This is a genomic window from Methylophaga thalassica MP (assembly GCF_000214595.1).
GTDB classification, from domain to species: Bacteria; Pseudomonadota; Gammaproteobacteria; order Nitrosococcales; family Methylophagaceae; genus Methylophaga; species Methylophaga thalassica.
In genome coordinates this window covers 115344-346029 of sequence record NZ_AFIG01000001.1, presented here as the reverse complement: position 1 = coordinate 346029, position 230686 = coordinate 115344, and the positions used below count along the sequence as shown (strand labels likewise).

Below are 230686 nucleotides of genomic sequence, written 5' to 3'. Positions count from 1 at the left end.
ATTAAAGCGGTGTCAGAGGATGAGGTTGTTTTAAGCGCTATTGATATAAACGCTGAAAAAGTAAAAAAGTCCTTACAAACTGATAAATATGCTGGGGGACAGGTCGCGAAACAAGGTCGTGTCGGTATCTTGGGTAACCGTGATGTGATGGACACGCCGTTTAATATGACCAACTTTACCAGTGATTTTATCGACAATACTCAGGCCGAAACCATAGCCGATGTGGTATCAACTGATCCTTCCGTCAGAACAGCACATGTGAGTGGTGGCATGCTGGATTCTTTCCGTATTCGTGGTTTTGCTATGAATGAAGGTAACTCAGGTGATATCGCCTTTGATGGTGTCTATGGGGTGGCGTCTAATTACCGGGTGTTGGCAGATTATGTGGACAGAATTGAAGTCATAAAAGGCCCGGCATCCATGATCTATGGAATGTCACCAGACAGTAGTGTGGGTGGCAGTATCAATATCGTGCCCAAGCGTGCTCTGGATGAAGACTTAACTCGGCTTACTGCATCTTATGCTTCTGACAGCCAGCTGAAAGGCCATCTTGATCTGAGTCGACGCTTTGGTGATGACGATCAATTTGGGGTTAGATTTAACGGTACGGTCAGTGATGGTCATACCGAGCATGAAAATCAATCACGCGAAGTTGAGTCATGGGCATTAGCTTTGGATTATCAAGGCGAAAAACTGAGAATGACTGCCGATCTTATTCATCAAAAAGAAGATCTGGATGCCCCATTACGCCATTTATGGTTAGCCAGTGGTGTTGGTGTGCCGTCAGCGCCGGATGGTGAACATAATATTACTCAGGATTGGGAATGGTCGAAGGTAGATGACAAGTCATTACTGCTCAAAGCGGAATACGATATCCATGACCAATTAACTTTTTTTGCGGATATCGGCGGTGGTAAAACCCGTGTATCCCGATTATTTGGTTATCCCAGCATTACCAATGCAAATGGTGATGTCACCGTAACACCAAGTAATGCCGATTTTAATGTGGATAGATATACCGTCAGCGCTGGCTTGAGAGGCTGGTTTGATACGGGTGCGATAAATCATAATATGACTGTGCAATTAACGGAGTATCGCGATCAGCTCGAAAAAGCGACTATCAATGCCAGTTCATCCTATTTAAATAATCTTTATTCACCGACCGATCAGGCAGAGATTGTGGTCGCTAATCCGCATAATGCACCTAGAGTCAGTGAGAGTCGATTAACAGGGATAGCTTTAGCGGATACCTTGTCTGCGTTGGATGACAGAGTGCAACTGACCCTTGGTGTCAGAAGACAACAGGTGGAATCAGACAGTTTCAATGCCAGTACTGGTGCCGTCACCACACACTACAATGAAAGTGCATTAACACCGATGGTGGGTGTAGTCATTAAACCCTGGGAAAATGTATCGTTTTACGCCAATCGCAGTGAGGGCTTGAGTAAAGGCGATATTGCGCCCGATAGTTCAGCCAATGCGGGGGAAGTGTTTGAACCCTATAAAACCAAGCAATATGAAGTGGGTGCTAAGATTGATTTTGGTGAGTTCACATCAACAGTGAGTTTGTTCCAGATCGAAAAGCCCAGCTATCAGACGGTGAACAATATCTCATCTGTGTCAGGTGAACAACGCAACCGCGGCATCGAAATGAATGTGTTTGGACAATTAACCCCAGATGTTCGGCTATTAGGTGGTTTGATGTTACTGGATGCAGAATTAAATAAAACCAATAACCCGGCAACCCAAGGTAATACCCCTGTTGGTGTCGCTGAACGTCAGGCCAATATTAGTGCTGAATGGGATATGCCCATGCTGCCAGCTTTAACCTGGACGGCAAATTTGATTTACACCGGTGAACAATATGTTAATCAGGCCAATACTCAGAAAATCCCCAGCTGGACCCGACTCGACCTAGGTGCTCGTTATGATCTGTTGGTGGCAGGTAAAGACGTGACCGTTCGTGCCGGTATCCATAATGTCTTTGATCGTGACTACTGGTCAGGTGTGGATACCTGGAGCGGCATGGCTTACGGCGCACCACGCACATTTACCATTTCAACCAGCATCGACTTTTGAATTATCCGCCTCTCTTGTTATCAGACAACAGAGGCGTTTTTTTCAGCATAATTTAGCTTTGGCTGTTCTGGTCACTTGGCTTCACTCTGGTGTTGAAAAGGTATAATCACGCCGTTTAATGGATGCCTTTATTATGTTTATTTTTGATAGTCATCATCCTATTGCCGTTGTCGTTGAGAAATATGGAAATTAGAGAAATAGCTTCACAGCAAACACATGCTTTAAGAAGTCAGGTTTTGCGCCCAGGTAAACCGCTTTCTGAATGTGTCTTTGAGGGCGATGATGCTGTCACCACAAGACATTTTGCTGCCGTGGATCAAGCCGGGAATATCGTTGGAATAGTATCGGTTTATCTCAACGATAATCCTTTATTGAAGCAGAGCAATAGCTATCAAATCAGAGCGATGGCAACTGCACCGGAATACCGAGGAGGTGGTGTTGGAAGCGCCTTACTGACGGCTGCGGAGCGATATGCGAAATCCCAGGGAGCAACCCTCATCTGGGCCAATGCCAGAAGTTCGGCAATCGGTTTTTATCGCCGATCAGCTTATACGCTGGCTTCCGAGGAGTTTATGATTTCCGGCATCGGTCCACATTATCTGGTCAGCAAACCATTGAGATAAATTCAAATAGAACAAGTGGTGTTAGTTACATTCTCGTCGTTGCTTCATTAATCTCTGTTTTCTTAACGGAGAAGCGTTCAGCCCAGTTTAAAACAGTGATTAACAAGCTGGGTAAAAAGGTCAGCGTGACGATCATTGAACATAAAATGCCAACCAGCACGACGATACCGACGCCGCGATAAAGCTCCGTCCCTGCACCTGGAATAAAGACCAAAGGTGCCAGACCAAACACGGTAGTGGCGGTTGACATCAAGATTGGACGCAAGCGAGTGGCAACCGCCTGATTGACCGCATCACGCACGGATACTGCTTTATCTTCCAAATTCCTTCGTGCCTGTTCAACAATCAGAATAGGGTTGTTGACGACAGTACCCAGCAAAATGACAAAACCAAGCATGGTAATCATATCGAATGGTTGAATAATCGCTGGAAGACCAAACAGGTTGAGTAAAGGCCCGGCGGCATTGACTGCCGCTAAGCCGACAATACCTCCAGCAATACCTAAGGGCACGGTCGCAAGAATGAGTAGTGGATACCACCAGTGACTAAAGATAGCGACCAGCAGCAAATAAATAAGAATTAACGCAATGACAAGGTTGCCTGATAAGGATTCACGGGTAGCATCTAACTGATCAGCCGCACCCGAAATACTGATAGAAACCCCTTTAGCTACTTCCCCCTCAGCCTGCATATTTGGCAGCATTTGAGTACGAACCTGGTTCACCGCTGTTTCCAGTGCAATTTCTCGTGGCGGAATAATCAGTAAGGTGACGGTACGACGACCATTCACACGTCGTAATTGATCACTGTCTACCGTATCAACAATATTGGCCAGCGCATTTAAGGGTAAAACCGTGCCTTGTGGCGTCATGATAGGCACATTAGCCAGTGACGACAGGGTTTGGTTTTGTCCGGCGGTGCTAAAGATGAACATATCAATTTTGTCATCATTCATAAAAAACTCATCGACATAAGCGCCATCACTCAGCGCTGCTACCGTGTAACCAAAATCATCTGCAGACATATCAATCTCGGCTAGTCGATCCCAGTTCGGACGAATTTCAACTAAGGGTTGATCGAGAGACAGTGCTGAAGGTTCAGACTCGATCTGCGGATTGCCAAATAGCTTTTCAGCACGTCTCATTGCGTATTCAGCCGTGCTGTAGAGGCTTTCCTGATCGGCGCCGGAAATATCGAGATTAACAGCGCGTGTGCCTCCCTGATTGCTGGAAATAATCGAACCCCGGTTCGAGAAACCACGCATTCCTGGATATTCTTTAAACATCGACGTGAGTGCATCCATCATCGCCTGTAAATCTTGTGGACGAACAGGTTCACTCAGAATCCATATCGAACCTGGATTAATCCGCTGAAAATAATATTTCAGTGCAGGTAAGCGGTGTTCACCGTTATCAAACTTTTGTGGATCGGCATGCAAGGCTTCACTTAAATGCTGGCGGATATCATCTGCCAATAAACGCATCTCAGGTATGTTATAGCCGGGCGGAGCAATCATCATACTGAAGGCTTTGGGTTCTTCACCTTCCGGTAAATACTCAGCTGGTGGTAGCAGATACCAGCCAGCGCCCATGGTGCTGGTAAAAATAATCACAATGGAAAGTAAGCGTTTTAAAGGTGAGGTATTGAGCCAGCTGACCATTTTTAAAATCGGGCCAGGGTGCTTTAAATCATCACCATGATCACGATCATCACCAAACCCAACCCGGGCACAGGCAGCCGGTACCACGGCAACAGCAAATAGCATAGAGGCTAAAATAGCTGTAGATATCGCAATCGCAATATCTGAATAAAGTTGACCCGCTTCTTCATCAACAAATAACACCGGAGCAAACACTAATACCGTGGTCATACTGGAAGCCAGTACTGCAGTCCAGACTTCTTTTACGCCAGTAATGGCCGCTTGGATCCGATCTAATCCACGTCGACGTGCCTGTTCAATACTTTCCAGGACCACAATGGTGTTATCCACGGTCATACCAATGGCAAAAGCAATCCCTGCCAGAGAGATCACATTGATCGTGCGATCAAAGGCGAGTAAACCGATAAAGGCTGCAATCGTGCATACCGGCATGCCGAGTAGGCCGATAACGGTGGCTCTGCCTGAACGTAAGAATAAATACAGAATAAGTGTCGCAAGAATGGCACCCAGAGCCAGGTTCTGCGTGACTTTTTCTACAGAGGCTTGAACATAACGAACGTCATCACCTATTAGGGAAATAGTTAAACCGTTAGGATGAAGTTGATCCTGGCGGATTTCATCAATTTCTTTCAGCATGGCCTGTTTGATATCAATGACATTTGAGCCTGTTTCTCGCTTAACGGCCATGGTCAGTGCCGCTTCATCATTGACTATCGATAAACCTCGCACTTCATAGTGATCCAGCCTGACTTCTGCCACGTCTTTGAGTTTGATATCCGTATTATTGCGATGAGCCAGAGTCAATTCTCGAAGGCTTTCAACATCTTTGAAACGTCCTACGGTCCGGATAAAGTAACGGCGCTTACCATCGTCAAGATCGCCGGCGGAGGTATCTCTGTTACGTTCACGAATGGCGTCTCTGACATCAGTTAAGGACAGACCTCGTTGTGCGAGTTTGGCGGGATCTATATGGATTTGTATTTGTCTTTCAGCACCACCACGAAGTTGAACTTCAGATACTCCAGGAACCCTTTCCATACGAGGTCTGACATCATCATCGATGAAATCAGTGACCATATCCATATCAAGGCTCAGTGGATTTCCGGGCAGCGGGGTAACAGCAAAATACATAAAGGCATTTTCTGAGAAAGAACTGCTATATAGCCGCGGTTGATCGACATTTTCTGGGTAATTGGAGACCTGGCTGAGTGCGTTAGAAACTTCTATAAGAGTTTCATTCACATCAACCCCAAACGGAAATTCCAGCTCGATTGTAGCCTGGCCAGTATCTGCCAGTGATTCCATTCTAGCCAGATTCGGCACACTGCGCAGATAGCGTTCTTGTTCGATGAGGATTTCTTTTTCAATATCCTGTGGTGTTGCTCCTGGCCAGCCGGTAACCACGCTGATGGTTTGCACATCGAGATCAGGAATCATCTGGACTGGAATACGTTTTGCTGCGGCAATGCCCAGTACCATAATGATAAGAACGATAACCGTAAGTAGCTTTCCGTTTCTGATGGGGGCTTCAAGCATAGCTAGACCTGACTATTGTTCTGAGTCAACGATGGTAACGTTTTGCCCATCACGCAGAACTTCGTTACCGCGTGTGACAACCCTGTCGTCTAGTGTGATACCAGATAAAATGGTCACGCCCTGACTGCTTTGATTGCCGATGCTGACTTTATGGCGTTTGGCAATGCCATCTTTTACTACAAAGACACTGTAACCACCGTCAGGGTGTAAAAGTAATGCATCTCTGGGGATAATGATTCGCTGTTGGTTCTGTTGATTGTCATTCAAGCCAATAATGGCTTTTGCTGAGGTACCCGGTAGTAAGCTGATGTCGCCTGTATCGATAAGAATTCGTACTAAAAAGGCTCTCGCTTGTGGGTCGCTGACCGGAACAATGGCATTTATGGTCCCTTTAAAACGCTTATCAGGAAAAACATCAGGAATGACTTCCACCGCATTTTGCCGGTTAATTTCTGAAAAACGTTCCTGTGGTACTTTGACATCAAGCCGGACTTTATTGGTTGCCACCAGTTCTAGTACCGTTGTACCCCGGTTTACCCATTCACCCACTTCAGTAAGTTTAGCGCTGATAACGCCTGAAAAAGGGGCTGGTAAGCGATGTCGAGTCAATTCTTCCAGTGCTGATGCTTCAGCCGCTTTTGCGGCCATAAGTGCTGCTTCGGTCAGTTTTAGATTGGATAATCGGCTGGCATTTTCACTGGCGGAGATATAGTTTTTTTCACGTAAACCTTTGGCTTCATCAACAAGCCGCTGCGCCTCATTCCGAGCCGCTTGTGCTTCAGCGGTGGCGGCTTTGGCCTGATTCAAAACTTGTTTGGACAAGGCAGGATCCAACTCGAGTAATAGTTCGCCTTTTTTTACTTTACTTCCTGCATCAACCAGAACACTCGACACCAAGCCATCAACACGTGGTGAAAGCATGGCTTGTTTTTCTGCGGTGAGTGTACCACTTAGAGTTAAGTTATCACTTACCTTTGATTTTTCTGGCGATATGACTGATACAGGAGTTTCAGCATAGACTGTCGTGATGGTTAAAAATCCGTACAGGGCGAATAAAAATAGATAGATTGATTTTAAATAATAACTATTCTTCATATTATTCCGATATACCAAGTCGTCGCTAACTTAGGTGATAAGTCAGAGCTTAGTTCCCCGATATGTAAATATTTGTTAAGAATGGTGATACGAAGATTACATTGATTAGTGGTTTTTTACTAATACGCTAATTCAGACAAATTGAGATGGTTGATAAAGTCTTATTATGAATCCACTACTTTCTGACATAGTTGGAGTTATGCAGACGCATAGTGTTGGCTAACTCTGCGTCTGAATATATCAGTCTTATCGTGGTTTTTTATTTGTTCTATTGGCAGGTTTGGCCCGTGGCGGACGACGCGCAGGTCGTTTTGCTGGCGTTGCATTGTCAGCATTTGCTCTAGCTGGACGGCGTTTTGCCGGACTACGGTTAGAGGGAGCTTTTTTAGTAATGCTGTAACTATCAGGCACATCATGTGTCGGTTCAAAACCATCCACATACTCTCGTTCAAGTTTATTACCGATGAGTTTTTCGATATCTTTGAGTTGATCAATTTCATCAGCACTGACTAATGATATCGCTTCTCCAGTAGCTCCAGCACGGCCAGTTCGGCCGATTCGGTGAACATAATCAGCAGCCACATTGGGCAGATCAACGTTGATGACATGAGGCAGTTGATCAATATCTAACCCCCTTGCGGCAATATCTGTAGCAACTAATACCTGAATCGTATTGGACTTAAAATCAGCCAGCGCTCGTGTTCTTGCTCCCTGACTTTTATTACCGTGAATGGCCGCAGCTTTCAGGCCGTGATCTTCCAGATATTTCGTTAATTTATTGGCGCCATGTTTTGTTTTCGAAAACACTAACACCTGATACCAGTTGTTATCCTGAATGAGTTGGTTCAGTAGCGCCGGTTTTTGTTTTTTATCAACAGGAATGATCCACTGTTTCACTTTCTTAGCGGTGGTATTCGCCGGCGCAACAGAAATCTCAACTGGGTTTTTTACCAGACGTTTTGCCAGCTCGCGGATCTCATTAGAGAATGTCGCTGAAAATAGCAAGGTCTGGCGCTTTTGCGGCAACATATTAATGATCTTGCGGATATCATGAATAAAGCCCATATCCAGCATACGATCTGCCTCATCCAGCACCAAGACTTCCAACTCATCAAAGCGAATCGCATTTTGTTGGTAAAGATCCAGAAGACGTCCAGGTGTGGCCACTAATACATCAACGCCACGGCGCATTTGCATCATTTGAGGGTTGATTTTAACGCCACCAAACACCACAGCTGAACGTAAGGGTAAATATTTACCGTAAGTTTTAATGCTTTCTTCGACTTGGGCGGCGAGTTCACGCGTCGGTGTTAACACAAGGGCACGCGCCTGATTAGCGCGGGCTGGTTTGCCTTCAGACAGTTTATGCAGAAGTGGTAAGGTAAACCCTGCAGTTTTACCGGTGCCCGTTTGGGCAGCAGCCATCACATCATTACCCTGCATGATCGCAGGAATGGCTTTGGCTTGAATTGGAGAAGGGGTCGTATAACCTGATTCTGTGACGGCACGTTGCAGTGGCAGAATGAGGCCTAACTCGGAAAATGTCATAATTTACTCAATATAAAGCGTTATAGTGAAAACAGCGTCTTCGCATTATTCAGCGTGTGTCGTTGGATAAGGTTAACAGTCACGGTTTTGTTACATCGACAAAAAGTGATGTAAAAGCGGAGGTAATGCCAGAACGTCTGTTAACACATGGAACTGATTGTTTACCATGAATTCAGGTAACGACGAGTTCTATAGATGCAATTATGACAGAGTTTTAATGAGAATATTGTTTTCTCTACACTAAATCGTTAGTTGAGAATGTTATCATTCACCTATGAATTTTTATCCAGGAGGAATCATGAAGAAAAAATCGATTTTAATTGCTATTGTGATTGCGTTACTAGCAATCTTTGTTGTGGCGGCTGTCTCCACAGTGTTTGTTAACGATAGTAAAGAACGTTACGCCAATGTCTCATCTAATAAGTCTGATGATGCTGTTGCACCAGCCTCAGTTAAAGATGAATCAACACAGCCACTGGCACAAAATGAAGTCGGTGGGGTGAATGAGACAGTTACCGAGCATATGGAAGATGCGAATGAAGCTGTGCCTGAAACGGTGGTAGATGAAGGCGCGATAGCAGAACCGGATACGACTGAAGAAGCGACAGCGCCGGTTGAACAAGACCAAGCAGAAGCGGCTCCTGCAGAACAAGAACAAGCCTCTGCCGAAGCAAAAACACATATCGTGACTGCGGTCGGTCTGAAGTACGAACCTTTGGTGATTCAAATTCAACCTGGCGATAAAGTCGCCTGGGAAAATATGCCTACACATGACACCCAATCTCTGGAAGGTCTGATTCCAGAAGGTGCTGAAGCATGGCATTCACAAATGGGTGAAAACTATCAGCGCACCTTCACGGTTGAAGGGATTTATGTTTACAAATGCACGCCTCACTTTGGTGCTGGCATGGGGGGGGCCATTATTGTGGGTAACCCTGTCAATCTGGATCAAATCAAAGCGGCTGATGCAAAAGGTGCAGCAGCACGTCTGGTGAAAAAAGCCATTGCTGCCGCTGAAAAAATGTAAGAAACAGCTGATGATGTCAATCAACCCTCTGCTCGTACCGGGCAGGGGGTTATTTTTTGGAAGAAATGATGACTGAGCAAACATTTATTAAGGGTAAAGATCGTGATCTGGAAACCAGTATTGCGACCATGCAAGCAAAGCTAAAGGCATTTGGTTTTGATGTGGAAGAAGCCTCGTGGCTGAATCCGGTCAGTCATGTTTATTCTGTACACATACGGGATAAAACCTGTCCGTTGATGTTTACCAATGGTAAAGGCAGCTCTGCTAAAGCCTGTTTAGCCAGTGCCTTGGGTGAGTATTTTGAGCGCCTCAGCTGTAATTACTTTTTTGCTGATTTTTATTTAGGTGAGCAGCATAGCCAGGCACCCTTTGTGCATTATCCGAATGAGCGCTGGTTTGTTTCCAATGATGGTGAGATGCCTGAAGGCTTATTAGATGAAGGCTTATGGGATCACTTTGATCCAGAAAGAGCGCTGACGGCAGAGAAATTATTTGATACTAACTCCGGTGCTGGTGAAAGAGGCATATGCGCGGTGCCGTATGTGCGTCAGCGTGATTACGAAACCCTGTATTTCCCGGTCAATATCATCGGTAATATCTATGTCAGCAATGGTATGTCAGCAGGCAATACCCAGAATGAGGCTCGTGTTCAGGGTTTGTCTGAAGTGTTTGAGCGTTATGTCAAAAACCATATCATCGCGGAAGGGATTTGTTTACCGGAAGTGCCTCAGTACGTCATCGACCGATTTCCTAAAATTAAAGCCGCATTAGAAGAGCTTGAGGGACATGGTTATCACCTAAAAGTGGCTGATGCCTCACTGGGTGGTCAGTTCCCGGTGATGAACGTGACCTTGATTAATCCGAAAGATGGTTCTGTGTTTGCTTCTTTTGGTGCTCATCCCAGCTTTGAAGTGGCTTTAGAAAGAACGGTCACTGAGTTACTTCAGGGTAGAGGTCTGGACCAACTGGATGTGTTCCATCCACCGACATTTGACATGGAAGAGGTGGCATCACCACAAAACCTGGAAATGCACTTTATAGATTCCAGTGGTTATGTCTCCTATGACTTTTTTCGTGATGCGCCAGATTACGAATTCTATGACTGGGATCACGATGCGCCTACCCGCGATGAGTTTACTTATCTGACCGATATCATTCATGAGATGGGGTTTGATATCTATATTGCCGACTATGAGCATCTGGATGTCTACGCTTGCCGTATTCTGGTGCCAGGGATGTCGGATATCTATCCAGTGGATGAATTGCTCTGGGAAAATAATAATGAAGGCGCCTTATTTCGCGAAGACTTATTATCACTGAAATTTCGTACCAAAGAGCAGTGGAGAGAGTTATTAGTGGCTTTGGAAGATGGTGGTTATAACGACCATACACCGGTTGCTCAGTTTATCGGTTTAGCGCCTGACCCTGGCACTTTGTGGTCAACCATTCGCTTAGGTGAAATCAAATTGATGTTGTGTTTGGCTTTGGAAGATGAGCAGGCATTGGAGTGGGTGGACTGGTGTTTGTCGCTGGGGCAAGGCGACGAGGCGCAATTACGCTTCTATCGCTGCTTAAAAGCGTTACTGGACATCAAATGGGATGATGAGCGTGAATATAAAGACTATCAGCAGTATTTGGCCTTAATGTACGGTGAGCAAAATGTGCAAGATGGCATCGCTATCGTTGATGCAAAAACAGTTTTCCATCAATTACATACACCTGGTCTGAGCCTGCATGGCTTTGAACGTCATAATGCACTGTTGGCTGGCTATGAAAAACTTCAAAAAGCCAAAAAAGCGTACTGGGATAAAAAGGATTAAGAGCGATTTAAAGGTGAGAGAAAAAATTTTTACATGAAACACTAACACCTTTGTAAAAATTGCTGTATATTCTCTCGCTTCTTCGGCCAACAGACGTTTTTTCGTCTGCCAAGAAGGATAGTGGAGCGGTAGTTCAGTTGGTTAGAATACCGGCCTGTCACGCCGGGGGTCGCGGGTTCGAGTCCCGTCCGCTCCGCCATTATTCCTTACCTATTTTCCCCAAGTTTATTTCACATTTTTTGTTTCTAAATGAGCGAAAAGTTCATGCCTGACTTCTGCATTGCTAATCCGCCAGATACAGCTATCAACAAAATAATGATGAATATTTATCAAGCTTGAAACCAGTACTGCAAATGTAAATTGTTGGTTTTCGATAGAGATAAATTCCGGAAAGTAAAAAAAGACGATACCGGCACTGAGCAGCAATACGTAATATTTTATAGCCCAGGCTTTTAATGCAAATTGTTTGATATCACCTAAATTTGCTTGTCGACGGTTTAACTCAACACGCATTGGAAACGGTAGATACTGTAATGCGTGAGATGCTTGTACCAACAAGTATGCTTCTGGCATAAAAAATAATACGAAATACCATAAATAAATCGATAACCACGAGACGAGTATACGTTTATCTGGAATTCGCTTTGTTCGAAGGTAAACGCCATACCACACCATCGATGAGGCAAAAAAGGCAAGACAAGCAGCGATATTGACCAAGCTCAGCAACATATCAATATTGGCATGTAAAACACCACCAAACCATTCTGCAGGTAGATCCTGAGCTCCCCAGATTACATGCCATGTAAGCAAGGTTCTTAGCCCTAAACGAAGTGTAAGCCGTTCACTTTTTTTCAGCGTCAACTGACTCAATTTGCTGTAAGTCGCTATCATCCCCCAAGCCTGTCCGGTGTAATGCCAAGCAAGATAGAAGGCAGCAACGAGCCAGCAAAAATAGGTGACATCCTGATTCACAGAAAATAGCGATACAGTTCCTTCGGTTGGCTCACTGGTGACTAACCCAACTATTAAGATTAATAAAAGTACTGATGGGATATAAATAGTGGCTGACTTGTAGCGTTTTATATTACTTTTTGGAGTATAAATAAGTCGATAAGCACCCATGAAATGGGGCCAGTTAATGAGTAGCTGTAGCACAATGGCAGTGCCTAAGATGCTGGTAATGTTAGCTGTAGATTGTGGGACGCCAGTAAAAAAGATATAGACCAACAATAAAAACATCACAACAATGGATACACCGCCTGTCATCCAAAAATCGAGGCTTTCAGACAGAATATAACCGGACCGATTACCGCGAAGTGCTTTTTTTGGTTTCATGTAGTTTTTTCATTGCTCGTAAGGTTATTGCTTGAATAGTAAGACCGGGTGACTCACCACCGCCTGAACTTGGAAACACGCTACCATCAACAATATATAAGTTGTTCCAGCGATGACTTTGACACCATTGATTGACGACAGACTGCTCTGGGTCATTACCCATCCGGCATGTGCCAAACACATGAGAGCTACTAAAAATATCGTAGCAACTAAATTCTTCAAAAATATCCGTGGTTCCAGTTTGTTTTAGGATATCTCTGCATATCTCTGCCATAAACCGTATGCGCTTGGTGGTCATCTTATCAATATAACTGTGAATCCTTGCTGCTGGTTGTTTATGTCTGGTTTTGATACTTGGATCGAGATCGATAAAACTTTTGGGGTGTGTGTGACTTTCAGCTATACCACTCAGCGATAATACCTGACCGAACTGTTTTCTCATCTGTTGTTTGTGTTCTAGTCCCCAGCCTGCAACTACTCGTTGAGCATAGTTAATTGGACCAATAAGATCTGATTCAGCTACAGAAGGCGAAAAACGACAGCCCCCAATAATGCCCGGAATACTGTCAGGCTGATTATAGTCCCAGCAAATACTATCGACAGCCAGGCCACGATGACTGCCAAGTGGAGCATCTAAAATGGCATTTGATGTCCATAAAATGGTTTCCATGAAGTTTTTTCCGACTTGGCCGGATTCATTGGCAAGACCTTTTACGTCCTTGGTTCCAGATGCTAGTAATAATCTGGGGGTTTCTATAGCACCAGCAGCAAGAATAAGATGTGGTGTTGAAATGAAGTGTTCAACGCCATCATTGTCGATATAGTAAATACCTTTTACTTTATCGTTTTTATCAGCCTCAATTTGTGTGACGTAGCAGCCGGTTTTTATATCACAGCGTCCGCTTGCCTTTGCCATTCGTATATATGTCACATCAATACTGCCTTTGTCAGCGCGTGGGCAGCCTTTGAGGCAGCAGTTGCAATAATTGCACTCTGGTCGGTCTTGTTTATTGGCGCTAAGTATAGCGACACTGTTTTCTATCAGATTCAGATTTTTTTCTGAAAAGGCTTTTTTTAAAAGCTGACTGCTATAGCTCTGTTTATGAGGGCTTTGTGGATAAGGTTGGGAACGAGGACGTGAGTTATCGATGGTCGAACCTGCCACACCAACCAGTTGCTCAGCTTGATTATAGAAGGGCTCTAGTTCCTTGTATGAAACTGGCCAGTCAGCCGAGAGTCCGAATTCTGAAAACATGTTCATTGAGCGAGGGTTCAGACGGTGTGCTTCACCACTAAAATGAAGTGAGCTACCACCAACCCCTTGGACATGCTGATAGCCAAATGGGATACGACGATCCGTTTTGTTTAATTTCCCTTGAATATGATTCCATGAACGCAGATCATCATTCTTTTCAGAAAGTAATTGCATATCCGCATAGCTATAATTTCCCTGGCTAAGTTTTTTTTGTGGGAAGGGTGACTCCCACTGACTAGTGGCAGCTAAATAATCATTTTCAGGGTGGAAATATGGTCCAGCTTCAATTACAAGCACTTTCCAGCCATGATGACTTAAATACCAGGCAGCAGTACCTCCGCCAGCCCCAGAGCCAACGATGACGGCATCATAATAAGGTGTGGCGTTATTCATTAAGTAACGGTCTGAAGTAGCTTAAATAGCCGGTCGGTTGTGGTGGTGAAATGTCTAATCCTGACCAGCTGGCTGGATTAGCATAGTAAAAACGAAACAGATCCTGCCTAATGTGAGTAAAAAATTGTGCAGGGATACTCAGCTCATCACTGTTTGCTGCTTTTTTTATAATAAGGTTTTGTTGTTGAACATTAAGACGAAGAAACGGCTGTTGATTGATGAGGTCAGCTTGGTTATCTAACCACTGACAACCAAGCTGAATCAGCTCAGGATAGTTTTTTATTTCTTTAGCGTGAAGTAACAAGGTTTGATGAAGTTTTAGTTGTGAAGCGGAAGGTGTTGTATCAGCCGGAATTAATGCGTCGATGAAGGCTACAAGGGTGCGTGTTTGCTGAAAAGATAACAAGTTAGCCAAAGCTGCTGGTAAATAGAAGTAGGGTAAAAATAACCCCAAACCAACCCCACTTTTTATTATATCTCGGCGTTTCATATCTGTATTTAGTACACGCTATAAACGAAAAAGGCACCATTAAGGTGCCTTTATCATTACTGTTTTCTGATTAGAAAGTCCAGTCAGCATAGAGCTGACCATTATAGGCACGATAACCGGAAGAGGCTTCTGCACCTAGCTCAACACCCAGTGACAGGCTATCTGTTTTTGCCCAGTTAACCCGGCCACTAATACTGCCAGTATTACGATCGACATTTTGACCAACACTCTCAAACTGACCACCACCACCCAAGAATGATGATGTAGTTGTGATGCCATCTTCTTTAAATTCATGACGCCAGCTTACTTGTAGTGTCGGCGTTAAGATACTGCCGTCGGATAATTCAAACTCTTTGCTCACTTTTGTACCCACAAGTGAACGGAAGCGATTAGACTCATTACTGTTTATGTGCATAGAAAGGTAGTCAGCCCCTTTCTCAGTATAACCCCGCTGTCTTGTATGGTAACCCTCAACGCCGACAAATGGGGTAACAGTGATTGTTTCCAGATAGAGTGGCATGCCTGTAACCAGTCTTGCTGCAAACATATCACCATCAAAGTCACCTTTGGCTACACCGATAACATGGGTATTTCTTTTGGTTTCATAATTTTGGTAGGCATATGTCAGCATCCCTTCTACATAAAAACGTTCAAAAGATTGATTGAAGTAGGCTGTTAATTGATAGGTGTCAATATCGGCGCCATCACCATCACGATAATCATTCATATTGACATCGGTTCGGGCGTAAGCAAAGGCTGCACCTAATGTGAGATCTGAGCTGTTGGTAAAGTCCATGCCACCCATCACACCATGATAACGCGAGTCTGCGCCGGCAAACCCATCTTCACTATCCTGTTTAGACTTGCCACCAAGTGCTTTGACCCAAGCATGACGCTCTAATATGCCATCAAGAACTCCACCGGAGGATAAACCTGATGAATGATTCAGGTTTTGGACATCTGTACCACCCAGCCTGAGCGAATCAAGGCGTACCTGAACGGTGTCGAAACTTCCGGAAACCGTATTATTAACAGATTGACCTAATGCCTGACTTTGTTCCGGTGAGATGCTTTTTAAAACTTCCTGTTGCTTTTCTGGTGTTTGACTAGCGAGCAGTGTGATGAAATCATCGAGTTTACCTCCAACGTTGCCACTAATTTGATCTAAGTGTTGCCCAACCCCGGTTTTCTGATTTGATCCGGCGTTGGACTGAAAAGTAGATGAGGAAACAACTTGAGATTGATCGATAGGGCCTGAATTAGAGCCATTATATCTCGCACCATTTACGGAAATACGGTAGCCATCAAAGGTGAACTGACCTGAGGTCGCTTCTATAGTAAAAGTAGTTGTACCAGAAGGGGTAATATTGGCGGCTGCTAGCGTGGGGTCAGTTGCTCTAAACGATGATGCTGATTGTGTAACATTCGAAAAGTCAGTTGCTAAAGTGTCATAGCTAAAAGTTTGACTCCATGAGCCGATGGTTACTTTTAAACTGTCTCCAGCTGACCATGAAACATTATTATCCACTCCAGTACCCAGAAAATGAATATCAACAAGCCCACTTGCTCCAGCGCTTTCGTATGATAATTGGGTTATTTCAATACCTTGACCTGACTTCAGGTTGATAGGCGTATTACTTGAGCCTTGGGTAAACAAGTGACCAGCATTAGCGGAGAATGAAACTATAAGAAGAGAAAAGAACGTAAAACGTAAAAAGAATTTGACCATGGTGCTGCTCCGTTACCAAATCTCGTCCAATAGATTTTGTTGAGATTGGAAAATATTATAGGTATGTTTTTGTAAAAAACACATGATCTAATGTGAGATAGTTTATATTTTCGTTAAGATTTCTCAGCATTGCTCATTAGATTTTTATGTCTATATTTATCGGTTCAAAAGGATAAAATTTGAAACAAATATTTTTGTTTTTTTTAAAAGTGATTCTTGTCATTTCTAATATTTTCGTTGCTGTTCATGCTGATAGTTTTTCCGAAGGCATGGATGCAGCGCAAAAAGGCGATTATCAGGCTGCCCAGCAGAACTGGTTAGCTGCTGCCAAGCAGGGAAATATTGAAGCCCAATATAATCTTGGGGCGTTACTGCTATCAGGAAAGCTGGGCCAGCCAGATTACGATTCTGCAATGAGCTGGTTAGATATCGCCGCGCAAAAAGGCCATGATGAAGCGGCTTATGCGTTGGGAATGCTTTACTACACTGGGAATGAGCCAGACGTAAAGAGAGATCAAAAGAAAGCCTTTGAACTTTTTAAAAAATCTGCAGAAAGAGGCAGTGCCGTGGCTCAGTTTAATGTCGGTGCCATGTTAATGAATGGACAGGGTGTTGAAAAAGATCTCAAAGCTGCCGCTGACTGGTTTGAAAAAGCCGGTGAACAAGGACATAGTCAGGCCCAATTCAATCTTGGGCTTCTCTATTTGAGTGGTTCTGGTGTTAAGCAGGACACAAAACGCGCTTATTCTTGGTTTAAACGCTCAGCAGAATCTGGTTATCCGAATGCACAATATCGTGTAGCAAAAATGTTATTTGATGGGGATGGTGCTGCTTTAGATCATGTACAGGCAAAAAGCTGGTTTCTAAAAGCCCAAGAGAATAATAGTGTTGAGGCAGCATTTATGTTGGGGTTTATGAGTTATCTAGGGCTAGGAGGCAGTCAGGATAATTTAATGGCAAGACACTGGTTTGATGTTGCCGCGAAGGGATGGGACCGAAATGCACAGTTTTATTTGGGGTTGATGAACCAACGTGGTGATGGTGAGCAGAAGAATCTTCTCGAAGCCTATAAGTGGTTTGATTTAGCCGCTTCTAGCGGACATGAAGATGCCCATTACTATCGTTCAGCTGTGGCGGCTGCGTTAAGTGCAGAGCAGAGACAGCAAGCCAGTCAGTTAGCCCAGCAGTGGTTTGATGAAAATCACGATACGCCACACAAACACTACAATAAGGTTCCTCACCAGCACTAAATTTGTATCAAAGTAGTGCCATGTCTGAGAGTTGGATAACAGAGATTCTGTCGATATTATTTGCACTTTCCTTATCTGAAGCGGTGTTGTAGCCCCAACTCGCCAGATAGAGCTTGATATCATCCAGACCGTCTTCAGTGATGACATTTATCAGTGCTGGAAGTCTATCCTCAATGAAAACAATCTCCATATCCGGTTTTTCGGCGTGCAGATCGCTGAGGATCTGTTGTTTGCTCATATTTCTGTCCAGGCCATAAACCTGTGCTATTGGCAGTGAAATCTGATTCGCTTTGAGAATATGATCAACGAAGCGTTCCTGTTTTGTAGTGATAATCACTAGATTATCCGTTGGAATGGTCCGAAGTTTTTCAGCAATACCTTCAAATAATGGGTTCATAGCAATCCAGCTATCAAAGTCGTCCCTAATCCACTCATCGCGTGTTGAGCCAAAAACTTCTTTCAGTTCATCGACAAACATATCATCGCGGATCATCAACGCTTCAATCTGATGATGAAATGCAGACATGAGTGTGTCAGCAGACATGCCTTCATACAGCAGTCGCATGATAAGCACGGCCTCATAACCTGTTTCCATGACTGGACGCACTTGCCGGAATTTTTCCAGTAAATCATCAGGCATCTCAGTTGGCATATCTGCCCATACTTTCAGGGCAACCTTCCAACCTGCTATGCCAGTCTCTATAGCGCTATCACAGATAACACCATCAAAATCCAGCGCGTAGAGTTTATTTGTCATTGCTTGGGAAAATACAGTAACGAGTGAAGTCAGCGGCTTCGTTGGCAGTCCAGTCGCCTTTGGCTTTATCTTTCATCATTTGGCACCAGTCTTCGCTGCCTACTTCTGGGCTACAGGCGGTTATCATGAAAAATGCAGCAATTAACGTGGCGCAGCATAAAGCCATTTTTATTGATTTCATCTTGTTTCCTTTAACTCTTAATCTCGTTCATGAACTAAGCGACCATGAAATAAAGTATGGCTGACCTGGTGGTTAAATAACCAGCCTTCAAAGGGGCTATTTTTACCGGCACTGACAAAGTTTAACGGTTGGCATTCATATTCAGAATCAGGATCAATTAAGCAGATATCGGCAGTAGCCCCCACTTTAAGCTGTCCAGAGTCGATACCCAGAATGTCTGCCGGGTTACAGGTTAGAGCAGCTAAAGCAGTGTGCAAATTAACCTCGTCATCTTCTACTAACTTCATTGTTAATGGTAATAAGGTTTCAAGACCAGAAATACCAGGTTTTGTTTCTGCGAAGGGCCCTAATTTATCGTCTTTATCAAGTGGTTGATGATGAGAAGATATCGCTGAAATAACACCATCACGGACACCTTGTTGCAGTTGCTCTCGGTCGCGGATACTGCGAAATGGCGGCAATACATGGCTCAACGCATCGTAATTACCCAGGTCATGCTCGGATAAATGTAGATGATGGGCACTGACATCGGCGGTTACCGGTAACCCTCTATTTTGTGCATCACGAATTAATTTAACCGCTTTAGCTGTGGATAAATTATGAAAGTGAGCACGCACTCCGGTTTGTTCGATTAAGATCAAATCACGACTGACAGCAATGGTTTCAGCACTTTCTGCAATGCCTCCTAAACCAAGTCGTGAGCTAACTGCTCCCTCATGTACACAACCCTGGCTTTGTAACCATGGATCGGCAGGCGTGATAAAAACCGTCATATCGAGTGTGGCAGCATAAGCCATTGCTCTTTGTAAGATGACACTATTTTTAATCGGAGACAGTCCATTACTGATTCCGACACAACCAGCGGCTTTTAGTCTGGCCATCTCGGCTAATAATTCACTGTTCAAATTTTGCGTCATTGCGCCCATGGTCAATACCATGCTGCGACCGGATTTTTTAGCACGATCCTCAATGAGTTCAACTACGGTGGGATTATCAATCACCGGTGCCGTGTCTGGCGGTACACAGACCGTGGTGATGCCACCAGCGGCGGCTGCCTTGGTTTCTGTGAGGATAGTGGCTGTGTGTTCCTGTCCCGGCTCACGTAGTCTGACACTGAGATCAATTAGGCCGGGGGAAACGATTAAACCGGTTGCATCAATGGTTTTATCAGCCTCAAAACCATCTAATTGCTCGCCGATAGCGATAATCTTGCCATTACTGATATAGACATCCTGGCGGCCATCAAACTGGCTTGCAGGATCGATAACACGGCCATTTTTTATACGAATTTTCATGCTGGCAGCTCGTTTTGTTCTGATTGTGCACCCATAGCCATGGACATGACAGCCATTCTGACAGCAATACCATGAGTGACTTGTTCTAAAATGACCGATTGTGGGCCGTCAGCCACGGAAGAGGCAATTTCGACGCCCCGATTGATCGGGCCAGGGTGCATCACAATGGCATCTGGTTTAGCGAGTTTGAGTTTGTCATCTGTTAGCCCAAAGCAGTGGAAATACTCTCTGGCGCTGGGGATTAAAGCCCCTTGCATACGTTCAAGTTGCAGACGCAGCATAATAATGACGTCAACATCTTCTAAGCCTGCTTCCATATCGTGATACACATGCACGCCGAGCGTCTGGCAGTCCGCAGGCAGTAAGGTTTTGGGGCCAATAACACGAATTTCGCCAACGCCGAGTGTTGATAACGCTTGAATCTGTGAACGCGCCACCCGTGAGTGTAAAATATCACCGACGATCGCCACCCGCAGATCAGGGAAACTTTTTTTATGGCGACGAATGGTAAACATATCCAGCATGGCTTGTGTCGGATGGGCATGGCAGCCATCACCCGCATTAATGACGCTGACATGAGGTGATACATGTTGAGCAATAAATTCAGCGGCACCGCTTTGATTGTGTCTGACAACAAACATGTCTGTGTGCATCGACTCAAGGTTGTGCAAGGTATCCAGCAGGCTTTCACCTTTTGAAGTAGCTGAGGTGCTGATATTAAAATTCATGACATCGGCAGACAGACGCTTTGCTGCCAGCTCAAAGGTAGAGCGGGTACGAGTGCTGTTCTCAAAAAACAGGTTAACAATGGTTTTTCCCCGCAGGATAGGGACTTTTTTTACCTGTCGATTGGTGATGCCTGAAAATTGCTCTGCCCGATCCATAATTTCAGTCAGTAGTGGCTTTTTTAGACCTTCAATCGTGAGGAAATGGCGTAGCTGACCGCTTTCCGTCAATTGGTTGTTATTCATTCAGCCTTGCCTTTGTTTCGATATTCCAACTGTAATCCTGAACTATTAGTGAGTTTGATATGTTGGCCTTTAGCGACTTCAACGGTTTTTCCGATGATATCTGCCTGGATAGGCAGTTCACGCCCATTACGGTCCACCAAAACCACCAGTGTGACGCTAGCGGGGCGGCCATAGTCAAAAATCTCATTGAGGGCAGCACGAGTGGTGCGTCCACTATGCAGCACATCATCAACCAGAATCAGATGACGGCCATCTACGCTAAAAGGCAAATCCGATGGTGTCACCTGAGGGTGCATGCCAATGCGGGTGAAATCATCCCGATAATAGGCAATGTTAAGGGTGCCGAGTGGTGCGTCGAAAAAATCCTTGCCCAGAATATCCTGTAAAGCTTTGGCAACCCATACACCACCAGTATGAATACCGACGAGTAAGGGTTGTTTTTCCGCGAATTTCTCGCGAATATCTGCTGCCATATCATTGAGCAGGTTCTGAACTTGAGTTTGGGTCAGTGCGATGGTCATTGTTGGTTCAGCCATGATTGAAGTATGAGTTGTGCAGATAACTGATCGACGTCACTGCGTTGACGAGAGTCCATTTTACTGCGGATTCCCATTTGGTCTAGTGCTTCATATGTTGTCAGTCTTTCATCTTGCCATTCCACAGGAATATTAAAACGACCATTCAGTCGATTTCCAAACCGTTTGGCGGCGGCCGTCATTTCTTGTTCGGTCCCATCCATATTCAGAGGAAGGCCGACGATAAGCAGATCGGGTTGCCACTCTTTCAGTAGTTTTTCTATTTGCGACCAGTCCGGAATACCATCACGTGCTTTGATTGCGGTCAGTGGGTTGGCGGTGGCCGTTAATTCCTGACCGACGGCAATGCCGATATTTTTCATGCCGAAATCGAAACCAAGTAAGGTCCTGGCTGCACTCATGAGTGGCCTGCAAAGTTAGACATCAGGTTAATATCAACACCGATAGATTTAGCGGCTGCTTGCCAGCGCTGTTCGGCTGGTGTGGTAAATAATAACTCATGACTGGCTGGAACAGTTAGCCAGCTATTTTCCATGAGTTCCTCTTCTAGCTGACCTGCGGACCAACCGGCATAACCCAGGGTTACCAGGGCATTAGATGGGCCTTCATCAGTACCAATAGCTTCAAGAATATCGGTGGATGTGGTTAAGATAACATCGTCAGATAATTGCAGACTCGATTTCCAGGGGGACTGAGCCTGATCATGTATCACCATGCCCTGGCCTTTTTGTACCGGTCCCCCAAATAAAACCGGTGTGTTTTTTATGCTTTCGGAGGGGTTCTCAATATGAAGGTGAGATAAGAGTTCTTCTAACATGACACGGGTCGGTCGGTTAATAATCAGGCCCATAGCACCATTTTTATCATGTTCGCAGAGATAAATGACCGAACGATAAAAAAATGAATCGGCCAGAGCAGGCATCGCAATCAGAAAATGGTTTTGTAATGAAGACTCCATAGCACTCCTAAAAGAAGGTAAAGCCAACCTGGAATAAACGTTCGACCTCTTTTATGTAACGTTTATTCACTAAAAATAAAATAACGTGGTCTTCAGATTCAATAATGGTCTCATCTTTAGCAATAATCACTTCTTCACCCCGCACAATCGCCCCAATCGTTGTACCTGGTGGTAAGTCGATTTCATCAATGCGTCGACCGACAACGACAGAAGAACTGCTATCACCATGAGCAATCGCTTCCAATGCTTCAGCAGCACCACGGCGTAGGGAGTGTACGGCGACAATATCGCCACGACGAATATGGGCAAGCAGACTACCAATAGTCGCCTGCTGTGGTGATAAGGCAATATCAATACTGCCACTTTCTACCAAATCCACATAGGCTGCCCGATTAATCAGCGATAAAACCTTACTGGCACCAAGTCGTTTTGCCAGCATCGCAGAGAGAATATTGGCCTCGTCATCATTGGTTAAGGCACAAAACAGATCGACTTTATCGATTTCTTCTTCGAGTAACAGCTCTTCATTGGCGACATCGCCTAACAGCACAATACTGTTACTCAACTCTTCTGACAAGAACTCAGCGCGATCGGGGTTGGCTTCGATTAGTTTGATTTGATAATCATTTTCTAAGGCTTTTGCCAGGCGGGCACCGATATTACCGCCGCCAGCCAGCATAATACGTTTATAGGGTTTTTCCAGACGACGCAGTTCGCCCATGACAGCACGAATGTCTTTGGTGGCGGCGATGAAAAAAACTTCATCATCGGCCTGAATCGTAGTGTCACCGGTGGGCGTGATAGGGTGACCATCACGGAAAATAGCGGCAACCCGGGTTTCTGTTTTCGGAATATGTTTGCGTAAATCACGCAGCGGATGCCCGACCAACAGACCGCCATGAAAGGCTTTTACCGCGACAAGCTGCACTTTACCTTCAGCAAAATCCAATACCTGCAAAGCATTAGGGTGGCTGATAAGTCGCTGGATATATTCCGTGACGATTTGCTCAGGACTGATCAGCATATCAATAGCAATTGCCTGAGGGTTTTCTTTATCAAATAATTGTGGCGTGGACAGATAGCCTGTTGAGCGAATACGCGCAATTTTAGTGGGCGTGTTGTAGAGCGTATGACAAATCTGGCAGGCCACCATATTGGTTTCATCACTGTTGGTCACCGCCAGAATCAAGTCAGCATCTTCAGCGCCGGCCCGGGCCAACACATCGGGATGAGAGGCTTGTCCCTGAATCGTTCGAATATCGTAATGATCCTGCAGTTTGAGTAAGTTAGTGCTGTCTGTATCGACAAGGGTGACATCATCGTCTTCGCGAGCCAATGTTGCCGCCACAGAAGCGCCGACTTGACCGGCTCCGAGGATCAGAATTTTCATAGTCGATTCCTAAATCTGTTTGGTGTCTATACCAAGAGAGCGAAGCTTTCGATAAAGATGTGTTCTTTCCATGCCAGCCAGTTTAGCCGCTTTACCTACATTGCCGTCTGTTTCTTGTAATTTACGTAAAAGGTAAATGCGCTCGAATTGTTCTCTGGCTTCACGCAGAGGTAATTCAAAGTTAATAGTTTCATCACCATTTTCGATAGCTTCAGCTTCTGAGGCGAGTGCAAGATCGACATCTGCGACATCAATATCTTCACCATTCCCCAGTACTAATAAGCGTTGGATGACATTTTTCAATTCAAGAATATTGCCAGACCATTCATGGTTCCTGAGGCGGTTTTGTGCGGCAACAGTGAAACGACGGTATGGTAGACCTGAGCGGGTGGTTTGTACGTCAACAAAGTGATGAACAAGCTCTGGAATATCTTCAATATGATCACGAAGTGGTGGTACTACCAGAGTGATGCTATTGAGTTGATACAACAGGCTCTCCAGAAAGTCACCGTTATCGACGGCTTTTTGTAAGGAGTATTGTGTAGCGCAAATCAGCTGACACTGCTGTAATTTATGAGTCTCCAACAGGTGTAATAACAGTGCCTGAGCTTCATCACTCAGCAAGGCCAAGTCATGGATATACAAACAGTTATTTTTAGCTAATGAGGTAATCTTCAGGCTATCTAATGGAAAGCTTTCTGGGCTTAATTCAATAAATTTACCGCCTGAGAATTGACCCAGGCTATGTAAATAATGCGAAAAACAATGTTTACCCACCCCAGGCTCACCTACCAGCAGAATAGGCATTTCATGTTTCGCAACGCGTTCAACTTGTTCACGCAATAATTTTATCTGCTGACTTTTACCCACAGGAATCTGTGCCAGTTCTTTTTGTATGCTGGCTTGTTTTGCTCTATTTTCGAGGGCTTGCTCAACACCGCGCAGAAGTTTGGCCGTCGACAGCGGTTTCTCAATGAAATCACTGGCGCCCAGCCGCGTTGCTTCTACGGCGGTTTCTATCGTGCCATGGCCGGACATCATCACGATAGTGACATTTTTATTTTGTTGTTTGAATTCTTTTAACAAGCTAATACCATCGATATCCGGCATCCAGATATCGAGCAGAATCAGATCAGGCTGTTGTTCGTTAAAAATTTGTTGTGCTTCCTGCCCATCAGCAGCAATTTTGACTTCATAGTTTTCGTCTTCCAGAATGTCTTTGATTAGCTCGCGAATATCCGGCTCATCATCAACAACAAGAATCAGGGGTTTGTCATTACTCACGACGGAGACTCCTCCAATGGCAATCTTATAATTATACTCGTTCCTTCTGGATCCAGATTTTCCGCCCAGACATCACCACCATGTTCTTCGATCATTTTTTTAACGATAGCTAAGCCAAGCCCGGTGCCTTTATGTTTCGTCGTGGCGTAGGGTTCGAATAATTTATCAATAATAGAAAAGGGGATGCCAGGACCGTAATCCCGAACAGAAATTTCAAGCCAACGACGTTGTTGGTGAGTAAGTGGATGGTAACTGATAACGATATCGACAGGAAGCTGAGCGTCCTCACAGGCTTCGATAGCGTTTTTCAATAAATTATGCATGACTTGCCGAAAACGATTGACATCAATTTTAACCGCCACACTTTCCGGGCTGTTTAACAGCGTGAACTGATGATTCGGATTACTCTGATACATGGTGAGCACTTCACGAATCAGTTGACCGATATCATAGGACTGTAATTGTAATGCTGGTGTGCGCGCATACTCCGAGAATTCATTCACCATTTCTTTCATCGCTTCAACTTGTTGAATGATGGTATTGGTGAGTTTATCGACGACTTCGACCTGCTCCTCGGGCACAATCGCTGCGTATTTTCGTTGCAGACGTTCCGCTGACAGCTGAATCGGTGTTAAAGGATTTTTTATTTCGTGAGCCAGACGCCGTGCCACTTCACCCCAGGCGGCATTACGCTGTGCTTGTAGCAGTGTAGTGATGTCTTCAAAAACGATAACCCAGCCACTATTATTGGGTAATTCGGTACCATGACAAATTAAGGTTTGGTTGCCGTTTTGTTTTTGTAGTTCTACTTGCTGTTCCCAGGCAATACCTTTGACAGCGCAACGTTCAATCATTTCGCAGAACGTTTTCATATTTTTGTTAATTTCAGCCAGCTTGGATAAAGGGCTTTCCAGACGTTGCTGGAGTTTAACACCGAGAATTTTGCTGCTGGCATTATTGGCTGTATGCAGATAAAGGCGTTTATCCACGGTGACCACGCCACTGGATAAGCTGCCAAGGACAGTGGTTAGGTAACTTGTTTGTTGTTCTAATAAACGGTGACTACGCTGTGACGCATTGCGGGCATGGGTTAGCCTTTGTGTCATTTGGTTAAACGAGCGAACCAGGAAGCCAATTTCATCGTGGCCTGAGGCCGTCAGTTGCATATTGTAGTTACCGGAAGCCACCGCTTGTGTACCTTGCGCTAGTTCTTGTAGCGGCTCGACGATACGTCGGGATATCCAGATAGCAAACCAGATAGACACCAGAATGGTTAAAAACACAATCAGGCTTAAGGTCAGTGTGAACACGGTAATTAAAGGTTTTCTGAGATAACTTAACTCTTTGTAATCAGAGTAAGCATCTTGCACGGTTTTACCGAGCTCACTTAAATGATCATTGATCGGAAACAACACATTGAGAATTCGTTCTTCGGCTAAGACAGACTTTTGTGGAATTCTGACAGCGGCCCGCAGTTGGAGCTTGTCATTTTCTGAGGGGTCCATGCCGATATAATCTTCACCCTGAAGCAGCTGATGCATGATGGTATCGTTAGGTCTGTTCGGTACCATAATAGTTGGACTTTCAATACTCGACGCAATCGGTTGTCCATCTCTTGCCCAGATACTAAGCTCCAGTGCGCCACTCAATTGCGTTAAATCCCGTAAGCTGTGTGATAGCTCGCTATCGGGTAGTTCACTAAGAACACCAGCCATCATCCTTGTTTGGCGTAGCAGGGTTCGCATGCGGATACCAAAAGCGGTACGGCTTAACTCCAGTGAATCATTCAGTGCTTGTTCTACTTTGACATCAAACCAGCTGTTAATACCACGATGCAGGAAGTGAATCGAAAAGCCGTAAACAATCGATGTGGCAACTAAAATCAATAAAACAAACAGGCTGACCAGTCGGACGGTAAGCCGCGATCCCGCCTCATGTTTTTTAAAGTCGCGATATAAACGAAAGAGGCTGCGAGCAAGAATGCCCACCAGTAATAATAGACAGGCAACACCAATACCAAAGATAACCAGAAAGAGGTCATTCAGCCGTGAACTATCTTGAGTAGCCGCGCTTAGCAAATAGGCGAGAACAAGCAGTAAAAATGCGAGAGAGAAGTATGGTGCTGTACCTGAGCTAAGTCGCTTGATAAGACTTATAGCCATACTGCTTGAACCCATGGACTGGTGAGTTGCCATTTGTCAGAGATTAAGGCTCCAGGACGCATTGGAGTTGGTAAGGCATTGAGATCCAATCCACTGCGAATTTCCAGAATCAGATTTTCCGTATCTTCGGTATATTCTGGTGGCAGCGAGAGCGCATTAATATCGCCCAAGGCTTTTAGAGCACCACTCAAACTAGGGAAGTTTTGTTGTTCATGAGTATCGAGTGACTCCACAATATATTGCTCTGATAATGCGTGGTAACGAAGCTCATAGCTCAGAGTGCTCTCCCATAAGGTGGTTTCCCATTGCCAGAAGCTGCCCAATATTGGCATAGCATCAATTAGCCGAAACTCTTGCAAAAAGGTAATGGGTACGCCATTTTGCAGGGCTTCAATCACTCGTGGTGTTAATGGGTAATTAATTTGAGCCGTCAGCACATAGGCATTACCAATGGGATGAACAACCGGGTTATTGACGCTAAAAACAGTGGCATTGGCTGATGTTTGAATAAACAACCATAAGAAAAGAGACAGGAATAGACGCTTACTTACGGCGAAGGCAGGCATAATAAAAACCGTCCATAACATCATCACCAGGCAGTCTCTGGTAGCCGAAAGGCCTAGCTGTCGCTGGTGTCGAAGAGAGTTTGACTTCTTCAGCATCTGGATGTCGTTGTAGAAACGCTTCAATTTGCTGCTCATTTTCTTTTTTAAAGGCAGAGCAGGTAGTGTAAACCATTAAACCATCGGCTTTCAGCAGTGGCCACAATTTATCTAATAAAGCCTGTTGTTTACTGGCCAAAGTATCGATATCTTCTGGATGACGTAGTAGTTTTATGTCCGGATGGCGGCGAATGACACCACTACCCGTGCAGGGTGCATCGATAAGGATGCGGTCAAACGCTTGTCCGTTCCACCAATGGTTGGTGTCTGCGGCATCGGCAGCAACTAATGTGGCGTGTAAACCAAGCCGATCCGTATTTTGTTGAATTTGCAGTAAGCGATCAGATGATATATCGATAGCTGTGACGTCATTTTCAGGAGAGGTTTCAAGAATATGGCATGTCTTACCGCCGGGCGCAGCACAGGCATCTAACACGCGCTGTCCGGGGGTTATGTTCAGAATCGTTGTGGCTAGTTGGGCTGAGCCGTCTTGCACAGAAACCCAACCTTCTTCAAATCCCGGTAGTTTATATACATCGCAAGGTTGGTCCAGCAAGATACCCTGGTCGGTGGCTTCAATAATTGAGGCAGCAATCTGTTCAGACTCTAACTGCTGAAGATATGCTTCACGTGAAACTTTTTGCTGATTAACCCGGAGCATCATCGGGGGCTGTTTATTATTAGCGTTGGTAATATCTTGCCAGCTTTCAGGCCAGTCTTGCTGGTATTGTGAGAGTAACCAGCTTGGATGCCCGTAATTAGCTGGGTCATTTGCCAACAGCTTCTGTTCGATCTGTTCTTGTTGTCTTAGATAGTTTCTCAGGCAGGCATTTAATAAACCACCCGCCCAGACTTTTTTCAGTTTTTTACTGGCATCCACTGTTTCAGAAATGGCGGCATGATCCGGTGTATTTAAAAAACGTAACTGTAAAATACCGAGTATTAATAGTTGCTCAATATCTTTGTCTTTAGCTTTAAAGGGTTTTTTTATCAGCTGGTGGACGATAAATTGCAGAGTCGGGTAATGACGCAAACTGCTATAGCAAAGCTGTTGACAAAAACCACGATCTTTTTCATCAACATGAGGCAAATACTGAGCTAAGGCCGTATTGAGAGAACGTTGCTGAACGACTACTTCATTCAAAATGAGTGCAGCATTCGTTCGGGCACCTTTAGTGGGGTTAGGCTTAGCCAAAATGATCGCCAACTTTCATGGTGTTTGCATTAAGGAAATCCTGCACAGACATCGCACGTTTACCGGGTAACTGTAGCTCAGTGATGCGAATAACACCGTCGCCGGTGGCAACATCAATCCCGACTTTATCGACCTTAATAATTTGACCTGCTGGTTGCCGTGTTTCTTCTTTCACTAATTGTGCTCGCCATATACGAAAAATGGCATCGTGCCAGATCGTCTGCGCTACAGGCCAGGGGTTAAAGGCATTGATTTTACGAAGAATATCTTGAGCTGAAAGTTGCCAGTCAATATCGGCTTCTTTTTTATCTAATTTGCTGGCATAGCTTGTCAGATCGTCATTTTGTGGTTTGGCATTGCGTTGGCGTTGCTCAATATCCTTGAGAGTTTCAACTAAGGTTGTGGCGCCCAATATTGCGAGACGATCATGAAGTACCTGGGCAGTATCTTCTTCGGTAATTGGACAACGCGCTTCAGAAAGAACGGGGCCGGTATCAAGGCCGGCTTCCATTTGCATGATGCAGACACCGGATTCTTTGTCGCCGGCCAAGATAGCTCGTTGGATAGGCGCTGCGCCACGCCAGCGGGGAAGTAGAGAGGCATGCACATTGATGCAGCCAAGCTTGGGCGTATCCAGAACGACTTGAGGTAACAATAAACCATAAGCAACAACGATCATCAGATCCGCCTGGTAGCCGGCTAGAGTCTGTATCGCATCATCGGTTTTGAAGTTAAGAGGCTGTTCTACCGGAATATTATGTTCGAGAGCGAGTTGTTTAACAGGACTGGCTGTTAATTTACGTCCACGACCTGCGGGGCGATCCGGCTGAGTATAAACAGCGCAAATTTCATGCTCGGTATTGATTAAAGCTTTCAGTGTTTCTGCGGCGAAAGCCGGAGTACCGGCGAAAATAATGCGCATCCAAGATCCTTATAGTTTTTGTTTTTGGTGTTTTTCTAAGCGTTTTTTTATGCGTTCGCGTTTTAGGTTACTCAGATAATCAACAAATAATTTACCATCGAGGTGATCAATTTCGTGTTGAACACAGGTCGCCAGAAGTCCTTCGGCAGAAAATTCAAAAGGTTCACCATCTCGGTTCACTGCTTTTATTGTTACTGTGTCAGCACGCACAACGGTTTCATAGGCCTCTGGCACGGATAAGCAGCCTTCTTCATATTCTCGTTCACCTTGCTTATCAAGTATTTCTGGGTTGATAAGGATGAGTGGTTCTGATTTGTCTTCAGAAATATCGATAACTATCAGGCGTTTTTGTACATTCACCTGATTGGCGGCAAGACCTATTCCTGGCGCATCATACATCGTTTCTAGCATGTCGTCGGCAAGTTGACGGATGTCATCAGTCACTTCCTCTATGGGCTCAGCTTTTTTGCGCAGCCGTGGATCGGGGAAATGGAGAATATTTAAAATGGCCATGAGTAATACCTGTCAGGATGATTTACTGCTTTTACAAACCTTATATTGTAGTCTGCCAGCGCCTTATTGAAAATATAATGAATTTTGCTTGATCCCGATTAGTCATTGGTGACGGTGAATCAAAACCTCAGCAAACCAGCTATGGCGTCATAAACCGAGCCTGTTAACATTTTTTTGAGTTTTTTCCCGGTATCCTTGTGCTGAATGCGACAGTTAGACTCAATGACTAGTTTCAGCGCTGAGTCTCAAATTACTTGCCGGAGTTTACTTGTTGTCTAAAAATGATTAAGTTTGACGCTGGTAGCAATACTTGATTAGTCATACCGCATATAACACACTATTTAAAGTTGCCCATTACAGGATTGGGGCAAGATTAAGGTCCATGAGGATGGTTCGATGATAAAGCGCATAGCGATTAGTTTGATTTTTGTTTTGCTGAGTAACCCTCTGCTGGCCAAAGAAGTGGAGCTTAATCCAGACCATCCACAACGATATACGGTTAAAAAAGGCGATACCTTATGGGATATTTCAGGCATGTTCTTAAAATATCCGTGGCACTGGCCTGATATTTGGTATGTGAATCCGCAAATTGAAAATCCTCACCTAATCTATCCTGGTGATGAATTATCCCTTAGTTATCGTGATGGCAAACCAGTCATTGAGGTTAACCGTGGCAAACGCAGTGTGAAGCTGTCGCCTGAGGTTCGAGAAACGATTTTAGATAAACCCATCCTGACTATTCCGCTATCGGCAATTGGCCCATTTTTATCCAAACCTCGCGTAGTGGGCGATGAAGTACTCAATGATGCACCTTATGTTGTTGCCAGTGCCGATGAACGTCTTATCTCAGGCGCGGGCGATTATGTTTACGTAAGGGGTATCACAGACTCGGATAGTAATACATATAGTCTTTTCAAGGGTGGCAAAGCATATAAAGATCCTGACACTGGCGAAGTATTAGGATACGAAGCAATCTATCTGGGTGATGCTGAAACAATGACTCAGGGGGATCCGGCCAAAGTCAGCTTGACCTACACAAACAGAGAAATTCAAATTGGTGATCGCTTATTAAAAGTCGAAGATGACGACTTTGATCTTAATTTCATTCCTCGTGCCCCTGATAAGCCGTTAAATGGACGCATCATTTCTGTTTTTGATGGTGTTTCTCAAATAGGGCAATATCAGATTGTTGTTCTAAGTTTAGGCAAGCGCGATGGCTTGCAAACAGGAAATGTTTTATCAGTCTATCAAGCTGGGGAAACGTTAAAAGATTCAGTGTCAGTTGATCGCAAGGACACGGTGACATTACCTGATGAACATGCTGGTGAAGCTATGGTATTCAAACTATACGACAAAGTCAGTTATGCCATTGTTATGAAAGCCACCCGTGCTATGCATGTGTATGACAAAGTGAAAAGCGCCCAATAAAAGGACTTATTCAGCGGAATGATAGCTAACAAGCACAGTGAATTAGCTTGTTGGATTGCTCTACAGCGAGTGCCAGGGATTGGCCCGGTAACATATCAAAAACTCTTGCAACAGTATGGCAATCCGCAATACATATTAAATAACCCAGGCCAAATAACTGGCTTCAATGATGAACTGGTAGAGAAGTTACGCCATCCCGACTGGCAACAAGTTGAGCAAGATTTGCTCTGGTTGGAACAACAACATAACCGTTACATTCTGACCATTGAAGATGAACGCTATCCAAGTTTACTCAAAGAAATTACCGATCCACCTTGTTTACTCTATGTTCAAGGTGATGTTTCATTGTTAAACGACTGGCAGCTTGCGATTGTGGGCAGCCGAAACCCATCGCCGTCAGGCAGAAATACGGCGTATGACTTTGCTCACTACCTGGCTGAGGGCGGTTTAGTGGTGACGAGTGGGCTTGCAATGGGGATCGACGCTGCCGCACATAAGGGCGCCCTGAGCAAGGGGAAAACAATAGCGGTTGTTGCTACAGGTCTTGATCGTGTTTATCCTGCCCAGCATCGTCAACTAGCCTACGATATTGTAGAAAACGGTGCGATGGTGTCAGAGTTTCCGTTAGGTACTTCACCACGACCAGAGCTATTCCCGAGAAGAAACCGAATCATCAGTGGATTATCGCTAGGAACCCTGGTGGTTGAGGCCGCATTAAAAAGTGGTTCTCTAATCACAGCCAGAATGGCAATGGAGCAGTCACGCGAGGTTTTTGCTATTCCCGGTTCGATTCATAACCCTTTATCCAGAGGCTGTCATCAGTTGATCCGGGATGGGGCAAAGCTGGTAGAGACGGCGCAGGATATTATTGAAGAGTTGGGTGCGCTGGCAGGAATCAAGACTCAACATGAAGACACTAAAGACAAAACAGAATCCACACATGAAAAAGACGGTGACTACCAAGTGTTGCTTAATCATCTTGGATTTGACCCAGTTGCCATAGACGGCCTGATAGAAAATACTGGATTGACGGCTGATGCTGTTTCATCCATGCTGTTATTACTTGAGCTAGAGGGCGTGGTTGAGTCATTGCCCGGCAGCCGTTATGTTCGGACGGGTTCCTGAACCAGGCTTATTCAAAGAGAGTCAGATGAAAGAAAATGTCATTGATGTGTTGTTATATCTATTTGAAACCTACATCGATACGGAAGAACGAAATAAACCTGATAATGAAGTGTTAGAGCTTGAATTAGAGCAGGTTGGTTTTCAGGAATTAGAAATTCATAAAGCGCTGGAATGGTTAGATAATATGACCGTGGCCGCTGATCAACCTCTCAAACGGCACGCCACAATGCGCGTGTTCAGTGACAATGAGCTGGAACGGTTGGATGTGGAGTGCCGAGGTTATTTATTGTTTCTGGAACAAGTGGGCGTTTTAGACGTCGAAACTCGGGAGATCGTGCTCGAACGAGTGATGGCGCTGGATACAGAAGAGATTGACCTTGATCAGCTTAAGTGGGTTGTGCTGATGGTGTTGTTTTATCAGCCTGGAAGGGAAGTCGCTTTTGCCTGGATGGAAGACTTGGTCTTTGAAGACATGGAAGCCATCGTTCACTAGACTAAAAATAGAATAAGAAACTTCAACATTGCCCGTCTCAACGGGCTTTGTTTATATGTGCGTAGGTTTTTGGTATCGGGGAAAATGGGAAAAAAACTAGTCATCGTTGAGTCGCCAGCCAAGGCGAAAACAATCAAAAAATATCTCGGTAAAGATGTCGAAGTCTTAGCTTCTTATGGTCATGTGCGTGATTTATTACCAAAAGAAGGGGCGGTTGATACTGCCAAAGATTTTGAGATGAAATACCAAGTTATCGACCGTAACAGCAAGCATGTCGATGCGATTGTAAAAGCGATGAAAAAAGCTGATGCCCTATATCTCGCGACTGACCCTGATAGAGAAGGGGAAGCCATTTCCTGGCATCTGTATGAGTTATTGAAAAAGCGTGGCGCTTTGAAAGACAAAGAGACTCACCGTGTCGTTTTCCACGAAATTACCAAACAAGCGGTAAATGACGCCGTTGCCCACCCTCGTGAATTATCCATGTCGCTCGTTAATGCACAGCAGGCCAGACGTGCATTGGATTATCTAGTTGGTTTTACCTTGTCGCCGCTGCTTTGGAAAAAGGTTCGACGCGGACTTTCGGCGGGAAGGGTGCAAAGTCCAGCGTTGAGAATGATCGTAGAGCGTGAGCTGGAAATAGAAGCTTTCGTAGCGAAAGAGTATTGGAGCATCGAAGCTGATGCGAGTGCTGATAAAAACGATTTCCAGGCCAAGCTGACCTATTTCGAAGGTGAAAAACTCAGTCAGTTTAGTGTGACGGATGAAAAGCAATCGGCAAAGGTTGTAAAGGCATTAGATAAAGCCGCACAAGGTAAGTTGCTGGTTTCCAATGTTGAGAAAAAACAACGCAAACGTAACCCTGCAGCACCGTTTACCACATCCACATTACAGCAAGAAGCATCACGCAAACTAGGTTTTGGTGCCCAGCGTACCATGAGCATTGCTCAACAGTTATACGAGGGTGTAGATACCGGAGAGGGCGCGGTTGGTTTAATCACCTATATGCGTACTGACTCTGTCACCTTGGCTCAAGAAGCTTTAGATGAAATACGTGGATTCATTGCAGAAAAATACGGCCAGAAAATGGTTCCTGCAAAACCACAAGAATACAAAACGAAATCAAAAAACGCGCAAGAGGCGCATGAAGCGATACGTCCGACTTCTGTGCTTAGAACGCCAGAAGATATGAAAGCCTATCTTTCTGCCGATCAGTTAAAGCTTTATACACTTGTCTGGCAACGTACTATGGCAAGTCAAATGATTCATGCCACCCTGAATACGGTTGCTGTCGATTTGGCATGTGGTAAAGGTAATACTTTCCGTGCAAATGGTTCGACGGTAGTCAATCCAGGCTTTATGAGTGTGTATCTGGAAGATAAAGATGATTCTGCCGCCAGCGACAAAGACGAAAAACTGCTGCCTCCGATGGAGGTCGGCCAAGTTGTTGAATTAAAAGCGATTAGGCCTGAGCGGCACTTTACTGAACCACCACCCAGATATAGTGAAGCCAGCCTGGTCAGAAGTCTGGAAGAGCACGATATTGGCCGACCATCAACATACGCGAGCATTATTTCTACACTTGTTCAGCGTGAATACGTTGAAATTATCAATAAACGTTTTCATCCGACTGACGTGGGTCGTGTGGTGGGTAAGTTTCTTGTCGATCACTTTACTAAGTATGTCGACTATAACTTTACCGCTGAGTTGGAAGATGAACTTGATGCGGTGGCCAGAGGCGAAGAAGAATGGGTGCCATTACTGAGAAAGTTCTGGGGACCGTTTAAAGAACAAGTCGAAACCAAGGATAAAGAAGTTCAACGCAGTGATGTGACACAAGAACTGCTAGATGAAGACTGTCCTAAATGCGGTAAAAAACTCTCCAGCCGTCTTGGCCGGAGTGGGCGTTTTATTGGCTGTACTGGTTACCCAGAGTGTGATTACACCCGTAATATTGATGGTGAAGAAACCACTAATAATGAACCTGAGGTGGTTGAGGGCAGGAAATGTCCAAAATGTGACTCTGATTTATGGATACGAACTGGACGTTATGGGAAATTCATTGGTTGCTCCAGCTATCCTAAGTGTAAACATATCGAATCTTTGGAACAGCCGGCCAATACTGGTGTTGAATGCCCACAATGCCATAAAGGCGAGATTCTGACGCGTAAATCACGTCGAGGAAAAGTCTTTTACTCTTGTTCAGAGTATCCTGATTGCGACTACGCTTTATGGAATGAGCCACTGAAAGAGCCTTGCCCGAAATGTAGCTGGCCGATTCTGACACTAAAAACGACTAAAAGTCGTGGTACAGAGAAAGTCTGTCCACAGAAAGACTGTGATTATTCAGAGAAAGTTGAAAGCTAAATCACTCATCCGGTGATAACTTATTTAAGTTGTTGCTGGATGCTAATCACTAGTTGTTTGGCTTTTTCGGCTTCTTCTAAGGCTCTCTGTTGGCGGGCCTCGTCATTTTCCAGCAGACCATTTTTCAGATCCAGTCCGATGTAAATCAGGTTCTCATAGATAGCAAACAAAGGGGCACTTGGCTGTTTTTCTAAAAACGCTTTATTGTGTTCAAAATCGCGACTGTATCTTATCTTCATTGACATATATTCAGGTGTCCATTTATGGTTACGGTACTGAATAAAGTCATAAGTATTGTTGGACTGTTTTGCTTGCTGATAGTGTTTAAGTAGTTGTTCTTGAATGCTTATGTAGCTGTTGGCCATTTCATTGGCGTATTCATTAATATTTTTACTACTTAATTCTGTCGCTTTGTTTTGTTTGGGTGAGTGTGGAGCTGTTGTATTTGTACTATCACAGCCCAGCAAAAAAAGCGTGAGCAGCATGGAAATGCCCGCTTTAAGAAGCAGGTGCATAAAGGTATTATCTGCACGCATAGTCTTCACCTCGACTTAAGATTGATTATCAGAGCTTGGTTTCTTATCACTATGGCCCAAAGACCTGTCAGGAGCGATGGTATCACGCACCAGCTGCTTTAACTCAGTAATCTCAGGAAAACGACCTTGTTCTTTTCGCGACCATAGTAGTTCATCATTCGCTCGCACTTCGAAAAGGCCACCTGTTGCCGGAATCAACGTCAGTGAAGTGATTTCATCATCAAATGTTGTCAACAGTTCTTGTGCCATCCAGCTGGCTCTCAGTAACCAGCGGCACTGTGTACAGTAACTGATGGAAATATGATTATGTTTAGTCGTCAAATCAATCTGCTTTTAAATTTTCAAAACAAGTGTCGGCTTGCTGCATCGCTTGATCAACGGTTTCAGCCAGAACATTGAAGTGTCCCATTTTGCGACCAGGTCGTGCTTCTTGTTTACCATATAAATGCAGTTTGATATTTGTTTCTGATAGTAAGGTTTCCCAGTGAGGCTGACTGTTACCCCATACATCACCTAATAAGTTCACCATAACGACCGGGGTGATCAGATCACAATCTCCAGCAGGTAAGCCGCATAACATACGAACTTGCTGTTCAAATTGTGATGTGTGGCAGGCATCAAGTGTGTAATGCCCTGAATTATGAGGGCGGGGCGCTATTTCATTAGCAATGATTTCGCCTGATTGACTGACAAAAAACTCTACAGCCATCGTGCCTACGTAACCTAGCCCTTTAGCAATATCATTAGCCATTTGAATAGCCTTTTGCGCTTGTTCCGCATGGACTGAAGTTGGGACCGATGTTGTATGCAAAATACCATTCACATGGATATTTTCTGCAACAGGAAAATTAATAATGGTGCCGGTTTGACTTCTGGCCAGAACAACGGAGATTTCTTTATCCAAATCAATTCGTTGTTCTAAAACACACTCTTTTTCACCTAATGCTTCAAATCCGGCGTAAACATCTTCAATCGTTTTGCAAGGGATTTGGCCTTTGCCATCGTAACCAAAGGTCGCTACTTTAAGGATAGCTGGAAAACCAATGACTTTTTCAGCTTCTGCGATATCTTGTTGCTGACGGATAGCGAAAAAAGGCGCTGTTTGAATGCCGAGAGAGGCGATGAAGTTTTTCTCAACATTACGGTTTTGTGTTGAAGCCAAGGCTTTGGATGATGGATGAACAATAGTTTTTTGCTCAAGAAAAGCTAATGTCTGCGCAGGAATGTTCTCAAATTCAGTAGTGATGGCAGCACACAGCTTTGCCATATCATCTAATGCTTTTTCATCATCGTAAGCAGCACAGATATGCTGATCAGCAATAACACCAGCTGGACTTTGTGGATCAGGATCGAGAACCACAACTTTATACCCCATGATTTGAGCAGCAGAGGTAAACATGCGGCCAAGTTGACCTCCACCCAGCATACCTAATGTTGAACCGGGTAAAATCTGTGTATTCATCATTGACCTCTATATTAATGTTAGCGAGTCGAAAATAAGCGTTGTATTTAATTATCGGTAATTAGCGCTTGAGATTGATTAAAAAATAATCAACAGGCTTTGTTTATCCATGTACTATTGAGGGGGTAGGGTCATCTCAACAACGGTTTGGTGTTGTTTTTTGCGAAACGCATCCAGTTTCGCTGCCAGATGAGCATCATTCACGGCGAGTTGGGCGATAGCAAACAATGCCGCGTTAGCTGCGCCAGCTTCACCAATCGCAAATGTGGCGACGGGAACGCCTTTAGGCATCTGTACGATCGATAACAGTGAGTCTTGACCTTTAAGATACTTGGATGGGACTGGAACACCTAAAACAGGAACGATAGTACTAGCTGCAAGCATACCAGGTAAGTGCGCTGCGCCACCTGCACCTGCTATAATGCAAGCAAGTCCCCGCTGTTGGGCCGTTTCTGCGTATTCCGTCAATAAGTCTGGCGTGCGATGAGCCGAAACAACTTTGGCTTCATAGCTGATGCCAAATGCTTCTAGTTGCTCAACTGCTTTTTGCATAACGGGCCAGTCACTGTTGCTGCCCATGACGACACCGATTAAGGGTTTGTCCATGATCGTTCCGTTGTTCTCGTCAAAAACAGTGCATTTTAGCTATTTTATTGAAAATAGGAAAATTTAACGCTCATATTTTGCCAAGGAAGGTATCGTAATAATTGAATGGCAAGGTATCCATCGTTATAATAGATGATCCTTTCTGCCGTATTTGGTCAACGCTCCTCGAAGATGATTTCCGAATACCGCCGGGCTATCCGACGGGTGAGCAGTGACGGCGCTAACTAATATGAAGGTACGTGACGTGAGTCAGCCAACAGAAATGAATCAAGGTCTCTATAGACCGCAATTTGAACGTGATAACTGTGGTTTTGGCCTAATCGCCCAGATGGACGATAAAGCTAGTCATTGGTTAATCGAAACAGCAATTGAAGCCTTAGGCAATCTTACCCATCGCGGCGCTATTGGTGCTGACGGAAAAACGGGGGATGGCTGTGGTTTACTGCTGAAGAAGCCAGATAGCTTTTTCAAAGCCATTGCAGAAGAGCTCGGCTATAACTTATCTGCTTTATATGCAGTGGGTATGGTTTTTCTTTCGCAAGATGAAGCGAAAGCGGAATTTGCGCAAAAAGCTGTTGCTCAGAACTTAGCTAAGCAGGGATTAGAGGTTCTTGGCTGGCGAGATGTGCCAGTAGATCCTGAATCAGCCTGTGGCCAACAAGCATTGACGTCACTGCCGGTGATGCGTCAGGTTTTTGTAAATGCTGGCGAAGGCATGTCTGAAGCTGATTTTGAGCGTCAACTCTACATTGCTCGTCGTCTTGCTGAAAAAGCCGTGACCGATGACAGCGACTTCTATATCCCGACTTTGTCTTCGCATGTTGTCTCGTACAAAGGTCTGGTGATGCCGTCGTACCTGCCGGTATTTTATAAAGATTTGAATGACAAACGCATGGAAACATCCGTGGCTGTTTTCCATCAACGTTTTTCAACCAATACCTGGCCGCAATGGCGACTTGCTCAACCTTTCCGTTACCTTGCTCACAATGGTGAAATCAACACGGTTCAGGGTAACCGTAACTGGGCTCTGGCACGTGGTGCCAAGTTTGCCACTTCTCTGATTGAAAATATGGATGACATTCGTCCATTAGTTGGCACTTCAGGCTCAGATTCATCCAGTATGGATAATATGCTGGAAGCTTTATTAGCGGGCGGTGTGAGTCTATTTCGTGCGATGCGTTTGATCATTCCACCTGCATGGCAAAATGATCCAACCATGGATGCTGATTTAAAAGCATTTTATGACTACAACTCTATGCACATGGAGCCATGGGATGGTCCTGCTGGTGTAGTAACTACTGACGGTCGTTATGCCGCCTGTACCTTGGATAGAAATGGCCTGCGTCCAGCGCGTTACATCATCACTAAAGATCGTCATATCACACTGGCTTCAGAAGTCGGTGTTTACAAATATGAACCAGAAGATGTTATTGCTAAAGGCCGTTTGAAACCTGGGCAAATGCTCGCTGTTGACACACAAACAGGTGAGTTATTGATGCCGGAAGACATCGATAACATGCTGAAAACTGCTCAGCCATATCGTCAATGGTTAGAAAATAACCTGCAAAGATTGTCTGATGCGGCTGATGATGAAACTGGTCCAACACTTGAAGGTGATGAATATCAGGTTTATGAAAAGTTATTCAATATCACGTTTGAAGAGCGAGATCAGGTCATCCGTGTTTTAGGTGAAGTCGGCCAGGAAGCGATTGGTTCAATGGGCGACGATACTCCGTTCCCTGTTTTATCCAAACAAGTCCGTTCGGTTTATGACTACTTCCGCCAACAGTTCGCGCAAGTTACCAATCCACCGATCGATCCACTTCGCGAAAATATTGTGATGTCACTGGAAACGTGTTTCGGTGAAGAACGCAATATGTTTGAAGAAGGTGAAGATCATGCACAGCGTGTTGTGGTTGATTCACCTGTATTGTCTGAGAGCCAGTTCCGCCAGTTATTGGCAATGGGTAAAGACAATGCTGAATACGAGTCAATCATCCTATCCTTGAACTATGATCCTGCTGTCGGTCTTGAAGCCGCTATAGATGCGCTTTGTGATAAAGCGATTAAAGCTGTTGCTGACGGTACAGTGGTGATTGTGCTGAGTGATCGTGATATTGCCAAGGATAAATTGCCAATTCATGCTTTATTAGCAACGGGTGCAGTGCATCAGCGTCTGATTCAAGCTGGTTTACGTTGTGACGCTAATGTCATTGTAGAAACGGCTACAGCACGAGACCCGCATCATTTCGGTACTCTATTAGGCTATGGTGCGACGGCGATTTATCCATACCTTGCCTACGCTTGCCTCAACGACATGATTCACACCAATGAAATTAGAGACTTGGATCGTGCAGAATTGTGTCGCCGTTACCGTAAAGGTATCAATAAAGGCTTATTTAAAATTACGTCAAAAATGGGTATTTCTACGATTGCCAGTTATCGTGGCGCCCAGTTATTTGAAGTGGTTGGTTTAAACGACAGTATCGTTGATAAATGCTTTACAGCCACCACTAGTCGCGTCAGTGGTTCGACTTTCGCTGACCTTCAATCAGATGATGAAAAACTGGCAAAACTGGCTTGGAATCAACGTAAAAAACGTGGTCAAGGCGGTTTGCTCAAGTTTATTCATGGTGGTGAGTATCACGCCTACAATCCAGACGTTATTGCGACCTTACAGAAAGCGGTTCAAGGTGGTAATTACGATGATTATAAAGCCTATGCCGAACTGGTTAATGATCGGTCACCAATGGTGTTACGCGACTTAATGAAGGTCAAACTGGCTGATAAGCCACTTGAATTGAACCAGGTTGAAGATATCAGCAATATTCTGAAACGATTTGATAGTGCGGGTATGTCATTGGGTGCATTATCTCCAGAAGCGCATGAAGCCCTTGCTGTGGCAATGAACAGACTGGGTGGCCGTTCAAATTCTGGTGAAGGTGGTGAAGATCCGGATCGTTTTGGTAATGAACGCGTTTCAAAAATCAAACAGATTGCTTCAGGTCGCTTTGGTGTAACGCCTCACTACCTGGTTAATGCAGAAGTGCTGCAGATCAAAGTAGCGCAAGGTGCTAAACCTGGTGAAGGTGGACAGTTGCCGGGTGGTAAAGTTAATCAAATGATTGCCACATTACGTCACTCAGTGCCGGGGGTGACATTGATTTCACCGCCACCGCATCATGATATTTATTCAATTGAAGATCTTGCGCAATTGATTTTTGACTTAAAACAGGTCAATCCAGATGCACTGGTCTCTGTGAAGCTTGTATCACAGGCGGGTGTGGGAACAGTCGCTGCTGGTGTGGCCAAGGCATATGCTGACCTGATTACTATTTCTGGTTATGACGGTGGTACTGGCGCAAGCCCACTGACCTCAGTGAAATACGCTGGTGGACCTTGGGAATTAGGTCTGAGTGAAGCACATCAGACATTGCGTGCTAATGACCTTCGTGACAAAGTCCGTTTGCAAACAGACGGTGGTCTGAAAACTGGTCTGGATGTGATTAAAGCGGCGATTTTAGGTGCTGAAAGCTTTGGCTTTGGTACAGGACCAATGGTGGCGCTGGGTTGTAAATACTTACGAATCTGTCACTTGAATAACTGTGCAACGGGTGTTGCAACACAAAATGAGAAGTTGCGTACACAGCACTTTATTGGCTTACCACAAATGGTAATGAACTACTTCCAGTTTGTTGCTCGTGAAACACAAGAGTGGTTAGCTAAATTAGGTGTAGTAAGTTTACAGGACTTAATTGGTCGTACTGACTTACTGGAGTTATTACCGGGTGAGACAAGCAAACAACATAGCCTGAATCTGGCTCCGTTGTTGTCATCTGCAGGTGTACCGGCTGATAAACCGCAGTTCTGTCTAGAGCCTAAAAATGAACCTTATGATAAAGGTGAACTGGCTGAACAAATGGTGGCGGATATTAAAGAAACCATTGTTAATAAAACAGGCGGTGAGTTTAGCTACCAGGTACGTAATGTTAATCGTTCTATCGGTGCGCGCTTATCGGGTGAAATTGCCAAGCTTTATGGCAACTATGGTATGGCTGATAAACCTATCCGTCTGAAATTGACTGGTTCTGCAGGTCAAAGCTTCGGTGTATTCAACGCCGGTGGTCTTGAAATGTATCTGGAAGGTGACGCCAATGACTACGTTGGTAAAGGTATGGCTGACGGTAAGATTGTCATTTATCCTTCGCCTGAAAGTGAGTTTGAAACACAGGAAGCCAGCATCATTGGTAACACCTGTCTGTATGGTGCGACAGGTGGAGCGCTGTATGCTGCGGGTCGTGCTGGTGAGCGTTTTGCTGTTCGTAACTCAGGCGCCACGGCCATAGTAGAAGGGGTTGGTGACCACGGTTGTGAGTACATGACTGGCGGTGTTGTCGCTGTATTAGGCGAAACAGGACTGAACTTTGGTGCTGGTATGACAGGTGGTCTCGCATTTGTATTAGATAGTGATAATACGTTTGCTGAGCGTTATAACAAAGAACTAGTCGAGCTAGTTAGAATCGACAGCCCTGAAATGTCAGAGTTATCACTCTATCTCAAAGGTATGATTGAAGATCATGTCCGTGAAACGGGTAGTGTGTGGGGACATCAATTGCTGGATGCGTTTGAACAACGCATTAAAGAATTCTGGTTAGTCAAACCTAAAGCAGCAGCAATCGATGGCTTGTTAAAACTTGCTACTAAAGCGGCATAAGTCCAGAGACTAAGATAATAATTATGGCAAAAAATACATTTCAGTTTTTAGATGTGGGGCGTTTTGACCCAAAGAAGCTTGATGCTGACGTTCGGATCAAACAATTTGGCGAAATTTATGGCAGTTTTGACTCCGATTCTTCAGCAGAACAAGCAGACCGCTGTTTAGAGTGTGGTAATCCTTACTGTGAATGGAAATGTCCTGTTCACAACTATATTCCTAACTGGTTGAAATTGGTTAGTGAAGGCAATTTAGAAGAAGCTGCTGAGCTATCTCATGCGACTAACACCTTGCCGGAGATCTGCGGCAGGGTATGTCCGCAAGACCGTCTGTGCGAAGGTGCATGTACATTAAATGATGGTTTTGGTGCGGTGACTATCGGTTCTGTAGAAAAATACATCACCGATACTGCGCTTGAGCAAGGCTGGCGTCCAGATATGTCTAATGTGACAGATACTGGTAAGCGTGTTGCCGTCATCGGTGCTGGCCCAGCTGGTTTGGGGGCTGCTGACGTACTGGTACGTAATGGTGTCAAACCCGTTGTGTTTGACCGTTACCCAGAAATCGGTGGTTTGCTGACCTTTGGTATTCCAGAGTTTAAGTTGGAAAAGCAAGTTGTGAAGCGTCGCCGTGAAGTACTCGAAGGCATGGGCGTTGAATTCCGCTTAAACACAGAAGTCGGTAAAGATGTTGATTTTCAATCCTTAATTGATGAATACGATGCCGTATTCCTGGGAATGGGAACATATACCTACATGAAAGGCGGTTTTCCAGGGGAAGACTTGCCCGGCGTTTACGAAGCACTGCCTTTCTTAGTCGCGAACAATAAGCACCTGTTAGGTCTTCCTTCCGATGACTATGTATCAATGGAAGGCAAACGTGTGGTTGTATTAGGTGGTGGTGATACAGCGATGGACTGTAACCGTACCTCTATCCGTCAAGATGCTGCCAGTGTGACTTGTGCCTACCGTCGTGACGAAGAAAATATGCCGGGTTCACGCCGAGAAGTAAACAATGCACGTGAAGAAGGCGTTCAGTTTTTATGGAATCGTCAGCCGGTAGAAATTGTTGGTAATGGTAAAGTAGAAGGCGTAAAAGTTGTTACAACTGCTTTAGGCGAAGCTGATGAACGTGGTCGTCGTCGTCCTGAACCCGTGCCTGGTAGTGAAGAAATTATTCCTGCTGATGCCGTTGTTATTGCGTTTGGCTTCCGTCCAAGCCCGGCACCATGGTTTGAGAAATTTAATATTTCGATTGATGACGGCGGCCGTGTTGTGGCACCGGCTGAAGCAGCCATTAAGTACCAAACAACTAACCCAAAGATTTTTGCCGGTGGTGATATGGTACGTGGATCTGATCTGGTTGTTACTGCGGTGTGGGAAGGTCGACAGGCAGCAGAAGGTATTCTGGATTTCTTAGACGTATAATCACTGATCTACATCATTAAACAATAAAGCTTTTTCATACAGGGATAGGGCTTCCTGTATGATGAAGCCTTTTTTATATCTATCATTCTTAAAAACAGGTCCAGCTATTCAGGAGTCAATTGTGAGCAGTCTAAAAAACGATCGTTATCTCAGGGCATTACTAAAGCAACCGGTAGACAAAACCCCGGTCTGGGTCATGCGTCAGGCGGGTCGTTATTTGCCTGAATACTGTGAAGTCAGACAAAAAGCGGGCAATTTTATGACGCTTTGTTCTACCCCTGAATTGGCTTGTGAAGTTACCTTACAACCACTTAGACGCTATGACCTTGATGCCGCTATCATCTTTTCAGATATCTTAACTGTACCTGACGCGATGGGTCTAGGACTGCATTTTGTCACGGGTGAAGGGCCAAAGTTTTCTAAAACAATTCAAAATGCACAGGATATAGCTAATCTTGCAGTACCTGATATGGAAGATTCTCTTGGCTATGTGATGGATGCGATACGTCTGACCAGAAAAGAACTCGATGGCAAAGTACCACTTATCGGTTTTAGTGGCAGCCCTTGGACTCTGGCGTGTTATATGGTGGAAGGTGGAAGCAGTAAAGACTTTGCAAAAGTAAAAGGCATGATGTTTGATGCACCAGATCAAATGCATGCTTTACTAAATGTATTGGCTGAGTCGGTTATTGACTATTTAAACGCTCAAATTAAAGCGGGTGCTCAAGCTATTATGTTATTTGATACCTGGGGCGGCACATTAAGTCCTGAGAATTACAAAGCATTCTCATTAGCTTATATGGACAAAATCGTTAATGGTTTGATTAAAGAATCTGAAGGGCGAGAAGTTCCTGTGACCCTGTTTACCAAAGGTGGTGGCCAATGGCTGGAATGGATGGCTGAGACCGGTGTGAATGGATTAGGACTGGATTGGACGACAGATATTCGTTCAGCAAGACAGCGTGTCGGTGATAAGGTGACGTTACAAGGCAATATGGACCCATGCGTTTTATATGCATCACCCGATCGTGTTGAACAAGAAGTGAGTACGATTCTTGAAGCTTATGGTAACGGAACAGGCCATGTATTTAACCTTGGTCATGGTATTCACCCATCGGTGAACCCAGAGAATATGGCAAGACTCGTTGATTCTGTACATCGATTAAGTGAAAAGTACCATCAGTAGCTATTATTGATATCACAAAAATAAAAAAGGGCAAGTAATGAATACTTGCCCTTTTTATTTATTGAGTTTGCCTAAGTGGCTTATTTGCCAGTGTTAGTAAACTCTGGGTACGCTTCCATACCACATTCAACGTAGTCAACGCCTTCGTACTCTTCTTCTTCAGAGACACGCAGACCCATCACAGCTTTTAGGATACCCCAGACGATCAAGCTGGTAACAAATACCCAGACAAAGATAGTTGCTGCACCAATCAACTGACCAGAGAATGAAGCATCACTGTTTGTTAAAGGCACTGCTAACAGACCCCACAGACCAACGGTACCGTGAACAGAGATCGCACCAACAGGATCGTCGATTTTCAGTTTGTCTAAGAAGACGATTGAGAAGACAACGATGATACCGCCGATAGCACCGATGATAGTCGCCATTAATGGTGATGGAGTATCAGGACCTGCAGTGATAGCAACAAGACCTGCTAATGCACCATTAAGAATCATAGTTAAGTCGGCTTTACCGAACATGATTTTAGCCACAATAAGGGCAGCGATAACACCACCAGCTGCAGCAGCATTGGTATTCAGGAATACCATGGCAACAGAGTTGGCACTGGCAATATCACCTAGTTTTAAAACTGAACCACCGTTAAAGCCGAACCAACCCATCCATAAAATGAATGTACCTAATGTTGCCATTGGTAAGTTAGCACCTGGAATTGGGTTAATTTCGCCGTTAGGGCCGTATTTGCCTTTACGAGCACCAAGTAACAATACACCTGCAAGAGCTGCAGCAGCACCAGCCATATGCACGATACCTGAACCGGCAAAGTCTAAGAAACCAAGGTCACCAAGGTTGTACATACCTAAGACATCGTTACCACCCCATGTCCAAGAACCTTCCATTGGGTAGATAAACGCAGTCATGACGATCGCAAAGCCAGCAAATGCCCACAGCTTCATACGTTCAGCAACCGCACCAGAGACGATAGACATCGCAGTTGCAACGAAAACAACTTGGAAGAAAAAGTCTGAAGCAGCTGAGTAAACAGAACCACCATCAAAACCATTTTCAGCAGAAGATGCCAAGGCATCTGCAACTAATGTGTCACCGCCATCAATCCCAGCAAGGAAGATACCGCCGCCGTACATGATGTCATAACCAATAACCAGATAAGCTGTGCAGGCAATAGCAAACAACATCACGTTTTTGGTTAAGATTTCAGTCGTATTTTTTGCGCGAACCAGACCGGCTTCTAACATTGAGAAACCAGCGGCCATCCACATGACAAGAGCACCCATTACTAAGAAGTAAAAGGTATCCATGGCATATTGGAGTTCGAAAATTTGATTTTCCATATTATTTTCTCCCCAAGCTTACAGTGCATCAGGACCGGTTTCGCCTGTGCGAATACGGACCACTTGCTCTAATGGATAAACAAAGATTTTACCGTCACCAATTTTGCCAGTGTTGGCGCCTTTGATAATGGCTTCAATCACTTGTTCGACGATATCGTCATCGACGGCGATTTCCAATTTCAACTTAGGTAAGAAATCAACGACATACTCAGCACCACGATAAAGTTCGGTGTGGCCTTTTTGACGTCCAAAACCTTTTACCTCTGAAACGGTTAATCCTTGTACACCGATTTCTGAGAGAGACTCTCTGACATCATCAAGCTTGAAGGGCTTAATAATTGCTACAACTTGTTTCATAAGCGTATTTCCTTCTGTAGAAAATCTACCCCCTCAACATCGAGGGGGTAGCTGTGAGAAGTTTAGAATGATGCGCTAACGCTAGCTACGAAGCGATCGTCAGATGTTCCATCACCTAATTCAAAGTCTTCACCATCGCTGTTTGTACCAACATAAGCTACAGACCAGTCAAGACCAATAAATGATTTTGATAATCCGATTGTGTAGTCCATGTAGCTGTCAGATAAAGTGCTGTCATAATCATTACGATCAGAGTCAGTGTAACCAATTGCAGCATTTAAGCCGAAGCCGTATGGAAGTTCATAATCAAACGCAAGGTTGTAGTAGATTTCATCAGCATCTTTACCATCACCACCTTGAATATTGTTTGTGTAACCAATCATTGCAGTGAAGTAGCTGTATGAAAGAGAACCTAAGTATTCTGTGTAATCAAGTTCGTCATTACTATTTTGACCAGGATAAGTGTAACGAAGAACTGATACATCGTAGCCAATACCAGTGTCACCAAACTCATTAGCGAAACCAGCATAAAGGTCAATTTCAATATTGCTATCAGCACTGTCACTGATATTTGATGCCCAAGTACCAGCATACAGACCTGATGAGTGTGCGTAATCAAAACTACCTTGGATAGCTGGATCTTCGTCTGTTAATGAAATACCACGGAAAATGTAGTCTGTTGTTAATGTAACGCTAGCACTGGTTGAGTGCTGACCGTCTTCACTTTCCCAAGCCATTGCTGATGATGCAGCAAATAATGATGTCGCTGCTAGTGTAAGAGCCGAAATTGTACGTAATTTCATTATGGTGTTACTCCTCGGTTTTAAAATGTTTATTAGTCTTTTTTGAATCCATGCGTTGGTCTTTTGCAACACTTTGTATTCAGACTACAACAACAAGAGCAGAATGTGTGCCAACTTTACAAATTTTATATAAAACAGAGATATAGATGGTCAACGGATAGCATTAACCAGATGATTGTGATCAATTTGGTGCGATAAATTTGACGCTTTGTCCAAAATGGTGCAGATAAGATTTTATCTTTCGCGTTAAATGCACTGAATTGGTATGATTGCTGTACTTTATATAGAGTGACACAGATGACGTATCCCCAAATTGATCCTATCGCCTTAAGCATTGGCCCTCTGCACATTCATTGGTATGGGTTGATGTATCTATTTGGTTTTTTGTTTGTGTGGTTGCTAGGTCTTTACCGTGTAAATAAAACAGACTGGACCCGACAACAATTAGAAGACTTACTTTTTTATGGTGCGGTCGGTGTCATTATTGGTGGTCGTTTAGGCTATGCCATTTTTTATGACTTGCAGACTAACCTGGAAAACCCACTGAATCTATTCAAAATCTGGCAGGGCGGTATGTCGTTCCATGGTGGTTTACTGGGTGTGCTGACAGCTTTTTGGTGGTTTGGTAGAAAAACCGGGAAATCTTTTTTTGAGATCAGTGATTTTATTGCACCGATGGTACCGATCGGTTTGATGTTCGGTCGCATTGGTAACTTTATTAATGGTGAATTATGGGGAAAAGTCAGTGATGTACCCTGGGCCATGATTTTTCCAGGTGCAGGGCCATTACCAAGACATCCTTCACAGCTTTATGAAGCGGCATTAGAAGGTGTCTTGTTGTTTATCATTTTATGGTGGTTCTCTTCTAAACCGAGACCGAAAGCGGCGGTTTCTGGTTTGTTCTTGCTGGGATATGGATTTTTCCGCTTTATCATCGAGTTTGTTCGTATTCCTGATGCTCAGTATGGCTATTTAGCGTTTGACTGGTTAACGATGGGCCAAATTCTCTGTTTACCGATGATTGTGTTTGGCATCTTATTAATGGTGGCATCTTATAGAATGGGTGCTAAAGCAAAATAGTCAGCCAGGTAGCAGTAGCAATCAAGATGGTCATTAACACAGCAAAAGAACCATAGTCTTTAGCTCGGCCAGATAATTTGTGTTTATCTGTACTGACACGATCAACAACAGTTTCAATGGCCGAGTTCAATACTTCAACGATCATCACTAAAACAACACTGGAAATCATCAGTAACCGTTCGACCGCTGTGACATCAAGATAAAAGCTGATAGCGGTTAAAAAAACAAACGCAAAAAACTCCTGACGAAAGGCCTCTTCGTGTTTCAAGGCTGAGATGAGACCTTGCCATGAGTAGACCAGAGCGAAGAGTAAGCGCTTAATGCCACGGTTTTTTTCCATAATGTCCTCAGTGGTTTGTAAGATAAACGTTTGAATTATAGGCAAACATTATTAACAGCATGTTAAAATTACCCTCTTTATTTTTTAGATTGTTGGTGTGATATGAGTTTCCAGGATCATTACGAGGTCATCGTTGTTGGCGGTGGTCATGCCGGGACTGAAGCGGCTTTAGCGTCTGCACGTCAAGGTGTGAAGACACTACTATTGACGCAAAACATCGAGACACTGGGGCAAATGAGTTGTAATCCAGCAATCGGTGGCATTGGTAAAGGTCATCTGGTCAAAGAAATTGATGCCATGGGCGGGATTATGGCAAAAGCCGCTGACAGAGCGGGTATTCAATTTCGTACATTGAACTCCAGCAAGGGGCCAGCAGTAAGAGCGACACGTGCTCAGGCCGATCGTATTCGTTATAAAGCGGCAGTGCGGGCTTACCTGGAAAATCAACCCAACCTATATATATTCCAGCAACCAGTCGATGATCTTGTTGTGGAAAATGATCGAGTTGTTGGTGTCGTGACACAAGCGGGTTTACGTTTCTCAGCTAAAGCCGTTGTGTTAACGGTGGGTACCTTCCTTGGCGGTTTAATTCATATTGGCTTACAACATCATCAAGGTGGTCGCGCTGGCGATCCTGCTTCTATTGCTTTATCCCAACGCCTGCGTGCTTTACCTTTTAGAGTTGATCGCTTAAAAACCGGTACACCACCACGTATTGATATCAACAGTATTAATTTCTCAGAACTGACCGAGCAACCCGGTGATACACCGACCCCTGTTTTTTCTTTCTTAGGTAAAACTGAGCATCATCCTCGCCAAATCTCGTGCTTTATTACTCACACCAATGAGCGAACTCATGATGTGATCAGAAATAATCTGGACCGCTCCCCGATGTATAGCGGTGAAATTGAAGGTATTGGTCCACGTTACTGTCCTTCAATTGAAGATAAAGTCGTTCGTTTTGCTGATCGTCAGTCCCATCAGATTTTCCTGGAGCCAGAAGGTCTGGAATGTGGTGAAGTCTATCCCAACGGCATATCAACAAGCCTGCCGTTTGATGTGCAATATGAAATTGTCCGTTCTATGAAAGGTTTGGAAAATGCGCACATTACCAGACCAGGTTATGCGATTGAGTATGACTTTTTTGATCCACGTGATCTGCATCCCTGGTTAGAAACCAAACACATGGCTGGATTATTTTTTGCTGGTCAGATTAATGGTACAACGGGTTATGAAGAAGCTGGGGCACAAGGTCTGATTGCTGGTCTCAATGCGGGTTTACAAGCGCGTGGTGAAGAACAGTGGTATCCGCGTCGTGATGAAGCCTATATGGGCGTACTTATTGATGATTTAATTACCTCTGGTACCCGCGAGCCATATCGCATGTTCACCAGCCGCGCTGAATATCGTTTAATGCTTCGCGAAGACAATGCGGATATTCGCCTGACACCAATTGCCCGTCAACTTGGGTTGGTAGATGACGAGCGCTGGGCGGTATTCAATGAGAAGCAGGATGCTGTCGCCAAAGAAAATGCCCGTCTGGACAGTTACAAGTTTGTACCGGAAAAAGTGGATCAAGAAAGAGCTGAACAAGTCTTAGGTGAGAAACTGAATAAAGTTGCTTCAGCAAAAGAATTACTGCGACGCCCGAAAGTTGATTATGCAGGACTGCTTGATTTGATGGGTGAAGAGCAAGATATTGCTGATGATGTGGCTGAGCAGGTGGTGATTCAGGCTAAATATTCGGGTTACATTGATCGTCAGCAAAATGAGATCGAACGTTTGCAACGCCATGAGAACACAGAATTGCCACTGGATATGGACTATAAAAACGTTCGTGGTTTGTCTAATGAAGTTCGTGAGAAACTAGAACAGGCAAGGCCAGGAAATTTAGGTCAGGCTGCACGAATTTCAGGTGTGACGCCCGCCGCCGTCTCACTATTATTAGTGCATTTAAAGCGTAGCGGAATGAGCGAAGCGAGTTAATGCTTGAGCAAAGTCTATTAAACCAGTTAAAGCGTGGATGTGAGTTACTTGGGCTAACGTTAGCCGACGAACAATGCCAGAAACTTGTCGCTTACGTGATGTTGTTACATAAATGGAACAAGGTATACAACCTGACATCCATTCGCGAGCCTGAGCAAATGATGGCCCGTCATATTATCGATAGTCTCTCAGTATTGCCCTATATCACATCAATATCATTATTAGATGTAGGTACCGGTGGAGGCTTACCTGGTGTGCCCGTTGCTATCTGCCAACCGCAAACGCGGGTCACCTTACTTGATAGTAACTCAAAAAAAACGCGTTTTTTACAACAAGTCAAAGCAGAACTTGCCTTAGATAATGTCACGGTTGTGCATGGGCGTGTAGAACAGGTATCTTTACCTAAATTTGCTATTATCACGGCTCGGGCATTTGCCAGTATTGATGACATCATTCAGCTTGCCGGTTGTCATTGTGAGGAGGGTGGCAAATTAGTGCTGATGAAAGGCACTTACCCAGAAGAAGAATTAGCATTTGAATCTACAGACTTTCATTTGCACGATGTCATATCTTTAAACGTGCCTGAGTGTGATGGTGAAAGACATTTAGTAAGACTTATCAAGGACTAAGACTAAGTATGGGCGATATCTTTGCGGTGACCAACCAGAAAGGGGGAGTGGGTAAAACGACCACAACAGTTAATCTGGCAGCGTCACTGGCCGATTATGGTAAAAAAGTCTTGCTCATTGATCTTGACCCGCAGGGAAATGCGACAACAGGATGCGGGCTGGATAAAAATCAGATAGAAAACAGCAGTTATGAAGTGATTATGGCTGAGGCGCGGGCAGTTGATGCCATTATTCGACCCGATGAGATTGGCTTTGATGTCATGCCAACCAACGCTGATTTAACGGCGGCTGAGGTCGAGTTACTGGAGATTAAGCTGCGAGAGCATCGTTTACGTCTTGCGCTTGAGTCAACACGTGATAAATATGATTACATTCTGATTGACTGTCCGCCCTCATTGAGTATGCTTACCGTCAATGCGTTGGTTGCAGCACAGGGTGTTTTGATTCCGATTCAATGCGAATATTATGCACTTGAAGGTTTATCGTCATTACTGAAAACGATTGAACGGGTAAAACAGCGAGCCAACCCCAATCTGGAAGTCACCGGATTATTAAGAACCATGTTTGATGCTCGGAATAATCTTGCCAATGAGGTTTCTCGGCAATTGATTAGCCATTTTGACGCAAAGGTTTTTCACTCGATTATTCCAAGAAACGTCAGGTTAGCTGAAGCGCCGAGTTATGGATTACCTGTATTGAATTATGACCGGGCCTCTAGAGGGTCGATTGCTTACATGGCGCTAGCCAGTGAATTTATGCGACGACAAAAGCAAAGTGCTAAATGACAAGGTTGATAGAGAATGAGTAAAAAAAGAGGTTTGGGACGAGGGCTAGATGCCTTGCTTGCGGATGTTCATCAGGAAGAAAACGCAAATCTAGATGATAGTTTGCAACATTTTCCTCTTGATATGATTCAGCCGGGCAAATATCAGCCACGTATTGATATGTCTCAAGAGTCTCTGGAAGAACTGGCCGACTCTATCCGTGCCCAAGGACTGGTTCAGCCAATTGTTGTTCGCCCTATCGGTGAAGGTAAATATGAAATAGTGGCTGGTGAACGCCGTTGGCGAGCATCCAGAATGGCGGGGCTTGTGGAAGTACCGGTATTAATTCGTGACGTTTCTGACAGAAGTGCCATTGCCATGGCCTTGATTGAAAATATTCAGCGTGAAAACCTCAACCCGATGGAAGAAGCTAATGCCTTATTCCGTTTACGTGAAGAGTTTGAAATGACCCATCAGCAGGCGGCTGAAGCGGTTGGTAAGTCTCGTGCTACGGTGACTAATTTATTGCGACTACGTAATCTGAATGATGATGTTAAACGTATGCTGGAAAATGGCGATATTGAGATGGGCCATGCCCGAGCCTTGCTAGGGCTTGAAGGTACTGTTCAATCAGAAGCGGCTAAGCAAATTGTGGAAAAGGTACTGTCTGTCAGAGAAACAGAACAGCTGATCAGACGCATTCTAAAGCCTTCACCAGAGAAAAAAGCTGAGCCAGCTGTCGTGCAAGCGGATATCGAAGAGCTAGAAAAGCGAATTGTCAATAAGTTAGGCAAAGGAATTAGCATAAAACATCGAGCTAATGGTAAAGGTAAGCTTGTCTTTGATTATGCCAACATTGATGAGTTAAAAAATCTGATGAAGCAGATTGGGGCATAATGGATTTGTTTTCAGAATTTACAGAATAAATGCACAAAAATGAAACTTTGCATTCCTGTGGTGCGTTAACCACGGTTGACGAGCAATAAGTCTTGTTAAATACAACTTCATCCTCAAAAAAAGATTCATATATAAATCCATTGAATCGTAGAGGCTTAAATGTGAGTGTGCGCTTACTTTTTATGGTTTAACTGATCGTTATTAGCTATTTTCAAAGTCTAGAAAATATAACCAGAGATTGGACTGGCTATTGCATAAACCAAATATATGCCTATGTATTTGGAATTTTAGCCAATGAGTTTATTAAGAAGAATTCTTAGCAATCCTGTTTCTAAACAGTCACTATATGATACACAAGTGATGGAAGTCCCTGTTGAAGAGGTGGCTTTTAGTGAAGATGAAAAACGGTTCTACCGAGCTTTGCAGTTAGTCAGCTCCCAAACATCCCAATTATCACGCCAGATTTTTCGTGCTTTGGAAGTACAAGACAACTTTTTATCTGAAATCAGTCAGCGAACAAGCAAGCTCGATGCTGAACTGAATATGGCAAATGATTATCTAAACAGCTCAAATTCAACGGTAGGTGCTTTACAGTCACAAATTGATGTTGAAGTAAAAGAGGTAAACACCTCGGTTAGTGAAGCGATGGAGCAGATCAGTCAGACGCTTGCCGAAAAATCTCATAATGTTACCGACGTGTTAGACGGTATTTTAGAAATCGGAAAAGGCGTTAATTTGCTAGCCTTAAACGCAGCGATTGAAGCTGCCAGGGCGGGAGAACATGGCAGGGGGTTTGCGGTTGTGGCCGATGAAGTAAGACGACTTGCTTCTGTGACCATGGAACAGGCTCAGCAAGCAGCTAAACAGCTTGATTTCACAGTGGTCAACGATGAATTACAAAATATCAGCCAGACCAATAAGCAACGGCTCGACAATTTCGTCGAGGTCATACAAGCTGCTACGGCACAATTAACGCAGCTATTCCAATCGATCAGTGATCAACTCCGACTTGTCATGAATAACACGGCCGTCATTTTTGAAACGCTGGATTTAAGCTCGGGTTCCATGGAGCGTATAAAGGGTAAAAACCGCATCATTAATGATGTTGTGGAAGAGATGAGTTCTGGTTTGGATGAGATCGATATTCAGAATGCCAATATCGACAAAGCGATAGGGGCTTTTGATAATACCTTAAAAAAATTGTATCTGGTGCCTGATGCCGCCCACGATCAGCTGGATGATATTTTGAATCGTGGAAAATTACGCGTTGCTGTTGAACCCAATTTTGTTGGTTTATCTTTTCGCGAGAAATTAGGCGGACCACTTGAGGGCTTGGATATAGATTATGCTAAAGCATTTGCTAGTTATCTCGGGGTAGAGTGCGAATTTATCGAAGCACCGTGGGACATGTGCACCGAATTACTCACAGCAGGTAAGAAATTTGGTGAACCGCCGGCAGATATTGTTATTAGTGCATTGCCGCCATCAGCCGAGTACGACAATGTGGCTTATTCAGAAGCCTATACTTATCTTCACTGGGTGTTAGCAAGAAGAAAAGGGGATAAGCGAATCAATGGTGTTAATGACTTAGACGGTAAAGTATTAGGCATCATTAATGACCCGGCGGCATTCGATTTATTAGAGCATAGAGGAGTGCGTTGGAGCAGTAATGAAAATAAACCTGATGGAAAGGTGATGTTGGAGAATTTAATCGCTTATTCCGATCAGTCCAGAATACATCACTGTCTTGCTGATGGTGTTGTAGATGCGTTTGGCGTCGATCTGCCAATTTATCACTGGGCCAGTAAAAACCCGGCCAGTCCATGGTATAACAAGATTGAAATTATTCCTGGCAATATTGCGGAACAGCCTTATTACTATACGATGGCAGTTAATGCCTGGGCATCAAGCTATCGTTTACTGGCAAAAGCCAATGAGTTTATTACTTGGTTCAAAACACAAAGTGAGCGTACAGCCATTGAAAAAAGATGGCAGGGTGAGCCCGTGGCTGGGAATATCAGTTATCGTGATGAAGCTGGCAATCTGATGGGTGAAGAAGAACTGAAAAAACTTTATCTGGCACATTGTGAGAAATTTAAACTGTCCCCGAAAGGACTGGCTTTACCAACGAGACTAACACAGGAAGTTGCCTAGAGAATGGATCAATCTGAGTACAGATTAAGATATAGCTAGGATAGCCGATGATCTAAGTTGAGAACTTAGTTCCAATAGTCAGGATTCTGTATCCTGACATGAGTAGTGAATATCGTATTGAAGTCGATAATTGTCGTTGACCCGGCTAAGTATACGTCTATATAATGCCATGATTTGCTTAACGCAAAGACTAAATCCAAGTGGAAAAAATGGAACAGTTAACTAGATTGCAACCACTCAAACGTGTTGTGTGGTGGCAGGTTGCCATGTGGGCACTAGTTGTACTTTTCGCCTCTTGGTCAAGTGGTTTTGAGAGCGCAATTGCGGCTGGTTTTGGCAGCATCATTGCAATCATCAATACGCTCTTGATGATTTGGCATATCCTGCGAGCAGTGGAGACTGCAAGAGCAGATGCCGAGAGAAATTTAAGTAGAGCATACAGATGTGTAGCTGAACGCTGGCTGAATACGATTGTAATGTTTACCACTGGCATTATTTTGTTAGAGATGAATATTGTAGCGTTGATGCTTGGCTTTACAGCGACACAGATGATGTTGTTTATGGGACATACTAACCGGGCTTGAAACCGACATGGCTAGTGAAACAATTACTACATCAGAATACATCAAGCATCACCTTCAAAATCTGACGTTTGGTCAGAAACAAGTACAAATTGAGCCTGGCGTTTGGGCTCCGAACGGCGACTGGGGCTTTGCTACCTCGGCAGAAGAAGCCGCTAAAATGGGATTCTGGGCAATTAACGTCGATACGATGTTTATGTCTCTCCTATTAGGCGCTCTGATGATGTGGTTCTTCCGCAGCGCTGCTAAAAAAGCTTCTGCTGGTATCCCTACCGGCATGCAAAACTTTGCTGAAATGATTATCGACTTCATCGATGACACTGTGAGAGGGTCTTTCTCCGGTGGTAAAAATAACCTTGTAGCTCCTCTTGCACTCACCATCTTCGTCTGGATATTCCTGATGAACTTAATGGACTTACTGCCTGTTGATTTGATTCCAATGGCGGTGGCTCAAGGTGCTGCAGCAATGTTTGGTGCGGATCCGCATCATGTGTTCTTCAAAATCGTACCTTCAACTGATCCAAATGCCACATTAGGCATGGCGTTATTAGTCTTTGCCTTAATGCTGTTCTACAGCTTTAAGATTAAGGGTACAGGTGGTTTCCTGGGTGAATTAGCCTTCCAGCCTTTTGGTAAATGGGCGTTGCCAATTAACTTGATTCTGGAAACCGTTACATTATTGTCAAAACCATTCTCGTTAGGTTTACGACTGTTCGGCAATATGTATGCCGGTGAAATGGTATTCATCCTGATTGCGACTATGTATAGCGCAGGTATTGTGATGGGATCTTTTGCTGGTCTGTTACAGATCGGCTGGGCGATTTTCCATATTCTGATTATCACGTTACAGGCATTTATCTTTATGGTGCTGACAACGGTTTATCTGGATATGGCACATCAAGAACATCATTGATGTTTGTTGGGTTTTTAACTTTTTGTTTTTAGTCTTTACTTTTTGTAGGAGAAAAAAATGGATATGGGTTTAGTTTATATTGCTGGTGCTTTAATGATCGGCTTGGGCGCACTGGGTGCGGCTATTGGTGTTGGTTTATTAGGTGGTCGTTTCTTAGAAGCTGCTGCTCGCCAACCTGAATTAGTTCCAATGTTACGTACACAGTTCTTCCTGGTTGCTGGTCTGGTTGACGCGGTACCTATGATTGCTGTTGGTTTGGCTATGTACGTTCTGTTCGCAGTGGCTGGTTAAGATTATAACTTCCCATTAGCGATAAATTAGAGGTACAGGCATGAATATCAATGCAACCATCATAGGCCAGATGATCGCTTTTGCGATCTTCATTGCCTTCTGCATGAAGTATGTATGGCCACCTATCATGCAAGCGCTTGAAGAGCGTAAAAAGAAAATTGCTGACGGTCTGGCAGCTGCAGAGCGTGGTAGACATGAGCAAGAGTTGGCTGAAAAACGTGCACAGCAAGTGATCCACGAAGCGAAAGAGCAAGCGAATGAAATCGTTGCTCAAGCAACTAAACGTGGTAATCAAATCGTGGACGAGTCAAAAGACAATGCCCGTGTTGAAGGTGAGCGAATCCTGACGGCGGCGAAAGCTGAGATTGAACAGGAAGCAAACCGTGCTCGTGACGAGTTGAAGTCACAAGTTGGCAGTATTGCGCTGGCTGGTGCCAGTAAAATTGTCGGCCGTGAAATTGATGAAAAGGCACACACCGATTTGCTTGACGAATTGGTTAGCCAAATCTAGAGGAATGTTAGGATGGCAGAAGCAATAACCATCGCTCGTCCCTATGCCAACGCGGTATTTTCTATCGCGCAGGAAAAAGGCGAGTTGAAGGCGTGGTCTGACCTGCTTGCGGTTTTAGCACAATGTGTTTTAGAACCAGAAATGCAATCCATTATCACTAGCCCTGCAGTAAGTGACGAGCAGGCTGTTGATTTGTTGGCAGAGATTGCTGGCGATGCAATGACAGCCGATGCACGCAACTTTCTGTTGTTGTTGGCAGAAAATAACCGTCTGTTATTACTGACAGATATTACCGTTCTCTTCGAAGCATTACGTGAAGAAGCTGAAAAATTAATGACCGCTGATGTAATTTCAGCACGTCCTTTGACGGAAGAGCAGGCCGCTAAAATTTCTGCCGCTCTGAAAGCACGTCTAGGCCGTGACATTACATTAAACACAACCATTGATGAAAGCTTACTGGGTGGTGCAATTATTCGAGCAGGCGATATGGTAATCGACGGTTCTGCCGTGGGTAAACTGAACAGACTGGCCAACGCTATTACATAAGCGGCCCGTTTATAGAGGAAACAGAGATGCAACTGAATTCAGCAGAAATCAGTGACCTGATCAAAAAGCGTATCGAAAGCTTTGAAGGGGCCACTGAAGCGCGTACAGAAGGTACCGTAGTCGGTGTTACCGACGGTATCGTTCGTATTCATGGCTTAGCAGATGTGATGTCAGGGGAAATGCTTGAATTCCCAGGTAACACGTTTGGTATGGCCCTTAACCTTGAGCGTGACTCAGTAGGTGCCGTTATTCTGGGTGCTTACCAACACATTTCAGAAGGCGACAAAGTTAAATGTACTGGTCGTATTCTTGAAGTACCAACAGGCGAAGCACTGTTAGGTCGTGTTGTTGACTCACTAGGTAAACCAATTGATGGTAAAGGTGATATCAACGCAGAAAGCTCTTCTCCAATTGAGAAAGTAGCGCCTGGCGTTATCGCTCGTCAATCGGTTGATCAACCCATCCAAACTGGTTTGAAATCAGTTGACTCTATGATTCCAGTCGGTCGTGGCCAGCGTGAGCTGATTATCGGTGACCGTCAAACTGGTAAAACAGCGATTGCTATCGACACCATCATCAACCAAAAAGGTACAGGCGTTAAATGTATCTACGTGGCTGTTGGTCAAAAAGCGTCTTCTATTGCTAACGTTGTTCGTAAATTAGAAGAACACGGTGCCTTAGATCACACCATCATCGTTGCTGCCTCTGCATCAGACTCTGCTGCGTTGCAATTTATTGCACCTTATGCCGGTTGCTCGATGGGTGAGTACTTCCGTGATAAAGGTGAAGATGCTCTGATCATTTATGATGACTTAACTAAACAAGCATGGGCATACCGTCAGGTATCTCTGTTGTTACGTCGTCCACCTGGTCGTGAAGCTTATCCTGGTGACGTTTTCTACCTTCACTCACGCCTGTTAGAACGTGCTGCTCGTGTTAACGCAGACTACGTTGAAAAAGAAACTAACGGTGCTGTTAAAGGTAAAACAGGTTCATTAACTGCATTGCCTATCATCGAAACACAAGCGGGTGACGTATCTGCGTTCGTACCGACTAACGTTATTTCGATTACTGACGGTCAGATCTTCCTTGAAACTGACTTGTTCAACTCAGGTATCCGTCCTGCGATTAACGCGGGTCTGTCGGTATCTCGTGTTGGTGGTGCAGCTCAGACTAAAATCATCAAGAAGCTGGGTGGCGGTATCCGTCTTGACTTAGCTCAGTATCGTGAATTGGCAGCGTTTGCTCAGTTCGCATCTGATCTTGATGAAGCAACACGTTCACAAATCAATCGTGGTCAACGTGTTACTGAACTGATGAAACAGAAACAATATCAACCTCTGTCAGTGGCTGAAATGGCGGTATCGCTGTTCGCAGCTAACGAAGGTTTCCTGGATGACGTTGAAGTGAATAAAGTTGGCGATTTCGAAGCTGCTTTATTAGCTAATATGCATTCAAACCAAGCTGACTTGATGGCAACTATTAACGAAACCGGTAACTTTAATGACGATATTGCAGCGCAAATGAAAACTGCAATTGAGAGCTTTAAAAAAACTGGTAGCTGGTAATCGGAGCATAAGTCATGGCTAGCGGTAAAGAGATACGGACTCAAATTGGCAGCATCAAAAATACGCAGAAAATTACTTCTGCAATGGAGATGGTTGCTGCGAGTAAAATGCGTAAGGCTCAAGATCGCATGGCAGCGACACGTCCCTATGCAGACAAGATTTACAACGTTATTCAGCATTTAGCGTTTGCACATCCAGAGTACAAACATCCGTACTTACAGGACCGTGCAGAAACGAAACGTGTTGGATATATTGTGGTTTCGTCTGATCGCGGGCTATGTGGCGGTCTGAATAACAACCTGTTTAAATCCGTTTTGAAAGATATCAAAGCGAAGTTAGATGCAGGTATGGAAGTCGATGTCTGTGCTATTGGCCAGAAAGCATCGACGTTCTTTAAAAGACTGCCCGTCAACCTTGTCAGTCAGAAAGTGCAATTAGGTGATGCGCCACAAGCGCATGAGCTGATTGGTACTGTTAAGGTAATGCTGGATGCTTATAACGAAGGCCAGATCGACAGCCTGTATTTTGTATACAATGAGTTCGTGAACACCATGACTCAGGACAACAAAATTGTACGGTTGTTACCGGCCAAGCCTGAGAAGCCGAGCGAAGAGCTTTCCCATCACTGGGATTACATTTACGAACCTGATGCAAAAGATGTACTTGACGACCTGCTCGTTCGTTACATCGAATCATTAGTTTACCAAGGTGTTGTCGAGAATATTGCCTGTGAGCAAGCCTCTCGAATGATCGCAATGAAAAATGCGAGCGACAATGCAGGTGATCTTATTGATGACTTGCAATTGGTTTACAACAAAGCTCGACAAGCTGCGATTACGCAAGAGATCTCCGAGATTGTTGCAGGTGCCGCTGCGGTATAACTGATATAGAAGATATTAAGAGGAAGCGAGATGAGCTCTGGAAAGATTGTTCAAATTATCGGCGCGGTCGTCGACGTGGAATTCCCACGTGACAGCCTGCCTAAAGTATATGACGCCCTCCTGGTTGAAGAAGCTGGCTTAACGCTGGAAGTTCAACAACAACTAGGTGACGGTGTTGTTCGCGCAATTGCCATGGGTACAACAGATGGTCTGAAGCGTGATTTAGCAGTTTCCAACACAGGTAAAGCGATTAGCGTACCGGTTGGTAAAAAAACATTAGGTCGTATCATGGACGTCTTAGGTAATCCTATTGACGAAAAAGGCGACATCGGTGAAGAAGAGCGTTGGGGTATCCATCGTAAAGCACCGTCATTTGACGAATTAGCAGCCAGTAATGAATTACTGGAAACAGGTATCAAAGTTATCGACCTGGTTTGCCCATTCGCTAAAGGTGGTAAAGTTGGTCTGTTCGGTGGTGCCGGTGTAGGTAAAACCGTTAACATGATGGAACTGATTCGTAACATCGCGATCGAGCACAGCGGTTACTCAGTATTCGCGGGTGTAGGTGAACGTACTCGTGAAGGTAACGACTTCTATCATGAAATGACAGATTCAAACGTTATCGACAAAGTATCACTGGTTTACGGTCAGATGAATGAGCCACCTGGTAACCGTCTGCGTGTTGCGTTGACTGGTCTGACGATGGCGGAATTTTTCCGTGATGAAGGCCGTGACGTACTGTTCTTCGTTGATAACATCTACCGTTACACATTGGCCGGTACTGAAGTATCAGCGTTGTTAGGTCGTATGCCTTCTGCGGTAGGTTACCAACCAACACTGGCTGAAGAAATGGGTGTTCTGCAAGAACGTATTACGTCAACTAAGACAGGTTCTATCACTTCTATCCAAGCGGTATACGTACCTGCGGATGACTTGACTGACCCATCACCAGCAACGACCTTCGCTCACTTAGACGCGACTGTTGTATTGTCACGTTCAATTGCTGAATTAGGTATCTACCCAGCAATCGATCCGTTAGATTCAACTTCACGTCAGCTAGATCCATTAGTGGTGGGTAACGAACACTATAACGTGGCTCGTGGCGTTCAAGGTACATTGCAACGTTATAAAGAACTGAAAGACATCATCGCGATTCTGGGTATGGACGAACTGTCAGAAGAAGATAAATTGACAGTAGCACGTGCTCGTAAGATTCAGCGTTTCTTGTCACAACCGTTCTTCGTAGCAGAAGTCTTTACTGGTGCACCTGGTAAATACGTCTCTCTGAAAGACACGATTGCTGGCTTCCAAGGCATTCTGAATGGCGACTACGATTCACTACCAGAACAAGCGTTCTACATGGTAGGTAGCATCGAAGAAGCTGTCGAGAAAGCTAAGAAGTACTAATCCCCTGGGAGGTAAACATGGCTATGACTATCCATGTTGATATCGTAAGCGCAGAGAAACAGATCTTTTCAGGTCTGGCACAAGCTGTCTTTGCATCAGCTGTGTTGGGTGAAGTGGGTATTTACCCACGTCACACACCTATGCTGACTCGCCTTAAACCAGGTGAAGTTCGTGTCTTAAAAGACAACGGCGAAGAAGAGCAGTACTACGTTTCTGGCGGCATGCTGGAAGTTCAACCACACGTTGTAACTGTGTTGGCTGACTCCGCATTACGTGCGGCTGACGTTGATGAAGCCGCTGCATTACAAGCGAAAGCTGATGCAGAAAAAGCCATCAATGACGGCTCAGCGAAACGTGACTTTGCAGAAGCTCAGAAAGAACTGGCTGAAGCAATGGCGCAACTGCGTGCAATCGAACGATTGAGATCGAACAGTAAAGGACGTTAGTCTTTCACTGTAAAAAATAAAAAAGGCTGTCTTCGTGACGGCCTTTTTTTTATCTATTGTCTGCTAAACTTAACCCCATTATCACCAATATGGAACACCCTATGAGCCTGAGCATTATCATCCTCGCTGCCGGTAAAGGCACTCGCATGAAATCGGCTAAACCGAAAGTCATGCACACACTCGCTAACAAACCTTTACTCCAACATGTGATTGATACCGCCAAACAACTCAATCCCAGCCAACTTGCTGTGGTCTGTGGCAGTGGTGCAGATGACGTCGTGCCTTATCTGCAGCAACAAGGTATTGATACCGCTATGCAGCTAGAGCAAAAGGGAACAGGCCATGCTGTTGAGCAGGCCAAAGCCTTTTATCAGGAGAGTGACCAAGTCCTGGTGTTATATGGTGATGTACCTCTCATTGAAAAAGACACCCTTGAGGCACTAATTCATGAAGGTGATGCTAATACACTCAAAGTGTTGACCACGGTATTGGATGATCCAACAGGATACGGCCGCATCGTGCGTGATGTCACCGGACGTATGCTGATGATCACCGAAGAAAAAGACGCCAACGAAGAAACGCGTGAAATCAACGAAGTGAATACCGGCATTATGTGTATTCCAGCAAAATGGTTAAACGGGGCTTTATCTCAACTCGATAACAATAACGCTCAAGGCGAATATTACCTTACCGACCTGATTGCTAAAGCGGTAGAACAAGGCATGGAGATCGACTCCATCACCTGTGAAGACGAGCAGGAAGTGGCTGGTGTAAACAACCGTGTACAACTGGCCGAACTGGAAAGTTATTACCAGCAGAAAAAAGCCACAGAACTAATGATGGCAGGTGTCACCATGCGTGATCCCGCTCGTGTTGATATTCGTGGTGAACTGACGGTTGGACAAGATATTACCGTTGATGTGAATGTGATTTTCGAAGGCAATAATACGCTGGCAAATGATGTCACTATCGGCGCCAACTGCATCATCATCAACAGCATCATTCATGAAGGGGCTGAAATTCTGCCTAATAGCATTATTGAGAATGCCGAAGTGGGGGCTAACTGTTCGGTAGGTCCTTATGCCCGTTTACGTCCGGGTAGCCGTTTAGCTGCTAAAGCCAAAGTCGGCAACTTTGTTGAAATTAAAAACGCTAATATCGGATTAGGTTCTAAAATCAATCATTTAAGTTATATTGGTGATACCGATATGGGCGCCGATGTGAATATCGGTGCCGGTACCATTACTTGTAATTATGATGGAGCAAATAAACACCGTACAGTGATTGGGGATCGGGTGTTTGTGGGGTCGGATACGCAGTTGGTAGCGCCTGTTGTTGTTGAGGATGGGGCGACTATTGGGGCTGGGTCTACGATTCGGAAGGATGCTCCTTCGGAGGCTTTAACTTTGACGGTGTCTAAGCAGAAGACGGTTAGTGGGTGGCAGAGGCCGGTGAAGAAGAAATCATAATGATTACTAAACATATACGAACATGGAAAGGCTTTCTAAAAGCTATAGATGAAGTTCGTAGTATTTATTCGAAGACAATAAAAGAACTAGATAACGGAAAAAGATACGAACGTAATAATCTTATTTTGTTTCGAGGTCAGGCAAACACTAACTGGAAGTTAGAAACAACTCTCGAAAGAGCCACGAAAAAACAGTTTCATGTATTTGATTATGTTTTTGGTGCTATTCAGCAGTCACATGAAATAGAAGCATTTACAGAAAAAAATTGGAAGTTGCCGACTCATGAAGAACTCCAAAAAGACCTAAATGACAATATTGATCATTTTAAAGTAGATATACCAGCATATGAGTATCTGGTATATCTAAGACATCATGGTTACCCATCGCCTCTTTTAGATTGGTCAGAATCACCATTCATTGCGGCATACTTTGCATTGATTGAACGATGTACTGAGCCAGCAGCAATATATTGTTATATAGAGAGGCCGCATGGTGTAAAGGGTGGATTGGGAAGTAAACCAAAAATAACGTTACAAGGCCCATTTGTTAGAACTCATAAAAGGCATTTCGCTCAAAAGGCTTGGTATACAGTCGCAACGCAATGGGATTATGAGAGAGAAAGACATTATTTTTGCTCTCATGAATCAGTTTTTGATAATCAAACTCAGCGACCGAGCATTATTGAACAGGATGTACTGATTAAGATCGTTATTCCTGGCAGTTTGAGGAGTGAAATGTTAAAGAATCTAAATGATTTTAATATTAATCACTTTACACTCTTTCAAAGTGAAGAGTCTTTGATCAAGACTCTCGCAGATAAAAGGTTTCTTCAAAAGTAATCTTCCTCAAAGTTAAATATTTAGCACGGTAGGTTGGGTTGAGGAACGAAACCCAACGGGTAGTTTCTTGATTTAAAATCACATGCTGCCGCAGGGCGTTCATTTCTTTTGTTTGCCCAAAAGAAACGAACCAAAGAAAAAGGCACCCGATATTGCCTTATCTCTAAAAATTCACTGTATTTTATGGCGTGGACACCAACTCGCTACGCTCAAACACGTGTCCACTTAATCCATAAAATACAGCGAATTTTCAGCGGCAATAGACGGGACGAAAAGCGATCCCTATTTCCCCGTTTGTGCTGACGAGTAGCGCAGCTTTGTCTGGGTAACGGCTGGTTAGTGTTTGATTCGTGGCATCCATGCCACTCACCCTTTGGGCGCCTTCGGCGTCCAAATTTGTTCCAGACAAATTTGTGAGCGAAGCGAGTTTTAGCCGACCGCCTGAATCAATGTTATGACGAGTGGAGCCGCAGGCCAGCACTGTGGGGTGCCCTAGGGTTGTTAGGGAAATGGGCATGCACAAAATCTTCGGGAACGATTTTGAATTGCGAAGCAACCTGCTTGCAGTTGAGTCACAGGGAATGGCGAATATTTCCCTGACTCGCCATCAAGGCGAAATAATGACAGCATTAACTCGCGTAGGTTGGGTTGAACCTGAGAAACCCAACAAATCCTGTGTCTTGATCTATGTTGGGTTTCGTTCCTCAACCCAACCTACATAAAAGAGCAATTATGGTCAGGTTATGCATCTAAAAAAACACGATACTGTCTCTCGAATTGGGGAGGCCGGTAAAGCATGAGTGTGTATGCAAACAGAATGATAAAGGTGTGTGATTATATTCAGTCACATCTTGATGATGATTTATCTCTTGATAAGCTCAGTCAGGTTACATATTTCTCTAGGTATCACTTTCACCGTCAGTTTGCTGATTTTGTGGGCATTAATGTCGCTAAATACATTCAGATTTCACGATTAAAGCGTGCGGCTTATCAGTTAGTGTTTGAGCCCAAGTTACGTGTGATTGATATCGCCTTACAAGCCGGTTTTGAAAGTCCAGAATCATTTTCGCGTGCATTCAAAAACTACTGCCAGCAGAGTCCTTCTCAATTCAAACAAATGCCCAAGTGGGACATTTGGAATGAACTGATTAAATTAACCAGAATTGAGAGGCAAATGATGATGAATGTTGAAGTGGTAGAGTTTGTGGAAATAAAAGTAGCAGTATTGGAGCACCGTGGTTCTCCTAATCTGCTGAATGAGTCGATTAAAACGTTTATTGATTGGCGTAAGCAGAGTGGTTTATCACCGGTAAAGACCAGTGACACATATGGTGTGCCATATAACGATCCCAATGTTGTCAGTGCTGATGAATTTGAGTTTGACCTTTGTGGTTCTGTACTGGCTGATATTCCAGAAAATGAACAAGGTCTAATAACAAAAACGATTCCGGCTGGGCGATGTGCCAGAGTCAGACATTTGGGATCACGGGATGATATTGATACACCGATTTATTATCTCTATGGTCAGTGGTTACCGGAAACAGATGAAGAGCTACGTGATTTCCCAGTGTTTTTTCACTATATCAATATGTTCCCAGAAGTAGATGAGCATGAGTTGATTACGGATATTTATTTACCTTTGAAATAAAGGCATTTTTAACGGTAATAGACGGGGAGAAAAATCGAATCTTCTTCCCCGTTCATGCCCCTTGTAGGTGGGGAAGAGGTACGAAACCCAACATATATCAAGACGCAGGGTTTGTTGGGTTTCATAGGTTCAACCCAACCTACTTTTTAAGTCATTCTATTTATTGGTTGGCGTATAAATCGGACTGGGAAAGTGAGTCACTTTGCCATCAAATTCGGTGATCTTGGCTAAACCTTTTTTTGTCACCGAATCAATTCTTAATACCGCATGCATGGGAATATAGGTACGAGTCACATCAGCAAATTCGTCTTTGAGTTTTTCGTGGCTGGGATCTAATACTACCGAGGTGTGGGTATCCCACACGAAGTCACCTATCTCGATAAAACCAAATAAACCGCCTTGGCTGAGTTCGCGTGCGTAGAGTTCGTAACGTTGGCCGGCTTGAATAAATTCGACACGATATAAGAGTTCTTGTTTGCTCATGGTTTCTTCGTTTAGCTTTGTGGCTATTATTTACTGATATTAGTGGAAAGTGTTTGTTTCAGTTGGGTGAGAGTTAAATGGGGTTAATGATGAGGTTTTCAAGTGTGGTTGGGGAAACCTAATAAGGCTCTAATTGTGAGCGGCGATCAATAGTAAGAAGGGGAGTTTTTCAAATCCCCGTTTGTGCTGACGAGTAGCGGAGGTTTATCTGGATCATGATTGGTTAGTGTCTGACCGAAGGGAGTTTTGACCAATCACCAGATAAAGCGAGCAACGCAGTGGAGCCTTAGGCCAGCACGGTGGGGTGCCCTAGGGTTGTTAGGGAAATGGGCACGCATTTCCCTGACTCGCCACTAAGACGAAACTAATGGCTTTTAGACTTAAGATAAACCTCAATATTTAGAGTCAGTGTAAAAATTATTAGAACCTTCATCTTATTCAACTTCACACGCTGCCGCGGGGCGTTCATTTATTTTGCATGCCCAAAATAAACGAACCAAACAAAAGGGCGCCCGATATTGCCTTTAATCCAAAAATTAAACTTGATTGATGTCGTGGTGGACAACTCCTTTCGGTCAAACACTCGACCACTCAATCCATCAACCAAGCTCAATTTTTGGCGGCAATAACACGGGAAGGTTGGGAGCTTTTCAAATCCCCGTTTGTGCTGATGAGGAATGACATTTATTCAGGTCTGAGGGAGGCTAGTGTTTGAGCGAAGCGAGTTTTAGCCGACCGCCTGAATCAATGTTATGACGAGTGTAGCCGCAGGCCAGCACGGTGGGGTGCCCTAGGGTTGTTAGGGAAATGGGCAAACATTTCCCTGACTCGCCATCAAGGCGAAACTAATGGCTTATAAATCTAAAACAATCCTTCTTATATTGATGATGTTTTACTTTCTTTCACACGCTGCCGCTGGGGCGTTCATTTTTTGCGTGGCCAAAAAACGAACCAAAAAAGGCCAGCCCAAAGCTTGCCCTATCGGGTTCCCTGCGCTTCTCAATCAGTTTGGAACACGACGAAAACTCGCTGCGCTCAGACACTCGTCGTGTTTGATCCAAACTGATTTCCGATGCTCGGCTGCGCAAAGGGCACCTCAATACTTTCCAGACTCGATATTGTTCCCAAAATCCCCCGTTTGTGCTGACGAGTAGCGGAGGTTTATCTGGATCATGATTGGTCAGTGTCTGACCGAAGGGAGTTTTGACCAATCACCAGATAAAGTGAGCAACGCAGTGGAGCCGCAGGCCAGCACGGTGGGGTACCCTAGGGTGGTTAGGGAAATGGGCACGCATTTCCCTGACTCGTCATTAATACGAAACTAATGGCTTTAGAGCTAAGATAAATCTTCGTGTATTGATGATCGTTTACTTTCTTTCAGGCGCTGCCGCTGGGGCGTTCATTTTTTGCGTGGCCAAAAAACGAACCAAAAAAGGCCAGCCCAAAGCTTGCCCTATCGGGTTCCCTGCGCTTCTCAATCAGTTTGGAATACGACGAAAACTCGCTGCGCTCAGACACTCGTCGTGTTTGATCCAAACTGATTTCCGATGCTCGGCTGCGCAAAGGGCACTTCGATTCTCTCAGCAAAAGCTTATTTTTAAACTACCTGTTTTCGCTGATAAAAAGAACATAGCTTCAAATTAGAAACTTACTCAATCTGCCGAGAATTACTCCGCTTCTGCCAGTGTCATGGCTTGTAGATAATTTTCCAGTCCCATTTTTTCAATCAGGCCAAGTTGTTGCTCTAACCAGTGGGTATGATCCAGCTCGGTATCTTCTAGCTGTTGTTTGAGCATTTTACGAGTCTCAAAGTCTTTTTCGGTTTCACATAAGGCAATACCATCACGCAGGTTTTTAACGACGGCGTATTCCAAGTCGAGGTCATTTTGCAGCATCTCTTTTACGGTATGACCAACATGAAGTGGCTCGCGGTGAGTCAGGTCGGGCATGCCTTCAAGAAACAGGATACGTTTGATCATTTGATCGGCGTGTTCGGTTTCATCCTGCATTTCATGGGCGATGCGGTTATAGAGGCGAGTCAGGCCCCAGTCTTCATACATGCGTGAATGAATGAAGTATTGATCCATAGCCGTCAGTTCGCCTGCGAGTAGAGTATTGAGTAACTCAATAACTTTTGGGCTGCCTTTCATGTGTCGATCCTATGTTGTTTTCTATTGAGCACGCTGTTGCGTGAATTCAACCATTGTAATAAAGCTGACGCTATTTTGCTGAGTGAATCGTCTGATTTAGATCAATGCATTTACATAATCTATAAATAATAATGGTTCTTGTTAACGTTCCCTTAACCTTGCCTCGTTTATATTCGCGCGATTGATTTAACGATGATTGAGTTTTATGAAAAAGATTAAATACGCCTTACTGATAATTTTGTTGGTGCCCACAGGGTTGTGGTTATTGGCTGATACCTTATTACCTGATCCCTTCAGCTATTTTTCTTTTCGCAGGGTATTTGTTCAATATAGCGGTGTAATTGCCATCACGGTCATGAGTGTGGCCATGTTGCTTGCTCTCAGGCCGAAATGGATTGAGCCGTATTTTAATGGTCTGGATAAAATGTACCGCCTGCACAAATGGTTGGGGATTAGTGCATTAGTGTTTGCGGTATCGCATTGGTGGTTCGCAAAAGGTACCAAGTGGATGGTCGGCTGGGGTTGGCTTGAACGACCAGAGCGTCGACCTCGAGGAAATGGTCCGGACTTGGGTTTTTGGGAAGGGTTATTTCGTTCACAGCGAGGGCTGGCGGAAACCATTGGTGAGTGGGCTTTTTACGCGGCTGCATTGCTGATCGTTTTAGCATTAATTAAGCGCTTCCCTTATCGCTGGTTTGCTAAAACACATACATTGTTGGCTGCCACGTATTTATTGTTTGTCTTTCATGCCATTATTTTGCTCAATTTCGATTACTGGTCTCAACCGATTGGTTGGTTAACGGCGGTATTGCTGGCAAGTGGAACATTTTCTGCGATATGGGTGTTATTGGGTCGGGTTGGAGCCAAACGTAAAGTTAACGGTGAGATCACTTCTCTTGAACATCATGAAGATATGCGTTTGATGGAAGTAACGGTGAAAATGGATGAAGGGTGGCCTGGGCATAAAGCAGGGCAGTTTGCCTTTGCAATGTCGGATAAAAAAGAAGGGCCGCATCCTTATACCATTGCTTCTGCCTGGGATCCTGATACCCGATTGATACGATTTGTTATCAAAGCTTTGGGTGATCACACCAGTCGCTTGAGTGAACGTTTAACTATTGGCATGCCGATCACCATGGAAGGGCCGTATGGTGAGTTTGATTTTAATGATGAACAGCAACGTCAAATCTGGGTGGGAGCTGGTATTGGCATGACGCCGTTTATTGCCCGCATGAAACGACTGGCAGACCAGCCTGACGGTAAAGTTATCGATTTCTTTCATCCTACGATGCATATCAACGATACCATCAAAGACAAGCTATCAGCTGATGTAGAAGCGTCAAAGGTGAACTTACATTTACTGATTGATGAAAAAGATGGCTTACTGGATGCCGAGCGTATCCGTGAAACGGTGCCTGATTGGCGTATTGCCAGCATCTGGTTTTGTGGACCGCCGGCATTGGGTGAGGCTATCCGTAAAGACTTTATCAAACATGGTTTTCGACCAGAGCAGTTTCACCAGGAGTTATTCAAACTGCGATAGATAAGTCATCGGCATTCCGCATGCATTACGTTACAATGCTCCTCTCGCCCGCCTTAATACAAGCAATGAGGAGTATGCATGCTTCGTCTGTACAAAATCGCACAAGGTCTGATCAAAGAAATCCCTGTGGAAGGAGATATTTCTGCTGCGCAATTACGAGAGGCTGATTGGATTGATGCGCTTGAACCGGACGATGATGAACGTGCTTTGCTTGGCACATTGTTTAGTGATGAAGTGCCGGATGTGGATGATGTTGAAGAAATCGAAGCTTCAGCCCGCTGTTTTACCGATCAGGATGGCCTGCATGTGCATTCTTTATTTCTGGGGTATTCAGAAGGGCGACATCACACGGTTTCTGTTGCCTTCATTTTGCAGGAAGATCGGCTGGTGGCGATTCGTGATGGTGAGCTGAGTGACTTCCGTCTGTTACGGATGCGAGCGCGTCGCGGGCAAATTAGCTGTAAAACACCACGTGAGTTATTGATTACCCTGATGGAGCAGAAAGTCGAAAACCATGCCGATAATCTGGAAGATATTCATCGTGAATTGGAACGGGTCAGTCATTTAGTGCTGGAAGATGAAGCGGCCGATCTGGAAGACTGCATCAGCCAACTGGCCAGGCTGGAAGACAGTAATGGAAAGATTCGTCTGTGCTTGATGGATACCCAGCGTGATATTTCCTTCCTGCTCAGAAATCTACGCGAGGCGACAGAGTCACGCGAAACCTTGTATGAAATTTTACGCGACTTAGAGACCTTGATGTCTCATACCACCTTCCTGTTCGATAAAATCAACTTCCTGATGGACTCGACACAGGGCTTTATCAATATTCAACAAGCCCAGATTATTAAAATCTTCTCTATTGCGGCTGTGGTGTTTTTACCACCAACGCTGGTGGCCAGTATTTACGGCATGAACTTTCATGTGATGCCAGAGCTGGATTGGCACTATGGATATCCCATGGCGATTGGTCTGATGGTTGCTGCGGGTATGGCACCTTACCTGTATTTCAAACGTAAAGGTTGGTTGTAATTCATGCTAATAAAGACGCCCCTAATATCCCAGAGGCGTTGTGCGTTCGTAAAGCTAAGACTACTATCTCATTATCTTGCTGATAGGTAACTGCCATGTGTGTCTCGGTACAACCCTGAGCTAGTATTGAGGGCAATATGAGTGATTGAAAACTCTGATTTTTTTAAAACGGTTCTAGATTCATTGCCTGAGCAAATTGTGGTGCTCGACAGGCAGGGAGAGATTGTATTTTGTAATCAATACTGGAATACATTTGCTGAACAGAATGGCTCAGAAATCACCGACTGGGTAGGGTTGAACTACTTAGACGTTTGTAATACCTCAGGCCGAAATGGCGACAAGATGGGACAAGACGTCAGTAAGGGGATTTATTCTGTTCTTCATGGTGAGGAGCCGACGTTTTATTATGAATATCCTTGCCACAGCCCGACTGAAAAACGCTGGTTTATGTTACGTGTTGTCATGTTCCATTTTCAAAATGCGGACTTCTTACTACTCACACACCACAATATTACAGAGAGAAAACGCTCAGAAGATCTGGCGCGCTCATTATCTCGAACAGATGCGTTAACACAAATAGCCAATCGCCGATATTTCAATACCTTTCTGAAAACAGAGTGGCGTCGTTGTAGACGATCTCAAACACCTTTTACCCTAGCCATGGTGGACATTGACCATTTCAAATTACTTAACGATACCTATGGTCACCAAAAGGGAGATGATGTATTAGTCGAGTTTTCTGCCGTGTTGAGTGATTTTTGCCGAAGACCAGGTGATCTGTGCGCACGTTATGGCGGTGAGGAATTTGCATTGATATGGACAGATATCGAGCATACGGAAGCGGTAAAATTAGCAGAAGAATTGCTCATACAAATAGAGAGATTACAGATTGTAAATGAACACTCACCTACCAAGCCGATCTTAACTACCAGTATTGGCCTGGTCAGCCTACATCCCCAGGGAATGAATGAGCTAGAAATTTTAGCCAAAGCCGATGAGTTACTTTATGAGGCGAAACAGCAAGGCCGAAATAGATTAGTCGCTCATAAGCTCAATTAAAAAAAGAAAAAAGCAGAGCCCAGGCCCTGCTTTTTTATAAGACTACTTAACTTGTAACTGAGTGAATAAGGTATGTAAGTCCATAACATCCCAATGCTCTGCTAATTGACCATCTTCGACTCTGAAAATATCAATCGCATCAAACTTATACTTGGCATGTGTCGCTGCAATACCTAACCATTCATTATCATGTGTTCCAGAATATGTGCCGTATACCCAAACATACTCATCATTTGCAATGATGTTTTTTAACTCGTAGTTAAAGTCCGGAATAGCTGTGAACCAGTTACTGAAAAACGTTTTAAATCCTTCACTGCCCTGTGATACCGCTGCATTATGCTGAATATAATCTTTTTTCATGTATTTATTAAGGTTTGATAGATCTTTATTAACAAAAACCTCGCCAGCAAAATTGCTCAGTAAGGTTAAGTTTGCTTTAGTTGCTGTGTCAGCCATGGCACTTGCTCCATTAAAAAGTAAGGTTGTTAGTATGAGAATGTGTAAGAAATAGCGTTGCATAATGATGTCCTCTTAGTTGCTTTTCATTGACAGGACAAATATTATGTTTGACAGTATCTTTCCGCAAGAAGGCACTTTATAGTTGTATACATACAAAAAAGTAACTAATTAAGAGAAACAATGGTTTATGATTGAATGGAATGTTTATAATCAACACTGCCCGACCCGTTTAGTACTCGATCGTATTGCTGATAAGTGGACAGTGCTCACTGTTGGTGCACTTGCTGAAGAAACAAAACGCTTTGGTGAGTTACGGCGCGAACTGGACGGTATTTCTCAGAAAATGCTGACCCAGACATTACGTGGACTTGAGCGAGATGGTTTGGTGAGTCGTCAGGTATATCCGACAGTGCCTCCGAAAGTGGAATATTCATTAACCTCACTTGGAAAAACGTTGATTGAATTGCTGGAGGGCATAAGAAATTGGTCGGAAGGCAATATCGAGCATGTTATCGAAGCCCAGCAAGCCTATGATGAACAAGCCACTCAGTAATCGATTTGAGTAGTCTATTTTCAGCTTTAGAGCAGAACCCAGCGCGACAATGAAGGAAAACAATGTACACCGATAATGATCTGGAACAAGCGGTAGAGAAAGGAATATTTACTGCTTCAGCTGTTGAACAATTCCGCGTAGATGCACTGCAACGGCGTAATACCCACTTTGCAGATGAAGAAGATTTCAAACTAGTGTCGAGTTTTAACGATATCTTTGTATTGATGGCCTGTGCTTTATTATTGCTGTCGACGGGCTGGGTCTTACAAGGCATTAGTGCGCCATTAGCTGCGGTGGTGGTGGCGGTGTTGTCTTGGGGATTGGCTGAGTTTTTTGTATTAAAACGAAAAATGGCGCTGCCCGGCATCTTTTTGTTAGTGAGCTTTGTCGGCAGTATATTTGCTGCCGTTGTTTTAGCACTGGGATTACCCTCAGAGAATGGTTTTATGCTGGCGGGCTCGATTGCCGCTATTGCAGCATGGTGTCATTGGAAGCGGTTTAAAGTGCCGATAACGGTCGCTGCTGGCACAGCATCCGCAGTTGTCTTTATCGTCTCGCTATTGGTTTCTCTTTTCCCGATATTGAAGAATTATTTAAGCTGGTTAATGTTCGGCGGTGGCCTGGTGGTATTTATGGTGGCTATGAAATGGGACTCGGCAGATTTAAAACGCGTGACCGGTAAATCCGATGTCGCCTTTTGGTTACATCTGACCGCGGCCCCACTGATTGTTCATCCGATATTCTCTACTTTGGGTATTTTTGATGGTCAACACAGCACTGCTACTCTGGCATTGATTATGGGCTTATATATTTTGCTGACATTGGTGTCATTGGTGATCGATCGCCGGGCATTTATGGTATCTGCGTTAGTCTATGTGCTGGTGGCATTAACGAAACTATTAGATACCTATGGTCTGGCCGGCGACAGTTTTGCTTATGTCGGTGTTTTTATTGGTTTTTCTTTATTACTTTTATCTGGTTTTTGGCACAAAGTCCGTTACCAGCTAGTGATACGTTTACCTGCGAGCTGGCAGGCTAAAGTGCCAGTGATTCAATGAAAAAGTTTCTGCTGTTTGTAGCTGTTTTTCTACTCTTCCAGCAGTGGCCTACGATAAAAGATGTCCTTTATCCGCCTAAAGATTACTCTTATTTACCCGCCACTTATGTGACGATGTATTCCACAGAATGGTGTGGTTACTGTGCAAAAATGCGTGCATTTATGGCACGAAGAAATATTGCTTATGATGATCTGGATATTGAAAAGTCAGCACAAGCCAAACGTAGTTTTGAAGCGCTAGGTGGGAGAGGCGTACCACTATTAGTAGTGAATAAGCATGTAATCCGCAGCTATAACCCCGATCTTGTTTTAAAGTATCTGGACGCCATCCCTGCCAAGTCTGCCGACATAAACTGAAGAGGGTTGGCACTGAGATTGCAAATTTGTCATTGAACTCCAGGACGAGGACATAAAATGACCATTTCAAGCCAATCATCACGAGATGTAACGGCAAATATTGCCACCTTATCAGATAAGTCGGTTGCCCTAATGCATCAACGAAAAATGTCGGATGATGCCGTAGAAACCTTCCAGAGTATTCTGCAAAAAGTGCAGCAGACCAATGATCCGAAAGCGGCATTGAGAAGTTTATCTGCTGATGAACTGGATATAGTCAGGCAGGCTCATAGCTTGGCTGAGCCTATTAACATTTCGGTGTTATCTGATGAAGGGGCGGCTAATCTATTGACTGCTCCCGGCCATACACGAGATTTAAATAATGACGGCCTAACCACAATTGGTGAGGGTAATATGCTTACTTTCCCTCCGGACAATGCCCCCGCTTCATTTAAAGCCGCTTGGGAAGAAGCCTCTGATGGGCTATCAATTATGGACATTCCAACTCACATGATTTTTGCCGTAGGGTTAGCAAATATTGGCCGTGAACCAAGTGACCCTAATTGGGTTAACCCTTATGCCAGCCCCGACTATGATTATGGTGCGGCGGTTTCAGAGATTATTGAGAGTGTGGAGTATCAATATAACCACAGTATGATTTCATTTGAGCAGTATCAAAAGAATATGAGCTTTTATAACAAGTTAACGGATGCCATGGCATAGTGAATAGAACTGACGGCTGTTTGAAACCATAAAAAACGGCAGGCACGCTTCCTTTTTTCGGAGGGAGCCTGCCTGCCGTTTTGATTAGTTTATCTCGTTTTCACCCAAGACTTTTTAAAATTCCAGTCGTGCTGAGATGTAGGCGGTTCTGGGAGCACCAACATTGATGCGATATGGGCTGCCTAAGTTTGCCGGGTAATAGGTTTTATCGGTGAGGTTCTTGATGCCTGCCTGTAAGCGTAACTGCTTGTCTTTACCCATCGGAATGTAATACCAGGCTGCAGTATCGAGGATGGTATAGCTCGGTATTTTAAAGCTGTTTTCATCATCACCATAACGAGCTCCGACGTATTCTGCACCTAAGCCTAAACCGAAACTTTTTAATATGCCTTGTTGAAACTCATAAGAGCCCCAAACTCGGGCTTTGTTTTGAGGAATACCGTATGGGCTATTACCCTCTAACGTTTTTGTATCATCATTATCGTTGATAATTTCACTATCCATATGAGTATAAGAGGCGAGAATATTCAGACCAGGTATAAATTGCATGGTCGTGGTTAATTCGACGCCTTTGGTTTCTTCTTCCCCGTTGAGTCTGGCTTGCAGGTTCTCGAATGTCATTACGTTTTCACGTGTTAATTGATACAGCGAAGCCGTAACTCGCACTTTGTCATCCAAAAAGCTCGATTTAATACCCACTTCATATTGCGTGGCTTCTTCCGGTGCCATGCTATTTTCACCACTGATCTGACCTGCGGTGACATCAGGGTAGTTAGGGGTAAATGACTCAGACCAGGAACCATATACAGAAAAGGCATCGGTGAGATGGTATAACAGGCCTACTTGACCACTCACATTATGATTATCGCCTTTGATATTTACTGCTAAAGGATCATCGAGTTTAGTGAAGAGTAGGTTGGTGCCTTGTTGGTAATAAATTTTGTCATTACGTTCAATTTCAAACCGATCATAACGAAGCCCTGCTAGTAGATTCAGGCGGTCAGTCAAATAAGCCAGGTTTTGAATAGACAGTCCGTACTCGGTATATTCCGCATCATTTTTACTGACGCTAGTCTGTGATTGTTTAGTATAGGCTGGGTTATTTGAGCTATAGATATCAATCACATCAAGATAGGGTGCATACAGGCTACCGGATATATTTTGCATGGCAAACCCATCAGTATGACGGATATTGCGTTTGTGCAGGTTTGCACCGATATAAAGTGTATTATCAATATCGCCAAAACGATAATCACCGGTCAGACTATTAGAAATAAAGAAGTCATCTTCTGTGACATTCAGATTGGAATCAGCCGTACGAATCAGCAGGCCGTTTGCTTGTACAGCCGAGCCATTAGCGGAAGTTCTAATTGCAGATAGATTACTTATATCAACTGGCCCAGTACCTAAAGTCCAGCTATCATTCAGTCCACGTAATGGTCGTGCCTGGTAATCATCAAACTTTTTCTGGTAATAACCCAGCTTTAATTGGTTTTTCCAGCCATTATCAAACTCATGGTCAAAATCAAACTGAATTTGTTTTTCTGTGCTGTCACGCTCATCAAACTGACTTCCCAGTCGTCGCTCTTCTGGAAGATTCGCAATGTGCAATTCACCACTGGCATCGGCGACGGCAACCGTGCCACGGTCAATCGGTAATGTTTGATCAACGTGTAATAAACTCAAGGTAAAGGTATTGTTTGCATCCGGGGTATAACTAAATGAAGGTGCGATAGTCAGGCCTCTGATATCCGCACGATGATCTCCGGTTACAGTTTGTGTTTCACGGAAACTTTCTGAGTCTTCACCTGCCACAATCAAGCGATATTGGAGAACATCATTCAGTGGTCCGGTGCTGTCCATGGTCAGTTTACGGCGGCCATGTTCATCAAAATCAGCTTGAAGGCTGTTGCTTTTAATGGTTTGTGGCTTTTTAGTAATGATATTAATTAAACCACCGGGACTGACCTGACCATGCAAAACAGATGCAGGCCCGAGAATGGCTTCCACACGGTCAATGGTGGCTACATCGACGTTATGGCGGTTACTCACCGGGTTTCCATCAACAAATAGACGGTTATTGGTAAATCCACGAATATTGACCTGAGTCTCAACGCCACCAAAACCATGAGCACGAGTAATGCCCGCCACATTTTGTAACACATCATCCAGATGAGTGGCGTTTTGATCCAGAATAAGCTGCTCTGGTAACACCTGTACTGAACGAGGCAACTCATTCACGTCCGTATCAAAGCCAGTCGCAGAGCCGGCGATATCGAATTCATAACGATTAAGGTCCGTTCCCATAACAACAAGCGGGGCTAAATCATGTACAGCCTGTTCTTGTTGTTGCTGTTCAAGCAGCGTGACAGTGTTAGCATCAATAAAACGATAAGATAACTGTGTACCCGCAAGAAGCGCTTGCAAGGCTTGTTCAGCCGTATATTGACCATTAACCGGCGCACTTGTTTTGCTTTTTGTGAGAGCACCATCACTACTCAGGAAAATACCTGACTGAGCTGAAAAAAGGTTCAGGCTCTTACTTAAATTATCTGCCGGGATATTAAAATGAATTAATTTTGCTGGGGTTGTTTGTTGTTCGGCTACATCATCAGCTATAGCTGTTGAAGGCATAACAGAAGCAGATGCCAGCATGATGAGTAGCGGTAAAGCCTTGAGGCTTGATGATATGAAACGTTGTTTAGCAGACATAGTGTTCCTCTTTAAGGTTGTTATTAACAGAGGAAACGAATGAGTCTGAAAAAAGGGCAAATTTTTTAATAATTAATTTGCAGGCACTATACTGACCCACCATGGTGAGAGTGAGCGAACTTTTATGGGTAAAGAGGCTGTTAGCATCGATAAAACACGTGCCTGATCCTGGGTAGGAAAGCTGCCAACAACGGCTAAAGTGGCGACATCCGGGGAAACCCCAATATGACCACGATGGTATCGACCGAGCTGGTCGACGAGTTCAGCCAGCGTCATTTGATCAGCAACAATCACCCCTTTAATCCAGGCACTTTGCTGAATGTTCGCGTTTGATAGCCGAAGTTCACCGGTATCAGCGAAGGTAACTTGTTTGCCTGCAGCCAGAATGTGCTGCTGTGTTTTAGTCTTCACTGCAACGCGGCCTTCATAAACCGTTAATTGGGTTTCTGTTGCTTGTTGATAGACATTGAAACGTGTGCCAAGCGCCTGCATTTGACCTTGTTGGCTACTAACCCAAAAAGAACGCTGCTGACGATCCGGGGCTGTTTCTATCAGGATTTCACCTTGAACAAGTTCGATATGTCGTTGCTGCTGGTTATAGTCGATATTGATGGCAGTATCAGTATTGAGCCAAATATGACTACCATCGGCTAAAACAATGTCTTTTTGCTCGCCAATGCCAGTACGGAAATCGGCACGCATTGCCCGAGCCATAGAAGACAGCGGTGGATATTGCCAGCTGACTAAGCCGGTGCCACCCACTACAGCGGCAAATAACAGGCTGCGAAGCAGGGCACGTCTTCTAAGTGTATGCTGCTGTAATTTTGAGAGCGTGTTAGAAGTGTTATTTACTTGATTCTCTTGATGAATAATGGAAAAGCGTTGACTAATTTTTTCAACATAACGCCAAGCATGTTGATGAGCAGGATTTTCTGACAGCCATGCTTTCAAACGCTGGTGATCCTCTTCAGTGGCTTCTGCTGATTCCAGATGTGCAAACCAACTGGCAGCTTGTTCCAGTATGTCGAAGTCTGGTAATTCATTTTCAACGTTGAACTGGCTCATTTTAGTTTATTGGGTGGTTTCTAATTCAAGTTGAACACGTAAGCAAAGTGACATTGCCTTTGCCATATAATTTTTTACGGTTCGTTCTGAGATGCCCATTTCGGAAGAAATTTCGCGGTAGGTTTTGCCGTGCAACTGCGATAACAGAAAGGTCTGCATAATTTTTTCTGGCAGCCTGCTCAGCATGGAATCAAGTTCATATATCGTCTCAACGAGGATGGCCTGTTGTTCGGCAGATAAAGCATGATCTTCGGGCTGCGCGGCAAGGGTTTCCAACCAGGTTCTTTCCACTTCCTGGTGGCGCCAATGATCCACACATAAACCCTGAGCAACCCGACTCAGCCAAGCGCGAATACCTTCCTGACTATCGAACTCTTGGGGCTTGCGTAATAGCCGTAGAAAGGTGTCTTGTGCTAAATCAGCAGCCAATTCGTTACAGCCCATGCGCCGATATATCAATTGTCTCAGCCAGCTGAGATTATCTACATATAAATAGTCAATGGCAGAGCTTGGATGATTCATAGTGTCTTTCACCTGCGACTCAGATCATAAATTTACAGACAGTCTACATTATAATGAGAACTATTTTTATTTGCAGGTAAAATACACCATAAATTATGGTAGTCAGTGCTACCGTCCTTGAGCAAAGACCTCAGTTGGCTGAATAGGACAGGACAAGGTGTTTGCAGGCAAGGCTGAAAAATAGAAGGGACAGCCTCAGCTATAGAGGTCCTAAATAGATCGGAGGTGAGCAATCATCACTTAACAAAACTGAGCTCAACTTTGTAATAGTCATATTTCACTTTGACAGAAAACGTTAAATTCCGTAAATTAATATAAATAATAATCATTTTTATTTAGTTTACGGAAAATTAATATGAAACAAGTCAATAGCACGGCTCTTCGGCCTGGCTCCTCTTTTCTATTGTTAAGCAGCCTGATCTTGGCCAGTTTACCTGTTCAATCTGAAGATAGTGTTGAGCTGCCTCGCGTGGAAGTGACGTCAGGTGGCGTAGCGGAAAACAGCTATATCCCACTGGAAAAAGAGCCCAAGGTAGGCAAGATGAGTGTGCCAATCGAAGATAGTCCCTATTCGATTGCAGTCATCGACCAGAGTTTTATTCAGGATACCGGGGCTAAAACAATACAAGATGCATTGTTGTATACATCAGGTGTTTATTCTGGTGCCTATGGTCTTGATACTCGAGTCGATGCAGCAAATATCAGAGGGATTTCACCATCACTTTACCTAGATGGATTACGCCAGCTTTATGGTTCGTATAATAGTGTGAGAACAAATCCGTATGCATTAGAGAGCATAGAAGTTTTAAAAGGCCCCTCCTCTGTTTTGTATGGACAGGGTGAATTAGGTGGCATAGTGAACTCAGTATCTAAGTTGCCTAAAGATGAGCAACAGGGCGAAATATGGGCACAATATGGTTCGTTTAATCGTAAGCAATTAGCTTTTGATGTAACTGGGCCAGCAACAGAAGATGGCAAACTTCTATACCGAGTAGTGGGTTTGCAGCGAGATAGTGAGACACAGGTCGATCATGTAGATGATGATGGATTTTTTATATCGCCATCATTTACCTGGCGCCCTTCGGATGACACAAGCTTTACAGTTTTATTTAATCGTCAACAAAACTCAGGTCAAGTCTCTGCACAGTTTTTGCCTCAGTCCGTTACTTTGGATTCCGGAGTCTTGGGTAGAGTTTCTTCGGATACTTTTGTCGGTGAGCCTGGTTGGGATAGATATGATCGCGACAAGACAGAAATTACATTGATGCTGGATCATAATTTGAACGATGCATGGAAATTCTCGTCAGTTGCTCGTTATACTGAGTCAAAAACAGCTACAAGGGAGCATTGGGCCAGAGTTGGTGCAACGGTAAGTCCAACAGGGGATATTACGAGAAGTATTTACATGGCAGACAAAGAGACTCGTATTTTTAACATTGATACACGACTGGAAGGTCTCTTTGACATAGGTGTCACAAAGCATAATGTATTAATTGGTATCGATCACCAAGATGCTCTTTGGGAAGAGGATAACTATATAAGTGCTTCTAATGGCGGAACATCTATTAATTTATATAATCCAGTCTATGGCAATTTAAACACTGCAGCTTTGGCAAATCCATCTGACAGACCTGATAATCAGATCAGACAAACAGGTTTTTATATTGCTGATCACATGGAAATTGGTCCAGTTGTGCTCTCAGCTGCTTTAAGACGTGATTGGGCAAAAAATACTTTATTGGCAGTATCTGGGCCAAATACAAAAAGTGATGAAAAAGAGACAACTGGCAGAGCTGGAATCATGTATCGGTTCGACAATGGCTTTTCGCCTTATGCCAGTTATGCTGAAGCATTCACTATGAATTTGGGGACTGACGGTACCGCAGCAGCTAATACACTTGATCCAACAACAGGTGTACAAAGAGAATATGGTTTTAAATATCTATCTGAAGATAAAACCCTAGCTATCACTGCCGCTTATTTTGATATCACTCAGAATAAGCGTATCAAGCAAGGTAGCACTCCTGGAGGTGTTTCTCAAACTGGAGCAACGATTGATGGCTGGGAGTTACAAGTTAATAAACGCTGGAATAAATATGAGACCCAGTTTTCTTATACAGATATGAATGCTGATGATGCTGAAACAGGCGAACGCCTAGCTTTTGTTGCTGAAAAGGTAGCCTCATGGTGGAATAAATATTACTTTGACACTAATTGGCGCGTTGGTGCTGGTGTTCGTTATATCGGTACGAATGTAGGCTCAGGTGGTGCACCAGAAGTACCATCAGTGACGTTATATGACGCAATGATTGGTTATAGTTATAAAAATTGGGACTTATCACTTGATGCTAAGAACCTATCAGATAACGAGTATATTGCATGGTGCCGTGCAGAAGGCTTCGACTGCGGCTTTGGCGAACGTAGAAACGTAACAGCAAACGTTCGTTACCACTTCTAATCATAATTTTTTAGAAATAAAAGGCTCCGAAAGGGGCCTTTTTTATACAGATAAATCAGGTTTTTGATCTCATATCGGTTAGAATAACCCTTTTGTTTATCTGGAAATTTTATGAGCGATCTGCCTAATTGTCCTGCCTGTGGTTCTGAATACACCTATCAGGATCAAGCCATGTTTGTCTGCCCTGAGTGTGCCCATGAGTGGCAGGAAGCCGAGAGTAGTGCTTCTGCTGATGAAGGTGTCATTCGTGATTCAAACGGTAATGTTCTGCAGGATGGCGATACCGTCACGGTCATTAAAGATCTGAAAGTAAAAGGATCTTCTGCGGTGGTGAAGGTGGGTACCAAAGTGAAAAATATCCGTCTGGTAGGTGGTGATCACGATATCGATTGTAAAATTGATGGTATCGGCGCGATGAAACTCAAATCTGAGTTTGTTAAAAAAGCCTAATTCATACATTTATTGCCCTGTTTATTCTGACAGGGCAATTTTTCTTCTATCCTTTTTGTCCAAGCTGCTTCACAGGTCAATTTAGGAATAGCTGATGGATAAAAACGCTGCTGAGCAATTTGCATATGAGTGGATTGCGGCATGGAATAGTCACGATCTGACGCAAATTTTATCGCATTATGATGACGATTTTGAAATGACGTCACCGTTGATTGTGAAATTAATAGGGGAACCCTCGGGTAAGCTTAAGGGGAAAAAAGTGATAGGTGATTACTGGGCGAAAGGCCTGGAAAAATATCCGTCATTACATTTTAAGCTTCAGCATATTTTATGTGGCGCAGGCAGTCTGACACTTATTTACGATGGTATCAGTGGTATTTCAGCTGAGGTTCTACACTTTGGTCCGTCAGGTAAGGTGTGCCGATCTTATGCTCATTATCTCCCTGATGAAGACTGATAAGACAACGACATGAATTCACAGTCAAACTACTGGGCAATAGTGCAGGAAGAGACTACGGGCTGTGGTATCGCCGCCTGCGCTAATCTTGCTCAGATAAGCTATGCCGAGGCTAAGCAACTTGCAAATTCGCTCGGCATTTATGCTGAGGATAAAAGATTATGGTCAGAGACTGCTCATATCAGACAGTTATTATCAGCGTTAAATATCGCTGCCAGCAAGAAACAAACAGCTTTTGATTCATGGGATAAATTACCTGAAAAAGCACTAATTGCGTTAAAATGGCGTGAAAAATCGGGAAATGCCTTCTGGCATTGGGCCGTTTTTATACGCCAAGGCAACGATGCTATTGTGATTGATTCAGCTCAACGTTTGAAATCACCCATCAGAACAGACTTTGGCAGAATGAAGCCAAAATGGTTTATTGAGGTTGAGTGATGGCGGATATTGTTTTTATTTCACACGGCGGTGGTCCTTTACCTTTATTAGGTGATCCAACGCATCATCAGTTGGTGGAGACGCTCACTCAGATTACTAAACGGCTCAAAAAGCCAAAAGCGATTATTGTGGTCAGTGCACATTGGGAAGCCCACCATGTCAGCCTAACGCATCAAGAACATCCTGGCTTACTCTATGATTATTATGGTTTTCCTGATGAGTCCTATACTTTCAAATATCCTTGTAATGGCCTACCTGAGTTAGCAGAAAAAATAGTGGGTACACTACAAAAAGCGGATATAACTACAGAGTTAGAGGATGAAAGAGGTCTCGATCACGGGGTGTTTGTACCTTTGATGATTATGTATCCCGAAGCGGATATTCCTTGTATTCAAGTCTCTTTAGTGAAAGGGTTGGATCCAGATCTACATATAAGGATCGGTGAGATTATTGCTGATTGTGTAGATGAAGATGTATTAATTATTGGCTCCGGTTTTTCATTCCACAATATGCGCGCATTTTTCACAAAAGAGGATCTAGCGCATCAACAAATGAATCAATCTTTTGAAGATTGGCTGATGGAAACATGCTCCAGCCAGAATATGACTGAAGAAGAGAGAAGGGCACGTTTCCAACAATGGCAAGAGGCGCCTCATGCACGCTACTGTCACCCCAGAGAAGAACATTTATTACCGCTACATGTTTGTTATGGCGCGGCTGCCAGAGCCTGTGATTCTGTTTACTCGCTCTCGATACTGGGTAAGCAAGCGAGTCTGTATTTATGGTCATCTAATATCTAAACAACCAAGTATTAAATTCATTGTAAGTGCTTACTTCGGGGTATGCTTTCGCACCGTGAAATCCAGAATACAGGCAATCAGTGCGATCCCCGTTGCACCCATCACTACACCCGTCCATTCATAATGTTGATACAGCATCACAGAAAACCAGGAACCAAATGCACCACCAATAAAATAACAAGTCATATATGCAGAGGTAAGTCTGTTGCGAATGTCTGGATGTAGAGCATAAATCTTATTTTGATTACTCACGTGGACTAGCTGTACTGCTAAATCCAGAAGTAATACGCCGATTAAAAGAGCAACAAGTGAGATTGGTGCATTGAAAAGAATTACCCAACTCACTAATAAACTCAGTAAACCCAGCCGTGTACCCAGATCACCTTTACCAGCATCTGCTAACTTTCCGGCCCATGTGGCAGCAAATACTCCTGCTACGCCGACAAGCCCAAATAAACCGATGGTGGCATCGCTATATTCATAAGGTGGCTTGGCTAATAAGAAGGCAAGAGGCGTCCAGAACATACTAAAAAGAGCGAATGACAACATGCCGAGAATTGAGCGATAACGGAGTATAGGTTCTTTCACAAATAAACCAAACACAGACACCAATATCTGCCGATAGCTCATATCATTGTTATTGTGATAAGACGGTAGAAAGCGAGCTAAAGCTAATGTTGTGATGAACATAGCTACAGATGCAAACCAATAGATATAACGCCAGCTACCCATACTGGACAAACCGCCGGAAACGACCCGAGCTAGCAGTATGCCTAATAATAATCCACCCATAATGGTGCCAATCACTTTGCCACGCTGTTGGTCAGAGGCCAGCGTTGCTCCCAATGGAAGTAAAACTTGAGCAACAACGGAGCTGAGACCGGTTATCGCAGTACCAAGTAATAACCATGGCAGATTGGTTGAAAAGCCACTGATAAGCAAGCCGATAGTGGCAAATAGACTCATCACGATGATGAGCTTGCGGCGCTCTAACCTGTCCGCCAAAGGCACCAGAAATAGTAAGCCAATGCCATAACTGAGCTGTGCCGTAGTTACGATATTGCCGGCTGATGAGTGGCTTAGCCCAAACTCAGAAGCGATTGTATCTAGTAGTGGTTGGGCGTAGTAATTACTTGCTACGGCAATACCGGTAGCCGTTGCCATGAGTAAAACCAGACCTTGAGTTAATACGGTTTGTTGCTTTGTCATAAAGATCATTTACTAAGTCAGTTAGGCATACTATGCGGTGTTCATATTGATGATTCAAATGTATTGTTATCATAAGAGTCATCTTAAAAAGAGATAGATAAATGAATCTCAGGCAAATTGAATATGTTGTCGCTATCGCTGAAGAGTCCAGCTTTACTCTGGCGGCACAGCGGTGTCATACGGTTCAGTCAGCGTTAAGCCATCAGATTGCAAAACTGGAAGAAGAACTGGGCGTTGTCTTATTTGAGCGAACATCAAGAAAAGTCTCTTTAACTCTAGCCGGGCAGGCGTTTGTTGAGCAGGCAAAACGGACTTTAGACGCTGTACAGAAAATCTATGTGGACGTAACTGCGACTTCCGGGCTTGTCTCAGGTCGTTTGAATGTTGGCATGATTTCAGCGATGACAGCGGTGGATATCGTTTCCTCATTAGCCCAGTTCCATCAGCGTTATCCTAATGTCGAGGTTGGCTTAAAAACCGCAGGCAGTGAACGACTAATTGCCGATGTGTTGAATCATCGCTTGGATGTCGCCTTTATCGGGCTTTGGCTGGATGAAGTGCTATCAGGTTACGAATATATTCGTATAGCCGAAGAAGCGCTTGTTACCGTTTTGCCAATGAGTCACTCCCTTTGTCAGCATAAAGAATTATCTCTTCATCAATTGGCCTCAGAGCCGATGGTGAATTACCCTAAAGATAGCAGTGCCCGACGTCAGACCGATGAGGCATTTCTCAGCGCGGGACTGTCTTCAAATGTAAAGTTTGTGGTTGATCACGTCAGTTTGATCGAACAGTTAGTAGCTCGCGGCCTTGCTTATGGCATTGTACCGGAGCCTGTTGCAGCAAACTTTTCTGGTATAAAAGCGATACCGATAAAAGAGGCACCAAAACGCGCTTTATACATGATCTGGTCTAAAGGGCCGAGTCCAGCTGCGCAAGCGTTTATGTCACTTATTCATGAACTTTTATAGCTAGCCTAGGTCTGTTTTTTGTTTTGCAAAAAGTCAGCTCTGTGCACGCTGACTCAGCATTTATTTGATTAAACCGACTTTAATGTTTGCAGAAATTTATCTGAGGTTTCTCCTCGAAAACAATGCCAAAGTGATTTTGAAATACACCAAGTCTGGTGTGAGCCAGATTACGGAGGCCACAGTTCTTACCAAAAATAAGAGGGCTGGGCTGCAAGAAGAAGGAACTAAAATAATGAGAAAAATACTTTTAGCGACAACATTTTTGTTGATGAATATCGGTACAGCTCAAGCTGCGTCGGTAGAAATTCCCATGCAACGTTTTGATTTATCACTTACAAATTCGGCAAGTTTTGCCAATGACTCAACAAGGCTTGCATCAATTATTGAAAATTTCGGTGGTCGATTGAATCAAGGTACGATGCCTTCGAACCTGATCATTCAGCTTTTTGACGCTCCAGCCCCAAGCCTATCTTCAGTACCGGCTCCTGCGGCCGTGTGGTTATTGGCCCCAGCATTAGGCCTGTTTGCTTTAGTGAGACGTAAAGTCGAAGCCTAATAACCCCTGTTCATAACATGAAAGCCATGATGAAAGTCGTGGCTTTTTTTGCTCGCAATTTAGCAGCTCATAGACAGCTGTCCGCTAAACACATAGGCTATTGCAACAAAATTTTATTGGGATATACAAGATGGCAAGTGTCGGTTTATTAGCGCTGGTGGATGACATAGCATCGTTACTTGATGATGTCTCATTGATGACAAAAGTTGCTGCCAAGAAGACAGCTGGTGTGTTAGGTGATGATCTCGCTCTCAATGCACAACAAGTAACTGGGGTAGACCCCAAACGCGAGTTGCCCGTGGTGTGGGCCGTCGCCAAAGGCTCCTATTTAAATAAATTAATTTTAGTGCCATTGGCTTTAGTTATTAGTGCCGTTTTCCCCATTGGTGTAACCATCTTATTAATGCTCGGTGGTTTGTTTCTTTGTTATGAAGGTATGGAAAAGCTGGCCCATAAATGGTTACCACATGAAGAAAGTGATAACGAGCATAAGAAAAAACTGGCCGCAGCTACCACAGATGAAAACGTCGACATCAAAGCCTATGAACGCAAAAAAATAAAAGGGGCGATCAGAACAGACTTTATTCTGTCTGCTGAGATTATTGTGATTGCTCTTGGTGTTGTGCAGGGGGAGACTTTTCTAACGCAAGCAGTCGTCGTGTCTTTGATAGCCATTGTGATGACCTCAGGCGTATATGGCCTGGTAGCTGGCATAGTCAAATTCGATGATGCTGGTCTGGCCTTAATTAAGTATGGTCAGGGCGGTAGCAAGTTTGATGGTTTCCAGCGCAAGCTGGGTCAGGTCATTCTATTTCTTGCACCGAAGTTGATGAAGTTTCTATCAGTAGTAGGCATGATCGCCATGTTCTTAGTCGGTGGTGGTATTTTGGTGCATGGATTACCTTTCTTACACCACTTATTAGAGGTATTGAATACATCGTTGGGCGCAGTGATGAAGGTTATGATGCCCATGTTATTTAACGGTGGTGTTGGCCTAATTGCTGGAGTGATTGTGTTATCCATTGTGACAGGCATTAAGAAATTGTTTTAAATAAACGGGCCAGCCTAATTTGGACTGGCCCATTTTTCTATATAAGACCAAACGCCAACATCGCATTCGCCACACGTCTGAAACCGGCAATATTTGCGCCCAGCACATAGTTATGTGGCTCACCAAACTCTTCAGCCGTCTGACAGCAGGTTTTATGAATATGGTTCATGATTTCATGCAAACGATCTTCACTATATTCATAGCTACTACTGTGCGTAGCATTCAGCTGCATTTCTAAAGCTGATGATGCGACACCGCCGGCATTGGCTGCTTTACCGGGAGCAAACGCGACATTATTTTTCTGCAAAATCTTAATGGCTTCCGGCGTGCTGGGCATATTGGCGCCTTCACATAAGGCTAAACAACCATTATCGACCAGCTTTTGTGCATCTTCGGCTTCCAGTTCATTCTGGGTGGCACAGGGCATGGCGATATCACATGGAATGTCCCAGATATTCCCGTTTTCGATGTACTCAGCATCTGGATGACTATCGAGATAGGTGTAGATTCGTTGTCTTTCGACTTCTTTAATACGAATAATGGCATCCACATCGATGCCGTTTTGATCGATGATGACACCGCCCGAATCAGAACAAGCAATGACTTTTGCACCTGAAGCGCGGAGCTTTTCCATCGCATAAGTGGCCACATTACCCGAGCCCGACACCAGAGCAATTTTATCTTTTAGTTCTTCTCCATGAACTGCTCTGAGCATATCTTCACAAAAGAATACGGCGCCGTATCCTGTCGATTTTTTACGAATGAGCGTGCCGCCCCAACCTGGACTTTTACCGGTAATAACACCTGCTTCGTAACGTTGAGTAATACGTTTATATTGACCAAATAGATAGCCAATTTCTCTGGCACCCACACCAATATCACCGGCGGGCACATCAGTTGATTCGCCAATATGACGATAAAGGCTAGTCATAAAGCTTTGGCAGAAGCGCATAACTTCACGATCCGATTTACCTTTCGGATCAAAGTCAGAACCGCCTTTACCACTGCCAATAGGCAGACCCGTCAGTGCATTCTTGAAGGTTTGTTCAAAAGCGAGAAACTTGATGGTGCCCAGCGTGACGCTTGGGTGAAAACGTAAGCCACCCTTGTATGGGCCAAGCGAACTGTTGAAGCCCACACGAAAGCCCCGATTGATGTGGATTTGACCATCATCATCTTCCCAGGGAACACGGAAAATAATTTGTCGCTCAGGTTCACATAAGCGTTCGATAATTTTTTGTTCGTGATATTCAGGATGGCGTTCTAACACCGGGGTTAAGGTTTCAAGCACTTCATATAAGGCTTGGTGAAACTCTGGTTCTCCCGGATTACGGCTGATGATTTGCTGATAGATAGATTCCATTGTTCTAGACTTAATATCCTGTTTATTGGTTGGTGAAGAGTGACTATTTATTTAATAGTCAGTGAGTCTTCTGCTAATGACACCCAATATACGGATGAGTTTTCTACTTTAGCAAATTCACTTTAAACGCCATCAATGTGTCAGTTTAGTTTGACAACCCCCACTGAAAAGCATTTGATCCTAGTTCATAACGTGATAAATGGAAGTTCAGCAATGAAAAAATATTGTCTTCTGATGTTGATTTTGGGCTGGTGTTTACATTCGCCAGTAGCGGCCGCCTATGAGTGTTATCAAGCTTCACCGACATCTGAGTCACTGGAGGATGAGTATCGTAATAATGACAAGAGTCTGCTTGTGGATAAGAACGCTGAAGAGCTACAGTTCTTGAAACAACTTAAAGGGAAATGGAAAGGGACTGGCGAGGAAATTTCCTGTAAAGGCTCAGATGCTAACCCTGAAAAACTTCATAAAAACATGAATGTTGAAGCGGATGTAGAGGAAAGCAGCGTTGTTTTGTTCAAAGCCCGCTTAGAAAAAGAGTTTCCTGCTGAACGAATCAGTCGTTCAGATACTCTGGGGCTGATTAATACGGAAAGTTTATATGCCCTAAGTGTGAACGGGCGTCATATTGAAGCCAATCAGCGAGAGTATGCGTCTAATGGTCCTGACGCGGGTGTGCGTTATCAGGAATATATGATTTCAATCGATGCACCGAGTGATGATGAAATACATGTAGAGTGGTCATTATTTACGAATGGTGTCTATGTTTTCACCCAAAAGCTTAATTTGACCAGAGATTAAAAAAGGAGCCTGAAGTGTTCAGGCTCCTTAATGATTTGGCTTACTTCAGTAATAAGAACATCGCACGTCGGCCGCGGATGATATTAAATAATAATTCCTTAGCGTCGCTGACCATCGGTTTGAACTGCTCCAGTGATGATACCGGCTGGCGATTCACTGAAGTGATAATGTCATCAGGTCTTAAACCAGCTTGCCAGGCTGGGCTACCACGTTTTACTGAATAAACCACCACACCTGCTACTTGCCCGTAATAAGGTGAGTCTTGCTCAATATCACCAAAGGTCGCACCAGATAGTTTCGGATGTACTAGCCCATCAGCAGCGGTTTTACGTGTCTGTTTGACCGTTGCCTTAATGGTTTTTGCTTTACCATTTCGAATAATATCGAGCTTGACTGTTTGACCGACAACCATCAAGCCAATGGTATTTCTCAGGCTGTCAGCGTTCATTAGTGGCGTACCATCAACGGCGGTGATCACATCACCCACTTTTAAGCCAGCATCAGCAGCAGCTGAGTCAGGTATAACATGACTGACAACGGCACCTTGTTGAGATTGGATATTAAAGGCTTGAGCCAGCTCATGTGTAATATCCTGCATCTGCACACCCAAATAGGCACGCTGAACTTCACCGTGCTCTAACAGTTGATCAGTGATCTGTTTGACCAGATTACTGGGAATGGCAAAGCCGATACCGATATTGCCTGATGAGGCACCGCCCGGTGAGAAAATAGCGGTATTAATACCCACCAGCTCGCCACGCAAGTTAACTAAGGCACCACCTGAGTTTCCGGGATTAATTGAAGCATCAGTTTGAATAAAGTTTTCATAACCTTCAATGCCGAGGCCACTTCTGCCTAGTGCACTGACGATACCAGAGGTCACCGTTTGCCCCAGACCAAAAGGATTGCCGATCGCCACAACAAAGTCACCCACACGAAGCGAGTCTGAGTCGGCCAGTGGCAAGGCAGATAAGTTTTCAGCAGGAATTTTGATAAGTGCTACATCGGTGGCAGGATCACTACCAACGATCTCAGCTTGGAAGGTCCGTCCATCATTTAATGACACTGTGACTTCATCAGCACCACGAATCACATGATTATTGGTGATGACCAGGCCTTCTTTGGCATCAATAATGACCCCAGAACCTAAACTTTGGCGTTGTCTGACTCTGGGTTGATCAGGCACATTAAAAAAGTGCCTGAAAAAAGGGTCATTCATAAAAGGGTTGTCTTGAACTCTGACTTCACTTTTCGTGGCAATATTGACCACAGCTGGTTTGGTGCGATCAAGCATTGGCGCCAAAGAGGGCATCTCGCCTTTATCAGAAAACCAGTTAAGTGGAAGTGCTGCAGATGCGACCTGGGCAATTAAAACAAATGCGGCTAACCAAACAACGGATGATTTAAAGCTGAACTTCACAACGCCTCCCGATAAAAATTATTCCAGCGACTCTCGCGGGTTAAAAGCCATTTCTTCTGCCATCTGCTGGTAAAGCTTTTTCGCTTTATCACTGTCAGCAGGCGGCACCATTATTTGCAAGACCACAAATTCGTCGCCAGGTTCTTTGCCCGGTAATCCACGTCCTTTCAGCCGCATTTTTTGACCGCTACGAGCACCAGCCGGAATGGTCAGATTAATTTTTCCTGCTAAGGTGGGTACGGTAACTTTGGCACCTAAAGCCGCTTCCCATGGCGCAATAGGTAAATCCAGATACACATCTTTGTCTTCCAGACGGAAATGACGATGTGGTGCAATGTTTACTTCAAGATACAAGTCACCGGACTTGCCGCCACCGCCTGATTTACCCTGGCCTGAAAGGCGTATTTTCTTACCGGAGGCAATGCCTGCCGGGATTTTTACATTAATCGTGCCTGACTGACTGGCGCCGGCAGGACGACGAATTGTTTTGGTGGCACCGTTAAATGCATCTTCCAGAGAAATAGTAATTTTGGCATTTACATCTTCACCACGGGCAAAGAAGTTATCTCCCATGCCGCCGCCCATTCCTCCCATGCCGCCAAACATGTTTTCAAAGAAGCTGCTAAAGTTGCCACCACCAAAACCGGCATGATCATCCCAGCCTGGGGGCGGATTGAATGATTGGCCGTGACGGTAATTACTGCCGAATTGGTCGTATTGAGCTCGTTTTTGTTCGTCACGTAAGACTTCGTAGGCTTCACCTACTTCTTTAAATTTGTCTTCAGCGTTCGCTTCTTTACTGACATCGGGGTGATATTTTCTGGCCAGCTTCCGGTAGGCCTTCTTTATCTCGTCCTGAGAAGCATCGCGGCCGACACCCAAAATTTTGTAATAGTCTTTGTATTCCATAAATGGATTATGTACCTGAAATTGATCTTGATCATGTAATTGGGGATTTGAATGTCTGTTTTCAATGGGTTTAGGGATTTTTCTGATGAATTAAAACAGCCTGTATGGGAAAATTTTCCCCAATCACGGGATTAATAAATATTTACAAGAGAGAATTGGATTATGTTTTCAAAAAAACAACTGACATTAATGGTGGCTGCAGCAGCCACGACAATGTGGCAACCCGCCTTTGCCGAAGAAACGAGTGATAATGAAGTATCGCTTGGTGGCATGGTAGTGACAGGAACACGTTCAGAGACACCATTGCTGGAGCAAGCCGGGAATACTGGCAAGATATCAGAAGAAGAAATTGATCTTGTGCGCCCCGATCACATCAGCGAAATTCTTAATCGCGTAAGTGGTGTCAATATCCAACATGGTAATGGACAAGAGCATTTAACTTCCATCCGCTCACCAGTATTAACGGGTGGTGCTGGCGCGGGGTCATTCCTGTTTCTTGAAGATGGTATCCCGCTTCGTGCTGCTGGTTTTGCTAATGTGAATGGCTTATTTGAAGTGAACTACGAACAGGCGGGTGGTATTGAAGTCGTTCGCGGACCGGGTAGTGCGTTATATGGTTCTAATGCGGTTCATGGCTTGGTAAACGTATTAAGCCGAGCGCCATCTTTGGATTTAGAGCGTCAGATTGATTTTTCAATCGGTCCACATGACTTATATCAAACTAAAGCCACGATAAGTGACACCGTTGGTAGACATGGTTACCGTTTGAGCGTGAATGGCACCACTGATGGTGGTTATGTCAGTGACTCCGGTTACGACCAGCAGAAAGTCTCATTCCGGCATGATTATCTGGGTGATGTGGATAGTTTTAAAACCTTATTCAGCTATACCAACCTGAATCAAGAAACTGCTGGTTATATTACGGGATATAAGGTCTATGAAGATGAAAGCTTGTCTCGTCAAAATCCCAATCCTGAAGCTTATCGTGACGCCAAGTCGTATCGTTTATCTACTGAGTGGATTCATGAATTAAGTGATACATCTTCATTCACGCTGACACCTTATGTTCGACATACTGAGATGAATTTCTTGATGCATTTCCTCTCTCCGGGTAAGCCAGTTGAGAGCAATAAACACAGTAGTGTTGGCTTGTTAAGCTCCTATACAAAAGAGCTGGATGGTGGTCATAAAATCATTTTGGGTACTGACTTTGAGTACACAGAAGGGCAATTAAAAGAAGTCCAAAATAATTCAACCACAGTCAGAGGCTTCATTCCAGGCGTGCATTATGATTATGACGTTGATGCAACAGTTATTGCGCCATACGCCCATACTGAATGGCAAATCTTAGATAAAACACGCCTAATTGCAGGTGTACGTTATGAATACACCAAATACGATTACACTAACAATACAACATCTGGTGTGATAACAAGTCGATATTATCGCCCTGAATCACGTGATGACTCGTTTAATAATCTGAGTCCTAAATTAGGGTTAGTACAAGAGTTAACGGATGATACTTCTGCATTTATTAACTATGCTCGAGGTAACCGTGCTCCTCAGACAACCGATCTATATCGAATTCAGAACAATAATGGTGATCGAGCAGACTCTGAACAAATCGACAGTATCGAAGTCGGTGTCAGAAAAGTTGGGGAAGGGTTCCAGTATGAAATCACTGCCTATCATATGAGAAAGAAAGATTATTTCTTTACGGATAGCAACGATATCAACGTCAATGATGGCAAGACAAAACATACTGGTCTCGAACTCGGTATGTTCTATCCCTTTAACAGTCAGTTCGATGTGGCGGCTAATCTAACCTTTGCTAAACATGAATATGATTTCAACAGAGCAAGCTCAGATGACTACAGTAACATTGAGAGCGGCAACTATCTGGTAACAGCACCTAAACAGATGGCGAATGTCAGATTGGGTTGGAATTTCACGCCAAAAAGTCGTGCTGAGTTAGAGTGGGAACATATGGGTGAGTATTACATTAATGATGGGAATACTGCTAAGTATGATGGACATGATGTGTTTAATCTTCATGCCTCGCATCAATTAACTGAAAACCTAAAACTATATGGAAGAGTTCAAAACTTATTTAATACTGAATATGCCGAACGTGCTGACTTCAGACCAATTCCTGGTGTAAACCCTGATGGCTATCGCTACTTCGTTGGTGAAAAACGTTACCTTCATGTCGGGGCAAGTTATAGCTTCTAAGCTAGAAAGGGCTTGTTAAACAAAAAAGGCGCTGAATTTCAGCGCCTTTTTTGTTTGTAACAGCAGGTTAATGGCTGGCAGCCCGGCGTTCTTCCAGCCGCCTTAAAAACTCTCGCATAATGTCATCGTATAACGCCATACCGAGATAATTATCTTCAACACCACTATCGATACTGGGGTTGTCATTGATTTCAATAATCACAATACGATTACCACTTTGTTTGATATCGAGGCCATACAGACCATTTCCTATCAACTTCGCGGCTTTTGTCGCAATTTTCAGTACTTTTTCAGGAACTTCGCTCATAGGGATAGCGGAAGATTTACCACTGGATGTGCCTTTCTTGGTGTTGTGATTGTAGATTTGCCAATGTCCTTTACTCATAAAGTACTGGCAGGCGTAGATAGGTTTGTTATTAAACATACCGATACGCCAATCATAATCGGTATACATAAATTCCTGTAACAGAATAATAGCCGACTGCTGAAAGAAGGCGGGCGCTTGCTCGCGAAGTTCGTCCGCGTTGTTCACCTTAATCACACCTTTTGAAAAAGCGCCGTCAGGGATTTTCATTACCAATGGGAAGGTCGCTGTCTCACAGAGTTTGTCTAAACCAGCCGTATCATTGCGATATAGCAGGTGTGAATCCGGCATTGGTAGATTGTTAGCGGATAGCAGTTCTTTTAAATAAATTTTATTGGTACAGCGAATGATCGAGGTTGGATCATCAATGACCACCAAGCCTTCACTTTCTGCGCGACGGGCAAACTTATAGGTGTGATTATGTGTGGCCGTGGTTTCACGAATAAACAAGGCATCATATTCAGCGAGACGGATGTAATCTTTCGGCGTGATCAGTTCCACATCAATACCAATACGGCGACCGCTGCTAATGAACTTCTTCAAAGCTGCCATATCGCTCGGTGGCATCGTTTCTTTAGGGTTATGTAAAATGGCCATGTCGTAACGAAATTGACGGCGTTTGGCTGGTTTTCGCCATAAGCGATGACTAAAGCTATCCAGCGCTTCAGCAAAGAAGTCTTGCTCTGTTTCAGTCAGTTTATTAATCGCACCGGCTTTGATCTGGCTGATAATCCAGTGGGCGTTAAAACTAAACTCGACTTCCAGAATCGGGCAAGGGAATTGTTCAAATATTTGTCGGGCTAGTTTTTGTAATGAGGTGACGGGCGTTTGTCCAAAACAGATTTTTAATACAAAACTTTCGGCTGAGGTGGTACTGAGCTGCTTATCCAATTGTGTGGATAAGTCCGACAGATCATAGGCGTAAAGACTTTTACGGGACAGGTCGTTAATCGTCCGTAGACCGGGTAATACACGATGACCGCGTGCTTCAGCCACCATCGAGCAATAATAGCCGCGGCTGAGATAATCCAGACTTCGGCATAAATTAAGGATTTGCGCAGGTGAGTGTGTATTTTGCGACAGGGATTGTAGATAGGTATCGACATCAATTACTTGCTCGCTGGGGAAGTAAGGACTCCAATCGTCAATATTTTCAACTATTATCAAGTGCTTAGTCATGGCTTGTCCTTACTGTTGGTCGCATAGTGGTGCTTTTTAAAAGCGAATCATAAAGTGAATAGACAGGGGATGTGATAAAAAATTTTGCATCCCTTTTTATTTGCTGGTCAAAATGGCAAAACTCACATATCCTTCGCGAAAATTTTGCACAGGAGGCCCGTTAAAATGTATGCAGATGCAGTTTTAAGCGTATTTTCGCAGCGCTATTCCAGCGCAAGAGATAAATTCATCAATAATGTTGAAACCAGCTCGATTATTGAAAGGTTAACGCATCATCCTCATCCACTAAAAGGCCCTAAAAACGAAAAGCTATTTTGTGACATCGCTTGGGCGGGCAATCCAAAAGCAGAAAATGTCATCGTGCTGATTTCTGGTCTGCATGGGGTTGAAGGTGGTGTCGGTTCTGCCATTCAAGCGGATTTTGTCACGCGTTATCGTCGTCTTCCTCCCGATGTGTGTGTGATACTTGTTCATGCCATTAACCCTTGGGGGTTTGCCTGGGCCAGCCGTGGTGATGATCAAGGTATTGATCTCAATCGTAACTTTGTTGATTTTGAGAGCGAGCTGCCAGCATCGAAAGGTGCTGAAATCTGGAAAGAGCTTGAGCAGGGTAAAACAGATATCCACACCGTGGCCCAAGATAGAGAAAAATTTGATTTATTATCAGAAGGCCAATATGAGCAACCTTCAGCCCCCTACTATGGTGGTAAAGAGCCAAGCTGGTCTCGTCAACTGATTGAGCAATTAGTAGCTCAGATTAAACCGGCCAAGCGTAAACAAGTGATTGTGATCGATATTCACAGTGGTCTTGGCCCCTATGGTTTTGGTGAGCTTATTTGTGAGCACGATGTGGGTAGTCAAGGACATCAATATGCGGTTGAATTATTTGGCGCTACGGTGACAGAACCTTCTTTGGGCACATCCAGCTCAGGTTTGAAGTTTGGCTTACATGATTACTATTGGCATAAACAAGGCGATAACATCTGTTTTATTACCTTAGAGTTCGGCACATTTGGTACTCAGCAGATGTTGCAGGTGTTATCTGATGATCAAAAACTACAACAAAAAGGCAAAATTGACTGGTCTGATGATGCCACCATGGAAGTAAAACATGCTATGCAGGACTTTTTCTGCCCCGATCAAAAACAATGGCAGGAACTGGTTCTTTTCCGTGGCCGCCAGGTTATCGAAATGGCATTAGATGGACTCACTGAACATGCCAACCATAACGCCCGCTGAGTTTTTACTCCGCGAGGCGACGCTTGATGACGTTAACGCGCTCAGCAAGTTAGAAGAAGCGTGCTTTGAAACAGATCGTATTTCAAGGCGCAGCTTCAAATGGATGATCAAAAAAGGCCACAATTTGTTGCTGGTGGCCACAAGCAACGACCAGTTGGTGGCCTATGTGTTGTTACTTTACTCACAAGGCACATCGCTTGGCCGTGTTTACTCATTAGCGGTTGATGCTCATTATCGCAAAGCTGGTATTGCTGCCAAATTAATGCAGGAAGCCGAGACGCAGGCACTGGATGACGGTCGAAGTTTTCTGCGTCTAGAAGTTCGTCCTGATAATTTTGGCGCTATCAAGCTATATGAGAAGTTGGGGTATCAGCCGTTTGATATTGTCAGCGACTTCTATGAGGATCATGCAGATGCTATCCGCATGATGAAAGTGCTGCATCATGTACCAGAAGTGACTCATCCTGAAGTTTCACATTACTCTCAATCGACCGACTTTACCTGTGGACCGGCTTGCCTGATGATGGCGATGAAGAGTATGGATGCGGAGTTAGCCCTCACTCGTCAGCTTGAATTGCAGTTATGGCGTGAAGCGACCACTATCTTTATGACATCCGGTCATGGTGGCTGCAGTCCACAAGGTTTGGCACTAGCTGCTAATGAGCGCGGTTTGAAAACTACCTTGGTTTGTAACTCAGACGATATTCCTTTTATCAATGGTGTGCGTAGCGAAGAAAAGAAGTCCGTTATTGAATGTGTGCATCAGGACTTTATTGAAAAAATAGCGCGATCTGATATCAAACAAGTGAAAGCACCAGTGGATTCGGCTTTGCTAAGAGAGTACCTCTCCAAAGGTTCATTAGCGTTGGTTCTGATTAGTTCTTATCGTCTCAATCAGAGTAAATCACCTCACTGGATTTTGGTGGTGTCTGTCTCCGATACCTTTGTGTATTTTCATGATCCGGATGTGGACTGGGATGATAATAAAAGTGTCACCGACAGTGGTTACATTCCCGTCACCCACAAAGAGTTTAACCGCATGATTGGCTACGGCAAACCACGCTATCAAGCTGCCGTCATCGTCAGTCCGGCTAATAAAAAATGAACTTTATTCACCTGCGGGCAGTCGGTTTTGCTTGCAGGAGAAAACTATGATTGAAAAACTAAAACAGATATTTTCATCTACCTTAGGTGATAATACCGATGCTTATTTAGCGAATCAGCAGCAGTCTAAAGTATTGGCGGCCGTCGCGTTGATGATTGAAATCATTGCGGTGGATGATGAGCAACATGAAACAGAAAAGGCGATGTTGCAGCAGATCCTTGCCAGTCAGTTTGATGTTGAAGACAGCGATGCGGAGAAACTGATTGCTGAAGCGGAAAGAGCTCACGGTGAAGCCACCGACTTTTATCACTTTACGGCCGATATTAATCAGCAATTTAATGAACAAGAGAAAATTGAACTGATTGAAATGCTCTGGCAAATTGCCTGGGCGGATCACGAATTACAAGACATTGAAGAGCATGTGATTCGTAAGCTCTCCAGTTTGCTTTATGTCTCTCATAAAGACTTTATTGCTACTAAACTTAAAGTGGTTGGCGAGCCAAGTTAGAACTGAAAGGCTACTGCTATTTTTTTATTAAAAATAATCCTTAAAAATCAAACGCACAGATAACACCACTATTGCTAAATAATTTCCAAAACGATAATGTATCTCATTATCACTTGTGAAGTAGTTCTATTAATAATGGCTGTGCAAACACTGGAATCACTTTATTCAGAGCATCATCATTGGCTTCAGAGCTGGATCCGTTCTCGATTAAATAATGTTGAGCAAGCTCAAGATCTCACGCAGGAGACTTTTATCAAGGTATTGATAAAGGGGCGTGAGCATGAATTCAACTCACCCAAAGCATATTTAAGTAGTATTGCACGTGGTTTGCTGGTCGACTTTTTTCGTCGTCGCACTGTTGAACAGGCCTATCTTGATGCACTGGAAGTTCAGCCCGAGCAGCATATTCTTTCGGCAGAAGAACATCACCTTATTATCGATACCTTATTACAGATCGAACACATGCTAGATACGATGAGTGAGCGGGGGCGACAAATATTTCTGCTGGCCCAGCTGGACGGGTTGACCTTCGCTGAAATTGGCAGGCAATTGAATGTGTCGGTAACGACCGTTCGAAAACATTTTATTCGAGCCATGACGCAGTGTCTGTTACTGATCGAAGATTAAACGATGAAGCTGAATGAAGATATTTTGACTCAGGCCGCCAGTTGGTTTGTGGATCTTCGGAATGCACAGCCTGGAGACGTCATACACGAAGCACATCAGGTTTGGCTCGCTGCTGATAGCCGTCATTATGATGCCTGGAAACGGGTGGAACGTTTACAAAAACAATTGCAATTAGTCCCGACTGAAATCAGACATGAGACCTTGGGAAAAGCGCGTCACTCGCGCCGCCAGTTAATCAAAACACTGGTCGTGGTATTAACCGTGGGAAGTGCTGGAGGCGTGGCTTATCAACAGAGAGCACTGTCTAGTCTGGTTGCACAACACCGCACGGGTACAGGCGAGCGTAAAACCATAGAGCTGGCTGACGGCAGCAAAGTGTATCTGAATACAAGTACCGCCTTAGACGTTAACTTCAGTGACAATGTCAGGGAGTTAACCTTATACCGTGGTGAAGTCATTATTGAGACTGGCAAAGGCGTGCCATCGCAAGATTTTATTGTAAAAACGGCACAAGGAGCAGTGAAGGCACTAGGCACCCGGTTTCAGGTTCGATGTAATGATGGAGAGACCTGGGTCGGTGTCAGTAAACATGCTGTGGAAGTGAAGTCCGAAAAAGCTACTAAAGCGGTCAAAGTTCAGGCAGGACATTGCATGAGTTTTGATGTATTAAAACATAGCCCGTTAAATTTAATGCCAGTGAATATGGATGCCTGGACACAGGGTATGTTGATTGTCAGTAACTGGCGATTGGATCAGTTTATCAATGAACTGGCTCGCTATCATAAAGGGGCGCTACGCTGTGATGCTGCAGTGGCTTCTCTACGTATTTCTGGAGCATTTAATATCAACAATACGTCATCTGTATTAGAAAATCTCAGTAGTACCCTACCTGTTAAAGTCCGTTATTTCACCCGCTATTGGGCGCAAGTTGAACCTGCCTGACTATTTTTTTGTTTAAGGGGTTTACGATTCTGGTTTCTCGTTCGGCCTGTTAGATAAGAGCGTTATCGCTAACCGTATTATCTAAATTAATTAACAGGACCAAGAATGAAACACGCCTATTTCTTACCCTTAAGCTTATCGCCATTAAGTCGACAACTCGTCATGGCAGGAATGCTAACTACTGCTTTGGTGAGCACCGATCTTATTATCAACATCAGTCATGCAGACAATGTGACTCAACAACAACGTTTTAATATTCAGGCCGGATCACTTGAATCAGCCCTCAATCAGTTTGCTGTACAAAGTGGGATTACGGTCTCTTTTAGCCCAGATGTCGTCGCCGGTATTCAGGCCGGCCGATTTCAGGGGTCGGCCACGCCATCTACGTTAATCACTCAGCTCTTAGCTGATACTGGTTTACAGGCGACCTTATTAGCCAATGGCAGTTATTCCATTAGCAAAAAATCAGCACCTGTTGCCGTCACACCCAAACAAAAACAAAGTGTTGAATTAGACGATATGTTGATCACCTCAACACGTTCTGACACCCAACTAAAAGATTCGCCACAAGTGGTCACAGTGATTAATCGTGAGCAGATTGAACAGCAAATGGAGATGAGTAGTGACACCTCTCAGATTCTGAGTAACTTGTTGCCTTCATTCTCGCCAAGTCGTCAGAAGCTCACCAGTGGTGGTGAAACCTTCCGTGGTCGTTCGCCATTATTTCTGATTGATGGAATCCCGCAAAGTAATCCTCTGCGTGACGGCCAGCGTGATGGCCACACCATTGATATGTCCATGGTCGAACGCGTTGAGGTGATTCATGGTGCCAGCGCCATTCATGGTTTAGGTGCGACAGGCGGCATTATCAACTTTATTACTCGTCGCCCAAGTCAGGACACACTCAAACAAAGCATGAATGTGCAAATGACGACACCTACCGGTGAGTTTGGTGATGAAACCTCGGGATATCGCACGGATTACAACTTGAGTGGCAGCAAAAATGACTTTGAATATACCTTGGGCTTGAGTTATGAAAGACAAGGTGTGTTTCTGGATGCGGATGGCACCGAAATCGGGGTAGATAATGTGCAGGGTGACATTATGAACTCGAAAAGTTATGACTTGTTCACCAAGTTGGGTTACTGGATAGACGATGATCAGCACATAGAAGCTTCCCTCAACCGTTATCAGGTCAAAGGTGGCAATGATTATGTCAGCGTTGATGGTGATATTGAAAAAGGTGAACCGACCACATCAGTTAGAGGAACCCCTGTCGGTGAGGCGCCATACAATCGGGTGTTAACCACCAGTATGAAATATCAAAATTACGATTTAGCTGGGATGGAATTTACCGCCCAGGCATACAGACAAGAGTTTGAAGCATTGTTTGGTGCACTAGGATCTAGCAGTTTTTATGATCCGATATTGGCGCCTGACAGAATTGATCAGACTGAAACTGAGTCCGTGAAGAAGGGGGCAAAGTTTACCTTAGTCAAAGATGGCCTGTTTGATGATAAGTTAAAAGTCACGACAGGCCTGGACTTATTAAGAGATAACACCTCACAAAACCTGGCACTGACTGGACGACGTTATGCGCCAGAAATCATTCATAAAAATTATGCTCCTTTTTTACAATTGCAATTTAAGCCAATCGATAAGGTTGTACTAAATGCTGGTGTTCGCTATGAAAATACGGAAATAAATGTAGATACATACAAAACAGTGTTTGCTAAAGGTGGTGGTGTAACGGTTCAAGGTGGTAATCCTGATTATAGTGAAACACTGTTTAACGGTGGGATTGTTGTTAGTCCTTTATCCTGGATGAGTGTCTTTGCTAACTACTCCGAAGGCTTTGGTATGCCTGATGTTGGACGAGTGCTGCGCAGTGTTGAAGTGTCTAACGCTAGTGTTGAAAGCCTGCTGGACTTGAAACCCATTCTAACTACGAATAGGGAAGTTGGCCTGCGTTTTAATTGGGAATCAGTGAATTTAGAAGTCAGTTATTATGAATCTGATTCTGACTTGGGTTCTACACTCTCAGCTAACGCCGATAAAACGGATTACACGATTGATCGTGAAAAACAGGAAATCAATGGTGCACAAGCCAATTTAGGTTGGAAAGTGAATGATGACCATAAACTAAACTTAGGTTATTCCTATATTCGTGGCCGACATGATACTGACGGAGATGGTAAAGTCGATAGTGATCTGAATGGCCAAAATATTCCACCCAATCGATTAATTGCCAGCTGGCAGGCTGAATGGACTCCTAAACTGTCCTCATTTGTACAAGCCAGTTATAACTTTGATCGTAACTTCGACGAAGAAGCCGGGGATGATGAAGAACAGTTCAAAGCGTATGGCCTGATTGATGCCACTATGGCGTATAAACTCTCTACCGGTAAGATCCATGCTGGAGTAACAAACCTGCTCAATAAGGATTATTTCAGCTACTCATCCCAAACCAGTTATGGCTCAGATACCCGTAACTTTAAAGGCCGTGGCCGAACATTAACCATTGGTTATTCGCTGGACTTCTAGAAAGAGATGACATAGCCATCAATTTGATGGCTATGTCATTGATAGACCTATTTATTAATTAGACAGATAACGTTGTTTTCTATTTTGAATTAACGGCGTCACTGGTTTTATCTTTGCGTGTGAGTGCGAAGACAAGCCAGACAATGAACAAAGGGATGAGTAATGGCAGAAGAAAAGGGAAGACCATAGAAAAAGAGGCGAGACAGAAAAAAACCAGGAAACCCAGTACGATAAGCCCAATGCCTGTGAACATAAAAGCCAATAATATACCCATACAAAGTAAGAGTATGGGCACAAAAATGATGCCACCGGCTTCGATGAGATGTTTTAAGGGGCTAGTAACTTGCTCGCCATTGTAGGTGATGGTCGCATTGGATGGCATCAGGCTTAAGGCTCCGATGATGAGCAACAGAAACGCAATCAACAAGGCCACTTTTTTCATTAATTTAAAACCTTTCCTGCTCAACTTACCTGAATGGTGATCTTCATAGTGTGTAATATGATCACGGCTATGCATCTTTGGACTTTGCTTTCAGCATCAAGTTGCTGAGACGTTATGCTCTTTCATCCCCAGACTGAATATAACCCATCCATTCTTCAATCGGCATGGTGCCACCTTCATCGGCGACTTGATTTAACTCATGCTCACGTAACACATCTTGCATCATATCAACGCGTTTCCAGGCGGCGACTGGTGTTTTGCATTCTTGTTTAGGAATATAACGGGAGTTTTTGACTTTCTGATAGCGGTGAACATAACGCGGGCAGTTTTGCCACAGTTCAGATACTGTTACCCGAACGATCATTTCAGCTTCTTTCCACTCTCCCATAAGTGGATCGTCACTTGAGGCGATGGCCTTACCTTGCACACGAATTCGATGTGGTTTCTCAAAATCAATAAATAATAAACCCACTTCAGGGTTGCCTTGAATATTCCCCATCGAGTAATACATGCCATTGCCGTCATAACTGGGGAAGGCAATCGTTTTTTCATCCAGCACTTTGATAAAACGTCCAGCTTCGCCACCTTTATAAGACACGGTTGGCCGACCACGCTCATCAACCGTGGTCAGGAAGAACATATCGCGACTTTCAAGGAAGGCTTTAGCATTGTCATCTATCTCTGTGACAAGGGCGACTTCCTCCACCCGATCAGCCAGTTCACGGCTATTGAAACTATCTTGAAGGGCGCGGTGTTTATCATTATAGAGTCTGCTCATACATTTTCTCTCTGTGTTTCTATTTGTTTTTAATAAGCCTCCATTGTATATAAACATCTGGTGACGATATGGGCAAATACAACATTAAAACCTCTGCTCTATACCTATTTTATAAAGAGCGAAGTGCAGGTCGGTAAGACCAGACGCTGTCAATGATTTGACTGTGATAAACACGTTTATATGTCGCTCGTCCTAATAATCCAAAGCCAACAGCCATGATGAAAGCCACTATATCGACCATCAATGTATTCAAATCGGTATGCATCCACAGCCCTGTTGATGGAATAATGATGCTAAGTAAGCTGGTAACCGGAATGGCGACAGTAAGAGTGGCAGCAGCGTAGAGCAATTCAACTAAACTTCTTGCGGCTCCACGAATAAAGCTCCATGCAATAGTGGCAAAAAACGTCAAGTAATATACCCATTGGAAATGGAGGTATGTGGCCTGTGCTTCTAATGCCAACCATTTACTGCTGGCCAGCATCAACGAGATGCCACAGACACTGCCAAGACAAATTCCAACCGTGAGTGAGGCCATGACTTTGACATCTTTGCGTTGATTAAACAGCCTGCCATCAGGCTTGCTGTGACGACGTCGGTTTTCTACCCACAATAAATTGCCTGTATAAAACAGCCATGCACCAGCTAAGCCTAGAATGAAATAAGCCCAACGTATTGGCGAGCCGCCAAAGGTGGCAAAGTGCAAGGCAAAGAAGCTACTAACAGCAATCATCTCTCCTGGTTGTTGACCGGGTAAATAATCGGTAGATTGCACCTCACCACTGTATGGATTGATTGCGATAAATCCGCCTGGTGCTCTGGGAGTGATAGCATCAGCATCATTTCCCCAAATCATCACGCTGGCCCGCGGCGTGGTGATGCCTGCATATTCCAGTTGATAGGGGACAAATGACGGGGCGATTTCTTTGGCGGTTGCCAGTAATTCTTCTGGCGATAGCATGGTAGCGGGATCCGTACTTTGTTCAGGATTCGGCTTGGGTGCACTGGAAAATAATGCCTGACGCAACTGGCCCTCGTGAATGAGTTTGTCCTGTGCATCGTAAATAAGATCATGATAAGCAAACCCAAAGGCCGTTATCGCCATAATCAAGTGAAAGGGCAGGCTGGTCACACCCACCACATTATGGGCATCAAGCCAGACCCGCTTTGGTTTTCTGCCTAGACGGAAAGCAAAGAGTTCTTTCACCAAAATGGGTAATAGAATAATTAAACCTGATACCAGTGCCAGGGTATACAAAATGGCAAAAATACCCATAATCCAGCGGTTTGGATCACTGTCTACAGGTAGACCTACAACCCGGTGGAGGGTGTCAATAAATTGAGCAACAGTGGCTGGATAAACTTCTGTCGTGACTAAGTCTTGGTGTTCATCCAACTGTGCACTGAAATAACGCAGTGAGGAAACATCATGATCCCCGCCTTTTTCACCTTCGACTGTCCACATGATTTGCTGTGTGTGATGTGTTTCAGGGTTTAGGTTTAATTGTATGCGCTGAGCGGCTTCCGGGTGGGATTTTATAACTCGGCCAAGCACAGAAGGAACGGCAGATAAACTAATTGACTCTGAATGCTGAAGGGGAGGCGTTGCCCAATGGCTGATGGGTTCTTTAAAAATGGTCAATGCGCCCGCATAAAACGCGATGAACAATGCCATGCCACTGACAATACCAACCCACGTATGCAGCGATCTATAGGTGCGAAGAATGTCTGCTTTTACTTTCATGTGGGATTTATCTCAGAATAATTTAAATAAAAAATACAGTGCATACAGCACGACATTAGTCAGTCCCAGCCAAAACCAGGCGCGAGTGCCAGAGCGAAATAAAAAGCAGGTACTCAGTAATGCAAGCCAGACAGGTCCCACTAACCACATCATCAGTTGGGCTTCGGCACTTGGCCCGATGGGCAGTGGCAGCAGGAAAAATAAACCGCAGATGGCCATCGCTGCCAAAAAGCCTAAAAGGATGCCGGCTAGGGATTTACTGAGCCAGTCTGTTCGAAATGAAGAGTCAGCCATTAGCGTGTTCTCCTAAGTGATTTCCAGGCACCTACATATGGAAATAACACAAGCAGTAGCATCACCCAGACCATGAGCATGAACACGCCCGCTACCGCCTGCATTGAGCTGATGACTAACATCAGACTTATAATGAGCAGTATCAATCCGCTATGACGTAGCCTTGGCGCGGGCCAGGTTATGGTGCTTTTTAACCAAAGTTGATGCCGCGATGCTAAATAAACACACACACATCCGGCAAACGATAGTAGTAATGCGACATAGGAATAAATGGACATACTATAGGCTCTCGAAAAAAACCAAGCAGCCTTCGATAACGGCTGCTTGGTTTTTGCTGTGATTTAAGACTTAAAAGAACGAATATGTGGCGGCTATACCCACTGTACGAGGGTCAATCACATCCTTAAAGCCTTGTGTATATTGTGCGGTAATAGGGTAAACAACACGCTCAGCATATTTGTCTGTTACATTGTTGACGTAAGCAGAAAGTGATAATTGACCTATTTCATAGTTTGCTCGAAGGTTGATCACGGAGTAACCGCCTACTTTTTGATCGTCCGAGTTATCAATATCACCATAATAGCCACCGATATATTGAATATTGCCTCCGAAATTAAAATTATCGGTCAGGAAGTAGGTTGCCCCGAGGTTGGCTGTTTTTTTCGGTGCCGTGCTCAGTTGATTGCCCGTCGCAGATGTGTAGTCATCACCACCATCAATAACTTCAGTGTGTAATAGTCCTAATGAGGCTGTCACTTCAATATCATCAGTTACCCATGCAACACCCTCTAACTCGGCGCCATAGGTTTCGGCAGTATCGATATTAATGATACGACGGCTGGAAACACCCTGATAACCATCATATTCATTAAAGAATAGGTTGGCATTCAGTGTATATCGGCCATCATCAAATTCATTACGACTAAAGATTTCGTATGTATCCACACGTTCCTCATCGTAGTAATAATAATCACCGGCAGTAATGTCTAATGCACCACCGCCTGAGTTATATCCCTTTCTATAACTTATACCGACAGTTGAGGTGTCTGAAAATGCATACTTAAGCGCGACAGAAGGTAACAAAATTTTATTATCTTCTTTCAAGTCTGCAGAGATGTTACGAGAGGTATAATCGAAATGACGATCCTGCTCTTCTTTTTGATAGCGAAGCCCAGTGGTTAAGATCCATTTCTCTGCCAAACCAAAATTGAGTTCGGAGTAGAGTGCTTTGGCATTGCTGTCATCATCTCCAGAATAAACGCTGCCACCAAGACTTTTAATGGATTGATCACGCTTAAAATATGAGAGTCCTATTAAGCCATTGAAAACGTTACTATCCTGGCCAAAATTGAGTTTGAGATCGACGTCTTTGTTATCTTCACTAAAGTTGGCAGATTGCTTTGAGGAAGGGAGAGGGTCATAGCTATCAAAACTAAGTTGGTAATTCATTTTAGATACGAGCATATCGACTGACATGCTGTCGTTGAGTTGATATGACATGTCGAGGCTAAATGTTTCGTTTTCGGTGTCCATATCGCGAATTAAAGAGTCAATTTTATTGTAGCCACCCACACCATCATTTCTGAAGTAACGTCTGCCAGCATCGCCTTCTTCTTTATATTTTGAATACGTAAACAAGGCCTTAAAGTCATCAGTTGGTGTCCAAAGTAGCTTATACCGACCTTGTTGAGTATCCAGTTCATTTAAATCTAGGTTGGTTGGATTGGTGCTAAATGGTTCATTACTGGTTGTTGTTTCTCCATCAACAGCCTGCCCAGCAAACCGGAAGGCTAGTGTATCTTCGATAATTGGACCTGAAAGCATCACCGCCTTATCAAAGTACTTATCTTTATTACGATAGCCTAAGCGTACTGCTCCATCCCAATCGAAAGAGGGATCTTTCGTTTTGATATACATCGCACCGGCGATACTGTTACGGCCATTATTTGTCGATTGTGGTCCTCTATAAACTTCAACTTGTTCCAAATCCCATAATCCTGAGCTACCCGTAAGATCGGCGACAAAGGGTTGTGCTACCCCATCAATCAGTGTGGTGAATCTAGCATTGGCTCCACCAGTGACCGAGAGAAAGCCACCGGCAGCACCATTACCTGTGATGCCACGAACATTTGGCACGGCTCCAGTTTCAACGACGACGTTTGGTACGGTTGCGATGACATCCTGAAACGACTGATATTGAGTACTATTGAGTTCCTCTTCATGGATGACAGCGACGGAGGAGGAGGTGTCCTTCAGGGTTTTTGTTTCTTTTTCACCTTTAACCACAATATTGTTGAGTTGCACGCGGTTATTTGCTTTGTCTATCGGATGAGTTGTGTTGTCCTCAGCCAGCACATGTGTACTGAGGCATGCGTAGATCGTGACTGTTAAAATATGTTTTTTCATAAATCCCCTTAACAATAAGCGTTGAACGATTTCTTTCTTATTTTTGTAAATGAAAATCATTATCATTATATAATGAGGCTAACAGCTAAGTTCCTTAAAAGAGTTATGAGTAAACGTCATAGTGTTATGAAAAATCATCAGTCAGATGAAATAGGGGTATCAGATGAAGACTCAGGTTTTACCGATGTCGAACAGAATGACTCTTCGTCAAACAAACAAGACAATCAGGTGACGGCAACACTGGATAATATGGTTTATCTGTCTGAGCTGAATCGAATGAATGTACGTTACGTCAGTTTTTCACAAGACACGGCTCAGGATGAAGTCATTCTAAAAGGCCTCTTTCATCATCATTTTGATCGACATGGTCTGTCTGTGCATGCCGGTAACTTAATAGAAATGTCGGATAGAACCAGCTTTGCAGAACTGCCTCCGGCGATCAGCATGACTATCTTATTTGATGGAAAAGTGTCATTTTCGCTTGGCTCACAACGCTATCAGCTAGGTTGTCTTGGTGAGGGCAGTGTGGAATGTTCCGCTTTTATTATTAACCAACCTGAAGTGCTTAGTCGCCGTTTTGAATGCGGTATGCATGTGAATAAACTGAATATATTTATCGAACGACAATGGCTTGAGCAAAGAGCGACTACACCAGACGAAAGGCATCATATTCAACAGCTATTTCATGACCATGCTGCTTTTTACCATTGGCAAGCTTCTGATGTTGTTGCAAAGCTGGCCAGTGATTATTTATTTAAAGCCCAACACACATCTCTTCAGGATGAGTTACTGAAAGAGGCGATCATCTTTCAACTGATCGCTGAAAACTTGAAGGTATTAACCCTACTTCATCGAGCAGAAAGACCACAAAATACAGATCAATCCTATGCAACTGCATCACAGGAAAACCAACTAAGACATCAAATTGATGACATGATGATGCAATCCATGACCATTGCAGAAATGTCTTCAGCGATAGGGCTGAGTGTGAGTACCTTACAACGTAAATTTAAAACGACCTATGGGGTGACGGTGAATAACTACTGTCGTCAACGACGTCTGGATATGGCAAAAAAAGCATTATTGGTCGACAAGAAATCCATAGGTGAAGCCGCCTTTATTGCAGGCTATGGACACCCGTCAAACTTTATTACTGCCTTTAAAAAACGCTTCAAACTCACTCCTTCAGAACTGGTTGCCACCATTTTGCCCTGATGATTCGGCAAACATGGTGTGATCTCAGTTAAAAAACGAATAACAGAATTTATCCATACTTAAGCTATTCTGATTAGCAATAAAGGTGTGACTAGGATGGAATAAATCCAATAAAAATCAATTAGCTATTATCTAAAAGTGGCATTTGCAATTTTTCAGTTTATAGATGATAATGATTCTCGTTAAGATTTGTAAATATAGCTATTTTTAAGGAGAACATCATGCGTGCCACCCACACAGACACAATCGAGAATCTGTATCTGGAGCACCGTGGTTGGTTATCGGTATTTATTCAGCGGCGAATGGGTTGTCCAGAGACCACGGCTGATCTGATTCAGGATACCTATCTACGGATACTCACAAGTGGTCGACTACCTGAGCAAAAAGATGCACGTAAATATCTCACACATATTGCTAAAGGGCTGGTTATTGATGTGTTTCGCCGTCGGCGTGTGGAAGAAGCCTATCTGGACTATCTGAAACAACAACCCGAGGACACAGCCCATTCGGTTGAAACTCAGGCGTTGATGATAGAAGCCTTGACCGAAATTGATAGCTTATTACATCGTCTGCCTGCCAATGTGCGTCAAGCCTTATTGATGAGACAGTTGGATGGCATGAGCTACAAAGCCATTGCCGAGCGACTCAATGTGTCTGTCTCCTCGGTTGAAAAATATATCGCCAAAGGCTTACAGGCGTGTCTTACTGCTTCAATTTCATCTGACTAACTTCTGTATCATTTGATGGCTCTGGCCGGGTAATTAACCAGTACAATACGGCCACCATCATGCTTGAGCTAACACATTTCACCCAGAGAGGCAGTCCACTTAAAAACAGTAGACAGCAGCTTATCGTCATCGACACTAGAGCTATCACTTTAGCGCGTCGGGGTATCGCCCGGTGTTGCTGCCATTGCTGAATCATGTGACCAAACCGCGGATGATGTAATAACCAGTGGTGTAATTGTGGCCAGCCTTTTGCCGAACACCAGAGCGCCATCAATAGAAACTCGGTAGTGGGTAAGCCCGGTAATATCACGCCTGCGAAGGCAATACCGAGAAAAATCAGTGCGAAAAAGCGCCACAATAACGTTATAACCATGGTTTAACTCGCTATAGCATCATCTATCATTACATCGTTAACGGCATCAGTGACAAAAATAAAAGCCTGTGTTGCCCCTGTTATTGCTTTTTCACGTTGTGCCGGAGTTAACTCCAGTTGGTCTAGCATCGCTTTAAACTGTTTCCAGTGAGTGGCGCGTCCGTCCGAGTGTGCTGCCATGTGGCTGGCACCAAAGGTTTCAGATAAGTTCAGTTGGTTTTTGACATGTTTGAGTAACATCGCCGCGCCCAGTGTTGAGCCCTCCAACGCATATAACCAGCCAATGCCTTCATGTTCATCTGCGATCCTGATATAGCTCGCAATACGCTGATCTTCGCTGAGCAGCGTTTTATTTAATTCAACATCTTCACAGTCTGCTAAAACAGCATTAAGACGGCTGCGACCGCTGAGGTCAGGCAGTAAGTTTAAGAGATTGCTGTTGTGATATAGCGGTTCTGCTGCAGTATGAAGACGTAATTGCATACGCAGAAAGCCCCGATAATGTTCGCTATCTGCAAACGGGTTTAATTGCATCACACGTTTATCCAGTACTTCATGTAAGTCATGTGTTTCGCTGCGTAAGGCGTTTGAAAGAGTGAGTTGGTCTGTCATCGGTTTATCCTGTAAATAAAAGTCTGTGTTATTTGATATACCGAAGCAGACGCTGATTTCCGTAATGCAGCAGCTGATTTTTATTGAAGTAGTTGTTTAATCTTCTGGATGGCTTGATTGTACTGAGCGGCTTTACTAGGCTTATCCCAAGCGATATAAAGCGACTGTATATTTTGTAAAGCCAGTAGCATGTTTTCATTTGTTGTAGATTGGGTCTTTTGCAAGTTCTCTACGGCGGTTAGAAAAGCCGTTTCGGCCTTAGCAAATTGTCGTTTGTTGTAATACAAAGTGCCGAGATAACCGGCAATGCCTGCTGCCTCAACAGGTCTTTCCTGCATACTTTGATATAACGCTAAGCTCTGCGATAAAGACGCTTCAGCCGCTTTTGTATCATGTGTCGCCAGTTGTAACGCGCCGAGATTACCTAAAATGGTGGCTTGTTCAATACTGTGTTCTTTGTCCAATAACTTCAGTTGTGACAAGGCTTGCTGATAATACTGTGCTGCCTGCTCAAGATGGTTTTGTTGCTGTTGATATAAACCTAATTCATTGAGCTGCATCACTGTTGCCATCGAGGCGGGGCTATCATTTTGTGCATTGAGACTTTGCTCTCGGATTGAAGCTGCTTTATCTGTCTGACCAGATTTGTCATAGGCTATGGCGAGTAAATTCAGCAACTCTGGCAACTGTTCAGCGGCCAATTTTGATTCACCATTGAGTTTCTTTTTTATCTGTTCAAGTGAGGTGATGGCTTGATAATACTGACCCTCTTTTAATTGAATGTTAGCGGCTGATAACACTAAATCGCTTTCTACCGATAAGGGTAATTGAGTACCTGCTTTTTCCATTAAGTCAGATAAAGTGGTTGAAACCAGATGTAATGCCTGCTGCTGATTGCCTAGTGAGATCAGGATCTGCGTCTTTAATAAAATGGCCTGCCACAACTTGCCATCACCATCACTCTGGCTGAGCTGGAATTGTTCTATGGACTCATCCAGCACGTTATCGGCTTTATTTAGCTGATGATTTTTTTGCAGTAATACGCCCTGATTAAATAATAAGGTGGCTATTTGCTCATCTGGTGAGGCTAGGGCTTGTTTTGCCAAGGTCACCGCGGTTGATAAGCTTGTCATTGCCTGTTCATGTTGACCTTGTGCCTCCTGAATAAAGGCTAATAAATTAAGACTGCTGGCTTTATAGGCCGCCCCATTATCAGCTTTTTCTGTAACGGCAATCGCTTGTTTTATGGTTGTTTCAGCTGTTTGATAATCTTCTGCTTTAAATGCTTCAGTCGCCTGTGTTTGTAGAGTTTGCCAGCTATTATCGGCAGCACTGGCATATAGAGAATAAAACGATAAAAACAGATAAAAAAGGATGCGTGACATAAATCTTCCCGATTAAAATTGTTTCTCAAGTCGGAGGCTCACAGCATTACGTTCATAGGAATAAAGCCAGTTCACATTGCTATGCACTTTTCGATGCTTCAGGGTGAGATTAGGTTCCAGCCCATAAAAACTCAGTCCGGGGAAACGCACGATAAGTGTGTAGTTTTGCTCAATATCTTCACGCTGCTCACCAAGTAAGGCATTAAATTCATCATGTTTGCGTTGACGCACAGAGGCAAAAAGCACGGCGTTAATGTCTTCATTGAATTTTTTGGACAGACCAGCTCTGATGCCTATTTGCTGATAGGCATAGGGTTCCACTTCAGCCTGTTTTTGCGTCCAGTCCACACCGCCAAAGACAGTCCAGAGGTGAGGAAATACATACCAGGCGGTGGCGTAAGCTGACCAGATATCACCGTTATAAGCAGCATAGTCTTCTTGTCGATACTGCTGATCTTTGTAGTCGGCTTCGAGTTTAAACAGCATACGATCAGACACATAATGTAACCACTCACTATGTAAACCCCAGGCACCATACATGGAGCGCTGACCATAACGTGAGAAATCAAAAGAAGGGGCGAATGAAAACTGATTACGTTGAGCGTGATAGCTATAGCCTAGCTGTGAGGTGATTTGGCTTTCATTGAAGTCAGAATGATCTTTATAACTTTGACCAAATAATAATGAACGGAAAAACACACCATGATGGCCTGATAAAGCAAATCGTTTATTCAGTGTGGCTTCGTAATCCAGGCCATGTGCTTTCACCGCTTCGGGTGTCTCACGTTCGTAAAAGCAGACATTGCCAAAATAGAGTAAGCAACTGTAGCTTTCAGAGGATTGGTTTAAGTTATCGACCCAGGTTGGGCCAATGGAAAAGGAACCTTGCCATGACTGGCGTTTATCTAAAGCCTGCAAAAAACTATCTACCGTGGTGCTAACGCCTTGCTGACGTGCATCGGCAGGATTTAATGTCTGTTGAATGCTGCCAAACACCTGATCTGACTCTGCATCTTTCCTATTTTCAAACAGCACGCGCGCGAGTTCTAACTGACCGGGCAAAAAGTCGGGTTTTAAGTCGATAAGCTGGCGGTATTCTGTTTCTGCCTGTTCCAGATCACCTTCCATTCGTGCAATAGCACCCCGTGCATAGGCGAGCAGCATAGGATCTGCATCAGCAAATTCTTCATATTCTTGCAGAAAAAACTTCACCGACGACCACTGTTTTTTCTGCAATGACACATACAAGGCACGGCCGACATCATTACTGTTGTGCTGAACGGTGTATGACTGACCATCAATGATTAAACTGGGCCGTTCACCTCGCAAATAGTCCTCATCTTTCAGGATTTCCTGCTCTTGTTGATCAGCGCGTAACTCGATTCCTTGGTTTAAGCGGAGAGACGTGTCTTTATCATCTGCCCAACTGTTCTGACTGGTGATCGATAAAACGGTCAGGCACAAAAATGCTATCCACACTGATATGGGATAACGATAAGATTGGTATACATCAAAAATCATGTTGAAACTCATGAAAAGGAAAAAGCCAGATGCCCGAAAGCATCTGGCCATGTTTCATCCTTGAACTAACAATGATTATTTAGCACCACCAAAAGCAGTGTCATAATTACGGTTAGCAAATTTAGCAATCCCTGCTAAAGCGGCAGCATCAGCACCATAGAAGTGGCCTTCAGTGGTACCCATAGTTGAGCTATTAGCTAAAGCGGCACCTGAGAAGCTGGCATCTGTGCTGTTAATTGATGCATTGATAGCAATGCTTAGACCGCTTCTGCTCATTGAGCCGGATAGGTTGCCAGTGCCGAAGTTAGCGTTCAGCGTACCGGTCAGTAAGTTAGAGCCGTTGTAATTGTTGATACCTTTAACGGTATAGGCCGCTGTACCAGTAGTTGGCATAGTGGTGCCTGTGTCATCACCTGAGTAATAAACCACACGGGTTGGATCGTTTGTGGTGCCATTTTGTGACCATTCACCAAAATAGACTTCCTGTCCTGATACTTTAGCGAAATCAAAATTACCCAGAGATGCGTGAGAAGGCGGCATCATGGCCGGCGTAATGGTGTAGATACCATTGCCATCAGCACTAACCATGCTGGTAAGGTTTGAGAAACTTACCATTGCACCACCATAAAAAGCAGTAACGCCAACACCTGGTGCCCCGATGGTTCCAGGGTGTGAAGGAATAGTACTAGTGATTCCACCCACAGTTATATCACCTAAATAGCTTTGACCTGATTCTGTCGCATGAGCCATACCACTTAGACCTAAAGCTAAAGCAAGAATTGATAGTTTTTGTAATGTTTTCATCATATTGTCCTCGTATTTAAAAAATAGTTAGTTATTCGGTAACACTGCTTTTTTTTGAGAAACCACCTCCTTGTCTCATGATTAAAATTTAGCCGTGAGGCTGAGTTTGAATGTGCGTCCTGGAGCTGGAATGGCAGAACGACTCATCGGATCGATGTAATATTCATTGCTGAGATTAGTGCCGGTCAGCTCTACACTGATGTCATCGTTTAACTGGTAGCTGGCATAGGCATCAAATAATAGGATGGTGTCCCATGACAGTGGCGTATTAGCGAAGAAAGTGATGTCTGAAGGATCACGATAATTACTTTCAAACTTGTCCTGATGTTTGTAGTAATAGGTGACACGGCTTCCCAGCTCTAATTTACGATTGAAAAATCGCCCGCCTAACGTCCAGTTAGCGGTGTATTCCGGCATAGCCATGCTCACCAGATAACCGCCGACAAAGCCATCTTCAACACAATCACTGGTGGAGCGGTAATCTAATACAACAGCAGATGATTCATCACAGACTTCATTTTCGAAGTTATAAGCAAGGCTCAGGTTGGTGAAAAAGCCGCCATTGTCATAGCGTCCCTGAAACTCAATGCCTTCCAGTGTTTGTTTTTCCAAATTACTGAAGTGACTATTAGGATCACGTTCGATAACGTTTTCAGTACGGTTATAAAAATAGCTGAGTTTGATATCGGCATAATCCGCATCAAAAACCCCTGCCAAGTTATGCACATAACCCACTTCATAGTTATAAATATGCTCTGGTTTTAACTCATAATTTGGATTGGGCAGTGAGGCTGAAAAGCTAATGGTATTTTCAAATAAACTGGGGAAACGATAAGCCTGACTATGACGAGCATAAATGCGACTATCGTCATTCAGATCCATCGCAACCGACAGAACCGGAGCCCAGCCATCCCCTTTGAGGTGTTTCACCTTTTTAATGGTTTGCACATTACCAATGACCTGCGCCCCCTTATGACATGCCGTCACATCGACATCAGCCGTTAAGCAGGGGTGATTATTTCTATAATATTTTCCATCTTTACCGACTTTCCAGACGCTCTCATAGGATGCCGTTTCCGTTGTACCTACAGTATCTTGAATCTGCTGGATGAATGCGTCTACGTCAGCGCCCATTGACTCCCAGAAGGCACGGTTATCTTCCCAATTCTGTATTTCTGGATCGACATCAGCCTGAGTAATCACTTTGTCATATTCAACGTGGATGGTTCTTCCTATCGTAGGCGCATAACTATTGAGGCTGGTGTTACCTGCATCCAATTGGCTTTTACGAAAATCATCAAACGACCAGAAAGAGGAATAACGCATACCGGCATCCACACTAAGAAAGTGTGTCGGTTTCCAGGCAAAGTTGAAGTTCATCTCTTTTTCCTGACGACGCCCAGCTTTGGGAAACATTCTGAAAACACTGTCTAGTTCAGGGTCACCGTATTGATCATCTGAGCGTAATTTTTCATGTTGATAACGACCGCCTACGGTGAGATCAAGGTTATCCATCAAAGCAAAGGTATTGCTTAAGGTGACGCCTTTACGATCTTCTTTGGCATTTCTGATTGCCGTATTCCGCAAGCGAGTATCACCAGAAGCATTTCGGTCATAAGGTTCATTGGGGTAACCGCCACCAGTATAGGTATCACTGACGGTATCCGTTCTCCAGACACTCGCGTAAAAGTCGACCCAGCGATTGGTTTCAGGGTTAAGTTCGTATTCGACGTTGTACGCTTTAGCTTTGACCTCACTTAATGGCCATTGTGGTACGCCTTCATCGACGGCTCTTTCCCATGAAATACGTGACGGGAATATTTCACCATAGGTAGTAGAGGTATCCCGATATCCGAATGAAAGGCTCTCAACATCACTGAATTTGAGTTTGGCTTTGGCTAACCAGGATTCCATTTCACTGGAGGTGTTGGGTAATTCATCTCCTGGCTTATAGATATTTGCCAAGTCCGGAATCATATTGTCTTGAAGATTATCTGAGCCGCGGGAGTAGAAACCATCCTGATGTTTACCGGCAAAATGGTTACCTTTTTTGCGATAAGCGTAAGCCCCCATCAGATCAAATTTTTCCTGACGCGTACCAACGGCCAGACGATAGGCATAGTCAGCGAAGTAGTCTTGCCCACCAGAATGAGGTTCGACATAAAGCGTTGGATCGTAGATATCACCGACAGGATCGAATCCAGGAATATCGGTATAAGACTGACCCGTTGATAACCGGGGCACATTTGCATCCACGGCATTATTGCTACCTTCAAGTTTGAGCTCACCGCCAAATGCTTCACCTGGTTTTAGGATGTCATCCACCGTGAGCGTATTTGCTACGATGGCACCGCCAATGCCGCTATGGACATTACGTTCCAGGTTGGGGCCTTTGATCGCTTTGATATTGCCGATGAGGTTGGGGTCGATATAACTCCGGTTATTGGCACCGTTGTAACCACGCCAGATAGTAATGGCCTGCTCGGTACCATCGATTGTGAGTGGCACACGGCCAGGACCTTGAATGCCTCGGATATTCGGATCAATCCCGCCACTGTTTCGGGCATCGGCGCTATAAACATTGAGCATGCCACTGAGCATATCGGCGGGTGATGAACCTTTGAATCGCTCTAACTCTTGTTTTCCGACATAGGTGCTGGAGATATTTTTATCAAACACATCGTTGTAACCAATGGTGTCTTGAGTAAAAAGTAGTGTGTCACCTACAATGTCGATTTTGCCTAAATCCACGCTGCTTTCATCTTCAGATAAGGTGAGTGTGGGTACAGGTTCGATACGGAAGCTGCCGTCAGGTTGTTTAACGGCAGTGAGTCCAGTGCCAGCCAGCAAGGTTTGCAGGCCTTGTTGAGCGCTATAGTCACCCACCAATCCATTGCTGTGCTGGTGATTGACTAGAGAGGAGTCAACATACAAGGCAATACCGGCATTGAGACCAAATTGACGTAAAACCTGATCCAGGCTGCCTGCAGATAAAGAAAAAGACTGAACATCCGTGTTGCTGTCTTGTGCATAAACGTATTGGCTGACACCGGCGAACAAACCTGTGGCAGCACACATATTAAGCGTTATGAATAAAGTGGGTAGTCGCAAGAAACGACGTAACGGCATGTTTCAGTTCCTTCAGTATTTGTCAGTAAATGTGGTTTGTACTTGTAATACCGAATGTGGATTGAAAATCCGTAATAATAATTATTCGCATTAACTGATTGTTAGGCGAGCTGATCCCTGTGAAGTAATTATCCATTTGTTTTTATTGGGGAAATTTAACGGGTGTGATTGGCTAAGAAAGTCGTTAACCACAGAAAAATTAGGACGTCAGTGGTTTGATACTGACCCAGTAAGGAGTGAAGTAGCTGACTCTGACAGGCAAAATTTCAGTGAGCTGTTCCAGCACGCGATCACTATCTTGTACAGAAAAAATACCGGTAATCGTTAAACGTTTGAGTTCGGGGCTAACGCGAACAATACCTGTGCGGTATCTGGCTAGCTGTTGGACAAACTCATTTAACGGCATATCTGCTACCGCGAGTTTACCTTCCAGCCATAAGCTCGAGACAGGATCCGCCTGGAACGGCTGAGCCATTTGGACTGCTGAAAAGTTAACACCTTCACCAGCAGGAACTATGGTGTGTAAGTCAGGTGTTTCTGTTGGTGTGATTCTCACCCGACCTTCAAATACCGTTAATTGTGTTTCCTGCGCTGATTGCTGCACATTAAATCGTGTACCCAATGGTTCCATAACACCATCGCGACTGACAATCGACATAGGCCTGATATCTTTACCGGTATCAATCGCGATTTCACCATGAAGTAAAATGATTTTACGAGAGACTGAATCAAATTGAACATCAACCTTGCTGTCAGTATTGAGTGCCAATGTGGTGCCATCGCTTAATTGCCAATGACGAATTTCGCCTTTGGCCGTGACATAAGAAGTGACCTTCATCTGTGAAGGCAACCAGCGATCCATGCTTATTGCTCCGACACCGATGCCAACACCAGCCACGGTTAGCAGTTGACGACGACTGATACCACTACGATGTTGTAAAACTTTGCTGCCGACATGTCTGTCGGGCACCGCATTAAATTGCTGTTGCAGATTTAACACTTGTTGCCATGCTTTTTCATGAATGGGGTCTGCTTCAAGCCACTGGTGAAAAGCTTGTTTATCCCCTTCTGACACATCGTCTGCCCAGAGTCTCGCTGCCCAGATACAGGCTTGATTGATCGGATCGGTTTTAGTGAGGGCTTGTGTCATGAAGCAGTTTTTCTCAATATAAGTTTTCAAGATCGTGTTGAGACATCAGTAGAAAACGGATATTTTCATACTTGATAATGAGATACATTATCGTTTAAGCGTCTACTGATCAAGCTTTATGATCCTTTGATATGTCAGCAATAATTTGAAGGCAGAGGGTAAAAAGAAATCATGTGCGATATCACTTTTAGATCAGGAAGACCTAATAAAACAGGTCAAAGCGGGTGAAGTATCAATGGTGGATAAAAGCCTGTATCTGCTGGTGGCAGAGGGCGATGATGTGCACGAACGGCAGGATATTGAGCTACTGGCAGACAGAATGAAAGCCCTATCAGTCTATGGTTTTCGAAGTGCGTATTACCTGCAAGAAGGGGAAGATCATATGTCCTTACCTATCACTATCGCTCACCGTGTCTCACGGCAAGCGTTTAATCCAAGAATTCGTTAGCGTCGTTTTATAGTGATATTGGACACAACCAAACTGAGTCCAGTGATTAAATATTTTCTCTTAGACCATGTGCATTTAGTCTAGTGAGCTTTAAGCTTTCCAATATCCGGATGTAAAAGTGTGTTTTTCTTTGTAGCTCGATTTTGTTTTTAGACGGTTTTTCATGTCTCTACCTTTTTCCTTAGCTGGCCAGAAATTTAGCAAGTCTCGGTTTGAAAAACAGTGACATCATTACTGACATGAACAAGCCAAAAGGAAGCGCGGTAATAAATGCCTGTGCCCAAGCTGAAATAAATGTTGTTGTATTTGAAAAACCAAGCGTATTTGCTGTTGTACTGATGGCCATAACAGTTTCCATAATTAATGCCATTGATAAACCGGTGACTAATTGCTGATGTGTGGTTTTGCTATTAGACATGAAAAATTGCACGACCTTGCCAATCAGTGACATAAATAACCACCCTATCGGCATCATGATCACTGTCGCGATAACAAACGATGATAACCACTGCGTCATAAAGTTTTCTGTGAGACCTACATTTTTATAGGTCATGATGGCTGTCAAGGTTCCTCCTACAGTCATCATGATGGAGGCGATCACCAAAATTTTTATATATGACGGCCGTTTTGTTGCTTCAGTATTCTTTATCATGTTTTTCACCTACAATTTTGTCCTTGCAGTAATAATGGTTGACAATAGCAACTATAATTTATAATAGATGACAATGTCAACTACAATTAATAGAGGTTTATATGAAGGCAAATATCCTTGAAGCGACATTTCATCTAACGCATGCAATTAAGCAGCAACTGAGCAATCAGCTTGAAATTAAAAAGCTGGGTATTGCCCCCATGCATATTAGAGTGTTAAAGGTTATTAATGAGAACAAGTCTTGCACTGCTATGGATATTGCAGCGCTTTTTAAACGCGATAAGGCGCAAATTACGCGCCTAGTTAAGCAGCTTATTGATCACGGTTATGTTAAAAAACAGCCTAACCCTGATGACAAGCGTAGCCAGTTACTTGTGTTGACTTCCAAAGGCATGGCCTTGCAAGAAAGTTTGCTGGTAGTTTCTGAAGAAATGCAAAAGCAAATTACGCAAGGTATTGATTCAGAAGATTTACAGACTTTTGTTATGGTCGCGGAGAAAATGACAAAAAATCTCACGAGTGGGAATTAAAGGGTATATGAAGCTGACTGCTGCTGATGGCTTTCTACAAACAGTCAAGGGCACATAGGGCCAGCCAGCTTGATTTTGTAGTCAATAAAGCCTTTATAAACGGATGTTCAAAATCGAGTCATAGTAATCATTTCGACCAAACTCAATTAATATCTGTACATTCCCAATGAAACCCTATACTGTGTACCTAGCTCGAAAGTAAGACTTTTATTTATACTCTCCATCTCGTTGTTTTATTCGTAATTCCCCGTCCTGAAGTTTCTAGATTCCAGCTCGTTTTCACGCTATTCACGCCTCTAGAGGCATTTTTATATCTAAAATTCAGGTAATTATTATGTCAAACACAGTTAATGGAACAGTAAAGTGGTTTAACGAAGCGAAAGGTTTCGGTTTTATCGAACAAGAGTCTGGAGCAGACGTATTTGCCCATTTCAGTGCTATTGCTAGTTCAGGTTTCAAAACCTTAGCAGAAGGCCAGAAAGTTGAGTTCACTGTGACTCAGGGCGCCAAAGGACCACAAGCCGAAAACATCGTAGCTGTCTAAGCTCGTTCTCGGTCATAAAAAAGGGCAAGTCCGTAAGGACTTGCCCTTTTTTTTGGATATGAATACAGCTCGAGACAAACGCATTGGCATTGGGTGCAGTCAAGATAATGGTTCGCGGCTAACCCTCTTAACTTTTCTTGTTTAATCAAAACATCTTATTGATATCACGGTAAAAATTTTAATCTGAGCCAAGTGTGATTAACTCTATGGTACTGTGCCATCCTGATAACTTTACCCAATTAAGCTTAAGTGCTTCGCCATTTTGAATTTATGGCCTCGTAAAAACAACGCTCGCCTCTCTTATGCTCTCTGAAAAACAGCTTTTTCATTAGCATCTTGACTGCTTTATCCATGTCTTTATTCCTAGTTCTAATTCTGATGCTGCTTTTCACAGCTCTTAAAATTGGTCATTTGTAAGACATGAGTAATGTTAGCCAAAATTTCCAGTTATGCTGAGCCCCAATAAGGCGTTGGTGAGCCAAAATAGTCACTCATGAATTCCAGAAAACAACTGACCTTGGGGGATTTTAAACGGTTGGCAGGATAGAGCGCATAAATGGTTTGTGGTGAGGCTTTTTCTGCACATTGCCATTCTGTTAGAACAGGTACTAATTCACCAGTTGCTAAGTGCTCAGCTATAAGCCACTTGGGAAATAAAATAATACCTTGGCCCAATAGTGCTGCATTCACCAGAATATCAGCATTATTACTGTACAAATTCCCTGCCACTTCGATGGATTCAAATGGCTGAGCCGCCGATTGTCGGAAATGCCATGTGCGTTTGCCCAAATTACCTTTGTATACCAAGCAATTCTGTTTAAGCAGATCATCAGGTGAACTGATTTTTGGTGACTCTCGTAGATAGGAGGGAGAGGCACAAGTGACAAATTGTTCATCAGAAATTTTGCGATAATTCAGGCTGGAGTCAGAAAAATCACCGATACGTATAACAATATCTGCTCCTTCTTGAACGGGATCAATATAGGAGTCAGTCAAAACTAATTCTACATTCACCTGCTGATAGTGTTGCTGAAACTGATTGATTAACGCTGACAAATGTTTGTTGCCAAACGAAACTGGCGCGTTAATTTTAAGGGTGCCGTGAGGTGCCGTTTCTGTCCCTTTGGCATGCTCTGTAGCAAGATCGATAGCCATTAACGCTTCACGAATTTCTTCAAAATAATTGGCACCAACCTCTGTTAACTTTACCGCTCGTGTATGGCGATAAAGAAGCTTCTGGCCCAGTGATTTTTCTAGAGTTGAAACATACCGTGACACTGAAGAGGGCGGTAACTCCATCATAGAAGCCGCTTTTACGAAGCTACCTGTTTGGGCAACGGCGACGAATGCACGTAGTGAATTAATGCTCATAAAGCAATTATTAATTGTTAGATTAGTTATTGATATCACTCTAGCAATAATCAATCATTGGCACAATTAAATTTCAGGATCATGTGTTTATGCAACTTGTTATATATCTGCTGGTGTTAATTGCTGGGATGGGACTGTCGGTTGAAGCTGGCCTGCTTGGACCATTGGGTGCCAATATTGGACACTTTGCTGCCACTTTATCCATCTTTATGATTGGCAGTATTTTACTTACCTTGATAATGGTTTTGTTCACTAGGCCCCAATTAACCTTGTTGTTTTCACAGCCCAAGTGGTTATTAACCGGTGGTGTTTTAGGGCCGGTTTATGTGGTGGTGCTGACTATTGCCACCCCTATTGTTGGTTTGGGTATCACTATGACAAGTGTTTTGCTGGGGCAGATCGCCATGAGTTTGGTGATAGACCATTTTGCTTTGCTGGGGACAAAAAAAATGGCAGTGGATCACTATCGAATCTTGGCGCTTATTATGATTGTTATTGCCCTTTGGCTATTGAATTAGGAGAACAACAGTGAGCACTTTATTCGCTATATTCATATTGATAGTAGGTGGAATTGCCTTATCTGTACAATCGTCGATTAATGGCCGTTTAGGTAATATTGTAGGGGTTATACCTTCTGCATGGCTGACATTTGTCATTGGCTTTGCTCTGACGTTTTTGTTGTTTTTCTTTTTTGAACCACCACATGCCCAAACACTATTTAATGCGCCTAAGTGGCAGCTGATGGGGGCCGTGTTTGGGGTGATATATATGGTTGTGGTGGTGTTTGCCGTGCCGAGAATTGGCATCGCAGGAATGACCGTGTCGGTTATTGCTGGGCAACTAATGATGAGTATATTGATCGACCACTTTGGTTGGCTAAACAATGCTGTTATTGAATTAGATGCACAACGTTATTTGGCAATAGTACTGTTGTTAGGCGCGATATTCATGATCTATCTGAGTAACAAACGTAAAGAGCTAACCAAAACTAAGTCTGATACGACTTTGTAAAGTGACTACGTATTTGATGTGGATTTATGGTGTTAATTTAAGCGGGGGGCAGCCAATGAGGCTGCCCCTTAGTTGGCATTATTTCTGTGTATAACTATCAAAACGAGCGATATATTCTTCGAGGTTTTGGTTGAGCATTTCGGCATAACGCTGAGTGAAGTATTCAATGGCGGCTTGTTTTTCGGCTTGCAGGTTTTCAGCATTTTCAACTGAACGTGCAACACTGAAGGCATTGAAGCGGGCTGCTGAAAATAGCACGGCTGTATTAACGTCTTCTACGGAGCTTTCCGCTGCTTGCTCATTTGCAATAGCAACGAACTCATCGACACGTTCTTGAAATGTTTTGCTTGATGCATTTTCACTCATTCTTTTTCTCTCATTGGTTTTATTGATTTGAAATGTATTGTCAGTAGCTAAGGTGTTTTTGTTGTTATATCTGAGCTTTTGAACGCAGACATCTTAGCAGATAAAACTGCGATAAAACCTTAGCTGCAGGTTGAGTTGGAGTCGATATGGCGTTATGAGTTCAATAAAAAGTCGTTTATTGCTTTATTAAAACAGACTTCACGATATTAAAACCAATGGCTCCCAAGATGATGCCCGTGGCTTTATCTATATAAAACGAGAGTCGGGTGAATTTATTTCTCACAGTTTGTTTGGATAACAGATAAATGATGGCCACATCCCAGAGAAACACAACCAGTGTCATCCACACGCCCAGCAAGATTTTGAATCCGAGATTCACCTCTGGTGTCAGCGCCACTGTGAATAAGCTTAAATAAAACAGTAAGTTTTTTGGGTTCAGTATGCCGGACATAAAACCGGTGATGCATTCTTTGATAAAGCTGATTTTTGCTAATTCAGTGTTGTTAACTGATGTGACGGTCAGATCCCGATAAGCTGACTTGGGGGCTTTGAGAGCATGAAAGGCTAAATAAAGCAGAAATAAGCCACCGATAATTTTTAATGCAATCATCAACGAAACCGACGCAGCCAGGATGGCGCCAACACCAACAAGACATAAACCAATATAAACCGCATTGGCTGTTGCAATGCCTAATGCCACACCGATGGCATTTTTACGATGACCTTTCATGGCACTTTTCACCACTAAGACAAAGTCAGGGCCTGGGCTTAATAAGGCAAGAAAATGAGCAAGTGCCACCGCGAAAAAAATACTAACTAAACCAAAATCCATGCAAATTATCTTTCTAGTTGATGTTTAGAAAGGTACAAATTTACTTTTAAAAACACAAATGAATTATGCCTGTTTATCTCATCGGCTTTTCATCATGTCACCGTTACAGAGTATTTATTTTGATAATAGGGTGAGTGATGTTTAGATAAATTGAGCGGATAACAGGCCTTTTGTCCTTAGCTTAGCCAATGAATAAGGCATTAATTTTATTATGAAATAGTCCTGTTGGGAGTGGCTTTGACCCAGTAAATAGCGCCATTTCAGGGTATTTCAGCATCGGGGCTGGTGACTTCCTTTTTTCATCTACACAAATTTCACACCACCCGGCGAAATCTGAGCCAAGGAGGGCCAATTATGAGAAAAAAATGCACAAAGATCGTTATTGTTTGTATGTCAGTTTTGACACTTGCTGCTTGCAATGATGATGAGTTTTCGCAAGACGATTTTAGTCAGGATGACGGCGACTTCACTGCTGTAGCTCCTGTACCTGCTAATTTGCAGTCTGGCATGCCTGAAGAAAAACCAAAAGAAATGCTGTCGGTAGCTGATCCCACGCCACCCGAAGTCTGGTTGTTGTCCTTATATCAACAAAAGCCTGAGCATGATCCCGATCGTGATGTGTTTTATTACCAATCTTTGCTGGACAAAATATTGCCCCATGTTCATGAGGATAAACGGGTTGTCAGCAATCGCTTAGTGCAAGTGACACGGCAGTTAGCAGATAAAGGCATCAAAGCAGATCAGGACGAGTTGCTGGTAGATTTTGCCCATTATTTGCCGGCCGTGAATGAGAAATATGTGTTTGGTGAGCTGATCGCAAACTATAGCAACCTACGACAACAGAATATTGATCATGAACAGGCGATGAAGACGCTGTTTGAGCTTATTTGATCAGGGAGGGAGATGATATGGACGTACTACTTCAAAGCCTGCTTGTGTGGGCACTCACTCTGACTGGGTACGATGATCCTGGCTATTTGCCAAAAATAGAAGCCGTCAGTCATGAAACGCTCGCCATAAAACTGTGTGATTCAGATTACTGTACTGCCGTGGCTTATTACGATAGTCAAACCGAAACGATTTTCTATGACAACCGTATGGATCTGAAAACCAACGATGGTGCCCGAGGTTTTTTGCTGCATGAAATGGTGCATTTTCTACAAGATAAAAATGCTGAAATAAAACCTGAGGATATGGATTGCCAAAGCCGAATAGCCATTGAACATGAGGCCTACCGTGTTCAACAATTTTTCCTGAAAGAACACCAAAAGGACACATTCCAGATCGATATGGCTGTGGCAGTATTACCAAGTCTATGTGCTGAAGAAGGTGAAACAGTAAAATAGGACTTAGTAATATCTGTATAGCACATGGTCTGGCTGCCTATCATTTTGGCATAAACTGTCAGACCTTTGAGACCTTAGTATTGAGCCTAAAAATGAGTATACGCATAGCAAAAAAACAAGATGCACATGATTTGGCTGAACTCGTTGGTTCACTTTCACACTACTATCTTGAGGACCCGAATAGACCACTTCCGGAGTGGTTTTTGACCTCGATTCAGCCTGGTTCATTTGAATCGCGTCTCCAGAGTCCAGACTATTTAAATCTTGTGTATGAAGAAGCGGATGAGATAAAAGGCTATATTGCTATCAAGGCTGCATCGCATCTTTATCACCTGTTTGTTAGTGAAGAGTTGCATGGAAAAGGGATTGCCAAGCAATTATGGCAACAAGCAAAGTCTATGCAGCCTGAATCACAGTCTTATGCTTTGCGTTCTTCGCTTTATGCTGTGCCCGTCTATTTAAAATTTGGCTTCACTAAATCAGGCCCTGTCGGGGTCAAAGATGGTATTAGCTTTCAACCAATGACGCTTGGTAAAAAAAGTTAGTGAACACATATCGTTTGATAGCTCTGTAGTGGATGTTTGCTCTAGGCGAGCTTATGGGCTGGGATACTAACTTGCCAGGTACTAAGCAATCATAATTTCCAGGTTATTGAACAAGTCAGATAAAAGCTGTTTCCGCCCTGAGCCAATGTAAAGAAAATCTGGTTCACAATGTCTGAAATGTTGCTGTTGATTCAGGCATATTTTGATATCAGAAAGCGGTACAAATGGATTTTTTACTCTGATCTAATTAAATGTTATTTAATAATGCTTACTGTACTGGGCTAAAGCGGTTTATTTTTTCAATAAATCAGCATGCAAAACAGACAAGGATGAATTTATGGAATATGTGTTGGTGAAGTATCTGCACCTGCTGGGTGTGTTTGTTTTGTTTTCAACCTTGGTCACTGAGCATGTGTTTGTTAAACCAGAAATGTCGAATGCTGATCTTAAAAAGATTTTAGCTATTGATTTAATCTACGGGCTTTCGGTTTTGGTGGTTCTTGCCGCCGGTTTATCTCTTTGGTTTCTGGTCGGTAAGCCTTCTGGATTTTATTCTTCAAACCCTGTTTTTCACATAAAAGTCGGGCTGTTTCTGCTGATTGGATTACTTTCCATCTATCCAACGGCATTTTTCCTGAAAAACAGAAAATCATCGGCATCAGTCATTGCTGTTCCTAAAGCTGTTGTGATGTTTATACGTGTTGAGCTGTTGTTTCTGGTGCTTATACCGTTACTCGCCGTGTTAATGGCTCAAGGCTATGGACTCACGTAAGAACTCACTTGAAGCTATCCAATCATACTTTCCAGGTTATCGATTAAGGTGGTTCGTCAGAGTTTATTGGCCTTGCTATATTCTTCAATAAACTCATTAATAAGGAATTCGACATCCTCATTCAATTCATCAACGTCAGAGATATCTTTCACATAACGCCCCCAGACAAAACCACTTTTACTGAAACACTTGCCATTAACGGTATAAAACATCTTTCGGCTGAAATCGAGATACAAAAGATATTCCCCCGCATGCTCTTCGACACGCAAAAATAACTGAGCATCATCACGTGGACTTTGCTGAATATTGGCTTGGGATAACTGATTATCAATAATGGCCTCAAACTCGCCCTGATCCAGACCATCCGGTTCAACGGTATACACCACATACACTTGCTGTGGATTATCTATTTCCAGCCCCGTTCCCGTTTTTGCCATCACAAGTGAAGTTTGCAAAATGAGACTCATCAAGAATAGAAGAGGCAGCCAGCGTTGGATGATTGGGGTTGTCATTTAAGCTCTCAACATCAAGTTTTTTTACTGAGTTAATAGTTGATTTTGATAATAACAGAGCCTGTCACTCTTGCGTTTTAAAACATTGATTTAGCATTGCGTTATCAATTATTCCGATTCTGTTATCTGTCCTGTTACATCGATATATATATCTATAAGCTATCGGCTCTCCATAAGAATTGAGTGGTTGTTTTTTATGAATACTGTATGGATGTCGGCATTAAGAGTATCCATCATATACGTGATTATTGGAGTGATATGGATAATTACGTCTGACAAGGCTCTTTCATATTTTTTTGTTGATAAACAAAGCATTATTGAGTTGCAAACCTTTAAGGGTTGGTTTTTCATCATCGCAACGGGTTTTATTCTTTTCTGGCTTGTTTATCACCAGTTGAAGAATATGAATGAGGCTGAAGAGCGTTTACGCTATGCGCTGAATGCTTCTGGTGATGGCGTTTGGGACTGGGATGTGCCTTCAAGCAAGGTGTGGTACTCCAAGCAGCTGCAAACAATGCTTGGCTATGCCGATGGGGAATTCAGTAACAGCCTTGATGAATGGTCGAGTCGTGTTCATCCGGATGATCTGGCATTGGTGATGGAAGATTTACAGCGTTACCTTGATGGTAAAACAGATTGTTATATCAACGAGCACCGCATACGCTGTAAAAATGGGCATTACAAGTGGATTCGTGATAGTGGACTGGTGATAACTCGTGATGAACATGGGAAACCTATACGCCTTGTCGGCACACACGCTGACATAACCACCCGTAAAGAAGCAGATGAAAAACTCAAGCTAGCCAATACGGTATTTACCCATGCTTATGAAGGGATTTTAGTCACTGATACTGATAATAAGATTATCGAAGTCAATGACGCTTTCACTAGAATCACGGGCTACAGCAGAGAAGATGTTATCGGCAAGAGCCCTAAACTCCTTCAGTCAGGTAAGCATTCTCCAACGTTCTATGAAGAGATGTGGCATTCAATTAAGACGGAAGGCTATTGGTCTGGTGAAGTATCAAACAGACACAAAAATGGACAGCCATTTATAGAAATGCTGACGATCAGTGAAATCCGTGATGCAGATGGTAACGCCGTTAACTATGTGGCCTTGTTTTCAGACATCACACATATTCGTGCACAACAGATAGCACTTGAGCGACTGGCAAGTTATGACCCATTAACCTCACTGCCCAACCGTATCTTACTGGCTGATCGTCTCAAGCAATCCATGGCACATTGCCAACGTCATCAACAGTTATTGGCGGTGGCCTTTATTGATTTAGATGGCTTTAAGCAGGTCAATGACACTTATGGCCATGAAGTCGGCGATAAACTTCTGGTCACTATTTCTAATCGTATGAAAGCGGCGTTACGAGAGGGCGATACCCTTGCTAGGATTGGTGGGGATGAATTTATCGCCGTACTCACCGAGCTGAATGTGTTTGAAGACTGTGAATCAGTGATTGAGCGTCTGTTAACGGCATCTTCTGAGCCGATTTCTATTGATGATAAAACCTTTTCAGTGTCTGCCAGTATCGGGGTGACGTTATTTCCAGAAGACAGTGTGGATGCCGACATTCTCATGCGTCACGCTGATCATGCTATGTATACAGCTAAGCAGTTGGGTAAAAATCGCTATCACCTATTTGATGTGAATCAGGATGATGCCATCAGATCACATAGAAAACAGTTGTTGCATATCGAACGAGCTTTGGAAAACGATGAATTTGTCATGCACTTCCAACCCATCGTCAATATGAGAACGGGCTCGGTGATTGGTTTAGAGGCTCTACTTCGCTGGCAGTCACCTGAGGAAGGCTTGTTGCCACCAGGTGCGTTTTTACCCTACATAGAAAACAATCCTATCAGTGTTAATTTGGGTGAATGGGTTATCCATGCAGTCCTGAAACAAATCAGCTTGTGGCAAGCTGAGCAGGCCACTATGCCAGATATGATCAGTATTAATATTTCAGCTCTACAGATTGAGCAGACTAATTTTGCTGATAGATTAGCCTCTCTGCTGAAAGCTTATCCTGAAGTAGACCCGCATAAAATTGAACTGGAAATTTTAGAAACCAGTGCCTTAGAAGACATCCAGAATGTATCAAATACAATGAATGCCTGCGCCCAGCTTGGTGTGAAATTCGCAATTGATGATTTTGGGACAGGCTATTCATCACTGACATACCTCAAGCATTTACCAGCGGAAATCATCAAAATAGATCAAAGCTTTGTACGTGACATGCTGATTGACGAAGATGATCTGGCTATTGTGAAAGGCGTTATCGGCCTGGCAAATGCCTTCCAGCGCGGTGTAATAGCAGAAGGTGTTGAGTCTGCCGAACATGGAAAAGCGTTATTAGAGCTGGGCTGTGAGTTAGCCCAGGGCTTTGGTATTGCCAAACCGATGCCAGCAGAGCTGGTACCCGAATGGATAGCGGGTTGGAAACCACAGTGGTAAGGTTGTTTAGACGAATGAGTACTGTTTGATTTACCAGCTTAGCTTCGGATCGATACATTGATAGATCTGGCCCAAACTCTGTTTAGTATCGAGTAGCTCATGGGCCAGTCTCGCCACTTCTTTTCGGTGAATTAAACCATGGACTTCTTGATGTTGTGAGAGCTGGCTGGTGTGAGTGATATCACCGTCTTTCAGACCGCCAGGACGCAGAATGGTGTAATCAAGCGTACTGGTTTGTAGCCAGGACTCCGCCAGTGATTTCTCTCTTGCGGCTGCCCCAAAGCCTTGTTTAGAACGTTCGGACAAATACTGCCATGAGTCGCCACAACCCAGTGATGTCACCAATAGAAAGCGTTTAATACCGTGGGTTTCCAATGCATTAATCAAGTAGCGATGACCGATATAATCCACCGGTACATCGGCTCGGTAACTGCTCATCGTTGAGACGACCCAAGCCTCTTTTGGCAGGTTGGAAACCGTTTGTTCTACCTGCGATTGAATCGTGGCATCACAACTTAGCGACTGTAATTTCAGTTCAACTAATCGTGGATTTTTAGACGGATCTCTGGCTACAGCTATTACTTGAAGACCTTGATCATGAAAATACTCCACCATGGCAGCGCCTAAACCACTGGCGGCACCGAAGATAACAACCGTTTGCATACTTTCTCCTAGTCTGAACAGGTGATCAGTGTCTATTTATTATGGAAGAAATACCAGTGACCCTGGCGTATCAATCCGGTAGAAATAATATAGAAAAAGTCATGATCACTTAACAATCTCGGCATCAGCCAAGCTGAAGGCGGCTTGGATTAAAACAGAAAATAAATATGTTGGTGTTAAGCGAGAGTGATCAAGAAAACAATACTAGATTTAACATCATCAGGAGTAGGTATGAGAGAAAGACTGACAGTGCTGGTACTGGCATGTATGACATTGATAGCTGTGAGTCATAATGTGTTTGCCGAATCGCAGAAAGAGAGAAACCTGAATGGGTTTTGGGTGGAAACATCAGGTAGAGGGGTATTAGCGATTGATGGCGATATGGCGACTTTTTCTACAACGGGTGATTTGAAGGCAGATGATCGATATCAGGTCGAGCTTAACGGCAATGAATTCACATTGTTGCGGAGCAAAAACAGCAGCACATTTAATAAAGCAATGACCGCCACTATTGACTGGAACGAGCCAGTGCTGAGTTTCAATAATAATCGCTATAGATTTATTCCTGCACCAGAAATCAAAGCCGCTGAGCTGGATGGTTATTGGGCTGAAGAAACCAAAAAAGGGAATACGCTGGAAATACGGGCAATGCAGTACAAAAATCAGGCGAGTCGCTATGATTTCTATTGGTGGAAGGTCAATACCGGCTATGCCAGTTATCAACACGGTGTCGATAAGGATGTACCGTTAAACATCGTCAATGGCTTTGTTTTTACGAACCCTAACTTGTCTGATGCCTACCGTCATTACGCGATAAAACGTGAGGGCGATACGATTTATTATGTCAATAGTAATGGTGCAAGGTGGTCTGAAACAAAAACCAAGACGCTCAGAGAGTATCAGCCACCAAAAGGTTTCAGAGATATGACGGGGGTGGTCAATCAATACCAGTGAGCTTTTCCTCGGGTTGATTTGAACGTATCCGTTATCGATGCTCAATGTAAGCAATGAGCCAAACTTTTTGAGTCAGTGGTTTAATTCGACACTTTAACCTTCATCAATACATCTGCGAGCATTTCACCTTACAGTTGTCTTAACAGTGCGTTCACAAGACAGTAGGTGAAATATCGGTATGAATGATCCGAGCGAAGCATCTGACAACGAGCAATCGTTTAAGTCAGATCAGAGTCAGATAAATCAGGTTGCTGATGAACAGCCTGTAAACAGGTCATCCAAACGGCTTCTACGTGGCTGGTTACTTTTTGCTCTGTTAATAGTGTTGCTTGTTCTGCTAACTGTTCGTGACGACTTACGACAAAATGCCATTGAAAGTGGTGAAAATACGATTAATTACATCGCATTCGAACTGTTCGGTTGGTCGCCCCGAGATTTATTCATTTGGCGTTTACGGGTGGCAGGATTATTAGATAGCCCACTAGGCCAACGCTGGATACATGCTGTTGATCATGCCAGTGATAGGCCAATACAAGCAGGAAACCAATATCACACCAATGACACTTTTGAAGAAGATAAAGTTGAAGCGCATATCTATCAGGTGACGCTAGAGCGAGGAGAAAAGCTGGTGTGGCAACTTGCACGACTGGATACGGCTGATAGTCGTTTATATGCCAGCCTGGAACGACGCAAAAAAAAGGACAAAGAATGGACTACTGTCACCGATCTTGATGCTAATGGCGACACCAAGAGTCGTGTTATTTCAATAGCAGGGGATTATCGCATTGTGCTGCAACCCGAGTTATTCGCCAAAGTCGACTATTCCTTAGCCATGGCTACTGGCGGTTCATTACTTTTCCCGGTAGATGGGGCAAAGCAGCGTGATATTGGCAGCATCTTTGGTGATCCGCGTGATGGTGGTGCCAGGAAACATCACGGCGTTGATATCTTTGCCAAAAAGGGCACACCGATTACGGCTGTCATTGATGGGGTTGCTCGAACTGACACGGGTGGGTTGGGAGGTAAACATATCTGGTTATCAGGTGGGATGTTTGGTTTAGGCAGTGCCCGGTATTACTACGCTCATCTGGATGAGTTTGCTGTCGAATCAGGTGATAAAGTTAAAAAAGGTGAGGTTATCGGCTATGTGGGTAACACGGGTAATGCCAGAACCACACCGCCTCATCTTCACTTTGGGATTTACGCTTGTGGCCCTGTTGATCCTGCCCCATTTCTGAAACCAGAGCCGAGATTACCCACTGATTACTGAGGCTGAACATGATTTTCAGTCTGCTAATTGGAGTGATAGTGGGAAAAGGATAACGTTTGCTCTTTTACGTTGTATAAATTTCTTAATAGTTCGTCAGAAAGAACCAGCGTTTCCTAAAGGTTCAGTACTGACTAGACAGGTTTGTCACCACTGCATTCTCAGCGTAGCTGATAGATCATGGCGTTGGTCTGAGCTGGCCCATTCCCCTTGATAACCCAGTTGGATTGATGTCAGTTCATTCATTTGCATATTCAAGCCGAGTCCTAATCTGGCACGGTTACGCTCAAGCGCGGGACCATCCACTTGAAAGTGTGCCAGTGAAGTACCGGCAAAGTCAGCTCGCATCTGTGATTCCTTATCCATAAACTCATGCAGCCACATGAGTTCTGCCATGGGTTCTAGATAGTAGCCGTGTTGGGTTGTTAAATGATGACTGATACGGGCACCCATTACAGAGCGTAATGATTGTTGTTGCTCACGACTAACGTTGAGATTGGCTGCATCGGCATTTTTCTCATCAAAACTGTTTCGACTGACATAGGCATATTCCAGTCCGGTGAGCGGGGTGAGACGAGTATTGTCGGTGATGTTAATCATTCGACCTGCTTCAATGGCGAGGTTGCTGGCCCAGGCCTGGTAATCTGCTTGAGCGGTCATAGTCGATGTACCAACGCTAATACGTCGTTTACTTTCAATATCATGATAGCCAAGACCGGCGATACCGCTGGCGTAATAATTATCGTTTAATAACCATCGACCATATAAAGCGGCCTGATAACTGTCTACATCAAGGCTTCCCTGGAAGACACTGGCATCGGTGCGGTTATAACCAAGAGCCAGTCCAATCGTTATGGTTTCTTCTACATAGATATCACGTCCTGCCGCGATACCCGCCGATGTGTAATGTGCACCACTGGCATTGCTGGTCTCATCAATATCAGCATAATTACCCGTGCCACGTAACCACCAGCCGTGATTCTGCTTTGGGTCTCCGAATAGCGTAGTTCCTGCATCGGTCATTACACCGGTGTCATTGTAGGCTAACTGTATTTGACCATTACTGGTCAGAGCGGGTGGGGCGTTGTGTAAGCGGCTGAGTAACACTCCTTGGAACTGATTCATTGACTGCAAGGCAATCAGATTACTGTGGGTGTGCTGCACACCGCTAAGTGAGTCAAAAGCTTGTCGGGCACCTTCGCTTGTTAGCGTGTTGAGGTTATTGATAATGTTACTCACACCGCTGCTGCCATTACTAACGAGAGTATCAATTGTAGTGCCGATAACCGTTTGATTTGGTGTATTTGCAACAGATGCATAATCAGAAGAATTACGGCTCAGGTTGAGAAAAACGTTGTTGGTATCGTAAGTCAGTGCTGGCGTCAGAAAGGCAAAATTTGAGCTGACACTATCAAACGTTGTGCCTCCTAATCCACCTGCTGCAGTGAGAATGGTGTAATCGGTACTGAGATTATAATTTCCGCTTTCAGGTCGCACTAACACCGTGCCGTTAGTGAGGGTGGCCATGGCGGTGGCATTAATCAAGTCGGCATTGCCTGCGGCGTCCACTTCCACCTCATAAACACCGCCACCAGAGAAATCAACACTACCGGACACGTTCATTGTGCCGATCGAGTTGCCAGGAGCGAGGGAGCCGCCATTGATTGTAATACTGCCAAGTGTGCCACTACCGCCCAGCGCACCACCTGCATTGACCGTTGTACCGGAGTTGGCAATGGATCCATTCACCACAAGCAGTCCATCATTGATGATGGTGGCGCCGGAGTATGTGTTATTGCCAGACAGGGTAAGCTTTCCGGTGCCTGTTTTAGTTAAATAACTAAAATCAATAATTGTGCCGCTAAAAACAGTGGACGTATTATCGCCACCAACGGTCAGTGTAAATCCACCCGACCCGGTATCCACATCAACAGTACCATTACCTGCTAACGAGCCAATTGTCAGATCAGATAATGCTTCAAGCATGGCACCAGTACCAACGGTCACCGCACTGTTGTTTCCCAGTTTTCCTCCGTTATAAACGACCAGCTTTCCGCTACTAATATTAGTGCTGCCGGTGTAAGTGTTATTACCACTTATATACGTCGTGCCGCTACCAACAAAATTGACATCGGTGGTTCCAGTTATTCTGATGGTATCGCCACCTGAAGTACTATCGTTGGTAAAAAAATAATTACTCTCATTATGGTTGAAGTTGAGTGTGGCTATGCCTGCTCCACCATTGACTGCCGCCGCATTGAGAATACCTGCCGCACCACCATTACCAATATTCAGTATGCCGCTGCCACCCTTAAATCGTCCTAATAAAACCGTCCGCGTGCCACTGTCGACATTGACCATCCCCTCATTAATGATATTAATTGTGCCGCTGCCTGACTCGCCAAGATATAATATTGCGCTGGTATTATTCCAGCTGGATCCAGTGCCATTCACGGTTACTGTTCCTATGCCGCCAGCTTGACGACCGACAGAGCCAAATGTGTTGCTGACTGAACCACCATTAAGAATATTAAGCGTGCCGTTTCCCGAGTTGCCTACGTTTATGCTGGCGTTAATGTTCGTCAATTTCGATCCAGTGCCATTCACTGTAACCGTACCGCTGCTGCCAGCATTGTCACCTATCGAAGTGCTCAAATAAGAGTCAGCATTGAGCACTTCACCGCCATTGGTAATAGTAAGACTGCCTTCACCAGAGGCGCCCACGTCTAAACTGGCACTTGGGCCAGCGAGCTGCCAGCTTGAGCCAATTCCATCCACAGTCACTGCTCCATCGCTGCCAGCGTTGCGGCCTATTTCATTACCATAAAAGCTCTCCAATTGGCCGCCGCCAAAAATATCCAGTGCTCCACTATTTACGTTGCCTATGTAGACATAACCCGCTACTGAGTCGGTTGTCTGTACCTGTGCGGTACCGCTATTATCAACATACGCAGACGCATCCTCATCTGGAACCATTGAACCGAAGCTATTAGACCAGTTGCTGGCATTTTCCCAGTCACCAGTGCCTGCGATCCAGTTAAAATCAATGGCCTCGGCCGTGCCTAAAACAGCAGTCGTCCCCATCAATGTTGCGACCAATGTGATCGCGGTTTTATGTAAGCCGCTGACCCTTTTGTTTGATAATGAAAGAACTTCAGATACACAAATAGAGCTAATGGAAGCTGATTGATTGATAAACCGATAGTGTCGATCCATGGCAGATTACCTGTGAGAGAACAAATCGGTTCACGTTACGCACTTGAGAGCAGATCGACTATCCGATTTTCGCAAACGCTGTCATCACCTTGTTAATATCGATAACGTCTAAGTTTTATCCAGGTTAGTGACGAAGTTGATATTTGCATATAGGGTATCCATTCTGAACTTTCGCAGTGATAAGGACGCGTATGCAAAAGATACTGACATGGTTAGGACGACGAGAAATCGCTTTTTGGATCGTGTTGTTGATGATATCTGGCTCAATGTGGTTGTTTATGGAAGTCGCTGATGAGGTGACAGAGGGCGAGACGCTCGCCATGGATGAAAAGATTCTGCTGTCATTGCGTAACCCCGATAATCCTGAAGATCTGCTTGGGCCTCCTTGGCTGGAGCAAGTCGGTAAGGACATCACGGCATTGGGTGGAAACACCGTTCTCACCTTGCTCAGTGTCTGGGTGATGATTTTTTTATTACTGATTCATAAACGTAAACTGGCCCTTGTGGTGCTGCTGGCTACCGGTGGTGCATTACTTGCCAGTTTTATGCTGAAAAGTGGTTTTGATCGTGCCCGACCTGATCTGGTCACGCATGCGACATTGGTATATACATCAAGCTTTCCCAGCGGACACTCTATGTTGTCGGCCAGTACTTACCTCACTCTCGGGGCTTTGCTTGCACAGTTCCAAACAAGTTGGCGAGTGAAGTTGCTGATCATATGTACCTCCGTGTTACTGACCTTGCTGGTGGGCATCAGCCGAGTCTATTTAGGTGTGCATTGGCCGACTGATGTGGTGGCCGGCTGGACGGTTGGCTCTGCGTGGGCATTGATGTGTTGGTATCTGTCACGTCAGTTTGTTCATGAAAAAATCGACAGTGAACCAGTGAGTCATCAGATTGATTAACTCAACTGGCTACCAGTTGCTGGCACGAATGGGCTATGCAGCAAGAGGCATTATTTATCTCACTATTGGAGCATTGGCATTTCTATCCGTGCTTGGTTTGGGGGATGAAGAAGCCAGCAGCAAAGGCGCTATTCTTAATTTAAAGCATCAGCCATTTGGTAAGGCATTATTAGTGATGCTTGTTGTCGGATTGCTGGGCTATGTTATTTGGCGTTTTACTCAAGGCATCAAAGATACGGATGAACACGGCCATTCGTGGAAGGGCATGATGATACGAACAGGGTTGATCGTCAGTGCAATCACTCACAGCATTCTTTGCTATTGGACGGTCACCTTACTGCTTACAGATAAAGATGATTCCTCAGGACAGTCTGCATCAACCAATCTAACCGAATATTTGGGATCAGAGATCACTGCATGGGTATTTGGTGTTGTTGGTGCGATTTTGGTCGGTGTAGGAATTGCCCACTTAATTAAAGGTTTTACAGCTCGGTTTGAGAAATACATGGCCATGCCAGACACACACTATGGCTGGATGACAAAAGTCTGCCAGTTTGGCTTAATTTCAAGAGGGGTGGTTTGGTGCATTATTGGCTGGATTATTCTGCGTTCAGCATTTATTTCTGGCACCAGTGAAAATAAAGGCATTGGTGATGCGCTTGACTGGCTACGCACAACGCTATTTGGTAGCTCACTCACCATGATAATCGCTATCGGTTTATTTGCCTTTGGTCTTTATAGTTTGCTTGAAGCCATATATCGTCGAATCGAGAATTAAGCGACTTAAATACAGGGAATAACGTTATGCAGCATGCCTTGATCCTGATTAATCCCCATAGCCGAAATGGCAGTGAAGAGGGTTTGGAAAAAGCCATACAACGCCTGGAGTCTGCTGGTATTGAAGTCTCTGCTAAGGAAACCGAAAGCGAGTCTCACTTGGTGAAGCTCGTTGAAAATTATGAACGTGACGATGGCGTGGTAGTGCTTGCTGGTGGTGATGGCACGATTAGTACGGCACTCGAAGCAATCTACAAGTATCAACGTACTATGGCAATTCTCCCGATGGGAACAGCCAATGACTTGGCGCGATCGCTGGGGGTGCCAGAAGATTTATCCGCAGCCGCACAAGTCATTATCGACGGAAAACGCGAGCGTATCAGTCTGGGCAAGGTGAATAATCACTTCTTTGTGAATGTCGCTCATATCGGGCTGGGTGTGGATGTGACGCGTGAACTCACCTCCGATAGCAAGAAATGGTTTGGTGTGTTTGCTTATTTAGGTGCTTTTTTCAAAGCAATCAAACAAAACAAAAGCTTTAAAGTGGATATCAAAACAGATGATTGGCAATGCTCAACACGGGTAATTCATCTTGCCGTGGGCAATGGTCGATATTACGGTGGGGGTAATATTGTTGATCAGCGTTCGACCTTATTAAACGGTCAACTTCACCTGTTTTTTATCAAGCCGAGACCCTGGTGGCGGTTGTTATTATTAGGGCCGAATTTACGTCTTGGGGCGGAGGATAATGAGCGCAATATCGTGCGTCAATCTGCCCAAAAATTCAGCATTCACACCTCGAAACCCAAAGAGCTGGAAGCCGATGGTGAGTCTAAAACCTCAACCCCTGCCAAATTTGAAATCATCCCTGATGCGATAGACGCACTTGTCGGGGACATACCTACCGATTCTGGAGCCGATTAATATGTCGATAATACGAACAGATGCTCAGGCTGATGCCCTGGAAATTCTCAAATTAATCATACAAACAGCTGACTTCTACCGTGCGATGGGTGAGCAATTATCAGCAGAAAATATCCAACACTCGCTGTTTACTATTGCCGATGAGCGTGAGACGTTTATCGAGTCATTTCAACACATCATTAAAGAACTGGGTGACATGCCATCGACACCGGATGCCGATAGAGAATGGATCGAAGAAATAGGCGGAAAATTAACCCAACTTTTTGCTGATAATCCTAAACGCGCCATTGAAAATAAATGCCTTGAAAAGGACGAGCTACTCGTCAACATTGTGAACACCACCACACTGGGCGAACACTCGACAGATATCAAGCAACGGCTAGATGCACTCAATCAACATTTGAAAAGTTCAAAAGTGCGTTTAGCTGGAGATTAGGGTAGAACGCTACAGTTTGATATTAAAACTGAATCCGAAGATGACAATATGCCGGCACTAATTTTCACCATAAACTAAAACAGTAGGCCTCATAATTCTCTAAATAAAAAATGACTTCCATTAATAATCAACGTGTTACACTTTTCTGAAATCAATTATAAGGCCGCCTCTTTAATATTTATTATGAGGCCAGTGGCCTCATAAAACAGACTGTTATAAGCCAAATCAGAAATAGGAATCAACCAATGATTACAACTGAAAACTATATGGAAATAGAATCGCGTTTGAACTCGGAACTGAAGGCGCAAAGTGGTTACGAGGACTGGATGTATTTTTCTATCAAGCCAATAGAAGGTGCCCAGGATAAATTTACTGTAGGTTATCTAGTGCCCACGAGCCACGGGGTTTCCACAGATAAAGATTTGGCGGGATGTATGGCAATCTATAATCCGGTACTTCAAAAAGTGCTGTCATAGGCAGGCGAATATGGCTTATAACAAGTTGCTGTTGTCGCAGCGCTAAAGGCGCGTTGCTGGGACGCCTTCGCTGTCGCTCCGGCGCCCCAAAGCAAGGCGTTATGCACCAACTGGAACAATATGATCGAAGATATTCGCAATAGTAAAAACTTGAAGGTTTATCTTGAGCAGCTTGAGGAGGTGAAAGCTCGCCTGTCATTTGTTGCAGCATATTCAAATGAAGAGCGCGATAGATTTGTTATTGAATCTCATGCACTCCAAATTAGGAAACTTATAGAATTAATTGCTTTCTCTCTGGTTGCAATCCATCGGGTTAAATACAAGGAATACAGAGAGAAAGCTGGGAAAGATTTTAAGAACGACTGGAATGGTAGAGATATCATTACAAATATAATGTCTCTAAATCCTGACATGTTCTTTAAGGCATCTGAAAAAGGTTTTAATTTACAGAATGATGGAACGAAGCAGATTCAACTCAAGCCAGAAAAAGACTGTTATACACTGAAACGGTTAGCAAAACTTCATAGTCGCTGCGGCGGCATTCTCCATGTTGAGAACCCGTGGAAACAATCGAGTAAAGTTGAGCAGTTCCACAATGAGTTACCTTCCATCATTAGGAAGCTTTGCAATACTCTCCAAGATCATGTGGTTTTAGTGAATCATTGGGATAACAACGAATCTACCGCCTTACTTTTCACTTTAGGTGGCGAGGACGAAACACCAACATATGCACTTTCGCAGGCACAAGGTAACTTTGCCTCTGAAAGTGCATAACAAACAAAGGCAGCGGATAAACCGCTGCTTTGGGCGTTATGAATAAAGAAATATCAACTGAAAAAGACAGGGATCAAGGGGGCAGCCAACTTGAACCGTTGCTCCCATGATCTTACTTGGACCATCGTTTCAGCGCTTAACTGCATTACAGCCCCCAAGCACGACGTTAAAGCACTATCATAGAGACTATCCGCTCCAGCATAGCCAAACCTTTAGGTCATGATTGGAGAGAACTATGAAAAAGTGCTAGATACATTTCGAACTTAATTAGGAAATTGTATGTTTAAGAAAATAATAGCTATCCTTTTCTTACTTGCCCAATCAGTGACATCATTCGCGGCAGATAATCCATTGAGCGTACACGTTCTGAACATGCAAAACGGACTACCTGGGGTAGGCATTGAGGTCAACCTAGAGTATTACGACAATGGAAACTGGGTTTCATTAAACGCTGGAACCACTAATCAACAGGGACGAATTACCGCTCTATATCCTTCAGAAGGAACAATTAAAGAAGGTGTTTATAAGGTAACCTTTAAGACTGGTGACTGGATGAATGGCCAGAACGTAAAAACCTTTTTCCCTGAAATTCCCGTTATCTTCAAAGTTGATGGGACGCTTTCGCACTATCACATACCTTTATTGCTAAGTCCGTTTGGCTACTCGACCTATAGAGGCAATTAGCCTCGTCGTTAATAAGTCAAAGCATCCGGATGTGACATAGCGGTTCCGGTGTTTGGAGGACTAGGTAGAGCAGGAAAAGCAAGTGGGCTACTAACTTGATAATTGATTCTTACACGTTATTAGTCAGGCTGGCTGCTCTCTTGATTTGTTCTGAACTAAACCACTAAACCTGCTCTGTAAAGCAAGCTCCTCCAGAAGCTAGCATGTCGAATAAAAAGTATTTGTTAACTAAATATGCTGAGAATGTTTTAAATCACGTTTTGCTATCTATTACTCTTCATTCTGGATAGCTAGGGGTATAAGATGAACTCACCCAATCAAAAAATGCTGGGGGAGTGAAACGTGAAGAGTAAAAATAGCGTTCCTAATAGAAAATCCGTTTAGGCCTTCAGATGTGCCAGAGCAGATCTGACCAGCCAGTTTACGTTGAAAGCGTTTTAGAACAGAAAGTCAAAATGCTTTTTTCTGGCAGCATTTTCTCTATCACTATCAATGCCACGGTTGGCTTGATACTGATTATTGTTCAACTTCCTGTGATTCCCGTTTCAACCTCATTAAGTTGGTATGCGGTATTGCTGATGGTTCTGATCTCACGATGCGTTTTGTTGGTTTACTGGCAGAGAGATGAGGACAAAACAGAGCGTAATCAGGCTCGCTGGATACAGTATTTTCGTTTCAGTATTTTAGTCACCGGCAGCATTTGGGGTGTAGGTGGCGTGATCCTAATGCCGCTGGATAGCATGGCTTATCAGACATTCTTATCATTCACCATTGGCGGATTGTCTTCGGGCGGTATGGCTTCACTCTCAGTTGATCGAAGGTCGGTGGTGGCTTTTGTTCTTCCGACGATGATCCCTCATATTTTGCTGCTTATTCAGGAAGGTGAACCCATCACATATGGCATGAGCGCCATGCTGTTATTGTTTTTGTTTTTTGTCTTTCTGGTGGCAAGAAAGTCAGGCGAAACGTTTCTGGAAAATGCCAGGTTACGCATCAAAGCATTAGAGAGCGAATCACGCTTGAGAATGATGTTGGACTTCAGCCCGATTGCCGCATCTATAATCGATATCCGAACTCAAGAAGTGGTGTTTGCCAATAAAAGTTATGCCGCTTTAATTGACAAGAAACATCAGGAAGCTTTAGGTCTCAAGCTTCGACGTTATTACGCGAATAAAGTCGAATATGATGAGACGGTGAAGTTAATTGAGCGTGGGCAGCAGATTAACAATCAGTTAGTTGAGCTCAATGTCACTGAGAGTCAACAAACTACAAAATGGGTTCTCGCTTCCTATCTTCAAATTGAATATCACAGCAAGCAAATGATCTTGGGCTGGTTTTACGATATTACTGATAGAAAAGTCATGGAAGAACATGCGCAGCATCTCGCTCATCATGATGCTTTGACTGGATTACCAAATCGAATCTTGTTTAGAGAACGACTGCACTTGGCGATGACGATGGCTGAACGCGATAAATACGCTTTAGCGTTAATGTTTATCGATTTGGATGAGTTCAAACCTATCAACGATAGCTACGGACACGATGTCGGTGATGCGGTTTTGATTGAGTGCGCCGAACGAATCCGTTCATGTCTGCGTAAGCCTGATTCAGTCGCCAGACTTGGCGGTGATGAGTTTGTCGTTTTGCTGCATAAAGTCACTGATGAGCAGGCCGCCTTGCAAGTCGGCGAGAAAGTACTGGAAGCGTTGCAAGGCCCTATGACATTTGAGGAGTTAACCGTCAGTGTCGGTGCCAGCATTGGTGTTGCACTTTATCCACTGCACAGCACGGAAGAGGATGGGCTGTTAAATTGTGCTGATTTTGCTATGTACGATGCGAAAAGACATGGCCGAAACAGGGTCAGGCTGTTTCAAAATGAGTATAAATAAGTCGTTTTGATGAGCGAATGAGGTTAGATTCCGCCGGATAGAATCAATTGGCAGACTTTTTGTCATGGATTATTTAAGTCTTACAACAATTTCCACTCAAACCGGTAACTAACAGGCATAATTTGCAGAATAATGTCATTGATCTCTATAGGATTCTGCTTTGTTAAGTTATCGTCATTCATATCATGCGGGTAATTTCGCGGATGTGTTAAAACATATCGTGCTGATTGAGTTGCTTCAGCACATGGTGAAAAAAGAGAAAGCCTTTAGTTATATCGATACCCATTCAGGGGCGGGGCTATATCACCTGCGTTCAGACCATGCAGAAAAACTTCAGGAATATCAGAAAGGTATTGCTAAGGTGTTTCATCTGGACTGGCCAGAGTTGGCGGCGTATCAGACGGCAGTCAAGACGGTGAATGATGGCAATGACCTGACGTTTTACCCTGGCTCACCCATGTTGGCGATGCAATATTTACGTGCACAGGATCAGGCATGGTGCTTTGAGTTGCATTCGGAAGACAGTGTGTTCCTGACCAATAATCTGCGCCAATATAAGCAGGCTCGTGTTCGGCGAGAAGATGGCTTGAAAGGTTTGCTGAGTTTATTACCGCCGGACTCACGTCGGGCACTGGTGTTGATTGACCCGTCTTATGAGATCAAATCGGATTACGATGAGGTATTTCATTCCGTCGAGAAAGCCCACAAAAAGTTTGCTACGGGCACGTATGCAATCTGGTATCCGGTGGTCGACAGGGCACGTATTAATCGACTGGATAAACAGTTGATTAATAGTGGCATTACTCATATACAACGCTATGAACTAGGGTTGGATGCGGATGCTTCCACACGTGGTATGACGTCATCGGGCATGTATGTCATCAATCCACCCTGGCAATTGATGGAGACCATGACGGCATTACTGCCCAAACTAGTGAAAGTCTTGGGTGAAAATGCAGGTGCATTTTATCGGGCTGATACGTTGGTGGCGCAGTAAGGTAGCTACTTCGCTGACAACTGCTATGGATCAAATAGGATCGGCTTTCAAAAGTCTGAGTGTTTGGCTCATTTTTCTATAAGACAAACTCTGACTATGCTATTGCTATGCAGTCTTAATCGCGTTTTTGTTCTATCGTTAAGTACTTGCATAATCAATGAGTTGCCGGTGGATGATTTTCACTTTTATTACTAAAACCTTCAAAAAAAGACATCATAAACTTGCCTTAGCCACTGATTTTGATTGAAAAAAATAAGATGGAATGATTTAGAATTTTCTTCTTTGCTCTCAATGAAGGAGCCTGTGATGAAGCTGGATATCGCGACTTATGCGGAGTTAATGGCACGTTATAACCAATGGATTAACCAGTCTGTTTATCTGGCAGCCAGTCAATTAAACGATGAGGATCGCAAGGCAGACTGTGGACTGTTTTTCAAATCCATTCATGGCACCTTAAACCATCTATTGTTGTGCGATCGGATGTGGCTAGACCGATTTAAAGGTCAGATTCCTTCAGCTGATCTGAAGGCATTGGATCAGGAACTTTACAGTGAGTTCACGGAGCTAAAAAAAGCGCGTGATGAATTAGATCTGGAGATACTTGATTGGGCAGCTTCACTCGATGAGACAGTTCTGCCAGAACGCTTGGTCTATACCAGTCTGGCAGCTGCTGCCGAAAAGAATGTCGATTTCACTCAAGCGATTATTCATTTTTTTAACCATCAAACCCATCATCGGGGACAAATCACCACAGCACTGAACCAGACTGGTGTCGATGTCGGGGTGACAGATTTATTATTTATGCCCGAGCTCAGCGTATGAATTTAACCGCGTTTTTACTGTTTGCGATTGCGTCCACCATCACGCCGGGTCCGAATAACATCATGATTCTAAACTCGGTGCTGCACTACGGGGTTAAACGTACCCTGCCGTTTTATTTGGGGGTGTGTTTTGGCTTTCCATTGATGTTGCTGGCCATCGGTATGGGCTTGAACACGCTGTTTAAGCAATACCCGGTGTTGCATCTGATTTTAAAAGTTGTTGGCATTGTCTATTTACTCTATCTGGCCTGGTTGATCGCCACCCAAAAACCGTCTTCGACCACCGGTATTCAACAAAAACCGATGTCTGTGTTGGGGGGAATGATTTTCCAATGGTTAAACCCCAAAGCCTGGATTATTGCCATTGGTGCCGTGACGACTTATTCCTCGCTGGATTCAGGATGGGGAAATATTGTGTTGATGGCCGTTATGTTTTTAGTGGTTACAGCGATTTGTCTTTCGTTGTGGTTATATCTTGGCCATGCTTCACGTTCTTTTATTCATTCGAATAAAGCGATGCGACTGATTAATCTGAGTATGGGAATGTTATTGGCTATTTCTGTGATGCCAGTGATTATCGATGTGCTAACGCTCAACCACTAACTAGGTATATTGAGCTGATGTACTCATGATTCACATTTTTGATAATGAAAAGTAGATAAGAACAGATCAGCGTTTCTCTGAGTCTTAAACAAGCCTTTGTCCAAATGACCCGTCTCACGGTCTTTTATACAGTTGTATGGCATGTCGAACATGCCAAAAACAACGATAAAAGGACAAAGAAATGAAGCTGAAAATACTTTCTATTGCTTTGCTATCAGCCACGCCAGCATTGGTGGCTGCTGACGAACTTCAACAAATGCAGGAAAACCCTAATAACTGGGTTATGCCTGCGGGTCATTACAATAATCAACGTTACTCTGAGCTGACACAGATTAATAAAGATAATGTGAAAGATTTAGGCATGGCCTGGTCATTTTCGACCGGTGTTTTACGTGGACACGAAGGAAATGCCTTAGTTATTGATGGCACGATGTACCTACATACGCCATTTCCAAACATTGTTTATGCGCTGGATCTAAATAATGATGGCGCCATTAAATGGAAATATGAACCCAAGCAAAATTACGATGAAACTGTACCCGTCATGTGTTGCGACACAGTCAATCGTGGCTTGTCTTATGCTGATGGCAAAATTTTTCTTAATCAGGCAGATACCACGTTAGTCGCGTTGAATGCTGAAGACGGAAAAGTGGTGTGGTCAGATAAGCGTGATGACCCAAGAAAAGGTGCCACCAGTACTGCAGCGGCTCATGTTTTTAAAGATAAAGTGATTGTCGGTATTTCCGGTGGTGAGTTTGGGGTGCGAGGTTATGTTCAGGCCTATGATCTGGATGGCAATGTGAAATACAAGGCTTATAGCACTGGACCGGATGAAGATATGCTGATTGATCCTGATAAAACCACGTCAATGTTAAAACCAGTAGGAAAAAATTCATCGTTAAATAGCTGGCAGGGTGATCAGTGGAAAATTGGTGGTGGAACGACTTGGGGTTGGTATTCTTACGATCCCGACCTGGATACCTTCTACTACGTGACGGCGAATCCATCTACCTGGAACCCGGTTCAACGTCCAGGTGATAACAAATGGACCATGTCAATTTTCGGCCGTGATCTTGATACGGGCATGGCAAAATGGGTTTATCAGATGACACCGTTTGATGAATGGGATTATGACGGTATCAATGAAAATATTTTGGTGGATCAAAAAGTCAAAGGCAAACAAAGAAAAACGCTAGTGCATTTTGACCGTAATGGTTTTGCCTACACGATGGACCGGGCAAATGGTGAATTGTTAGTGGCAGAAAAATATGACCCTACAGTGAACTGGTCAAACGGGGTCAATTTAAAAACAGGTCTGCATGATCGGGTGGCGAAATATTCAACCGCGAAGAATGGGCCGGATGTCACCACCAGCGGTATTTGCCCTGCAGCGCAGGGTTCAAAAGATATGCAACCTGCGGCTTATTCACCACGGACGGGACTTTTCTACGTGCCGACAAATCATATTTGTATGGATTATGAGCCATTTGAGGTGGAATACGTTGCTGGTCAGCCTTATGTCGGGGCAACGCTAAGTATGTATCCGGCCCCAGGTGGCACCAATATGGGCAACTTTATTGCCTGGGATGCCCGTGAAGGTAAAATCGTCTGGTCTAATCCTGAACGTTTTTCAGTCTGGTCAGGTGCCTTAGCGACGGCTACGGATGTTGTTTTTTATGGCACGCTTGAAGGCTATTTAAAAGCGGTAGATGCCCAGTCAGGTCGCGAGCTTTGGCGCTTTAAAACCGCCTCAGGCATTATTGGTAATGTGAACACCTACAAACATGATGGTAAGCAATATATTTCTATTTTGTCTGGTGTCGGTGGCTGGGCTGGTATCGGTATGGCTATTCCATCACTTGAAAATGATGCCGATGGTTTAGGTGCCGTTGGGGCTTATAGAGCTTTATCCAACTGGACAAACCTGGGTGGTGTGTTGAGTGTGTTTAGCTTATAAGCATTTATATTCTCACAGTAAATGACCTCGACCCGGCATGGTTTTCATGCCGGGTTTTTATATTCTTGTTTCAGTTGATTTCTGATTAATGTGCAGAAATGTTCGACACTTTTTTTACGCAGTCGATCTTTGACGGTAAACAGACCAATTTGTCGCTCTTTGGGGGCGGGGCTTAAGTCGTATACACGACGTTTAGCAGAGGTATTCAGCCGCGAAAAAGCCTCCGGTAAAATACTGAATGCCATGCCGTTTTCAACCAGATCCAGGATAAAGGAAATGGTATTTACTTCCGTTATTTTGCTGGTAAATATCTGGTGATCTTCGAAAAACTGATCAACCACGCTTCGGGTTTCAAATCCTTCTGGTAACAACACGGCTTTAAGTGGATGTGGCTGGCCTTGCATGATGGCGGGGGCGAAGTGGGCCGACTCATGATTGATGATCAGTTTCCATGCCTCAGAAAATAAAGACTCAAAAAGCAGATCATGGTGGTATTTTTTATCAAGAATAAAACCGATGCCAACATCAATATCGCCAGTCAATAAACGCTGCTCAATTTGCCGATTAGATAGCTCTTCTATGTGCAGAGCGATACCCGGATGCAGCCGGTCAAACTCTAAGACAATTTCCCGACAATACAAAGCATTAATCGATTGTAAAACGCCTATACGTAAACTGCCTGTCTGACCTGATTCAATATCACTCACTGCTTCTTTCAGTAAGTCGACCTCATTCAGAATTTTATTGGCCACGTCCAACACTTTTGCACCGGATTCCGAGAGTTTGACGTGACGACCAACCCGATGAAATAAAGCAGTGTTGAGTTCCTCTTCCAGTTGTTTCATTTGATTAGATAAAGCCGGTTGGGTGATATGCAGTTTTTCAGCAGCCTGATGAAAGTGCTGTAGTTCAGCAACGACCTTAAAGTAGCGTAAATGTCTGAGTTCCATATCGTATCAATTGATTCATAAAAGTTATCAATAACATAAATATTTAAACTTATACATGCAACTTTTGTTCTGAGAGAATTGCTCACACATCAGGGAATTATTCTGAAATCACTCAGACAGTTTTGGTGTAAAAAGGGTAAAAATGATGAATGCGAGACTAGAACAACAGCCAATGGTGGCTGTTAATGACGAGTTGAGTTCATTTCACCAGTCTCTGGCGAGAGAGCTGCATGATGAGCTTGGGCAAGAGTTAATTTTAATCAAATTATTTTCTGAACGGATCTTACGATCATCTCAACTGGGTGCAGCACAGGAATACGCTCAGCAGATACTTTGCACGCTGGATAAAACGCATCAGCAGGTGAGGGGATTATTACAAAATATAAAATCACCCGTTCCGGAGGATGTCGACTTCAGACAACAAGTGAATGAATTGGTGGCACAGTGGCAAGCATCAAGTCAGCTAGAGGTGTCATTCAGGCTCGAAGGCGATGTGGATGCCATGCCTCGTGACCACGCCCACAGCATTTATCGACTGCTACAGGAAGGACTCACCAATGTGGCTCGTCATGCTCAGGCTACAGCTGTCACCATTACGGTGTGTTATGCCCCTGACCTTATTCAGTTCGCACTTTCTGATAATGGTCGGGGTATGTCATCAGCCTCGGGGCAACGTATTGGATTAGGGCTGACGGGTATGCGTGATCGGGTGCTGGCGCTGGGCGGTCAATTTGAAATAAACCAGCATGCCGGAACACATATCAATGCACTTTTTCCATTAGTGAACTGACACAGATGAACATCTTGATAGCCGATGATCATCCCGCCATCAGAAGCGGACTGGAAGCGATGCTTAAAGACATGAACTGGCAGGTGTCTGCCTGTGTAAGTAGCGGTGAGTTGGCGTATGAGCATTACTGTCAGCAAAAAGCCGATGTGGTGGTATTGGATTTATCCATGCCAGGTATGGGCGGCATTGAGACTGCGAGACGAATTAAAGCACGTGATACTGATGCGCGCATCATCATTTATTCCATGCATTCAGCCGTGATGTATGCCAAGCAGGCTTTAATGGCTGGTGCATTATCTTTTGTACTGAAGTCGACGGCGATTGATGATTTATTTCATGCGATTAAACAGGTGGCTCAAGGACGCAGCTATTTGAGTCATGAGGTGGCTCAGAAAATGGCGATGTGCAATGTCATGGGTGACAGCCCGATAGATAAGCTCAGTACCCGTGAATTTGAAGTGTTATGTCTGTTGGCCAATGGCAAGGGAGTCGGTGATATCGCCGACATATTAAGTATCAGTAAAAAAACAGTGGCGACCTACCAGACTCAGTTGAAACGCAAGCTGGAATTGAAGAGCACAGCAGACTTAGTGAAGTTAGCTATTGAACATGAACTTATTGACTAGGAGCAGAGATGAAAACAGCGATTGCACTCAGACATCTTGCTTTTGAGGATGCCGGGATATTGGGCAGTGTGCTTATGGAGCGAGGCATAACATTGTTTTATGTTGATGTCGCAACAGCCGATCTCAGTCAGCTCGACAATGCGAAGATCGATTTACTGCTGATATTGGGTGGACCGATCAGCGTTAATGATGGGGCCCTGTTTCCATTTATTGCCTCAGAGCTGGCGTTGGTACAACAGCGTCTTGAGCTGGGTCTGCCCACACTCGGCCTATGTTTAGGCGCACAGCTGATCGCAAAAGCCTTGGGAGCAAACATATACCCTGGCAAGCAAGCTGAAATTGGCTGGTATCCCTTACGTCTTAGCTCATCTGCACAGCACTCTCCCGTTAAGCATCTTTCATCGGCGATGACCACGATGTTTCATTGGCATGGCGAAACCTTTGATTTGCCTGCTGGGGCGACCTTACTTGCCTCATCTGACAGATATGAAAACCAGATATTTTCATGGGGAGAAAAGGTGATGGCAGTGCAATGTCACCCTGAAGTTTTCACTGCCTCATTAGAGCATTGGTTTGTGGGGCATATCTGTGAGCTTTCCAAGTCAGGCATCTCTGTTATGGCATTACGGGAGGCGAGCACACAATACGGACCAAAGTTGGAACAACAAACCCGCTTATTCTTTACAGACTGGCTCGAGAGCATTGGATTATGAAATTGTTATTACCGATAGTCACGGTGGATGCCGTCCTGATAGGCAAATCAGCACCATTAGGCCCTAATGGTGAGCCGAGTGCGATGAACAAAGACCTTATTCAGGACCGTGTGTATTTGGGAACGGAAGGTTTGTTGGGAGATGAACAAGCTGACAGGCGTCATCACGGCGGCGTGGAGAAAGCGCTGCATCATTTTCCCGCGGAGCATTATTCCACACTGCAAAAGCACCTGAAAAAGTATACCGATGGCGCGTTTAGTGTGGGTCGATTTGGTGAGAATATCAGTACCACAGGCTTAATCGAGTCGGATGTCTGTATTGGTGATATTTTCCAGTTGGGTGAAGCCATTATTCAGGTGTCACAAGGCCGGCAGCCATGTTGGAAACTCAATGCACGTTACGACTATCCAGAGATGGCAAAACAGGTACAAAGCCTGAAAACGATCGGTTGGTATTATCGTGTTATTACCCCTGGTTACCTTCAGGCCGGCGATTCATTGGTGCTACTGCAACGGCCTTACCCCGATTGGTCTATTGCCAGATTATTAAGCTATTTGTTTGAAGATACTTTGAACCTGACGGCGTTAAAAGCCATGGTCGATATTCCTTATCTGGCGCAAACATGGCGTGATATGGCTCAAAAGCGTATTGATTCCGGACAGGTTGAATCATGGCAGCATCGTTTAACAACTCCGGATAAACAATCATGAAGTCGCGTTACCATATCAACATCCAAAAACAGCACAAACTTTGGTGTCAGATGAATATTGACAGCACATGGGCAGAAGATGTGCTGGCGGATCTGGTGGTTCGCTATCCGAAAACGGAAGGGTTTTCTATTGAAATATATCAGGCTTATGAGTCTCGCCGCATTCTCGAAACCAGCCACAGTGGCTTGAAAACCCTGGCCGTAGAATACGAAATGACGGCGGTAGAGAGGGAATAACACATGACACAGTGGAACGTGGACGCAGTCATGAACATTGCCGAACGGCCAGATATTGTGATGGTGGCCGGAGAGGGTTCCTGGTTGACCGATAATCAGGGGAAGCGTTATTTGGATTTCCTTCAGGGCTGGGCAGTGAATTGTTTAGGGCACAGCCATCCGGCGATTGTTGAGGCAATCTCAGAGCAAGCTGGCAAACTCATAAATCCCAGTCCGGCGTTTTATAACGAACCGATGATTGCCTTGAGTCAGTTATTAGTCAAACACAGCGGCTTTGATCAGGTCTTTTTTGCCAATAGTGGTGCGGAAGCAAATGAAGGGGCGATCAAACTGGCAAGAAAATGGGGGAGCAAATACAAAAACGGCGCTTATGAAATTATTTGTTTTGAGCGTGCGTTTCATGGTCGAACTCTGGCGACCATGTCTGCCTCAGGCAAGCCCGAGTGGGCCGAGTTATTTACTCCAAAATTAGCGGGTTTTAAGCATGTGCCATTGAACGATATCAATGCCGTTTTAGCAGCCATTAATAAGAACACGGTGGCGGTGATGTTGGAACCGGTGCAGGGTGAAGCCGGGGTCATCGCTGCTGATCCGCTTTTTCTCAGACAGCTACGGGAAGTGACCAAAAAGCAGGACTTGTTACTGATCGTCGATGAGGTGCAAACAGGCATGGGGCGGACAGGACAGTTATTCGCCCATCAACATGCAGATATACAACCCGATATGATGACCCTGGGTAAAGGTCTGGGCGGGGGCTTTCCCCTCTCTGCACTTTTAGTCACCGATCAGGTGGCCTGTTTTGACTTTGGTGATCAGGGCGGTACCTTTAATGGTAACCCCTTAGCCACAGCTGCTGGGCTGGCGGTATTAACTGAGTTAATACGTCCCGGTTTTATGGACGCGGTGAATGAAAAAAGTCAGCAGCTCAGTCGTAGTTTAAAAACACTTCAGCAGCATGACCGGTATGGGCTTATCAAGTCAGTCAGAGGTCAGGGCTTATTACAAGCGATTTGTTTTCATCGTCCGGTAGCCAAAGAGCTGATGAAACGAGCGTTTCAGGCGGGTTTATTGATTAATGCGACGCAGGCGGATGTTATACGATTTATGCCATCATTACTGATCAGCGAAGATGAAATTGGGCTGATGGAAGATATTATGTTGCAACAGGTGCTCAACCGTTAACGATAGGGAATATATCAGCTAAACATATCGGATTTCGGCAAAGATCATAATGCACTGTTTCTTTCGGTTCTGTCTTGAACTATTCTAGCCATAACAGTTATTTAGCGTGATCGATACGATCATTAATCCATGGGATGGCTGACAGGTATTAACTGAATCAGCGTCTCTGAAAGAAAAAGTTTACGGAGTATTTACAGTGCAGAAAGTAGCCATTTTGCAGCATGCAGAGGGTGAATGGATTGGCTCAATGCAGGGTTGGTTTGCGGATAAAGAATTTGAGTTACAGACCTATCGTCTTGATTTTAATGAAGCATTACCGACGATTGATACCTTTGACTGGTTATTGATTATGGGGGGCCCGATGAGTGTGAATGATGAAGACACTTATCCGTGGTTACCTGCTGAGAAAAAGCTGATTAAAGACGCGATTGAAGCCGGTAAAAAAGTACTGGGCATTTGCTTGGGTGGACAACTGATTGCCTGTGCAATGGGGGCTAAGGTTTACCAGAATGAGCAGCAGGAAATTGGCTGGCATACGGTGACTAAGACGGATGATACCGCTACCTGGATGCCGGATTCGTTTGAGCCATTAAGCTGGCATGGTGAGTGTTTTGAATTGCCAGTCAATGCGATTCCTTTTGCCAGTAGTTTGATTACCCCCTATCAGGGCTTTCATTTGGGCAAATACGTCTGGGCATTACAGTTTCACTTAGAAGCTGAGCATGGGACGGTTGATGCGTTTTATGCTGTTGAAAAGTCATTACCTGATGGGGAATATGTACAGAGTGAAGCCGAGTTATTTGATGACACGCCTTACCTGCAACAAAGCCGTGAAGCGATTTTTGCGTTACTGCATCAGATGAATGATTAAATCAAGGGTGTAGCGACGGCTTAGGTCGCTACACCGTTTATATAACGTCAAACGTCATGCCGGCGTGGATATCACCATCTGAAAGCACATCGGCACGTAAGCCACTTTTATGCACAAAGGCTTTCACGACCTCTTTTTTGGCTAAAGTCTCATTACTTAGTAATTTACCGAGTGTCGCACAAGGCTCACATAGCTCGACACCTTTGAAACGTACATCACCTATCAAGAACTCCTTACCAACCAGATCATTGAGGCGAATACCCTGGGTGATAACATTCCGCCGGGTATCAGCGAGTTGGATGCGTTGCTGATAATTATTGTTAAAGGCTTCGATTTCTTCTATTTCAATAAAAGTAATGTTCTGACCTGGCCATTGAGCACGATCAAAGTTACGGTCACCGACGATACCTTTAGCTGTGATCAGATCAATTTTCTTGACCTGAACCTGCTCTCCAAGACTGTTCTCAGCAATAAAAATCGTATGAATCAAGGTAAGCTCCTGCATAAAAAAAGGAGTGAACGCCAAAGACATTCACTCCAAGGAACAGATCGTTTAAATGCCTTCAACTAGAGTTTCAGCACAAAATGTTTGGTAACGGGTTCAATAATTTCCCAGGTACCGACAAAGGTTTTTTCGAAGACCATGGATTCGCCTGCACTCAGGCTGAGAGGCTCACCACCTTCAGCGGTCACAATGGCTTTACCCGCCATAATGTGCACAAATTCCCAGCCACCATATGTTGCATGATAGGTGCCTTCAGTCGCTTCCCAGCGTCCTGATAAAATGCTGCCATCTTCACTTTTATATTCGATCCAGGTTTTCATAGTGGGGTTACCCACCTGTTTTACCCAGCCATCCAAATCCGATTCAATCGGTTCGACGGTTTTATCAATAATCTTGGTGACGCTCGTCATGATATTCTCCAGTTTGAATATGTTGTTTTAAGCTTCTTTAGCCACAGGAATTTCGCTCTTATCAGAGAGATAGGCTTCCAGAGAATCATCCAGTGCATCTATCCATGGTGTGTGATGTTTCGGTGCCATCGTGCCAGTCATCAGTGAACGGTATGAGTGGTCACGGAAAGTCATGATGTTTTCTTTTTTGTGATGTTTCCATTCCAGGAAAGTTTTGTTGGTTGCCGGAATATCAAATGACGGATAGTCAGTCATATCAATCAGATTCTGAATGTAGTCACCCTGGTAGGTGTACATTTCTTCAGCCGTAACCAGCGTCAGTTCTTTTTCACGCCAGGCCATGCTGTCGGCTTTCATCTCTTCTTTTGATGGCAATGGCAGTCGACCCATAATCACATCACGGGCATACCAGGCTTGGGCATCAAACATATTGAAGCTGTACCATTGATCCTGCATGCCAATGTAGAAGAATTTTGGATTATCTTCCCACACCACGCCTTTATAAAGGTTGAGCGGCCATAAACGGTTATTGGTGACCAGACGCAGATCGTCATTGAGGAAGGGGAAGTGATGGATATAACCGGTACACAGAATAATCGCATCGACTTTTTCTGATGAACCATCGGCAAAATAAGCGTTTTCAGTATCAACACGAACCAGGTTGGGTCTTTCATCCCAGTTTTCAGGCCATTTATAACCCATCGGTGCGGTACGGTAGCAGCTGATCAGTTTTTTCGCGCCGTATTTATAACATTGTGAGCCGATATCTTCAGCTGAGTAACTGCTGCCGACCAGTAATACAGTTTTGTCTTTAAATTCTAATGCGTCACGGAAGTCATGGGCATGCAGAATGCGGCCACCAAATTTTTCAAAGCCTTCAAATTCAGGCACGTAAGGTGTTGAGAAGTGACCGGTACAACAGACAACATAGTCAAACTCTTCAGAGTAAATTGTGTCAGTAGTATGGTCCTGCACGGTAACGGTAAAAGTTTGGCTGTCTTCGTTGAATTCAACATGACGAACAGCGGTATTAAAACGGATATATTTTCTGACGCCGGCTTTTTCAACACGGCCTTTAATATAGTCCCATAAGACTTCACGGGGTGGATAAGAGGCGATGGGCTTACCAAAGTGTTCGTCAAACGTGTAATCAGCAAATTCAAGACATTCTTTCGGGCCGTTTGACCACAGATAGCGATACATACTGCTATGAACAGGTTCGCCATTTTCATCTAAACCAGTGCGCCATGTGTAATTCCACTGGCCGCCCCAATCAGCTTGTTTTTCAAAACAAACGAGTTCAGGGATCTCAGCACCTTTTTCCTGGGCGGATTGGAATGCTCTGAGTTGTGCCATACCACTTGGGCCTGCACCAAGTATCGCAATACGAGTTGCCATAGGGGTCTCTCCATACAGTGTTATTTAGTCAATCATGCTGCGAAAATCGACAGCGCTTAATAACCAAAATAGCTCGCTTTTTTTGTGGGAGAAATCCTCTTGTGTGGGTATCCCAAAAGGGTAAAAAAGGGGGTAGATTAGCCTGAAAAAAATAAATCTAATCAGGTTGTTATCACTTGTTAGTGAGTAACAAAATGCCTTCAACACCAAGTACCATACCGCTTTTCGAGTACAGCCCCCGGCCTTTATCCTGGACGCTGACTTCAGTGCCATCTGCCCTGGTTAAACGATAATGGATATCAAACGGTGAAAATGTTTCCAGTGATTGCTGCACTTCTTCCCAGACATGAGTGGCATCATCCGGATGAATGATGGAACCGAGCGACACTTGCGACTGATTTAACATGCTCTCTGCGCTGTAACCGGTGATGAGCTCGCAGCCTTCACTGACATATTCCATGCTCCAACTGGCATTATTTCTGGAGCGATACAACATGGCAGGCAAACGATCAACCAGGCTTTGTAAGCTGCGATGACTGGCGTGGCGGACTTCTTCGTTACGCACTTGTGGCGTGATATCACACAAGGTCGCGGAGAGGGGATAGAGTTGGTCTTTATTCACAGACTGAATGCGCATTTCACACCAACGCAGCTCACCACTGGCACTGATCAGACGAAACCAGACGGTTTCATGCTGTGAGGGAATAATCTTATTTAACAGTTGTGACCAGCTGGGGATTTCTTCCGGGTGCAGAAAATCGGAAAACAACCGACCAACAGTTTCTTCTACCGGAATACCCGTAATGGTTTGCCAGTATTGATTAATAAATTGCACCTGATGCTGTTTATCGAGTAATAACACAACATCATTGAGGCTATTAAATAGTTGCAGTAATTGTGGCTCTTCGCCGTGAGTCTGCGGGTGACGGCGAGGCCACTTCAACAGTGTCATGGTTACACTTCCTTATCCAGCAATTCGGCTGAGAGGTTACGATGTGCCCAGGCAGCCAACTCAAGTCGTGAGTGCAGATTCACTTTACGCAGCAGACTTTTTACATAGACTTTGACGGTGCCGTCACTGATGCCCAGTTCACGAGCTATGAGTTTGTTATTCAGCCCTTTGGCGATATAAAACAAGGTTTCTCGTTCTCGTTCAGTCATATGAGACAGAATTGCGCTGGAAGGGTTGTTTTCATCATCTTTATTTTCACGAAGATGGCTGGCTAATGAGGTGACTGCACCGGCATTCATCGCCACATTGCCATGCAATACCGACATCAGTTGCGACAAAATTTCATCGGGCGGGGTGTCTTTTTGCAGATAGCCATTGGCGCCGTAACGTAAGGCTTCGAGTAATTTATCCTGTTCGTTACAGGCAGTGATAATGATGATTTTTAATTGATTATCGTGCTCACGCAGTTGTTTTAATACGCCCAAACCTGATTTACCGGGCATTTGCATATCAAGCAATAAGATATCCGGATAGGTGTTTTCGATATTGTCCAGTAAGGCCTCTGCATTGTCATACTCAGCAATGACCGTCATTTCCTCACTGTCATTGAGCAACTCGACCACACCACGACGAAATAAAGGGTGATCATCGACAACCACCACAGAAATAGGGGTGTCACTCATTCATTCGCCTCCAAATCCAGGCTGAGATCAACCCGGGTTCCGCCTTCCGGACGATTGTTAATCACTAATGATGCACCGATGCGATCAGCACGTTCTTTCATTATTTGTAAACCAAAGCTGTCACTGCGAGCCGCTTCAGGGTTAATACCGGTACCGTTATCTTCGATATGAATATGTATTAGTGAACTGGTCTTAAGCAGCAACACGACTCGCGCATGTGTGGCATGAGAGTGACGGACGATATTACTGAGGCTTTCACGAACGATGTACAGCATTTGCATCGACTGCTGAGGTGACAGCATATTCAACGGCAGGCGATTATCCAGCTCAAACACGATGGCGGATTGATGTTCAAATTCTTTAATGGAATTAATCACGCCTTGTGACAGGTTGTCACTTTGCATGGTCAACCGTGAAGATGTGATGAGTTCACGTGTTTGATGATAAGCGCATTGGGTGTAGGAGGCTAAATCTTCGGTAATTGGTTTCAATGAGCTGAATTCATCTTGCTGACAAAGTTTATCCAGCTTCAGGCTTTTCAGTCGTAAGTAACCCAAGACTTGTGCCAGTGAGTCATGTAGCTCAGCGGCATACATGGCACGCTCGGATTCCAGCGCTTTTTTTAATTTACTTTCACTGTGATACCAGGCTTGTAGACCTTTATATAAGGTATTTTCAATGCTGGATGTTTTCCACTTTAATTGTTTAGCACTAGGCGCGGCATCACGGAATAAAAATAAAGACCAGACGGTCATGTTCTCGTGATCAAATAAACGGCTGGGCGCGATAGTTAAGCCATCAACCATCATCATATCGTTGGACTCGGGGGCTTTACCCACAGTGAATAGATGATGCAGCGATTGCATCAGTTTCGCTGCTGGCGCCTGATGCAGGCCATGGTGCATAAAGGTTTCTGAGGTAGATGGGTTGCTGAATAAAATGATCAGTTCCGCCTGTTGTGCAGGTGGAAAAAGATCGTTAATAAGTGATTGTAATGATTTAAGTACAGCAGGCAGCGTTTCACTGATATTTTCAGCGGTAGCCAGTTTAAAAGCTAAATCGTTGAAATCGAGTGACGGCAACTCCTTTTTTTTAGTGACAGCGCGTACTGTTTCACCAAACCAGGATTGTCCATCTATCCAAGTTTTGAGTTTGATATTGAGCATCTTTACTACCTTTGTAATGTCCACACTCGAAGGAGGTGGCCTGTATTACATCTGTTTTGTCATATGACAGCAGATTTTGTGCCATTTCATTCGATTTTTGCTGGTTTATAACCAATGGGGTAACCCATCAGGAGGATTGATTTATGTTTCCTGAAGGTAAATATTGTTAAACCCAGAGAAATTTATTTTTGTATCAGAGATGAAGCGAAATGAGGTGCACTTTTCTGGTTCAAAATCTCATGGGTCTGCACCAGATATGAACAAAATCACTTCAGCTTTTGGCTGGAAAACAAGGTGAATCATGCTAGAAATGATTAAAGAAGAATCGGAAGAAGACAGATTTTTGAATCTGCAATCGCCCATAGATAGCCAACAATTCCGTGTTGAAGGCCAGCAGGCCATCAGGCTGCGTTTACAGGTAGGCGATGTACTTGAAATCATCAGTGTTGATGGCGAGCAGGCGGCTGAGTTAATTGTGCTGGATATGGATGGTCATGCAGCGCCACAGCTCCTAGATAGCCGTCTACCTGTGACTGGCGATAATATTCAACAACAGTTGCAGGAAACAGGCACAGCAGCCAAGGCCCTGGTTAAGCAGTTCGAGAGCTGGCAGATTCAAGCTAAAGATTATCAGACGGTATTACGTGTGGAGGGTGATGAGTCATCATCATTCGTAGCCTATGCCGATCTGACGGTGGTGATTGTCGCCGCTGGACCCAGCATGTCTATTGAAGCGCATACACCGCCCACTGAATTAAAAGTGGTGGTGAAATATGCTGAACCCATTGATGAAGTTCTGCCAGAGCCGCTCGCGGAAGTAAAAAAAGAAATACGTATTCCTCGAGCATCTGCCCGCACTTATGAGGTGAAAAAAGGCGAGTGGATCCAGATCATCGATGTATCAGGCAAGCAATGCTCTGACTTTATTGTGTTTGATAAACAGGCGTTGGAGCAGGGCAAAGAAGTCGGTCTGGATTCCACCGCGACACGTACGGTAATGGGACTAAGCAACCCTGTACCGGGATTACATTCGCGGTTTTTGGGGCCGGATATGATGTCGATGGTGGAAGTGGTGCAGGATACCGTGGGACGTCATGACAGCTTTTTATTTGCCTGTACGGCCAAATATTACGAAGACAGTGGTTATTTTGGTCATATCAGTTGTACTGAAAACTTCAATAATGTGCTTAAGCCTTATGGCATCAAACCACGTGCAGGCTGGCCTGCAATAAACTTGTTTTTTAATACCGGCATTGAGCCTTGTGGCACCGTGTTTATGGACGAGCCCTGGTCACGTCCTGGTGACTATGTGTTGATGCGGGCAGATAAAGATTTGATCTGTGCGTCATCGGCCTGTCCTGATGATATTGATCCGGCAAATGGCTGGATTCCAACAGATATCCACGTCCGCATATATGGGGCTGAACACCATTTTCCACGTTCCATTGCCCACCGAATTACAGCTGAGGAGCACCCTCGTATGACCAAAACATCCGGTTTTCATAACCGTACATCTGCATTAACCAAGAAATTTATTGAATATGCCGGCTATTGGGTGGCGGCTGAATATGAAGGCTGGGGCGCCAATGCGGAATATCTGGCCTGTCGTGAACGGGTGGCGGTGCTGGATTTAACCCCTCTTCGTAAAATCGATATTACCGGTCCTGATGCGGTGGCCTTTTTACAGTATGTGTTGACACAAAATGTACGGCGTATGGCGGTAGGTGAAATTGCTCACTCAGCCATTTGTCTGGAAACGGGCGGCATGATTGATGATGGCACCATTTTCCGTATGGCTGATCAGGCTTTTCGCTGGTTCTGTGGTGATAGTTACACCATGGTGTGGATGGCGGAAAAAGCGGAAGAAAAAGGCTTTAAAGTCAGTATTCGTAATGCCACGGAGCAGATTCATAATCTGGCGGTACAAGGACCAAATAGCCGTGACTTACTCAGCCAGATTATCTGGACGTCAGAAAGTCAGACCAGTGTGGAAAAACTGAAATGGTTTCACTTCACCATTGGCCGCTTAGGTGGGCCGGATGGTGTGCCATTGATGGTGTCCAGAACCGGCTATACCGGTGAGCTGGGTTATGAAGTCTGGTGTCATCCGGATGCAGCTGAAGCGGTATGGGATGCGATTTGGCAAGCCGGGCAAGCATTTGATATCGCGCCTATGGGCTTTGATGCGTTGGATATGCTGCGTGTCGAAGCTGGCCTGAGCATGGCCGAATATGAGTTCGGTCCTGATGTAACTCCCTTTGAAGCGGGCACCGGATTTAGTGTGCCATTAAGTACAAAAGAGGAGGACTTTATTGGCCGTGAAGCACTGGCTCGGGAGAATCCGGAGAGTCGACACAAATTAGTTGGCCTGATTCTTGATGGTGGAGAATCTGCAGCTCATGGTGATTTGGTATATCAAGGTCGATTTCCAGTAGGCATTGTGACAAGTGCCATTCTTTCGCCTTTGTTAGGTAAACAAATTGCGATGATTCGTGTAGCCCCGGAGTTTGCAAAACAAGATACAAAGCTGGAAGTCGGTAAGCTTGACGGTATTCAGAAACGTTTAGGTGGCACAGTAGTAAAACTGCCGTTTTATGATCCTAAGCGAGCGCGATTACTTTCATAACTTCCAGTATTCATCACCTTTAAAAAAGGAAACCTTGTATGGGGTGGAAGCTATTTAATACTGGGCGTTTACAGTATGTCTCTGAGTCAATTTTATCAGTCGTCGATAAAACGATTGAGTCGCCATATAACCGTGTGCCAATTTGGATGCACGGTTATTTACGCGCTCCGATAGAACGGATTGGTGATTATCTGTCATCCCTGCAAAAAGAGCATCAGGAGGAACTCGAACGACTGAATCACTCCCATCAACAACATTTGGCACAACAGCGCGAAGCGTTTGAGCGAGAATTGAATGAGCTTCGCCAGCAAACAGATTCGTTGAACCAGACACTGTCTTCTGTCTATTCAGAAATGGATCATTTGCAGAGTGAAAATCGGCGTCTGTTGAGCGAGTTGGATGATAACAATCTGGCAAAGTCGGCACTGACAGAGGGCGTCTGGATGTTAACCCTGGTGAATGGCGATCCTGATGATGAAAAGAGTGTGATTATCTGGTCAGAGCAATTCCGCCAATTACTAGGGCATAAGCGTCAGGAAGACTTTCCAGATGGTTGGGACAGTTGGTTAAAAGCAATTCATCCGGAAGATATGGATGTGACCTTGGATGCCTTTACCAAACATATTAACGATAAAACAGGTAGTACGCCCTATGTGGCTGAATACCGTTTAAAAATGGCCTCTGGTGAGTATGTCTGGTTTCGTGAACGTGCTGCCACCATACGTAACGAAGAAGGTATTGCCGTCAAATCCGCTGGTGCAATTCGTAATATCAGCCATGAGCACAGTGCACGTGAGCTGCATAATTTAGAAATGCAGCGGGCAGAAACCCGTATGACGGAAATCCTCACCGTCGCTGATGTGATCACCGAAATAACCCAACAGACGAATTTGCTGGCTTTGAACGCGGCGATTGAGGCAGCCCGTGCAGGTGAAGCGGGTAGAGGCTTTGCAGTGGTAGCAGATGAGGTGCGTAAGCTGGTTTATCGAACTGAAGAAGCCAACGACAAAATTCGGACAATGGCTCAGACTGAGCACTAACGATCTCAGTGTTTTACATAACTTTACATGATCTCCTTGAACCATTAGTGACATTGTCATGCCGTACTTATGAGTTTGTCGCTGTAGTGTTTGGAATTAATAATAAAAAGGAGAAAAAATGAGTATATTAAAAAAATCACTTACTGTCTTAACCCTGGCTACCTTATTTTCCAGTAGTTTAGTGTTTGCTAAAGATGTGACTGTTCAGGCAGAAGGAACCAAGTTTGATCCACTGATCGTCAATGTCGATCCAGGTGATACAGTTTATTGGACTAATATGGACATCCACAATGTTCACTTTATGTTCCAGCCAGATGGTGCCAAAGACTTTAAGTCTGAAATAGGTCAGAACACCTCGCGAGAATTTACTAAAGAAGGTATTTATGTTTACCAATGTGATCCTCATATCGGTTTAGGTATGGGCGGTGCTGTTGTCGTAGGTAAACCCAGTAATCTGGATACATTGAAATCAACCAAATTACACGGTGGACTTGGCATGATTGCTCATAAAGTGATTAAAGCTGAGTCTAAATAATCACCATACCTTCTAGAAAGTCTCTCTCGAAAAAGGCGCTCAATGGAGCGCCTTTTTGTATTCTGAGCGTTAATGTTCTGCGCCGGGTAAACTAATTCATTTTTTTGCTGACTTACAGTCACGTAATTAAGACACTCAAACGCGGGTTAGGATCTCTGATGAAAAAAATGCTTATCGGCTTGTTGTTGGCAATCATTGTAGTTGCGGGTGGTGTGTACATTTTTACTCACTCTGGCGCTACAGATAAGCAGGGTGATGTGCTGTCATTTATCAAAAAGCAGGGCGTGACGATTATTGATAGCTTTGAGACGCCTTCAGAGCTAACCGGCTATATCGGTACCTATAAAGATGAACCGATGAGTATTTATGTGACGGCGGATAAACGCTACGCCGTAGTGGGCGACTTGATTGATGCTGAGGGTAAAAATCTGGGTGCTGACGCCATCTACCAACTGGTCACCAAACCACAGAATGAAAAACTCTGGCAACTATTAGAACAGACTGACTGGGTGCAGGATGGTGATAAAAATGCCCCACGCATTGTTTATACTTTCACTGATCCTTTTTGTCCTTACTGTCATAAATTCCGTGATATGGCGGATCCTTTCATTGCTGAAGGCAAGGTGCAATTTCGTCATATTCTTGTGGGTATTCTGCAGGAAAACAGCCTGGCTGTTGCGGCTACGATTATGGGATCTGACTCACCTGAGGAGGCTTTCCAGCAACATCGCCAGTTGAGTAACAAAGGCGGTATAACCGTAGACAACGCAAAAGCATCTAAAGGTAACGATAGCGTTTTGGCTAATAATCATTTGATGGAAGCGTTACATATGCATGCGACACCAACCAGTGTGTATAAAGATAATGACGGTGAAATTCAGGTCGTGGAAGGAATGCCGGTACAGCAGGAGTTAAGTCGGATTTTTGAAGAGTAAAAGATGAGACTGGTTTGGTAAGAAAGCCATCCGTGGCTGGCAAATTAATTATGACGACGTGAAATGGTGATGGAAGGATTCTCACCAAACAGTTCGGTGTAATCGTGAGTGAATTGCCCGGCATGGGTAAAGCCCCAGTGCTGAGCCACCATCGCAATGGTTTCATCTTCCTGCAAACCTTGAAGCAAGCGGCGTCTGACAGCATTTAAGCGAGCCATTCGAATAAATTTCACTGGGCTGATATCCAGCACATCTTCAAAACTGTATTGCAGTGTTCGTCGGCTGACATGAGCCAGATCACAGAGCTCGGTAATCGTCACGTGTTTGCTTGGGTTGGCATCGAGGTAAGACGTCACTTTTTCAACGACTGCACGACGTTTACTAAAACTGGGCTTTTCTGTTATCGGCCCATCTTGTTGTAAGACTTCAAGCATTGCCATCATCAGGTTTTCCTCATGTATCTGTCTGGCGATATCACTTTGAACGGGGGATATCACCTCGTTTAATACTCGCCGCAGCTGATTGAGCTTATGTGACTCCCACACTCTTAGTGGCGAGTCGAATACGTTGGTATCAAGCAGAATGCCTTGTTTTTCAGCGATCTGTTGCAGACTGTCCTGATTCACCACCACACCAAAAATATCAAAGTCTTCAGGTGTAATGAGTTCAAACTGGGTATTGCCAGGACGAATCATTAGCTGGTTCTTTTCTACCTGATGCCCGTTGATGCGACATGACTTTTCATCCACAGCAAAGCCCATCCAGATCGCGTTCGGCCAGACATTGCACTGCTGACGAACGGCACGACTGGTGTGCTCTCGAAAAGCGTGAACATGCTCAAACATGACCTCTTCAATACGCCCATAAAATTGCCCCAGGCTGATTTGATCAAATTGTTGCTGCCAGGCTTTTAAATTGTGTGCTTGTTCATCCACATCTTCTGCTTCCAGAACGCACCAACGCGTAGCGGTTTTGCTCTGTTTTGGTGCAAATTTTATATTTTCTTCTTTCATTTGCTCCCCTTGTTTCATTTTCATTATGCAATTTGTTTCAATAAGTTGCTGAATAACAACCCAAAAAACTTTTGCCAATTTTCGATAGTCACCCGGTATAAATCTCGCAAGTTCATTTTAGGAAACTTTGTTTACTTAAAGGCAAAATTTATTCCAAGTAATCGGAAATAAAGCAGTTTATGACACAGACATATCGTTACCAATTAGGCACCAAGACCTATCAGTTCGCTGACTTAGCCGATCTGATGGCAAAAGCCACGCCTGCACGTTCGGGCGATCGACTGGCGGGTGTCATTGCTGAAAGTGCAGAACAACGTGCTGTCGCGCAATTATTGTTGTCTGAAGTGCCTCTTAAAACATTTCTGAATGAAGTCCTCGTGCCTTATGAAGAAGATGAAGTCACACGACTGATTATTGATGAACATGATGTGAATGCGTTTGAACCCATTTCACATATGACAGTAGGTGATTTCCGTAACTGGTTATTATCAGACAAAGCCAGCAGTGAAATGCTGAGTCAGATACGCGCCGGTGTAACGCCTGAGATGGCCGCCGCCGTTTCTAAAATCATGCGTAACCAGGATTTGATTCTGGTGGCACAGAAGTGCCGGGTAGTAAGTGCATTCAGAAATACGATTGGTTTACCCAAACGCTTATCAACACGCTTACAACCGAATCATCCTACCGATGACGTTAATGGTATTGCGGCCAGTATTCTCGATGGTCTGTTGTATGGTGCCGGTGATGCCGTTATCGGCATTAATCCCGCGACAGACAATGTGGCTCAGGCAACTCGCCTGATGCAGTTGATGGATGAAGTGATTTCACTCTATGAAATTCCTACTCAATCCTGTGTGTTAACGCATGTCACTAACACGATTGAATGTATTGAAAACGGGGCACCAGTGGACTTGGTATTCCAATCTATTGGTGGCACAGAAAAAACCAATAGCAGCTTTGGTTTTAATTTAGCGACCTTGGCTGAAGCACACCAAGCTGCCTTGTCTTTGAAACGAGGCACGGTCGGTCAAAATGTCATGTATTTTGAAACCGGTCAGGGCAGTGCCTTATCAGCCAATGCGCATCACGGTTTGGATCAACAAACCTGTGAAGCAAGAGCCTATGCGGTTGCCAGAAAATTTAATCCTTTACTGGTGAATACAGTAGTTGGCTTTATCGGCCCTGAATATCTGTTTGATGGCAAAGAAATTACCCGTGCAGGTCTGGAAGATCATTTCTGTGCCAAGTTACTTGGGCTGCCAATGGGGTGTGATGTTTGCTACACCAACCATGCCGAAGCCGATCAAAATGATATGGATAATCTGCTGACTTTATTAGCGACAGCAGGGTGTTCGTTTGTGATGGGCATTCCGGGCTCTGATGACATCATGCTTAATTACCAAACCACCTCATTCCATGATGCGCTATATGCGCGCCGGGTCTTAGGTTTAGGTGCTTCACCTGAGTTCGAAAAGTGGCTGGAAAAAATGCAGATCATGACCGATGCCAGTCATGCCAAGTTATCAAATCAGTTACCGCCGGCCTTTGCTGGCACCCTCAGGGGCTTAGCCACAGGAACCAATGATGGTTAAGACCGAACGACTCACGCCTATCAGAAAAAAAACGGATGATGCTGTTGTCACGGATAATCCTTGGCGTCGTCTGCGTGAGTTTACGGATGCCCGTATTGGCTTGGGTCGTGCTGGTGTCAGTACACCAACCCGTGAATCTCTCGAATTTCAATTAGCTCATGCCCAGGCACGTGATGCCGTGCATACCGAGCTGGATTTTGCCGGCTTACAGCAAGACTTAGTCGCCTTGGCTGAAAAATACCCCGTATTAAACACCGAAACACCTCTGGTACTGCACAGTCTGGCAACGGATCGAATGACTTATTTGCAACGTCCGGACTGGGGCAGACAGCTTGATGAAGCCAGTCTTGCGGCACTTAAACCACACAAAGCCATAGAACCCTACGATTTAGCCATTGTGATTGCCGATGGTTTATCCGCCACCGCTATTAAAGAAAACGCTGTGGTGTTTATTGAAACCTTAGTGCAAGCCATGCAAGGCAGTGAAAACGCTTACTCACTAGCCCCCATCGTATTGGTCGAACAAGGTCGTGTTGCCGTGGGTGATGATGTCTGTGAAGCCTTAAATGCCAAAGCGGTGTTAGTACTGATTGGCGAACGTCCGGGATTAAGTTCACCCGATAGTTTGGGTCTGTATCTGACCTGGGCGGCGAAACGTGGCCTGACCGATGACAAACGTAACTGTATTTCCAATGTAAGAAAGGCGGGACTTTCTTATTTTGCTGCGGCTCAGAAAAGCCTTTATTTGCTGACTGAGGCCCGCAGACTCCAGTGTTCTGGCGTTGCTATCAAGGATCGCTCTACCGATAAGATTATTGATAGCAACGCCGTTCAAACCAGCTTTTTGCTGGATAAGTAGCGCCAACCAATAAAGGTGGATGTGTATTAATGTTAACTAATAAGAGGATAGTAAGATGGACAATGCGCCAACGCTAGAATCCTTGCAAGCGGCACTCGATGCTCAGCAAGCGGTTTTTCAAATGCATCAGTCTATGAATGTCGAAGTGTTCTATTGGTGGTGTACCGCCATTATGATCATGATTCATGCTGGTTTCTTGGCCTACGAAATGGGGGCTTCACGTAGTAAAAATGCTTTAGCGGCAGGTATTAAAAATATTCTCGCTTTAGCGGTCATTATTCCCACGTTTTATTTGTTTGGCTGGTGGATTTATAACGCTTTCCCGAACGGCTTTATTCCAATTGATGCTGCAGGTGCATTACCTTGGGCGAAAAGCATGGGACCTGATGTTACCGATATGGGCACAGGTATTTTCTGGGCAGCGTTTGCCATGTTCGGTGCCACAACCGGTTCGATCTTGTCCGGTGCCGTTATCGAACGGATTCGTGTCAGTGCGTTTTTGATTCTGACTGTATTCCTGGGTAGCGTGGTCTGGATTCTGGCCGGTGCCTGGGGTTGGCATCCAGATGGTTGGTTACTGACGAAGTTGGGCTATCACGATGTTGGCGCATCAGGTGTGGTTCACGCTGTCGCTGGTTTCTTCACATTGGGTGTACTGATTAACTTAGGTCCACGTGTGGGTAAATTCATCAACGGTGTGGCTCAAACTATCGCACCACATAGCTTACCGATGACATTAATCGGTCTGATGATGATTATCTTTGGTTTCTTCGGATTCCTGGGTGGCTGTATCATTTTCAACGGTGGCGAAACAGGCTGGACAATTATTTATAACAACCCAACTAACTTATCTGCGTTTGCATTCAATACGCTGATGGGCTTTGCGGGTGGTGTACTTGGTTGTTACATGGCTAGCCGTGACCCATTCTGGACAATGTCTGGTGGTCTGGTCGGTATCATCTCAGTAGCAGCTGGTTTAGATCTTTATGATCCTGAATTAGCGTTCATCATTGCTGTAGTGACCGGTATCATGGCAGTTAAAGTCGCGAAAATCGTTGAAAACTTTGGTATTGATGATGCAGTAGGTGCTGTAGCAGTTCATGGCTTCACCGGTGTGTGGGCTGTGTTCTTAGTGGGCGTATTTGCTTATGGCATGCCGAATGTGGGTGATTTGCCACCTATCAGTTTTGTCGGTCAAACCATTGGTGCCATCGTAATGGCTGCAGTTGGCTTCATCCCAGGTTATGCGATCTCTTGGGTACTGAAAAAAGCTAATGCATTACGTGTACCTAAAGCAGCTGAAGAGCTGGGCTTAGATGAAGTAGAAATCATTGCTAAACCATATCCAGAAGCGAATGGCGTACCAGCAATAACATCAAGTGACGTGCCAAATAAATTGGCTAATCCAGAACCAGGAGTGTAATTATGGGAACATCAATTAGTTCATGGGAAAATGTAGGGGCTTACTTTACTTTTGCTGATAATCCAATTGCTTTAGGTTTATTCACTATCTGTGCTGCAGCCATTGTTGTTGCGCTGATTGCCTCAATCGCTAAACATGAAAATGAAGCATTTGAGAAAATCGAAAAGTAAGTCAGACTGAAACATGACCTAGTCATGTGATGAATAAATAACCCCGATCTTGTATCGGGGTTATTTTTTTGTTTCAAGCTGTGACGTTGATAGGACCTTTTAAACGACGCCATTCCATCTCGACGTGATTTACGATGTCACCTGCTGATCAATTTCTGGTAACGGTTCATTGTTTATCGACGCTTCAAACGATTTTAAACGTTTATAAACCGACAATAGTTCAACGATAGTCGTCCATGAGTTCACTAAATACTGGAATGATGAACTGACCTGACTGAATGCCGTTAAAATCTGCTGCAAGATACCAAAAGTAATGGCTCCGGCAGCGATCGTAGGCACTAATATTACATAGGCAAAAATATTATCTGCCTGCAAGTACATGCTGCGGGCCACATTGAAGTACATATAGTGAATGTACAACGTGAAATAGTTTTTACGCACATCGGCAAACAGTTCTCTCAAGCTCATCGGTTGAGCACGTTGGTGGTCATCTTCACCATAAACCAGTTCTTTACGATAGGCGGCTTCTACACGCTGATTTTTGAATTCTAAGCCGGGTAATTTGATACCAACCAGTGCTAATAAGCCTGTGCCGAAGATCGACCAGACAATAGCGGCGACAAATAAGGGATAGGCGATTTCACCGACTAAAGGTAACTCTTTTACATACTGCGATAATGACCAAAGCACGGGTAAAAACGCGAATAATGTCATCAGGGCATCAATCAATGCGACGCCCAGATTCTCCATAATCGTTGCGAAACGCATGGTGTCTTCCTGAACCCGTTGCGAAGCACCTTCAATATGACGCACCTTCCCCCATTGCTCTGTGTAGTAGTCATTCATGGCGGTGCGCCAGCGGAAAATATAATGGCTGACTAAAAAACGGGTCATCACAAAAATGAATACCGCTAAAAAGGCGATTTCCGCGAAAATGGCAATCAAGTCATATAACTGATCGACTGAAACACCTCCCGTGGGTGATAAGGCATTTTGTACCGCATCAAAAAACGGTCGACGCCAATTATTTATCGCCACCGATACCTGAACAGAATAATAAGTCGAAAAGAAAATGACCGCTGAACCAATGACCGACCACCATTGCCAGCGACTTGGTGCCTTGATAAACCAAAATGCAGCAAAGATAGCTACAGAGACAAAATAGAATAGGTAAAAGGTTAAAAACTCATTGGTAACAAAATGCCGTAAGCCGATGACTTGTTCAGCATCCGGGTTAACTGGTAACCCAATAGCAGCAGATATATCTGCTCCAAAAGCCACCCAAATAAAGGCGGAAAATGCTAACCATAAAATAACTGATGGCCAAAACCAGGGAGAGTTGGGAAAGAAAGATTTAAACATAATCAACCTACGCTTATTTTTGTGATGCAAATTATGGCATGTTGACAGCATGTTTAGATGCTTTATTCATCCATCTGTGAAGTCTGTATTCAGGCATCTGAAATTAAACATAAAAATTGCAGATAAATTCGGACTCGCCAGGCTTTATCTTCATGACTAATTGATAACCGAATAGTGCTGAAGCATTGGAAATGACATTTTAGAGATAAACAAACACGGCTTTACAAGGACAAGCATGAACTGAGTTTGCTAAAAAAGAATGTTTTTCAGTTAATCTAAATGCATATGATTATTATTTGATGATAGTATTTAGATGATAAATTTAAGCCTGTTAAATAAAAGTGGAAAAATATTGCACTTTTTTTGACGCTCATACGACATAGGTGATGAGGGGAGTTTGTGTTCTCTCATCCAAAGTCCTTGCTCAGCTGCCCTTGAGTAATGACTGTTTACCCTGATAAATGAATTTGAATCAGTAACTTGAGAGTTACCTCTACTATGCAATTACCATATCCAATTAGAATTATTTCTTTGGTTCTGGCCGCCACAATCGGCGGATATTTTTTAACGTCTGCCGTTATTATTTTTTTATCGGCTATTGTGCCTATGGATAAACCCGATGCCATCGTGGCCAGCAGTTTATTTAGTTATGCTATTTACACGGCAGCGGTCATTTGGATCTTTGTTGTCAGAGATAGTAAGCGTGCCTGGTTGGGGATGTTAATACCAACACTGATATTCGGTGGTGCGGGTTTACTTATTTCGAGGATGGCGTCATGAGTGAGTTAAATCAACCGGCAAAGGAACAAGAGTCTTTCCGACAAGCGATGGGCTGGCTCCATACCTGGGGCGGACTGGTCGCAAGTTGGGCACTTTTCACCATTTTTCTGACCGGCACCATTGGGGTGTTTGACGAAGATATCACGCATTGGATGAAACCTGAGGCAGCGGCTGTGTCGGATTTTGATCCAGAGGCTATGACTGAACAGCAACGTGTTGATGTGATAAAAAAAGGTCAGGCTTATCTTGAAACACATATGGCTGAGAGTCATTTCTGGGGGATTGGCCTGCCAACTGAAACCGAACCGGGAATTCGTCTGTTCTGGCAGGACGATAAACAAGAATTCCAAAATACCCTGCTGGATTTGAATACGGGTGAACCGATACCTGTTAACCATAACCGTGAAACGGAAGGTGGTCATCATTTTGTACATATGCATTATGAGTTTCATGCAGGCATGGCAGGCATCTGGCTGGTCGGTTTTTTCACCATGATTATGCTAGTGGCGCTGATCACCGGCATCATTATTCATAAACGTATTTTCAAAGACTTTTTCACCTTCAGACAAAAGAAAGGGCAGCGCAGCTGGCTGGATGGGCATAACGCTTCAGCTGTCTTAACACTGCCGTTTCAGCTGATGATAGCCTATACCGGATTGGTGATCTTTTTATCCATCTATATGCCTGCCGGGGTGTTAGCCAATTACAGTAATCCACAACAGTTCTTTGCTGAGTTGCTGGACGAACCCATGCACAGACCGGAAACAGGTGTGCATGCCAATGTCGTTGATTTGTCTGTTTTGTTTAAGCGGGCAGAAGTGATGATGGGTAAACCAGGACGGTTTATGAACGTTGAGCATCCTGGTGACAGTAGTGCCGTTACTAAAGTGTTTGGCTGGTTTGAAGAAGAGGATTATTACGGACAATTACTGAGAGATGAAACCGGCAGTGTGCAGTTTGATGCGACCAATGGTGATGTGATGCATCTCAATCCGCCCGGCGAATATGACAAGGGTACGCCGATGGCTTCACAACGCGTGATGCGAATCATGCACTTTGCCAACTTTGGTGGCTATAGCGTTCGCTGGTTATATTTCATTATGGGTATGGCGGGTGCGCTGATGATGGCAACCGGCGCCATCTTGTTTCTGGTGAAACGCCGTCAGAAATCATTGAATGAGTTTGGTGCCCAAACCGCACGGGTTTACAGGGTGATTGAAGTGATCAATGTGGCTGCAATTAGTGGTCTAGCGGTGGCTTGTATTGGGTATTTCTGGCTGAACCGATTGATTCCTGTTGATATTGCTGATCGTGCAGCCTGGGAGATAAAAGGCTTTTTCTATCTGTGGTTATTGATGTTATTCCATTCAGCCTGTCGTCCCGCGACGAAAGCCTGGTTTGAGCAATGGAGCATATTTACTTTACTTGCCCTGTTGCTGCCAGTGATGAATCTCATCACCACGGGACATTGGCTAGTGTCGTATTGGCAGACCGGTGATTGGGTTAGTGTTGGCTTTGAGCTAACGGTGCTGGTGTTTGGTTTGATGAGTCTGGGACTGGTGTTATTTTTACGCCGTAAATTAACTGCAGCAGAACGCTATTCTCAGCCCGCAAAACGTTCGGAGGCCATATCATGAGTGTGGCGATGATGATGAGTGTCGCTCTGTGTTATGCCGCTATGAGTGGTTTGAGTCTGGCGATGCCAAGACATTTGATGGATGTGACTGATAGACGTTTAACGGCTACACAGATACGGGTTTTACGCTGGACAGCAAGTCTTGTGCTGATATTAGCTTATTTACCCATGTGGCAGGTTTGGGGTGCAGGAACAGGTTTTGTCGTTTGGGTCTCCGTATTATCCGTGACCTCAATCGTATTAGTGTTACTTTTGTCCTATTGGCCTAAGTGGGCAGTCAGAGTCGCATTTTTGATGATGTTGTCGGCCTGTTTCTTATGGTTGATGCAGTAACCGGTCGTTACTGCATCAACCTAGATAATTTAGCGTTGACGGCGTGCTTTCTGAATAGCCGCTTTGACTTGTTCAGGGGCGGTGCCACCCAAGTGATTACGGGCGGCGACCGAGCCTTCCAATGTTAATACTTCAAACACGTCTTGTTCGATGTTGGCTGAAAACTGCTGCAGCTCTTCCAGCGTCAGTTCTGACAAATCTTTTTTATGCTTGATGCCATAGGCCACTGACAAACCAACCACTTCGTGAGCATCACGGAATGGGGTGCCTTTACGCACTAGATAATCTGCCAGATCGGTGGCTGTGGCATAACCACGTAATGCGGCCTGACGCATATTGTCAGCTTTGACCGTAATAACAGACATCATATCTGCATAAACACGCAGAGAACCTAATAAGGTATCGATGGTATCAAACAGTGGCTCTTTATCTTCCTGATTGTCTTTGTTGTAGGCTAATGGCTGGTTTTTCATCAAGGTCAGCAGGTTAAACATATTGCCATAAACACGACTGGTTTTACCGCGGATTAATTCAGGCACATCCGGATTTTTCTTTTGCGGCATGATCGATGAGCCGGTGCAGAAGGCATCACCTAAATCAACAAAATCAAACTGCGCCGAAGACCAGATGATTAACTCTTCTGAGAAGCGTGATAAATGCATCATCAGAATCGAGGCGAAGCTATTGAACTCAATCGCAAAGTCACGATCACTGACCGCATCCAGAGAGTTTAGACAGATACGATCAAAGCCTAATAAGCTGGCGGTCATCTCACGATCAATCGGGAATGTGGTACCTGCCAGTGCTGCAGCACCTAATGGCAGGCTGTTGACTCGTTTGGCACAGTCTTCAAGACGCTCGGCATCTCTGACTAACATTTCATACCAGGCCATCATATGGTGACCAAATGTGACCGGTTGTGCTGTCTGTAAATGAGTAAAGCCGGGCATGATGGTGTCAGCTTCACGTTCAGCGACATTCAATAAGGCTTCTTGCAGGCGATTAAGCTGCTGACCGATAGGATCAATCATATCGCGCAGATAGAGGCGCACATCTGTGGCCACCTGATCGTTACGTGAACGGCCGGTGTGTAGTTTTTTACCCACTTCACCAATCAGGGCGATAAGACGTGCTTCGATATTCATATGCACATCTTCCTGAGCGATAGACCATTCAAAGTCACCACTTTCAATTTCTTGTTCGATTTGTTGCAAGCCAGCGATAATCTGATCGCGTTCTTCGATAGTCAGCACCTTCACTTCGGCCAGCATGGTGGCGTGCGCAATTGAGCCGCGAATATCTTGCCGGAACATGCGTTGGTCAAATTGCACAGAGGCGGTAAATTCTTCGACAAATTTGTCGGTAGGCTGCGTTAGTCTGGCAGATGAGAGTTTTTTATTGGCTGTAGTCATGTCAATCAGATCAGGCTCGTTGAAAACAGGGCGTCATTATAACGCGGATAGTCGAGAGTCAATGCGTGAAATGCTAGAATCGACTTTATTTATTAACGACAACGCTGAAGTGACCTTATTCCATGACTAAAAGAATCGTTCGTATTGCCACTCGCAACAGTCCTCTTGCCATGTGGCAGGCTGAATTTGTGAAATCACGCCTCTTAGAATTACATCAAAATATCGAAGTAGAACTGATTGGTATGAAAACCCAGGGCGACATCATTCTTGATACGCCACTGGCAAAAGTAGGCGGCAAAGGGCTTTTTGTTAAAGAACTGGAACAAGGCATGTTGGATGGACGCGCTGATATCGCCGTGCACTCGATGAAAGATGTGCCTGTTGAGTTTCCGGAAGGTTTACATCTGCCTGTTATCTGCGAACGCGAAGATCCGCATGATGCGTTTGTTTCCAACCATTATCAGAGTATTGATGAATTACCGCATGGTGCCCGCTTAGGCACTTCCAGTCTGCGTCGTGAATGTCAGGTACGTACTCACCGTCCCGATCTGGAAGTACTGCCTTTACGCGGTAATGTAAACACCCGTTTACGTAAACTCGATGATGGCGAGTTTGATGCGATTATCCTGGCAATGGCCGGTTTGAAGCGCTTAGGCTTTGATGACCGTATCCGAAGCGCTTTAACGCCGGAACAAAGTTTGCCAGCCATTGGACAAGGCGCATTAGGCATTGAAACCCGAGTTGATGACGCAGAAATGAACGCACTTATTGCCCCTTTACACTGTGATAAAACCGCTATTGTGCTGCGCGCAGAAAGAGCCTTGAACAAACGCTTGTCCGGCGGTTGTCAGGTACCGATTGCCGGTTATGCGATGTTAGATGATGACAACGTCTGGTTGCGTGGTCTGGTCGGTCAGCCGGACGGCACCAATACGGTCACTGCGGAAGTTCGTGGTAAAGCGGCAGATGCCGAAAAACTGGGTATTCAAGTCGCTGAAATGCTGCTGGCGAAAGGCGCGGATAAAATTCTGGCAGATGTTTACGGTGAATAAAGCACCTTTAGCGGGGCAACAGATTCTGGTGACCCGCCCACAGCATCAATGCCAGGCGCTTGCCGATTTGATTGAAAACGCCGGTGGCAAAGCGTTGATTCTGCCAGTGATTGATATTGAACATATCGCACGAAAAAATTGGCAGACAGAGAATATCGAACGTTTTGACTGGCTGATATTTGTCAGTCGTAATGCCGTAGAAAGTTTTATGGCTGGTTGGGGGGATGAATTGCCTCAGCCGTGTCAGTTTGCCGCAGTGGGTGAAGGTACAGCGCAAGCCATGCGCGAGCATGCTATTCCTGTTGATTGTCAGCCAGAAATATCTAACGGCAGTGAAGGTTTGTTGCAAATGCCCCTAATGCAGGCTGATAAGGTCAGTGGTAAACATATTCTCATTGTGCGGGGTAACGGCGGCAGAGAACATATGGCCGATACCTTAACCGCCAGAGGTGCTAAGATTACTTATGTTGAAGTTTATCAACGTGTTTTAGCCAAGCCGACAGCCACAATGCAAAAGCAAGCCATGTTGGCGGATAAAGTCATCTGTACCAGTGTGGCGGGTGTTGATAATCTTTGTAGTATCTTTATGAATACATGGCCAGGTTTGTTAGATAAACCATTGACGGTGGTCAGTGATAGGATAAAACAGCACGCCTCCTCACGAGGCTTCAAAACCATTCATGTATCAGCCGATGCCAGTGATAATGCAGTTGTTGATACTCTGATAAATATGGACGATTAACATGGCAGATAAAGACGCAAAGCAAACGATAGATAACAATGTGCAGGATGCGGAGCTGCTTGAAAAGAATAAACAGGATGATGCCAAAGTCTATCGCTTGATATGGATTGCGCTTGTTGTTGTCGTACTGCTTTCCGCTGTCAGTATTGGCTGGTTTTATCAGCAACTCCAGCAGCAGGAAGCCGATATTCAATCTTCGCTGACCGAGTTATCGAGCCAAAATGGTGACTGGCAATCAAAATTAGAACAGCACAGGCAGCAGTTAGGTCGGCTCGATAGTGACCAAAAACAATTAGCGGAAAAACTACAGCAACTGACGGACAAACAACAGTTATCTAATGCTGAGCTGCAAAAGAGATGGGCTTTGCAGGAAGTCAAATACCTGCTCAATGTCGCCAACCAGCGCGCTGTATTAGCACATGACGTGGTTGGAGCCATCCAGGCTTTGATCATGGCAGATAAACAACTAGAAGCACTTTCTGATTATCGGCTTCATCCTCTGCGGGCTGAGATTGCAGAAGAATTAATGTCATTACAATCACTGACAACTCTGGATATCCCGGGCATGGCGATTCAGCTACAGACATTGGCTGCCCATGTCGACAAACTGCGAGTTAAAAAAGGGCCAGAAGTTGATTTCTCTGAGTCTCCAGACACGGCCGATATTGCCAGCACAGAAACGCCGGCATGGAAACAAGCCATCTCAGACATTTGGCAACAATTGCGCTCTTTAGTGGTGATTCGCCATGATCAAACTGGTGAAGCGGCTGTACTTGCACCGGAACAACGCTATTTCCTCTATCAAAATCTGCGTTTACAATTGGAAAGTGCACGTCTTGCCTTACTGAATGCTGACAATAATAGCTTTCAGCACAGTTTAAAAACAGCCATTACCTGGCTGGACCAATATTTTACCGGTGAAGAACGTGATGCCATGCTGGCCAGCCTTAATTCACTGGCTGAACAGAAAATTGACGTGTCTATTCCGGATATTTCAGGCTCGTTGAACTGGCTAGAGGAGTATCAGCAATGAAAATGCTGATCATTATCGCTTTAGCATTAGCATTGGGTGTTGCCGCAATCTGGGCGGCCGATTTTGAACCAGGGTTTGTTTTACTGCAATACGGACAGTGGAGTCTGGAAACATCATTAGTTGTATTTACGGCTATTTATATCCTACTGGTGGTGGCAGGCTATTTAGCATTACGCAGTCTGGTATTGTTAAAACAGACGCCAAAAAGAATTAATGCCTGGAAGACAACACAAAGACAAAAGCGGGCTAATCGAGCTTTAACCCGTGGTCTGATCACTCTGGAAGAAGGTCGCTGGACAGAGGCCGAACGTATTTTGGTACGTCATGCCACACACAGTGAAACACCATTACTTCATTATCTGGCGGCAGCGAGAGCGGCGCAAAAACAACAAGCACCAGAGCGTCGTGATAACTATCTACGCCTGGCCCATGAAACCACCGAAGGCGCTGATATTGCCGTCGGGGTGGTTCAGGCAGAGCTACAATTATCGGCCGGTCAAAAAGAGCAGGCGCTCGCGACACTTCAACATTTGCGTGAAGTGGCACCGAAACATCCTTATGTTTTGCAGTTATTGCAGTCTCTCTATCAGGACATGGATCAATGGCAGGAAATGCAATCGGTATTACCGGATTTACGTAAACGCCATGTGTTGGAGCGTAATGAAGTCGCTGCTTTGGATCAGGAGGCGGCTGTAGGTCAGTTACAGATGGCATTAGCCAAACAGGACTGGCAAAAAATGGCTGAGGTGTGGGAAAAATCATCCAGCAAAGCACGGCAGACAGAAGCCATGCTTGTGCCATATGTGAATGGGCTAATTCAGCAAGACAAGGAAGAGCAGGCCATTGCCCAGATTGAACAGTTTATGCGCAATAGCTGGAGCGATAAGCTGGTGTATATCTATGGCGTACTGACGCAGGGTGACTTGCTGGCGCGTTTAGCGACGGCAGAAAAGTGGCTTAAAGCCAATCCGGATAATGCCTGTTTATTACTAACCGTTGGGCGTCTGGCGAAAGCCAACCAGTTATGGACAAAGGCGGAAGAATATTTACAACAAAGCATTCGCTTAGATGCCAAAGGCGAGACTTATCAGGTCTTAGCTGAAGTGCAATTGGCGCTGGACAAAAATGAAGCTGCTGCAGATACCTATAAGCAAGGACTGACATTGATGCTTAGTTCTGATGCAACCATTTAATTAACAAAGGGATAATTTGTGCAAGAAGCGGGTGGCGATTATCTGGTAGAAATTCTGGCCTTATTATTGGCCACGGTCATTATTATTCCTACATTCCATGCTATTCGGCTTGGTGCGATTCTGGGTTATTTAACCGCAGGCATGATTCTCGGTCCTTGGGGCTTGGGTGTAATCACCGAAGTTGAAGATATTCGGCATTTAGCTGAGTTTGGCGTTATTTTTCTGCTGTTTGTTTTAGGGATTGAACTCAAGCCGGATAAACTCTGGCAAATGCGTAAAATGGTGCTGGGGCTGGGGCTTGCTCAGGTGCTGATTACTGCGGGCGCCATTTATGGCATTGCCATCTGGTTAGGGCTGGATAATCACAGTGCCATTATCATTGGTTTTGGTTTAGCCCTGTCATCGACCGCTTTTTGTTTGAAATTATTGGCTGAACGTGGCGGTATCTCCACCGTGATGGGACGCATGTCCTTCTCCGTGCTGTTATTGCAGGATATTGCCGTCGTGCCATTATTGGCTTTGGTTTCCTATCTCGCTGTGGGTAACGGTGCCGAAGTAGTTGGTCCAGATGTAAATCCGCTAATCGGTATTCTGGTGATTATTGCGCTGCTGTTTGCCGGGCGTTACCTGTTGAATCCGGTATTAGCCAGAATTGTTGCCAGCCAGGATCCGGAAGTGTTTATTGCTGTCGCGGTACTGTTAGTACTGGGCGTTGCCTGGATTATGCAAAGTGTTGGTTTCTCGATGGCGCTGGGGGCCTTCCTGGCAGGTGTGATGTTGGCTGAATCACAATACCGACATCAGATAGAAGCCGATATTCTGCCTTTCCGCGGTATCTTGCTTGGACTGTTCTTTATGACTGTCGGCATGGGCATTGATTTCAGTCTGTTATGGGATCGTCTGGGCGATATCCTATTGCTGACCTGGGGCCTGATGACCATTAAGACGGTTGTTGTCTATATCCTGGCCCGTATTACCGGTGCCCGTCATGATATTTCCTTACAAACAGGGGCCTTGTTATCTCAGAGCGGTGAGTTTGGTTTTGTTCTGTTTAGCTTTGCGGCATCGTTGGGTTTATTAGAAGCACAAGTCAGTGACATTTTGACGCTGGTGATTGCCTTAACCATGGTGTTAACCCCCTTTGTTGTAAGGGCGACCAATTACTTATTATTGAAATTCTATACACCTGATGCAGAAAACGATGAGGAAGATTACACCACCGAGTTTGTTGAGCATGATCAGGAGCACGTTATCCTAGCGGGCTTCGGTCGTGTTGGCGCCCGTGTCGGTACCTTGCTGGGTGCTGCCGGCGTTCCTTATATTGCTTTGGATATGCGCCAACATCGGGTAAAAGATGCCAGGGCACAGGGGTTCCCGGTGTTTTTTGGTGATGCCAGTAAGGTCAAAGTATTACAGGCCGCCGGAGCCGATCGGGCCAAGATGATTGTGGTCACACTGGATAATCCGACGCAGGTAGATAGATTGGTGGCTCAGGTACGTCAGTATTATCCGGATATGCCGATTCATGCCCGTGCCCGTGATAGAAAACACTGTGCGGAATTAATCACTCAGGGGGCCACGACCACGGTTTCAGAAACACTGGAAACCAGCCTAAGGCTGACAGAAGAAGTCTTGTTAGGCAGTGGTGTTGAAGATACGGTAGCCACACGAGTAATCAATGAATTCAGGGATGACTACTATTCGAATGTGGTGAAAAAAGTCACTGAAAATAAAGTCGTGCTGGGTGAATTAAAACATTAGGCTATTGAGCCTTGGCCTGCTTTTTCTGTTGTTCAGTATCACGTTTTATTATCATCTCTTTACCGTTCAATAAACGCATTCCTAAGATAATTAGGAATGTTTGATGTTAATAAATGCTTTTTTATGTTTGCAAATGTTAATAAGTATCAATAAGATTTGTGCTCAATTTCTTTAATAGGCTTGGTGCACATACATTGTGAATACAAAAAAAAGACTCATTTCTTCTCTCGTCACACTCTGTTCAATTTATTCATTTCCCTTATTAGCAGATGAGACCAGCAATTCAGCAGCGACGATGAATCCCTTAGTCGTTACCGGTCAGGCATACAAAGGTTATGCGCAGTTCTCACCCACATCTGGAAGTAAGACAGATGCAGAATGGCTTGATGTGCCGCAATCTGTTTCTGTAGTAACAGATACTGAGATTACCGATCGTGGTGCAGTGCGCTTGGTTGATGCATTAAATGGTGTAGCTGGTGTTAATAACACACTTGGGGAAGGCAGCCGTGATCAGTTTGTCATTCGTGGCTTTGATGCCTTGAACGATGTATATCGTGACGGCATGCGCGATGATACTGGCTTGCAGTCTTATCGTAGCCTAGCGAATATTGAGCAAATCGAGGTAGTCAAAGGCCCCGCGGGTGCTTTGTATGGTCGTGGCTCAACAGGTGGTTTGATTAACCTGGTGACAAAACGTGCAAACGGTGATGAGTTCACCCGGTTGAATGCCAGTTTAGGTAGTCATGGAAAAATGATAGGGCGGGTAGATAGTTCGACCTCATTTTCAGATACGGTTAATGGCCGTATCAATCTGGAAGTTCGCAAAGCCGATTCATTTGTCGATTATGTTGATTCAAAAGATTATTTCATTGCACCGACACTTCGTTTTACCCCTAGCGATCATCACACCTTAGATGTCGATTTGGAAATATCAAAACAGGATTTGGTACCTTACCGTGGTGTGCCATCCATCAATGGCAAACCAGTGAATGTGTCTCGCAGCACCTACTTTGGTAGTAGCAATGATTATCAAGAATCAAAAAGTGTGCGTTTCTCACTGAACGATGAATTCAAATTCACCCCGAATTTAGTCTGGAATAATCGTGTGGTGATAAGTCGTGTTGAGCTGGAACAACAAGGTACGCGTCAAAGGAATGTAACAGCTGCTACAGCTACTGTCGGACAATCTGTAAATGATTTTGGCTATGATCCCCGCCGTTTTAACGCACTGCAATCGGAATTAAAATGGTCTGTCGGCTCACATGAATTCTTGTTCGGTGCAGAATATACACAAACCAAAATTGACTTAGACTTAAGTACTGTCTCAAAAGCAGACCAATCCATCTATGCTCCTGACACCGAGCATGTGGTTAATGGCGGTTTTGAACCCTTCAGAAAGAATGACACCAAAACCTATGGTTTGTATGTGCAGGATATGTACACCATTGGTGATCTGACGTTGACCGGTAATGTGCGTCACGACAAGATGGACCTGGAACAACAGCGTGTGGGTAACCCGAAAGAAAACCTGGATGACGACAAATGGAGTTATCGTGTAGGTGCCAGTTATCGTCTGACTGAAGATTTATCGACCTATGCGACGTTTTCACGGTCATGGCAACTGCCCAATGCCGGCACCTTTGTAAGTAATGGTGCGGCGGAGTTTTACTCGGCTGATCTAAAAGAAATTGGTTTCAAAGCTTATACATTAGGTGATGCTTTAATGTTCAATGCTGCTATATTCCAAATTGAACAAGAGCGGCCTGTAACGGATGCCACAACAGGCGATGTAACGGATAGAAATACCTCAAAACATAATGGTTTTGAATTAGAGCTTCGTGGTCAGTTGACAGAGCAATGGAGTACCACTGCCAGCTATACTTATTTAGATGCAGAAGATGAAGATACAGGTAAAAAACCGAATGATGTGTCCGATCAGTTATTCTCATTAGGTTCAACCTATCAAATTGATAGTCACTGGCGAGTGGGTGGCAACATCAAGTATGTCGGAGAACGCTATGCTGGTGACAATGAAGCAGTTAAATTAGATAGCTATACCTTGGTGGATCTAATGGCGGCTTATCGGGTGGGTAAGCATAAAATTCAGTTCAATGCCTACAACATCTTTGATGAAAAATATTTCCTGGGTGCAACAGGTGGCTCCTCAGGTCGAAACCAAATTGGTTATGGCGCACCGGCAGAATATATGGTGAGTTATGGTTATGAGTTCTAAGCCGGAATAAGTTAAGTTCATATCCGAAAGCTGATTAGCCATGCGGAATTGGGTAAAAGCCCCATGCCGTATGGCTTTTTTATGGATTTTTTGCGGCTATATCATCATTAACGGTGACTCTGTTTCTGCCAGAATTTTTGGCACTGTATAACAATCGGTCGACAGTTTGTAGTAGTTTGGATTGTGTCTGCCCAGCTTCATATTCAGTCACCCCGATACTACAGGTCAATGAAATATTGAGGCCCTCATCCTGACAAAATGGATGTTGCTCAATATCCTGTCTGATGCGTTCAGCGAGTATTTTTGCCTCGGTAACATTTGTCTCAGGAAGCAGTAAAAGGAACTCCTCCCCACCGTAGCGGCCTAGTGTGTCACTGTGTCGAGATGCTTTCGAGACGATGTTAACAGCCTCAATTAATACGGTATCGCCACGTTGGTGACCAAATTGGTCATTCACATGTTTGAAATGATCAAGATCAATCATCAACAAGCTTAGCGGATGTTTATAGCGAACTGACCGATCAATTTCATCCGTTAAATTGTTTATCAAACCACCTCGATTAAGTACACCGGTCAGTGCATCAGTACGAGCTAACTTTTCTAATTCTTTGGTACGTGCTTCCACCCGTTGTTCTAATAATTGATTTGCTGCAAGTAACTCTTTTTGTACCAACAGTAATTGTTCATTTTTTACTTTAAAGTCTTTATTACTGGGAATCGCAATCACTTTGGGTAATAAATAGACAATCATCACGGTGGTCATAATGGATACGATGCCGGTAGCGAGTTTACTGAGTCCGCTAAGGAAATAATAACCATGCCAGATATTAATCAGAGCCATTAGATGTGTCACGCCGCAGAGAAAAATAAAGGCAGCGAACATCACAAATATCCAGTTAAAGGCGAGATCGTCTCTTTTTCTGACCAGCTGAATGAGGGCGATAGGAATTAGGAAATAGGCAATGACTGTCAGCGTATCGCCAACAACATGCAGGAAAAGTAAGTCTGCTTGCCATTTTAAACAATGGCCATGGGGCATAAAACTGCCATCAAATAATGCACTGATGATATCCACAGACACACCCTCCATGACTAAAACAGCGTTGACGAAAGCAGCATCACACTGATGACTCTTCGCACCGGTTTATGATCATTAATAGCATAGTGTCTTGACTGCGTATAGTTAGACACAAGTCATAGCTGGTTCAGCTTACAAGTGACTAATATAACTAGGGATGTTGTAATTCACGCTGACGCATCGGCATGCTATCGATTTCGCTGAAGAGCTTATGAAGTCTTAACTGTGTGTCAGTAGCTTTGACTCCACCATCTTTACCCATTAATAAAACTGAGCTGTTATGGTGTTGTAGTTTTTGACGAACTTCTCTGGTGAGATTATCCGTAACTGTACCTGTGTAGTTAGTACGTAGAGAACTTTGGTTGATCAGAAACCAGACAATATCACGGTCATTTATCTCTGCATCCCTCTGCGAGAGTTCATCCTGATAGGTATTAATATCATCACCGGCATCAATCAGGATAAGCCGGTTTTTCCATTTCAGATCAGACAGCGAGTGCAGGCTTTGCACTGCCTCTGCCCAGGCAATAGGACTTAATAGCATAAGTAAAATCAGCAAAATACGAGACATAGCTGCCCCCTTCATTTATCAAAATGATAAAACCAAGGTATAAAAGCCGTTGTTAAGAAAATGTAAATACTGTCCGGTTTATGCTGAAGGGGATAGGCAGAGTTTTAATATCCAGTCACGCAGTTTGACTAATTCTGAGTCACTTAAACCTTTGTGCGCTTTTTGTAGTAAACGGGTGAGTTGCACCTGTTCAACTTTGGGTAAATGATTCATACGTGCGGTCAGGTTAGTCTCAGGTAGCTCCGCGACAGAACGATCGGCATGGGTGCGGCGTAGAATGATTTCCAGAAAATCGACAGCACGACCCAGCACCACAAAAATAAAGGTCAGTTCTTTCATTGGCCCGGCTTTTAATGTCTCACCCGCTAAGGGGATGCCATTAATTTTGAGGTTTTCTGGTTTGGCTGTGGCGAATAATGATGCGGCGCCAGACACTAAGCCACCAAAAAATGCGCCGGTCATCAGTGATGTGCCACCCATACCAACATCAATGACAGCACCAGCCGCCGCGCCGGCAGAGGCAGATAAAGCGACAATTTTTTGTCTGTCTAAACCATAAAGATACCAATGACTGCTATCAAATAAGTCAGGATAGTCAGCGCTTAATTGCTGCGTTTGCATCTGCATTTCTGGATGTGCGAATAAGGCTTGTAACTGTTTTTGCATGCTGGCTTCAATATGACGCAGGCTGCTTTGATAATCATGTTTCAATTTGTCTTGCAAACGCGATTTCACAAAGTCGGCAGGCACTTTGATTTCACTGACATGACTGAGTATTCGTTGAATATGCTCTGCTACCACGAATGCACCTTGTCGTTCGAGGGATTCGAAATATTGCTTGAGTAGTTCAACTGTGGACTCGATATTGTGACGCCAGGGTTCGTATAACTCAGCAAAGGCCGACAAAATAGTGAATTGTTTCTGATGGTCTGCCGTCATGGGGTTAAACACCCGCACCACACTGAAATACTGGCTTAATGCATCCTGCCATTCCTGCACATAGGCTTCGCCACCAATCGGGTTGATCAATGCCATACGTGGTTGACCTGTCCATTGCAGAATGGTCATTTCGGCCTCAAATTCAGGGCTATAGGGAATAGAACCATCCACCACATAAATAATGCCGGCACCATTTAAAATTGGCTGTAATAACTCAACTTCATCATGAAATTTATGATTGCCTGAGGCGTGCTGCTCACGTACAAATGCCTGAATGGTATTTTTGCGTTCAGCTGCGTTCGGGGCGTGTTGCTGACACCAGGACATCACTTGTCTTGGACGTTGAAAGCCGGGTGTATCCACCAGTGTGTACTGTGTCTCACCATCAATATTCAGATCAAAGGTCTGTGCCGATGTGGTGGTGCCGGAAATTTCCGATATTTTGACGGCATCCTGACGGGTCAGGGTAGCGACAATACTGGATTTACCTTTATTTGGATGGCCCACGACGGCGAAGACAGGATGCGTGACAGACTCAGACATGTGCATGACCTTCTTTTAATGTAACCACGTGCCGTTGAGCAAAAAACTGCCATGATTTTTGTTGCTGCTGGTAACGTGAATCATCAGCATTAATCGGGTACAACACCAGACTGATTGATTTATTATACTGTTGAAGTAATTCAATACAATCTGCCAGTTCACCTGTGGGTGTCTGCATAGGATCAATGATAATCCATACTGGTTTATCAAACTGGCTGGCTGCTGAGTTTAGCCATTGTTCATCTTGTAACCAGTCATCTGATCCTAAGTTTTTTTCCACATTAAAGTGAATGTCAGGTTGCTGCCAGCTTATCAGGGCGGTTTCTGTCGAGGGTAAACTGACCGTGCCGCTTTCCACATGATGATCATCAGATTGAATAGGATTACGACTGACCTGATGTTGTTGCGCCACAATAAACTGTTCCACATCACTACTGTTTTGAATATTACGACGCAATTGACGGATAAACTGTTGTCGCAATAATAATGCTAACAGCAGGCGGGGCAGAATACCGTAAACCACGATAGCCATCACCAATGTCATCCACCATACATCGTTGGCCGAAACAGTCAGATCACTGGCCTGAGCATTAAATCGAGTTTGCTGGATTAACTCGGCGGTGGGCGCTTCTAGCAGCCAATGCCAGGGCCAGCTTATCGCCGTCATTAATTGCGTCATAGTCGCACTATCAGTAATGAGGGTGGATGACCAGCCAAACAGATAGTCCTGAAAGGTCGCCAGAATAAAAAATGACAGTAATGCAGAGGCTGAAAATAAAATAGCCGCTGATTGTAATTGCCACAATAACCAGGGTAGCAGTAAATTTTTGTAGCGAATGAATTGTTGCAGGTTCAGTTTATTTATCAACCAATGCAGCAATGGATGATGATGCAGATTATGTTTGGCGGGCGATAAAAAAGAAAAGTAAAAGCTGCTTAATGTGAGTAATAGCGGTAAAAACGCAAATAAAGCGAGTGGCACCCAGATGTTAATAAATGAGGCTTGACTGACATTTAACACCCCAGCCATGGCAGTAAAACCAATCAGCACGGCGATGACAGCAAGGAGCCGTAAAATACCCGTGGCTGGTGTGGTCAGTGACATCTGCTGTTGCCATGCCTGTAAGTACTCTGTGGCGGAGTGAGAACGGTTGTCAGATGACGGTATTAACTTATTATTTTTTTGTGAAACAAATAAACGAAAATCCAGCCAACGAAATAATGCTCGTGTAGCTCCACCTTTGAAGAAAAATTGCTCAATAGCTTTAGTGACGTGTTTAGAGGCCATGCAAGCTAGTATACAAAATACGATGAATTCAAGCTGAAATGAGTCTGTTCAAGGCGATGTTGTTTAATACAGCACGAGTAACAAGACGCCAAACACAATGCGATACCAGCCGAAAGCAACAAAAGTAAAGTTCGCCAGAAAACGGATAAATAATTTAATGACCAGATAAGCGGTGATAAAAGCGACAACAAAACCAACGATCAGCGGTAAGAAGGATGTATTGGCAAAATCCTGATAATGCGATATCAAATCCAGCCCTGATGCAGCCGCCATGACTGGCAGGGCAAGTAAAAATGAGAATTCAGCACTGGCTTTGCGACTCAAGCCTACAAGCAGTGCACCGATAATGGTGGAACCTGCTCGACTGGTGCCGGGAATTAATGCAAACACCTGAGCAATGCCGATAATCAAAGACTGCGTGTAGCTAACCTCATTGATATCATCAACTTGTGGTGGTTTCTCGCCGATAAATTTTTCTGTCAGTAAAAAAATAATACCGCCGACGATAAACATCACAGCGACAATCTGAACAGAAAACAGGGCTTTTATCTGATCGTGAAATAACAAACCAACAAGCCCGACCGGGACAAAAGATAAAGCAACCTTTGTCCACAAACCGACATACTTAGGTGAAAAACGCTCTTTATAACTGGCAATCACCGCCAGAATTGCGGCTAACTGGATAATGACTTCAAAGGCTTTATTGCTGTCTGTTTGTGCCAGTCCGAGCCAGTCACTGACGACAATCAGATGTCCGGTGGAAGAAATGGGTAAAAACTCGGTCAGGCCTTCAACAAACCCCAAAATAATACTTTGAAGAATATCCATACAGTCATCACTCAGCAGACAAAATTCGTAGCATGATAGCTGAGCCGAATCGAAAAGGGGGAAATCGTGTTATGAGCTTTCGGTTAGACTGCGTAAACAATGATTCAGACTGATGGAACAGGCCTGCAGTACCACCCGACCTATTAACTCACCGAGCGTTGTGTGTTTGCCGCAATAAGCATGTTGGGGTTCAGCGTCGGGACAAAAAACGGCATGGCTATCAGTGCCTGTGCCGCTGGCGGGCAGGCCAGAAACCGGACTGATAATCTCGGCATCACGAATAGCTGTCACTTTACTCTCGGTGAGTAATATCAAGGCTTCGGCAAGTGCAGCATCGGATAATGCTTGATTAATATATAAGCAAATATTGATGGTGCCAGGCACAGCGTGGTCATCGGCTTTATCACCTACTCGTCTAACATTACTCAGCCCGCTCGTTACCCAGCACTCAACCGTTAAAGCCTCTCTGTGTTCAATATGGTGACCTAATGACTGCATGGAGGCAGCGGTCATCATGCCGATAATGACTGGTGGTAATGCCAGTGCTTCTGCTTTATCTAGTAAGGTTTGCTCTGGTGCCAGGCAGGGTAGCGGAGAATGTTTATCCACCCGCATATTGAGTAAAGCGCTGGCTTTTTGCAGTCCGCCGTTTAACACAGCCGAGCTTAAAACTCTGCATCGCTCTGCTGGCAACAGCACGAGATAGTCTGGATGATGAATCAGTCTGACAGAGGACACGTGATTATTTATTGGCGACCTTCGGTGATACAACTTCTTCAAGTTTAAGGCCGGTTAAATCATGAATAGTCCGCCATAAATAATAAAAGATACCGATCATCATCAGCATGGAAGGAATCGCAATAACCGGGTAGCTATAAAGTGTAAGCAAGCCTAGTTGCTCATTAAACTCCTCACTGCCAGTTGGACTGGTGACCAACCATTTCACCAGTAAAAAATTCATAATGGCTGAAAATAAAAAGGTACCTGCTAATAAATAGGTCGCGTTGAGAAGACGCTTTTCAAATAATGCCGTACTGTTTTTTTCTTCAAGGCGGTCTTTGATCTTATCGACATCCATGATTTCACGGTTATATAAAAGGGCTCTGATCAGTGGGTATCGGGTAAATGTTGAGCCGAGAACAGCAATACCTATAATGGCAGGGATAGCCGCTTCTTTGATGGCTAACCATTTAGTATCTAGCTCAAATAAACCAATGCCGCCGGTGAGTAATACACTGATTAAACCCAGCAGAGCGATAAAGTTGAATTTACGGTATTTGATAAGTTCGAATATTCCCCAGCCAAGAGGAAAAGCCAGTGCCGCCATTAATGCACCACTGGCTCCCAAGTCTTCCGGTCCGCTCAATTTCATCAAAATAACTGACGGTAAAACGATACTGACCATCAGGTCTACAAACGGGCGTGGCTTATGTGTTGGCGTGCTATTTATCATCGTATTTTTTGTCTGGCTTGTATAAATCAGTCAGTGATTATATAGGATGTAGATAATTGATGGGATTACCTTTTATTGTTTATGGTTTTCCTCGGAAGCGTACTTGCCATTGCTGTTTTTCATCTCCCTGTATAGCCACACCATACGATCCACAAACCAGGCTTTGAACACCATAATCCAGATATTACTGGCAATCAGCAACCCAACATTCAGGCTGTATAAGCTATAAATAAAAAACGGTATGCCTAAAGCTGACAATGTTTGCAGCAGCATACAAACCTGTTGATGATGAACGGGTATAGGGATATTTTTGCGATTTAAATACAGTCGTTCGCCAAAGGTGCCCATCGACGCCCAGTTATCGGTGGATGATGGGACGTTAAATAATCGTGGGTTAAGCCAAATCCAGACAAAAGCCAAAACAATAGGTACTAACGAATAAATCCCCATCCACTCACGTGAATAAAAGGCGAGAGAGAGCAAGGGCAAGGTAGTAAAACGTGAATACACACTCCATGGGTTAGCATGCCGTTGCCAACTTTTTTCATCCATCGACATCAGTTTTTCAGACCATTTGATGATATCCATATTCTGTGCCTTTTTAAGGTTTATAACGGTTTATCATAATCGGGGTATGAAGCCGAAAAATCATGTTGATATTACTTCTGCTTTTTTAACTGGCCGAGTTGCTCATCGGTGAGAATGGTTGGCGTCACGATGGGTGCGCCATCTTTGGTAAATAATTCGGAGTGTTTATATTTACCACTAATCAACGTCGACAGGACAATGCCAAAAAAACGCATGACATTCCCGAATAAACCACTGGTTTTGGGTTTAGGCTCACCTGTTGCGGATTCCGTATTCACTTTGGCCACGTCACGACCAAAATCGGTTTCTAACCACGTCTTATCCAGACAAGTGTGCACCAAACCAATAAACGATACTTTTGGATTGTTCAGAGTATTACCGATGGGAGTATTACAGCAGGAGGCGTACCAGCGTAATAATCCTTTAGGAGAAAGTCGTAATAGGGCCAGATGCTCTAACCCTTGGGTAATATGCAAGCGAGGCTGGGCTAACTGGACGATATCGGTGCCACCATGCGCGTCGAGAATGTTATCCGACTTACCAAGATACTTTGCAAATGCCTGACAGTCTGAACAATAACAAATCACTCGGCTGGTGATGCCTTTACCGTCAATATGTCCAAGCAGGCTGCCACATTCACATTGAATCTTATGCATCATGGTCTATCTGTTCCTTCTGTCCTTATTAGCCTTATAAATACCAACTAGCCCTAACTAAGCTTATCGTAATCAAGCGCATAATAAATCAAGGTTTTGGCTTCTATATGAACAGTTCTTATCTACGCCTTGTTATTTATCAGAATTGAGCGATTTTCAGATGCTCAAGAATATCCATGATTTCATCACGGGCATCTGGGTCCTTAACAGGATAACGGGCGTTAATGGTCAGCTGTTGTTTGTTCTTCATATAAGCGGTTGCTTTAATCTGATGAAGATTATCTTTCTCGCTTTCTGACAGATAAATTTTTACATCGATACTAGCTGCCTCGATATGTTTCTGAGTTTCATGTGCTTTATCAAACTCAGCACGGCTCAGCGGTGATGGCTCTTTATTGAAACCGATGTAATGCAGCCCATAGTTATTTTCATAGCTGAATAGATAGGCAGCATTTTGCTGTGGGACATTCAGGTTTTGCAGTTTGAAATCAGTGAAACGAGTTTTGACCTTTACCGAAGGGATTTCATAGTCATCCGGAAAGATGCCGATATAAGGGTCTTGCCAGAAACTATCCTTATTATCACTGGGCTGAAGCATATCGACGCTGGCATTCTCCCAGCTTGAGATATTGAGTTGCAGCTTTTTATTAATGTCTTTTAATTTTCCAAGACACATGGCTTTCTCTTCTATTTTGCAGGGAAATGCCACCTCAAATACCAGGTTCTGATTCTGATAAAACCCCATCAGATACGTTTGCATATTACTGTTTACCCAGTAGATAGCGGCTTTACTATCGCCCTTACGATCTATGACCTGCGTGGCTGTCAGATTGCCTGAATAACTTAACTTGATGTCCTGGCTACCTGAAAATGCCGGATTTCCCATTTCGGAGTAAGAAGGAGATAAAAACAGCTCTTCTGGGTCGTAAGCCAGTTGTGCGTAGGTGACAACTTCACCCCATTTGGGATCTTTGAATACCTGCCAGGCATCTTCGTGGATATCACCATCTTGCCCGGTAAAGTTTTTATTATCATCCGAGGCATTTTTTAATTTGCCGATAAAAGGAAATACTTGATGCACATTGGTGATGACAATGGTCTCTGCTTTTTTGTCTTCGCCGGGATCCCATAAGCCTTCAAAAGGCGTCTTTTTTAGCCATGCGTCGAGATCGCCATGGGTTATTTGTTTGATGTCTTCAGGCAGTTCAACATCACGTGATTGACCACAACTTGCTAAAGCAATAAAAAATAAACTCAGTAGACCGACTAAAGTCCTTTTGTAAAAGGGCGTTAGTTTCATACTGTTACTCTCTCCAAGTCCTTCATATTGAATACAAATAAACTTGTATTGTTAATGTGGTGCTGATGTGAGTTTAAGGATGTTTCTCTAAAACATATCAGAGACGCATTGGCATAACGACGTATTGGCGTTCGAATTTTTCATCAGCCGGGGTAACAAGTGCGCTACTGGTTTCATCAGTGAAAAGCAGTTTCACTTTGTTATCCGGAATGGCATTCAGTAAGTCCAGCAGATAGGCATTATTAAAGGCAATTTCTAATGGGGCGCCTTTGTAGTCCACGCTGATTTCTTCTTCAGCGGATTCTTGTTCCTGGTTAGTAACCGTAGCTTTTAATTGATCGGTATCTAAGTTGATACGTACGCTACGGTGTTTATCATTCGACAAGATAGCCGCTCGTGATAAGGCTTGTTTTAATTCATCACGATCCGCCAGAACTTCTTTATCACCCCCGAGTGGCAACACGCGTTCATAGTTAGGGAACTGGCCATCAATCAGCTTGGAGGTAAAGTGAATATCAGGTAATTCAACTTTGATCTGTTGATTACTGAAGGCCATTTTAACGATGTCATCACTGTCATTGAGCAGGCGACCGAGTTCAATAATCGCTTTACGCGGCACGATAACACTGTTTTTTTCGCTGACAGGGATAGCTGTGGTCAGGCTGCCCAATGCGAGACGATGTCCATCGGTAGCAACAGCTCGTAAGGTCGTATCGTCACGTTCGAGCAATAAACCATTCAGGTAATAACGCACGTCCTGGCTTGCCATGGCAAAACTGGTTTCGTCGAGTAAAGATTTCAGTGCCGACTGTGGCAATGAAATTTCATCAATGTAATTAGCACCTTCGCTGTCCGGGAAGTCATCACTGGACAATGTCGCCAATGAAAAGCGACTTTTACCGGCTTTGACTACCGCTTTACCATCTGCCGCATTCACGCTGATGGTTGCATTGCCTGGCAGCGCTCTGACGATATCCAGCAACTTACGTGCTGAAACGGTGGTTTTACCTTCTTCTTCAACGGCTACGGGTAAGGTAGCGATCATTTCCAGTTCCATATCGGTACTGGTCATAGATAGTTGGTCACCTTGAACACGTAATAAAACGTTAGACAGGATCGGTAGCGTAGCGCGGCGTTCAACAATACTGCACACCAGTTGCAGCGGTCGCACTAAAGTATCTTGGCTGACAGTAAATTGCATGATGATTCTCTCGGGTTAACTCGACAGTGTTCGTAAAAGGTTACGGTAGTCTTCAGCCACGCGGGGATCCGACTCTTTTAATTCAGCAACTTTCCGGCACGCATGCAGGACAGTTGTATGGTCACGGCCACCAAAAGACTCACCAATTTCTGGCAGGCTGTGACTGGTTAGTTCTTTGGCAAGCGCCATGGCGATTTGCCGTGGTCGCGCGATGGAGCGTGTACGTTTTTTCGCCAGTAATTCAGACACACGCACTTTGAAATATTCCGCCACTGTTTTCTGGATGCTTTCCAGTGTGACTAGCTTTTGGTGAAGTGCCAGCAGATCTTTCAATGCTTCCTGTGCCATATCAATCGACATGGGCTGATTGGTAAAGCGAGAAAAAGCCAGAACGCGCTGCAATGCACCTTCTAGATCACGCACATTCGATTTTATACGCTTGGCAATAAAAAAGGCCACGTCTTCCGGTAGTGTAATCAGGTTTTGTTGCGCTTTTTTGATCAGAATCGCCACACGTGTTTCAAGCTCTGGTGGTTCGATAGCCACGGTTAAGCCCCAACCCAGGCGTGATTGCAAACGCTCATCCAAGTTGTCGACTTCTTTGGGGAAACGGTCACAGGTCAGAATGATTTGGCGCTGACCCTCTAACAAACTATTAAAGGTATAGAAAAACTCTTCTTGCGAGCGCTCTTTTTTGGCAAAGAACTGAATATCATCAATCAATAATGCGTCTGCACTACGATAGTGAGTTTTAAATTGATCGATAGCGTTGTTGCGTAATGCGGTAATCATGTCCTGAACAAAACGTTCAGATGACAAGTAAATCACACGAGCCTTAGGATTGTTTTGCTTGATTTTATTACCCACGGCCAACATCAAATGGGTTTTGCCGAGTCCGGTACCGCCATATAAAAAGAGTGGGTTATAACCGCTTGTTCCCGGTGCTTCCGCTACATGCAGCGATGCCGCTCGTGCAATCTGGTTAGATTTACCTTCGACATAACTATCAAAGGTGAAGAGTGGATTGATAGGACTACCTAGTGCGGGTTCTGACTTTATCGTTTCTGACTTTTCTTCTTTATTGGTTTTAGCTGGCGCGGAAGTGGTTGCCACACGTTTTGGCCGTTGAGGCACATGATCAATAGTACCTACTTCAATCGAAACATATTCGATAAGGCCTTGAGTTAATTGATGAACCAGCTGATTTATCTGTGCTTCTAGCTGCTCCTGAACCCACGCTTTAACATAAGGATTGGGCGCTAGTAAGCGTAAGCTCTCTTCGGTTTCGATCGCTTGCAGCGGCCTAAGCCAAGTATTCAGCTGCTGTGCCGACAAATCACCTTCGAGATGGGACAGACATTTTTCCCAAAGGGGTGATGACACATTAACTCCTTGATTTATACCGGTTTAAACAAAAATGAGGTGCGTTGGATAGCTAAGCTTTTTGATAGTATAGCTGGTAACGCAGGAGGTCTAAAGTTATCCTTAAGCCAGCTTTTTGGCAAGTAAAATAACCACAGAAAAAATGAAAGTCACTCTGGTTTGACTTGTTATGCCTTAAAACTTTATAATCCCGTGTCTTTTGCCTCGGCGGTTTTTGCTGCTGTTAGCACCGCAGGCAGCAAAACAATCAATATTTCTGGAGTTGGTGAAATGAAAAGAACTTTTCAGCCTAGCAATCTGAAGCGCAAACGCACACACGGTTTCCGCGCACGTATGAAAACAGTTGGTGGTCGTCGCGTTATTAACGCACGTCGTGCAAAAGGTCGCGCAAGACTGTCAGTATAATCTTCTCTGACATCCTTCAGGGAGGGCATGACTTGGCAACATTCGGCCGAGCCATGAAAATGAATCGCCCGGGAGACTTTTCTCGGGTGTTCCGTCAAGGAAAACGCACTGGTGGTGGGGGCCTGACGGTTTTAACGGTTGAGAACTCAGTGGGACATCCCCGACTGGGACTAGCGATAGCTAAAAAACACGTGAAATTAGCCAATCAACGCAACCGCTTAAAGCGGATTATTCGCGAATCATTTCGACAGAATCAATCCGCCTTATCAAACATCGATATTGTTGTATTGTCACGCCCCGGTGTGACAGAACGAGATAGCACTCAAATATGGGCAGCATTGGAGCGACATTGGTTAACAGTGGTGGCGCAATGGCAAAAATCCTAATCAGCCTCGTCCGAGGTTATAGACTTTTACTGAGCCCTTTCATCGGCATGCATTGTCGTTTTCAGCCAACCTGCTCACAATACATGATAGAAGCAATCGAACGTCATGGTTCTGTAAAAGGAACTTGGCTTGGTTTGCGTCGAATATCCCGCTGTCACCCTTGGCATGAGGGTGGACTTGATCCTGTACCTGAACTAAAAACAAAGAATCGTAATGGATAATCTCAGAACCCTATTTATTTTTGGTCTGCTCATCGTGTCATTATTGTTATGGCAGGCATGGCAAAAAGATTACGTACATCCTCAACAAACCGAACAAAATACGACCTCGACCCAGATCGATGATGGCTCGTTGGCCGCAAACGATGCAGCGTTGCCAGATATGCCTTCGGTTTCTGCTGAAGCCTTACCTGATGTGCCTGAATCGGCGCAATCGTCTGCAGCGACGAAACAAAAAATCCATGTAACAACGGATGTGATGGATATTGAAATCAGCACACAAGGTGGTGATATTCAAAATCTGGCCTTATTGAAATATGCCGTTAGCTCTGAAGAACCCAATACACCGGTGCAGTTTTTGAGTGATAAAAGTGATGCTTATTTCGTTTCACAATCTGGCTTGCGTTCGAATATGGATGTGCCAACACACTACGCTATCTATAAAGCTGATCAGCAAAACTATCAATTAAGAGATGGCCAGGACGAAATTAAAGTGCCGCTCTACTGGCAAGCTGATAACGGCCTGACAGTAGTGAAAACCTATACATTCAAACGTGATAGCTATGTGGTGAATGTTGACTACAAGATTATCAATAATACCGCTGATGCATTTTCTGCTTACCCGTATGCACAATTCAATCGTCAAAAACAATCCAGTGGTTCACGCTTCATTTATACCTATAGCGGACCTGTATTCTCAAACACAGGTAATGAATATGAAAAAGTGAAGTTTGATGATTTGGATGAAAAACCATTCGATCAGAAAGCGAAGGATGGCTGGGCAGCGATGATTGAGCATTATTTTGTAGCGGCGATAGTGCCTGAACAAAATGATGAAGAAAAAGGTTACTACGCACGCTCTCTTAATGGCACTAATTACACTGCCGGTGTCAGAATGCCAGCTATTTCTGTTGCGGCTGGCAGTGAAGGTCATGCGGATTATGAAATGTATCTGGGGCCGAAAAAAGCCGAACGTCTGGAAAAAGTAGCTAAGAACTTACAACTGACGGTTGATTACGGCATCTTTACTATTATTTCTGAACCCTTATTCTGGGTGATGGAATGGTTACACAAACTGACTGGCAACTGGGGTTGGTCTATTGTGCTACTGACGGTATTGATCAAGTTAGTTTTCTTCAAACTATCTGCCGCGAGCTACCGCTCAATGGCGGCTATGCGTAAGTTAACGCCAAAGCTGGCGAGTCTGAAAGAACGTTATGGCGATGACAAGCAGAAGTTCAATCAGGCGATGATGGATCTTTATCGCACTGAGAAAATTAACCCATTAGGCGGCTGTTTACCTATTCTGGTGCAAATGCCAGTATTCCTGTCTTTCTACTGGGTTCTGGTAGAAAGTATTGAACTGCGTCAGGCTGATTTTATTCTTTGGATTAATGACTTAACGGCCATGGACCCCTACTTCATCTTGCCAGTGTTGTTTGGTATTTCAATGTGGTTCCAACAAACATTGAATCCTGCACCACAAGATCCTGCACAAGCAATGATGATGAAGTTCTTCCCGCTGGTGTTTACCGTCTTCTTCGCCTTCTTCCCATCGGGTCTGGTGTTGTACTGGGTGGTGAATAATGTGTTGTCGATTGCACAGCAGTGGTATATCACTCGTAAGATGGATGCACTCTAAGCAGCGCTGATGGATACGATCGTTGCAGTAGCCACCGCGCCCGGACGCGGTGGTGTGGGTGTCGTCAGAATTTCAGGTAAAAAAAGCGCTGAGATTGTGGCAGCGATTTGTGGCAAGTTGCCGACACCGCGTTACGCCAAATTTACTCACTTTCGTGATGTCGATAATGACGTTATAGATGAAGGCATTGCGCTTTATTTTCCTGGTCCGGCTTCATTTACTGGTGAGGATGTTGTCGAACTTCAAGGGCATGGCAGTCCACTTGTTATGGACAGGCTTTGTCAGCGCGCTGTTGAGTTGGGCGCCAGAATGGCCAGACCCGGCGAGTTCTCTGAGCGTGCCTTCCTCAATAACAAAATGGATTTAGCTCAGGCTGAGGCTGTTGCCGATTTAATTGAAAGCTCAACAGAGCAAGCAGCAAGAAGTGCGATGCGATCCCTGCAAGGTGATTTTTCCAATCGCATTAATGATTTTCTGCAAGAACTGACTCATCTGAGAATGTATGTTGAAGCCTCTATTGATTTCAGCGATGAAGAAATTGATTTTCTCGCTGAAGCGCAAGTGGATGTGCAATTACAGGATTTATTAAAAACTCTTGATGGTATTACCGGTTCTGCCAAACAAGGCCGCTTATTACGCGAAGGTATCAGCGTGGTGTTGGCCGGCCAGCCCAATGCAGGTAAATCAAGTTTACACAATCAGCTAGCGGGTCATGATGCAGCGATAGTGACTGATGTGGCAGGCACGACACGCGATGTATTGCGTGAACAAATTCACCTCGGTGGTCTACCGTTACGTATTTCTGATACCGCCGGTTTGCATGATGCTACAGACGATATCGTTGAGCTAGAAGGCATTCGCCGTACCCAAAATGAACTTGCTCAAGCGGATCATATTTTATTATTGATTGACGATAGTAAAGGGCTTACCGAGCAGGATAAAAAGATTCTGGCTGAGCTACCAGCGAATAAACCACTGACTATTATCCGTAATAAGATTGATAAAAGTGGTCATCAGACAGGTTTGACCGAAGAAAATGGTTACCCCACTTTGTATCTCTCGGCGAAGTCTGGGGATGGGCTTGAGTTATTACAACAACATCTTTATCAGGCAGTAGGGTTTCATCCGGAAGAAGAAGGCGTATTTATTGCCCGCCGTCGACATCTTGATGCTTTAGCTCGTGCCAGACAGTCTATCGTCAATGGTTATGACTGTCTCTCAGGCATGGGGGCTGGTGAGTTGTTAGCTGAAGAGCTGCGTCTTGCACAGCAGGCCCTAGGTGAAATTACCGGCACATTTACTACTGAAGACTTATTGGATCATATCTTCTCCAGTTTTTGTATTGGTAAGTAAATAGAAAAAATCTTTAATCAGTACTTTTCATTTTGTCTCTAGCTGAATGGGCCATGACAGAATGAAAATCGTGCCTCCAGCGCTAGTGGATTGGCAAATTGCATGCCCTCGATGTGCCTCAACTATCGCTTTAACAACGGCAAGACCAAGTCCACTACCGCCACTTTTTCGTGAGCGAGAAGGTTCAACACGGTGAAATGCCTCGAACACATCAGTTGCGGCCTCTGCAGGAATACCTGGGCCTTCATCTTCCACGCTCAAATAACAGCTGTCCTCTGAACTGTTAAGGCGGACTGTCAGCGCACCAGGATCGGCATGTTGACAGGCATTATCCAGCAGTGCCATCAAAGCCTGCCGTATTCGTATAACATCACAGCGAACTTTTAGTGTGGGATCAAGTTGCTGCTTTAGCGTAAATCCTCTTGCGTTCAGTGTTGAAGTAAAACTCTCTATTACTACGCTGAGTTCTTCGGCCAGCATCACCTCGTCCAGCTGTAACTCTAAGTGACCACTGTCATTGAGACTTAATACTCGTAAATCTTCTATCAGACGGTTGAGTCCTTCGACCTGTCGAAGTAATCCTTCGAAAATATCGTTATTAGGTGTGAAGACACCTTCGGCCAAACCCTGTAAACGACCGCGAAGAATGGTAACCGGTGTACGAAGTTCATGAGCAATGGCAGCATTCCAGAATTCTCGTTCCCGGGTCATATACTGTAAGCGTTCAGCCATAGCATTGAAGTCTTGCACCAGTTGTGCCGTCTCTCCCATCGCATGTTGGTCGATTTTGGCACGGGCGTTAAGTTTACCCTGGGCGACTTCACGTAAGCTGAATGCCACAGAGTTAAGTGGTGTGAGAATACGCCGTGACAAACGAATGGCGACGAACAGAGCGATCCCCAGCGCAGTGATGATTGTACAAACGATCCAGATCATCTCCACCTGGGAGGGTATCCAGGTTTCGGATATGCTGCCCGGCATATAGGCCGTGGCAACACCATAAAACACATAGGATCCGAACACTGACAGAAAAATGATGCCCATCGTCATCACGGCCAGCGACTTGATGATTTGCCGACGTAACCCCGCTGCTGATTTCATGTTTCACCACCAAAGCGATAACCTACTCCCCAGACACTGGCAGGCACACCGTGAATATCAAGCGCCTCAAGTTTTTTACGTAATTTGCTGATATGACTATCTACGGTACGTTCCTGAGAATCACCCTCAGGTAGACAGTTGATCAACAGTTCTTCACGGCTGAAAGCCCGTTTTGGTGAACGCATCAGACAGGCGAGAAGCTTGAATTCGGTCAGGGTGAGATCCAATGTCAATTGTTGCTCGTTACAGTAGATGCTGGCCTCGTGGTTATCTAAGTCGATTTGGAACTTGCCAACACGCAGCATCTTAGTCGTGGTCGGGGTACTGCTTTGTACGCGTCGCAATACTGCCTGTACACGAGCGACTACTTCAGCTGGATTGAATGGTTTCACCACATAGTCATCTGCACCCAGGCGTAAGCCCATTAACTTATCGATATCCTGATCAAGTGCTGTGAGCATGATGACCGGTGTATCACTATGAGAGCGAATTTCATTTAGTACATTCCAACCGTCCATATGTGGCATCTGTACGTCGAGTAGCAATAGATCAGGCTTGTGAGTTTGATGCATGGCCAATGCTTGTTGACCATCAGCGGCATGTTGAGTACGTAGCCCACTGCGCTGTAGATAAGCAATAAGAATATCAGCAATCTCTATTTCATCCTCTGCAATCAATACGAGTGCCGAATTTGTTGGGCTTACAGGGGAATTAAGACTGGACACGGATTGCTCCAACACTAAATTGTTGAACTGTATCACTCCCTCCATACTTTCTCCATAAAGCCTCGAATAATTCGCAATAGCAGCTCGTCATAATTCAGCCTTGTTTATCTAGCGTTTAATAGAGCGGCGTTATCAAAAGATACGTTTAGCAAGGAGTCGTTTATGTTCATCAAACCGTGGCACCTAAGCATTGTTTTAGTAGGGCTTGCCGTGTTGGTATTGTCAGGTTGTGATTCAACACAGCAGCTTGCAGAAACGCCCAATTCGGTAAAGGTATCAGTGTTGACGCCACAAGCCAGAACGTTATTAGTTACTGAAGACTTGCCAGGCCGAGTCACTGCTATTCGTAGTGCTGAGATCCGCGCTCAAGTTGGTGGTATCTTGCAACACCGTCTGTTTGAAGAGGGGGCTGAAATTAAAGCCGGCTCAGTGCTGTTTCAAATTAATCCAGCGCCATTTAAAGTCGATGTCGATATTGCAGCGGCAGCTTTACAGCATGCTGAAGCCGTGTTGGAACGAGCACGTTTGGAGGTAGACCGTCTCGTTTCTCTGACGGAGGCCGGCGGGGTCAGCCGTCAAGTTTATGATGATGCTGTTTCATTGCGAAACCAGGCTAGAGCGAATGTAGCTCAAGCTCAAGCTACCCTGGCTCGACGTAAACTGGATTTGCAATTCGCCAGTGTTGAGGCCCCTATTGATGGCCGTATTGATCAAGCGCTGGTTAGTGAGGGGGCATTAGTTTCGCCAACAGATGCCACTCCTTTGGCCAGAATCCAACAAATCAATCAAGTATACGTAGACATCCGTCTACCAGCATCAGAGTTGGAAACGATGCGTCAACTGGCTGGCACGGCAGGGTCAAACTTGGCAGTGGATATTTTGAGTAGTGATGGTAAGCCTCTCGGTATACAAGGGCATATTTTGTTTTCTGGCACAGAGGTAAATGTTGGTACCGGCGATGTGTTGTTACGTGTGTTGGTGGATAACCCTGACTATCGTCTGTTGCCCGGCCTTTACGTACAAGCACGTATCGCCAAAGCATACTATGCGGATGCTCTGAGTGTCCCCCAGCAGGCAGTGACTCGTACGGCGGGTCAAGCCAGTGTGTGGATAGTCGATGCAAATGATAAGGCAGAGCTGGTCGCCGTTGAGCTTGGTGAGCTGGTGGGACGCGATTATCGTGTCATCTCCGGCCTAAGCGCTGGTCAGTCGGTAGTCATTGAGGGCATTGAGCGCCTGAGTCCGGCTATACAGGTTGTCACACGCCCTTGGCAATCTGCTGCTGAGAGTCATCAGCTTAGTGCCAACCAACACTGAGCCAGGAGAAGTCAACATGCCCCAGTTTTTCATAAACCGCCCAGTATTTGCATGGGTGATCGCCTTGTTTATTGTATTGATCGGCGTTATTGCCATCCCGCAATTGCCTATCTCTCGCTATCCTTCTGTAGCGCCGGTCTCGGTCAGCATTTATGCGACTTATCCAGGAGCGACACCTCAGACACTTAATGATTCGGTAGTGAGCTTGATCGAGCGCGAATTGTCAGGAGTGAAAAATTTGCTGTACTTCGAGTCATCGGTAGATACCTCTGGTACTGCACAGATAACCGCTACATTTAAACCCGGTACTAATGCGGAGTTGGCCCAGGTCGATGTGCAAAACCGTATTAAAGCTGTGGAACCGCGACTGCCCCAAACTGTAAGACAGAGCGGCCTGCAGGTTGAATCGGCCTCCTCCAGTTTTTTGATGATGGTCGGTATGACCTCACCCGACGGTCAGTTCGATGAAGTTGCATTGAACGACTATCTGGCGCGGAATATTGTCGAGGAATTACGTCGAATTGCAGGGGTGGGGCGTGTGCAGTTATTTGGTGCCGAGCAGGCGATGCGCGTTTGGGTCGATCCGAATAAACTTAACGCTTATGGTCTGACAATGAATGAACTGGCTCAGGCCATTGAGCAGCAGAATGTACAGATTGCGCCAGGACGAATTGGTGATGAGCCAGCACTGCCGGGACAACGCCTGACCATGCCACTGACTGTACAGGGACAACTGACGACCCCCAAGGAGTTTGCTGCTATTGTTCTGCGTGCCAGTGCTGATGGGGCGAAGCTGGTACTGGGTGACGTGGCGCGAGTTGAGCTAGGCGCGCAGTCGTACGGTTTCTCTAATCGTGAGAATGGTGTGGCGGCAACCAGCGCGGCTATCCAATTATCACCCGGCGCAAACGCTGTGCAGACGGCTTCTGCGATACGCGAGCGTCTGGCCGAACTTGCACCGAGTCTGCCTGTTGGCATGGCCTACTCAGTGCCGTTCGATACGGCGCCTTTCGTCAAAGTTTCTATTGAGAAGGTGATCTACACCTTGTTTGAAGCTATGGCACTGGTGTTCCTGGTGATGCTCTTATTCCTGCAAAACCTGCGTTATACATTGATTCCTGCCATTGTCGCGCCTATCGCGTTACTTGGCACCTTTGCAGTGATGCTGCTTGCCGGATTTTCGATCAATTCACTCACTATGTTCGGCATGGTGCTGGCCATTGGTATTATCGTTGATGACGCCATCGTGGTGGTTGAAAATGTCGAGCGATTGATGGCGACCAAAGGGCTGTCGCCAAGGGAAGCAACCTCAAGAGCGATGAAAGAGATTACTGGTGCAGTGATTGGTATCACTCTGGTGTTAACCGCTGTGTTTATCCCTATGGCTTTTGGCAGCGGTTCAGTGGGGATTATCTACCAGCAATTCACTCTGTCGATGACCGTGTCTATTTTGTTCTCAGCGTTTCTTGCGCTGACTCTGACGCCTGCTCTTTGCGCTAATTTATTACGCCCGGTCAGTGTTGAGCACCATCACAAGCCTGGTTTTTTTGGCGCTTTCAACCGAAGCTTTGAGCGTCTGACAGCGGGCTATGGTGCACGGGTGGCGAGCATGATTGGCCATACTGGCCGGATGATGGCGTTATTTGCTGTGCTTTGTGTGGTGCTTATCGTCGCTGCCAAGCAGTTACCCTCATCTTTCCTGCCTGAGGAAGATCAGGGGTATTTCATGACCTCTATCCAGTTACCCACAGGTGCCACCAGTGAACGCACTCTGGAAGTGGTCAAGGCTTATGAGGCACACGTTGCTTCACGTCCAGCTCTGGATGCCAATCTGGTGGTATTGGGCTTTAGTTTTGCCGGTTCAGGTCCAAACGCAGCTATGGCCTTCACTATGCTTAAAGACTGGAACCAGCGTAATGGTGCTACCGCAGCTGAGGAAGCGGCTCTGGCACAGCAGGCCATGGCTGATAATATCGAGGGAACGGTAATGAGTCTGATGCCTCCGGCCATCGACGAGTTGGGTACTTCCTCTGGTTTCAGCCTGTTTTTACAGGATCGGGCACATCAAGGTGAAGCGGCCTTGTTGGAGGCACAGGCACAACTTCTGGCATTGGCAGCACAGAGCGAAGTGGTCAGCAATGTCTATCCCGATGGCTTGCCACCTGGCGAGAGCATTCGCTTGGATATCAATCGGCAAAAAGCTGAGGCAATGGGGCTGTCCTTCACTGCTGTGAGCAGTACTTTATCGGCAGCGATGGGGTCACTGTATGTGAATGACTTTCCCAATGCGGGACGTATGCAGCAAGTTATCATACAGGCTGACGCCCATGCTCGTATGCAATTGGATGATGTACTCGGCCTGCGAGTGCGTAATGTGAATGGTGGCATGGTACCACTGCGAGAAGTTGTAACGCCTATATGGGGTGAGTCGCCGCAGCAGATGATTCGCTTTCAGGGCTTTCCTTCTGTACGTATCTCAGGGGAAGCTTCGCCAGGCTTTTCCAGTGGTGCAGCGATGGTGGAGATGGAACGTTTAGTCGCACAGTTACCCAAAGGTTTTGCGATAGCCTGGTCAGGACTGTCACTGCAGGAACGGCAATCTGCCTCGCAAGCACCGATGCTGATGTTGTTATCAGGCCTGGTTGTATTTCTGGTATTGGCGGCATTGTATGAGAGCTGGTCGATTCCGCTATCGGTGATGCTGGTAGTACCGTTGGGTTTGTTGGGGGCAGTGGCGGCTGTGCTACTGCGTGACATGCCCAATGATGTGTTCTTCAAAGTCGGCATGATAACGATCATAGGTTTGTCAGCAAAGAACGCTATCCTTATTGTAGAGTTTGCTCGTCAGTTACATGCTGAAGGGCGCACATTGATAGATGCCGCTGTGACAGCAGCATGTCTGCGCCTGCGACCCATTCTAATGACTTCGCTGGCCTTCACGCTTGGTGTCGTTCCATTGATGCTTGCCAGTGGCGCCAGTGCTGAAACCCAGCATGCCATTGGCACAGGCGTGTTTGGTGGCATGCTCAGCGGTACGATATTGGCTGTGTTTTTTGTACCGGCCTTCTATGTGTTTGTTATCGGATTACAAGAACGTTTGAGCGCCTGGCGTCGCCGTTCTATGAGCGTAGGATAACCGTTTTGGTGTTGGCAACGAGGGCGGTCAGGTTTTTTCTTTATGCATATGCATTGGTTGCAAACTACTGAGTAAAAAGTCGATAAATAGCCGGATTCTTGCGGGTTGACGCTGATTTTTTAGGGTAATGATATTGATGGGGGCACTGATAACGGCTTGCTCTGGTAAGACCTGAATTAATTTGCCTGCCATCAGGTCTTCTGCCACATCCCAGTATGATTTCAGCACGATACCCATGCCTTGTAATGCCATGACATGTGCGGCCTCACCGTCATTACTGCTTATCGCTTGCTGGATATGTAAGGTGTGGCTTGGGAAAGCCCAGTTAATTTCAGTATGACGACTGATAATAATACATTGATGCTGATGCAGTTCCTCTAAGGCCTTAGGCGTGCCATATCGGGCAAGATAGTCGGGTGAGGCGCATAAGATACGCTCATTATTCAGCAAACGACGAGCAACCAGTCTTGAGTCTGGCAGTTCACCATAACGAATGGCGACATCGATACCTTCTGCAATCATATCTTCAATGCTGTCACTGAGCAGCAGCTGGATGCTAATGTCAGGGTGTCGACGTTTAAACTCAGCAATCAGTTTGACCAAGTGGCGTCGACCAAAACTGTTGGGAGAGGTAATGGTTAAAGAGCCGGAGAGTTGCTCTGACTTTTGCAAGATCGCCTCTTCCGCTTGTGCTAATTCAGCCACAATGCGTTGTGCGTAGTCATAAAGGGTTTGTCCTTCATCACTGACAGATAATCGCCGTGTACTGCGATGAATCAGTTGTACATCCAGATACTGCTCCAGCTTAGTCAGTCGTTTACTGGCTGCTGCGAGGGAGATGCCTAATTCTTGGGCGGCGGCTGTCAGGCTACCCAATGTTACAACTCTTTCAAATACTCTTAAACCCAGCAGATCATCAATACGTTTCATTGTTAACTATTTCGAAATAGTGAATTTACATTCTCTCTATTTAATCAATATTAGTGGTCGCCTACAATATAAACAGATAAATAACTAAGGAGAACACGATGAAGATCGATTTCACCGGAAAAAAAGCATTAGTGACAGCATCAACGGCTGGCATTGGTTTTGCCATTGCGTCAGGTTTAGCTGAGTCGGGAGCCGAGGTGGTGATTAATGGTCGCAGTCAGGAAACCGTTGACAAGGCGATAGCACGCATCAAAACACAACTACCTGAGGCAAAACTCATCGCTGCCGCTGCAGATTTATCCACCGCAGAGGGTTGCCAACAATTAGTCAGTAAAGTGCCTGATGTGGATATTTTAGTAAACAACGCTGGCATCTTTGGCCCAGCCGATTTTTTTGAAACTGACGATCAAACCTGGGATACCTATTGGGCTACCAATGTGATGTCAGGTATGCGTTTGTCTCGTGCCTACCTGCCTGCCATGCAAGCGAAGCAATGGGGACGTGTGGTATTTATTTCGTCAGAGTCAGGACGTAATATTCCCGACGATATGATTCATTATGGTGTCACCAAAACAGCTCAGTTATCACTTTCACGAGGTTTAGCAAAGCGTGTCGCTGGCAGTGGCGTGACGGTGAATAGTGTTTTGCCTGGGCCAACCCTTTCTGATGGTTTTAAAGCCATGATTGCCGATGAAGTGGAAAAAACAGGCAAGTCTTATGAAGACATCGGCAAAGACTTTGTGATGGCAGCCAGACCAAGTTCAATCATACAACGGCCAGCATCCGTGGAAGAGGTCGCCAATATGGTGATGTATGTTTGTTCTGAGCAAGCATCAGCGACCAGCGGTGCAGCGCTTAGAGTGGATGGTGGCGTAGTAGATGATATTGTTTAACTATCAGGCATAAAATGCATTTAGGACCCATTGAGATAAACAGACGGATTGCGATTGCTTTATTAGTGGCGGCGGCGTTTTTTATGGAAACGCTTGATGCCACGATTATTGCAACGGCTTTGCCTGTTATCGCCAAGGATTTTGATATTGCGGCAGCTCATTTGTCGGTCGGGGTCTCAGCTTATCTCGTCGCCTTAACAGTGTTTATGCCATTAAGCGGCTGGGCGGCTGATCGGTTTGGTGCGCGACGGGTCTTTTCGCTGGCGGTACTGATATTTATTTTTTCCTCAGTGTTATGTGCTTTGAGTACTGGGCTGATGAGCTTTACAGCGGCCAGGGTCTTACAAGGTTTTGGTGGCGCGATGATGGTGCCTGTTGGCCGCCTAGTGGTATTACGAGATACACCCAAAAATCAGATTGTGAAAGCGGTGGCTATTCTAACCTGGCCGGCCTTATTCGGGCCGGTATTAGGCCCTTTTTTGGGGGGCTGGATCGCAACCCACTGGAGCTGGCATTGGATTTTTCTGATTAATGTACCCATTGGTTTACTGATATTAATCGTTACCCACTGCTTAATTCAGCCTCAGGCACATCGTGTAATGCAACGAGAACCTTTTGATATCCGTGGTTTTTTAATGACCGGAACCGGCTTTGGTATTTTCATGGCCGGTGTGGAATGTTTGAGTGCAGGCAGACTGCAGGTGGCATACAGTCTCAGTTTAATCATGGTTGGTTTAGCTTTGTTGGCTTTATCAATTAAACACTTACTTGGCAGTCAATATCCATTATTTAGTTTGAAGCCTTTAGCGATTAAAACTTTCAGAATTACCGCTGTGGGTGGTTCGTTTTTCCGAATAGCTGTGGCATCCGTGCCTTTCTTATTGCCGTTGATGTTCCAACTAGGGTTCGGCATGTCAGCGGTGGATGCTGGCATTTTATTACTGTGGTTATTTGTTGGTAATTTGTGCATGAAACCTGCCACCACCTGGATTATGAATACCTTTGGTTTCCGCCGGGTGCTGATAGCGAATGGACTGATGGTATCGGCTGGGTTTGTTGCTATGGCCATGTTTACAGTGAATACACCACATTGGTTAATGGTTCTGGTGTTATTTATTAGTGGCATGAATCGCTCCATGCATTTCACTGCACTTAATACTATTGGCTTTGCTGATGTGGGTGAACAGCAAATGCGTGATGCCAGCACACTATTTTCAGTCCTGCAGCAGATGAGTCGGGGTATTGGCATCGCCTTTGCCGCTCTGGTATTGGCTTTTTCCATGTGGTTTTTACATGGAACCACACTAGTGGAAACTCAGACTGAGGACTTCCAGTTAGCCTTTTGGATCATTGCTGTCTTGGCGTTAATTTCAATTGCCGATACATTGAGTTTATCAAGAGATGCGGGTGCTTCTATTCTCAAAGCTAAAACAGTGTCTTGATCTGGTTAATGGTGCTGAAAGCGTGGTTGTTCGTAAAGTTTGACAGCAGCATGTATCTCACTTAACTTCAAATGCATTAATAACTTTTAACAGGTCAGGCATACATGGAATTTCTTTCACACTGGGTGTCGGTTTTATCCGGCTGGGTTTGGGGACCACCGATGCTCATCTTGCTGGTCGGCACCGGGCTTTATCTGACCGTGATGTTAAAGGGGCTCCAGTTTCGGGCGTTAGGCCATGCACTCAAGTTAGTATTTCATAAAGAAGATAAAGCGGATGGTGATATCAGTCATTTTGCCGCTTTAACCACTGCGCTGGCTGCAACGGTCGGAATTGGCAATATTGTTGGGGTGGCGACCGCGATTTCATTAGGTGGCCCAGGCGCCGTATTTTGGATGTGGGTGACAGGGCTGGTCGGCATGGCGACCAAATATGCAGAAGCCATGTTGGCGGTGAAATACCGTGAAGAGGGCGAGAACGGTATGCGTGGTGGCCCGATGTATTACATATCAAAAGGCGTAGGTTTACCGTGGCTAGGCAGTTTATTTGCTGTTTTCACTGTCGGTGCCGCGTTTGGTATTGGTAATATGACCCAGGCCAATTCCGCAGCTGCAGCCGTACAGCAGGTATTTGGCATCGAAACCAGTACCACGGGTTTTGTACTGATGGTTTTAACGGGGCTGGTATTAATTGGCGGAATTCGTTCAATCGGACGATTCACTTCAATGTTAGTGCCTTTTATGATTGTGGCCTATTTAGGTGCGGCACTGATTGTGATTGGTATCAATATAGATGAAGTGCCAGCAGCCTTTCATTTAATTTTCTGGCACGCCTTCAACCCGATTGCGGCGGGTGGTGGCTTTGCTGGTGCCGCAGTGGCGGCGGCGATTCGCTATGGTGTCGCTCGTGGTGTGTTTTCTAACGAATCAGGCTTAGGTTCTGCGCCAATTGCTGCCGCTGCGGCCCGGACCAATGATCCGGTGAAACAAGCACTGGTGTCTATGACTCAGACATTTATTGATACCCTGGTGGTGTGTACAGCAACAGCGTTGGTGATCTTAACGGCCACGGCCTGGCAGGACGGGGTGAAAGCCAATATCTTAACCAGTATCAGTTTTGCCGAAACATTAGGGCCAACCGGCACTTATATTGTTGCGATAGCCACGGCTTTATTTGCCTTTTCCACCTTAATAGGTTGGAGCTATTACGGTGAAAAAGCACTGGAATATTTATTGGGTGAGAAAGCCATCATCGTATTTCGTATTGTGTTTGTTGCCGCAGTCATTGTTGGCGCAACCCGCGAGCTGAAATTTGTCTGGGACTTTTCTGATTTGATGAATGGCTTGATGGCCATTCCTAATCTCATTGGTATTTTACTGCTTTCGAAAGTAGTGAAAGAGGAAAGTCAGCGTTATTTTAATACCAAGTGAACCATCATCATAAGAATGGTCATAACACTATCTGTTTTATATAAAGGAGAGAACAATGAGTCGTCATTTTGACAATGCTGAAGGCTTGAGCGAGACACATGATCCTGCTACCCATGATTTTGTATTTAATCAAACCATGTTCCGGATTAAAGATCCCAAACGAACTCTGGCTTTTTACACTGAAGTGATGGGTATGACTTTAGTTAAACGGTTTGATTTTCCAGAGATGAAGTTCACGCTTTACTTTATGGCCGCTTTATCGCCCGAACAAGTGAAAATGATTTCAACGGATAATGATGAACGTATCAAACAAACGTTTGCCATGCCTGCGATGTTGGAACTGACACATAACTGGGGTGATGAAGATAATGATGAGGTCAGTTATCACAATGGCAATAGTGATCCTCGTGGCTTTGGTCATATCGGCTTTGCGGTACCGGATATTGATGCGGCATGTGAGCGGTTTGAATCATTTGGCGTGCCGTTTGTGAAGAAACCGAATGATGGCAAAATGAAAGGCATTGCCTTTATTCAAGATCCGGATGGTTACTGGATTGAAATTTTCACGCCTGAACGTCAGCCAGAATTACTAAAAGATCACTTAGGTTAAATGAAAGCATTAAAAAAGGGGCGTTAAGCCCCTTTTTTTTGCGTGGCTGGTTAGACTAGCTTTTAGGTCCAAGCAGGAACCAAATCAGCAGACCTAATACAGGAAATAGCAGAAGGATAAGTATCCATAATATCTTAGCGCCACCACCAGCAGGGCTATTGGCAACCTTAATAATGGCCCAGATAACAATGATTAACCAAATCAGACCTAATATGCCGCCCACTTGTAAATCCATTTTTCTCTCCTTAATTTCAACAAATATAAGTCAGCTTAAATTAAGCTGATGACGGATACAAAATTATTTCTGTTGTGGCGAAGGCGATGGTGTTTCTTCATACAGGCCACCACCCAATGCTTTGTATAGCGTTAATTGATTACGAAGTCTGAGCAGTCGGGTATCAATCTGATTTAATTCACTGTTGATAGAACTACGCTGAGCATCCAATACATCCAGGTAACTATCTATACCAGCGTTGAAACGATATTGAGCTAATTCCAGACTGCGTTTGGTGGATGCCGTTAGATCATTCTGCGCTTGCAATTGTGCATCTAAGGTATAACGCGCTTCCATCTCATCACGCACTTCCTTAAATGCTTCCTGAATCACTTGTTGATACTGAGCGATATTAATGTCTTTTTGTAACTCTGCCACATTCAGGTTGGCTTGATTTACACCCCAATCAAGTAATGGCAGGGTAAATTGCGGTGCGATAGACCATTGACGGCTTGATGCCTCCCCTAATTGACCAAAGCTTGTACCGCCAAAACCGAGTGAGGTGGTCAGACTGATACGCGGGAAGAATGCGGCTCTGGCTGCACCAATATCAGCATTTGCAGACTTAATATTGTACTCAGCCTGCATCACATCAGGACGTTTTAACAACACATCAGAAGTCAGATTAGCAGGAATATCACGCAGTGTTTTTATTTCATACCAGTCTTTTTTCCATTCATCCTTATCCAAGCTTTGGCCCACTAAGAGCTGTAAGTTGGTGAAGTTCTGATTTGCTTGTTGCTGGTACTGCGCTTCCAGAACACGTGCTTCGTGCAGAGCTGTTTCAGCTTGTCTGACATCCAGTTCAGAAGCTAAGCCACTTTTGAAGCGTTTTTCAATCAGTTGATAACTTTCAGCACGTGCTTCCCGTGTTTCCGATGATAATTGATGTTGTGCATCACTCGCTAACCAACTAAACCAGGCATCAGCTACTTGGGCAATCAGGGTCAGTTGCATGCTGTCGCGTGATGATTTAGAAGCCAGGAACTGTTGTAATGCAGACTCTGACAGGCTATCTATTCGTCCAAAGAAATCGAGTTCCCAAGCAGATACACCTAGCCCTACACTATAAGTATCAGTAATGCCACTTCGGCCTGTACCAGTTAATGACTCTGGGGTGCGTTGACGTGTCACCGAGCCTTCTGCATTAACAGTGGGTAATTTGGCGGCTTTTTGAATACGAAATTGTTCACGTAATTGTTCGACCGTCAGCGATGAAACTCTAAGATCCTGGTTATTGGCTAACGCAATGCTGATCAATTGATCCAATTTCGGATCAAGATAAAAATCTTTCCAGCCGAGTTCAGCCACATCGGTTGAACTCTCGACTGATTGATTAGCAATGGCAATATTCGGCTCAGGTCTTTGATAATCTGGCATCAAAGAACATGCTGATATCGTTAATATCGCCGTTATAGCAACAGATAGTTTAAGAGGTTTTATCATAATCAGGCCTTTTTAACTTCATTATGTGATGATTTTTTAGTCACTTTTTCACGCAAACTAAATACCACAACAAAGAAGACGGGTATAAAGAATATGGCTAATGCGGTAGCAGTGAAAACACCACCAAAAACACCTGTACCAATGGCATTTTGACTGCCAGAGCCAGCCCCCGTAGCTACCATCAGAGGTAATACGCCAAGCATAAAGGCAAGTGATGTCATGATGATAGGGCGAAGACGCATTCTGACCGCTTCCATGGTGGCATCAATCAGCGACATACCATCTTCATAAAGTGATTTAGCAAACTCAACAATTAAGATGGCATTTTTTGATGCCAGACCAATAGTCGTTAATAGGCCTACCTGGAAATACACGTCATTCGATAATCCACGGGCCATGGTAAACAAGACAGCCCCGATAATACCCAAAGGTATAACCATTAAAACGGAGAAAGGCACTGACCAGCTTTCATATAGTGCTGCCAGACACAGGAACACTACCATGATAGAGATAGCATAGAGTAGTGGTGCCTGATCGCCAGACTCACGTTCTTGATAAGATTGACCTGTCCATTCATAAGAAAAACCTGGAGGTAGTTTAGCTACTAACTCTTCCATGGCTTTCATCGCGTCACCAGAACTGACACCAGGCGCACCTTCACCCTGAATGTTCACTGATGAGACACCGTTATAGCGTTCAAGTCGTGGTGAACCATAAATCCAGCGTCCTTCTGACAGAGAACCCAGTGACACCATCTCATTATCATTATTACGGACATACCATTTTGATACATCCTCCGGCATCATACGATATGGCGCATCGCCTTGCACGTAGACTTTCTTGACCCGACCATTATCAATAAAATCATTGACATAGGTGGATGCCCAAGCTGTGTTAAAGGTCTGATTAATTTGGTTTAAGTCCACCCCAAAAGCCGCTGCTTTTGTATGATCCACATCGATTTTAAATTGAGGCGTATCTTCCTGACCATTGGGTCTCACACCCGTTAACCTTGGATCTTGAGCAGCCATACCCAGTAATTGATTTCTAGCATTCATCAATGCAGCATGACCTTGTCCACCCACATCTTTGAGCTGTAAATCAAAGCCGCTGGCATTACCGAGTTCAGTAATGGGAGGAGGGATGATAGGGAATATCATGGCATTCTTGATGGATGAAAAATATTGGAATGCACGTCCGGCAACACCTTGTACGCTTAACTCCTGACCAGGTCTTTCATCCCAAGGTTTCATATCGGTAAAGGCCATACCATTATTTTGACCACGACCAGCAAAGCTGAAGCCGATGATAGAGAAGACTGAGTTGACACTCTCTTTCTCTTGATCAAGATAATAATCTTCTATTTTATTCATCACCTCAGCAGAACGTTGTTTTGAGGCATTGGCAGGCAATGTCATCAAAGTAAACATGGTGCCCTGATCTTCTTCTGGCAAGAAAGAGGTGGGAAGTTTAGTGAATAAAACCGCCAATACGCCCACAATCAATAAATAAATAAGCATATATCTGCCAGTACGGTGAATCATATGGCCGACAGAGCTTTGGTATTTATTCGTTGCTCTGTTGAAATTACGGTTAAACCAGCCGAAGAAGCCTTTTTTATCATTGTGTTCATCATCGCCTGCTCTGAGCAATGTTGCACATAGGGCGGGGGTCAATGTCAGGGCAACCAGAACCGATAAGGCCATAGCAGAGACGATGGCTACCGAGAATTGTCGGTAAATTACGCCCGTTGAGCCACCAAAAAAGGCCATAGGAATAAATACGGCTGAAAGTACCAGAACGATGCCCACGAGCGCACTAGTAATCTGATCCATTGATTTGCGGGTGGCCTCCCTAGGGGAGAGCCCATCTTCATGCATGACCCGCTCCACGTTTTCAACCACCACGATCGCATCATCAACCAGCAAACCTATCGCCAGCACCATGGCAAACATCGTCAGTGTATTGATACTAAAGCCGAAAGCGAACAGCACACCGAACGTCCCTAATAATACAATCGGCACGGCGATGGTTGGAATCAATGTGGCCCGGATATTCTGTAAGAATAAATACATGACCAGGAACACTAAAACGATCGCCTCAATTAAGGTGTGAATAACGTTTTCTATCGAGATTCTGACCGAAGGTGTCGTATCGTATGGATAAACGACTTTCAGGCTTTCTGGAAAATAAGGTGATAACTCGTCGATACGCTCACGAATTTTTTTGGCTGTTTCCAGTGCATTGGCGCCTGAAGCTAAATTAATACCGATACCAGCAGCCGGTTGTCTATTGTATTCCGTTTCAAATTGGTAATTCTCACCACCTAATTCAATACGAGCCACATCAGACAGTTTGATGCGTGAACCATCTTCATTCACACGTAAGATGATTTGGCCGAACTCTTCCGGTGTTTCCAGCTGGGTCTGTACGATAATACTGGCATTAAATTCTTGACCTTTAACAGCGGGTGCTCCTCCGAGTTCACCGGCAGCAATTTGCACGTTCTGTGCACTAATGGCACTGGTTACATCAGCTGTGGTCAATTTGTAATGTGCTAATTTATCTGGATTGAGCCAGATACGCATGGCGTATTGCGAGCCAAATACTTGGATTTGACCTACACCATTTATACGGCTTAAGGGATCTTTGATATTGGCCGAGACATAGTCAGCAATGTCATATTTGTCCAGACTGCCATTATCAGAGTAAAAGCCAAGCACCATTAAAAACGCCGCACTGGACTTGGTAACTTCTATGCCCTGATTCTGAACTGCTTGAGGTAGCAAAGGCATGGCAGATTGTAGTTTGTTCTGTACTTGTACCTGGGCAATATCGGCATCAGTACCTGCATTAAAGGTGACCGTTAACGAGCCAGCACCAGAGGAATCACTGGTACCAGACATATAAAGTACATTATCAATCCCCGTTAGGTTTTGTTCGATAACCTGAATAACCGTATCCTCAACCGTTTTTGCAGAAGCGCCAGGATAGGTTGTACTGATTTCTACTGAGGGTGGAGCTACCGTCGGATACTGGGATATCGGTAATTGAAAAATGGAAATTATCCCCGCCAACATGATGATAATGGAGATAACCCAGGCAAAAACAGGGCGATCAATAAAAAATCTAGCCATGGTTACGCTCCACTATCCGCTGTTTGTAATGTATTGTTATCAATCTTAACTGATGCTTCTGGTGCGACTTTTTGCAGACCCTCAACAATGATTTGATCACCAGCATTAAGCCCTGATTTAACAATCCAGTTGTCATTAACAGCCTGATCAAGTTCTAGTTGACGTAACTCCACTTTATTTTCTTTGTTAACAACTAAAGCTGTGGCATTGCCTTCACGATCAAAAGTGATCCCTTTTTGTGGGGCTAAAATGACATTGTCCAGTTGTCCTTCCTCAATTGTCGCTTTGACGAACATGCCGGGTAACAGCAGATTATCTGGGTTTGGCATAATGGCTCTCAATACCACATCACCCGTTGTTGGATCCACATTAGCCTCAGCGAACTGCAAGGTGCCTGTTTCAGAGTAAGCCGTTCCATCTTCCAGTGTTATAGTGACCTTTGGAGCCTTTTCCTTGTTGATTTGACGGGCAATAATACGTTTACGTAAATCCAGTAGTTGTTTCGATGGTTGTGATACATCAATGTATATAGGGTCAAGTTGATAGATTGTAGTTAGCACCGCTGTTTGCTGGGCTGTCACTAATGCACCTTCTGTGAAGTTTGATTTACCAATTTGCCCAGAAATAGGTGCATAGACATGCGTGTAGTTTAAGTTGGTTTCGGCCGTTTTTAATGTGGCTTCTTGAACTTTGATATCAGCTTCTGTTTGCTGATAGGTTGCTAAGGCATCATCATAATCTTGTTGACTGATGGCATTATCAGCGAGCAGATTTTTATATCTGGCTTCTTTCGATTTAGCTGTCTGGAGAGCCGCTTTGGCACGCATTAATTGTGCTTTGGCATTGGCTACTTCAGCTTCATATAAAGCGGCATCAATTTGATATAACTGTTGGCCTTCTTTCACCTGAGCGCCTTCTTCAAATAGGCGTTTCTCGATAATTCCATTCACCTGTGGGCGAACTTCTGCTTGCCTAAAGGCGGTAGTGCGAGCTGGTAATGAACTACGTAATGTGACCTTTTGTGGGGCGAGAGTGACAACATCAACATGACTCTCCTGTTGTTGAGCACCTTGTTGCTGCTCATCCGATTGACATGCGGTTAATATCAATAAAGCCGATAGTGCTATAACACGTGAGATTGAAGGTGAGATTTTCATGAATAACTCCATTATTGAGTCTCAATTGTTGATGTTGATATAGCACTCCATGATGCTTCCAACATAGTATTTAGGTCATCATTTGTAATATCGATAGTACGTCGAAGCTGCTGACCGGCCAGATTTACAATAGGTTCAAAACTAAAAGCGCTTAATACGTCATCAGGTAAGTTCTTTAATACGCCTTGCTGACGTCCTTGTTCATACAATTCTGCAATCGGTTTCAATTGTGACCATGTATCATCATATAAGTGGTGAAGTACATCCATTGGTAAATGATCAAACTGCGGCTTACATAACGTAATAGACTCATTTTCGAGACAGAATTGCCATAAATTCAGACACATTTGTCGATGCTGATCTTTTATTGGTAATGCGCCATTCTTGTTTTTAAATATGGCTTTAGCTACGGCACTAATAATCGTACTGTGTAAATCAGCAATAAGTGCATCTTTATCTTTGAAATAAAGATAGATAGTTCCTGCAGCAACGCCAGCTTCATTTGAAAGTTGTTTAATTGAGAAACCGTGAAAACCTTTCTCAGCTAACAACTTTAAGCTCGCAGATAAGATAGCTTGATGTTTATCCTTGCATGAGGATGCACACATGAAATTCTACCCATAATGAATGAACGTTCATTCATTTTAGGGTTAAAACAAATTTTAGTAAAGTGTATTTTTTGTGACAAATGTTTAAATTATGAAGATTTGATCGTGTCTCGTAATACTTGCAAGCGTTGTTTATCTGCATCTAACTTTAAGCTTAATAAAGCACGTTGATAAGCAAGTTCAGAGTGTTTGTCTACACAGCTCTCAAAGCATTCGGGACAGATTTGTTTTAAGGCTAGTAATGATTTTTGCAGTCGTATATGAATCTCAAGCATGCTAGCCCCATCCCGGCTGATGGGTAGAAAAATATCATCAAAAAGATTATCTAGCTTCACTTCTGGCATACGAACATGTGGGTAGGCAATACTCTCGTCAGCATCATCAAGATTTTTATGCTCTTGCCATAGTGACAGGACTCTGACTGCCCGACTCAAAATATCAATGGCAGTACCCGGATCATTCACGGCAGGAGAGAGTGCGCGGGAGGCGATTTCAGCGAGTACAGTGAAACCAAAGCGAGGATCCTGATCAAATGATCTCAAGTCATTGATGGTAAGTGCTTTATTGATAGTTTCGTCAATCGTATCAGATTGAGCACCGTCATAATAAGCAACAGCTTCACCTGGATGAACGAAGTGACCTGGCTCTATATACAAACAGATTTCAGTTTCATTTGATTCGGCACAGCGGTTGAGTCCACCCAAATCAATATGCTCGATATAACCAATGTGCTTAACATAAACAGCGTTTTTGCCTTTCTTGGGTGGGTTGTCTTTGTCTAAGCGTTTTGCACCAAGGCATGGATAGTCAATACGTTGTTTCATGGCTTCTGTAAGAGCTTCTTCCACACGGTTCGTGGTTTCACTCAATCGACCTAATAAAGATAGGTGCTCTATCCAACGCAAGATGGTGACAACGATCAGGATGATAACGCCGATAGTCACGGTAAACAGGATTAAACGACCATTTTCTCCATAGATATCGGTGCTCAAGGCAATAATACCGACCAGACTGAACAAAAAAGAGCCGATGAACGTTGCAAGTACATTCTGGGTCGTGGTGTCTTGCCTGACCAGTTGGGTTGCTCTTGGGGTCGCACTTGAGCTTGCTGCTGCATAAGCAGAGACCATAACACTGAGAGAAAACGTCGTGACGGCAAGCATGCTCGAAGCGAGGATATTTAGGATGCCTCGAACAGCCTCAGCACCAATCTCAAATGGAAGAGGGCTGTGTATCAATGATTGTGCGGGAATGGCAATTAATGCTGTCACAATAGCCAGTACTGCAAATAATGAGGCTCTCAACCACAATGTGCGCGTGAGTTGAGTTAATAACCATTGCCATTTTGATATCATCTTCTACCCTCTATCCGTATCGTTTCAGAATAATGAACCCGTCGTTAACAGGCAACAAAGACAATAAATGACGGCAAAAAAAAACCGATGTTGAAACACCGGTTTTTTGAGGTCATATGTTTTTACTTATGGCGAGAAAGAAGAGCCGCAACCACAGGTTGTTGTAGCATTTGGATTACGAATGACGAATTGAGAACCTTCAATGCCATCTGTGTAATCAATCTCTGCACCAACCAAGTATTGATAACTTGCTGGATCAATCAATAAAGTGACACCACCTTTTTCTACTTGTGTATCACCATCACTGACTTCTTCTTCGAAGGTAAAGCCATATTGGAAACCTGAGCAACCGCCTCCAGTAATGAATACTCGCAGCTTGAGCTGATCATTACCTTCTTCAGCGATAAGATTGCTGACTTTTGCTGCCGCTGCCTCGGTAAAAATGATTGGGCTGGGCATTTCGCTTGTCATGTCATCACTCCGAATAAATGGTTAATTAATAGCCATTATCCAATTCTGACTAAAATAGTCAAGATTTAGCTTTTTTGCTCAAGGTGGAAAGACGCTTTTTCATCAAAGACTTCATGCTCGACATGGAGTATATCTTCCTCTTCGTCCTGAGAGCGAATTAAGTGACCGTTCACTTCACTTCCCATGGCCATCTCGATCATGCGGTAATAAAGGTTGCCATTGATACGTGCTTTTGGCGCAAGCTCCACATGTTCTGATGCGAAGACATTACCATTTATTTCACCATTGATGATGAGATTAGGCACACGGACTTCCCCATCAATTTTTCCTTGTTCACTCAGGGTTAATAAGGAACCATCATCATTGGCAACAATAGTTCCTTGAATGCTGCCATCGATACGTAAACCACCACTGAAGTTGATATCGCCTTTTAGGTGTGTATCACGACCAATTAATGTATCTATGCGGGTCGTTGTTTTTTTCTTTTTTGGTTTATCTTTTTTGAACATGATGAACCTCATTTATGGCAGGGTAGTGGACACTTCCCACTGAAAAGTACGTTTAGTTAAGACTTTTTTATTTTGTTTTAATTCGATATCAATGCTTTTCGGTTGTTCATTCTCTTCGATGCTGAATACACCTTCAAGCACTTGCACATGTTTTAGTTTCAAACTGTGTTTATTGGCCAGCCGAGGTTTGGTTTTATCATCGGCAAAATTCAATGTCACCAATACATCACCTTTGATTGCTTTTGAGATTTTTTTCCCTTGGGTAATAACAATCCGATAAAAATACTGCGATAGATTATCTGGATTGGCTCTGAGATGAAGCTCTCGTATCTGAAGTTCACTACTGGCATTACCCTGGGTAATATTCTGATAGAACAATAGTTCTTTGTTCAGCTCAATGACTTGATCCTGCAATCTTTCTAGATTCGATTGTAACTGAGAGTCGGTGGCATCCTGCATCGCCTGCATTCGCGAAATATCATTTACCTGCGAGGAGAGAAGTTTATTTTGCTCAAGTAACTTCTTGTTTTCTTCCTGAAGAATTTTGTTCTGTTTTGTTAGTTCAGCAAGGTGTTTGTTTTGTTCACTTTGCCATTGGGTGGTCCAATACCAGACAATCGAAGTTGATACTGTGAGTGTTATCAGCAGTAGCAAAAAGGTTCTAAACGGTCGTCTGGTTTGGATTACATACGGTTTATCAATCATCAGGGCATCATCGCAATTACATTAATCCCTGTTTTTTCATCGAGGCCAAACATGATATTCATATTATGGATAGCCTGGCCTGAAGCGCCTTTGACCAAATTATCAATAACAGAAAGAACAACCACCGTATCACTGTTTTGAGGTTGGTGTACTGCGATTCGGCAGATATTACTACCCTGAACGCTACGTGTTTCTGGCATGGAGCCGATCGGCATCACATCCACAAAAGGCTCGTTAGCATAACGCTCTTCAAACACCTTTTGTAAGTTCACATCGTGCGTGGTGAGTCGAGCATATAAGGTGGCATGAATGCCTCTGACCATAGGAGCCAAGTGCGGAATAAAGGTTAAATCCACTTCTTGCTGGCAATGCTGAGATAATACTTCACGGATTTCAGGCAAGTGGCGATGACCACTCACGCCATAGGCTTTAAAGCTACCACTGGTTTCTGCCATCAGCATGGGGATGGCCGCTTTTCTGCCAGCACCACTGACGCCAGTTTTTGCATCCGCAATTAAGTGCAGGGGATCAATTAATCCTGCTTCCAATAATGGCAAAAAACCCAGTTCTGTGGCTGTTGGATAACAGCCTGGTACAGCAACTAACTGTGCGTCTTTGATCTTGTCGCGATTTAGTTCTGGTAAACCATAAACGGCCTGTTCAAATAATTCAGGACAAGTATGCTGGGTGTTATACCACTGCTCCCAGACTGCCAAATCTTTTAATCTGAAGTCAGCAGAAAGATCGATAACCCGAGTATTACGTTTAATGAGTTCAGGTACTAATGCCATCGCCACGGTATGAGGGGTGGCGAAGAAAACCACATCACATTGCGCAAGAATGTCGGGATCTGGCTCTGAAAAGGCGATATTTACATGACCACGCAAGTTTGGAAAAAGATCGCTGACGGGCATGCCTGCTTCACTTCGGGAGGTGATCACTTCCAGTGAGACCTCAGGGTGATTAGCAAGTAATCTTAATAGTTCGACACCTGTATATCCGGTGCCACCAACAATGCCGACTTTGATCATAACTTACTCTGTCGTCCGATAATGAAAGACCAACATAATAAAAGAGCACAGGCCAAAGAGAAAGCCCGTATCGATTATTGTTGGTTGAAAAGTTGTTCCAAACGGTTCTTTTGCTGAATATATATAGCCGTTGGGTAAGTGTGATTATCAGTAAATTGTAGTTGATTGATATAAAGCGGATATGTCTGGTTATTTTGTCGTAATGAATAAATAAGCTGGTGGACTTGAGCAAATAAGTTTATATCATCTGCCCGACCTTCAAACCATTTTTTACCACACATAATGGTGCAGGCCGCATCCAGTGCAGGACTGTCCATGGTCACCTGAACTGGTAGAAAAGTTTGTGTTGTGTTCTGTGGAGCAATCGCATTGACTTTCCAACTCTGCTGGTGACGGCTTAGCAAGTAAAAGCGGATATGTTTAAGTTTATTGTCTGCCTTAATGTGTGACAGAAACATTTGAAGGTGCCCCATCAGGGTCGACTCACTGAGATGCTGAACTTGCTGGCGGACGAGATTGGCATATTCATCAATAAGATAATACACCACAGTATTTTTCTCGAGATAAAGAAAAATACTTACTTGCTCAGCTGTCTGATAGCTCAATAGGGTATTTAGAAGTTGGTCTTTATCAAGATAGCTATCCAGCGCCTGTGCTGTGAAAGTGTGTGTATTGTCAGCAAGGTGTTGCCAGAAGGTTTGTGACATCGGCCGTCTTACATATTCAACCTGCTCATCATGCCATTGAAGTTGATAAGGACGATCGGCCAGATTAATCAAAAATTTTCCTCGTTGTGAATGAGTTTGATAAAGCTGGCAAACTTGCGGTATTAACGTTTCAAAGCGATGGTTTATTGATTTTTCAAACCCTGGAGTTGTACACCAGCTATTCACTTTGGGGGGGGCTGCCGGCTGCCAAAGTAGCAGGCTGGTAAGCATCTCCAGCACAGCCGTCTGACCCTGATAAAATGTACTGTAAATCTGACCATGACTAGAGATAAATAAGCAATCGAGCGTCAATACCAGACTTTCTTTAAAGGAACTGTAATTAAGCGGATCATTTTGTTTGCTGGAGAGTTGTAAACCCTGTTGAGAGAGTTTATTGCTGGGCTGCTGCTCCAGATTAGGGAATACCAAAACCTGAACAATGGTTTCCGTTGTTGTGATCTCTGCACGTTGCTTTGGGATATCAAGCTGGCCTAGGCCCTGGTTGATAATGTAATGACTGAGCTCTATGACAGATGATGTTGTGTACTTCTGGTGCTGATCCGTCACACTCAGCCAGTTGGTTTTTGCTAGCAGATGATGATTGATCGCCCAGCTTAAAACATCGATGAGTTGCGAATGTTGGTATAAGCCCGATTTTGCATTATCTGCAAGCGGCACCTGACTGACGAGCCAGTCCTGTTGATCCTTGAATCTGTATAAATACAGACGGCTTTCATTAAGTTCAGGCCGTAATGATAGTGGCAGTGAGGGAATCTGATTTCCCTGCGGTTGAAAACGTAAACGGTATAACTGCTTGAGATAAGTCATCTCATGGCGGGTATCCAGTTGATGATTTTTACAATAAAGCTCGAGCTTTTCTAATAAAGACTGAATAACAGGGGCTAATCTGGTAAACCATAGTTGGTTTTGTTTGATACTTGAGTGGCGATTATCCAACGTTTGTAATTGGGTTTCAGACCATCCCCACAACGTTGTCAGCTGTTTTACAAATTCTCTACGCCATGGATGCTGAGCTTGTTTTAGTTGAACAGAAAGTGCTTCCTGACTTTCCTTATAAAACACTTCTCTGGCGATATTGATTAATGATTCTTCGGCGTATGATTCAATAATGGAGAGTTTTAATGCCTGGTTTTCCAGTGCGGAAAAGCGAGACTCACCTTGATAAATAGCATGTTTTAAAACAGACGATAGTAATGGAAAAGACGTCACCGTCTCTAAGAGAAGAGGCTGATAGAGCAGATCAAGTGAGACATGCCCGTCTATCAGGACGCATTTGCCTACTGCATAAGTCGTTTCAAACAAGGCATTTTGATCAACAGCGTTGACCGGACCAAAATCCACCAGATTGTATTGTTTAAATTTAGCCTGTGTTTTGAACTCATCAACAATGGCTTGATGTTCCGTCGCTTCTTCATGGCTTATCAGCCACCAATAGGGCTCAGCACCTGCCAGTACAATACCTTGTGTATAGAACTGTTCTTTTTGCCATTCAGATAAGGCATTGTTATCAGCTAATGCCTTTTCGGTGAGTAACTGTGTTTTTAGCAATAGCCCATTTTCTTCGCACCAAGCTGTTATGGCATCTAACTTTAATTGCAGTTGGTGACGCTGTTCAATATCGACAAGATCAGAGCAGAGTACCCATAACTCAAATTCCGTTTTATCAGAGTAGCTGTAATGATGGTGAGGGTTGATAAGATAAAGGCCGCGCAAGGGATAACGACGTAAAGCGCGTACACGATGACTGAAGCTGCGATTCAGTTGTTGTGCTTTGTTTATCGTGTCCTGTGACGGGCGATAATCAAGCAAGCCGGCCGGCACATCATCACTGATATAACCCGGCAGAAGCTTGGCATTGATATGTAAGAAAAGGGGCAATAATTGAAAAATTAACGCCTGACGAGCAGGCGCCATTTCAATTAAGTGTTGAAAGCGCTGATAATTTAGCGATTGGAATAAACGATAAGTCTCAACGCGATCCACAAACAATCCGCGGTTATTTAATGTCTGAAGTGACGCATGCCAGTAAAGACCATGGCAATACCATGCTCATTTGCTGCCGCAATAACTTCATCATCACGCATGGAGCCGCCTGGTTGAATAACGGCTTTAATACCAGCCGCTGCTGCCGCATCCAGGCCATCTCGGAATGGGAAAAAGGCATCAGAAGCCATCACGGCACCTGGCACCGTTAAACCAGCATCTTCAGCTTTAATACCCGCAATTCGACTACTCACCACACGGCTCATTTGTCCGGCACCAATACCAACAGTTTGTTGATTTTTGACATAGACAATCGCGTTTGACTTCACAAACTTGGCGACACGCCAGGCAAATAATAAGTCAGCCATTTGTTCTTCAGATGGGGCTGTTTCAGTGACCACTTTCAGATCGGCTTTTTGTACCAGTGCTTCATCACGGTCCTGAACTAATAAACCACCGTTAACACGTTTGTAATCCAGTCCGGTTGCGGCATTGTTTTCAAATTCGCCACAGGCTAATAAACGCACATTGGCTTTTTGAGCGACGATTGCCTGGGCTTCTTCACTGATTGATGGTGCGATAATGACTTCGACAAACTGGCGATCAATAATGGCTTTTGCTGTCTCAGCATCTAATGGACGATTAAAGGCGATAATACCGCCAAAGGCAGAGGTTGGATCGGTTTCGTAAGCTAAGTCATATGCCTTGAGCAAGCTATCTGCGACAGCGACACCACATGGGTTGGCATGTTTAACAATCACACAAGCAGGCGCTTCTGGGAACGCTTTCACACATTCCAGCGCGGCATCTGTATCGGCAATATTGTTATATGACAGTTCTTTACCCTGCAATTGCTTGGCAGCACTGATGGTGCCAGAGGCAGGATTCGCTTCGGTATAGAAAGCGGCATTTTGGTGAGGATTTTCGCCATAACGCATATCTTGTTTTTTCACGAACTGGCTATTAAATGTACGTGAGAAAGAGGCTTTTTCTTCACCGGTTAATTTGCCCAGATAGTTGGCGATAGCACCGTCATAATATGCTGTATGTTCAAATGTTTTTACCGCTAAATCAAAACGGGTGGCATCATCGACGCCGCCATTGGCTTCGATTTGTGCCACAACGTTGGCGTAATCGGCTGGATCAATCAACACAGTGACATCCGCATGATTTTTGGCCGCGGCACGCAACATGGTGGGACCACCAATATCAATATTCTCAATAGCCATCGGCAAGGTGCAGTCATCACGTGCAATCGTGGCTTCAAATGGATAAAGGTTAACGACAACCAGATCAATCGGAGCAATATCATGCTCAGCCATGATGGCATCATCGGTACCACGACGACCTAATAAACCACCATGAATTTTGGGGTGTAATGTTTTGATACGGCCATCCATCATTTCTGGGAAGCCGGTATGTGAGGAGACTTCTTTTACTGGTAAGCCTGCTTCGGCTAATAATTTGGCTGTACCGCCAGTGGATAACAGTTCTACACCGAGCTTGTTTAATTGCTGGGCTAATTCAAGCACACCAGTTTTGTCTGATACGCTCAATAGAGCACGTTTGATTTGATTCATTGAAAATCACTTCCAGGAGATAAAAAATTCGATTTATAAGCCGTATTGCTTGAGTTTTTTACGTAATGTTCCACGGTTAATACCGAGAATTTCAGCTGCACGACTTTGGTTGCCGTTGGTATGTTCCAGGGTAGCTTTGAGCAAAGGAACTTCGACTTCCGTCATTAACATTTCATACAAGTTGGCTGCAGGATGACCTTCAAGTTGTTCGAAATAATCGGCGAGCGCACGCGACACACACACATTCAATGGTGCCGCTGTTTGCTCAGCGGCGACAGCTAGCTCTGCGCATGTAGTTGAATCTTTGGCTAGCGGTTGAGTCATGCGGCTTGGATATCCTGTTGTTCTTGTAATTGTTCAAAAAACTGACGTGTAAAGTCTACCTGCTGTTGCGGTGATTCGAGCAAATTCATTTCCTGACGGAAGGCATTACCATTACGTAGGCCCTTGCTATACCAGGCAATGTGTTTTCGCGCCATTCGGACACCAGAAAAATCACCATAAAAATCGTACAGGTTTTCCAGGTGTTCAATCAAGATCTGACGAATTTCAGCAACAGAAGGAGATGATAACAGTTTGTCATGCTCAAGGTAATGGATAATTTGTCTAAAAATCCATGGGTTACCCTGGGCAGCACGCCCGATCATTAAGCCATCAACGCCGGTTTTATTAAGTACTTCAGCTGCTTTTAACGGTGAATCTATATCGCCATTAGCAATAATTGGCATGGATGAAATAGCCGCTTTTATTTCTGCAATGGTGTCGTATTCGGCTTCGCCTTTATAGGCATCCGCTCTTGTTCTGCCATGAATCGCTAAGGCTTGTATGCCAGATTGTTCGGCAATACGGGCAATGGTTAAGCCATTACGGTTATCTCTATCCCAACCGGTACGTATTTTCAGGGTGACAGGCACATCGACAGCATTCACCACCGATTCAAGAATACTGGCCACTAATGATTCATCCTGCAATAGAGCAGAACCCGCCATCACATTACAGACTTTTTTTGCAGGGCAACCCATATTGATATCAATGATATGGGCACCTTGATCGACATTATGTTTTGCTGCTTCAGCCATCATTTTGGGATCGGCGCCAGCAATCTGTACACTACGCGGTTCTGGCTCACCTGCATGGTTGGCGCGTAATAAGGATTTTTTGCTAGCCCATAAGGCTTTATTTGCCGTAATCATTTCTGATACGGCCATTCCCGCACCAAGTCGACGACAAAGCTGGCGGAATGGACGATCCGTCACACCCGCCATCGGTGCCAGAAATAAATTATTCGGCAAACGGTATGGCCCGATGCTGAGAGTGTTACCTTGCATGACGAGTGCCGTTTAATCGAGTCCAATCTTCCTTGATGGTGGGAGCTTGCATATCAAACCAGGCAGCATAGCTATCCGATACTTCCTGTGCCTGTACCTCTAATATGCCTGATAACACCAGCTCCGCACTGGGTTTGGTCAGATTTGCAAAACGAGGCGCAAGGGTTTGTAGTGGGCCGGCCAGAATATTCGCTAGTAATAGATCACATGGCTCATCCGGGCAGTCACCGGGCAAATAGGCTTCGATCTCGACGCCATTACGTTCAGCATTGGCACGTGTCGCTTCAAGTGCCTGTGGATCGGTGTCGACACCAATAACACGTTCAGCTCCCAGTAAGGCAGCAGCAATCGCCAAAATACCACTACCACAACCATAATCAATCACGTATTTACCTTTAAGATCTGCCTGGTCTAACCAGTTCAGACATAAAGCTGTGGTGGGATGGGTACCGGTACCGAACGCCAAACCGGGATCGAGCATAATATTGACAGCGTCAGGTGCGGGGGGGGGATGCCAGCTAGGACATATCCATAAACGTTCGCCAAACTGGATAGGATGAAAATTATCCATCCATTCTCTTTCCCAATCTTTGTCTTCAACGGCTTCAACGCGATATGGCGGTATATCGCTTACCAGCGTTGATAACATATTGCCGACATCATCGGGATTGGTTTCCGCATCAAATAAGGCGACAACACGTGTTGCCGTCCACAATGGTGTGGTACCCAGATCGGGTTCGTAAATAGGTTGATCGGCATCATCCTCAAAGGTGACAGCCGCTGCACCACACTCAGAAAACGCATCAGACAAAGCATCTGCTTTGTCTGATGTGGTGTTACAGATAAATTGAATCCAGGCCATGTGGGTTACAGGCCCAGTTTCTTTTCAAGGTAATGAATATTGGTGCCACCCGTTTGGAAGTGGGTGTCGTCCATGATGTCACGTTGCAGTTCAACGTTGGTTTTTATGCCTTCAATACCAATTTCTTTTAGGGCTGTTTGCATACGGGCAATCGCGATATCGCGGGTTTTACCGTAAGCAATCAGTTTGCCGATCAAAGAGTCGTAGTTAGGTGGTACACGGTAACCGCTATAAATGTGAGAATCCATACGGATACCCGCACCGCCTGGTGCATGATAAGACGTAATTTGTCCTGGGCTAGGCATAAAGGTACGAGGATCTTCAGCATTGATACGACATTCAATAGCATGACCACGCATCACAATATCTTCTTGTTTAATAGTAAGAGGCTCACCTGCCGCGATGCGAATTTGTTGCACCAGCAGGTCAACATCAGTCACACGTTCAGTGACCGGATGCTCTACCTGAATACGGGTATTCATTTCAATGAAATAGAATTCACCATCCTGATAGAGAAACTCAAAGGTACCAGCTCCGCGGTAACCAATGCGTACACAAGCTTCAGCACAGATTTTACCCATACGGTCACGCATTTCAGGGGTAATGCCGGGAGCTGGGGCTTCTTCAACAACTTTTTGATGGCGACGCTGCATAGAGCAGTCGCGTTCACCTAAGTGAATAGCATTGCCATGCTGATCGGCGAGTACCTGGAATTCAATATGACGAGGGTTTTCCAGGAATTTCTCCATATAAACCATGCCATTGCCAAATGCTGCTTTTGCTTCACTACGTGTTAACGCAATAGCATTGAGTAAGTGTGCTTCACTATGAACTTCGCGCATACCACGACCACCACCACCACCGGCGGCTTTAATAATAATGGGATAGCCGATTTCACGTGCCAGACGTAAATTGGTTTCATCATCATTACCTAGTGGGCCGTCAGAGCCTGGTACACAAGGTACGCCAGCTTCTTTCATCGCTTTAATCGCCGATACCTTATCACCCATCAGACGGATGGTATCAGCACGTGGACCGATGAAAATAAAGCCACTTTCTTCT

Annotated in this window: 216 protein-coding genes and 1 tRNA gene (2 of these 217 only partly in view); 117 read left to right on the top strand and 100 right to left on the bottom strand. The window is 44.4% G+C overall.

Features of this window, described 5'->3' with window-relative positions:
• Together MAMP_RS01580 and MAMP_RS01575 are read left to right on the top strand one after the other, a co-directional pair.
• Window positions 1–2079: the 3' portion of a TonB-dependent receptor gene (locus MAMP_RS01580; RefSeq protein ID WP_007144216.1), read on the top strand. 309 nt of this gene lie to the left of the window's left edge; the window shows 2079 of its 2388 coding nt (coding positions 310–2388); its start codon lies beyond the left edge, outside the window; it ends in the stop codon at window positions 2077–2079.
• Window positions 2080–2261: 182 nt separating this feature from the next.
• Window positions 2262–2702 carry a GNAT family N-acetyltransferase gene (locus tag MAMP_RS01575; protein ID WP_007144215.1) on the top strand — a complete coding sequence of 147 codons (441 nt, stop codon included), beginning with the start codon at window positions 2262–2264 and terminating at the stop codon, window positions 2700–2702.
• A 25-nt stretch (window positions 2703–2727) separates the two neighbouring features.
• On the opposite strand, the gene MAMP_RS01570 is transcribed toward MAMP_RS01575, so the two are convergent.
• The 3 genes from MAMP_RS01570 to MAMP_RS01560 all read right to left on the bottom strand — a co-directional run bounded on the left by MAMP_RS01570 (window position 2728) and on the right by MAMP_RS01560 (window position 8541).
• Window positions 2728–5898, bottom strand: coding sequence for an efflux RND transporter permease subunit (locus MAMP_RS01570; protein WP_007144214.1), 3171 nt, complete (start codon window positions 5896–5898; stop codon window positions 2728–2730).
• A gap of 12 nt (window positions 5899–5910) precedes the next feature.
• A complete protein-coding gene (locus MAMP_RS01565; RefSeq protein ID WP_007144213.1) occupies window positions 5911–6993 on the bottom strand; it encodes an efflux RND transporter periplasmic adaptor subunit in 1083 nt (360 codons plus the stop codon).
• Window positions 6994–7239: 246 nt separating this feature from the next.
• Window positions 7240–8541: a DEAD/DEAH box helicase gene (locus MAMP_RS01560; RefSeq protein ID WP_007144212.1), complete on the bottom strand. Its 1302-nt coding sequence runs from the start codon at window positions 8539–8541 to the stop codon at window positions 7240–7242.
• Window positions 8542–8839: 298 nt separating this feature from the next.
• On the opposite strand from MAMP_RS01560, the gene MAMP_RS01555 reads away from it, so the two are divergent.
• The 3 genes from MAMP_RS01555 to MAMP_RS01545 all read left to right on the top strand — a co-directional run bounded on the left by MAMP_RS01555 (window position 8840) and on the right by MAMP_RS01545 (window position 11587).
• Window positions 8840–9568 (top strand): plastocyanin/azurin family copper-binding protein, encoded by a 729-nt coding sequence (locus MAMP_RS01555; protein WP_007144211.1) that lies wholly within the window; start codon window positions 8840–8842, stop codon window positions 9566–9568.
• Window positions 9569–9636: 68 nt separating this feature from the next.
• Complete coding sequence (ycaO, locus tag MAMP_RS01550; RefSeq protein WP_040576127.1) at window positions 9637–11388, top strand: 30S ribosomal protein S12 methylthiotransferase accessory factor YcaO; 1752 nt, start codon at window positions 9637–9639, stop codon at window positions 11386–11388.
• Window positions 11389–11510: 122 nt separating this feature from the next.
• Window positions 11511–11587 (top strand) — tRNA-Asp (locus MAMP_RS01545).
• 26 nt (window positions 11588–11613) lie between these two features.
• On the opposite strand, the gene MAMP_RS01540 is transcribed toward MAMP_RS01545, so the two are convergent.
• From MAMP_RS01540 to MAMP_RS01525, 4 genes are all read right to left on the bottom strand, one after another.
• On the bottom strand, window positions 11614–12723 hold the full coding sequence (locus MAMP_RS01540) for a hypothetical protein (RefSeq protein WP_007144209.1): 1110 nt from the start codon (window positions 12721–12723) through the stop codon (window positions 11614–11616).
• Window positions 12695–14371 carry a GMC oxidoreductase gene (locus tag MAMP_RS01535; RefSeq protein WP_007144208.1) on the bottom strand — a complete coding sequence of 559 codons (1677 nt, stop codon included), beginning with the start codon at window positions 14369–14371 and terminating at the stop codon, window positions 12695–12697. The genes MAMP_RS01540 and MAMP_RS01535 overlap by 29 nt, the downstream gene beginning before the upstream one ends.
• Window positions 14364–14825 carry a gluconate 2-dehydrogenase subunit 3 family protein gene (locus tag MAMP_RS01530; RefSeq protein WP_158005151.1) on the bottom strand — a complete coding sequence of 154 codons (462 nt, stop codon included), beginning with the start codon at window positions 14823–14825 and terminating at the stop codon, window positions 14364–14366. The genes MAMP_RS01535 and MAMP_RS01530 overlap by 8 nt, the downstream gene beginning before the upstream one ends.
• A 106-nt stretch (window positions 14826–14931) precedes the next feature.
• A complete protein-coding gene (locus MAMP_RS01525) occupies window positions 14932–16590 on the bottom strand; it encodes an autotransporter family protein (protein WP_007144206.1) in 1659 nt (552 codons plus the stop codon).
• Window positions 16591–16769: 179 nt separating this feature from the next.
• Between MAMP_RS01525 and MAMP_RS01520 the strand changes: the two genes are divergently transcribed.
• Window positions 16770–17840 carry an SEL1-like repeat protein gene (locus MAMP_RS01520; protein ID WP_007144205.1) on the top strand — a complete coding sequence of 357 codons (1071 nt, stop codon included), beginning with the start codon at window positions 16770–16772 and terminating at the stop codon, window positions 17838–17840.
• Window positions 17841–17847: 7 nt separating this feature from the next.
• On the opposite strand, the gene MAMP_RS01515 is transcribed toward MAMP_RS01520, so the two are convergent.
• From MAMP_RS01515 to def, 14 genes are read right to left on the bottom strand one after another with little or no spacing between them, the layout of a single operon-like run.
• Window positions 17848–18597: an HAD family hydrolase gene (locus MAMP_RS01515; protein WP_007144204.1), complete on the bottom strand. Its 750-nt coding sequence runs from the start codon at window positions 18595–18597 to the stop codon at window positions 17848–17850.
• Window positions 18587–18778 carry a DUF3012 domain-containing protein gene (locus MAMP_RS01510; protein ID WP_007144203.1) on the bottom strand — a complete coding sequence of 64 codons (192 nt, stop codon included), beginning with the start codon at window positions 18776–18778 and terminating at the stop codon, window positions 18587–18589. Before MAMP_RS01510 ends, MAMP_RS01515 begins: the two co-directional genes overlap by 11 nt.
• Before the next feature lie 17 nt (window positions 18779–18795).
• Entirely contained in the window at window positions 18796–20073 is a 1278-nt protein-coding gene (locus tag MAMP_RS01505; protein ID WP_007144202.1) for a dihydroorotase, read from the bottom strand.
• Window positions 20070–21044 carry an aspartate carbamoyltransferase catalytic subunit gene (locus tag MAMP_RS01500; RefSeq protein WP_007144201.1) on the bottom strand — a complete coding sequence of 325 codons (975 nt, stop codon included), beginning with the start codon at window positions 21042–21044 and terminating at the stop codon, window positions 20070–20072. The genes MAMP_RS01505 and MAMP_RS01500 overlap by 4 nt, the downstream gene beginning before the upstream one ends.
• Entirely contained in the window at window positions 21041–21565 is a 525-nt protein-coding gene (gene pyrR, locus MAMP_RS01495; RefSeq protein ID WP_007144200.1) for a bifunctional pyr operon transcriptional regulator/uracil phosphoribosyltransferase PyrR, read from the bottom strand. Before pyrR ends, MAMP_RS01500 begins: the two co-directional genes overlap by 4 nt.
• The gene (gene ruvX, locus MAMP_RS01490; protein ID WP_007144199.1) at window positions 21562–21981 is read right to left on the bottom strand and encodes a Holliday junction resolvase RuvX; all 420 of its coding nucleotides are present in this window, start codon (window positions 21979–21981) and stop codon (window positions 21562–21564) included. The genes pyrR and ruvX overlap by 4 nt, the downstream gene beginning before the upstream one ends.
• The gene (locus MAMP_RS01485) at window positions 21978–22538 is read right to left on the bottom strand and encodes a YqgE/AlgH family protein (protein WP_007144198.1); all 561 of its coding nucleotides are present in this window, start codon (window positions 22536–22538) and stop codon (window positions 21978–21980) included. The genes ruvX and MAMP_RS01485 overlap by 4 nt, the downstream gene beginning before the upstream one ends.
• Window positions 22539–22545: 7 nt before the next feature.
• Window positions 22546–23928: a Trk system potassium transporter TrkA gene (trkA, locus tag MAMP_RS01480; RefSeq protein WP_007144197.1), complete on the bottom strand. Its 1383-nt coding sequence runs from the start codon at window positions 23926–23928 to the stop codon at window positions 22546–22548.
• Between the two features lie 9 nt (window positions 23929–23937).
• On the bottom strand, window positions 23938–25212 hold the full coding sequence (locus tag MAMP_RS01475) for a sigma-54-dependent transcriptional regulator (protein ID WP_007144196.1): 1275 nt from the start codon (window positions 25210–25212) through the stop codon (window positions 23938–23940).
• The gene (locus tag MAMP_RS01470; protein ID WP_040576319.1) at window positions 25209–27374 is read right to left on the bottom strand and encodes a sensor histidine kinase; all 2166 of its coding nucleotides are present in this window, start codon (window positions 27372–27374) and stop codon (window positions 25209–25211) included. Before MAMP_RS01470 ends, MAMP_RS01475 begins: the two co-directional genes overlap by 4 nt.
• Window positions 27365–27940, bottom strand: coding sequence for a DUF4390 domain-containing protein (locus tag MAMP_RS01465; RefSeq protein ID WP_237701185.1), 576 nt, complete (start codon window positions 27938–27940; stop codon window positions 27365–27367). Before MAMP_RS01465 ends, MAMP_RS01470 begins: the two co-directional genes overlap by 10 nt.
• Window positions 27918–29231: a 16S rRNA (cytosine(967)-C(5))-methyltransferase RsmB gene (rsmB, locus tag MAMP_RS01460; RefSeq protein ID WP_007144193.1), complete on the bottom strand. Its 1314-nt coding sequence runs from the start codon at window positions 29229–29231 to the stop codon at window positions 27918–27920. Before rsmB ends, MAMP_RS01465 begins: the two co-directional genes overlap by 23 nt.
• Window positions 29224–30153: a methionyl-tRNA formyltransferase gene (fmt, locus tag MAMP_RS01455; RefSeq protein ID WP_007144192.1), complete on the bottom strand. Its 930-nt coding sequence runs from the start codon at window positions 30151–30153 to the stop codon at window positions 29224–29226. Before fmt ends, rsmB begins: the two co-directional genes overlap by 8 nt.
• Window positions 30154–30162: 9 nt before the next feature.
• A complete protein-coding gene (def, locus tag MAMP_RS01450) occupies window positions 30163–30666 on the bottom strand; it encodes a peptide deformylase (RefSeq protein ID WP_007144191.1) in 504 nt (167 codons plus the stop codon).
• Window positions 30667–31062: 396 nt separating this feature from the next.
• Between def and MAMP_RS01445 the strand changes: the two genes are divergently transcribed.
• The 4 genes from MAMP_RS01445 to topA all read left to right on the top strand — a co-directional run bounded on the left by MAMP_RS01445 (window position 31063) and on the right by topA (window position 36079).
• Window positions 31063–32094: a LysM peptidoglycan-binding domain-containing protein gene (locus tag MAMP_RS01445; protein WP_007144190.1), complete on the top strand. Its 1032-nt coding sequence runs from the start codon at window positions 31063–31065 to the stop codon at window positions 32092–32094.
• 18 nt (window positions 32095–32112) lie between these two features.
• Window positions 32113–33219, top strand: a complete 1107-nt coding sequence (gene dprA / locus MAMP_RS01440) for a DNA-processing protein DprA (protein ID WP_007144189.1) — start codon at window positions 32113–32115, stop codon at window positions 33217–33219.
• 25 nt (window positions 33220–33244) lie between these two features.
• Window positions 33245–33712, top strand: a complete 468-nt coding sequence (locus MAMP_RS01435; RefSeq protein ID WP_007144188.1) for a Smg family protein — start codon at window positions 33245–33247, stop codon at window positions 33710–33712.
• Window positions 33713–33796: 84 nt separating this feature from the next.
• Window positions 33797–36079, top strand: a complete 2283-nt coding sequence (gene topA, locus MAMP_RS01430) for a type I DNA topoisomerase (RefSeq protein ID WP_007144187.1) — start codon at window positions 33797–33799, stop codon at window positions 36077–36079.
• A 20-nt stretch (window positions 36080–36099) separates the two neighbouring features.
• Here topA and MAMP_RS01425 read toward each other — a convergent pair whose 3' ends face one another.
• From MAMP_RS01425 to purE, 4 genes are all read right to left on the bottom strand, one after another.
• The gene (locus MAMP_RS01425; protein ID WP_007144186.1) at window positions 36100–36615 is read right to left on the bottom strand and encodes a hypothetical protein; all 516 of its coding nucleotides are present in this window, start codon (window positions 36613–36615) and stop codon (window positions 36100–36102) included.
• 15 nt (window positions 36616–36630) lie between these two features.
• Window positions 36631–36936: an Rdx family protein gene (locus MAMP_RS01420; RefSeq protein WP_040576126.1), complete on the bottom strand. Its 306-nt coding sequence runs from the start codon at window positions 36934–36936 to the stop codon at window positions 36631–36633.
• 1 nt (window position 36937) lies between these two features.
• Window positions 36938–38077 (bottom strand): 5-(carboxyamino)imidazole ribonucleotide synthase, encoded by a 1140-nt coding sequence (locus MAMP_RS01415; RefSeq protein WP_007144184.1) that lies wholly within the window; start codon window positions 38075–38077, stop codon window positions 36938–36940.
• A 114-nt stretch (window positions 38078–38191) separates the two neighbouring features.
• Window positions 38192–38683 (bottom strand): 5-(carboxyamino)imidazole ribonucleotide mutase, encoded by a 492-nt coding sequence (gene purE / locus MAMP_RS01410; protein WP_007144183.1) that lies wholly within the window; start codon window positions 38681–38683, stop codon window positions 38192–38194.
• 229 nt (window positions 38684–38912) lie between these two features.
• Between purE and gltB the strand changes: the two genes are divergently transcribed.
• The 3 genes from gltB to hemE all read left to right on the top strand — a co-directional run bounded on the left by gltB (window position 38913) and on the right by hemE (window position 46010).
• Window positions 38913–43397 carry a glutamate synthase large subunit gene (gene gltB, locus MAMP_RS01405; RefSeq protein ID WP_007144181.1) on the top strand — a complete coding sequence of 1495 codons (4485 nt, stop codon included), beginning with the start codon at window positions 38913–38915 and terminating at the stop codon, window positions 43395–43397.
• A 23-nt stretch (window positions 43398–43420) separates the two neighbouring features.
• The gene (locus tag MAMP_RS01400) at window positions 43421–44824 is read left to right on the top strand and encodes an FAD-dependent oxidoreductase (RefSeq protein ID WP_007144180.1); all 1404 of its coding nucleotides are present in this window, start codon (window positions 43421–43423) and stop codon (window positions 44822–44824) included.
• 121 nt (window positions 44825–44945) lie between these two features.
• Window positions 44946–46010, top strand: coding sequence for a uroporphyrinogen decarboxylase (hemE, locus tag MAMP_RS01395; protein ID WP_040576316.1), 1065 nt, complete (start codon window positions 44946–44948; stop codon window positions 46008–46010).
• Between the two features lie 80 nt (window positions 46011–46090).
• Here hemE and MAMP_RS01390 read toward each other — a convergent pair whose 3' ends face one another.
• From MAMP_RS01390 to MAMP_RS01380, 3 genes are all read right to left on the bottom strand, one after another.
• Window positions 46091–47362: an ammonium transporter gene (locus MAMP_RS01390; RefSeq protein WP_007144178.1), complete on the bottom strand. Its 1272-nt coding sequence runs from the start codon at window positions 47360–47362 to the stop codon at window positions 46091–46093.
• Window positions 47363–47380: 18 nt separating this feature from the next.
• Window positions 47381–47719 carry a P-II family nitrogen regulator gene (locus MAMP_RS01385; protein WP_007144177.1) on the bottom strand — a complete coding sequence of 113 codons (339 nt, stop codon included), beginning with the start codon at window positions 47717–47719 and terminating at the stop codon, window positions 47381–47383.
• Between the two features lie 62 nt (window positions 47720–47781).
• Window positions 47782–48522, bottom strand: a complete 741-nt coding sequence (locus tag MAMP_RS01380) for a TorF family putative porin (protein ID WP_007144176.1) — start codon at window positions 48520–48522, stop codon at window positions 47782–47784.
• Window positions 48523–48819: 297 nt separating this feature from the next.
• Between MAMP_RS01380 and lgt the strand changes: the two genes are divergently transcribed.
• The gene (gene lgt, locus MAMP_RS01375; RefSeq protein ID WP_007144175.1) at window positions 48820–49602 is read left to right on the top strand and encodes a prolipoprotein diacylglyceryl transferase; all 783 of its coding nucleotides are present in this window, start codon (window positions 48820–48822) and stop codon (window positions 49600–49602) included.
• Here lgt and MAMP_RS01370 read toward each other — a convergent pair.
• Window positions 49589–49942 (bottom strand): diacylglycerol kinase, encoded by a 354-nt coding sequence (locus MAMP_RS01370; RefSeq protein ID WP_007144174.1) that lies wholly within the window; start codon window positions 49940–49942, stop codon window positions 49589–49591. The two genes, lgt and MAMP_RS01370, sit on opposite strands and share 14 nt — an antisense overlap.
• A 102-nt stretch (window positions 49943–50044) precedes the next feature.
• Here MAMP_RS01370 and mnmG point away from each other — a divergent pair, with 102 nt between their 5' ends.
• The 18 genes from mnmG to MAMP_RS01285 all read left to right on the top strand — a co-directional run bounded on the left by mnmG (window position 50045) and on the right by MAMP_RS01285 (window position 67472).
• Window positions 50045–51928 (top strand): tRNA uridine-5-carboxymethylaminomethyl(34) synthesis enzyme MnmG, encoded by a 1884-nt coding sequence (gene mnmG, locus MAMP_RS01365; protein ID WP_007144173.1) that lies wholly within the window; start codon window positions 50045–50047, stop codon window positions 51926–51928.
• Complete coding sequence (rsmG, locus tag MAMP_RS01360) at window positions 51928–52557, top strand: 16S rRNA (guanine(527)-N(7))-methyltransferase RsmG (protein ID WP_007144172.1); 630 nt, start codon at window positions 51928–51930, stop codon at window positions 52555–52557. The genes mnmG and rsmG overlap by 1 nt, the downstream gene beginning before the upstream one ends.
• Window positions 52558–52565: 8 nt before the next feature.
• Entirely contained in the window at window positions 52566–53342 is a 777-nt protein-coding gene (locus MAMP_RS01355) for a ParA family protein (RefSeq protein ID WP_007144171.1), read from the top strand.
• Window positions 53343–53357: 15 nt separating this feature from the next.
• Entirely contained in the window at window positions 53358–54218 is an 861-nt protein-coding gene (locus MAMP_RS01350; RefSeq protein ID WP_007144170.1) for a ParB/RepB/Spo0J family partition protein, read from the top strand.
• Window positions 54219–54512: 294 nt separating this feature from the next.
• On the top strand, window positions 54513–56372 hold the full coding sequence (locus MAMP_RS01345; protein ID WP_007144169.1) for a methyl-accepting chemotaxis protein: 1860 nt from the start codon (window positions 54513–54515) through the stop codon (window positions 56370–56372).
• 209 nt (window positions 56373–56581) lie between these two features.
• The gene (locus tag MAMP_RS01340) at window positions 56582–56956 is read left to right on the top strand and encodes an ATP synthase subunit I (RefSeq protein WP_007144168.1); all 375 of its coding nucleotides are present in this window, start codon (window positions 56582–56584) and stop codon (window positions 56954–56956) included.
• A 7-nt stretch (window positions 56957–56963) separates the two neighbouring features.
• Complete coding sequence (atpB, locus tag MAMP_RS01335; RefSeq protein ID WP_007144167.1) at window positions 56964–57866, top strand: F0F1 ATP synthase subunit A; 903 nt, start codon at window positions 56964–56966, stop codon at window positions 57864–57866.
• Window positions 57867–57923: 57 nt separating this feature from the next.
• The gene (gene atpE / locus MAMP_RS01330) at window positions 57924–58157 is read left to right on the top strand and encodes a F0F1 ATP synthase subunit C (RefSeq protein ID WP_007144166.1); all 234 of its coding nucleotides are present in this window, start codon (window positions 57924–57926) and stop codon (window positions 58155–58157) included.
• A 40-nt stretch (window positions 58158–58197) separates the two neighbouring features.
• Window positions 58198–58668, top strand: coding sequence for a F0F1 ATP synthase subunit B (locus MAMP_RS01325; RefSeq protein WP_007144165.1), 471 nt, complete (start codon window positions 58198–58200; stop codon window positions 58666–58668).
• A gap of 12 nt (window positions 58669–58680) precedes the next feature.
• Window positions 58681–59214 (top strand): F0F1 ATP synthase subunit delta, encoded by a 534-nt coding sequence (locus MAMP_RS01320; RefSeq protein ID WP_007144164.1) that lies wholly within the window; start codon window positions 58681–58683, stop codon window positions 59212–59214.
• A gap of 26 nt (window positions 59215–59240) precedes the next feature.
• Window positions 59241–60782 (top strand): F0F1 ATP synthase subunit alpha, encoded by a 1542-nt coding sequence (atpA, locus tag MAMP_RS01315; RefSeq protein ID WP_007144163.1) that lies wholly within the window; start codon window positions 59241–59243, stop codon window positions 60780–60782.
• A gap of 14 nt (window positions 60783–60796) precedes the next feature.
• On the top strand, window positions 60797–61663 hold the full coding sequence (atpG, locus tag MAMP_RS01310) for a F0F1 ATP synthase subunit gamma (protein WP_007144162.1): 867 nt from the start codon (window positions 60797–60799) through the stop codon (window positions 61661–61663).
• A 30-nt stretch (window positions 61664–61693) separates the two neighbouring features.
• The gene (gene atpD, locus MAMP_RS01305; RefSeq protein ID WP_007144161.1) at window positions 61694–63070 is read left to right on the top strand and encodes a F0F1 ATP synthase subunit beta; all 1377 of its coding nucleotides are present in this window, start codon (window positions 61694–61696) and stop codon (window positions 63068–63070) included.
• A gap of 17 nt (window positions 63071–63087) precedes the next feature.
• A complete protein-coding gene (locus tag MAMP_RS01300; RefSeq protein WP_007144160.1) occupies window positions 63088–63516 on the top strand; it encodes a F0F1 ATP synthase subunit epsilon in 429 nt (142 codons plus the stop codon).
• A 101-nt stretch (window positions 63517–63617) separates the two neighbouring features.
• Window positions 63618–64985 carry a bifunctional UDP-N-acetylglucosamine diphosphorylase/glucosamine-1-phosphate N-acetyltransferase GlmU gene (gene glmU / locus MAMP_RS01295; RefSeq protein ID WP_007144159.1) on the top strand — a complete coding sequence of 456 codons (1368 nt, stop codon included), beginning with the start codon at window positions 63618–63620 and terminating at the stop codon, window positions 64983–64985.
• Window positions 64955–65824, top strand: coding sequence for an FRG domain-containing protein (locus tag MAMP_RS01290; protein ID WP_139031820.1), 870 nt, complete (start codon window positions 64955–64957; stop codon window positions 65822–65824). Before glmU ends, MAMP_RS01290 begins: the two co-directional genes overlap by 31 nt.
• Window positions 65825–66339: 515 nt before the next feature.
• Window positions 66340–66546, top strand: a complete 207-nt coding sequence (locus tag MAMP_RS16005) for a hypothetical protein (RefSeq protein WP_139031819.1) — start codon at window positions 66340–66342, stop codon at window positions 66544–66546.
• A gap of 74 nt (window positions 66547–66620) precedes the next feature.
• The gene (locus tag MAMP_RS01285) at window positions 66621–67472 is read left to right on the top strand and encodes an AraC family transcriptional regulator (protein ID WP_007144155.1); all 852 of its coding nucleotides are present in this window, start codon (window positions 66621–66623) and stop codon (window positions 67470–67472) included.
• A 156-nt stretch (window positions 67473–67628) separates the two neighbouring features.
• Here the strand turns inward: MAMP_RS01285 and MAMP_RS01280 are convergent, their stop codons facing one another.
• Both MAMP_RS01280 and bfr read right to left on the bottom strand, forming a co-directional pair.
• Window positions 67629–67955 (bottom strand): DUF1820 family protein, encoded by a 327-nt coding sequence (locus MAMP_RS01280; protein ID WP_007144154.1) that lies wholly within the window; start codon window positions 67953–67955, stop codon window positions 67629–67631.
• A gap of 1667 nt (window positions 67956–69622) precedes the next feature.
• On the bottom strand, window positions 69623–70105 hold the full coding sequence (gene bfr / locus MAMP_RS01265) for a bacterioferritin (protein WP_007144153.1): 483 nt from the start codon (window positions 70103–70105) through the stop codon (window positions 69623–69625).
• Window positions 70106–70310: 205 nt separating this feature from the next.
• On the opposite strand from bfr, the gene MAMP_RS01260 reads away from it, so the two are divergent.
• The 3 genes from MAMP_RS01260 to MAMP_RS01250 all read left to right on the top strand — a co-directional run bounded on the left by MAMP_RS01260 (window position 70311) and on the right by MAMP_RS01250 (window position 73739).
• Window positions 70311–71648 (top strand): ferredoxin reductase family protein, encoded by a 1338-nt coding sequence (locus tag MAMP_RS01260; RefSeq protein ID WP_007144152.1) that lies wholly within the window; start codon window positions 70311–70313, stop codon window positions 71646–71648.
• 78 nt (window positions 71649–71726) lie between these two features.
• A complete protein-coding gene (gene corA, locus MAMP_RS01255; RefSeq protein ID WP_007144151.1) occupies window positions 71727–72680 on the top strand; it encodes a magnesium/cobalt transporter CorA in 954 nt (317 codons plus the stop codon).
• A 141-nt stretch (window positions 72681–72821) separates the two neighbouring features.
• Window positions 72822–73739, top strand: a complete 918-nt coding sequence (locus MAMP_RS01250) for a sensor domain-containing diguanylate cyclase (protein ID WP_007144150.1) — start codon at window positions 72822–72824, stop codon at window positions 73737–73739.
• Window positions 73740–73781: 42 nt separating this feature from the next.
• Here MAMP_RS01250 and MAMP_RS01245 read toward each other — a convergent pair whose 3' ends face one another.
• Window positions 73782–74195 carry an ester cyclase gene (locus MAMP_RS01245; protein ID WP_007144149.1) on the bottom strand — a complete coding sequence of 138 codons (414 nt, stop codon included), beginning with the start codon at window positions 74193–74195 and terminating at the stop codon, window positions 73782–73784.
• A gap of 190 nt (window positions 74196–74385) precedes the next feature.
• On the opposite strand from MAMP_RS01245, the gene MAMP_RS01240 reads away from it, so the two are divergent.
• The 4 genes from MAMP_RS01240 (at window position 74386) to MAMP_RS15590 (ending at window position 76867) form a co-directional block, all read left to right on the top strand.
• Window positions 74386–74751 carry a winged helix-turn-helix transcriptional regulator gene (locus tag MAMP_RS01240; RefSeq protein WP_007144148.1) on the top strand — a complete coding sequence of 122 codons (366 nt, stop codon included), beginning with the start codon at window positions 74386–74388 and terminating at the stop codon, window positions 74749–74751.
• A 62-nt stretch (window positions 74752–74813) separates the two neighbouring features.
• A complete protein-coding gene (locus MAMP_RS01235) occupies window positions 74814–75809 on the top strand; it encodes a hypothetical protein (RefSeq protein ID WP_007144147.1) in 996 nt (331 codons plus the stop codon).
• Complete coding sequence (locus MAMP_RS01230) at window positions 75806–76165, top strand: glutaredoxin family protein (protein WP_007144146.1); 360 nt, start codon at window positions 75806–75808, stop codon at window positions 76163–76165. Before MAMP_RS01235 ends, MAMP_RS01230 begins: the two co-directional genes overlap by 4 nt.
• A gap of 57 nt (window positions 76166–76222) precedes the next feature.
• Window positions 76223–76867, top strand: a complete 645-nt coding sequence (locus MAMP_RS15590; RefSeq protein ID WP_007144145.1) for a hypothetical protein — start codon at window positions 76223–76225, stop codon at window positions 76865–76867.
• Between the two features lie 114 nt (window positions 76868–76981).
• On the opposite strand, the gene MAMP_RS01220 is transcribed toward MAMP_RS15590, so the two are convergent.
• The 3 genes from MAMP_RS01220 to MAMP_RS01210 all read right to left on the bottom strand — a co-directional run bounded on the left by MAMP_RS01220 (window position 76982) and on the right by MAMP_RS01210 (window position 81166).
• Entirely contained in the window at window positions 76982–79579 is a 2598-nt protein-coding gene (locus tag MAMP_RS01220; RefSeq protein ID WP_007144144.1) for a TonB-dependent siderophore receptor, read from the bottom strand.
• 72 nt (window positions 79580–79651) lie between these two features.
• Window positions 79652–80644, bottom strand: a complete 993-nt coding sequence (locus MAMP_RS01215; RefSeq protein WP_007144143.1) for a FecR family protein — start codon at window positions 80642–80644, stop codon at window positions 79652–79654.
• A gap of 6 nt (window positions 80645–80650) precedes the next feature.
• Complete coding sequence (locus MAMP_RS01210; protein WP_007144142.1) at window positions 80651–81166, bottom strand: sigma-70 family RNA polymerase sigma factor; 516 nt, start codon at window positions 81164–81166, stop codon at window positions 80651–80653.
• A 355-nt stretch (window positions 81167–81521) separates the two neighbouring features.
• Between MAMP_RS01210 and MAMP_RS01205 the strand changes: the two genes are divergently transcribed.
• The 5 genes from MAMP_RS01205 to MAMP_RS01185 all read left to right on the top strand — a co-directional run bounded on the left by MAMP_RS01205 (window position 81522) and on the right by MAMP_RS01185 (window position 85769).
• Window positions 81522–83624, top strand: a complete 2103-nt coding sequence (locus tag MAMP_RS01205) for a TonB-dependent siderophore receptor (protein WP_007144141.1) — start codon at window positions 81522–81524, stop codon at window positions 83622–83624.
• A 111-nt stretch (window positions 83625–83735) separates the two neighbouring features.
• Window positions 83736–84074, top strand: coding sequence for a zinc ribbon domain-containing protein YjdM (locus MAMP_RS01200; protein ID WP_007144140.1), 339 nt, complete (start codon window positions 83736–83738; stop codon window positions 84072–84074).
• 94 nt (window positions 84075–84168) lie between these two features.
• The gene (locus MAMP_RS01195; protein ID WP_007144139.1) at window positions 84169–84531 is read left to right on the top strand and encodes a nuclear transport factor 2 family protein; all 363 of its coding nucleotides are present in this window, start codon (window positions 84169–84171) and stop codon (window positions 84529–84531) included.
• A 12-nt stretch (window positions 84532–84543) separates the two neighbouring features.
• Window positions 84544–84969 carry a hypothetical protein gene (locus tag MAMP_RS01190; protein ID WP_007144137.1) on the top strand — a complete coding sequence of 142 codons (426 nt, stop codon included), beginning with the start codon at window positions 84544–84546 and terminating at the stop codon, window positions 84967–84969.
• The gene (locus MAMP_RS01185) at window positions 84969–85769 is read left to right on the top strand and encodes a DODA-type extradiol aromatic ring-opening family dioxygenase (RefSeq protein WP_007144136.1); all 801 of its coding nucleotides are present in this window, start codon (window positions 84969–84971) and stop codon (window positions 85767–85769) included. Before MAMP_RS01190 ends, MAMP_RS01185 begins: the two co-directional genes overlap by 1 nt.
• A 30-nt stretch (window positions 85770–85799) precedes the next feature.
• On the opposite strand, the gene MAMP_RS01180 is transcribed toward MAMP_RS01185, so the two are convergent.
• A complete protein-coding gene (locus MAMP_RS01180) occupies window positions 85800–86978 on the bottom strand; it encodes an MFS transporter (RefSeq protein WP_007144135.1) in 1179 nt (392 codons plus the stop codon).
• Between the two features lie 101 nt (window positions 86979–87079).
• Between MAMP_RS01180 and MAMP_RS01175 the strand changes: the two genes are divergently transcribed.
• The 3 genes from MAMP_RS01175 (at window position 87080) to MAMP_RS01165 (ending at window position 89556) form a co-directional block, all read left to right on the top strand.
• A complete protein-coding gene (locus tag MAMP_RS01175; RefSeq protein ID WP_007144134.1) occupies window positions 87080–87949 on the top strand; it encodes a LysR family transcriptional regulator in 870 nt (289 codons plus the stop codon).
• Window positions 87950–88031: 82 nt separating this feature from the next.
• Window positions 88032–88505 (top strand): VPLPA-CTERM sorting domain-containing protein, encoded by a 474-nt coding sequence (locus tag MAMP_RS01170; protein WP_040576120.1) that lies wholly within the window; start codon window positions 88032–88034, stop codon window positions 88503–88505.
• 130 nt (window positions 88506–88635) lie between these two features.
• Window positions 88636–89556: a DUF808 domain-containing protein gene (locus tag MAMP_RS01165; RefSeq protein WP_007144132.1), complete on the top strand. Its 921-nt coding sequence runs from the start codon at window positions 88636–88638 to the stop codon at window positions 89554–89556.
• Between the two features lie 37 nt (window positions 89557–89593).
• On the opposite strand, the gene gdhA is transcribed toward MAMP_RS01165, so the two are convergent.
• Entirely contained in the window at window positions 89594–90919 is a 1326-nt protein-coding gene (gene gdhA / locus MAMP_RS01160; RefSeq protein WP_007144131.1) for an NADP-specific glutamate dehydrogenase, read from the bottom strand.
• 213 nt (window positions 90920–91132) lie between these two features.
• Here gdhA and MAMP_RS01155 point away from each other — a divergent pair, with 213 nt between their 5' ends.
• On the top strand, window positions 91133–91720 hold the full coding sequence (locus tag MAMP_RS01155) for a hypothetical protein (protein ID WP_007144130.1): 588 nt from the start codon (window positions 91133–91135) through the stop codon (window positions 91718–91720).
• 40 nt (window positions 91721–91760) lie between these two features.
• Here the strand turns inward: MAMP_RS01155 and MAMP_RS01150 are convergent, their stop codons facing one another.
• Window positions 91761–93140 carry a DegQ family serine endoprotease gene (locus MAMP_RS01150; RefSeq protein WP_007144129.1) on the bottom strand — a complete coding sequence of 460 codons (1380 nt, stop codon included), beginning with the start codon at window positions 93138–93140 and terminating at the stop codon, window positions 91761–91763.
• An 18-nt stretch (window positions 93141–93158) separates the two neighbouring features.
• Window positions 93159–94049 carry a DnaJ C-terminal domain-containing protein gene (locus tag MAMP_RS01145; protein ID WP_007144128.1) on the bottom strand — a complete coding sequence of 297 codons (891 nt, stop codon included), beginning with the start codon at window positions 94047–94049 and terminating at the stop codon, window positions 93159–93161.
• Between the two features lie 162 nt (window positions 94050–94211).
• On the opposite strand from MAMP_RS01145, the gene MAMP_RS01140 reads away from it, so the two are divergent.
• The gene (locus MAMP_RS01140; protein WP_007144127.1) at window positions 94212–96281 is read left to right on the top strand and encodes a TonB-dependent receptor; all 2070 of its coding nucleotides are present in this window, start codon (window positions 94212–94214) and stop codon (window positions 96279–96281) included.
• 67 nt (window positions 96282–96348) lie between these two features.
• Here MAMP_RS01140 and MAMP_RS01135 read toward each other — a convergent pair whose 3' ends face one another.
• Entirely contained in the window at window positions 96349–97824 is a 1476-nt protein-coding gene (locus tag MAMP_RS01135; protein WP_007144126.1) for a RimK family alpha-L-glutamate ligase, read from the bottom strand.
• Between the two features lie 165 nt (window positions 97825–97989).
• On the opposite strand from MAMP_RS01135, the gene MAMP_RS01130 reads away from it, so the two are divergent.
• The 6 genes from MAMP_RS01130 to MAMP_RS01105 all read left to right on the top strand — a co-directional run bounded on the left by MAMP_RS01130 (window position 97990) and on the right by MAMP_RS01105 (window position 104789).
• Window positions 97990–99063 (top strand): DUF2817 domain-containing protein, encoded by a 1074-nt coding sequence (locus tag MAMP_RS01130; protein ID WP_007144125.1) that lies wholly within the window; start codon window positions 97990–97992, stop codon window positions 99061–99063.
• Window positions 99041–100168, top strand: coding sequence for a GNAT family N-acetyltransferase/peptidase C39 family protein (locus MAMP_RS01125; RefSeq protein WP_040576119.1), 1128 nt, complete (start codon window positions 99041–99043; stop codon window positions 100166–100168). The genes MAMP_RS01130 and MAMP_RS01125 overlap by 23 nt, the downstream gene beginning before the upstream one ends.
• Before the next feature lie 46 nt (window positions 100169–100214).
• Window positions 100215–100676 carry a tellurite resistance TerB family protein gene (locus MAMP_RS01120; RefSeq protein WP_007144123.1) on the top strand — a complete coding sequence of 154 codons (462 nt, stop codon included), beginning with the start codon at window positions 100215–100217 and terminating at the stop codon, window positions 100674–100676.
• Window positions 100677–100811: 135 nt separating this feature from the next.
• Window positions 100812–101303 (top strand): sigma-70 family RNA polymerase sigma factor, encoded by a 492-nt coding sequence (locus MAMP_RS01115; protein WP_007144122.1) that lies wholly within the window; start codon window positions 100812–100814, stop codon window positions 101301–101303.
• 3 nt (window positions 101304–101306) lie between these two features.
• Window positions 101307–102245: a FecR domain-containing protein gene (locus tag MAMP_RS01110; protein ID WP_007144121.1), complete on the top strand. Its 939-nt coding sequence runs from the start codon at window positions 101307–101309 to the stop codon at window positions 102243–102245.
• A gap of 105 nt (window positions 102246–102350) precedes the next feature.
• Window positions 102351–104789, top strand: coding sequence for a TonB-dependent receptor (locus MAMP_RS01105; protein ID WP_007144120.1), 2439 nt, complete (start codon window positions 102351–102353; stop codon window positions 104787–104789).
• Between the two features lie 79 nt (window positions 104790–104868).
• Here the strand turns inward: MAMP_RS01105 and MAMP_RS01100 are convergent, their stop codons facing one another.
• The 5 genes from MAMP_RS01100 to MAMP_RS01080 form a co-directional block, all read right to left on the bottom strand.
• On the bottom strand, window positions 104869–105306 hold the full coding sequence (locus tag MAMP_RS01100) for a hypothetical protein (RefSeq protein WP_007144119.1): 438 nt from the start codon (window positions 105304–105306) through the stop codon (window positions 104869–104871).
• Window positions 105307–105343: 37 nt separating this feature from the next.
• Window positions 105344–106009, bottom strand: coding sequence for a pyridoxamine 5'-phosphate oxidase family protein (locus MAMP_RS01095; RefSeq protein ID WP_007144118.1), 666 nt, complete (start codon window positions 106007–106009; stop codon window positions 105344–105346).
• A gap of 109 nt (window positions 106010–106118) precedes the next feature.
• On the bottom strand, window positions 106119–107753 hold the full coding sequence (locus MAMP_RS01090) for a PepSY-associated TM helix domain-containing protein (protein WP_040576117.1): 1635 nt from the start codon (window positions 107751–107753) through the stop codon (window positions 106119–106121).
• A 12-nt stretch (window positions 107754–107765) separates the two neighbouring features.
• Window positions 107766–108047, bottom strand: a complete 282-nt coding sequence (locus tag MAMP_RS01085; RefSeq protein WP_007144116.1) for a hypothetical protein — start codon at window positions 108045–108047, stop codon at window positions 107766–107768.
• A gap of 348 nt (window positions 108048–108395) precedes the next feature.
• Complete coding sequence (locus tag MAMP_RS01080) at window positions 108396–110453, bottom strand: TonB-dependent receptor (protein ID WP_040576311.1); 2058 nt, start codon at window positions 110451–110453, stop codon at window positions 108396–108398.
• Between the two features lie 105 nt (window positions 110454–110558).
• Between MAMP_RS01080 and MAMP_RS01075 the strand changes: the two genes are divergently transcribed.
• Together MAMP_RS01075 and MAMP_RS01070 are read left to right on the top strand one after the other, a co-directional pair.
• Window positions 110559–111668: a helix-turn-helix transcriptional regulator gene (locus MAMP_RS01075; protein ID WP_007144113.1), complete on the top strand. Its 1110-nt coding sequence runs from the start codon at window positions 110559–110561 to the stop codon at window positions 111666–111668.
• A gap of 221 nt (window positions 111669–111889) precedes the next feature.
• Complete coding sequence (locus tag MAMP_RS01070; RefSeq protein WP_007144112.1) at window positions 111890–112396, top strand: sigma-70 family RNA polymerase sigma factor; 507 nt, start codon at window positions 111890–111892, stop codon at window positions 112394–112396.
• Here MAMP_RS01070 and MAMP_RS01065 read toward each other — a convergent pair.
• The 7 genes from MAMP_RS01065 to MAMP_RS01035 form a co-directional block, all read right to left on the bottom strand.
• The gene (locus MAMP_RS01065; protein WP_007144111.1) at window positions 112371–112769 is read right to left on the bottom strand and encodes a YbaN family protein; all 399 of its coding nucleotides are present in this window, start codon (window positions 112767–112769) and stop codon (window positions 112371–112373) included. The two genes, MAMP_RS01070 and MAMP_RS01065, sit on opposite strands and share 26 nt — an antisense overlap.
• A 3-nt stretch (window positions 112770–112772) precedes the next feature.
• Window positions 112773–113381 (bottom strand): biliverdin-producing heme oxygenase, encoded by a 609-nt coding sequence (locus MAMP_RS01060; protein WP_007144110.1) that lies wholly within the window; start codon window positions 113379–113381, stop codon window positions 112773–112775.
• A gap of 80 nt (window positions 113382–113461) precedes the next feature.
• Window positions 113462–114766: a tetratricopeptide repeat protein gene (locus tag MAMP_RS01055; RefSeq protein WP_007144109.1), complete on the bottom strand. Its 1305-nt coding sequence runs from the start codon at window positions 114764–114766 to the stop codon at window positions 113462–113464.
• A 12-nt stretch (window positions 114767–114778) separates the two neighbouring features.
• Window positions 114779–116287 (bottom strand): surface lipoprotein assembly modifier, encoded by a 1509-nt coding sequence (locus tag MAMP_RS01050; protein ID WP_007144108.1) that lies wholly within the window; start codon window positions 116285–116287, stop codon window positions 114779–114781.
• 75 nt (window positions 116288–116362) lie between these two features.
• Entirely contained in the window at window positions 116363–117091 is a 729-nt protein-coding gene (locus MAMP_RS01045; protein ID WP_007144107.1) for a Slam-dependent surface lipoprotein, read from the bottom strand.
• Window positions 117092–117172: 81 nt separating this feature from the next.
• The gene (locus MAMP_RS01040) at window positions 117173–120220 is read right to left on the bottom strand and encodes a TonB-dependent receptor (RefSeq protein ID WP_007144106.1); all 3048 of its coding nucleotides are present in this window, start codon (window positions 120218–120220) and stop codon (window positions 117173–117175) included.
• A 199-nt stretch (window positions 120221–120419) separates the two neighbouring features.
• Window positions 120420–121370: a FecR domain-containing protein gene (locus MAMP_RS01035; RefSeq protein WP_007144105.1), complete on the bottom strand. Its 951-nt coding sequence runs from the start codon at window positions 121368–121370 to the stop codon at window positions 120420–120422.
• A 145-nt stretch (window positions 121371–121515) separates the two neighbouring features.
• On the opposite strand from MAMP_RS01035, the gene MAMP_RS01030 reads away from it, so the two are divergent.
• Window positions 121516–121818, top strand: a complete 303-nt coding sequence (locus MAMP_RS01030; protein WP_007144104.1) for a hypothetical protein — start codon at window positions 121516–121518, stop codon at window positions 121816–121818.
• A 181-nt stretch (window positions 121819–121999) separates the two neighbouring features.
• Here MAMP_RS01030 and MAMP_RS01025 read toward each other — a convergent pair whose 3' ends face one another.
• Window positions 122000–122470, bottom strand: coding sequence for a DUF2798 domain-containing protein (locus MAMP_RS01025; protein ID WP_007144103.1), 471 nt, complete (start codon window positions 122468–122470; stop codon window positions 122000–122002).
• A gap of 101 nt (window positions 122471–122571) precedes the next feature.
• Between MAMP_RS01025 and MAMP_RS01020 the strand changes: the two genes are divergently transcribed.
• Window positions 122572–123000, top strand: a complete 429-nt coding sequence (locus MAMP_RS01020; RefSeq protein WP_007144102.1) for a MarR family winged helix-turn-helix transcriptional regulator — start codon at window positions 122572–122574, stop codon at window positions 122998–123000.
• 334 nt (window positions 123001–123334) lie between these two features.
• A complete protein-coding gene (locus MAMP_RS01015) occupies window positions 123335–123544 on the top strand; it encodes a cold-shock protein (RefSeq protein WP_007144101.1) in 210 nt (69 codons plus the stop codon).
• Window positions 123545–123991: 447 nt separating this feature from the next.
• On the opposite strand, the gene MAMP_RS01010 is transcribed toward MAMP_RS01015, so the two are convergent.
• Window positions 123992–124915, bottom strand: coding sequence for a LysR family transcriptional regulator (locus MAMP_RS01010; protein WP_040576114.1), 924 nt, complete (start codon window positions 124913–124915; stop codon window positions 123992–123994).
• Window positions 124916–125004: 89 nt separating this feature from the next.
• On the opposite strand from MAMP_RS01010, the gene MAMP_RS01005 reads away from it, so the two are divergent.
• Window positions 125005–125433: a DMT family transporter gene (locus MAMP_RS01005; protein WP_007144099.1), complete on the top strand. Its 429-nt coding sequence runs from the start codon at window positions 125005–125007 to the stop codon at window positions 125431–125433.
• Window positions 125434–125443: 10 nt separating this feature from the next.
• Window positions 125444–125926, top strand: a complete 483-nt coding sequence (locus MAMP_RS01000; protein WP_007144098.1) for a DMT family transporter — start codon at window positions 125444–125446, stop codon at window positions 125924–125926.
• A gap of 78 nt (window positions 125927–126004) precedes the next feature.
• Here MAMP_RS01000 and MAMP_RS00995 read toward each other — a convergent pair whose 3' ends face one another.
• Both MAMP_RS00995 and MAMP_RS00990 read right to left on the bottom strand, forming a co-directional pair.
• Entirely contained in the window at window positions 126005–126292 is a 288-nt protein-coding gene (locus MAMP_RS00995; protein ID WP_007144097.1) for a DUF3144 domain-containing protein, read from the bottom strand.
• Window positions 126293–126467: 175 nt separating this feature from the next.
• Window positions 126468–127124 carry a LysE family translocator gene (locus tag MAMP_RS00990; protein WP_007144096.1) on the bottom strand — a complete coding sequence of 219 codons (657 nt, stop codon included), beginning with the start codon at window positions 127122–127124 and terminating at the stop codon, window positions 126468–126470.
• 354 nt (window positions 127125–127478) lie between these two features.
• Between MAMP_RS00990 and MAMP_RS00985 the strand changes: the two genes are divergently transcribed.
• From MAMP_RS00985 to MAMP_RS00970, 4 genes are all read left to right on the top strand, one after another.
• Complete coding sequence (locus MAMP_RS00985; RefSeq protein WP_007144095.1) at window positions 127479–128015, top strand: hypothetical protein; 537 nt, start codon at window positions 127479–127481, stop codon at window positions 128013–128015.
• A gap of 17 nt (window positions 128016–128032) precedes the next feature.
• On the top strand, window positions 128033–128470 hold the full coding sequence (locus tag MAMP_RS00980) for a hypothetical protein (RefSeq protein ID WP_007144094.1): 438 nt from the start codon (window positions 128033–128035) through the stop codon (window positions 128468–128470).
• A 92-nt stretch (window positions 128471–128562) separates the two neighbouring features.
• Window positions 128563–129015, top strand: a complete 453-nt coding sequence (locus MAMP_RS00975) for a GNAT family N-acetyltransferase (protein ID WP_007144093.1) — start codon at window positions 128563–128565, stop codon at window positions 129013–129015.
• A gap of 337 nt (window positions 129016–129352) precedes the next feature.
• Window positions 129353–129787, top strand: coding sequence for a DUF2214 family protein (locus MAMP_RS00970; RefSeq protein ID WP_007144092.1), 435 nt, complete (start codon window positions 129353–129355; stop codon window positions 129785–129787).
• 56 nt (window positions 129788–129843) lie between these two features.
• On the opposite strand, the gene MAMP_RS00965 is transcribed toward MAMP_RS00970, so the two are convergent.
• Window positions 129844–130299: a hypothetical protein gene (locus MAMP_RS00965; protein ID WP_007144091.1), complete on the bottom strand. Its 456-nt coding sequence runs from the start codon at window positions 130297–130299 to the stop codon at window positions 129844–129846.
• A gap of 196 nt (window positions 130300–130495) precedes the next feature.
• Between MAMP_RS00965 and MAMP_RS00960 the strand changes: the two genes are divergently transcribed.
• The gene (locus tag MAMP_RS00960; RefSeq protein WP_007144090.1) at window positions 130496–132769 is read left to right on the top strand and encodes a bifunctional diguanylate cyclase/phosphodiesterase; all 2274 of its coding nucleotides are present in this window, start codon (window positions 130496–130498) and stop codon (window positions 132767–132769) included.
• 30 nt (window positions 132770–132799) lie between these two features.
• On the opposite strand, the gene MAMP_RS00955 is transcribed toward MAMP_RS00960, so the two are convergent.
• Complete coding sequence (locus MAMP_RS00955) at window positions 132800–133432, bottom strand: SDR family NAD(P)-dependent oxidoreductase (protein WP_007144089.1); 633 nt, start codon at window positions 133430–133432, stop codon at window positions 132800–132802.
• 231 nt (window positions 133433–133663) lie between these two features.
• Here MAMP_RS00955 and MAMP_RS00950 point away from each other — a divergent pair, with 231 nt between their 5' ends.
• Together MAMP_RS00950 and MAMP_RS00945 are read left to right on the top strand one after the other, a co-directional pair.
• On the top strand, window positions 133664–134386 hold the full coding sequence (locus MAMP_RS00950) for a hypothetical protein (RefSeq protein ID WP_007144088.1): 723 nt from the start codon (window positions 133664–133666) through the stop codon (window positions 134384–134386).
• A 178-nt stretch (window positions 134387–134564) separates the two neighbouring features.
• Complete coding sequence (locus MAMP_RS00945; protein ID WP_007144087.1) at window positions 134565–135656, top strand: M23 family metallopeptidase; 1092 nt, start codon at window positions 134565–134567, stop codon at window positions 135654–135656.
• 144 nt (window positions 135657–135800) lie between these two features.
• Here MAMP_RS00945 and MAMP_RS00940 read toward each other — a convergent pair whose 3' ends face one another.
• On the bottom strand, window positions 135801–138869 hold the full coding sequence (locus MAMP_RS00940) for an autotransporter outer membrane beta-barrel domain-containing protein (RefSeq protein WP_007144086.1): 3069 nt from the start codon (window positions 138867–138869) through the stop codon (window positions 135801–135803).
• 191 nt (window positions 138870–139060) lie between these two features.
• On the opposite strand from MAMP_RS00940, the gene MAMP_RS16590 reads away from it, so the two are divergent.
• The 12 genes from MAMP_RS16590 (at window position 139061) to MAMP_RS00880 (ending at window position 150112) form a co-directional block, all read left to right on the top strand.
• A complete protein-coding gene (locus tag MAMP_RS16590) occupies window positions 139061–139774 on the top strand; it encodes a phosphatase PAP2 family protein (RefSeq protein ID WP_007144085.1) in 714 nt (237 codons plus the stop codon).
• A complete protein-coding gene (locus tag MAMP_RS00930; RefSeq protein ID WP_139031817.1) occupies window positions 139767–140552 on the top strand; it encodes a DUF1206 domain-containing protein in 786 nt (261 codons plus the stop codon). Before MAMP_RS16590 ends, MAMP_RS00930 begins: the two co-directional genes overlap by 8 nt.
• 26 nt (window positions 140553–140578) lie before the next feature.
• Window positions 140579–141475 carry a lipid kinase gene (locus MAMP_RS00925; RefSeq protein WP_007144083.1) on the top strand — a complete coding sequence of 299 codons (897 nt, stop codon included), beginning with the start codon at window positions 140579–140581 and terminating at the stop codon, window positions 141473–141475.
• 1 nt (window position 141476) lies between these two features.
• On the top strand, window positions 141477–141911 hold the full coding sequence (locus tag MAMP_RS00920) for a hypothetical protein (protein ID WP_007144082.1): 435 nt from the start codon (window positions 141477–141479) through the stop codon (window positions 141909–141911).
• Between the two features lie 245 nt (window positions 141912–142156).
• A complete protein-coding gene (locus MAMP_RS00915; protein ID WP_040576111.1) occupies window positions 142157–142387 on the top strand; it encodes a hypothetical protein in 231 nt (76 codons plus the stop codon).
• A 120-nt stretch (window positions 142388–142507) separates the two neighbouring features.
• A complete protein-coding gene (locus MAMP_RS00910) occupies window positions 142508–143161 on the top strand; it encodes a hypothetical protein (RefSeq protein ID WP_007144081.1) in 654 nt (217 codons plus the stop codon).
• 279 nt (window positions 143162–143440) lie between these two features.
• Window positions 143441–143845 carry a hydroxyisourate hydrolase gene (uraH, locus tag MAMP_RS00905; protein ID WP_007144080.1) on the top strand — a complete coding sequence of 135 codons (405 nt, stop codon included), beginning with the start codon at window positions 143441–143443 and terminating at the stop codon, window positions 143843–143845.
• 392 nt (window positions 143846–144237) lie between these two features.
• Window positions 144238–145734 (top strand): sensor domain-containing diguanylate cyclase, encoded by a 1497-nt coding sequence (locus MAMP_RS00900; protein WP_040576110.1) that lies wholly within the window; start codon window positions 144238–144240, stop codon window positions 145732–145734.
• 160 nt (window positions 145735–145894) lie between these two features.
• On the top strand, window positions 145895–146731 hold the full coding sequence (locus MAMP_RS00895) for a 23S rRNA (adenine(2030)-N(6))-methyltransferase RlmJ (RefSeq protein ID WP_007144078.1): 837 nt from the start codon (window positions 145895–145897) through the stop codon (window positions 146729–146731).
• Window positions 146732–147037: 306 nt separating this feature from the next.
• Window positions 147038–147553 carry a DinB family protein gene (locus MAMP_RS00890; protein WP_007144077.1) on the top strand — a complete coding sequence of 172 codons (516 nt, stop codon included), beginning with the start codon at window positions 147038–147040 and terminating at the stop codon, window positions 147551–147553.
• Window positions 147550–148155: a LysE family translocator gene (locus MAMP_RS00885; RefSeq protein ID WP_007144076.1), complete on the top strand. Its 606-nt coding sequence runs from the start codon at window positions 147550–147552 to the stop codon at window positions 148153–148155. Before MAMP_RS00890 ends, MAMP_RS00885 begins: the two co-directional genes overlap by 4 nt.
• A 181-nt stretch (window positions 148156–148336) precedes the next feature.
• Complete coding sequence (locus tag MAMP_RS00880) at window positions 148337–150112, top strand: methanol/ethanol family PQQ-dependent dehydrogenase (RefSeq protein WP_007144075.1); 1776 nt, start codon at window positions 148337–148339, stop codon at window positions 150110–150112.
• Between the two features lie 44 nt (window positions 150113–150156).
• On the opposite strand, the gene MAMP_RS00875 is transcribed toward MAMP_RS00880, so the two are convergent.
• Entirely contained in the window at window positions 150157–151062 is a 906-nt protein-coding gene (locus MAMP_RS00875; protein WP_007144074.1) for a LysR family transcriptional regulator, read from the bottom strand.
• Window positions 151063–151207: 145 nt separating this feature from the next.
• On the opposite strand from MAMP_RS00875, the gene MAMP_RS00870 reads away from it, so the two are divergent.
• The 7 genes from MAMP_RS00870 (at window position 151208) to MAMP_RS00840 (ending at window position 156190) form a co-directional block, all read left to right on the top strand.
• Window positions 151208–151852, top strand: coding sequence for a sensor histidine kinase (locus tag MAMP_RS00870; protein ID WP_007144073.1), 645 nt, complete (start codon window positions 151208–151210; stop codon window positions 151850–151852).
• A 5-nt stretch (window positions 151853–151857) separates the two neighbouring features.
• Window positions 151858–152478 carry a response regulator gene (locus MAMP_RS00865; protein ID WP_007144072.1) on the top strand — a complete coding sequence of 207 codons (621 nt, stop codon included), beginning with the start codon at window positions 151858–151860 and terminating at the stop codon, window positions 152476–152478.
• 8 nt (window positions 152479–152486) lie between these two features.
• Window positions 152487–153191 (top strand): glutamine amidotransferase, encoded by a 705-nt coding sequence (locus tag MAMP_RS00860; protein ID WP_007144071.1) that lies wholly within the window; start codon window positions 152487–152489, stop codon window positions 153189–153191.
• Window positions 153188–153901 (top strand): MOSC domain-containing protein, encoded by a 714-nt coding sequence (locus tag MAMP_RS00855; protein ID WP_007144070.1) that lies wholly within the window; start codon window positions 153188–153190, stop codon window positions 153899–153901. The genes MAMP_RS00860 and MAMP_RS00855 overlap by 4 nt, the downstream gene beginning before the upstream one ends.
• Window positions 153898–154137 (top strand): hypothetical protein, encoded by a 240-nt coding sequence (locus tag MAMP_RS00850; RefSeq protein ID WP_040576107.1) that lies wholly within the window; start codon window positions 153898–153900, stop codon window positions 154135–154137. The genes MAMP_RS00855 and MAMP_RS00850 overlap by 4 nt, the downstream gene beginning before the upstream one ends.
• Window positions 154138–154140: 3 nt before the next feature.
• Entirely contained in the window at window positions 154141–155319 is a 1179-nt protein-coding gene (locus MAMP_RS00845) for an acetylornithine transaminase (protein WP_007144068.1), read from the top strand.
• A gap of 196 nt (window positions 155320–155515) precedes the next feature.
• Window positions 155516–156190: a type 1 glutamine amidotransferase gene (locus tag MAMP_RS00840; RefSeq protein ID WP_007144067.1), complete on the top strand. Its 675-nt coding sequence runs from the start codon at window positions 155516–155518 to the stop codon at window positions 156188–156190.
• Window positions 156191–156227: 37 nt separating this feature from the next.
• Here the strand turns inward: MAMP_RS00840 and MAMP_RS00835 are convergent, their stop codons facing one another.
• The 6 genes from MAMP_RS00835 to MAMP_RS00810 form a co-directional block, all read right to left on the bottom strand.
• Entirely contained in the window at window positions 156228–156680 is a 453-nt protein-coding gene (locus MAMP_RS00835) for an MOSC domain-containing protein (RefSeq protein ID WP_139031816.1), read from the bottom strand.
• Between the two features lie 77 nt (window positions 156681–156757).
• Complete coding sequence (locus MAMP_RS00830; protein ID WP_007144065.1) at window positions 156758–157105, bottom strand: cupin domain-containing protein; 348 nt, start codon at window positions 157103–157105, stop codon at window positions 156758–156760.
• A 27-nt stretch (window positions 157106–157132) separates the two neighbouring features.
• On the bottom strand, window positions 157133–158503 hold the full coding sequence (locus tag MAMP_RS00825) for an NAD(P)-binding domain-containing protein (protein WP_007144064.1): 1371 nt from the start codon (window positions 158501–158503) through the stop codon (window positions 157133–157135).
• A 172-nt stretch (window positions 158504–158675) separates the two neighbouring features.
• Window positions 158676–159455: a PAS domain-containing protein gene (locus tag MAMP_RS00820; RefSeq protein WP_007144063.1), complete on the bottom strand. Its 780-nt coding sequence runs from the start codon at window positions 159453–159455 to the stop codon at window positions 158676–158678.
• A 2-nt stretch (window positions 159456–159457) separates the two neighbouring features.
• Window positions 159458–160138: a response regulator gene (locus tag MAMP_RS00815; protein ID WP_007144062.1), complete on the bottom strand. Its 681-nt coding sequence runs from the start codon at window positions 160136–160138 to the stop codon at window positions 159458–159460.
• Window positions 160135–161304 carry a sensor histidine kinase gene (locus tag MAMP_RS00810; RefSeq protein WP_007144061.1) on the bottom strand — a complete coding sequence of 390 codons (1170 nt, stop codon included), beginning with the start codon at window positions 161302–161304 and terminating at the stop codon, window positions 160135–160137. Before MAMP_RS00810 ends, MAMP_RS00815 begins: the two co-directional genes overlap by 4 nt.
• A gap of 301 nt (window positions 161305–161605) precedes the next feature.
• Here MAMP_RS00810 and MAMP_RS00805 point away from each other — a divergent pair, with 301 nt between their 5' ends.
• From MAMP_RS00805 to dsbG, 4 genes are all read left to right on the top strand, one after another.
• On the top strand, window positions 161606–163930 hold the full coding sequence (locus tag MAMP_RS00805; RefSeq protein WP_007144059.1) for a DUF1989 domain-containing protein: 2325 nt from the start codon (window positions 161606–161608) through the stop codon (window positions 163928–163930).
• A gap of 38 nt (window positions 163931–163968) precedes the next feature.
• On the top strand, window positions 163969–164970 hold the full coding sequence (locus tag MAMP_RS16585) for a methyl-accepting chemotaxis protein (RefSeq protein WP_007144058.1): 1002 nt from the start codon (window positions 163969–163971) through the stop codon (window positions 164968–164970).
• A 118-nt stretch (window positions 164971–165088) separates the two neighbouring features.
• Window positions 165089–165505: a plastocyanin/azurin family copper-binding protein gene (locus MAMP_RS00795; protein ID WP_007144057.1), complete on the top strand. Its 417-nt coding sequence runs from the start codon at window positions 165089–165091 to the stop codon at window positions 165503–165505.
• A 158-nt stretch (window positions 165506–165663) separates the two neighbouring features.
• Complete coding sequence (gene dsbG, locus MAMP_RS00790; protein ID WP_007144056.1) at window positions 165664–166440, top strand: thiol:disulfide interchange protein DsbG; 777 nt, start codon at window positions 165664–165666, stop codon at window positions 166438–166440.
• 44 nt (window positions 166441–166484) lie between these two features.
• Here the strand turns inward: dsbG and MAMP_RS00785 are convergent, their stop codons facing one another.
• Window positions 166485–167453, bottom strand: coding sequence for a helix-turn-helix domain-containing protein (locus MAMP_RS00785; RefSeq protein ID WP_040576106.1), 969 nt, complete (start codon window positions 167451–167453; stop codon window positions 166485–166487).
• Between the two features lie 179 nt (window positions 167454–167632).
• Between MAMP_RS00785 and MAMP_RS00780 the strand changes: the two genes are divergently transcribed.
• Genes MAMP_RS00780 through MAMP_RS16230 form a run of 4 tightly spaced genes read left to right on the top strand, consistent with a single transcriptional unit; the run spans window position 167633 to window position 171497 of the window.
• Window positions 167633–169045 carry an ethanolamine ammonia-lyase subunit EutB gene (locus MAMP_RS00780; RefSeq protein WP_007144054.1) on the top strand — a complete coding sequence of 471 codons (1413 nt, stop codon included), beginning with the start codon at window positions 167633–167635 and terminating at the stop codon, window positions 169043–169045.
• Complete coding sequence (gene eutC, locus MAMP_RS00775; protein WP_007144053.1) at window positions 169038–169904, top strand: ethanolamine ammonia-lyase subunit EutC; 867 nt, start codon at window positions 169038–169040, stop codon at window positions 169902–169904. Before MAMP_RS00780 ends, eutC begins: the two co-directional genes overlap by 8 nt.
• Window positions 169905–169959: 55 nt before the next feature.
• The gene (locus MAMP_RS00770; protein WP_007144052.1) at window positions 169960–171327 is read left to right on the top strand and encodes an ammonium transporter; all 1368 of its coding nucleotides are present in this window, start codon (window positions 169960–169962) and stop codon (window positions 171325–171327) included.
• Between the two features lie 2 nt (window positions 171328–171329).
• Window positions 171330–171497 carry a hypothetical protein gene (locus MAMP_RS16230; RefSeq protein WP_007144051.1) on the top strand — a complete coding sequence of 56 codons (168 nt, stop codon included), beginning with the start codon at window positions 171330–171332 and terminating at the stop codon, window positions 171495–171497.
• A 129-nt stretch (window positions 171498–171626) separates the two neighbouring features.
• On the opposite strand, the gene sbmA is transcribed toward MAMP_RS16230, so the two are convergent.
• Window positions 171627–172859, bottom strand: a complete 1233-nt coding sequence (gene sbmA / locus MAMP_RS00765) for a peptide antibiotic transporter SbmA (RefSeq protein ID WP_007144050.1) — start codon at window positions 172857–172859, stop codon at window positions 171627–171629.
• Between the two features lie 498 nt (window positions 172860–173357).
• Here sbmA and MAMP_RS00760 point away from each other — a divergent pair, with 498 nt between their 5' ends.
• The 3 genes from MAMP_RS00760 to MAMP_RS00750 are packed head-to-tail and all read left to right on the top strand — an operon-like array spanning window position 173358 to window position 175608.
• Window positions 173358–173639 (top strand): DUF3649 domain-containing protein, encoded by a 282-nt coding sequence (locus MAMP_RS00760; protein WP_007144049.1) that lies wholly within the window; start codon window positions 173358–173360, stop codon window positions 173637–173639.
• Complete coding sequence (locus tag MAMP_RS00755; protein ID WP_007144048.1) at window positions 173636–175276, top strand: PepSY-associated TM helix domain-containing protein; 1641 nt, start codon at window positions 173636–173638, stop codon at window positions 175274–175276. Before MAMP_RS00760 ends, MAMP_RS00755 begins: the two co-directional genes overlap by 4 nt.
• Entirely contained in the window at window positions 175273–175608 is a 336-nt protein-coding gene (locus MAMP_RS00750) for a DUF3325 domain-containing protein (protein ID WP_007144047.1), read from the top strand. Before MAMP_RS00755 ends, MAMP_RS00750 begins: the two co-directional genes overlap by 4 nt.
• Window positions 175609–175637: 29 nt before the next feature.
• Here the strand turns inward: MAMP_RS00750 and argH are convergent, their stop codons facing one another.
• A complete protein-coding gene (gene argH, locus MAMP_RS00745) occupies window positions 175638–177020 on the bottom strand; it encodes an argininosuccinate lyase (protein WP_007144045.1) in 1383 nt (460 codons plus the stop codon).
• Here argH and MAMP_RS16490 point away from each other — a divergent pair.
• The 7 genes from MAMP_RS16490 to MAMP_RS00715 all read left to right on the top strand — a co-directional run bounded on the left by MAMP_RS16490 (window position 177019) and on the right by MAMP_RS00715 (window position 185034).
• Window positions 177019–177150 (top strand): hypothetical protein, encoded by a 132-nt coding sequence (locus MAMP_RS16490; RefSeq protein WP_007144046.1) that lies wholly within the window; start codon window positions 177019–177021, stop codon window positions 177148–177150. The genes argH and MAMP_RS16490 overlap by 2 nt on opposite strands.
• Entirely contained in the window at window positions 177143–178072 is a 930-nt protein-coding gene (hemC, locus tag MAMP_RS00740) for a hydroxymethylbilane synthase (protein WP_040576105.1), read from the top strand. Before MAMP_RS16490 ends, hemC begins: the two co-directional genes overlap by 8 nt.
• The gene (locus MAMP_RS00735; protein WP_007144043.1) at window positions 178056–178814 is read left to right on the top strand and encodes a uroporphyrinogen-III synthase; all 759 of its coding nucleotides are present in this window, start codon (window positions 178056–178058) and stop codon (window positions 178812–178814) included. The genes hemC and MAMP_RS00735 overlap by 17 nt, the downstream gene beginning before the upstream one ends.
• Before the next feature lies 1 nt (window position 178815).
• Complete coding sequence (locus MAMP_RS00730; RefSeq protein WP_007144042.1) at window positions 178816–179847, top strand: uroporphyrinogen-III C-methyltransferase; 1032 nt, start codon at window positions 178816–178818, stop codon at window positions 179845–179847.
• Complete coding sequence (locus tag MAMP_RS00725) at window positions 179844–181040, top strand: heme biosynthesis HemY N-terminal domain-containing protein (protein WP_007144041.1); 1197 nt, start codon at window positions 179844–179846, stop codon at window positions 181038–181040. Before MAMP_RS00730 ends, MAMP_RS00725 begins: the two co-directional genes overlap by 4 nt.
• A gap of 18 nt (window positions 181041–181058) precedes the next feature.
• On the top strand, window positions 181059–182801 hold the full coding sequence (locus MAMP_RS00720; RefSeq protein ID WP_007144040.1) for a monovalent cation:proton antiporter-2 (CPA2) family protein: 1743 nt from the start codon (window positions 181059–181061) through the stop codon (window positions 182799–182801).
• A gap of 196 nt (window positions 182802–182997) precedes the next feature.
• The gene (locus MAMP_RS00715) at window positions 182998–185034 is read left to right on the top strand and encodes a TonB-dependent receptor (RefSeq protein ID WP_202796100.1); all 2037 of its coding nucleotides are present in this window, start codon (window positions 182998–183000) and stop codon (window positions 185032–185034) included.
• A gap of 79 nt (window positions 185035–185113) precedes the next feature.
• Here the strand turns inward: MAMP_RS00715 and MAMP_RS00710 are convergent, their stop codons facing one another.
• The 12 genes from MAMP_RS00710 to dnaA all read right to left on the bottom strand — a co-directional run bounded on the left by MAMP_RS00710 (window position 185114) and on the right by dnaA (window position 196862).
• A complete protein-coding gene (locus MAMP_RS00710) occupies window positions 185114–186109 on the bottom strand; it encodes a GGDEF domain-containing protein (RefSeq protein WP_007144038.1) in 996 nt (331 codons plus the stop codon).
• Between the two features lie 154 nt (window positions 186110–186263).
• A complete protein-coding gene (locus tag MAMP_RS00705; protein WP_007144037.1) occupies window positions 186264–186683 on the bottom strand; it encodes a DUF4174 domain-containing protein in 420 nt (139 codons plus the stop codon).
• 78 nt (window positions 186684–186761) lie between these two features.
• The gene (locus MAMP_RS00700) at window positions 186762–188165 is read right to left on the bottom strand and encodes a DUF3482 domain-containing protein (protein WP_007144036.1); all 1404 of its coding nucleotides are present in this window, start codon (window positions 188163–188165) and stop codon (window positions 186762–186764) included.
• A complete protein-coding gene (locus MAMP_RS00695; RefSeq protein WP_007144035.1) occupies window positions 188158–189453 on the bottom strand; it encodes a DUF2868 domain-containing protein in 1296 nt (431 codons plus the stop codon). The genes MAMP_RS00700 and MAMP_RS00695 overlap by 8 nt, the downstream gene beginning before the upstream one ends.
• Window positions 189454–189516: 63 nt before the next feature.
• On the bottom strand, window positions 189517–190281 hold the full coding sequence (locus MAMP_RS00690; protein ID WP_007144034.1) for an undecaprenyl-diphosphate phosphatase: 765 nt from the start codon (window positions 190279–190281) through the stop codon (window positions 189517–189519).
• 69 nt (window positions 190282–190350) lie between these two features.
• Window positions 190351–191019: an adenosylcobinamide amidohydrolase gene (locus tag MAMP_RS00685; RefSeq protein ID WP_158005150.1), complete on the bottom strand. Its 669-nt coding sequence runs from the start codon at window positions 191017–191019 to the stop codon at window positions 190351–190353.
• Window positions 191020–191023: 4 nt separating this feature from the next.
• Complete coding sequence (locus MAMP_RS00680; protein WP_202796099.1) at window positions 191024–191734, bottom strand: VC0807 family protein; 711 nt, start codon at window positions 191732–191734, stop codon at window positions 191024–191026.
• Between the two features lie 72 nt (window positions 191735–191806).
• Window positions 191807–192322 carry a DUF6653 family protein gene (locus MAMP_RS00675; protein ID WP_007144031.1) on the bottom strand — a complete coding sequence of 172 codons (516 nt, stop codon included), beginning with the start codon at window positions 192320–192322 and terminating at the stop codon, window positions 191807–191809.
• A gap of 71 nt (window positions 192323–192393) precedes the next feature.
• Window positions 192394–192981 carry a DUF6151 family protein gene (locus MAMP_RS00670; protein WP_007144030.1) on the bottom strand — a complete coding sequence of 196 codons (588 nt, stop codon included), beginning with the start codon at window positions 192979–192981 and terminating at the stop codon, window positions 192394–192396.
• A 136-nt stretch (window positions 192982–193117) separates the two neighbouring features.
• Window positions 193118–194278, bottom strand: a complete 1161-nt coding sequence (locus MAMP_RS00665; protein ID WP_007144029.1) for a hypothetical protein — start codon at window positions 194276–194278, stop codon at window positions 193118–193120.
• 97 nt (window positions 194279–194375) lie between these two features.
• Window positions 194376–195479, bottom strand: coding sequence for a DNA polymerase III subunit beta (gene dnaN / locus MAMP_RS00660; RefSeq protein ID WP_007144028.1), 1104 nt, complete (start codon window positions 195477–195479; stop codon window positions 194376–194378).
• 15 nt (window positions 195480–195494) lie between these two features.
• Window positions 195495–196862, bottom strand: coding sequence for a chromosomal replication initiator protein DnaA (gene dnaA, locus MAMP_RS00655; protein ID WP_007144027.1), 1368 nt, complete (start codon window positions 196860–196862; stop codon window positions 195495–195497).
• A gap of 270 nt (window positions 196863–197132) precedes the next feature.
• Between dnaA and rpmH the strand changes: the two genes are divergently transcribed.
• Genes rpmH through mnmE form a run of 5 tightly spaced genes read left to right on the top strand, consistent with a single transcriptional unit; the run spans window position 197133 to window position 200866 of the window.
• Window positions 197133–197267: a 50S ribosomal protein L34 gene (gene rpmH, locus MAMP_RS00650; protein WP_040576298.1), complete on the top strand. Its 135-nt coding sequence runs from the start codon at window positions 197133–197135 to the stop codon at window positions 197265–197267.
• A 32-nt stretch (window positions 197268–197299) separates the two neighbouring features.
• Entirely contained in the window at window positions 197300–197653 is a 354-nt protein-coding gene (gene rnpA, locus MAMP_RS00645) for a ribonuclease P protein component (protein WP_237701183.1), read from the top strand.
• A complete protein-coding gene (gene yidD / locus MAMP_RS15815; RefSeq protein ID WP_379007012.1) occupies window positions 197596–197874 on the top strand; it encodes a membrane protein insertion efficiency factor YidD in 279 nt (92 codons plus the stop codon). Before rnpA ends, yidD begins: the two co-directional genes overlap by 58 nt.
• Window positions 197867–199513 carry a membrane protein insertase YidC gene (gene yidC, locus MAMP_RS00640; protein ID WP_007144024.1) on the top strand — a complete coding sequence of 549 codons (1647 nt, stop codon included), beginning with the start codon at window positions 197867–197869 and terminating at the stop codon, window positions 199511–199513. The genes yidD and yidC overlap by 8 nt, the downstream gene beginning before the upstream one ends.
• Before the next feature lie 9 nt (window positions 199514–199522).
• Window positions 199523–200866 (top strand): tRNA uridine-5-carboxymethylaminomethyl(34) synthesis GTPase MnmE, encoded by a 1344-nt coding sequence (gene mnmE, locus MAMP_RS00635; protein ID WP_007144023.1) that lies wholly within the window; start codon window positions 199523–199525, stop codon window positions 200864–200866.
• Window positions 200867–200893: 27 nt separating this feature from the next.
• On the opposite strand, the gene MAMP_RS00630 is transcribed toward mnmE, so the two are convergent.
• Both MAMP_RS00630 and MAMP_RS00625 read right to left on the bottom strand, forming a co-directional pair.
• The gene (locus MAMP_RS00630; RefSeq protein ID WP_007144022.1) at window positions 200894–201967 is read right to left on the bottom strand and encodes an ATP-binding protein; all 1074 of its coding nucleotides are present in this window, start codon (window positions 201965–201967) and stop codon (window positions 200894–200896) included.
• Window positions 201964–202737 (bottom strand): response regulator, encoded by a 774-nt coding sequence (locus tag MAMP_RS00625; protein WP_007144021.1) that lies wholly within the window; start codon window positions 202735–202737, stop codon window positions 201964–201966. Before MAMP_RS00625 ends, MAMP_RS00630 begins: the two co-directional genes overlap by 4 nt.
• A gap of 117 nt (window positions 202738–202854) precedes the next feature.
• Between MAMP_RS00625 and MAMP_RS00620 the strand changes: the two genes are divergently transcribed.
• Both MAMP_RS00620 and MAMP_RS00615 read left to right on the top strand, forming a co-directional pair.
• Window positions 202855–204009 carry an efflux RND transporter periplasmic adaptor subunit gene (locus tag MAMP_RS00620; protein WP_007144020.1) on the top strand — a complete coding sequence of 385 codons (1155 nt, stop codon included), beginning with the start codon at window positions 202855–202857 and terminating at the stop codon, window positions 204007–204009.
• 16 nt (window positions 204010–204025) lie between these two features.
• Window positions 204026–207145: a multidrug efflux RND transporter permease subunit gene (locus MAMP_RS00615; protein WP_007144019.1), complete on the top strand. Its 3120-nt coding sequence runs from the start codon at window positions 204026–204028 to the stop codon at window positions 207143–207145.
• A gap of 27 nt (window positions 207146–207172) precedes the next feature.
• Here MAMP_RS00615 and MAMP_RS00610 read toward each other — a convergent pair whose 3' ends face one another.
• A complete protein-coding gene (locus MAMP_RS00610) occupies window positions 207173–208075 on the bottom strand; it encodes a LysR family transcriptional regulator (protein ID WP_007144018.1) in 903 nt (300 codons plus the stop codon).
• 98 nt (window positions 208076–208173) lie between these two features.
• On the opposite strand from MAMP_RS00610, the gene MAMP_RS00605 reads away from it, so the two are divergent.
• The 4 genes from MAMP_RS00605 to gloA all read left to right on the top strand — a co-directional run bounded on the left by MAMP_RS00605 (window position 208174) and on the right by gloA (window position 212450).
• Window positions 208174–208968, top strand: a complete 795-nt coding sequence (locus MAMP_RS00605) for an SDR family NAD(P)-dependent oxidoreductase (protein ID WP_007144017.1) — start codon at window positions 208174–208176, stop codon at window positions 208966–208968.
• Between the two features lie 14 nt (window positions 208969–208982).
• Complete coding sequence (locus tag MAMP_RS00600; protein ID WP_007144016.1) at window positions 208983–210410, top strand: DHA2 family efflux MFS transporter permease subunit; 1428 nt, start codon at window positions 208983–208985, stop codon at window positions 210408–210410.
• 104 nt (window positions 210411–210514) lie between these two features.
• A complete protein-coding gene (locus MAMP_RS00595; protein ID WP_007144015.1) occupies window positions 210515–211840 on the top strand; it encodes an alanine/glycine:cation symporter family protein in 1326 nt (441 codons plus the stop codon).
• A 55-nt stretch (window positions 211841–211895) separates the two neighbouring features.
• Complete coding sequence (gene gloA / locus MAMP_RS00590) at window positions 211896–212450, top strand: lactoylglutathione lyase (protein WP_007144014.1); 555 nt, start codon at window positions 211896–211898, stop codon at window positions 212448–212450.
• Between the two features lie 55 nt (window positions 212451–212505).
• On the opposite strand, the gene MAMP_RS00585 is transcribed toward gloA, so the two are convergent.
• The 16 genes from MAMP_RS00585 to accC form a co-directional block, all read right to left on the bottom strand.
• Entirely contained in the window at window positions 212506–212685 is a 180-nt protein-coding gene (locus MAMP_RS00585; RefSeq protein ID WP_007144013.1) for a PLDc N-terminal domain-containing protein, read from the bottom strand.
• A 63-nt stretch (window positions 212686–212748) separates the two neighbouring features.
• Window positions 212749–214170, bottom strand: a complete 1422-nt coding sequence (locus MAMP_RS00580) for an efflux transporter outer membrane subunit (RefSeq protein WP_040576097.1) — start codon at window positions 214168–214170, stop codon at window positions 212749–212751.
• Between the two features lie 2 nt (window positions 214171–214172).
• Window positions 214173–217307: an efflux RND transporter permease subunit gene (locus MAMP_RS00575; protein ID WP_007144011.1), complete on the bottom strand. Its 3135-nt coding sequence runs from the start codon at window positions 217305–217307 to the stop codon at window positions 214173–214175.
• Between the two features lie 2 nt (window positions 217308–217309).
• Window positions 217310–218464 carry an efflux RND transporter periplasmic adaptor subunit gene (locus MAMP_RS00570; protein WP_007144010.1) on the bottom strand — a complete coding sequence of 385 codons (1155 nt, stop codon included), beginning with the start codon at window positions 218462–218464 and terminating at the stop codon, window positions 217310–217312.
• Window positions 218465–218475: 11 nt separating this feature from the next.
• Complete coding sequence (locus MAMP_RS00565) at window positions 218476–219072, bottom strand: TetR/AcrR family transcriptional regulator (protein WP_040576096.1); 597 nt, start codon at window positions 219070–219072, stop codon at window positions 218476–218478.
• An 89-nt stretch (window positions 219073–219161) separates the two neighbouring features.
• A complete protein-coding gene (locus MAMP_RS00560) occupies window positions 219162–220427 on the bottom strand; it encodes a DUF2254 domain-containing protein (protein ID WP_007144008.1) in 1266 nt (421 codons plus the stop codon).
• 126 nt (window positions 220428–220553) lie between these two features.
• Complete coding sequence (gene erpA / locus MAMP_RS00555) at window positions 220554–220898, bottom strand: iron-sulfur cluster insertion protein ErpA (protein WP_007144007.1); 345 nt, start codon at window positions 220896–220898, stop codon at window positions 220554–220556.
• 65 nt (window positions 220899–220963) lie between these two features.
• A complete protein-coding gene (locus MAMP_RS00550) occupies window positions 220964–221407 on the bottom strand; it encodes a bactofilin family protein (protein WP_007144006.1) in 444 nt (147 codons plus the stop codon).
• Between the two features lie 12 nt (window positions 221408–221419).
• A complete protein-coding gene (locus MAMP_RS00545) occupies window positions 221420–222112 on the bottom strand; it encodes a DUF6776 family protein (protein WP_007144005.1) in 693 nt (230 codons plus the stop codon).
• The gene (argC, locus tag MAMP_RS00540; protein WP_007144004.1) at window positions 222112–223143 is read right to left on the bottom strand and encodes an N-acetyl-gamma-glutamyl-phosphate reductase; all 1032 of its coding nucleotides are present in this window, start codon (window positions 223141–223143) and stop codon (window positions 222112–222114) included. Before argC ends, MAMP_RS00545 begins: the two co-directional genes overlap by 1 nt.
• A 74-nt stretch (window positions 223144–223217) precedes the next feature.
• Window positions 223218–225854 (bottom strand): class I adenylate cyclase, encoded by a 2637-nt coding sequence (locus MAMP_RS00535; RefSeq protein WP_007144003.1) that lies wholly within the window; start codon window positions 225852–225854, stop codon window positions 223218–223220.
• A gap of 17 nt (window positions 225855–225871) precedes the next feature.
• On the bottom strand, window positions 225872–227434 hold the full coding sequence (gene purH, locus MAMP_RS00530) for a bifunctional phosphoribosylaminoimidazolecarboxamide formyltransferase/IMP cyclohydrolase (RefSeq protein ID WP_007144002.1): 1563 nt from the start codon (window positions 227432–227434) through the stop codon (window positions 225872–225874).
• 33 nt (window positions 227435–227467) lie between these two features.
• Window positions 227468–227758 carry a DNA-binding transcriptional regulator Fis gene (fis, locus tag MAMP_RS00525; RefSeq protein WP_007144001.1) on the bottom strand — a complete coding sequence of 97 codons (291 nt, stop codon included), beginning with the start codon at window positions 227756–227758 and terminating at the stop codon, window positions 227468–227470.
• Window positions 227755–228762 carry a tRNA dihydrouridine synthase DusB gene (gene dusB / locus MAMP_RS00520; protein ID WP_007144000.1) on the bottom strand — a complete coding sequence of 336 codons (1008 nt, stop codon included), beginning with the start codon at window positions 228760–228762 and terminating at the stop codon, window positions 227755–227757. The genes fis and dusB overlap by 4 nt, the downstream gene beginning before the upstream one ends.
• Window positions 228752–229624: a 50S ribosomal protein L11 methyltransferase gene (prmA, locus tag MAMP_RS00515; protein WP_007143999.1), complete on the bottom strand. Its 873-nt coding sequence runs from the start codon at window positions 229622–229624 to the stop codon at window positions 228752–228754. The genes dusB and prmA overlap by 11 nt, the downstream gene beginning before the upstream one ends.
• Window positions 229625–229629: 5 nt before the next feature.
• A protein-coding gene (accC, locus tag MAMP_RS00510; protein ID WP_007143998.1) for an acetyl-CoA carboxylase biotin carboxylase subunit crosses the window boundary here: on the bottom strand, window positions 229630–230686 show its 3' portion. It continues 284 nt past the right edge of the window; only the last 1057 of its 1341 coding nucleotides appear in the window; the start codon falls outside the window, past its right edge; the stop codon is at window positions 229630–229632.

What these genes read in the sequence shown, in the direction of transcription:
- MAMP_RS01575 (WP_007144215.1), top strand. Translation starts at nt 2,262, where the DNA reads ATGGAAATTAGAGAAATAGCTTCACAGCAAACACATGCTTTAAGAAGT.
- MAMP_RS01570 (WP_007144214.1), bottom strand. Translation starts at nt 5,898, where the DNA reads ATGCTTGAAGCCCCCATCAGAAACGGAAAGCTACTTACGGTTATCGTT.
- MAMP_RS01565 (WP_007144213.1), bottom strand. Translation starts at nt 6,993, where the DNA reads ATGAAGAATAGTTATTATTTAAAATCAATCTATCTATTTTTATTCGCC.
- MAMP_RS01560 (WP_007144212.1), bottom strand. Translation starts at nt 8,541, where the DNA reads ATGACATTTTCCGAGTTAGGCCTCATTCTGCCACTGCAACGTGCCGTC.
- MAMP_RS01555 (WP_007144211.1), top strand. Translation starts at nt 8,840, where the DNA reads ATGAAGAAAAAATCGATTTTAATTGCTATTGTGATTGCGTTACTAGCA.
- ycaO (WP_040576127.1), top strand. Translation starts at nt 9,637, where the DNA reads ATGACTGAGCAAACATTTATTAAGGGTAAAGATCGTGATCTGGAAACC.
- MAMP_RS01540 (WP_007144209.1), bottom strand. Translation starts at nt 12,723, where the DNA reads ATGAAACCAAAAAAAGCACTTCGCGGTAATCGGTCCGGTTATATTCTG.
- MAMP_RS01535 (WP_007144208.1), bottom strand. Translation starts at nt 14,371, where the DNA reads ATGAATAACGCCACACCTTATTATGATGCCGTCATCGTTGGCTCTGGG.
- MAMP_RS01525 (WP_007144206.1), bottom strand. Translation starts at nt 16,590, where the DNA reads ATGGTCAAATTCTTTTTACGTTTTACGTTCTTTTCTCTTCTTATAGTT.
- MAMP_RS01515 (WP_007144204.1), bottom strand. Translation starts at nt 18,597, where the DNA reads ATGACAAATAAACTCTACGCGCTGGATTTTGATGGTGTTATCTGTGAT.
- MAMP_RS01510 (WP_007144203.1), bottom strand. Translation starts at nt 18,778, where the DNA reads ATGAAATCAATAAAAATGGCTTTATGCTGCGCCACGTTAATTGCTGCA.
- MAMP_RS01505 (WP_007144202.1), bottom strand. Translation starts at nt 20,073, where the DNA reads ATGAAAATTCGTATAAAAAATGGCCGTGTTATCGATCCTGCAAGCCAG.
- MAMP_RS01500 (WP_007144201.1), bottom strand. Translation starts at nt 21,044, where the DNA reads ATGAATAACAACCAATTGACGGAAAGCGGTCAGCTACGCCATTTCCTC.
- pyrR (WP_007144200.1), bottom strand. Translation starts at nt 21,565, where the DNA reads ATGACCATCGCACTGACCCAAACTCAAGTTCAGAACCTGCTCAATGAT.
- ruvX (WP_007144199.1), bottom strand. Translation starts at nt 21,981, where the DNA reads ATGAGTGCAGCCAGGACCTTACTTGGTTTCGATTTCGGCATGAAAAAT.
- MAMP_RS01485 (WP_007144198.1), bottom strand. Translation starts at nt 22,538, where the DNA reads ATGGAGTCTTCATTACAAAACCATTTTCTGATTGCGATGCCTGCTCTG.
- trkA (WP_007144197.1), bottom strand. Translation starts at nt 23,928, where the DNA reads ATGAAAATTCTGATCCTCGGAGCCGGTCAAGTCGGCGCTTCTGTGGCG.
- MAMP_RS01470 (WP_040576319.1), bottom strand. Translation starts at nt 27,374, where the DNA reads ATGGCTATAAGTCTTATCAAGCGACTTAGCTCAGGTACAGCACCATAC.
- MAMP_RS01465 (WP_237701185.1), bottom strand. Translation starts at nt 27,940, where the DNA reads ATGCCTGCCTTCGCCGTAAGTAAGCGTCTATTCCTGTCTCTTTTCTTA.
- fmt (WP_007144192.1), bottom strand. Translation starts at nt 30,153, where the DNA reads ATGCGCATTATTTTCGCCGGTACTCCGGCTTTCGCCGCAGAAACACTG.
- def (WP_007144191.1), bottom strand. Translation starts at nt 30,666, where the DNA reads ATGGCCATTTTAAATATTCTCCATTTCCCCGATCCACGGCTGCGCAAA.
- MAMP_RS01445 (WP_007144190.1), top strand. Translation starts at nt 31,063, where the DNA reads ATGATAAAGCGCATAGCGATTAGTTTGATTTTTGTTTTGCTGAGTAAC.
- dprA (WP_007144189.1), top strand. Translation starts at nt 32,113, where the DNA reads ATGATAGCTAACAAGCACAGTGAATTAGCTTGTTGGATTGCTCTACAG.
- MAMP_RS01435 (WP_007144188.1), top strand. Translation starts at nt 33,245, where the DNA reads ATGAAAGAAAATGTCATTGATGTGTTGTTATATCTATTTGAAACCTAC.
- topA (WP_007144187.1), top strand. Translation starts at nt 33,797, where the DNA reads ATGGGAAAAAAACTAGTCATCGTTGAGTCGCCAGCCAAGGCGAAAACA.
- MAMP_RS01425 (WP_007144186.1), bottom strand. Translation starts at nt 36,615, where the DNA reads ATGCGTGCAGATAATACCTTTATGCACCTGCTTCTTAAAGCGGGCATT.
- MAMP_RS01415 (WP_007144184.1), bottom strand. Translation starts at nt 38,077, where the DNA reads ATGAATACACAGATTTTACCCGGTTCAACATTAGGTATGCTGGGTGGA.
- purE (WP_007144183.1), bottom strand. Translation starts at nt 38,683, where the DNA reads ATGGACAAACCCTTAATCGGTGTCGTCATGGGCAGCAACAGTGACTGG.
- gltB (WP_007144181.1), top strand. Translation starts at nt 38,913, where the DNA reads ATGAAGGTACGTGACGTGAGTCAGCCAACAGAAATGAATCAAGGTCTC.
- MAMP_RS01400 (WP_007144180.1), top strand. Translation starts at nt 43,421, where the DNA reads ATGGCAAAAAATACATTTCAGTTTTTAGATGTGGGGCGTTTTGACCCA.
- MAMP_RS01390 (WP_007144178.1), bottom strand. Translation starts at nt 47,362, where the DNA reads ATGGAAAATCAAATTTTCGAACTCCAATATGCCATGGATACCTTTTAC.
- MAMP_RS01385 (WP_007144177.1), bottom strand. Translation starts at nt 47,719, where the DNA reads ATGAAACAAGTTGTAGCAATTATTAAGCCCTTCAAGCTTGATGATGTC.
- MAMP_RS01380 (WP_007144176.1), bottom strand. Translation starts at nt 48,522, where the DNA reads ATGAAATTACGTACAATTTCGGCTCTTACACTAGCAGCGACATCATTA.
- lgt (WP_007144175.1), top strand. Translation starts at nt 48,820, where the DNA reads ATGACGTATCCCCAAATTGATCCTATCGCCTTAAGCATTGGCCCTCTG.
- MAMP_RS01370 (WP_007144174.1), bottom strand. Translation starts at nt 49,942, where the DNA reads ATGGAAAAAAACCGTGGCATTAAGCGCTTACTCTTCGCTCTGGTCTAC.
- mnmG (WP_007144173.1), top strand. Translation starts at nt 50,045, where the DNA reads ATGAGTTTCCAGGATCATTACGAGGTCATCGTTGTTGGCGGTGGTCAT.
- rsmG (WP_007144172.1), top strand. Translation starts at nt 51,928, where the DNA reads ATGCTTGAGCAAAGTCTATTAAACCAGTTAAAGCGTGGATGTGAGTTA.
- MAMP_RS01355 (WP_007144171.1), top strand. Translation starts at nt 52,566, where the DNA reads ATGGGCGATATCTTTGCGGTGACCAACCAGAAAGGGGGAGTGGGTAAA.
- MAMP_RS01350 (WP_007144170.1), top strand. Translation starts at nt 53,358, where the DNA reads ATGAGTAAAAAAAGAGGTTTGGGACGAGGGCTAGATGCCTTGCTTGCG.
- MAMP_RS01345 (WP_007144169.1), top strand. Translation starts at nt 54,513, where the DNA reads ATGAGTTTATTAAGAAGAATTCTTAGCAATCCTGTTTCTAAACAGTCA.
- MAMP_RS01340 (WP_007144168.1), top strand. Translation starts at nt 56,582, where the DNA reads ATGGAACAGTTAACTAGATTGCAACCACTCAAACGTGTTGTGTGGTGG.
- atpB (WP_007144167.1), top strand. Translation starts at nt 56,964, where the DNA reads ATGGCTAGTGAAACAATTACTACATCAGAATACATCAAGCATCACCTT.
- atpE (WP_007144166.1), top strand. Translation starts at nt 57,924, where the DNA reads ATGGATATGGGTTTAGTTTATATTGCTGGTGCTTTAATGATCGGCTTG.
- MAMP_RS01325 (WP_007144165.1), top strand. Translation starts at nt 58,198, where the DNA reads ATGAATATCAATGCAACCATCATAGGCCAGATGATCGCTTTTGCGATC.
- MAMP_RS01320 (WP_007144164.1), top strand. Translation starts at nt 58,681, where the DNA reads ATGGCAGAAGCAATAACCATCGCTCGTCCCTATGCCAACGCGGTATTT.
- atpA (WP_007144163.1), top strand. Translation starts at nt 59,241, where the DNA reads ATGCAACTGAATTCAGCAGAAATCAGTGACCTGATCAAAAAGCGTATC.
- atpG (WP_007144162.1), top strand. Translation starts at nt 60,797, where the DNA reads ATGGCTAGCGGTAAAGAGATACGGACTCAAATTGGCAGCATCAAAAAT.
- atpD (WP_007144161.1), top strand. Translation starts at nt 61,694, where the DNA reads ATGAGCTCTGGAAAGATTGTTCAAATTATCGGCGCGGTCGTCGACGTG.
- MAMP_RS01300 (WP_007144160.1), top strand. Translation starts at nt 63,088, where the DNA reads ATGGCTATGACTATCCATGTTGATATCGTAAGCGCAGAGAAACAGATC.
- glmU (WP_007144159.1), top strand. Translation starts at nt 63,618, where the DNA reads ATGAGCCTGAGCATTATCATCCTCGCTGCCGGTAAAGGCACTCGCATG.
- MAMP_RS16005 (WP_139031819.1), top strand. Translation starts at nt 66,340, where the DNA reads ATGCACAAAATCTTCGGGAACGATTTTGAATTGCGAAGCAACCTGCTT.
- MAMP_RS01285 (WP_007144155.1), top strand. Translation starts at nt 66,621, where the DNA reads ATGAGTGTGTATGCAAACAGAATGATAAAGGTGTGTGATTATATTCAG.
- MAMP_RS01280 (WP_007144154.1), bottom strand. Translation starts at nt 67,955, where the DNA reads ATGAGCAAACAAGAACTCTTATATCGTGTCGAATTTATTCAAGCCGGC.
- bfr (WP_007144153.1), bottom strand. Translation starts at nt 70,105, where the DNA reads ATGAAAGGCAGCCCAAAAGTTATTGAGTTACTCAATACTCTACTCGCA.
- MAMP_RS01260 (WP_007144152.1), top strand. Translation starts at nt 70,311, where the DNA reads ATGAAAAAGATTAAATACGCCTTACTGATAATTTTGTTGGTGCCCACA.
- corA (WP_007144151.1), top strand. Translation starts at nt 71,727, where the DNA reads ATGCTTCGTCTGTACAAAATCGCACAAGGTCTGATCAAAGAAATCCCT.
- MAMP_RS01245 (WP_007144149.1), bottom strand. Translation starts at nt 74,195, where the DNA reads ATGGCTGACACAGCAACTAAAGCAAACTTAACCTTACTGAGCAATTTT.
- MAMP_RS01240 (WP_007144148.1), top strand. Translation starts at nt 74,386, where the DNA reads ATGATTGAATGGAATGTTTATAATCAACACTGCCCGACCCGTTTAGTA.
- MAMP_RS01235 (WP_007144147.1), top strand. Translation starts at nt 74,814, where the DNA reads ATGTACACCGATAATGATCTGGAACAAGCGGTAGAGAAAGGAATATTT.
- MAMP_RS01230 (WP_007144146.1), top strand. Translation starts at nt 75,806, where the DNA reads ATGAAAAAGTTTCTGCTGTTTGTAGCTGTTTTTCTACTCTTCCAGCAG.
- MAMP_RS15590 (WP_007144145.1), top strand. Translation starts at nt 76,223, where the DNA reads ATGACCATTTCAAGCCAATCATCACGAGATGTAACGGCAAATATTGCC.
- MAMP_RS01220 (WP_007144144.1), bottom strand. Translation starts at nt 79,579, where the DNA reads ATGTCTGCTAAACAACGTTTCATATCATCAAGCCTCAAGGCTTTACCG.
- MAMP_RS01215 (WP_007144143.1), bottom strand. Translation starts at nt 80,644, where the DNA reads ATGAGCCAGTTCAACGTTGAAAATGAATTACCAGACTTCGACATACTG.
- MAMP_RS01210 (WP_007144142.1), bottom strand. Translation starts at nt 81,166, where the DNA reads ATGAATCATCCAAGCTCTGCCATTGACTATTTATATGTAGATAATCTC.
- MAMP_RS01205 (WP_007144141.1), top strand. Translation starts at nt 81,522, where the DNA reads ATGAAACAAGTCAATAGCACGGCTCTTCGGCCTGGCTCCTCTTTTCTA.
- MAMP_RS01200 (WP_007144140.1), top strand. Translation starts at nt 83,736, where the DNA reads ATGAGCGATCTGCCTAATTGTCCTGCCTGTGGTTCTGAATACACCTAT.
- MAMP_RS01195 (WP_007144139.1), top strand. Translation starts at nt 84,169, where the DNA reads ATGGATAAAAACGCTGCTGAGCAATTTGCATATGAGTGGATTGCGGCA.
- MAMP_RS01190 (WP_007144137.1), top strand. Translation starts at nt 84,544, where the DNA reads ATGAATTCACAGTCAAACTACTGGGCAATAGTGCAGGAAGAGACTACG.
- MAMP_RS01185 (WP_007144136.1), top strand. Translation starts at nt 84,969, where the DNA reads ATGGCGGATATTGTTTTTATTTCACACGGCGGTGGTCCTTTACCTTTA.
- MAMP_RS01180 (WP_007144135.1), bottom strand. Translation starts at nt 86,978, where the DNA reads ATGACAAAGCAACAAACCGTATTAACTCAAGGTCTGGTTTTACTCATG.
- MAMP_RS01175 (WP_007144134.1), top strand. Translation starts at nt 87,080, where the DNA reads ATGAATCTCAGGCAAATTGAATATGTTGTCGCTATCGCTGAAGAGTCC.
- MAMP_RS01170 (WP_040576120.1), top strand. Translation starts at nt 88,032, where the DNA reads ATGTTTGCAGAAATTTATCTGAGGTTTCTCCTCGAAAACAATGCCAAA.
- MAMP_RS01165 (WP_007144132.1), top strand. Translation starts at nt 88,636, where the DNA reads ATGGCAAGTGTCGGTTTATTAGCGCTGGTGGATGACATAGCATCGTTA.
- gdhA (WP_007144131.1), bottom strand. Translation starts at nt 90,919, where the DNA reads ATGGAATCTATCTATCAGCAAATCATCAGCCGTAATCCGGGAGAACCA.
- MAMP_RS01155 (WP_007144130.1), top strand. Translation starts at nt 91,133, where the DNA reads ATGAAAAAATATTGTCTTCTGATGTTGATTTTGGGCTGGTGTTTACAT.
- MAMP_RS01145 (WP_007144128.1), bottom strand. Translation starts at nt 94,049, where the DNA reads ATGGAATACAAAGACTATTACAAAATTTTGGGTGTCGGCCGCGATGCT.
- MAMP_RS01140 (WP_007144127.1), top strand. Translation starts at nt 94,212, where the DNA reads ATGTTTTCAAAAAAACAACTGACATTAATGGTGGCTGCAGCAGCCACG.
- MAMP_RS01135 (WP_007144126.1), bottom strand. Translation starts at nt 97,824, where the DNA reads ATGACTAAGCACTTGATAATAGTTGAAAATATTGACGATTGGAGTCCT.
- MAMP_RS01130 (WP_007144125.1), top strand. Translation starts at nt 97,990, where the DNA reads ATGTATGCAGATGCAGTTTTAAGCGTATTTTCGCAGCGCTATTCCAGC.
- MAMP_RS01125 (WP_040576119.1), top strand. Translation starts at nt 99,041, where the DNA reads ATGCCAACCATAACGCCCGCTGAGTTTTTACTCCGCGAGGCGACGCTT.
- MAMP_RS01120 (WP_007144123.1), top strand. Translation starts at nt 100,215, where the DNA reads ATGATTGAAAAACTAAAACAGATATTTTCATCTACCTTAGGTGATAAT.
- MAMP_RS01115 (WP_007144122.1), top strand. Translation starts at nt 100,812, where the DNA reads ATGGCTGTGCAAACACTGGAATCACTTTATTCAGAGCATCATCATTGG.
- MAMP_RS01110 (WP_007144121.1), top strand. Translation starts at nt 101,307, where the DNA reads ATGAAGCTGAATGAAGATATTTTGACTCAGGCCGCCAGTTGGTTTGTG.
- MAMP_RS01105 (WP_007144120.1), top strand. Translation starts at nt 102,351, where the DNA reads ATGAAACACGCCTATTTCTTACCCTTAAGCTTATCGCCATTAAGTCGA.
- MAMP_RS01100 (WP_007144119.1), bottom strand. Translation starts at nt 105,306, where the DNA reads ATGCATAGCCGTGATCATATTACACACTATGAAGATCACCATTCAGGT.
- MAMP_RS01095 (WP_007144118.1), bottom strand. Translation starts at nt 106,009, where the DNA reads ATGAGCAGACTCTATAATGATAAACACCGCGCCCTTCAAGATAGTTTC.
- MAMP_RS01090 (WP_040576117.1), bottom strand. Translation starts at nt 107,753, where the DNA reads ATGAAAGTAAAAGCAGACATTCTTCGCACCTATAGATCGCTGCATACG.
- MAMP_RS01085 (WP_007144116.1), bottom strand. Translation starts at nt 108,047, where the DNA reads ATGGCTGACTCTTCATTTCGAACAGACTGGCTCAGTAAATCCCTAGCC.
- MAMP_RS01080 (WP_040576311.1), bottom strand. Translation starts at nt 110,453, where the DNA reads ATGAAAAAACATATTTTAACAGTCACGATCTACGCATGCCTCAGTACA.
- MAMP_RS01075 (WP_007144113.1), top strand. Translation starts at nt 110,559, where the DNA reads ATGAGTAAACGTCATAGTGTTATGAAAAATCATCAGTCAGATGAAATA.
- MAMP_RS01070 (WP_007144112.1), top strand. Translation starts at nt 111,890, where the DNA reads ATGCGTGCCACCCACACAGACACAATCGAGAATCTGTATCTGGAGCAC.
- MAMP_RS01065 (WP_007144111.1), bottom strand. Translation starts at nt 112,769, where the DNA reads ATGGTTATAACGTTATTGTGGCGCTTTTTCGCACTGATTTTTCTCGGT.
- MAMP_RS01060 (WP_007144110.1), bottom strand. Translation starts at nt 113,381, where the DNA reads ATGACAGACCAACTCACTCTTTCAAACGCCTTACGCAGCGAAACACAT.
- MAMP_RS01055 (WP_007144109.1), bottom strand. Translation starts at nt 114,766, where the DNA reads ATGTCACGCATCCTTTTTTATCTGTTTTTATCGTTTTATTCTCTATAT.
- MAMP_RS01050 (WP_007144108.1), bottom strand. Translation starts at nt 116,287, where the DNA reads ATGATTTTTGATGTATACCAATCTTATCGTTATCCCATATCAGTGTGG.
- MAMP_RS01045 (WP_007144107.1), bottom strand. Translation starts at nt 117,091, where the DNA reads ATGAAAACATTACAAAAACTATCAATTCTTGCTTTAGCTTTAGGTCTA.
- MAMP_RS01040 (WP_007144106.1), bottom strand. Translation starts at nt 120,220, where the DNA reads ATGCCGTTACGTCGTTTCTTGCGACTACCCACTTTATTCATAACGCTT.
- MAMP_RS01035 (WP_007144105.1), bottom strand. Translation starts at nt 121,370, where the DNA reads ATGACACAAGCCCTCACTAAAACCGATCCGATCAATCAAGCCTGTATC.
- MAMP_RS01025 (WP_007144103.1), bottom strand. Translation starts at nt 122,470, where the DNA reads ATGATAAAGAATACTGAAGCAACAAAACGGCCGTCATATATAAAAATT.
- MAMP_RS01020 (WP_007144102.1), top strand. Translation starts at nt 122,572, where the DNA reads ATGAAGGCAAATATCCTTGAAGCGACATTTCATCTAACGCATGCAATT.
- MAMP_RS01015 (WP_007144101.1), top strand. Translation starts at nt 123,335, where the DNA reads ATGTCAAACACAGTTAATGGAACAGTAAAGTGGTTTAACGAAGCGAAA.
- MAMP_RS01010 (WP_040576114.1), bottom strand. Translation starts at nt 124,915, where the DNA reads ATGAGCATTAATTCACTACGTGCATTCGTCGCCGTTGCCCAAACAGGT.
- MAMP_RS01005 (WP_007144099.1), top strand. Translation starts at nt 125,005, where the DNA reads ATGCAACTTGTTATATATCTGCTGGTGTTAATTGCTGGGATGGGACTG.
- MAMP_RS00995 (WP_007144097.1), bottom strand. Translation starts at nt 126,292, where the DNA reads ATGAGTGAAAATGCATCAAGCAAAACATTTCAAGAACGTGTCGATGAG.
- MAMP_RS00990 (WP_007144096.1), bottom strand. Translation starts at nt 127,124, where the DNA reads ATGGATTTTGGTTTAGTTAGTATTTTTTTCGCGGTGGCACTTGCTCAT.
- MAMP_RS00985 (WP_007144095.1), top strand. Translation starts at nt 127,479, where the DNA reads ATGAGAAAAAAATGCACAAAGATCGTTATTGTTTGTATGTCAGTTTTG.
- MAMP_RS00980 (WP_007144094.1), top strand. Translation starts at nt 128,033, where the DNA reads ATGGACGTACTACTTCAAAGCCTGCTTGTGTGGGCACTCACTCTGACT.
- MAMP_RS00975 (WP_007144093.1), top strand. Translation starts at nt 128,563, where the DNA reads ATGAGTATACGCATAGCAAAAAAACAAGATGCACATGATTTGGCTGAA.
- MAMP_RS00970 (WP_007144092.1), top strand. Translation starts at nt 129,353, where the DNA reads ATGGAATATGTGTTGGTGAAGTATCTGCACCTGCTGGGTGTGTTTGTT.
- MAMP_RS00965 (WP_007144091.1), bottom strand. Translation starts at nt 130,299, where the DNA reads ATGACAACCCCAATCATCCAACGCTGGCTGCCTCTTCTATTCTTGATG.
- MAMP_RS00960 (WP_007144090.1), top strand. Translation starts at nt 130,496, where the DNA reads ATGAATACTGTATGGATGTCGGCATTAAGAGTATCCATCATATACGTG.
- MAMP_RS00955 (WP_007144089.1), bottom strand. Translation starts at nt 133,432, where the DNA reads ATGCAAACGGTTGTTATCTTCGGTGCCGCCAGTGGTTTAGGCGCTGCC.
- MAMP_RS00950 (WP_007144088.1), top strand. Translation starts at nt 133,664, where the DNA reads ATGAGAGAAAGACTGACAGTGCTGGTACTGGCATGTATGACATTGATA.
- MAMP_RS00945 (WP_007144087.1), top strand. Translation starts at nt 134,565, where the DNA reads ATGAATGATCCGAGCGAAGCATCTGACAACGAGCAATCGTTTAAGTCA.
- MAMP_RS00940 (WP_007144086.1), bottom strand. Translation starts at nt 138,869, where the DNA reads ATGGATCGACACTATCGGTTTATCAATCAATCAGCTTCCATTAGCTCT.
- MAMP_RS16590 (WP_007144085.1), top strand. Translation starts at nt 139,061, where the DNA reads ATGCAAAAGATACTGACATGGTTAGGACGACGAGAAATCGCTTTTTGG.
- MAMP_RS00925 (WP_007144083.1), top strand. Translation starts at nt 140,579, where the DNA reads ATGCAGCATGCCTTGATCCTGATTAATCCCCATAGCCGAAATGGCAGT.
- MAMP_RS00920 (WP_007144082.1), top strand. Translation starts at nt 141,477, where the DNA reads ATGTCGATAATACGAACAGATGCTCAGGCTGATGCCCTGGAAATTCTC.
- MAMP_RS00915 (WP_040576111.1), top strand. Translation starts at nt 142,157, where the DNA reads ATGATTACAACTGAAAACTATATGGAAATAGAATCGCGTTTGAACTCG.
- MAMP_RS00910 (WP_007144081.1), top strand. Translation starts at nt 142,508, where the DNA reads ATGATCGAAGATATTCGCAATAGTAAAAACTTGAAGGTTTATCTTGAG.
- uraH (WP_007144080.1), top strand. Translation starts at nt 143,441, where the DNA reads ATGTTTAAGAAAATAATAGCTATCCTTTTCTTACTTGCCCAATCAGTG.
- MAMP_RS00900 (WP_040576110.1), top strand. Translation starts at nt 144,238, where the DNA reads ATGTGCCAGAGCAGATCTGACCAGCCAGTTTACGTTGAAAGCGTTTTA.
- MAMP_RS00890 (WP_007144077.1), top strand. Translation starts at nt 147,038, where the DNA reads ATGAAGCTGGATATCGCGACTTATGCGGAGTTAATGGCACGTTATAAC.
- MAMP_RS00885 (WP_007144076.1), top strand. Translation starts at nt 147,550, where the DNA reads ATGAATTTAACCGCGTTTTTACTGTTTGCGATTGCGTCCACCATCACG.
- MAMP_RS00880 (WP_007144075.1), top strand. Translation starts at nt 148,337, where the DNA reads ATGAAGCTGAAAATACTTTCTATTGCTTTGCTATCAGCCACGCCAGCA.
- MAMP_RS00875 (WP_007144074.1), bottom strand. Translation starts at nt 151,062, where the DNA reads ATGGAACTCAGACATTTACGCTACTTTAAGGTCGTTGCTGAACTACAG.
- MAMP_RS00870 (WP_007144073.1), top strand. Translation starts at nt 151,208, where the DNA reads ATGAATGCGAGACTAGAACAACAGCCAATGGTGGCTGTTAATGACGAG.
- MAMP_RS00865 (WP_007144072.1), top strand. Translation starts at nt 151,858, where the DNA reads ATGAACATCTTGATAGCCGATGATCATCCCGCCATCAGAAGCGGACTG.
- MAMP_RS00860 (WP_007144071.1), top strand. Translation starts at nt 152,487, where the DNA reads ATGAAAACAGCGATTGCACTCAGACATCTTGCTTTTGAGGATGCCGGG.
- MAMP_RS00855 (WP_007144070.1), top strand. Translation starts at nt 153,188, where the DNA reads ATGAAATTGTTATTACCGATAGTCACGGTGGATGCCGTCCTGATAGGC.
- MAMP_RS00850 (WP_040576107.1), top strand. Translation starts at nt 153,898, where the DNA reads ATGAAGTCGCGTTACCATATCAACATCCAAAAACAGCACAAACTTTGG.
- MAMP_RS00845 (WP_007144068.1), top strand. Translation starts at nt 154,141, where the DNA reads ATGACACAGTGGAACGTGGACGCAGTCATGAACATTGCCGAACGGCCA.
- MAMP_RS00830 (WP_007144065.1), bottom strand. Translation starts at nt 157,105, where the DNA reads ATGACGAGCGTCACCAAGATTATTGATAAAACCGTCGAACCGATTGAA.
- MAMP_RS00825 (WP_007144064.1), bottom strand. Translation starts at nt 158,503, where the DNA reads ATGGCAACTCGTATTGCGATACTTGGTGCAGGCCCAAGTGGTATGGCA.
- MAMP_RS00820 (WP_007144063.1), bottom strand. Translation starts at nt 159,455, where the DNA reads ATGACACTGTTGAAGTGGCCTCGCCGTCACCCGCAGACTCACGGCGAA.
- MAMP_RS00815 (WP_007144062.1), bottom strand. Translation starts at nt 160,138, where the DNA reads ATGAGTGACACCCCTATTTCTGTGGTGGTTGTCGATGATCACCCTTTA.
- MAMP_RS00810 (WP_007144061.1), bottom strand. Translation starts at nt 161,304, where the DNA reads ATGCTCAATATCAAACTCAAAACTTGGATAGATGGACAATCCTGGTTT.
- MAMP_RS00805 (WP_007144059.1), top strand. Translation starts at nt 161,606, where the DNA reads ATGCTAGAAATGATTAAAGAAGAATCGGAAGAAGACAGATTTTTGAAT.
- MAMP_RS16585 (WP_007144058.1), top strand. Translation starts at nt 163,969, where the DNA reads ATGGGGTGGAAGCTATTTAATACTGGGCGTTTACAGTATGTCTCTGAG.
- MAMP_RS00795 (WP_007144057.1), top strand. Translation starts at nt 165,089, where the DNA reads ATGAGTATATTAAAAAAATCACTTACTGTCTTAACCCTGGCTACCTTA.
- dsbG (WP_007144056.1), top strand. Translation starts at nt 165,664, where the DNA reads ATGAAAAAAATGCTTATCGGCTTGTTGTTGGCAATCATTGTAGTTGCG.
- MAMP_RS00785 (WP_040576106.1), bottom strand. Translation starts at nt 167,453, where the DNA reads ATGAAAGAAGAAAATATAAAATTTGCACCAAAACAGAGCAAAACCGCT.
- MAMP_RS00780 (WP_007144054.1), top strand. Translation starts at nt 167,633, where the DNA reads ATGACACAGACATATCGTTACCAATTAGGCACCAAGACCTATCAGTTC.
- eutC (WP_007144053.1), top strand. Translation starts at nt 169,038, where the DNA reads ATGGTTAAGACCGAACGACTCACGCCTATCAGAAAAAAAACGGATGAT.
- MAMP_RS00770 (WP_007144052.1), top strand. Translation starts at nt 169,960, where the DNA reads ATGGACAATGCGCCAACGCTAGAATCCTTGCAAGCGGCACTCGATGCT.
- MAMP_RS16230 (WP_007144051.1), top strand. Translation starts at nt 171,330, where the DNA reads ATGGGAACATCAATTAGTTCATGGGAAAATGTAGGGGCTTACTTTACT.
- sbmA (WP_007144050.1), bottom strand. Translation starts at nt 172,859, where the DNA reads ATGTTTAAATCTTTCTTTCCCAACTCTCCCTGGTTTTGGCCATCAGTT.
- MAMP_RS00760 (WP_007144049.1), top strand. Translation starts at nt 173,358, where the DNA reads ATGCAATTACCATATCCAATTAGAATTATTTCTTTGGTTCTGGCCGCC.
- MAMP_RS00755 (WP_007144048.1), top strand. Translation starts at nt 173,636, where the DNA reads ATGAGTGAGTTAAATCAACCGGCAAAGGAACAAGAGTCTTTCCGACAA.
- MAMP_RS00750 (WP_007144047.1), top strand. Translation starts at nt 175,273, where the DNA reads ATGAGTGTGGCGATGATGATGAGTGTCGCTCTGTGTTATGCCGCTATG.
- MAMP_RS16490 (WP_007144046.1), top strand. Translation starts at nt 177,019, where the DNA reads ATGTCAATCAGATCAGGCTCGTTGAAAACAGGGCGTCATTATAACGCG.
- argH (WP_007144045.1), bottom strand. Translation starts at nt 177,020, where the DNA reads ATGACTACAGCCAATAAAAAACTCTCATCTGCCAGACTAACGCAGCCT.
- hemC (WP_040576105.1), top strand. Translation starts at nt 177,143, where the DNA reads ATGACTAAAAGAATCGTTCGTATTGCCACTCGCAACAGTCCTCTTGCC.
- MAMP_RS00735 (WP_007144043.1), top strand. Translation starts at nt 178,056, where the DNA reads ATGTTTACGGTGAATAAAGCACCTTTAGCGGGGCAACAGATTCTGGTG.
- MAMP_RS00730 (WP_007144042.1), top strand. Translation starts at nt 178,816, where the DNA reads ATGGCAGATAAAGACGCAAAGCAAACGATAGATAACAATGTGCAGGAT.
- MAMP_RS00725 (WP_007144041.1), top strand. Translation starts at nt 179,844, where the DNA reads ATGAAAATGCTGATCATTATCGCTTTAGCATTAGCATTGGGTGTTGCC.
- MAMP_RS00705 (WP_007144037.1), bottom strand. Translation starts at nt 186,683, where the DNA reads ATGTCTCGTATTTTGCTGATTTTACTTATGCTATTAAGTCCTATTGCC.
- MAMP_RS00700 (WP_007144036.1), bottom strand. Translation starts at nt 188,165, where the DNA reads ATGTCTGAGTCTGTCACGCATCCTGTCTTCGCCGTCGTGGGCCATCCA.
- MAMP_RS00695 (WP_007144035.1), bottom strand. Translation starts at nt 189,453, where the DNA reads ATGGCCTCTAAACACGTCACTAAAGCTATTGAGCAATTTTTCTTCAAA.
- MAMP_RS00690 (WP_007144034.1), bottom strand. Translation starts at nt 190,281, where the DNA reads ATGGATATTCTTCAAAGTATTATTTTGGGGTTTGTTGAAGGCCTGACC.
- MAMP_RS00680 (WP_202796099.1), bottom strand. Translation starts at nt 191,734, where the DNA reads ATGATAAATAGCACGCCAACACATAAGCCACGCCCGTTTGTAGACCTG.
- MAMP_RS00675 (WP_007144031.1), bottom strand. Translation starts at nt 192,322, where the DNA reads ATGGATATCATCAAATGGTCTGAAAAACTGATGTCGATGGATGAAAAA.
- MAMP_RS00670 (WP_007144030.1), bottom strand. Translation starts at nt 192,981, where the DNA reads ATGATGCATAAGATTCAATGTGAATGTGGCAGCCTGCTTGGACATATT.
- MAMP_RS00665 (WP_007144029.1), bottom strand. Translation starts at nt 194,278, where the DNA reads ATGAAACTAACGCCCTTTTACAAAAGGACTTTAGTCGGTCTACTGAGT.
- dnaN (WP_007144028.1), bottom strand. Translation starts at nt 195,479, where the DNA reads ATGCAATTTACTGTCAGCCAAGATACTTTAGTGCGACCGCTGCAACTG.
- rpmH (WP_040576298.1), top strand. Translation starts at nt 197,133, where the DNA reads ATGAAAAGAACTTTTCAGCCTAGCAATCTGAAGCGCAAACGCACACAC.
- yidD (WP_379007012.1), top strand. Translation starts at nt 197,596, where the DNA reads ATGGGCAGCATTGGAGCGACATTGGTTAACAGTGGTGGCGCAATGGCA.
- yidC (WP_007144024.1), top strand. Translation starts at nt 197,867, where the DNA reads ATGGATAATCTCAGAACCCTATTTATTTTTGGTCTGCTCATCGTGTCA.
- mnmE (WP_007144023.1), top strand. Translation starts at nt 199,523, where the DNA reads ATGGATACGATCGTTGCAGTAGCCACCGCGCCCGGACGCGGTGGTGTG.
- MAMP_RS00630 (WP_007144022.1), bottom strand. Translation starts at nt 201,967, where the DNA reads ATGAAATCAGCAGCGGGGTTACGTCGGCAAATCATCAAGTCGCTGGCC.
- MAMP_RS00625 (WP_007144021.1), bottom strand. Translation starts at nt 202,737, where the DNA reads ATGGAGGGAGTGATACAGTTCAACAATTTAGTGTTGGAGCAATCCGTG.
- MAMP_RS00620 (WP_007144020.1), top strand. Translation starts at nt 202,855, where the DNA reads ATGTTCATCAAACCGTGGCACCTAAGCATTGTTTTAGTAGGGCTTGCC.
- MAMP_RS00615 (WP_007144019.1), top strand. Translation starts at nt 204,026, where the DNA reads ATGCCCCAGTTTTTCATAAACCGCCCAGTATTTGCATGGGTGATCGCC.
- MAMP_RS00610 (WP_007144018.1), bottom strand. Translation starts at nt 208,075, where the DNA reads ATGAAACGTATTGATGATCTGCTGGGTTTAAGAGTATTTGAAAGAGTT.
- MAMP_RS00605 (WP_007144017.1), top strand. Translation starts at nt 208,174, where the DNA reads ATGAAGATCGATTTCACCGGAAAAAAAGCATTAGTGACAGCATCAACG.
- MAMP_RS00600 (WP_007144016.1), top strand. Translation starts at nt 208,983, where the DNA reads ATGCATTTAGGACCCATTGAGATAAACAGACGGATTGCGATTGCTTTA.
- MAMP_RS00595 (WP_007144015.1), top strand. Translation starts at nt 210,515, where the DNA reads ATGGAATTTCTTTCACACTGGGTGTCGGTTTTATCCGGCTGGGTTTGG.
- gloA (WP_007144014.1), top strand. Translation starts at nt 211,896, where the DNA reads ATGAGTCGTCATTTTGACAATGCTGAAGGCTTGAGCGAGACACATGAT.
- MAMP_RS00585 (WP_007144013.1), bottom strand. Translation starts at nt 212,685, where the DNA reads ATGGATTTACAAGTGGGCGGCATATTAGGTCTGATTTGGTTAATCATT.
- MAMP_RS00580 (WP_040576097.1), bottom strand. Translation starts at nt 214,170, where the DNA reads ATGATAAAACCTCTTAAACTATCTGTTGCTATAACGGCGATATTAACG.
- MAMP_RS00575 (WP_007144011.1), bottom strand. Translation starts at nt 217,307, where the DNA reads ATGGCTAGATTTTTTATTGATCGCCCTGTTTTTGCCTGGGTTATCTCC.
- MAMP_RS00570 (WP_007144010.1), bottom strand. Translation starts at nt 218,464, where the DNA reads ATGAAAATCTCACCTTCAATCTCACGTGTTATAGCACTATCGGCTTTA.
- MAMP_RS00565 (WP_040576096.1), bottom strand. Translation starts at nt 219,072, where the DNA reads ATGTGTGCATCCTCATGCAAGGATAAACATCAAGCTATCTTATCTGCG.
- MAMP_RS00560 (WP_007144008.1), bottom strand. Translation starts at nt 220,427, where the DNA reads ATGATATCAAAATGGCAATGGTTATTAACTCAACTCACGCGCACATTG.
- erpA (WP_007144007.1), bottom strand. Translation starts at nt 220,898, where the DNA reads ATGACAAGCGAAATGCCCAGCCCAATCATTTTTACCGAGGCAGCGGCA.
- MAMP_RS00550 (WP_007144006.1), bottom strand. Translation starts at nt 221,407, where the DNA reads ATGTTCAAAAAAGATAAACCAAAAAAGAAAAAAACAACGACCCGCATA.
- MAMP_RS00545 (WP_007144005.1), bottom strand. Translation starts at nt 222,112, where the DNA reads ATGATTGATAAACCGTATGTAATCCAAACCAGACGACCGTTTAGAACC.
- argC (WP_007144004.1), bottom strand. Translation starts at nt 223,143, where the DNA reads ATGATCAAAGTCGGCATTGTTGGTGGCACCGGATATACAGGTGTCGAA.
- purH (WP_007144002.1), bottom strand. Translation starts at nt 227,434, where the DNA reads ATGAATCAAATCAAACGTGCTCTATTGAGCGTATCAGACAAAACTGGT.
- fis (WP_007144001.1), bottom strand. Translation starts at nt 227,758, where the DNA reads ATGACTCAACCGCTAGCCAAAGATTCAACTACATGCGCAGAGCTAGCT.
- dusB (WP_007144000.1), bottom strand. Translation starts at nt 228,762, where the DNA reads ATGCAAGGTAACACTCTCAGCATCGGGCCATACCGTTTGCCGAATAAT.
- prmA (WP_007143999.1), bottom strand. Translation starts at nt 229,624, where the DNA reads ATGGCCTGGATTCAATTTATCTGTAACACCACATCAGACAAAGCAGAT.